Source organism: Peribacillus sedimenti, from assembly GCF_046237635.1.
GTDB classification, from domain to species: domain Bacteria; phylum Bacillota; class Bacilli; order Bacillales; family DSM-1321; genus Peribacillus; species Peribacillus sedimenti.
The window spans coordinates 1,161,373-1,392,058 of record NZ_CP143547.1; the positions used below are offsets into that span (position 1 = coordinate 1,161,373).

A 230,686-nucleotide genomic window follows, 5' to 3' on the forward strand; every position below is an offset into this window, starting at 1 on the left:
TGATATTACTGGTAAGCTTTCTTCTGACCTTGTACCGAACTTTGAAGGTGACGACCGTCTGGTACGCTGGTTGGAACCAACTGTATTCTGGCTGAAATTGAATACAACTAAGAATCCTGCTCTTAAGAACAAGAACATCCGTCTTGCAATTGCACAAGGATTCAATAAAAAAGATTTAACAGAGGGAGTGCTGGCTAACGGTTCTATCCCTGCAAACTATGCTGTGCCTAAAGATTTCGTTAAGCATCCTGAAACTGGCGAAGACTTCCGTGAAGGAAACGGAGACATGCTTACTTACAACCTGGATGCAGCCAAGAAGGCTTGGGAACAAGGCCTGAAAGAACTTGGAACAAAAGAAGTAACAATCGGATTGCTTGGCGGTGACACTGAAGCCGGAAAGAAAGTCGATGAGTACATCGTGAACCAGCTTGAAACTAACCTGCCTGGTTTAAAGATCAAGCTTGAGAGCGTACCGTTCGGTGTACGTCTTGATCGCGATACAAAAATGGATTACGATATGCAGGATGCTGGATGGGGTCCTGACTACCTAGATCCGATTTCATTCTCTGACCTATGGGTAACTGGCGGAGGAAACAATAGAATGGGTTACTCCAACCCTGAGTATGACAAGCGCATCAAAGCAGCTTTAACTACTCTTGGCGGTAAGCCTGCTGAGCGTTGGGAAGCACTTCAGGAAGCAGAAAAAATCCTTATGGAGGATGCTGCAATCGCTCCAATCTATCAGCGTGCAAGCAACCTATTAATAGCTCCAAAAGTAAAAGGATTCACTTACCACTTATTTGGACCTGAATACAGCTACAAGTGGGTATCTGTTGAAGGAGAATAATAATTTTCATTTTCTAGGTTTTTAATAGTTTAGAAGTTGAAAAGAGAGTATATTTGTGAATATACTCTCTTTTTCCCTGTGTGAGAATTGTCTAACAATAGGGAAAATTGAATTTAAAAAGGAGGTGCACCAATGGCCAGATATTTAACACAACGAATAATTTATATGTTAATTACGTTGCTGATCATTACATCAGCGACATTTTTCCTCATGAAAGTCCTGCCTGGGTCTCCTTTCAAGAATGCTTCGAAATTACCGCCCCAGCAGCTTGAGATCATGAACGAGAAATATGGATTGAATGAGCCGGTGCCAGTACAATATGCAAAGTATATGGGGAATTTGCTTCAAGGAGATTTGGGAGTATCTTTCCAGTTCAATAATACACCAGTAACTGAATTGATTGGAGATCGTATCGGTCCGTCTGCACAGCTTGGCTTCCAGGCGATGTTCTTTGGAACAATCTTAGGCATTATCCTCGGGGTTATTGCCGCGCTTAGGCAGAACACCTGGGTTGACTATGGATCTACCTTTATAGCAGTGTTGGGAAAATCAGTCCCAAGTTTCGTTTTTGCAGGTGTTTTGCAATACTACATCGGTGTAAAGCTCGAATTGCTTCCGGTTCTATTTTGGAAGGGATTTGATTATACAATTCTGCCGACGATTGCTCTTGCTATGTTCCCGATTTCCATTGCTGCGCGTTTCATGAGAACAGAAATGATAGATGTGTTGGGTTCTGATTATATAACTTTGGCAAAAGCGAAAGGTGCAAGTTATTTTCAAGTAGCTTTCAAGCATGGATTGAGGAACGCGTTGATTCCGGTTATTACCGTGTTAGGGCCGCTTTCGGTGTCTCTTATGACTGGATCACTGGTAATCGAAAAGATTTTTGCAATCCCTGGAATCGGGGAGCAGTTTGTTAATTCCATCATAGTGAATGATTACCCGGTTATTATGGGTACGACTCTATTATTTGCTTTCTTGTTTGTCGTCATTATCCTGATTGTAGACATTCTATATGGGGTAATCGATCCAAGAATCAGGGTGTCAGGAGGGAAAAAATAATGGCACAGGTTGAACAGAAAATCGATAAAGAAAAATTTGCCCCTGCCATTATTGATTCTTCAAAAAATGAGGAAATCTCTAAACCAAGTTTAAGCTTTTGGCAGGATGCGTGGCTGCGTGTACGCAAAAACAAGGCGGCAATCGTCAGCCTCGTAATCATGGCTATTGTCATCATAATGGCGTTCCTCGGACCAGTCATAAGCGGCAGGGACGGAGAGAAGCAAAACGTTCCTCATGCTAACCTTCCAGCTAAGATTCAAGGCTTGGAGAATATAAGCTGGCTGCCATTCGACGGAATGAAGACAATGAAGAATGGTACAGAGGTAGATGCTTACGCGCAGAAAAATGTCGACGAGTATTATTGGTTCGGTACCGATTCACTCGGCAGAGATTTATTTACGAGAGTATGGGAAGGCACACAAATATCATTGTATATCGCTTTGCTTGCTTCCTTGCTTGATATGTTCATTGGAGTAACCTATGGAGCAGTTTCCGGCTACTTTGGAGGCCGGCTTGATAACATCATGCAGCGTATTACGGAAGTTTTGTCCGGTATTCCAAACCTTGTCATCGTAATCTTGATGATTCTGGTATTTGAGCCTGGAATCATTTCCATTACGCTCGCTTTGGCATTGACAGGCTGGGTAACGATGGCGAGGGTTGTACGTGCACAAATCCTTAAATTGAAGCAGCAGGAATTTGTCCTTGCTTCGAGGACGCTGGGTGCCTCAAACGGCAAGATTATCTTCAAGCATTTATTGCCGAATATGGCTGGTGTCATTATTATTAACACCATGTTTACAATACCGAATGCAATATTCTTTGAAGCATTCCTGAGCTTTATCGGTCTGGGACTTGATTCAGCACATGCTTCCCTTGGAACGCTGATAAATGAAGGATTCAAGACGTTGAGGCTGTATCCTCATATGATGATTACTCCGGCAATCATGATCAGTATTATTATGATATGCTTTAATATGCTCGCGGACGGACTTAGGGATGCCCTTGATCCGAAGATGCGCGATTAATAGGCAGGTGATATAGATGACAAACATTTTAGAAGTAAAAGATCTGAATATATCGTTTCATACCTTTGGAGGAGAGGTCCAGGCCATTCGAGGTGTAAACTTCAATTTGAAGAAAGGGGAAACCCTTGCGATTGTTGGTGAATCAGGGTCTGGTAAGTCGGTTACGACAAAGTCGATTATGAGGCTCCTTCCAGAGGGGAACTCCGAAATAAAACAGGGTGAAATGCTGTTTGAAGGCAAGGATCTGGCTAAATTAAGCGAAAAGCAGATGCAAAAAATCCGCGGTAAGGACATCGCGATGATTTTCCAGGATCCAATGACTTCATTAAACCCAACCATGAAAATAGGCAAGCAGATTATGGAGCCGATCTTGAAGCACCAAAATGCCAGCAAATCTGAGGCTAAGGCAAGGGCAATAGAACTGCTGAAACTGGTAGGTATACCTCAGCCCGAACAACGTTTTGAACAATATCCACATCAATTTTCCGGAGGGATGAGGCAGCGTGTTGTTATCGCCATTGCACTTGCCTGCAATCCGAAGGTATTGATTGCGGACGAGCCTACGACAGCACTTGACGTTACCATACAGGCTCAAATATTGGAACTTATGAAGGATCTTCAAAAGAAAATTGACACTTCCATTATCTTTATAACGCATGACCTTGGAGTGGTTGCTAACGTCGCTGACAGGGTTGCTGTTATGTATGCGGGGAAAATCGTTGAGATTGGAACCGTGGATGAGATTTTTTATAATCCTAAGCATCCGTACACATGGGGATTAATCAGCTCCATGCCGAGCCTGGATTCCAGCAATGAGGAGCTATATGCCATCCCGGGTACGCCTCCAAATTTATTAAACCCGCCAAAGGGTGATGCATTTGCGCCAAGAAACGAATATGCATTGCAAATCGATTTGGAGGAGCAGCCGCCGATGTTTAAGGTTTCTGACACACATTATGCCGCCACTTGGCTGCTTCATCCTGATGCACCAAAAGTCGAGCCTCCGGCAGCTGTACAGAAACGCATGAAGAAGTTCCTTACAGAACAGGGGGGAAGATAATCATGGCACAGGAAAAATTATTGGAAATAAAGAATCTAAAACAATATTTCAATGTCGGTAAACCGTCCATGGTCAAAGCTGTGGATGACATCACTTTTGATATATACAAGGGAGAAACCCTGGGTCTGGTTGGTGAGTCAGGCTGCGGTAAGTCAACAACAGGCCGTACCCTCATCCGTCTTTATGATGCGACAGATGGACAAGTTTTGTTCAAGGGGCAAAATGTTCACGGAAAGAAATCCAAGAAGGAATTAAAGGATTTTAATCGGAAAATCCAGATGATTTTTCAGGACCCGTATGCTTCTTTGAATCCACGCCTAAAAGTTTCTGATGTCATAGCAGAGGGCATTGATATTCATGGCCTTGCAAAGACGAAAGAAGAGCGAATGGAAATGGTTTATGATTTGCTTGAAACAGTAGGCTTGAACCGCGAGCATGCAAACCGTTATCCTCATGAATTCTCAGGGGGGCAGCGCCAGCGTATCGGTATTGCACGCGCATTGGCCGTACAGCCTGAATTTATCATTGCAGACGAGCCGATATCCGCCCTTGATGTTTCGATACAGGCACAGGTAGTAAACCTGATGAAAAAGCTTCAAAAGGAAAAAGGCCTGACTTATTTATTCATCGCCCACGATTTATCGATGGTTAAGTATATCAGTGATAGAATTGGTGTTATGTATTTCGGGAAGCTGGTAGAGCTTACAACGAGTGAAGAGCTGTATGCAAACCCAATCCATCCTTATACTCAATCCCTTTTGTCAGCCATTCCGCTTCCGGATCCAGAAAGCGAAAGGACCAGGAAAAGAAAGGTATATAACCCTAATATCCATAATTACGCTGATGGTGAAGAAGTAAAAATGCGCGAAGTAAAGCCAGGACATTTTGTGAATTGTTCAGAAAAAGAATTGGAACAATATCAGAAAATATATGCAAAATAATGGAATGGCCTCTCTATGAGGCCTATTTTTTTTGTATAAGGCAGCGATTATATATAGTTGCAGAGTAACAGCTGATATACTAAATATGCCTTAAATCCAAACCGAAGTATGTTGTATTAGGATTCGAGGTTCGATGTCTTTGGAAAGGTCTTGTTTAGGAGTGGTGCAGTGCATTCTAAATTGCATTCAGTCTTCATTTTAGGGTCTTTATTTAAAGTGTTTGTTCGATGTCCTTTGCCATGCCTTCATGTGTTGTTAACTCTAGATATTATTTACATGTCTTTCGGATAGAGCAAGGTGCTGGCTGCAAATTAGGAGGTTCGCATGAGACCTTTAGTATGGATTTAGTATTTTGCGTTAGGAGTTAGATAGAATATGATATTTTGGCATATACATACATGATTTGTGGTATATCACAATGGATGCATTAGATATTTTACAAACAAGTTTATTCTTCAGGTCTGGTTTTATTATAATAAAGAAAGAATCGAGAAAAGGGGAATTTACATGAATTTTGTAAAAAAGGGGCTTATAACCGGAATGACAGCCATGCTGCTTGTTCCATTTGGCGGCATTGTTCATGCAGAGGAAAGTGTTGCGCCTGCGAACCTAAGCCTTAATCAGGTCACTTTGTCTGCCAAGCAAATCCCTAATGGAATGAAGCGTTTTGTTTTTGATTCAGGGCTGCACTTCGAACGTCCGGAAGCGGTCAGGGGGATTTATGTAACGGGACATTCTGCGGGTGGAAGCAAATTTAATGAGCTTGTAAAAATGATGAATGAGACCGAATTAAATGCCATGGTTATTGATATTAAGGATGATTGGGGCAATGTTACATATAAATCAAGCGTGCCAGGATCTCCCTACGCCGACATCGGGAAAAATTACATAAAAGACCCTAAAAAGGTGCTCAAAATACTTGAGGATAAACAGATCTATCCAATTGCCAGAGTAGTAGTTTTCAAGGATTCCCTCCTTTCAAAGAAAAAGCCTGAATTATCGTATGTGGATGGCAAAGCTGTTTGGAAAAACGGCAGAGGCGAGTCATTTGTCAACCCTTTCTTAAAGGAAGTCTGGGATTATAATGTAGGCATCGCCATTGAAGCGGCAAAGATGGGTTTTCAGGAAATCCAATTTGACTATGTGCGATTTCCGGAAGGTTTTGAAAAAAGAGACAAGACTCTCAAGTATAATATGGGACAATACAAGGATTTAAAAATAGAAAATACCCAGAAACGTGTTAAAGCTGTTACGGACTTTGTGGCTTATGCAAAAGAAAAACTAAAGCCATATGGAGTGAAAGTATCCGTGGATATTTTCGGGTACAGCGCTACATTGCCGGAAGCGCCGGGAATCGGACAAAATTTCTCTAAAATCTCAGAGCATGTCGATGTAATCTCTTCCATGATTTATCCTAGCCACTGGACATCTTATTTCGGAATTGCAAAACCGGATTTGGAGCCATATAAGCTGATAACAGAATATGCAAAGCTGGAAAAGAAGAAGCTCTCTGAATTGAAGACTCCGCCTGTTTCCAGGCCATGGCTGCAGGATTTTACAGCATCATATTTAGGAGCTGGCAATTATAAAAAGTACGGAAAGGCTGAAGTAGAGGCACAAATAAAGGCCTTAAAGGACCAGGGAATTAATGAATACCTTCTCTGGAATGCCGCTAATCGCTATACGGCAGGAGTGGATTATACCCCATGATCAGAGCTGAATAAGAATTTTCAGGAAGTATCCAGAGCTTTGTTATTTATAAAAAAAGATAGTAGGATGACAATTAAAATATGGTGGCATGCATGATTTATGTAGTGTAGCTATTGCCGACAGATGAGGGGCCCTGAAAACCAGAGCCCCCTTTTTTGAAGAATGTTACAGTCGCTGCTGCATGTCATGATGCAATAAGATACAATTAGATTATCTACATTCAGGAAAATGGATAAAATCATGATAGTGATAAATTATGGTTTAATTAGATGGGGGTCTTTTCCGGTGATGTATCCCATGCAGCATCTTGGCACAGCATAAAGTAACTACTGAACACGGGACACTTACGATTTTTTGCCGCCGACTTCATTCCATCCTTCCTGGATACGGCTGGAATGATCAGATATATCGGAATGCTGTTTGCCTCCGAAGAATTTTTCCCCAATCCCATTGGTGATGATGCCATTCAATGCGGTAATACCAATGATTAATCCTGCTGCCACAATCAAATCAAAAATATAACCGGCCATAATATTCCTCCCGTTTTGGATGTGAAGTAAGACGAGTATCAAGTTTATATATATTGTATTTTATGTATAGATCATTTTGAAGAGAATTTTTTTCATATATACATTTAATGCTCTGAAGTCTATCTTACAGTAAAAGTCAAATAATATACCTTTAGACAGGTTTGATTATAATTCGCGAGGGGTATGTATTAATTGTAGTGCCAATTTAATTATCATTTAATCAAAAGATCGAGACTTTAATTGAGAATCTGGGAATTTATTAACAGTTAGATTTGATTTGCCCTGGAATGAAGTTTGAAAGGATTTTGGAGCATTTATATAAGCAAAGTTAAAGAGATGTGCACATTTTTTTTAGAGGGTATTCATTTTTGTGAAATTAGTGTATAATACTTAATAGAAATTACTTATTTAAAGTAATTTCAAACTGGAAAAATAAAAATCATATTTCCCAGCATAGATCGTCGATTCTATTTCGAGGGAGTGAATGTACTTGGTTACATTATATACATCACCTAGCTGTACTTCATGCAGAAAAGCGAAAGCATGGTTAGAAGAGCATGAGATTGCTTATACGGAAAGAAATATTTTCTCTGAACCTTTATCAATCGATGAAATAAAGGAAATTCTAAGAATGACAGAAGACGGCACAGACGAAATTATTTCTACTAGGTCTAAGACTTTCCAAAAACTAAACGTTAATCTAGAGGCGCTGCCTTTGCAGGAGCTCTATAAGATAATTAAAGATAACCCCGGTTTATTAAGAAGACCTATTATAATTGATGAGAAAAGGCTTCAAGTTGGGTACAACGAGGATGAAATCCGGAGATTCTTGCCTCGGAAAGTTCGTACGTTCCAGCTTCGTGAAGCGCAGAAAATGGTTAACTAAATTACTTAATATCCCTGTCAGAGCCCTGACAGGGTTTATTTTGTTGAAATTGGGTGAATTTCTGTTAAACAGTAAAAAATGGTTTTCTAATCAGCCTTGTTTTGAAGGGGCTATTTAAGGAAATACTGTCATTATAGTCTCAATCGAATACTCTAAAAAGAGCACATATCTGCAGATGCTAATAGTTTGCCGGATATTTCAGCTGCGGCCTGCATGGTAAAGCAAGCCCCAGGAACGTTATTTAGGATCTATTACCAATATATGTTGCTCCACCCATTGCAGGAAAATACTGCGCTTGAAGTTATTGTGTTTTTCTTATAAAATGATGAAAATCTTAGGCAAATAACTGTTTTAAACAAGGGCGTGTTTTTTATTTCCCTTATTGAGGGTTTTGTCATAAAATAAAGAAAACAGAATCTTTTTACCTAAGCCAGGTGATTACAAAATTTGCTTCATGGGTAAATATATATTATATAGAGCTATCGCTGCTCGGGGGTTATTATCCCTTCAAAATTGGGAAAGAAGGGAGAGGGACATTTATGGAAATTGAAAGAATCAATGAAGATACCGTTAAGTTTTACATTTCTTATATAGATATCGAGGAACGAGGATTCGATCGCGAAGAAATATGGTACAGCCGTGAAAGAAGCGAAGAGTTATTCTGGGAAATGATGGATGAAGTTCATCAAGAGGAAGAGTTCATGATCGAAGGTCCCCTTTGGATTCAGGTGCAGGCTTTGGAGAAAGGACTTGAGGTTTTAGTTACCAAAGCTCATTTGTCAAAGGACGGACAAAGGCTGGAACTTCCTATTTCCGAAGAAAAATTAAAGGACTTGCCTGTCGATGAAAAGATTGAATCACTTCTCGATCACCATTTTCATGGAAAACAAGAGGAAGCCGGTGTCCTTCAGTTCGAAGACGGCATCCTGGAGTTCGTAACAGAGTTTGCTGATTTTGAAGATTTGATTTCTTTAAGCAATCGCCAAGGCCTGGATAAGATGGCTACGAAGCTATTTGCTTATGAAAACAAATACCTTCTCTATGTAGAATTCTCTGAAGAGGATTTTGATGAAGATGAGATTGACAACGTCTTAAGCATTCTCCTTGAATACAGCAATGAATCACCTGTCACGATCCACATGCTGGAGGAATACGGTAAGCTTGTAATGGAAAGCAACGTATTTGAGACAATCGATCAATACTTTTCATGATTAGAAGCCGATTTCGAACAGGAATCGGCTTTTTTGTCTATGTTCTTCCACTGTAGGTCTGATGTTCAGGAGAAAGTACGGATGGCAGGTAATCAAAAAAGTACATGGTCAATGAAGGGCTGCCGGCTGTGCTGTTTCTATAGTATATGGTCATTTGGCCAGTATGGTTAATGTTCTATAATCGGTAATTTATGACAGAAGGCGACAGATTATGTATTGAAGCATCACTTATGTTGCCATTTATTCGAGAAAACAACTTCTGTGTAATATAATGTAAATGAGACTCTTGGATGGCATTGGTGGTGTTTTGATGAAAAATACGATAAGAATACTTATCTTAGCGGTAATATTAGGCGTGTTAGGGTTTCTATTCAGAGATTACATTCATGGCGGTGTGGTTGGCTATTTCAGTTTACTGCTAACGGTTTCCCTCATCATCATTGGGCTGATTATCTTCCTTGAGAATAGGCATCCCGCCCACACACTGACATGGGTTGTGGTATTTGGAGCGTTTCCGATTGTGGGTTTTATATTTTATTTCCTCTTCGGAAGGAATTATCGAAAAGAGAGAATGTACCGTAAGAAATATTTCTTGGACAAAGAAGCTTTCCTCAGATTAGGTGGTCCGGATGTCAGGGAAGATCGAATCCAGAAAATGGGGGAACATCAGCAAAGATTATTTAAGCTTGCTCAGAGAATAGCAAATAGCCCCATTTCCTTTGGCACAGAAACCCAGGTGCTCACTAATGGCGAGGAGACATTCCAACATATATTGGATGAATTGCAAAAGGCAAAGCATCACATTCATATGGAATATTACATTGTACGGCATGACAAGATTGGCAATGATATTAAATCCATCTTGATCCAGAAAGCACATGAAGGAGTGAAAATCCGCTTCATGTATGATTCTGTAGGATCGTGGAATTTATCGAGGGCCTACATCCATGATTTAAAAAACGCCGGGGTAGAAGTTGTTGCTTTTGGACCCGTCAGGCTACCTTTCTTAAATAATAAGTTTAATTTCCGCAATCATAGAAAAATCATCGTGATAGATGGATCGACAGCGTTTATGGGCGGACTTAATATCGGGGATGAGTATCTTGGGCGTAATCCGCATTTTGGATTTTGGAGAGACACTCACCTCATGCTTAAGGGTGAAGCTGTCAGGTCCCTGCAATTAATCTTCCTTCAGGATTGGTACTATAGTACGGACCACAGTTTCCTAACGGATGAATATTTATCTCCCATGCCAATCGAACATAACCATGGCGGTGTGCAAATGATTGCTGGAGGTCCGGATAATGAATGGGCAGTGATTAAGAGCATCTTTTTCTCCATGATTACTTCAGCAAAGGAATCTGTCTATATAGCTTCACCGTATTTCATTCCGGATGATGACATATTCCAGGCTTTGAAAATCGCAGCATTAAGCGGAGTGGATGTCCGGCTGCTGGTACCTAAAAACCCGGACAAAAGGATTGTTTTTCATGCATCCCGATCCTATTTTCCTGAGCTTTTGGAAGCGGGAGTAAGAATATTTGAATACAAGAATGGTTTCATGCATAGTAAATTTGTCATTGTTGATAATGAACTTGCCTCCATTGGGACTTCGAATATGGATATGAGAAGCTTCCACCTGAACTTTGAGGTAAATGCCTTCCTTTATAAGACAGGAAGTACGCAGAAGCTTGTTAATGATTTTCTGCACGATCTGCTTGTTTCTCGCGAGATTCACATGGAGACCTTCTCTAAAAGGCATATAGGTTTAAAAATCATAGAATCTACATGCAGGCTGCTGTCTCCTCTTCTTTAAGTCCAAAGGATAAAAACGTTGTCGAGAAATCGGCAGCGTTTTTTAAATGATCTGCTACTGTAAGGAATGTAAAAGGAGGAACATTTGCCCTTATTGTCGAAAATTTAGTGTAAAGGGGAGAAAATTCTAGATTTATCTTATACTATAAAGTTTAATAAAGTTAAGATTCTTGGATTTTCAAAATAAGAATGTGTATGGTTGTCGTTTCTTTTTGCAATGTAGATAAAAGGTTTAGGAGGGCTTAAGCCTTTTTAATTTAACCATTTTAGCCAGTATTAAAGAAAAGCATAAGGAACTGGTCTTACTCGGCCGAAAAGGGACAAATATACATAAAATAGTTTCATATCTTCAAATAGAGAAAGGGGATCGCGCATGCAATTTCTTGTAAGTTACCATACGGTAAGCGGTACAGTTTTTCAGCGGATCATAGAAGCAGAAAACGTTAAACAGGCAAGGACTGAATCTTTTCCAAGAGAACCCATCACCTACAGCAATTATGAGAATCATCATATTTTTATTGACCGAAAGTATCTTGTTGCTGTAGAGGTAGAGGAATTGATCGTTGAAGACGAGCCTGAATAAAATCAGGATATTTCGCTGTAAATTGATTCATTTGAAGAACGCCCTGCCCGTGGAGCGCTGGATTGCGGAATTATAACCAATTTTAAGAGTTTGATTGTAGGCAAAAGGACTGGATTTCAATAATAGTTTACCTTATCCCGAGGAGGAGATGTATGTTAAATGCCATTACTAAGGCCGGCTTTTTGATAAGTTTGGCGGGGAATTCTGATAAAGAGGCTTTACGCAAGCTGCGCTCCCAGACTTTATTTTGCCCCTGCTGTAAAACTCCTGTGCTGCTGAAAGCCGGCAGTATAAAAATACCCCATTTTGCCCATCTGAAAAACGCTTCTTGCAGCGCTTCATCGGAACCTGAATCGGAATACCACCTGCTTGGCAAGAAAGAGCTATTTAAGCTTTTGATATCTCATGGATATGATGCCATGCTGGAGGCCTATATACCCGAAATTAGACAGCGTGCCGATATACTGGTCAGAACAGATTCACAAATCTTAGCAATTGAGTTTCAATGCTCGACTGTATCGGAAGCTGTTTTCCAAAAGAGAACCAATGCCTATATACAGCAGGATATTTTGCCTGTTTGGGTCCTGGCAGACAAGAATGTAAAAGCCCTCCAAAAGAATGAATACTCGCTTTCTACCTTTCAATGGCTGTTCCTCTCTGGACCTTCCAATAAAGCAGCCATCCAGACGTTTTGTCCCCATCGAAAACAATTATATGCATTGTCACAATTTATCCCCTATACCAAAAGAAAAACAATAGCGCTAAAAAGCCTTTTGCCACCTGAAGCGCTCATTACACATTCCTTCCGCCAAAACATACGAGGCTTACTTCCGTATCTTCCACAATGGAGAGCATATAGGTCATCGTGGCCGGCAAAGCGTGTTTTTTCCTCTAATGCCAAAGACCCCTTGCTTAACAGTCTATATATAAATCATATTTCTCCCTCTTATCTTCCTGTCGAAGTGGGTGTACCTGTAAAAGAGATGTACTTATTTGAGACACCTTCCGTAGAGTGGCAGACATGGCTGTTTTTAGATGTCTTCTTTGGAAAGCCGCAAGGTGCCTTAATAAGTCTGAAGGAATGTAATCATGCCATTAGCAGCAGAATAAAACAGGGATATATTCAAATGAGAAATCTGCCGCTTATTGAAGCATCCGGGTTTAAAAGTGTGATTGAAAATTATATATTATTTCTGATGAATTCAGGGTATCTACATAGAATAAGGAAAGGGAAATTCAGGCTAGTTGAACCCTTTTGCATCGCACAAACAGCAGAACAATGGCACGAAATGGAGAAAGACTTTTATTTTAAGCATCAAGACCATTTTCAGAAGAAATCCTGAAATGAATTATTTCGCAACTCGAAAAAATAGCAGGGATTTGTTTCCTGTTGTAGAATGTATCTAGAGGGAAATTTCTTAATTGGAGGATGTATAAATGTCACAAGAAACAACGATTAAAACACTGCCTGCAAGAAGTGAAATTGCAGCGGAAGATACATGGAGATTGGAAGATATATTTGCTACCGAAGAAGATTGGGAAGCCGAGTTCAAAGGGATAAAAGAGGATCTTGCGAAATCAGAGACCTTTCAGGGTACACTGGGTGAAAGCGCTGAAAAGTTATTTGCTGCCCTCGAATTTCAATATGAGATTTTCGAAAGATTAGGCAGGGTATATACATACGCTCATATGCGTTATGATCAGGATACTACCAACTCCTTCTACCAGGGAATGGATGATCGTGCACGAAGCTTGTATTCCCAGGCGTCCAGTGCATTTTCCTATATGACTCCTGAAATTTTAAGCATTGACGAGAACACGATACAGCAATTCGTTGAGGAAAAAGAAGAACTGAGCTTGTATAAACAGGTGCTGGAGGAAATTTCAAAGCAGCGGCCGCATGTATTAAGTGCTGAACAGGAGTCCCTGCTGGCCCAGGCTTCAGAAGCGCTCGATGCTTCAAGCAATACGTTCGGCATGCTGAATAATGCGGATCTTCAATTTCCTACGATCAAGGACGAGGAAGGAAACGACGTAGAAATCACACATGGCAGGTACATCCGCTTTTTGGAGAGTGAAGACCGCCGTGTCCGGGAAGACGCATTCAAGGGAGTTTATTCAACATACGGCAAGTTCCGCAACACCTTTTCAAGTACATTATCCGGTGCGGTGAAAAGCCATAACTTTAACGCGACAGTGAGAAAGTATGATTCTGCAAGGCATGCTGCTCTTAGCGCTAATAATATTCCGGAAAGTGTTTACGATAACCTTGTAAACACTGTAAATGAGAACCTTCATCTGCTTCATCGTTATGTAGACCTTCGCAAACGGGTATTAGAATTGGATGAATTGCATATGTACGACCTTTTCACCCCACTGGTAAAAGAAGTTAAAATGCAAATTTCGTACGAGGAAGCGCAGGATCTAATCCTTAAGGGACTTGCACCACTAGGGGATGAGTACCTGAATGTACTTAAGGAAGGCTTTGAAAGCCGCTGGGTAGATGTCCATGAAAACAAAGGAAAAAGAAGCGGAGCTTACTCTTCCGGGGCATATGGGACAAATCCGTATATCCTTATGAATTGGCAGGACAATGTAAACAATCTATTCACACTGGCCCATGAATTCGGCCATTCCGTGCATAGCTATTACACTAGAAAAACCCAGCCTTATCCATATGGCGGATATTCCATTTTTGTTGCCGAGGTTGCATCTACATGCAATGAGAATCTGTTAAACGATTATTTGCTTAACACGATCGAGGACGAGAAGAAGAGGATCTATCTGTTAAATCACTATTTAGAAGGTTTCCGTGGAACAGTATTCCGGCAGACAATGTTCGCCGAGTTTGAGCATACGATTCATAAAAAGGCACAAGAGGGCGAAGCATTGACTTCTGAAATGCTGACAAAAGAGTACTATGAGCTTAATAAGAAGTATTTTGGAGAGAATATTGCCGTAGATGAGGAAATCGGCCTTGAATGGGCTAGAATACCTCATTTCTATTACAACTACTATGTATACCAATATGCTACTGGAATGAGCGCTGCAACGGCACTGAGCAAGCAAATTCTTGAAGAGGGCCAGCCAGCAGTGGAGCGTTATATAGAATTCCTTAAGGCAGGCAGCTCAGATTATCCAATCGAGGTGCTGAAAAAAGCAGGAGTGGATATGACTCAGGCGGAGCCGATAAGAGAAGCCTTGAAAGTGTTCGAGGAAAAGCTATCAGAACTTGAGGCACTACTCGGCTAATTATAAGTCAGTTGTAGAAACAGTCCGATTGCAAAAAATCGGGCTGTTTTCTTTCTTTATTAAATGGCAGTGTGGAATCAATCGTGTGGTATTCCGTATGACCAAAGGGTAGAAAGTGCCTTAAACGATTTCTTTTCGGCAACAGAACAATATACATATAGCTTGCCGATGATTTGTCATCACCTTTAAATTAGTATCCCTTAAATTAGTATCCCTTAAATTTCTTTTTCTGGTTTATGTGAAAGAGCGAAAAGAATAGAGTAAAGAAAAGAACTGGTGCACTAATATACACCGGGATGATATGCATTAAACCGAGGAGATGGAAAAAGAGGGCTGCTATAATAAAAAAGACAGTCAAAGGGAGTTTTGTTTTCATCTGCGATTCCTCCGTCACTTTTTACCATATATGTATGATACAGGACTAACAATATTCATAAGTATGTCATTATAAAAAGTAAATATGACAAATTTGTGAAAGGATGCACAATAACCTTGAAAAAGTAGTTGATTCTTTGTATAGTACAGAGGTGAAGTTGTTCACAAACAAACATTTACCCCTTTGTTTGACCGTGAAAAATTTCTCCCATCCCCTTTGTTCGTATATAGAGAAAGGCCTTGCAGCATTGCTGCAAGGCCTTTCTCATATTTTTATTGATTTATTGCTTCTTTCTGGTCTATATACTTCCAGAAGGTGCCGTATTTAGCGGGGATCTTCTCAGCAGCCTGCTGCAGCACCAATTTCTTCATTTCCCGTTCGACCTCATTTTTACTGATTCCATATACCACTTCGATTTCCTTTGTCGCAACGAGGTTGAATATTTTAAGGAATTCCAAAAGAGTCGGTGGAGTTTTGGGAAGGGGAAGGCCATTCAGCATATCCTCCAAAATATGGACGTATACTTCGTATGGATAAAAGCCAGAAACCTTAATTCCTTCCTCTTCAATATTTTGATTAAAAAATACAAGTGTCGGAATTTCGGTGACATCCATTTCTGTAGTAACCTTCAAATCGCATTGAAATCCCTTCGCAGCACTCGGTGACGTTATATCCTTATTGAATTCCTCTACATCAAGTCCAACCTCTTCTGCGCACCTCTTTAACACATTTATGTTGGAAATATCCTGCTTTTCAAGAAACAGCATCTCCTGCAGCTTCCGAAGGAACCGGATTCCCAATTTCCTGCCTTGAAGTTCAGCAGCCTTCAATGCGATCGATGCGACATAGGGAGAAGAAATTGGATTTTCAAACCAGAGGCTGCCGTCACATGACATGCCGGTGCGGCTGGCTGTCTTTTCCCATACCTGTGCCAGGCTTTCATACGTCCGGGCTCCCTTATTCAGAGAAGCCAATTTTCCGCTGAGAACATGCTTTATGCTGAAAAGCTGGCCATATTCTACTTGCAATTTCCTAACAATGGGCTCCAATGCCCAGCATTCGGGGCATAAAGGATCTATAAAAATATAAATTTCAATAGGTTTTTTCCCTACTCCATAACAATGCTGAGAAGAGATCCAATCCGAAACATTGAAAACCGGTTTTTGAGAGTTCAAATGCTTTCTCCTTTCCCGTCCTCATCTGGAGTATTGATCATATGCTGTGCAGTTAAATGAAGACGATGATAGAAAAATTCTCGGAATTCTCCTTCCAGGCCGACTTCATCCATAGCGTCCCTCATGCAGGAAAGCCATGCTTCCGCCCTTTTAGGAGTGACTTCAAACGGGATATGCCTTGCTCTTAACATTGGATGGCCGTGTTCATTGGTATATAGGGAAGGACCGCCCAAGTATTGGGTCATGAATTGTTTTTGTTTACGGGCAGTTTCTGTTAAATCATCAGGAAATATGGGTATTAAATCAGGGTGTTTGCTCACCTTGGAGTAAAACACATCAATTAAGCGATGTAAAACCCTTTCTCCAATTACTTCATAGGGTGTAGGGTTGCCTTGATTCATTGGTGATACTCCTTTTTAGCTGTTATTGTAAGATTATTTTATCAATGCCCTGGGAATATCTCAAATTTCTAGCCTATTGGACATCTTTCTTGCGTCCCGTTTTTTAAAAATATGCCAAAAAAGGCTGTCCTGGAAAGGTGAAATCCCTGAGATCCCAGTAATAATACTGTTCTCCGGGCCAATGTTTCCAGCCAGCCTTTTTATTATAACCTTATTTACCTTATATACCTTATGTGTATTTAACTGTAAAAGGTATCCATTATTTTTTCTACATAACGCTGTGTCTCTTTGAATGGAGGGATACCGCCGTACTTGTCGACATTGCCAGGGCCGGCGTTATATGCAGCAAGAGCGAGTTTAATATCCCCATTATAACGGTCCATCATTTTTTTTAAATATTTGCTGCCTCCCATGATGCTTTCCATGGGGTCCAATCTGTTGGTGACACCCAATTCACGGGCAGTGCCAGGCATCAGCTGCATCAGCCCGGCAGCACCTGCCTGGCTAGCCGCCTTTGGATTGAAGTTGGATTCATGTTTTATCACTGATTTAATTAATTTTGCAGGAATGTTGAAAACACCGGCCGCTTTGTCGATCATTTCTTCAAAATTCGAAGGTTCTTTATCCTTCGTGCTGTTCAATGATAGTGGAGGAAGCGCAGGCTTTATGCTTAGTGGCAAGGAATTCTGTCCGCTTGGATCGTTGGCTGTATCCGCTTGGATGCCTATCAGGCTTTGAACTGCTCCAAATGTCTGGGAATCCATCAATAAATCCGCAATACCGCCTAGCTTCTGGCTGATAGGGCTGATTGTGTCCTGTTCGAGAACTTCATTCATCAGCGTCTGGAACAGATTCCCTCCTGATGAAGAGGCCGGGTCCTTTTGTCCACCAAGGTTTTGAAGCGACTGGATTTCCATCAACACCTTCAAATCTTGTAATTTCAATGTATTTACACCTCTTAAAGAGTAATTAGGAGTTAAATTTGGCTCTATAAAACCTTCTAACCTTATTTTCGGTTGTCCGATAAGGAATTTTAAGACTTTTTAGCAGTTGGGAAAAAATTACCTGGCCTACCATTTTATCGGACACCTCATATTCTACCTCATAATCCTCCTGGTTTAAATAAAAACTATGGTCCAGTACCAAAAGACCGGATTTATACACACGTTCTGCTCTTTCGGTAGACAGTGTACCGAATAATTGGACGGATTCCGGAAGGATCCCGGTTTCGGCTAATATGTCATAAATCATGCCTTTAGGCATCGGAAGCCCATCGAGCATGTTATGAGCTTCTTCTCTGGTCAGAGGGTGGTTTGTCTCAAGCAAGCCCTCCTGCGCCGGCTGCTTTAGAGTCAGTACATATACCCCATTTTTCTGGCGGATGCGAAGAGCACTATTTTTTTCCTTCAGGTCAAACGAATGCGTGTCAAAGTAGTGGTTTTCCTGCCTGATGTATTCCTCTCCGGAAATCGAAAAAGCATCAGCCAGCCTATCGAATTCTGATTTAAGGAGTAAATTTTTAAATTCAATCTCAATTTCCTGATTCACTTATATCCTTCCTTCCCTGTCACTTTTCTGTTCCCATTATCACTTTTCCTGGATAAATGGGCAAACCTGAAAAATTACGATTTCCTTGAATGATGTGTTAAAATATATTCGGACACTGGAGGTAGATTATGAGACAGAAAATAATCGTAAAAAACGCTTTTATAAAAGAAAATGAATTGATTGCCGAAACTGAAACTAATCTTGAGGGACTCACTCCAAGGAATCAGATGCTTGTTGATTCCGACGGGGCAGCATTCATCTATATCGCGGAGGGTGCGGAAGATTATACATATATAGCTTTCCCGGAAGCAGTATGGGCTGCTTTAAAAGAAGCCAGGGAACATAATAATCCGGTGTTTCTGGTATCCGGGGATAACCGGCTAGAATTAACAGGTATACATGAAGAGCTATCCGATCTGCTGGTGAACATTGAAGGCAACGGTAATTATGGGGACGAATTCGTTTCTAAAGTAGAACAAGTATTTATGTAATATTATTGCTTAGAAATGCGGGTGGTGCTCTTATGGAACATTGGGATGATTTTTTGGCTCCGTATAAACAGGCAGTAGAGGAGTTAAAAGTAAAATTAAAAGGAATGAGAAAGCAGTTCTTACGGGAAGATACCCATTCCCCTATTGAATTTGTTACTGGCAGGGTAAAACCAATTGTCAGCATTCTCGATAAAGCCATTCAGAAAGAAATCCCTCTCGACAAGCTTGAAACTCAAATGCAGGATATTGCAGGCCTCAGAATGATGTGCCAATTCGTGGATGATATCAAAAAAGTGGTGAAGCTGCTCAGACAGCGTAACGATTTTGAGATTGTGGAGGAAAGGGATTATATATCCCATAATAAAGCCAGCGGATACCGGTCATATCATATGGTGATTCGTTATCCCGTCCAAACCATCCATGGCGAGAAAAAAATTCTTGTAGAGATCCAAATCAGAACACTTGCCATGAATTTTTGGGCGACCATTGAGCATTCTCTCAATTATAAATACAAGGGGGACTTTCCTAAGGATATTCAGCACCGATTGAAGCGTGCAGCCGAAGCAGCATTTCTGCTTGATGAGGAAATGTCTAAAATTCGTATTGAAATCCAGGAAGCACAACGCTTGTTTTCTCGGAAAAAGGAAAATCAGGAACAGCCGGATTAGAATTTGTAGTTTGGCAGAGGGAGAAATTCATGCATGGAGATGCAGTCCGATAATCTATGACTCCAACGGACTGTAGCCTTGCTGCTGTACATATTCTGAAAAAATTTATGATCGGGTGAGACTTATGAAATTTGCCATTACCTCAAAAGGGGACGCTAAATCAAATACACTAATGCACAAGATGAGAACGTATCTCCAGGATTTTAACTTGAAATATGATGAGGACCAGCCGGATATCGTCATCTCAGTCGGAGGGGATGGTACACTTCTTTATGCTTTTCACCGATATAAAAATCGTCTGGATAAGACGGCATTTGTAGGGGTGCATACCGGCCACCTCGGTTTTTATGCAGATTGGACTCCTGATGAAATCGAAAAACTGGTCATCGCTCTTGCCAAAACGCCATTCCAGGTAGTTGAGTATCCTCTCCTTGAAGTAATCGTAAGATATCAGCATGGAGGAAGGGAATCCAGGTTCCTGGGATTGAACGAATCCACTGTGAAAAGTGTAGAGGGTACGCTGGTGATGGATGTGGAGATTCGAGGGCAGCATTTTGAAACATTCCGGGGAGACGGGCTTTGTGTATCCACTCCTTCCGGCAGTACGGCCTATAATAAAGCACTGGGCGGAGCCATCATCCATCCATCTATTGATGCTATCCAGCTTGCCGAAATGGCTTCCATTAATAATCGGGTATTCCGGACAGTAGGGTCACCATTACTGCTCCCATCACACCATACATGTATGCTAAGGCCCGTGAACAATGTGGATTTCCAAATTACCATCGATCATTTGTCCTTGGTACATGAGGATGTTAAATCCATTCAATTCCGGGTAGCTGATGAAAAAATCAGATTTGCCCGTTTTAGGCCATTTCCATTTTGGAAAAGGGTACATGATTCTTTTATTGCGAATTAAGGAGATTTTCCAACATGGGGTACCAACCTTTTTATTTAGCGTGGATTGCGGGCCAAGAGGATTCCGGGACGCTGCTAAGGGATTTCCTGGGCAGAGCCGGTATATCACGGCGGGCATTGACTGCCATTAAGTTCAAGGGCGGAAAAGTCGAAGTAAACGGAGCAGAAACAACTGTCCGCTGCATGCTCTCGGAGGGAGATGAAATTAAGGTTACCTTTCCTGAAGAAAAAAGCAGTACCGGCTTGGTACCGGAGGAAATAGACCTCGATATTGTTTATGAGGATCCATATATCATTGTCCTTAATAAACCGCCTTTCATGAGTACAATCCCGTCGAGGGAACATCCATCCGGAAGCATCGCGAATGCTCTTGCCGGGCATTACAAGAAGCAAGGCATTCATTCCACAGTGCATATTGTGACAAGGCTGGATCGCGACACATCAGGGCTCCTGCTCGTTGCGAAGCACAGCCACCTCCACCACCTGCTCAGTGACCAGCAAAAGAGCGGCAGTGTGAAACGAAGCTACCAGGCGGTAGTCGAGGGGCATATCAAGGAAGACAGCGGGAGAGTGGAAGCTCCAATCGGGAGAAGGCCCGAAAGCATCATTGAACGGGAAGTCAGAGAAGACGGACAATATGCCTGTACTTTGTTTACGGTACTCGGCAGAATGGCAGGCCACACCCATGTTCAACTGCAGCTTTTAACGGGGAGGACCCATCAGATTAGGGTTCATATGTCATATCTAGGACATCCGCTGGCAGGCGATACTTTATATGGAGGACATAGGAGCTTTATTGAACGGCAGGCCCTCCATTGCCATCAGCTTGAATTTTATCACCCATTCGAGGGGAGAACAATGATTTTTGACACCGAAGTTCCTGCCGATATTTTGGCGTTATCAGCCAGTAACACGTAAACAGCAAGGCTGCATATGATATGGATAAGGACCGGTCACCAGCTGCGGTACAGCAATCGGCGGCCGGTTTTATTTTTATGCCGGCGGATGAAAGTGCACCCAGACGCTCAATCAAAGGATGTGCGGAATTTATCCGGAACGAAGGGCATGGTTGAAGGCACGTCCACTAGCTCCATTTCGGGATATCTTAGTGCAGTAAGCTTTCCGCCAAATACGCATCCTGTATCAATATTGTAGGTGTGATTCACTTTTCGGGCCTCAGGTACAGGGGTATGTCCATAAATAATCCAGGGCTCTCCCTGGTAATTTTGTGCCCAGTCACGCCTGACAGGCATCCCATTGCTATGTTTGGCGCCAGTTATATCTCCATATAAGACAAATGTCTTAACTTTGTTGTTGTGCTTCCCAATATAATCCTGCCTGATTCCGGCATGCGCAATAATCAGGTTCCCATTATCCGTAATATGATACAAAGGAGCGTTCTCGTAAAGCTCGATAAATTTCTTTTGAATTTTTTTTTGCCCCCTTGTACTTAATGCTTCGTACTCTGCGACAGTGGTTTCTAAACCGTGTGCAATCTGGACGTTGTTACCTTGAAGAAAACGATACAATTTATTACAATGGTTCCCCGGACAATAAAGCGAGGTCTGTCTGACTACGCTAAGCTCATAAACAATTTCGATCACCTCGAGTGAAAGGGGGCCGCGGTCGGTCAGATCCCCAACAAACCCAAGGATCCTGCCCTGCGGATGCACGGGTGCCCCATCATCCCACGAATAACCCAGCTTTAGGGTCAGGGCGCGAAATTCTTCTAGGCAGCCGTGGATATCACCTATAATGTCTATCTCCATCTATATCACTTCCTACCTGTGTTTTTCCGTCATGAGGTAATAGTATATTACCCATAAAGCAAATGGAAACTCATATTTTTTGTGCCGAGTATGTCGGATGTTTTGCATAACCGATAATAGTGGAAATATATGAATGGGCCTCAGGTGAAATCTAGATGGTAAATTGCAGCAAACGTTCTGTACAGACGGATAGGAGAGGACTTGCATGGATGATAATAAAACGAGAGAATACAGGCATGTGCCTATCTGTGAAAACATGCCGTGGATTGACATGCTTTAGCGCGCTATACAGGGTGGTTGCCCCATATGATGTTCAATGCATTAACTGATAGTTGAAGAGAGAACATTTTTTTGAAATTCAATTACCAGCTAAGTAATTTTAAAATAGACCAATATACCAATTGACCTTTATAGCTGATTTGTAGAATGGCACAGATTTGGAAGGAAAGGGGGGAGGCGCAATATGGCAGATCAAGAGAAAGAAAGGCAGCTTCAAATCGAAAATGAAATGCTGCTGGATGCTTTGCAGTCAGAAGATATCGATCGATTCCGGGAAGAGTTCATGAAGCTTCACCCGTATGATAAGGCTCAATTTTATACAAGCATCGACCCTGAAATAAGGATGATGGTCTATCGCTATCTATCGCCTGAAGAAATGGCTGCCCTCTTTGAGAATATCGAGATAGAGGAAGAAGATTATGAACTTCTGCTTGCGGAGATGGACCCTTCTTATGTAGCAGAAATGCTTTCACATATGTATGCTGACGATGCGGTAGACGTTCTGAACGAACTCGATAAGGACCAGGCTGTCAGTTATCTGACCATCATGGATAACGAAGCTGCACAGGAAATTAAAGAGCTCCTCCATTATGCTGAGTATACAGCTGGAAGTATCATGACGACCGAATATATTGCTATTTCGGCTAACCAGACTGTCCGATCAGCCATGTATATCCTGAAAAAAGAAGCACCGCAGGCAGAAACCATATACTACATTTATGTAGTTGATGAGGATAATAAGCTCGTTGGAGTCATGTCATTGCGGGATTTAATTATTGCAGATGATGAAGTGATGATTTCCGAAATCATGCATGACCGTATCGTTTCTGCCTCCGTCAGCGAGGATCAGGAGGAGGTTGCGAGGAAGATGCGCGACTACAATTTGCTCGCCATGCCCGTCGTAGACTTTCAAAATCATTTAATGGGAATCATTACCGTTGATGATATTATGGATGTCATGGAGGAGGAAGCTTCAGATGACTATTCAAAGCTTGCCGGTATTACGGACTTGGACAGAGTCGACAGGAATCCTGTGGGTGCAGCAAAAAAAAGGCTGCCATGGCTTGTTGTACTGCTGTTTTTAGGAATGATGACAGCAAGCCTGATTGGGAAATTTGAAGAGACCCTTAGCCAAAAAGCGATATTAGCGGTTTTTATTCCCTTGATTGCTGGGATGGCAGGCAATACCGGGACCCAGGCACTTGCTGTCGCTGTGCGTGGTATAGCAACCGGTGATTTGGAAGAAGAGAGCAAATGGAAGCTGATTATTCGGGAAGCGGGTACTGGCCTTATTACAGGAGCAACCTGCGGGCTTCTGGTCACTCTGGTGGTATTCTTCTGGAAGCATGATATCGTCCTCGGTGCCTTGGTAGGGGTGTCCATTTTTGCAACTTTGATTGTTGCGACTCTTGCTGGTTCTCTTGTGCCCTTATTTATGCATAAGATGAAAATAGACCCGGCAGTGGCTTCTGGTCCATTCATCACTACTATTAATGACATCATAAGTATCTTAATCTATTTCGGTATGGCTACACTGTTTATGTCATATCTTTCTTAGCACATATTACTTAACATCTGGGGCGGATTCCGAAAATCTGCCTCAGCCTTTTTGCGTAACTAAAATTTGGTTCGGCCACTACAATACAGGTTTGACATCCGGAATTTCCTTGTATATTTGCACATTCTTTCTTTCGGTCTTCTAGAAATTCGATAAAAAAGTTTTTTTCTGAAACATTGTTTGCTATACTGTTATTAGTACCTGATACTAATAACATGTATAAAATAGGAGGCCATCAATATGACTCTATCGTTACAAGGAAAAACATATGTCGTAATGGGTGTTGCCAATAAACGGAGTATAGCATGGGGAATAGCGCGTTCATTGCACGACGCAGGAGCCAAGCTGATTTTTACATATGCAGGAGAACGTCTTGAGAAAAGTGTAAGGGAGCTTGCTGATTCTTTGGGGGCTTCATCACCCGTATTGCCATGTGATATAACAAGCGATGAAGAGATTGATAAATGTTTTGCCGCAATCAGGGCAGAAGCCGGTGTGATTCACGGGATTGCGCATTGTATCGCTTTCGCCAACAAAGAAGAGTTGAGCGGAGATTACATGAATACTACAAGAGACGGTTTCCTCCTTGCGCATAATATTAGCTCATATTCGCTTACTGCAGTCGCAAAGGCTGCCAGGGGCCTTATGACAGAAGGAGGAAGCATTGTTACCCTTACTTATCTTGGCGGTGAGAGAGTTTTGCAAAACTACAATGTAATGGGCGTTGCAAAAGCTTCTCTGGATGCAAGCGTAAGGTACCTGGCATCTGATTTAGGAAAACTCGGGATCAGGGTAAATTCCATTTCAGCAGGACCAATCCGAACATTGTCTGCAAAGGGTATAAGTGATTTCAACACTATATTGAAAAAAATAGAAGAAGAAGCTCCATTGCGCAGGACAACAACACCAGAAGAGGTAGGAGATACAGCAGTGTTCCTGTTCAGTGATATGGCAAGAGGAATAACCGGAGAAAATATCCATGTAGATTCCGGATACCATATAATGGGCTGATTATATAATTTTCTCGCTTGTCCTCCCGGGCAGGCTTTTTTATTGCCTAAAATATGAAGCAGGCAAGCATCTAATCTCCCTCCATTTAATATAGATAAAAAAAGAATCTCTATTAAGGCGACAAGAGCCATAGTAAGTGCAGTCATCTTTTGTATACTATGCGAATATTTTTACAGCACAGGAGGACAGTATGCCAGAGAAAAATGATGTTCAAGTGCCCCAGCCACTTTTATACATTGTTCAGCCTAAAATAGGCAATCAAAAGCAGCCGCTCATGCAGCAGGAGTATAGATCCAATAAACAGCGGAGAACACCCTCTGCCGAATCGCAATCAATTTCAGATCAAGCTGCTTCGGAAGCTGAAGAACGGGAGAGTCAGAAAAAAGCGGCGGAAGAGGCAAAGCTTGAAAGACTAAAACATGAATTTGGCGTGTACGCCGCCATGAAGGAAATAGCGGGGGAGATTGAAGCAGTTAGAAAATTGACCGGAGAGGTATATGATGGAGGAAAAATCACAGAGTCAGCCGCAGCAAGCACGGCGGCCCCTGCCAAAGAGACAGCATTCAATGCAAATACCGTGCCGATAAACACAAATACAGATTTCTCCAAAGCGGCAAGACAAGAGTATATGGTTCCGTTGGAAAAAAACATAAATCCTCAAACGAAAGCCCGTAAAAAAGAACCTACCCAGAAGGATTACATGGTTGAAGAATACGCCGAACCAGGTTCCGCGGAGCAACCATCAAAGGTATACAACGCACAGTCCATATTGAAGAATGCCGTAGAGAGAGAAAGTAAGAAACAAATGGAAAGTTCATTGAATGACAAGCATCAGACAGTACGGCAAGAGCTTGCAACTATGCTTCAGAATGCAGCAAATTTTAGAAAGCCGATCTGTGAGGCTAGGATTAAAGGAGCGCCCATGAGGTTCCAGGTAGTAAGCATGCGAGGGGATACAGTAAAGATTAAAGCCGGGCTTAATAGCTATACGGTAAATTTAAATGATATATCGGATTTAAAATTTGTATAACAAATAATCATAAACCATCAGACTGCTCCTGTGTTATTGTTGTTTTTGGGATTTTCTGATCAGCCAAAGCAAAAATATTGATGTTTAGTACATTTTGCGGTGCAAGGCATGTGACCGCAGAGAAACATTCCAAATCCACGGTCAATGAGCAGCCGTTGCCTGCCAGCTGAGTATGCTGGAGTTTATTTAATAAAGCGGGGATTTTCTCTAGATATTCAAGAGATGGAATACCTTCGTCTTTTGAAAAAAGCGGCTCCAGCAGTGCGCTTGAGTTTTGGGCGTCCACATCAAGCACACGGAAGACAGCAGATGGCAAAAAAGCTGACCCTTGCGAGGAAGGGTCTTTACCGCTCCTGCCAGCGCCAATGGCAGCAAACGGCAGACCGGTAGATCCGTAGGTAAGGATGATAGGGATTGTATTATATGGCGGAGTATAGGAATCTCCAGTGAGTTCCTGAATCGCCTTGCTATGCCCCCGTGTTACAGATCGTTCACTTAAAATTTGCTCCTGGGCTGCAACAATATCAAGCAATACCTGACAAATGCTGTTCTGCAAGACTTTCCCTCCATTCTATCCTGCAATAGATTGACCCAGGTCACAACGTCATTTGATCTGGGCTCATTGTATTTATAGCCTATGCTGCATATTGATTAAATGTGATGTAAAAAGTTCTTTCCCTGGGCGAAAATAACCTTCAGGAGGTACACATGAATCTTGCCACCCTGGATTTGACGGTGATTGTTTTGTTGGGTCTGGCATCCTTTAGGCTGACGAGGCTTATTGTATTCGATAAAATCACTGAATTCATCAGACGCCCTTTTTTTGATGAGATAGAAGAAAGCGACGAAAATGGAAGCACAGAGATTTACTTAATCCCTAAAAAAAATGGAATCAGAAGCTGGATCGGAGAGCTGCTAAGCTGCTACTGGTGCACCGGCATATGGGTTAGCCTTCTGCTTTTAGGGGTGCATCTATTGCATAGCCGCACTGGTGATTTTCTGATAATAGTGCTGGCTATTGCAGCCATGGGTGCCATCATTGAGACAATCATTGGCAAGCTATTGGCGGAATGAAGGAACAACCTGTTCGTCTGATTCATATATTATGGTATATTCCTAAAAAGGAGACGAACATATGAATCAAAACCGGCCATATCCCTATTCCTATCCAAAGCCGATTAAAAGTAAGCCGCCCAAGATAAAAAAGGGCTGTGGATGTAACAAGGGAAGATGAATAAAGTTTGTTTGGAAATAGCTAAATGAGCCTGTCCATCACTGGATAAGGCTCTTTTTTATTGTACCGGGATATTATTACCAACTCCAAGGGTTCATAAAAAACAGGTAAATAAAGAAAATACAACTATAATCCTTCAAGTGGGAAGTGATAAAAATAATGACCAGGTGGACTAAAAGACTGATACTGCCAATAGCGATTATAATGTCTTCCAGTGTGCTGGCTGGCTGCAGCGGCAATAAGGGAAACGACAAGGAGCAGGCAGCACTTCTTGGCCGGGCTAATCAGCAGTCGATGAATGTGAAAGGAATCAAGCATACTAATGACTCCCTTCCGGAACAGGTAAAACGCGAAGTCGCTGACATGAAGGGGATTTATGATGTGGTGGTTGTACAAAACGGCAAAAAATTTCTGGTGGCCTATAAAGTAAATCATCTGAATAGGTTTAGGATGAAACAAATAGAAAAGCAGGTAAATCAGAAACTTACTAACAAATTTAAAGGCAGCCAATTCATTATCTCCAGTGATTATAAGATTTTTTTGGAGGCTGTCAGGTTGAACGAGATGCTAAAAACGCAGGATGTACCGCAGAAGAAGGCAACAAAAAGATTTGAAGAAATTGAAAAGCTGTCTAAGGAAATGACCTAGTAAACGGAAGGGTGATCCAATAATGGCTAATTCAAAAGGGATGTCTGCTACTCAAAAAGATTATCAGCAGCTGCAGAAAAAATATGAAACAAAAAGACCGGTTTTAGCAAACTGCATCAGGGCCTTTTTAGTTGGAGGGATTATTTGTGTAATCGGACAGGCTATTACATATTTCTATATCTATAATTTTAATTTTACAGAGCAGACTGCCGGAAACCCGACTGTTGCCACGATGGTTTTCTTTGCTCTCCTGCTTACGGGTTTTGGAGTTTACGATCGCCTGGCACAGTTTGGAGGGGCCGGAAGTGCAGTACCTGTAACCGGATTTGGAAATGCGGTTATTTCTGCAGCGATTGAACACAAGACGGAAGGGTACGTTCTCGGGGTAGGAGGAAATATATTTAAGCTCGCTGGTTCAGTGATTGTATTTGGGGTGTTTTCTGCTTTTGTAGTTGCGTTAATTAAAACAATTTTTACACAGCTAGGGGGATAAAGATGCTTACAGGAAAGCAATCCTGGACCTTTAATAAAAAACCGGGAATTATTTCAACTGGAGTTACCGGAGGGCCTTTTGAGGCAAAAGGCAACCTAGCTGAGGATTTTGATATTTTACATGAAGACCTGTGGCTCGGAGAAAAATCGTATGAAAAAGCCCATCGCATATTAATCGAAGAAGCTGTGGATAAAGCCCTGGAAAAGGCTGATCTTAAACCTGATGACATTCAGTTTTATTTTGCCGGTGATTTAATAAACCAAATAACGCCGTCCAGTTTCGCTGCCCGTTCTATCGGTGTGCCTTTTTTCGGCTTGTTTGGTGCTTGTTCAACCTCTATGGAAGGATTGGCATTAGCTTCATATGTTGTGAATACACAGGGAGCTAAGCGTGCGATCACGTGTGCTTCCAGCCATAATTCAGCCGTGGAGAAACAATTCAGGTATCCTACTGAATATGGAGGACAGAAGCCCCCAACTGCCCAGTGGACAATCACTGGAGCCGGTGTTGCGATTGTTGGAGATTCCGATGAAATAGACGGCGCCTACGTCGGAGTCACGTCGGCAACGGTTGGCAAGGTCATTGACATGGGCTTGAAGGATCCTTTCAACATGGGGGGTGCTATGGCGCCAGCAGCTGTCGACACGATCATTGCCCATTTTAAAGATCTTGAGACTTCACCAGATGATTACGATTTGATCGTGACGGGCGACCTCGGCAGAATTGGACAAAGTACAGCACTGGATTTACTTTCGAAGAAGGGCTACGAATTAGACGAGGCAAAATTTAAAGACTGCGGTTTGCTGATTTATAAGGATGATCAGCCAATACAAGCCGGCGGCAGTGGAGCAGGCTGTTCGTCGACTGTCTTATATGGACATTTGTTGAACCAAATGAAAAAACGAAAATACAAAAAGATATTAGTTGTAGCTACAGGCGCCTTATTATCACAATTATCGTTCCAGCAAAAAGAGAGTATACCCTGTATTGCCCACGCAGTGTCGCTGGAATATATCGAAAAATAAAATTTTGGAGGGATTTTATGCTGCCAATGTTTTTCTGGGCATTTGTTATTGGAGGACTTTTTTGTGTGGTGGGTCAGATTCTGTTTGATGTACTAAAGCTTACGCCTGGCCACACGCTTAGTCTCATGGTCGTTATCGGTGCTGTACTGGGCGGGCTGGGCCTTTATGAACCGCTTATCGATTTTGCCGGTGCAGGAGCAACCGTCCCGATTACTTCCTTTGGCAATTCCTTAGTTGACGGAGCCATGCAGGAGGCTCAAAAGCACGGGATTATAGGCGTTGTTACGGGTATGTTCGAAGTCACCAGTGCAGGTATTTCCGCAGCCATCATATTCGGTTTTATCGGAGCACTGGTTTTCAAACCTAAAGGATAATGATCCATTTCTGGATTGCCATGCTGACCGACCTCGCAAAATTTCATCGTTTAGCACGTAAAAGTAAGAGATGCTGGGGAGAAGTCTATGCCGCTTTTTTATCAGTACATATGCTATTAGTATGCTAAGCAAAAAGCGAGGTGATTTACATGTATGGGTACGGATATGGATTTGGACATGGATATGGATATGGCTACGGTTTTAGAACCTTTGCCTTGATTGTTGTTTTATTCATTCTCTTAATTATTATCGGCTGCTCTTACGCGTAATTCCCAGCATAAAACGGGCTGATCCAGCCCGTTTAATTTTTTGTATCAAATTTTTTCAGCAGTCGTAGACGCCGATTTTCATGTAACCAAAATCTCTGTCACTCATAGTATAAAAACAGAGAGGGAGGCTTAGAGATGGATAATAACTTTTTTAAAAACGTGGAAAGCAAAACCGGCGTCAATATGAAGGATATTTTTGAGCTGGCAAATTCTCTCCAGGGGGCCAATTTTAAGGATGAACATACAGTGCGAAATGTAATAAAGCGGGTATCCAGAATCGCCAATAAGCCTGTAAGCAAGGAAATGGAGGATAAGCTGGTCAAATCTATCACACAGGATGGGAAAAACCTGGATTTTGGCACGATTGCGGGAATGTTGAATAATAAAAAAAAATAGGCAGGAAAAAGCGAGGATGTGCATCCCCGCTTTTTTGTTTTCTATGGAAAATGTTCATTTGACAACTGTTTGATTTAAAACTTGAGGAATCGGGATGGATGGGCTGTCTTGCCTCTTCTGGTTTGCGGTACAGATATATATAAATGTTCCTTTGCTCTTGTAGCCGCAACATACATCAATCTGCGTTCCTCCTCCAAGGCATCACTTTCTCCCTTGCGATGAGCATCCAGGGCAAAATCATGAGGAAGGCTGCCATCAACGGCGGATAAGACATACACTGTTTTATATTCCAAGCCTTTGGCTCTGTGAATCGTCGTCAGTTGTACTGCATCGTTTTCCTTGAAGGCCATTTGTTTCAGAGCTTTGTTTTGGGCGGTTACATGGTCTACATGCTCTAAGAATTCAGCCGCAGTATCGAAACGTTTAGCTGCAACCTTTAAATCCCTTATATCATCAGAGCCTTTTTCAATGCTGCCTTCATTCCCCCTCTTTTTTACATAATCCTGGAAACCCATATCTTTTTGAATGATCTCGAGCGCAACCGATGGACGCAAGTTCTTAAGTGAACGAAGCTGTTTCGGCATCATTCTCAGCCTCTTTTCCTGGAAAGCATGGCCTGTCCGGATATGGGAAAATGATTCGATGTAATCACAGTCCTGCAATATTGACTGAGCTTTCATATCCTGCAGTACACTCTGTTTTAGGAATAGTGATGACAAAATGTCTGATACAGCCTTTTGATTATGTGGGTCTATGCTCAATCTTAGAAAAGCGAGCATCGCACGCACAATCTTTCTGTCGTAAAAGGATTCCGCATCGCGATCGATTTTAAACGGGAGATTGGAGGATACCAGCCGTTCAAATATGGCACGGGACATCGAGTGAGTACGATAAAGAATAGCAAAATCTCCCGGATTGGCTCCGTCCGCCATTTTGTCCTGAATGTCGGTCAAGATCATGGTTGCCTCAATTTCTTCGTCATATGGGAAAAACATCACAGGAGGCATGGCAAAATTGTGCTGGGCCTTCATCGTTTTTTTCATTCGATTTTTATTGCGTTTGATGATTTCATTGGCTGCAGAAACAATTTCATGTGACGAGCGATAATTCTCCGTCAGTTTAACAATTTTAGCCTCTGGAAAATCATGCGGGAAATTAAGAATGAAGGAAGGGTCGCTGCCCCGGAACGAGTAGATCGCCTGGTCATCATCTCCCACTGCACAAATATTCCCTGATTTTGCAGATAGCATTTTTATTAATTCATACTGTACTTTGTTTATATCCTGGAACTCATCGACCAGGAAATAGTTGAATCTCTGCTGGTACAGCTCAAGTAAGTCTGGATTCTCCAGTAAAAGCAAGTAACAGCCAGTCAGCATATCATCAAAGTCATATTTGCCAGTCTTCTTTTTATATTCCTCGTATTTGGCATATAAGAAAGCACAGGACTTTTCCCAGTCATCCGCTGCTTTAATGGATTCAGGGAATACCAGTGAGTTTTTCCAAAAACCAATTTGCTGGAGGGCCTGGTCGAATGCAAACTCCTTTTCATCAAGAGAAATTTGACGGCCTGCTTCCTTAATGATCTTTTCCTTTTCCCAATCCCATTTGATCAACAGGTCCCGCTGCCATTTGCCGGGCTGGTGGAACATTAGCAGTTTGAAAAAAATGCTATGGAAGGTCCCGCAAACTAATTGATTCACTTTCGCACTGCCTAGGCCTGGATAGGCTAATAGCCTTTCTTTCATCTCCGACGCAGCTTTGGCTGTGAACGTAACAAGCATTATGCTTCTGGGGTCGATATTACGTTCCACTATCATATAAGCAGTTCGGACGGTAAGCACCCTAGTTTTGCCGCTGCCTGCTCCAGACAGGACGAGGAGAGGTCCATCTATTGATACTGCAGCTGTGTGCTGTTGTTTATCCAGCTCCACTCCCTGTTCTGCGAGGAGACTTATATATGTATCACGCATTTTGGCTGGGGAGGGAGCTTGATTGTTAAATGCTGATTTGCTTTTTATTGTTTGGTGAGCTTTATAACTTGTTGCAGAATCCGTTGTTCCATTTATGTTTCTAGCAAGAGGGATCCGGAACCCATTGTGCTCTTTATAATCAAAAGTTTCCTGTTTACTGGCTTCCAAAATGCGGGTATTGCCAGGGCATGTACTATTTTTTGTATGGTGTAGGTAGGAAGGAGCTTCATGGATTCCAATCTTGACGCGGACCAGTTCACCGCAGATCGGACATGGAAGCTCTCCACGACGTCCCTTTTCATATAGGGCTTGAAGTTGTTCGCTGGATAATAGCTCAAGAGGCAGAGCATTCTGGCCTGTTGGTGCATTCATAGCATTACCTCGTTCTCTAGTAGATAGTTCAAGTTAGTATGGACTTCAATTGGGTATCGAGATACTCATAATAACAGAAGAGAATCCAAACAAAAAGACTTGATATATGTTTAACGCAATTTAATTTTGGGTAAACCCCCATATAGATACAAATGGAAACGTAAACTTTAGCAGAGGTGATTCAAATGGGATACATAATGCCGGTTACAACATATCAATATATGCAATATGCAAATCGAACTGCAGAGGCGGAGAAAGCGCCATTAATAAATATACAAGGTATAAAACCGATCGCGCCGGTTCTCACATTTGAAGAACATCTGGAAGCTCAGTATAAAAAACATGAACAATCTGATCAGGCAATTAGAAATGTCCCGATTTTGACAATGCCTGTTGAAAAGCCGTTATCAAACTTCAAACGGCATATTCCGGCGAAACTTATAGAACAGACTTCTGCTGAGCTGACCGGCAAGGGCAGAGTGTTTAATCATATGATTTAGAAAGAAAAAAGAAAAGGACACCCGAGTGTCCTTTTCTTTTTATAGGATTTCCAGTTCGACAACCAGCGCCAACAGCAATTGCAGCAGTAGTTGGATATTTACGGCTACCTGTGCGTCGGTTGTAGTAACGTCGATATCCCTGGAATTTTCTACAATCGTTTTCTGGCGTGTAATCTGGCGGATTCTGGAAGATTGCAGCAATTCCTGAGTAATTCTTTCTGCTCTTTCTCCATCAGCAATCGAAATGCTGATTACCACTACGATGGCGGCCTGAAGAGCGGCTTGCAGGGAAAGTGCTGCTTTTACATCCGTGGAAGTTACACGAACATCACAGGAATCTTTAATAAAAACTAATTCTTCAGAAAGCTGGAGATCAGAGCTTACTTGTTCCGCTTCTTGTTCGACCAGCTCCCGGCCGCAGAACTCATCCATTGGATGGCGGGACTGTGGATCCAGCGCAGACCATCTGTTTTCTCCACTGTATGAATTGCTTTTATATACATCTTGATTCATAAAGTTATCCTCCTTTTATAGTATTCCCTATAAAATATGCTGTTTGGGAATCATTGTTTGGACGAATGCACTACTAATTTAAATGTTTATTTTTTTCGTCTTCTTCTGGCCAAGTTCAGTTTGTTAGGACGGCTGGTTTTTGTGGTGCTGCTCTCCGTTTGAAGAATGTTGTCCTCCGTTCTTTCCGCAATGACCGCTTCGGGTTCATGAATATCCGCTTGTGTGTTCGCAATTGATGCAGCATTCCCCGCTGGGTTTAATAATTTTTGGGACTGCATTTGCAAGTATTGTATGGTGTTCTTTAGTTTATCTTTTTCATCATTGCTAAGTGTGGCTTTTCCTTTTTTGATACCGTGCTTCCGCAGTGTGCGGGAAACAAGGAGTTCCATAAGTTTTTGATGTGATTGGTCCACGTCGAATTTGTTCTCAGTCATAGATATCCCTCCTTCACATTCCTATATTAGACTATGAACACAGAGGCGAATTGCCATAGGGCACCAGTGGAATTTGAATAGTGAGCAGAAATACTGATGGGGGATAAGGTGATGGGTATAGCAACAGCATATTATAACGAATATAAAAAACCCCCTGGATCATGTAATCCAGGGGAATTTATACAGTCATTTCAGCTCTTTTATCATTGTTTTATGCGGAATGCCTGCGTCAAGAAATTCTTCAGAGGCAACCCGGTAATGAAGTTTTTCATAAAATGGAATCGCATGTGTCTGACCATTCAGCTTAAGTTTTTCAATGCCTTTGTCGGCAGCATAGCTTTCAATGGCTTTCATGATTAAGGCACCTGCACCTTTATTTCGTCCTTCTGAAAGCACACAAATCCTTTCCACCTTGCCAATGCCGTCCAATATCCTGAATCTGCCGGCGCCAATCGGCGATCGTTCATCATTATATAACACGAAATGGGTGGCATCCTTTTCGAATTCATCGATCTCTTCTTCGGCGGGAACGTTCTGTTCTTCGATAAAGACTTTTTTTCGGACAAAATAGGCGTCTTCCAGTTCTTCTTTAGTTTGCACGATTTTTATATTCACTCTGGTTATTCCTCTCCTAGATGAAAAGTTTCATACACAGTCCACGATCCATTTTCAAGCTGATACATGAGATGAAACCGATCTACTTCCTCTTCATGTGTCATATTTAACATCCGCAATTGTCCGAACACATCGGAGTGCTCATCATCAGACAACTTCTGGCCGATTGTGATATGGGGTACAAAAGAATAATCTGATTTATCATTAAAATATTCTCCATTGTGCAGATCCTTATGAAGAGACTCCAGCTCAGGAGTAGATTCAACCTTCAAATAAATCGTATTGTTTACAGGCTGGAAAGAGCTTGCCTTTAGTACTTTTAATTGAAAGGGTTGAGCACCGGAAGCGATTTTTTTTAATTTATTCGAAATGCTTTTCATTTCGGTCTCAGTTGCTTCAAATGGGCCTTTCAATGTAAGATGCGGAGGGATAAGCGAGTAATGCGGATCATACCGTTTACGATAAGAGTTAGCAACATCTTGAAGTTTTTTCGATGGGAAAATTGCGACACCATATTTCATCTTTGAACCTCCTGAAAAAAGTATGTACTTTCATAATTATAACAAAATCTTCCGATAAACCGGTAACGAATTAGGTTGATGGCTAACTAATGTCAAAACATTTCCTTTAAAGCACGCTTTAAATCCGGCTGCCAATATTTCCACGTATGATTGCCCATAAATTCCTCATAAAAATAAGAAAAGCCCTTTTGGTTAATGAGTTGATTCAGCCGGCGATTGGGCTCGATAAAATTCTGGATTTCTCCATTCGTTGTCGGGACTTCCGTCTCCTGTGTCCCTATGACATGATACAGTTCGATTAACTGTGGAAACTCAAAATCCTCAACTGCCTTTAAGACTGCCTCGTCCACATAAGGGGACTGAAGGAGAACCTTACCAAATGTATTCGGGTATTTTAGCGCTGTTAGAAGGGAAACAGTCGCTGCAAGGGAATCTCCAATCAGTGCCCTTCCTTGGCCTATATGATATGTGGGGAATTCATTGTCCAGGAAGGGGACAAGTTCATGGCTGAGAAATCTTATATATTGTGCATGCTGCTCCCCTTCAGGATGGTATTTGCGCCTGCGATCCTGTACATCTTTATATGGGACACCTACCACAATGATATTCTCGATCTCCTGCTCTAGTACAAGCTCATCCAATATCCTTCCGATGCGGCCGAGCTGAAAATAATCTCTTCCATCCTGAGCGATTAAAAGGGAGTATTTATACAGACTGGAAAAATTGGGCGGAAGATAGACAAGTAAATCAACTTCCTCCGCCAGTTCTTTACTTTGAAAAGTATATTCCTTTATAGTACCTGATGGTTTAGACATCTCCACACCCCATAACGATAGTAGTAAGTAAGGGATTACATGAATATTTTAGCATAAGAAATGCGTGAATGGCCTTTCAGAAAGTGCAAAATACAAGATGGAGTACTTATATTTTGGAAATAAGCAGCATAATGGTCTATATTGTGATTATTTTTAGATTATTCAATTTAATATAGTCGTATTCTGTCTTCAGGTAAAAACTCCATGATATAATATGGCATATAAAGGAGAAAGGGTGAAGCAGATTATGACCGTCAACCGTGTCCATAGCAGGGACGTTACGCTCGCAGCAAAGAAAGCGTTACAGGAAAGGGGAGTCAGCATAGAGGCTATTGCAGAAATTGTATATGAAATGCAGTTTCCTTATCATGACCATCTAACTTTGAATGATTGTATTGTAAGTGTCGACAGGGTGCTCGTGAAAAGGGAGATACAGCATGCGATCCTGGTCGGGGTGGAACTGGACAGGCTGGCGGAGCAAAAAAAGTTATCTGAGCCGCTGCAAAGCATAGTCGAGTCGGATGAAGGGTTATTTGGGGTAGATGAAACAATTGCCTTCGGTGCTGTCTTAGGCTACGGAAGCATTGCCGTTACCACCTTCGGCCATCTGGATAAAAATAAGATAGGGATCATCCGGGATTTAGATACGAAAAAAGCGGACAGGGTACATACCTTTCTGGATGATATGGTTGCCAGTATTGCTGCTTCAGCCGCTTCCAGGCTCGCGCACAGACTGCGGGATGAAGAGGAAGCACTGACTGATAATGAAATGGATGAAAGACAGCAGGAAGAAATAATCGGTTAAAAGCTTCCGGTCCATATCCATGAACTGTCGGTGATCATGATGTGTTTGAAATTGTGTACGTTTAACCAGGCTGCTTGTAGCGGGGGCGGATTAATCTGGCTGACAGGATGTTTTCGGCTTTAAATGTCCGTTTAGTTTTTCTCAAATAACAATATGCACGTATAAGATTTCCCTTTATTTCCAATATCTGAATTCTTCTTTGAGAGATTGCTCCCTTATCAGTAAGGTAGATAATTTCTAAAGGGACACCTTCCTCTAAATTTCGCAGAAAGATTGTCTGCACATAAATCCCTCCTTGTTACTTTATAACTATATTATATACGAACGAATGTTCTTTATGCAAATGAAAAACACGAACAAACGTTTCGTTTCTGTTTTGATAATCATGAAAAAGGAACGGCCTACATGGCCGCTCCTGATTATACCGAGCCCTTAGTTAGTGCTGGTTTCCATCTATTTCTTCTGCAATGATTCTTTCAAGTGCTTCGCGGGTGTGCAATCCCTGTACACGCCGTGTACCTATGAAGAAGGTAGGGACCGCGGTGATTTTCGCGTCATAATAAGCATGCCTTAACGCCTGTTTGTGATGCTGTTCATATTTTCGTTCCGTAAGGGCTGCCTCGAATTCCTGTCTATCGAGTCCTGCCGTTTCAGCAATGTCCGCTAAAACAGATACCTGTCCGATATTTGCACTGGACTCCCAGAATTGTTTCAAGACTGCTTCCACATATTCATTGCCTTTGCCATGTTCCTTTGCAAATCGAAAGCCTTCATGCGCCAGATGTGTATGGGGAACAGGATCTAGCTGTGGCATATTCATCTTGACACCGAATCTCTCGGCCATAGGCTTGATCGATTGATGCCAGCCCTGCTGAAACCTTTCATTCTTGGTAGAAAGGGTTTCAGTCGGATAAGGGCGCAATTCAAATGGCATCCATTCGATTTCAATATCTTTTCCTTGTATAGCTTCTTTAAGCGGAGCCTCCGCTATGTAACAAAACGGTCAAACAAAATCGGAATAAATTCGAATCTTCAATGACATGTATAACTCCTCCTTTTACGGTGTAGTGTATCAATAATCCTGCACGGAATACGAAGGATATGCCTGGAAAAACGGCATAGATAACATCACTTTTATAATGACGAACTATTTTAAAATAGCTATTGACTTTTACACAGAAATACATATAATTAAATATGTACCTAAGTTGCTCCATACGATCTGTTAGCTCAGCTGGGAGAGCACAACCTTGACAGGGTTGGGGTCGGGGGTTCGAGCCCCTCACAGGTCATCAAAACGGTAGGGACGTTGATATTACAGCGGTTCTACCGTTTTTTATTGCATAGGTTTAAATTCGGTTGAGAAAGTGGACGCAGTTAGACCCCTTTCTCACATTTAAGACCACTAACCTTCTGAAAAATTTGAGAGGGAAGTGGTCTTTTTATGTTATTGAAATTTGCTATACAAGATTTCAAAGATGATAGGCAGTTCAAAAATCTTTCTGAACAAACAATCAAAACGTACATGATTCAATTAAATGAGTTTCAAGGATTCTGCGTTAAAAAGGAAATTCTTAATGTGGAAGATGTTACTGCTAATACAATGAAATCGTATTTCATTTACTGTATGAAATTGAAAAACAATAATCCTGTGACGGTCAATACGAAGATTAAGAATCTAAAAGCATTTTTTAATTACATGGTTGAAAGTGGAATAATAAATGAGAATGCCAACCCAATGTCTAAAATTGAGAAAGCTAAGACGGATGTTAAAATTGACGTTTTTAGCGACAATCACATTAAGCAGATGTTGAATTATTACAGAAGATTAAAGGGCAGGGAACACGCCCTTTATGCCTATAGAGATTACACTCTAATCCTTACCTTGCTTGGAAGTGGAATGCGTTTAGGTGAGTTATGTAATCTCAAATGGAAAGAGGTTGACTTGGTTACCGGCACTATAATAGTTTTCGGTAAAAATCGAACACAGGCAAGTATTCCAATTACTGATAAGTTGGTGAAGGAATTAGCGGAATACAAGGTGTTTTGTCAGCAATATTTTCAAGAACAATCTGAACATGTATTTGTAAATAGGGAAAATAAACCTATGACAACTGATGCAGTAAAGAATGTCTTTAAACGGTTGAAAGCTATCATGAACTTCAAAGATGTTAGGTTATCAGCACATACTTTTAGACACACATTCGCCCACAGATTTTTAATGAATGGTGGGGATGTATTTACCCTTCAGAAAATGTTACGACACAGCAACCTAAAGATGACGGAAAAGTATCTTGCTATTTGGGGCACAGCATTAAGAGAGCAAAACGAAAAATTTAATCCGCTTAGCAATTTAAATTTGTAAATATGAATGAAAATGAAGAGGATTAAAAACCTTTGCTCCTCTTTGTTCTGTATTTTTTGCAAAATCAAGTACGAAATGTCAGCCATACTTGAACGGGGGGATGGTTGACAGGAAAAAACACCACTACCATTACTGAGGGCAAGTGAATACTTCAATACGGACACCCAGATGTATTATATTACGATATACGAGTGTTATTTTTTACATAGAATTCGTACATACCAAATTTGAAAATTATATATCTTTCACTTATATATCCAGTAAAATATAATAGAGATATTGGGTTCAAATCAGAGTGGAGTGACAAACTTGGTCTTTCAACCGAACATTAAAATTGGACAAATCTTAAACAATAACCAGATAGCAGAAGTATTTAAATGCTCGACGCAAGGTGGTATGAGGCGTTCTCATGCAACTAATACACTTGTAATCATCTCAGACCACACAAAACTATACGAAGATAAATGGATAGGAAAACTATTTCATTATACTGGTATGGGTAAAAAGGGTGACCAAAGTCTTTCATTTGCTCAAAATAAAACATTAGCTGAATCAAATAATAATGATGTAGCAGTACATCTATTTGAAGTATTGCGACCTACAGAGTATGTATACATGGGACAGGTGGAGTTAGTTGGAGAACCCTACCAAGATGAACAATTTGACGAAGATAAAATATTAAGAAATGTTTGGATTTTCCCCTTAGAGTTAGTAAGTGGTAAAAAGCCTCTTAGACTCCCTAAGAGATTAATAGATTCAAAGGAAGAAGCAAGAGAAAAACTAGCACAAAAGTTATCTGACGAAGAGCTAGCCCTAAGAGCAAAGCATGCAAGCAAAAAAGCCACCTCTAGGACTGTTACTACAAATAATTTTGAGAGAAATCCTTTCGTTACGGAATATGCAAAACGCTGGTCGAAAGGGATATGCCAACTTTGTGAGAGACCAGCTCCTTTTATGAACAAGAAGGGAGAGCCACATTTGCATTGCCATCATATAATATGGCTATCTAAAGGTGGAGAGGATAGTATTTATAATGCAATAGCTGTCTGTAGCAATTGCCATGATAAACTTCATATACTAGATTTAGAATCTGATGTATTAAAATTAAGGCAGAAAGTGGAACAGCATCACCTATTGAAAATATAAAAGGAGAGCGAAATTCTCGCTCTCCTAATTAATCCTCCCAAACATCATTCATTAACTCTTCTATCTCTTTTCTTAATTTTTCTGTCTCCTCTTTTGAAACAGTTATTTTATCACCATCGAACAACAATACATCGCCGACTTCTGCATTTTTTGGTATCTTACTTCTCGGAAAATCCTGCGTCTCTCCATCAATCTCAATAACAGTAATATCGCCTTCGAAACGGTCTATAATTCCTTTTTTCATTGTTACTTCACCGTCTTTATAGTTATTGTTTTGCCATTCGAAGTGAAGATGATATTTCCACTCTTATCAGTTCTATAGATTTTTGATTTGGCATTAATTAAACGCTTAACAACTTCAGAGGTTGGGTGACCGTATGCATTCTTTCCTACACTAATAGCAGAATATGTGGGTTTTGCGATATTAACAAGACCTGCACTAGTTCCCGTCTTTGCTCCGTGGTGGCTTACTTTCAATACATCTACCTTAGAAATAAGTATCTTAGCAAGCATGTCATTCTCTGATTTTAGTTCTGCATCACCACTAAGCAAGAACTTCTTGTTACCATGTTTAACCATTAATACTCCGCTCCAGTTATTCAAATCCGAGTTTGGATATGCTTTTACAGGTGCAATGAACTTAATAGAAATATTTTTGTCTTTACTTGGTATTATTAAACCATTTTGTGCGGTTTTGATTTTATGACTTCTCCTTTAACTACTAATAAAAAATCTTTATAAGCTTGAGTAGTATGTGACACACGGAAGCTACATCGGATATAAGTTTAAATTAGGCTACCAAAGGCTATCTAATGATAAGCAGGAGGAGCTAAAGTCATGGCCTTACCCAATGCTGTACAAACTCTATGAGAATGAGTGTAAGTACACTGAGTACTTATATGATGAAATAGGGTGGACAGAGGACGTAAAGGTATTCCTTCGTTACAATGCAAACAAGGCATTGATGAATCTAGGACTGCCACCTTTATTCCCGGATACTGCAGACGATGTAAACCCAATCGTATTGAACGGCCTATCGACTGCAACCAATAACCATGACTTCTTCAGCCTGGTGGGAACGGATACCGTCTATCCATTGTTGAGGAGATGCAAGAGTCGGATTACGACTACTAGGGGGATCGGAATATGTCTGATAAATTACTGCTACCAATGGTGTATTTATTCTGTTATGATGTTCAATGTGTACACAGGTATCTTATGGTACCTGCAGGGATATGAGGGAGTAGCTATATTTGATGGCATTATCGCCCTGGTATTGCTTGTACTATTGATAAAATATGTAAAAAAATCAATAAACAAGGTGTAAACTAGAAAAAAGCCTAACCCTTCGATAGGTTAAACTTTAAAAAAGCGAAAGTTGCCCGTATAAGCGTTGAGACATTCTTTCTCTTTTATATATAACAAAGGCACCTGGTTCTACATCTTCATAAATAATCTCTGCAAGGCGTGCCACTTCATGTTTACCACTCACCCAAATGCGGTAGATTGGGTTACCCTTTGGAGTACTTTGAGTTCTTATCTCTGAACGCAAACCCCATGATTGAAAAACACTGAGTAGTCCTTCAGCAAATAATAAACTCCCTGACGTAACGTTTAATACATAACCTAAAGGGTGTACCCAACCATCCCCGTCTATAACCCCGCGAACTAAGGAAGGGCGAAACATCTTAGGTGCTTTAGGAAATTCCACAGTTAAAGATTTCCTGGCATAAACTCCTAAGTTATTTAGGTCTTGTACCACCTTAGCTGAATTAATTATTAAAACAGGGGTTTTCCTTGTTTTACTAATCGTTCCCAAGCGATAATCGGCACCCATGTATTCTGCTACTTTCCTTAAAATATTCTCATCCTTTTGAGTCAGACCTAATTGATGGTGTTTGGGGTTAATGTGACCGTCAGTGATAATCAAACCTAGTACCCATGCCATTCGATTAGTCCACTCGGAAAAGAACTTCTCATTAACTTTGTACCTTCTAGGCTGTCCTGAATGTGGCTCCCTATTCATTTCTATTCCGTGTTTGTACATAATGTTTCGGATAGCCCTGGCACCGATCCCGGCCAATGGTTCTAGTTGCTTAAAAGGCATTCCACTTTTATATAACTTAATAATTTCCTCATCCGATAATAGTCTATTTCCTCTTGGCATATTATCCCTCCTATATACCTATCATAATACGATTAAAGTATTATAGGAAGTTAAAGCTAAGTTAGAAAGGAAATGAAAACATGCACCCTATAGAACAAAGAGGAATATAAAATAGCTGAATATTGTAAGAAGATACTGTAACTTGAAACAGCAAAGCTTCCTGAAGAGTATTATTATACCAGTGTACCGCTTTGCGTTATAGATTCCGTTTTTTCTATTGGTGTAAGGTATGAAGGTCTGAATAATACAGTAGCTAGGTATTGTGACTATTCAATTTGAATAAGTAGAGAAAAGGAACAGAGCATCCAACCTTAAGTGAGCAACAGTCAGTTGAACTCCTTTAATGAGTTAGGTTTGGATACATATGTACAAAAGGTATTCCAAAATATACAGAGAACTTCAACAAGAAATGGAATTTTAAAAGCTGAAGCAGTATATAACTTTTGTAACATACTACAAAAATATGATGTGAATTACATACAGGATGTAAACAAACTCTATGATAAAAAGAATATGAAACAGATATAAATGCTATACAGGGTCAGAAGAGTGGTATTTCACTCGTTTATTTTTACATTGTAGGTGAAGACAATTGGGTTAAACCAGACAGAATGATTATTCTTTTTCTTAAGAACGTGCTAGAAAGAAAAGTAAAGATTAATGAGGCACAAAGCCTGTTGCAACTATATCTGAACTACTTATCAACGAACTCTCTCACATTACATCACGTTATTAGACTACCAAATATGGAATTATGTTCGAAGGAATGCTTATTGAGTTAGGAAATTTTTTCGCAAATGATATTAAAAAAGATTGGATACCAATGGAGTTATTGAATTTTTTTCTCTCCAACTCTTAAGTTTATGAAGTAATAATTTCGACATAACACAGGCGATACGTTTCTGTGATATAAATAACCAATTGTGGAGGAATTACGTATGAAACAGCTTACAATCACAATGGTACTTACTTTGCTAATAAGTATCTTACCGCTTTCATTTAGAACGGAAGCATCAGAAGTTAGTTATCTAAGAGATACGACGAAAAACTACACTTATCGCTACTATGGTGATAACAATGAATGGGAGACATTAACATACAATGGTATTTATAAAGGGAAAGATAATGTTAAAAAAGGGTATGAAGTATGGAATTTAAATAATAGTAGTGGGTATAAGGGGCAGGTTTTGGAAAAAGAAACAAAAGAAGGGTTATATAGTTCGGATGTTTATAATACTGGTGATTTACTAGTTTCTTATCCCCTGAAAGTAGGCACAAGCTGGACAATGAAAGGTGGCAAGTGGACTGTCAAATCATTAAGTAGAACGGTTAAAACTCCTGCTGGAACTTTTAAAAATGTTATTGAAGTAGAGGGAGTTTATGAAGAAGTTATTTTTAATAACTTTTATGCAAATGGTGTGGGTCTAATTCGTCAAGATTCTGATGGAAATGTAATGATGGAATTAAAAGAACTAAGGAAAAAAAATTCAGCAGAAGTTAAAACTGCATTTGTAGATGTTTCTAGTGGAAGGCTAAGTGTTCGCAGTGGAGCAGGTAACAAATATAAAATAGTAGGCTCATTAAAAAACAATGCAAAAGTGACTGTTTATTCTCAAACCAAAAATGGTTGGTCTGAGATAATTTATAATAACAAGAAAGCATATATATCCAACCAGTATTTAAGGTTTTATACTAAAATGTCTGCTATCAATGCAAAGAAAATAGTCGATAGAATAAATAAAATTGAGCAAGAAGCTGTAAAAGGAGAGTTTACCAAAAATCAACTTTATGCTCGCATGTCTCAAGGTTACACAACTTCGTTTATTGATGGTTATTTTAAAACCGATGTCATGGAATACAGAAAAGACAAATATGGAAATAAAACGTATGAATATAGAGCTTCTGATTTCAATTACTACACCATGCACTACATATGGACAAAGAGTAGTTACACTAAGCCACCAACTATAACGTATTATGATAAAAATGGTAAACAATATTTAATTATTTCTCAGTATTGGTACAGAGATGAGATAAGAAATGCATATACAGGAAAGCTGTACTTAATGAAAGAGAATTCGAAATCTAACTGGAAAGTGTATAAATTTAATAGGAGATGATAAAACATTAGACACCATTCAATGGTGTCTTTATTTGTAATTTTCAAAGAAGACCCTAGACATAAGGAGTATTGATTAAAAACATAAGTTCAATAGCAGACGTATCAGGTAGATTACTAATGAATTATAAAGCTTGCGTGTGGTCTTTAAAACTAAACGCATGCAGTTCGTTATCAATTGTGAAAGCATTATAATCATTATTCCAAGTTACAGAGTATATTTGTTAGAAAGTCTAAGAGATAGAAAAAACGATAATAATGTATAAGAAAAACCACTCTTAAAAAGTGGTTTATTCTTATTTATTGGGTGCGTAACTCAAGATTGTTGCGTACTATTCATACATAAGATTAATTCCAAAGCAGACATCTCAGGGAGGTTTCAAATGAAGTGGTAAGTATAGACATGGTCATTGAATGAAAAGGTTTGTAGTTCATCAAATACAGTAAACGCATTTTCATACTTATTCCAGCTAATAGAATAGAGATAAACCAGCTTCTTGTTAGTGAACCTGTTTACTGAAGAAAGGATAGTAATACCTATATCAGGCTTCAGAGGGCTAATTATAACAGATTCGATTTCTGTGCCTTCTAATAAGTCGTTATCAAAAATAACGTTTGGTTCTCGCATACTAATCACCTCATTAAGTTTTATAGAAATGACATTCAACGATTTATATTACAATCCCTATGAGAAAAAGTGACAAATTGTTACAATATAGTTAACTTAATAAATCATTAAATGGAGGGGGATAACATTTTATGTCAGTCGCGAACCAACTTGAAGTAGACTTCCATAAAGCAATGTTACAAATTTATGATAATGCCAAAAAAATAGGGTACAATGCTTCCAGATTTAGAAACATGGTTGCGAATCAAGGTGGTCTGAATGTCGCAAAGAAATTTATAAAGAATAATACTCCTTCGGATGGATTCACTAGCTTATGGGAATTAGGTAGATTGGATTTAACAGTTGAAGCCTTAGTTCTTTCACCAGAGTACGCAAATTTATTTAGTGTTGAAGAAAAACAAATAGTAAGAGAGCGATTACAGGAATATGGTTTTGAGTTAACAGATAAGCCTATAACAAAGAAAAAAGAACAAGTTAAAACGTGGATATTTCAAGGGAATCCCAAAGTTTTTGATATTGATAATTACGTAAAAAATAATAAATATATCTGGTGGTCATTAAGACAAGAACATTTTGAAAGTCAGATAAATATCGATGATGTAGTCTTTTTGTGGCGTTCTGACGGAGGTAATCGTGGTACTGGAGGTATTTTAGCTAAAACTAGAGTAGTCGAATTACCCGCTAATCATACTGAAAGTGAAGAAACTCAAAACTATTGGTATACAGACGATTGGGACAATGATTACTTAGCTGTAAAGTTGGAAGTACAAGAGGTGAGATTAGAAAATGGATTTGTTAATCGCATTTCAATTCTCGAACATGAAACCTTAAAGGAGTTATTAATTTTAAGACTTCGACAGCAAACAAACTACTTATTAGCAGAAGAGCATGCAGAAGAATTGCATAATCTTTGGAATAAACAGTCTTCCAAATTTGACCTTTTTATCACACAAGTTGGAATGGATATAGATTCAGAAATTGCTGACGAAACAGGTGAACCACTCCAAAAGGATGGAAAGATAACTGAGTATTATGGTAAACGATATGAACGGAATCCACAAAACAGAGCAAGAGCATTAGAACTTCATGGTTTTGACTGTTATGTGTGTGGTTTTAATTTTGAAAAGGTTTATGGTGACCGAGGGAAAGACTTTATTGAAGTTCATCATGTGAACCCTTTAGGAACTGTTAAACAAGAAGTAGCGATAAATCCAGAAACAGATTTACTTCCTGTTTGCTCGAATTGCCATAGAATGATACATAGAAGTAAAGATGATGTTTTGTCCATCGATGAGTTAAAAAAATTGTTAATCAAGGAATACCAACCAAGTTAAAATTGTGATTTTATCAAAAAGTAACCAATAACTGCTTTATAGACATATTTTTATTGGTCTAACGACTGAGAGTTCAATAAGAATAAATGAAGTAAATGTCATTAATAGAGTGGTTTATGTATAACCTTACTAATTCTATAATCTGGAAAAATATAGAATAATAATTGAAATTCAGTTCTTTTATACAAACAGATAAAAATTTGGAAATTACATCAACAACAAGCTCGCTAATGAATTTGTAAACACTTTCGGTAGCTACTCCGTTGCTCCGCTTAGACCTCACTTCGTTCGGTGGGCTTCGCCCCATATTTACACATAAAATGGATGTCGTATATAGATTGAATGGGTGAAAGTGTTTAACACTGTTTTATATTAATGTCAATAGTTATATAGCATGTTTTTTGACTTTTTACATTATTTGTGGTATAATATAATTATAGTCAGCTAACTGACTAAACTATATAACATTTAAAGCTTAATAAACGCTAATAAATTTGAAACAACCCAAACACAAATTTTCCTCTCTAAAAGAGGTTATTTGTGTTTTTTTTGTTTTCTAGAACAAAAAAATGATGTAAGGGAGGAAACAGAAATTTAGATTTAATTACGCCTGCAACTTGCTTCGCAAGTTCTTCTTTTGTAGAAGCACGTTAAACAAGTTGTCCCGCTTCGCTAATATCAACTTGTTCAACGTGTTGCGACACGAAGCAAAAAGTCGCTGATATGACTTAGACTGATCGGATGTGTTGGTGAGTAATTTTTTAATACAACAAAATCATTATCATACATATCACGCCTTTGGCACTTTGGGCGAGGTCGAAGAAATGAGAGCATTTACGCAGTAATTGCGAGCATTTCGCAGTAATTGCGAGCATTTCGCAGAGATGGTGGCAAAGTGCAAGACCAATACTTCAAGATAGGAACTTGCTTGATAAATAACTATAAAATATATAGTAAGCGAGTTCCTATCCTAAACAAAATTTGAAAGGAAAGTTAAATAATGAATAATGAATTGATTGTAACAACAGCAGAATTTGCTGAGATGTTTGGAACAGATAAATGCAAGGAGTATTTTGCAAAGTATAAAAAGCTTGGTGGTCATAAAGATTCAACTATCACAACAGCTAAAACAAAATGGGGTGTCGTTGAGGATATGGGTCGAGGAAAAGGTTATAAATTGGCAGACAAGTTAGATGAAGAAATTGACCGTAAACAGTTTTTAAACTATGACAATTGTGGTCAAGGGCAAATGATTTATGGTTATGAACTTCATAACGCTACTCTAAAATTCATCTTAGATAACTGTAAGAACAAAATGATAAACATGTCGCTTACCAGATGGTTGATTGCATTGCGTTTAATTGATTCAAGATTAGGCAAAGCAGGTTGGTCTGAGGATGTACGTAAGAGCCATATAGCACAGTTGATGAAACAGTACAATGATGAAAAAAATATAGTAATTACTCAATCAGATATTGAGGTGTTAGAGCAATTCACAAGTCTTGAATTGAAACGCTTGAAGAGAAACTTATCATCTACATTTGAAAAATTAGCAGGTGCAGGAATTATCATTCATAACAAATCAATGTTTGGATGTCCTGTTGGTGAAGATGACAAGGGTAACGAGTTAAACCACAGAGAACTAACAGATGGTGAGATTGAAAAGGTCGCAAATCTAAAGCGTGACCTATCAACTAAGCACAATGTATCTCTTGATGAGGTAGGTTGGAAGACAAAAAACAAAGATGTAATTGCTTATAAGAAGGAATTAGATGCAGAACTTGAAGCGATGGGCTTTAAATATCTATATGAAACACATGCCTGTGTTGTACAAGCATCTGATAAGCAGATTGAGAAATTCATTGACAAACTTAATAAAAAGGGTCAATTACAGGATGAGCATGAATTAAATGAAGAAAGATTAATAGCTATCATTGCTAACTTCAAGAAGTTGTTTGGCGAAAAGTCACTTGAATTGGCGACCACCAGACAAGATAATCCAACAGGTAGCAAACACATTAAGCAGTTAAAGGCATTTAAAGAGTATGTCCCATTGTGGGAAAAGCTACTAGTCTTCTATGAATTTAGTCGGAAATAGTAAACCTCTCTCTAACACAAAGGTGCGACCCACACGCATCGTAAACACAACACAAATCCCCTTAAACATAAAACTTCATTTAAACACGATTATTCCTTAATCAAAACACAAACATAAATGCCCAATTTAGCATTTCAAACATAAAGTGAAAGGAATAAACCCCCATGTCTGATGGGGTTTATTCCTGAAGAAATTTGAATTTTATTATCATGGATTTGGTACATTATGATGTGATGTGTTTTATCCCTCCATTTGTGTTAAAAATATGATTACGATTAAAAAAACATTCAGAAATACCTCTATAAAGCATTTTCTATCGTGTAAATCATAAAGAGCGGAACATATTTTAAACATAAAAGCCTTTTAATTATAGCGGATTAAATAATTTGTATCTGAAGACTGATAAATATAGATTAACAAAATTATACATAATTTATCTATGAAACTTTACGCTCTTTTACCTATGAATATTAAGATATTTTCTATATATTTTCACACTGTATTAAATGGAAATGGTAAAATTGACATATATTAGAAATATTTACGGGGGTGTAGTTTTTGATGAAAAAGTATAATGTTTTTATTATTTTAATTATTCTTTTTAGTTTTACTTTATTTATGGGAGGATGTTCTTCTTCTACTAATGGTTCTAAATCTACAGAAAGTTCTAAGTCTACAGAAGGTTCCGAATCCACACAAGGCTCAAACGGGCAGAAAGTAGAGGTTAGCACAGAAAATAAAAATATAAAAAGCGAAGAAAAACAGAAGATTCCATTTAAAATTGATGATTTTGTTTTAAACGTTACTCCAACTGGAGAAATTGACAGTGCTGGAGGAGTTTATTATTCTTATCAAATAAAAAATAATTCTCCAATACCAGTACAGGTAATGGAATTAAATATAAATTTAGAATTTGAAAATGGACAAAGTTTAGTTGATAATATTATAATACCTAATACTTTAATGAATGGACAATCTGTAGGGGGTTCAAATGAAACTGTGTATCCAGAACCTGCATCAAAAATAAAATCTTATCAATTACTAGGATATAAAGTTTTAGATGCTAATGGCGTCCTTTATGTTGCCGATTTACAATTAAAGAAGATTGATGTAAATGATTCTAATAGAATGTCTGGAGTTATTGAAAATCCTCCATTTAAAATTGATGATTTTGTTTTAAACGTTACTCCAACTGGAGAAATTGATAGTGCTGGAGGAGTTTATTATTCTTATCAAATAAAAAATAATTCTCCAATACCAGTACAGACAATGGAATTAAATGTAAAGTTAGAATTTGAAAATGGACAAAGTTTAGTTGATAATATTATAATACCTAATACTTTAATGAATGGACAATCTGTAGGGGGTTCAAATGAAACTGTGTATCCAGAACCTGCATCAAAAATAAAATCTTATCAATTACTAGGATATAAAGTTTTAGATGCTAATAATAATATTTACAATGTAGACACACAATTAAAGTTAGTGAAAAATAATTAATTTTGTTCAATAAACTTATATTTAAACTACTGATAGAAATTTCTGATGAGAACACAATGTAGGCACTCAAAAAAGGGTGTCTATTTTTCTTTTGCACACATATTCCCTTTGTTTTTAGCCTTGTCAAAATTTAAAGTCGTTTGGAAATATCTATGATAAAATTATAACCGATAAATTTAAGCAATTCTTTGGAGGAAGTTCTTTTGAATGTAAATGACTTTAATAAAGAAGACTATTGGAGGACTATAATACTTTATGGATTAAATCAAGCAACTTACAAAATAGCTTTAGGACAGTCATTAATTCGTTTTTCTCAGGAACAAAAAAACTTCGTGTCAATGAACGAATTAGCAGAAGACTTTTTTGACATGTATAAAGAGCGTTTAAAGAATGGGAAACCACAGTTAGCAACTCCTAACAGACAAACTGCTATGGAACGTATAGTAAACTCGTTCAATATTGGAAAACTATCAAGAAGCCAAGCAATAGAGAAAGTTGAAAGAGAAGCTTTTAATGATGTTATTGATAGGTTTCATACAGTAGATAGTTTAAAAATGCCAGTAAGTTTTTATGAAAAAACTGATAAAGGCTTAGTTATCTTTGATAAAGTGTTTGACATTTTTTCAGACAGAAAAAATATTGAATTGCAGAATGAATTAAATGCTCGTTGGGATTTACTTGAAAGTGCTTTTGAAATAAAAAGAACCAATAGTGAGCTCGTGAATGACATTAGAAAATTATATTTAGTTAATGGGTATGAAAGAACTGATATAACAAAAAATCGCTCTGTTCTAAACGGGTATCAAAACAACGTTTGTTTCTATTGTGGAGAAATAATGGTTGATGATGATGTGCATGTTGACCATGTGATACCTCGACAACTTATCAATCATGATGACATTTGGAACTTAGTATTATCACATGGTTTCTGTAACCTGCAAAAGAGTGACAATTTACCAGATAAACACTATATAGTAAAACTTATTGAGAGAAATGAGTATTTTATTAAGAGTAACCATCCAATTAGTAATAAACTTAAAGCACAGCTCGGTAATACACCAAAACAAAGAAGAGTAACTGTAGATAACATATATGAGCATGCTAAATTAGTTTTATCTCCGTGGAAAGGTATACATGGTTATAATCCAGTATCAGACCCCTTTTATAAAACTTTCATACGGAATTTATTAATCTATAAATAATATTTAACTCTAAAGAATACTACAATTCTGGAGGAACAAGAGTGATTACTGAAGCAATTAATTATGTTCTAAATGAGGTACATAATCCAGCACTTAACCACCCAACTTTAGATAAATCTATTAAAAATAAGGTGCAAAGGTCAAAAACTGTTATAAGTAAAATGAAAAAAATAGGTGATATATACAATTATCTCAGTAAATTTTCTAATGTACCTGCAAAAGGGGAAAGGTTAGTCTATGATGAGTTAAAGAAACTTGGACTTAAGACTTATGAGGATTTATATGTCGAATTTCAACATGAATTTAATAATTACCTGGATGAAGTTACAACTTTATCTGATTTTACAATTGGTAAACAATATAGTTCTTGGGATATTGCGATTTTTTCAAAAACCTATGATGTTCAATCTGGTATTTATAAAATTCCTGGTAATCCAGAATTGAAAGCAATATTTATAAAAGCTACGCTCGAAAACGGAAAGTATAAAAATGAATGGTTAGTTCAAAATGAAGTATTAAAATATTATTTTTATAGCCTTAAAAATAAGTTTAGTACAGAGTATGAAGTTAATAAAGCAATACTTTCTTCTAAGGTAAAGAATATACCTATTTATGTATTTATCAAAGAAGGTACGATTTGTACTCTATCAGGCATCTTTGAGTTTGTTACTTATACTATTGAGCCAGACAATTCTATGTGGTTCACCTTAAAAAAGGTTGATATATATAAAGTTGATAATCCAGTCAATGAAATAGAGTATGAGAGAGACTTTACTGAAAAAGTGGTTAAATCCTTATCCGATGTGGCTGGAAGAAAGCAAAGACTTAAAATAGCACCGAAAACACCAGGAATTATAAAAGTAGTAACTACAAATTTTAAAAGAAATCCAGACGTTGTAGCCGAAGTTTTAGATAGAGCGGATGGCGTGTGTGAGTTTTGCGGAAATGATGCACCTTTTGTTCGGGCGAGTAATGGTACACCTTATCTAGAAGTCCATCATGTTATCCCGTTAGCGTTAGGTGGAGAGGATACCATTGAAAATGCTATGGCTCTATGTCCAAATTGCCATAGAGAAGCACATTTTGGGGACAATAGACAACTTTCCAAACCTCGGAAGATATAGCAAGCATTGTTTATTTTACGTACCATTAAGTAAGATAGGGGGTTCAAAAAATATGGAAAAGGTTTATAACAAGTTAGTGAGAGATAATATCCCTAGTATTATTTTCAAAGGAAACAAAGAACCTATAACTTATATTGCAACAGAGAATGAAGCAAAACAAATGTTAATGGATAAGTTAATCGAAGAGTTAGAAGAATTTAAAGAAACACCGATAGAAGAGGAATTAGCTGATATTTTAGAAGTTATTGATGGGCTTGTTACCATATTCAATCTTGATATGGATAAAGTAAAAAGTATTAAAGAGAGCAAAAAAGAAGAGAGAGGGGGGTTTGAAAGGCGGATTATTTTAGAAAAGGTAATTGAACGGAAATAGAGACACTCTTTAGAGCATTTTGCATTTACTAAGCGGTAGGTAGTAACCACTTAAATACTTATATCTCAATATACTATAAAGTTTAGAAATTCACATAAATTAAAGCACTTGGAGACATCAAGTGCTTTAATTAGTTCTATTCAAGATTTTAATACAATAAAGATTTCTTCTTCTTGATAATCCATTACTTCAATTAATTGCTTAAGGATTTGTAAAAGGGTTTTTGTATTAGAGTTTCCTTCTAAATAAACACCTTGAAAAACCTCTATAGGTTTTCTTAGATCCATTTGATGAAAGCTAATATTATTTGTAAGAAGGTTATTGTACTGTGAACGAGATTGAATAATTTTTCTCAATTTGACTGAATCATGGTCATTTAGGATGTTGAGAACACTTACTGAAAAATCTCTCCAAGAATCCACTTCAAATTTTTTGTCTCCCAATAGATAAGCATCGATCCTTTGACCTGTAAAATCCTTCGATTCATCTACAATAGAATATATTAATTCATTATCAATTTTTCTTTCGTAATTTGTTAAGGGATACCCCCAAATTTCTTCAGCGATAATACTAAGACTTTCTGCTCGGTTTAGAATTTCCTTTTCTCCCCAAGTATTAATCGTTCTAAGGTATTTATTTAGCGTTAGTTTACTGTCATTATACCCATTTTCCATTTCCTTTTTTTCCTTAAATGTTCGGTTACTCAAGGAAGAATTATATCCTGTTAAAGTTAAGTTACCTATAGTATGGAGATATTTATCGTGAACTTCTTGATAATTTATACCTAATTCGTCAATCCATTGGGGAGTAAGCTTTCTAGGCATAATATGTTCAATATTAATGATATTTTCGGAAATGAGTTCTTCAACCTTTACCTTCTCTTTATGTCCATAATTCTCTAATCGCTCAAACAAATAGGTCTTATTTTTAGCTTTAAAATTATATATATCCCTATTTTTGAATGCTTCTTTAAATTCTATATCATTTGGAAATCTTTGATTTCCATCTTTATTAATTAAGAGGTACTGAAAAATAGAGAAATAGTTCTCTGTATAATCTTCAAAACGTTTAATTTCTCTTCCTAATGACATGAATGTCTTATTTAGCGTATTGGTTGGAATACTGCAAATAAGACGTCTAAAAACATAACTCTCAATATTTTCTAAAACAACTACAAGTTCTTCTTCATTTATTAATCCATATGAGTAATCATTATATAACTCAAGTAAAAATGGATAAACTGTATAGTTTTCCAGGTTATTAAGCCTTTTCATAACTTGGTTAAACTTTTCATTTGAAGAGTTTGCATTAATGATGTAATCGTAATATTTAGAATACACAAGCAGTTCATTTAGTAGTTCTACTAAGTCAATGTTCTTTATTGTTACATATCTCTTAAACTCTTTGAATAATTTATTTATATTAGGAATCTTTCGTTCCTTGAATGTTAAATAGTGTCTGATGAATGAACTAACATCATAATTTGTGTTTTTTTCTATATTATTCCAATATTTATTGTACAAGAGTTCTTGCTCAGAAAGTTCCTTCTTCATAAGAATAAAATTTCGGACTTTATCAGCTTCAGTCAAATCTAGACCAGTTGAGTTCAGGCTTTCAAATATTAATTGTGGGTCATCATTTGGTTGTAATTCAATTTCAACTATCATGAGATGTTCTATTGCCCTAAATAGACTATCAACTGTAATCTCTTGTTTTAATATTCTATTATAAAAGTAACGGTAATTTTCGGTTATATTTGAATCCTCTATTACTTGTAATGTGGAATCAAAAAGCCGTATAAATGCTTGGTGGTCATCCTTTATAGGTTTTAATCTAATCTTTTTTTCTTTCTCATTAGACCACTTATTAATCAGGTAAACTTCCATAATTTTTTCGGCCAAACTAGGCGTTTCAATAGTAATACTCTCTTGAATAATTACGTTGTGGATTGCTAGAAGTAATAATGTTACGGTTGTTAATCTTTGTTGACCATCAATTATAAGAAATTCGGTATTACTCGATCGTCCATATTGGTTATATAAATGTACAACAGACCCAAGAAAATGAGTTCTGTAGTCATCATTTACGATAGAAATTAAATCGTTGTAAAGTTGTTCCATTCATAGTTTCTTTGATAGACAGGTATAACAAAGTTTTTATTTGCACCATCTAGAAATCTAATCAAAAACTCCTCTTGAGCCTTCATTACGTACCTCCAAATAAGATGAAATCTATATGCCAATGTTTATAAAAAGGAAAACCTAAGAAAATTATAACATGTCCTACAGTTGTTCCTTAACAGGACACTTTGGGGGAGCTTTTAACCATACATAAATAATTGTTAAATCATTAATGTTAATGCTCTACCACTCCCGCAATCGGAGTGAAAAATGCTACCGTGTGAACGTTAGATAATACGCTTAATTGACAATGTTTTTACGTGTGAAATTATTCAACAAACAGGAAGTTCAAGAAGAGGACTTAGCTATCTTGTTAAAAAGGATCTGTTTTAATTCCCTCAGTTCTTTTATTCCTTTTTACTTCTTTGTCCAATTCGTCCATTTTAAATATTTTTCAGCAGGTAAACGACTATGCACTCTTTTTTCAGTTTCCTTATTTACTTCTAATGTACCCCAGTTATATTGGGATGGGTGTCTGGCACCATATATTGTATAGCTTTCACTAATTTTATCTAGTTCACATATGCAACCTTTGTAACTAATGGCTCTACTTCGATATTTCTTATCTGAATATGGCTCATTTGTTGTGGTCTTAAATACGGTTGGTACTTTCCCCTCTTTTAATATTATAGATATTGGATTTTCTATTAATGTATAGTGGTCAGTGTCACAGGTACACCTTTTCTCCATATTTTTGAAGTTTGAAATTGAATGCTTCTTATCATCATAAATAAAATATGTCACTGCCAATCTCCTCCTATATTCACCAGTACAAAATATTCTCTAGTTAGGTAGTTATAAGACAACTATACTATTGCTGTTGCTCGATATACACCGGTTATAGGAGAATTATTATCTTATTACCGATAGACTACACTTAAACGGTAATGAACAGGCGAATTAGAAAACCTAGTAATATAAGGGGTTTTAAGGGCGTAAAATATTACCGTTTTACTATTACCGTATTAATTAGTAAAATTAATCATAAATAACGGTAATGGAGTGGTTCAAAATGAGAACAATCGGATACATAAGGGTAAGTAGTGAAGGTCAAAACATTGCACGACAAAAAAAATCATTGAAAGAAGCAGGATGTACAGAGTTTTATATTGAAAAGCTAAGTGGAGCTTCAATGGAACGACCAGAACTGCAGAGAATGTTAGAGGAACTTGAAGCGGGTGATACGGTAATCATTCATGAAATAAGTCGCTTATCCCGTTCCACAAAAGACTTATTAACAATTGTTGAAGTCATTCAGAGTAAAGGAGCAGGACTTAAATCAATAACGGATAAATGGTTGGACTTATCTGATGACAATCCTATGAGTGAATTTCTATTCACTATTTTCTCTGGCCTAGCACAGTTTGAACGTAAAATGATTAAGCAACGACAAAAGGAAGGAATTGAGATTGCCAAAAGTCAAGGTAAATTCAAAGGGAGGAAAACAAAGTTAGTGGAAGGCGGAAAAGAAGAACAAAGAATGAAAGCAATAATTGAAGCATATATGCAAGGGAAATCTATTAATGATATTCGTACAACCTTTAAAGTCGGTACGGGTACTATCTATAGATTGTTGGATCGTGAGGGCATTAGGTAACCTTTATTTAAACACACTCTTAAAACAGACCTATTAGGTAGGGGGTATAATTTCACCATTTTAAATATTTTTTATAGCAATATGCCTGCAGGGTATTTTGTCCCTGCAACATAAGTATTAAATACTATGAACAACTAAATTAACTAGCCGACTTTAATGTATGTAAATAATAGGAGGAGAAATGGATATTAACATTAGGAACGAACTTATGCAACTCACGCATTCTAGAAACATAACAAAAATCAAACAGCTACTAGAGAATTTACCTAAAAATATTAAAGGGGATATATTTGAACACTATGTCGAGGAACTCTATAAGGGGAATGGTTGGTTAACCTATCGGAGTGGTAAAAGAGGTGATAAAGGTGGGGATATCTTATTATATCATCCAGATGAACCAACAACAGTTTCAATAATAATTCAAGTAAAGAATCATAAAAGTCCATTAAATTTGGAACAAACTAAAAGCGAATTAATCAAATTCGAAGATGAAGCAAGTAATGAATATTGTTGTAACCAATTTTTGTTAATTTCAATTAGTGGATTTGTAAAGAATGCACACGAGCTATCCAAGTTTAATATGCGTCTAGAAGAATGGTCATATATCGAAAATCTAATAAGAAATTATTCTCCTTTAGATATTAAGAAGCCTGAGATTCAACTTTATGCACATAATAAACTAGCTTACAGAGAAATATGCAAGAAGTGGACTGTATCCAATAGAGTAGTAGCCGTCCAAGCCACTGGGACGGGGAAAAGCTTTTTAATAATTAAAACACTTGCTGATGCAACGAGTAAAAATAAATTGGTTTTAGCTCCATCAAAATATATTTTAAGTCAAATAAAGAATAATGCTTTATGGGCTTCTAAATCTACAAAGTATATTACATATTCTAAAGCTATCTATTTAACAGATGAGGAGATTAAAGAACTAAACCCTTCTTTAATAATTTTGGACGAGTTTCACCGTTGTGGAGCAGTAAAATGGGGAAGGGGGGTTAAGAGGATACTGGAAGTATTTAATGATGTTAAAATACTCGGAACTTCCGCCACTCCTATTCGTTATCTAGATGAAAATAGAGATATGTCGGATGAACTTTTTAATAAGAATGAAGCGGTAAGCTTAAGTTTAGCTGAAGCGATTGTTAGTAAAATTTTACCTATGCCCAAATATATATCTGCCTTGTATACATTGGAGAAGGAAATGTTAATAACTGAAGCAAAAATAAAAGGCAGTTTTAACACAGATGAGGAAAAGGATATATTGTTAAAACAAATTGATACGTTTAATGAAAAATGGGAAAAAAGTAAAGGCATACCTAATATCTTAAAGAAACACATACCAAAGGGGACTCATAAGTTCATTGTTTTTTGTAAAGACAAAGAGCATTTATATGAAATGGAATGGTTAGTTGAAAGCTGGTTTCAAAAAGCTGGCATTGGAAAAAGAGTAAAAAAATATAGGGTAATTAGCGGAGAGCCTTACAACCAAATTGAATTAGAAGAATTTAAAAATAGTAATCTAAAAGAAGTCATTCATTTACTTTTCTCAATAGATATGATAAATGAGGGACTACATATAAAAGATATCTCAGGGGTTATCCTACTTAGGAATACTATTTCACCTACGGTATTTTATCAACAAATTGGTCGAGCAATTCAAGTAGGGAGCAGAACTAACCCAATAATTTTTGATTTGGTTAATAATTTCAACAGTATAAAAAGTGGAAATTTTTTATATGATTTGAAAGAAGCTAATGAGAAAATACACAATCAAAGAAAATGTTTGGGCTTAAAAAATAATGAAATTAATTTTACTATCTATGATGAAACAAAGAAAGCTTTGGAATTATTTAGTTATATTGAAGAAAGATTAATTCAAAACTGGGATATTAGATTAAAACAACTTTATGAATATAAATCACGTAAAGGTCACTGTCAAGTTTCAAAAGAAGATAAGGAATATGTAGGTTTAGGAGAATGGGTATCAGGTATAAGAAAATCTTTTAAGAATGGGAAATTGAATAAGGAAAAAGTCGATACGCTTAATAGCATTGGATTTGTGTGGAATACACACGATGAGTATTGGGAGCAAATGTATACAATACTTCTTGATTATATTAGTAAATACGGACATTGTTTAGTACCTAAACATTCCATTGATTATAAGTCTTTGGGAATATGGGTACGAACACAGAGAAACCATTATAAAAATAAAACGTTAGATATTAACAAGGTAACAAAATTGAATGACATTGGATTTGTGTGGGATAACAATCAATACATATGGGATAAGTACTTTAGTGAACTCGTGGAGGAAATGAAAAACAACAATGGTAATGTTACGAAGGGAAACAAAAAAGAATTAATTCAGTGGGTACAAAATCAGCGTAATTCAAACAAAAAAGGAACATTAAGCTTTGAAAGAAAAAATAAGTTAGAGGAGATTGGCTTTATATGGGATGTGAAAACTGACAACTGGGATAGAATGTTCAAGCAACTTAGCAGTTGTATTAATAGTATAGACGTTGAACAAATTTTGGATGAAAAGTTAAATAGTTGGATGACAACTCAAAGAGCAACTCGGAAGAAGGGAAAATTGTCAGAACAAAGAATTGCAAAATTGGATAGTATCGGCTTTTCATGGGATGTGTTGTACGATAATTGGGATAAAATGTATAAAAGTTTGGTTGAATACAAAGAAGTATATGGTGATTGTTTAGTTCCAAACAAGTCTAAGAGTTACAGGGAACTGGCATTATGGGTGCTAGTTCAAAGAAGGAATTATAAATTAGGAACATTAAGCGATGGGAGATATAACAAGTTACAAGAGATAGATTTTAGTTGGGAGCCTAATATTAGTAAATGGGAAGAGATGTATAGAGAGCTAAAAGTATATAAGGAACAATTTGGAGACTGTCTTGTGTTGAGGTCAAATAAGGACTATAGTTCTCTTGGTGATTGGGTACATCAACAACGTTTTAAGCACCAAAAGGGTAAGTTAACTAATGAAGAAATAATAAAGTTATCAAGTTTGGGCTTCATATGGAATGTGTATGAGAATCAATGGATGAAAATGTATAATGAATTAAAAGAATATGAGATGAAATATGGAAATTGTAATGTTCCACAGTCGAGTAAAGATTATAAAGAGCTAGGTGCATGGGTAAGCAGACAAAGGAAAGTGTATAAACAAGGGAAATTAGATTTAGAAAAAGTTAAAAAACTAGAAGATATAAAATTTTCATGGAATTTGCGATAGTTTGATAAGAATGGAAATATGTGATAGCGGTGTCTTTTAATTATGCATGTTTTACATCGCTTTAAGTTTTATTCGTAAATCTTAGAATAATGTCCGTCGATTTACAGACTGTATTGTAATTGATTGTAGGCACTCAAAAAGAGTGTCTTTTTTTGTGTTAAAGGGGGCTATTTTTGACCAAAACTATGGTTAGTATATGCAAATATGGTTTTAGCAATTCCACTCCCGCAATCTGAGTTAAAAACACTACCGTGTAAGGTAATAGAAAATACTCTTTAATGACAGTATTGTTTTAACGTGTGAAACATTGCACTATATTATTACTTGACGATAGTTGATGACCACTTTACAATAATAAATGTAATCAATAGAAGGTTAGTGGTCAGTTATTATTTTTAAATGTGCAAATCCGAAGAAACCTACATATATCATGACTTTTCTCCTTAGCTGGGAGAGCACAACCTTGACAGGGTTGGGGTCGGGGGTTCGAGCCCCTCACAGGTCATCAAAACGGCTAAAGCGCTTATCAGCGTTTTGGTCGTTTTTTTATGTCTGATATATACCATTTTATTCCTGGATTTTTATGCATTGCACAAATACTGCACATTAACTGCACGGTACAATCACAATGGTAAGGGTTTAGGCTTTCTTTTGTTTAAGAAGTCCTTTCTTTTATTAACGAAGCTGTTTCTCTGCGGCTTTTTTTCTTATTGTGCTAAAGGGCAGGTTAGTTTTACAAGGAAGAGGCGTTCGTCTGTATAAGAAAAAGACCTATACGGAGTAGGTCTTTATCCCGAATTTCTTAGTGCGTGTACAAATAAGCAAGTTGCATAATTCCATGTGTCGAACTTTTCTAGATAGTTACTGATCTACTTTCTGCTAGTTCAGTATTTGGAAAATCTCTATGCTTTTCTTCCCAAAAATCTGCTCCTTGTATTCCTACCCTTGCTGGGTTAAAAACAGGATCTTTGCCTGCTTTCTTCTGTCTTACGTAATCCTTAAATACTCGTATTGCTGGTTTGGTCAGCAGAAGAATAACAGTAAGGTTTACCCAGGCCATGGCACCCATTCCTAAATCACCCATTGCCCAGACAAATGTTGCTGACTTGACACTTCCATAAAATGAAGCCACTATTAAGATCACTTTTAATAAATGAGTTGCCCATGCAGACTTTATGTTTTTTTGACTTGTTAAAAATGCAAGGTTTGTCTCTGCCTTATAATAATATGACAAAAGCGTTGTAAAACAGAAAAAGAACAATGAAATAGCCAGAAAAGAAACTCCGAACGTCGGTAAAACAGAGTCCACAGCGAGCTGTGTATAAATTGAGGGTTCCGCATTTCCAAGTTTATCAGTAATAGGAGCCATTCCTTCCGGCTTAACATCGTACATGCCTGTGATCAGAATCATGAATGCTGTGGCAGGACAGATAATTAACGTATCTATGTAAACAGAGAAAGCTTGAACTAAGCCTTGTTTTGCCGGATGCGATACTTCTGCAGCCCCAGCTTCAAACGTTTCACTGCCTAGTCCCGCTCCGTTTGAGTACACTCCTCTCTGTACACCCCAAGCAATGGCAGAACCCATCAATCCTCCAAAAGTAGAATTTACGTTAAAGGCACTGGTGAGAATCAGAGAAATCACATCTGGAATCTGGGGAATATTCAGACTCAGAACGATTATACAAAGCAGGATGTACCCAATAGCCATAAATGGAACCATGATTTCGGCAGCTTTGGCAATCCTTTTTACACCACCAAAAATGATAAATCCCAGTAACAGACTCATAGCAATCCCAGTTGCTACGGATGGTATCCCAAAAGTGTTTTTCATGGTTAAGGCCACCGTATTAGCCTGAACACCTGGCCATAAAAAACTCATGACTATAAGTGTTAAAATTGCCGATACGACAGCAAACCACTTTAATTTCAATCCTCTTTCAATATAAAAAGGTGTACCTCCACGGTATTCGCCATTTATTTTCCTTTTGTAAACTTGAGTAAGGGTGATTTCAATAAATGAAGTGGCACTTCCTAAAATGGCTGCCACCCACATCCAAAAAACAGCACCTGGTCCTCCAAAGGCAATTGCTGTGGCTACACCTGCTATGTTGCCCGTACCAACTCGGCTTCCTAATGACATCGCCAACGCTTGAAAGGAAGAAACACCAGCTTTGGAACCTCCTCCGTCAAACGTCAGTTTGATCATATCCTTAATAAACCTCACTTGAACAAAACGGGTTAAAATTGTATAAAGTAATCCTAATCCTAAAAATGCATAAACCAATCCAGAACTCCAGACATATCCATTAAGCCAATTCACTATTTCCACCAATGAAGCCCACCTCTGCTGATAGAATCTATGTACTTTTTGATAATCATTCAACATGTTTTGATAGAAAGTTTGTACCGATAGTGCCAGTATACAAGTCTGAATAATCGTTTTATCTTATAAATACCAAACCATGTCGATTTTTGTTGATATACCCTTTCACTAGCAAATCGAAACTGTATAAGTGGAAGAAGAATGCCGAATGGGAAAACAAAAAAGTCCGCGTGCAAAACGGCTTTCTTGATTACTATCACAACTCTTAGAGCTTTTAGGAATAATGGACCAACAGCTGTATTTAAAAGAGAATAAAGTGTCGGGCTAGGATTAAAAGAAAGTTTGTTAACCAATGTAGTTAAACCACGGGAGCGTTAATCGTAGAAAAAAGAGTGATAGAGCTGAAGATTCGGAGCTGCATTTCTGGAGCTTTTTCTTATTGAGCTCCCATGAAAATAAAAACCGAAAAAAGGCATATGAAAATAGACCCAGAAAAACCAGTTTTTAAAAAGAGGCTCGCGGCTTAAGTTCAGGGCCTTCTCGTTGGAGAAAAATGAGTGCAGCTGGAGCAACAACCAGTATTAGGATTAATCTCCCATGAGTGCTACCCATGAGGGTGCGACAGTCGGTGGTACACCGTGGTCGTTGGAGTCAGACTAACGGATGGACTCTAGGCACCATAGTTCAAAGACCTTCTTCTCCAGCATTAAAACAGTATCGTCCGTACAGTCTATTTTCATTCTCTGTGGTGAATCGCTGATCTGTGCGATTCATGGGTGGCTAACGGGAAAGGTTAGTTCAAAAAACCCTCTCTAATCAACTAACATTTAGTGGCTCGCCACTATTAGGATGTTGGCTAGTTCTTGAAGAAGACTCTTTATTCAAAGCCAACAATAATATAATTCCAATGATACAAGCTGTACCAACCCATTGGAAAAAACCAAAGGGTTCTTGTAACCAAAAGACTGTTGTTAAAACGGCAGCTAGTGGCTCAATGCTTCCTAGAAGACTTGATTCATTTGGTAGAAGGCTTTGTAAACTTTCTATATAGAACCAAAAAGCAATCATAGTACCAAAAATGATAACGAAGACTAAATATAAATAACCTTCTAGTGTTAAGCTTGTAAAGTTCATTTGCCAAGGTGGATGGATAAAACTTAATGCAAAACCGCCGATAATCATTGCCCATCCAACAATGACAAGTGAATCGTATTTCTTCAGTAATGGAACGGCATATAGAGTATAAAAAGCTAAAGCTATGCCAGATAAAACACCCCAAACGATTGCAAGTGTTGGTACGGATAATTGAGAGATGGAGCCATTTGTTAATAAGAAAAAACAGCCAACTAAAGCCAGAGAAACAGTCAACAAATCTCTTCGTGATAGAACAGTTTGTTTGCGGAAAATTAAATATACGATAATCATAACAGGTGCTAAGTATTGTAATAGTGTTGCAACAGCAGCATTTCCATGCTTAATGGAGGCCATATATGTGTATTGAACCGCAAGCATACCGAGTAACCCGAAGATAATCAACTGAATAGCTGTCCTTCGAGTTTTCCATACACCAATTATCTGGGAACGGTCTTTTCCAAAAAATTGAACTATTAAGAGTAAAAAACCAGCTATGAGCAATCGGGTCGTTACAAGCCAATCTATATCGATTTGAAACTGTTGAAAAATCTTTTTTGCAACTGTGCCACCAATCCCCCAAAACACTGCTCCCGTTATTACAAGAAATATCCCCTTACTTCTATTCATGTTGAATCTCCACCTTTAAAAATATAAAAATAGTGTTATAATATTTTTCATGATAAGGGTAAACCCTTCGAAATAATACCTAAATCGAATGAAAAAATATAAGTATATTGAGGTGGTAATATGCAAATTAAAGATTTTATAGTTGACCAAAATTTAAAAGAATTAACTGAACATCGTACCATTGTGTTACCAATTGCATGTTACGAAACAACAATTAACCAGAATATAAATGGATATATACCACTTCATTGGCATGATGAATTTCAGTTAGTTCTCGTTGTAAAAGGAGAAGCAATTTTTCAAATAAATGAAGAGAATATTACAGTTCAAGAAGGCGAGGGGCTATTTATAAATAGTGGCTGCCTGCACTTAGCAAAAGATAACAATAATTCAGGCTGTACCTATATTTGTTTAAATGTTTCTCCAAGTTTCGTACTTTCACAAGAACTGTATACAACCTTTGTGAACCCTTATATTCAGGCGACTAATTTACCGTATTTACGCTTGTTTCCAAGGGAGCTTTGGGCGAAAAATATTTTAACCTCTATTATGAAAATCAATCAATTGATCAAACAAAATCCACCATACTATGAAATTGACATCAGCATTGAACTAACATTAATTTGGAAGAACCTAATAATAAATGGTATCCAATTAGAGCACGAACAGACGGAAATGCTAAAGAGTCATCGAATGAAGCAAATGCTTAATTGGATACACCTACATTATGCTGAAAAAATCCTTTTAGATGATATTGCACGAGCTGGTCAATTAAGCCGTTCCGAGTGCTGTCGATATTTCAAACGAATTTTAAAGAAAACACCATTGAATTATGTAACCGATTATCGTATACACAAAAGTTTAATTTTACTACAACAACCAGATTCCAACGTTACAGATGTTGCTTATCAAGTAGGATTTAACAACACAAGCTATTTCATAGATAAATTCCGAAAGTCAATAAACATGACACCATTAGCATACAAAAAATATAAAAATTAGCTGTTCACCTGTGAAATAGTACAATTAAACTATTGGGGGCAAGAGCTGAAGATCGGAGCTGTCTATAAGGCAGCTTTTTCTTATGGCACTAACGGGGCAGGAAAGTTGAACAAGGAAACATGATAAAATAGAGAGTAGAACGCTATATAAAATGTTTCTCACAAGCTATATAATTTACATTAAAATGTTTAAATAAAGGGAGAATTATCAGTATGGAACTTTTTATGGTAGGATTGGTTCTTTCCGCTTCTTTATGCTTTGATATTGGTGTTGCAAATGTGGCTGTTATGCAAACAAGTATAACTAGAGGTATTAAACCTGGTATTTCCATGGGATTAGGTGCAACCACTTCAGACTTAATTTATGCAATTTTATCGCTTGTAGGTTTATCCCTTTTACTAAATAATATTTACGTTAGATATATACTTTGGATAGGTGGTACATTAGTTCTTGTATATATGACTTATCTCATGTTAAAAGATGCGTTTAAGAAAAGAAGCTTAAACTTAGAAGCAGAAAACAGTAAAGGTAAAAGCTCATTATATAAGGATTACTTAAAAGGATTTACGTTAACAGCTTCTTCTCCAACTGGTTTTATTTGGTTTGCAACTGTTGGAGGAAGTATTATTTCTGCAACCATAAATAATCAGTCGAAAGCCGAAATCCTTTACTTTTTTGGTGGTTTCCTTTTATTTAATCTCTTATGGTCACTTTTTTTACCTATCGTTGTTAAAAAAGCAGAACATCTAGTAGGTCCAAAAATACTTAATATCTTTTCTTTTATTGCAGCCATCATTTTTCTTTACTTTGCTGGTCATGTCTTCATAGATGGGTACAAAAATTTATTAAATTAAACTAGATAAAGCCGATTCCTTATTGCCTTAGGTAATTGGCTTATACTCTTGATGGATACTTCAGTTTGTGAAAGATGTACTTAAGCTAACGGTGGCAAGAGCTGAAGATCAGAAGCTGCTTTTTGGGCAGCTTTTGCTTATTTCGCTAAAGACAGGTTAGTGAAATAACTAAAACTTGGTGTTGCAACCTTTTTCTTTTTTTGTTATTATCGTTTCATAGCTAACGATTCGAAAAATTAGGAGGGGATATTATTCATTCATTTAATGAAGATGGAGAATTACTCCCTGAAGAAATAGATACAATTAATCGCTTAACTAAAATTCCTATTAGTTTCCTAAATCTAGATGCAATATCAGTCGTCACGAATATTTATCGAGTAGCACAAGGATTGAGAAATAAAATGGAACAGGAAGTTTTATCGCAATATGGCTTATCTTGGACGGCATTTTCTATGCTTTATGATTTGTGGATCTGGGAATCAATTGAGACTAAAAAATTAGCTGAGTCCGCTGGAGTCTCTAAAGCAACAATAAGCAATATAACCAAAACTCTTGAAAGAAAAGAGTTGTGTTTTAGGAAGACGGATAACAGGGACAGAAGAATTACCTATGTTTCTCTAACTGATAAGGGAAAAAAAGTGATGGAGGACCTTTATCCCCAGTTCCATAATGGCGAGGTTCAGATTGTGTCGGGTTTATCTGCCGATGAACAAAAAAACCTATCCAGAGTCCTAAGAAGAGTAATAATGGATAATAATTTTTAGAAAACAACTGAATATTAAAAGCGTTGATGGGAAACCCAGTAGTCGTTATCTCCCTGTAAACAGAGAGTCGATGGTTGGTGCAAATCGACACACAGATAACAACGAATTACATTCCTGGAGCTTTCTTTGTTATTTTAAGCAAAGAACGGACGAGCCGTTATTCGTAGAGAGGAAGGTGAATTCCTTCAACAAGGGTGGTACCGCGTGCACAAGTTAAACCACGTCCCTTTTATAGGGGCGTGGTTTTTATATTCTTAAATTGGAGGAATGAGCATGAATGAGGTAATGAATCAACTTAACGCAGAACAATTAGTTGAGGTAACAAGACAAATGAGGATATACACACAAGGGGTAAAGGACATTATTCCGCTTGAAGAATTAGAGGCAAAAGTAGCAAAGTCGGTTCTGCAAAACAAACCATTAAAGATAAAACTTGGCTTAGATCCTTCTGCTCCAGATGTACATCTTGGGCATACCGTGGTCCTTAACAAAATGAGACAGTTTCAAGAGAACGGACATATTATCCAACTAATTATTGGGGACTTTACAGGGAAAATTGGAGATCCGACAGGGAAGTCGGTGGCTAGAAAACAATTGACTGATGAAGAAGTTAAGCATAATGCCAAAACATACTTCGAGCAATTTGCAAAAGTTATCGACATGGAAAAAGTTGAATTACATTACAACTCTAAATGGTTGTCTGAGCTAAATTTTGAAGATGTAATTCAATTGGCAGGCAAGATAACCATGGCAAGGCTTTTAGAAAGGGACGATTTTGAAGAACGTATCGCATTGGGGAAACCAATCTCACTCCACGAATTCTTCTACCCTTTGATGCAGGGATACGATTCTGTTGTACTGGAATCCGATGTTGAGCTTGGCGGGACTGATCAGCATTTTAATATCCTAATGGGAAGACACTTTCAAGAAAAGTTTGGGAAGGAAAAGCAAATTGCATTGCTAATGCCATTACTGGAAGGGCTTGATGGGGTCGAAAAGATGTCTAAATCCAAGAAAAACTACATCGGCATTGATGAGAGCCCGCAGGAAATTTACGGAAAAGCAATGTCCATTCCAGATGAGTTAATGACAAAATACTTCGAGCTAGTAACAGATTTTACACCTGAACAAATTCAGACAACTAAGAAACAGTTAGCAACAGAGGAGCTTCATCCAAGAGATGCCAAAATGCTGCTTGGTAAGACAATTGTAAGAATGTACCACGGTATTGAAGCGGCAGAGCAGGCAGAACATCATTTTGTCTCGGTCTTCCAAAAGGGCTCTATGCCTGATGATATTCCTCTAATTGAATGGAAAGGAGATAAGGAAACATCAATCATCGAACTATTAGTTGGTTTGGAAATGTTATCCTCAAAGAGCGAAGCAAGAAGAATGATTGATAATAAAGGCGTAAAAGTAAACGGGGAACAAGTGGACAATCCTCAATTAACCCTAATTGTCACTGACGGCTTAATTGTGCAGGTAGGAAAACGGAAATTTATCAAAGTGAAAATGTAAGAAAGAGAGTTAAAACCTCTAGAGGCTGTTAATGTCATTAACGGCCTCTAGTTTATCTTGTGTAAAAAGTTGGTGAAATGTTGTACTTAAAAAGAAAAAGCCTTACACCTATTGAAGTAAAGCCCCTGTTAGTTTCAACTAAAGTGGCAGGTTAGTACAATTAGGGTCGAATGGTTATAATTAAGGATGCAGAAAATATTGTATGTAGAAGGACGCGTATCATGCCGATTAATTCATTTGAAAATTATCCTATGAGTTGGAAGCCATACATTGATAAAACAGAAAAACCAATTTATCAAGCACTTGCAAGTAAATTGGAACTAGATATTTTAAACGGAGTTTTATTACCTGGAACAAAACTTCCTCCACAGCGAGAACTAGCCGATTATTTGGACTTAAATCTGAGTACCATTTCAAAAGCGTTTAAAGTGTGTGAGTTAAAGGGCTTGTTAAGTGCAACTGTGGGAAGTGGCACATTTGTATCGTATGATGCGTTATCAAATGCGTATTTACTTGAAGATACAAAACCGAAGCACTTAATTGAGATGGGAGCAACACTCCCAGATAACGCTTCTTACGAACCGCTGCTACTCCAACTAAAAAGTATGCTCCAAGAGACAGATTATGAAAAATGGTTTGGTTATGGCCGGGCAGGCGATAGTCTTTGGCAAAAGGATGCAGCTATTAAGCTAATCCGAAGAGGTGGGTTTGAAACCACCGTTGATTGCATTTTATTTGCAAATGGAGGTCAAAATGCGATTGCTGCTACATTGGCCAGCCTTTGTAAGCCTGGAGATCGCATAGGTGTTGACCATCATACATACCCTGGCTTAAAAACGGTTGCAGCAATGCTTAGTGTGCAATTAGTACCGATTAAATCTGAAAACTATCAAATGAGGCCAACGTCCTTTGAATATGCGTGTAAAAATGAAAGTATTAAAGGGATTTACTTGATTCCAGATTATCATAATCCTACAGCTACTTTTATGTCTGTTGAGAATCGAAAATTGATTGCAGCAATTGCCAAAAAGTATAACCAGTTTGTTATTGAAGATGCATCGTACCATCTGCTGGGCAAAAAACCACTGCCAGCAGTCGCATCATTTGCCCCGGAACAGGTCATCTATATTGCAAGTTTATCTAAATCTTTAGCACCGGGGTTACGACTAGCCTATGTAGCAGTGCCGAGACAATTCAATGAGCCTATTTCAAAGGCACTTTATAATCTAAACATAACAGTTTCCCCGCTATTAGCAGAACTGACAGCACGTACGATTGTATCAAATCAATTTGAAGTCTTAATTGAGGGTCATCAGGAACAAACCATTCGCAGAAACCAAATGGTTAATCGATATTTAGCAGAGTATACGTGTTTAGGTGTTGAAACGGGCATCTTCCGCTGGTTGTTATTACCTGGTGAGATTACAGGTGCTGAATTTGAAACATTAGCTGCAAAGCAGGGAGTACAAGTATATGCCGCCGAACGGTTCGTGGTGGGAAATAGTTCTCCAGAAAGAGCTGTAAGGATATCTGTCTGTGCACCGAAAACGCTTGAAGAGCTTGAGCAAGGATTAATGATTCTTAAAGGTTTGCTAAACGAGGTTTCTTAATATTGTTCGCCATACAATTTAAATATTGTATGGTTTTTTTGTGCGTGTTATGATGATTCAAACTAGTAGAGGGATTATAATTTAGAACTAAATTTCTAGAAAGGTTAGATGTGTTCCAAGGTAGTCTTAAAGAGTTAAAAGTTCAATAAGTTTCGTTTCAAGTAAATCTATAAAACAAAAACACAGTCAGAAGGAGGAGAAGATATGAACAATCCTGTAATCATTGTTGGTGGGGGCTTAAGTGGCCTGCGAGCTGCATCACTACTTACTGAACAAGGCATTGAATGTAGGGTCTTAGATGCTAGAGATAGGATTGGTGGCAGGGTTTTGAGTACTTCTGTTACAAATAGACCTGACCTAGGCAGGTTCGACCTTGGCCCGACGTGGTTTTGGCCACAGTATGAGAGCCATATCGCTAATCTTGTTAAAGAACTAGATTTAGAAACTTTCGAACAATATAAGAAAGGCGAAATTCTTATAGAACGTTTCCAAATCAAGCCACCAGAGCGTTGCGTCCTGAAAGAAAATTCTGACGAAAGATGGGTCCGCTTGACTGGGGGTGTGCAGTCTCTTATCGATGCTTTAGCAGAGACTATTCCCTCTGAAATAGTTGAGCTAGAAACCCGAGTTAAGAAAATTGAAATCAATGAAGCTGGTGATATCACGGTTGAAGCAGAGCTTTCTGATGGAAAGAGAAAAAAATTCCTTGCAGATGCGGTTATTTTGGCATTGCCACCTCGTCTCGTGGCACATGACATTGAATTTTCGCCTTCCCTCCCTCCAAATCTTATTACTGACATTGTAAAAAAACCTACGTGGATGGCGGGACAGGCCAAGGTAGTTGCAGTATATGATCGTCCCTTCTGGAGAGAATTGGGGCTTTCCGGATATGTTTTGAGTGCCGTTGGTCCCTTAGAAGAAATATATGATGCCTCTCCTAATAAAGGCTCTGGTGCATTATTTGGATTCTTCGGAATGCCTCCAGAAGCACGTGGAAAAATGGGTCAAGAGAAAATTTTAAAATTGGTTGTTGACCAGTTAGTTAAGCTCTTTGGAAGTGAGGCTGAAAACGTAAAGGCTATTCTTTATAAAGATTGGGCCAGTGATTCTGAAACGGCTGTTGAGGAAGACTTTAGTCCACTTAAAAGTTACCAGAGCTACGGTCAACCGCCAGTAGAAGGTGTATGGGAAAAGAAAATTATTTTTGCAGGGACAGAGACGAATTCACAATGTAGTGGGCATCTGGAAGGTGCACTTCAGTCAGCGGAACAGGCAGTTTTTGAAATCATTAATTTATATAACAAGCTATGAGAAAGCTAAAAGTATTAAGTACATTTATTCACAAACTTATTGAATTTCGGATTCATTATAGAAATGCTGTCCCGTTTATTTAATAAGGAATCCAGCAAAAAGGTGCTTCGTTCGTTCCTGGACTAAAACACCGAGTACTTTAAGTACAATACTTCATTATCTGATAGTCGAGAAAGAACGGGGGCTTTAGTTAGAGCGGATATTGGCCTCTTTTTACTAATTGAACTACATAACATTTCTTGCCATGGTTGATTGAACTTACCCCTTCTACTCATACATTGAGCTGCCTTTCTCTGGAAATTGGCAACTACGATTTTACTCATTCGGGAAGCAAATCCCATTGTATAGAACATGAATGTACTACCATAAAGAATCTCTTTTGCAATTTATTGAAAGTTTAGACTTGCAAGGAACAATGATAGGGAAATAAAAAACGATTTCTAGGCAGGATACGTCATGTCTTAGAAATCGTTTTATATTTTATGGACCCAATAATCAAGGTTATTCTTCTTAAGAGACATTCAAAAAATTGATATTTAACCATAAAGTATATGTATTTTTTTTGAAATTTATCTTATGATACGATTTTTGTGCAAGGAAAATGTCCAATAACAAGAACAGTACATATTAGTATAAATTTTTCAAAAAGGTAGAGTGATTAAATGAATAAAAAAGAATGCCGAATAGGGCTTATACACGCAACAATGAATTCAGTCCAACCCATACTCGATGCGTTTAGTGTTCATGCACCTCATGTCACCTTATTAAATTTTATGGATGAGAGCCTCATATTTGAATTAAATGAAACCGGTATCATTTCGAAGGCTATGATAAGACGATTAATGAATTTAGTGGAAACCGCTGAAGAAAGTGGCGTAGACGGTATTTTGTTCACATGTTCGTCCTTTACTCCATGTGTTCCTCAGATTAGTGAATTATTCAACATTCCCATGTTAAGCGCTGATTACAGCATGTTAGAAAAAGCCGTTGAGATGGCGGAATGTATTGGTGTCATTGCAACGGTAGAAGCGGCTGGGCCAACAACGACTAAACTGCTAAAAGAAGCTGCAAAAGAACGGGGAAAACAAGTGAATATTCAAACTAGAGTAATCCCGGAGGCTTTCCAAGCATTGCAAAATGGAAATCGCGTCCGACATGACCAACTTATTCATGGAACAATATCTGAATTGTCCAGTGATTGCGATGTTATCATTTTAGCTCAGTTTTCAATGGCGAGGGCTTTGGAAACTTTAGAAGCGAGAACCAAACCGATCCTTACGAGCCCTGAAATAAGCGTCAAATCCATCGTGGCCAAAGTATCAGGTGAAATGAAACATACCGGAGAAATTAATAAGAATGGAGGATGCTGAAATGATAAATCTTGATATAAAGCATGTGAGTTCAATAATAGATGGAGAAGAGGTTTTCCATTCTGCAATGAAAACAATGGATGTGACGAGCCCTTTTAATGGGGAAGTAGTGGGCAAGGCGAATTTAGCTACCCGTGAGGATGCAAAAAGAGCCATTGAAACAGCATACCGTGTATTTCATAAGACAATGAAAAAACTTCCAGCCTATCGCCGTTCGGATATTCTCCGTAAAGTGGGAGATCTGTTAGAAGAAAGAACAGAGCAATTTGCCCAAGTTTTGGTATTGGAAGCTGGAAAGCCGATTCGTGATAGCCGAGGTGAAATAGGAAGAGCTGTCCAGGTGCTTCGTTTCGCAGCTGATGAAGCGAAAAAAATTGAAGGTGAGCTCGTTCCTATGGATGCTGCGATAGGTGGAGAAAACCGAATCGGTATGGTCCGTCGTTATCCAATCGGTGTTATATCGGCAATCACACCTTTCAATTTCCCGTTAAATCTGGCTTTACACAAGCTGGCCCCTGCCTTTGCTGCAGGGAATACAGTCGTATTAAAGCCTGCCGGGAAAACTCCTCTTTCCTCCTATATGCTTGTCAAACTTTTCGAGGAAGCAGGACTGCCTAAGGGAGCCTTAAATTTAGTGATTGGTAATGGATCGGAGATAGGAGATGTTTTGGTAACTGACCATCGTATAAGTAAGGTGACATTTACGGGAAGTCCGTCTGTAGGAATTAAACTTCGACAGCAAGCAGGATTGAAAAAAGTAACATTGGAACTTGGATCGAACTCTCCAAACATTATTTTTAATGATGGAGATATAAATGCAGCAGCAACTGGCCTTGTTCGCGGTGCTTTTGCTTACTCTGGCCAGGTTTGTATTTCTGCTCAACGCATATACGTGCAGAGAGAAGTGTATCATACGTTTTTAGATAAATACGTGTCTCTTGTTGAAAAGTTAATCCTCGGTAATCCAATGGAAGAAACAACGGATGTTGGACCAATGATTAGTGAACAGGAAGCGATACGAGCCCATGAATGGGTCAATGAAGCAGTAAAAGGAGGTGCCGAGATTGCAACAGGCGGCAACCGAAAAGGTACATTGTTTCAGCCAACAGTCCTTATCAATGTCACCGCAGACATGAAAGTAGTGTGTGAAGAGACGTTTGCACCGATTGTTTCAATAATTCCGTTTGACACAGAAGAGGAAGTTATTGCCATGGCGAATGATTCTGTATTTGGACTGCAGGCAGGAGTATTCACATCAGACATCAATCGTGCTATGGGTGTAGCTGAAGGACTGGAAACAGGAGGAGTTTGGATTAATGAGACGTCAACATATCGCCAGGATAACTACCCATACGGTGGCGTGAAATTAAGCGGCGTTGGAAAAGAAGGTGTTAAGTATGCAATGGAAGATATGACCGAAATCAAGTTTATTGGGATCAAATTAGGATAAGGGGGACTTTAACATGGGGATTACTTATTTTCGCACAGCAGAGACATTGATTACAGGAACAGGATCGATTTCACAAATCGGGGAACAAGCCAAAAAATTGAACGCAACTAAAGTCATTATCGTGACAGATAAGATTATTCGTCAAACGGGATTACTGTCCAGAGTGACAGAGCCTTTGATGGCTGCAGGTCTTGAAGCGAATATTATTGATGATGTAGTTCCGGAGCCTCCTTTTGAAAACTTAGAAGAGATGTTTACTCAAATAGAAGGAAAAGGATATGACTTACTTATTGGGGTCGGAGGCGGAAGTGCCCTTGATATTACCAAAGTGCTCTCTGTGATGCTAACGAATAAGGGTGATGTTCGTGACATGATCGGGATAGGAAACATAGAAAATCTTGGAGTGCCTACTATTCTAGTTCCGACCACTTCCGGTACAGGTTCGGAAGTCACCTATAATGCTATTTTTACAGATACCCGGGACATGGTGAAAAAAGGGATTGTGAGTCCTTATTTGCTTCCTAAGGTAGCTATTGTGGATGCAGAATTAACCTTAACAGTACCACCTTCCGTTACTGCAGCAACCGGTATGGACGCTCTGGTTCACGCTGTTGAATCCTACACGGCCATTCGCGCAGATGAATTAACAGATGGAATTGCCTTACAAGCGATTAAGCTCATTTCACGTTCTCTTCGTAAAGCTGTGTTTAACGGAAAGGATCTAAAAGCTCGTGAAGACATGGCGATGGGAAGCTTACTTGCCGGTATTTCTCTAGGGAATGCAGGAGTTGGAGCGGTACATGCTCTTGCTTATCCTCTTGGCGGAAAATTTAAAGTTCCGCATGGAGTTGCCAATTCTCTCTTGCTGCCTTTTGTCATGAAATATAATGTAGTCGCTGATTTAGAGAAATTTGCAGAAGTGGCTAAAGTCATGGGAGAAAATGTAGAAGGGTTATCTCTGCGCGAAGCCGCAGATCGTGCTGTTCAAGCGCTTGCTCAATTATCTAAGGATGTAGGCATTCCTGAAAGTCTGAAGGAGGTAGGAGTTTCTCCATCAGATATTCCTGCACTCGCTGAAGAAGCAAGTAAAGTGGATCGTTTACTTAATAATAATCCAAGGTGGCTGACAGTAAAAGAAATTCAAAAGATTTATGAAGAAGCATATGGTTCGGTAAAGACAGCCTCCTTTGTCACAATCTAATTTTCACGTTATCTAGAGACTGATATCCATCCTTTTAAGTGGGATAAGAAGGAGGAAAGGGCTTGAATTATTTTACTGAACTAAAAGAAAAGAAAGTTCTCGTAGTTGGTGGAAGCAAAGGGATTGGCAGAGATATTGCCCTGGCTTTTTCCAGACTCGGATCAGATGTTGTCATTACGGGCAGGAATGAAGAGGATCTCAGTAAAACGACGGAAGAACTAAGGAAGTTTAATCCCGACTGTTTCTATCTAACAGCTGATATACAAAATGTTAATGAAATATACAACATGATAGACTCTGCGTTTTCTCGTTTGGGCCGGATCGATGTACTGATTAATAATGCTGGTATTAACATTCCTAAATCAGTGTTGGAAGTGACGGAAGAGGATTGGGATCGTGTGTTGGATACAAACTTAAAGGGAACCTTTTTCTGTTCACAACGGGCAAGTAAACATATGATTGAACAACGTATTCAAGGTAAGATCATCAATATCGTTTCACAGATGGCTTTTGTCGGCTACATTAAACGTGCCGCCTATTGCTCAAGTAAGGGCGGGGCAGTACAGTTGACAAAGGCATTGGCAATTGAATTGGCTGAACACCATATTAAGGTGAATGCGGTTGCACCGACTTTTATTGAGACAGATTTTACAAAAACGATGTTCGAGGATCAAGTCTTTTATAAGGATGTTATAAGCCGTATCCCATTGGGAACATTGGCTAAACCGGGTGATGTAACTGGAGCGGTAATATTTTTGGCGTCTGATATGGCTAATTTTATCACAGGGGAAACAATCCGTGTAGATGGTGGATGGACAGCTATTTAAGACTTTGAAAAAGCCTTTCTCTGTAAGAAATTATTTTTAGAGGAAAAGCTTTTTAAAAAAATGAATTTGATTTTATATTCTAATATAAATAATAGCTTGAGATTCCCCTCTTAAGAAACAGTAAGAGAATTATTAATACTGTTACGTAAGGGGGGATTCGTTTGATGAAAAAGGAGGGAGGGCTTTAACCATGCATGCAAACACTGGTTTCGAATGTGAGGCCCTGAAGTATACCCAGGTTTAAAAAACAATAGCCGAACCCGTCCAGTTATTAATTAAGGTAGAGGCGTCTAGCGTTAATTTTGCAGATATTAAATCACGTTACGGAAACAAAGATGGTCATATTTCAATTAGTAGTTATCAAATTTTGTATGGTCAGCTATGGCTTATTCATATTTTATTTATAATCACGGGTGGTTTACGATTTGTTTAGATCGATTAAGCAATTAACTGATTGTTTGGAAAAAAGTATAGTCCTGAATTAGAAAAATGATTTTGATTTAGATTTTCGCCTTGGAGTTCATGTGAAAAAACGAAAATAGGACTGGGGGAAAGGAACTATGAGCAAGATTGAAGCTTTTATTCATTATAAGGATTTAACTGATATTGCGACACGACTGTTTGAAGGAGGCGGTTTACGGAGTCAAGAGGCAGCGATAGTGGCACGTGATCTAGTTGCAGCTAATCTAAGAGGACTGGATTCTCATGGTGTATCGCGTATCCCGATGTATCTTGAACGTATTAGACGTAAAGTGGTTAACCCGCAACCAAACATTACGGTTCAGAAAGTAACACCGGCTGTTTCTTTAGTTGATGGTGATGATGGTATGGGCTTTCTTGCAGGTCATAAGGCAATGGATGAGGCGATAAAATTGGCGAAAGACTGCGGAATTGGTCTGGTTGGAGTTCGACGCAGTACACATTATGGTATGGCTGCCCTTTATGTAAAACAGGCAATTGACGCAGGCTACATCTCACTAGCTTATACCAACTCATCACCTGCAATTCCAGTTTGGGGGGGGCGAAGCACTTTTCTTGGAGCCAGTCCATTCGCTGCGGGTGTTCCTGGAGGAAAAGAAGTCCCTTACGTTTTAGACATGGCGATGACTGTGATTGCACGTGGAAAAATTCGACTTGCAGCTACTCATGGTGAATCTATTCCTCTTGGCTTGGCATTAGATTCAGATGGTGCGCCGACAACAGATGCGAAAAAAGCATTTGAAGGAGTTTGCCTGCCCTTTGGTGCAGCAAAGGGCGCCGCACTTGCAATGTTAATGGACTTACTCGCAGGAGTTCTTACTGGTGCAAATTTTGGAGGGGAGGTTAAGAGCCTTTACTTTGATCACTCTGAGCCACAGAACGTGGGGCATCTATTTATCGCGATTCGGCCAGACCTCTTTGTCACAAAGGAAGAGTTTGTAGATCGGATGGACACATTTGTAAATAGGGCAAAGAATCAGCCATTGGCACAGGGTTTTGACGAGATTCTCATTCCCGGTGAACCAGAGGAAAGAAATACAATCAAGCGTTTAGAGACTGGAATCCCGCTTACTCAAGAAGTGATTCAGAGTCTTTGTGAAGAAGGGGAACGTCAAGGATATAACATTTCAATGCTTTTCCAAATGAATCATTGATTGTGCCTTTTAAGTAGATAGCCCATCTTAGCCCAGAAGCTGCTATAGATTACTTGAAATTAACTAGCTTGAAAAGATAATTAAATTAATCATCCATATTTAGTTGGCCACTTCTAGAGAGAGTTCATCAAAAACTCCATTAATCTTTTATTATCTGGAAATGCATGCAATACAGCGGAGGTATATGAAATACATGTTTTTAATTTAGTTGGGCTACGCAAAATCCTAACTCTTTGAAAGAGACATGCAGCTACCATCCCATATCTTTCAATCTTATACGCTCAAATTGTTCCATATAAGATTGAAATTTCATCCCCATTTTAGCCAAAAAAAACTCCCCTCCAAGTAGGAGTGTATCATTCCCACGTAGTTAGAGGGCTTTTTCTATAATGGGGATAGTACCAGGCACCCGTTCATTTTTATTAGGTGGTGCCCGAATGGTGCGAAACAAACGACAAGTTTATGCTTCCTGGGATTTTAGTTATTTAGGATTAGAAGACTTTTCTGTCAATACCATCCATTCATCAATCTGAAATGATGTAATTTCTCCATTTTGGGCGTTCACTGAAAAATAATCTAAAGTAATTTGATTGGCATTAAGAATGTGTTTCACTACCGACTGGACTTGATCCTCAGAACTTGTTGTACGCTTTACCCAAACCGGAAAATCAAATGTTTTCCTTCGTTTTTCAGACTTTGTTATCACGAGATCATTCTGCTCAAACCAGCTGGACCACTCTTTTATTGTAAAACATCGTCCATGACTGTCATCTCTGAGTTTTTCAGTTGTATTCATAAAGAGGTCTAATTCAGCCTCTTCAGGGGCTATATTATCAATTAACAAAAACTTGCCCTTCGGTTTTAGTACCCTAGAAATTTCGGCCACGAATTTTTGGGGATTTGGAAAATGGTGGGCGGCAATACGGCAGACAGCTGCATCGAATGTATTCTCCAAAAATGGCAAGGTTTCTGCATCAGCAATGATATAGGAAACGTTTTTGCAACCAGGGGCAAGATGTTTTCGGGCTGTTGTAAGCATTTGAGGAGTAAGGTCAGTAGCGTAGACATGATCGACAAACGGGGAAAGTGTTTTGCTTACATGTCCACCACCTGTAGCGATATCTATTACAACCCAATTATCTGAAGGTGTAAGCCATTCTATCATAGCATTCAGGTCCGTACCTTTTGCATGTATCGCACTTTTAACATATTTCTCGGCATTTTTGCCAAACTGATCCTGAACCTTTGATTTTAATTGGTCATCTGACACAATGTTCACTCCAATTCTATTGGTCATAATAATATATATATTTCTCATTTCTTACAAAATAAATAGAAAAGGGAAAATTGAATAACTTGTTTTCCCTTCTTTTTGTTAATCTATTTATTTCAACATACTATCTAAATAACGGATAACTTCATCAGGTTTACCGGAAACTTTCTCATCCCGTACTTGATCTTGAACAAGTTTATCTTTTGCTTTCCTTAATACTTCTTCCTCAATCGCTTTCGGAACCACTACCACACCATCAGCATCCGCTACAATGATGTCTCCAGGACTTACTGAGGTTCCACCGCAAGAAATTGGCACGTTTACTTCTCCCCAGCCACCCTTGGCACTTGATGCAACAGTTGTACCTTTGCAGAAGACTGGAAAATTGAGCTTTTTTACACCAAGGATGTCACGAATAACCCCATCGGTCACTATCCCAGCAATGCCTAATGTTTGTGCAAGCCCAATGATGAAATCCCCTGCGATGGTTCGATAGGTATCTCCTTTGGCATCCACAACAATAATATCTCCAGGTTTAGCCTCGCGAATGGCACGTAAAACGCATTGATTATCACCAACAGGCATTTTAACAGTAAAGGCGCGACCTGCCATTCTATATTCCTCTTTTAAAGGTTTAATGAATGGATCCATATTATTTAGTCCTTGCATGGTGTCAGAAATGCATGTGGTTGGAATATCTTGAAATTCTGAAACTATCTTACTCATTATTACCCTCCTCTTTAATATATTAGTAGAATTGAATGTAATCTCATGTTACAAAAAAATTTGGACTTTCTATAATAGTAAATAGGAATGTATGGATATAACAAAAAGGAATCAAATGAGGTTCGTAATATATCAATCCGCAATCAAACAAAAAATCGCAATATTCAGTAGATTGAAAATATACAAATAATTACATAATAAAAAGTTATGGTTGTAGATAAAAAGAGTTTATTTTATTTTAAAAGATTTCTATTTTAAAGTTAATTATGAAAGCGGTAACAAATATAGAAAATTTTGGAGGGGTTCAGTTGATTAAAAAGAAATGGTTAATGGGCATGATGACAGGTCTTCTGACTATTAGTTTGGCGGCCTGTTCAGAAACTGACAAAACTTCAGGTGATAATTCTGAAAAGGAAAAAAAAGAATACAAACCTGAAAAGGCGATCACGATTATGGCTCCATCGGGGGCTGGAGGCGGAATTGATACGGCTGCCAGAATCGTAGCCAAACTTTCAAATGAAAAAGACTTGGTGGATCAGCCGATTAATGTGGAGAATAAACCAGGCGGTGGACAAGTTTTAGGTACGACTGAATTTGCAACACAGGAAGTAGGAAATGACAATAAACTTATGCTAGCTTCCACTCCATTCGTTCTGAACTTCATTAAGGGTGAAGGAACAGCGACGGTTTCCTTTCGTGATGTAACACCTCTGGCCCGTTTGCAGGTAGACTATGGTGTCCTTGCGGTTAAAGCCGATTCAAAATTTAAAGATCTAAAATCTCTTATGGATGCAATGAAAGAAGATCCGTCCTCATTAACCATTTCTGGTGGTGGAGCACCAGGAACATGGGATTACTTAAATGCCATTCTCGTTGCTGAATCGTATGGAATTGATGGTACTAAGGTGAAGTATACAGCGTACGATGGCGGTTCAGAAGCCGTTACTGCGCTGCTTGGAGGAAATGCGGATGTCCTTACCTCTGACTTATCCAGTGTTGCTGAATATTTGAAATCTGGAGATGTAAGAGTATTAGGAATCAGTTCTAATGAAAAAGTAGAAGGGGAATTTAATAACATTCCAACATACAAAGAACAAGGTTTTGACGTAGTAACAGAAAACTGGCGTGGTGTTTATGGTCCTAAGGATATGTCAGCTGAAGCGAAAGCATTCTGGGAAGAAACATTAAAAACCATTGCTGAAAGCGATGAATGGAAGTCTGAACTAGAAGCACTGGGAATTCAAGATGGCTACATGAATTCTGAGGATTGGATTGCATCCATGGAAGCTGAAGAAGAGTCTTATCTGAAATTATATAAAAAACTTGGCTTAGCTAAAGAGTAAGGGTGTTTTCTGGACTTGTTCCAGAATGTCTTTATTAAATGTCATTACATTTTATAAATGAGTGAGAAGAGATGTTCCTCCTTCTCACTCATTGTTATAGGGGGAGCTATTATTGAACAAAACGTTTGACCGAAGTTTAAGTTTAGTTTTAGTCGCAGTTTGTTCGACTTTTATATTTGAAAGCACCAAGATGTTGAAGGGGTCTTTTGGGAGTACGATTGGACCAGGTTTGCTGCCAATGATCATGGCAATCGTTTTAGCCATATTATCCTTCATGAATTTTTATCAAACTTTCCGGGTGAAAGATAGTAACGAAAAGAAGGAAAAGTTACAGTATAAGCGTTTTTGGATTCTAGTGGGTGCTTCCGTTTTATATTGCTTATTACTCGAATCCCTTGGATATCTTATCAGCACATTTTTATTCCTGCTTATTGCGTTTCAAGTGATGGAAAAGGGGAAAATCTTGTACTCGTTCATTTTTTCTGCAGTTATTTCATTTCTTATTTATTTTGTCTATGTTGATGTAATGAAAGGAACATTGCCTGGTTTTCCTGAGTGGCTGGGTATATAAAAGGAGGATGCCACAGTGGACGTATTACAATATTTAATTGATGGATTTGCGGTAGCTTTTACCTGGAGAAATATCATTTTTGCTTTTGTTGGAGTATTAATTGGAACGGCTGTCGGAGTTCTTCCCGGTATTGGGCCAATCAGTGGAGTGGCACTGCTTATTCCTGTTACAGCAACGTTGACAGGCGGATTAAGTCCTGCAGATGCGGCTACAAGTTCTCTTATTTTATTAGCTGGTGTGTATTATGGTGCCATGTATGGGGGTTCTACCACTTCAATTCTCTTAAATACACCCGGTGAATCCTCCTCGGTTACAACCACTTTAGATGGTTATCAAATGGCAAAGCAGGGGAGAGCAGGAGCGGCGTTAGCTATATCGGCAATAGGTTCATTTGTAGCAGGGATTGTCTCATTAATTGGTTTGGTATTTCTGGCTAAACCTTTATCCAGTGTGGCGTTAGATTTTGGACCAGCTGACTATTTCTCCTTAATGGTATTAGGACTTTGCGCAGTTAGTGGTTTATCAGGAAAATCGGTTACAAAAGCATTAATGATGACTGTTTTGGGATTACTCTTAGCTTCCATCGGAATGGATGTTGTTTCTGGAACTGCCCGGTTCACCTTCGGTTTTCCTCAGCTTTATTCCGGTCTGGAATTCTTGACTGTTGCTGTCGGTTTGTTTGCGTTAGGAGAGGTGTTTAAAACCATTCTTCACAACGAAATTCATTCGGGAGAATTAGCAAAAATTAAAAAACTATTACCAACAAAAAAAGAACTGAAGGATAGTGCCGCTCCAATTGGACGAGGATCACTCTTAGGCTTTTTTATTGGTATCTTGCCAGGGGCAGGGGCAACACTTGCATCATTTATGTCGTATCTTGTTGAAAAGAAAATAAGTAAGAATAAAGCTAATTTTGGAAATGGTGCGATTGAAGGTGTTGCAGCACCAGAATCAGCCAATAATGCTGCTGCTGGCGGGGCGATGATCCCTTTATTAACAATGGGAATACCAGGATCAGGGACTACAGCAGTATTAATGGGTGCTCTCGTCATGTATAACGTAAACCCGGGGCCAATGTTATTTGAAGAACATCCAAATGTTGCTTGGGGCCTCATTGCAAGTATGTTTATAGGTAACTTGATGCTATTAATCCTGAATTTACCCTTGGTAAAGATATTTGCCAAAATTATCTCAACACCACCTAAATACTTAATCCCAATAATATTAGCAATCTCTGTCTTTGGGGTGTATGCCGTACAAGTAACTACTTTTGATCTTATGCTTCTTATAATTTGTGGTGTAGCTGGCTATTATTTGACTAAAAACGATTATCCGATCGCTCCATTAGTATTAGGATTAGTACTATGGCCAATGATTGAAAATAATTTCCGAAGAGCATTAACCATATCGAATAGCGATTATTCAGTTTTTTTTAGAGAACCTCTATCCGTGATTTTTTTAATTATTGCATTCTTATGGGTTACGATTCCGATTTTAATGAAGCTAAAAGGGAAAGATGTTGTCATAAATGATGAAGGATGATAATGAGGTAGTAATGGGAACGTTTTTAATGTTCCCTTTTCTTTTTTATAAATTGATGATAGGAGATGTTAGCGAAAATGAAACTTAAATGTGCCATTCTGGATGATTATCAAAACGTTGCTTTAAAAATTGCAGATTGGTCAACTATCAAGGATCATATAGAATTTAAGGCGTTTCACGAGAATCTTAAAAATGAATCGGAATTGATAAATGCCGTATCCGATTATGACGTGATCGTCATAATGCGCGAAAGAACACCATTTGGGGCTTCAGTTCTATCCCAACTGCCTAAATTAAAACTGCTTATCACCTCAGGTATGAGAAATGCTTCTATTGATTTAGCAGCCGCAAGTAATCAAGGCATAATCGTATGCGGGACAGGAAGCAGCTCTGAACCTCCCCTTGAATTAACCTGGGCATTAATCTTAGGATTATCCCGTCATGTGGTTAAGGAAAATCAATCGCTTCGTTTAAATGGCCCTTGGCAAAGTACAGTTGGCGTGGATTTATATGGAAAGCGCCTGGGTCTTATTGGGTTAGGGAAAATCGGAAGTAGGATGGCGCGTGTCGGAAAGGCGTTTGGAATGGAAGTGGCAGCTTGGAGTCAAAATCTTACGGAAGAAAAAGCCAGAAAGGAAGAAGTATCTCTTGCTCGATCCCTTGAAGAGTTACTAAATCAAAATGATTTTATATCCATTCATTTGGTCCTTAGTGAACGAACCCGGCATCTTATCGGAGTAAGAGAGTTACAATGGATGAAATCTACTGCCTATTTAATTAACACTTCACGAGCGGATATTGTCGATCAAAATGCGCTTATTACTGCTCTGGAAAATAAGTGGATTGCCGGTGCTGGACTGGATGTGTATGAACAAGAACCGTTGCCAGAGAACCATGTAATGCGTAAGCTTGATAGTATTCTCGCCTTACCGCATCTAGGTTATGTGTCAGAGAATAATTATCGGACTTATTATAGTGAGGCTATAGAAAATATTCAAGCCTATTTGAATGGACAGCCGATCAGGAAATTAAACTAATTTTTTCTGCACTTTGATCAATAACAACCCCAAACTTGGCAATCTAAAGAGAGGCCAAGTTTGGGGTTGTTACTTGAATTATTTTACAGCAGAATCAGCAAGCAATTTTTGTACGACAGTTTGCATAATTCCCCCATTACTATAGTATTCTATATCCACTACACTATCTAAACGAACAATCACATCAAAAGTAAATTGACTTCCGTCATCGCGTGTTGCTATCATCGTTATCATTTGACCGGGTTGTATTTGATCCTTTAGACCTTGTGTTTCGAAGGTTTCCCTTCCTGTAATTCCAAGGGATTCAATATTCGTACCTTCGGCAAATTGTAAAGGAAGTATTCCCATCCCAACTAAATTACTTCGATGAATCCTCTCAAAACTTTCCGCGAGAATCATTTTAACTCCAAGAAGGTTGGGCCCCTTTGCAGCCCAGTCGCGGGAGCTGCCAGTCCCATATTCCTTTCCCGCAAGAATGATCAAATTTGTATCATTTTCTTGGTATTTCATGGCTGCATCATATATGGACATTACTTCACCAGTAGGAAAATATGTCGTAACGCCTCCCTCATGCCCGGGAACAAGTTTATTTCGAATCCGTACATTTGCAAATGCGCCTCGGACCATCACTTGATGGTTACCCCGCCTTGACGGATAGGAGTTAAAATCCTTTCTCGAAACACCATGGTTAAGTAAATATGATCCTGCCGGACTTTCCGGTTTAATGGCTCCAGATGGGGAAGCATGGTCTGTCGTAACGGAATCACCCAATAATGCCAATACCCGTGCAGAACGTACTTCCCCAATTCCATTAGGATAGGAAAAGACTTTCTTTAAAAACGGTGGTTCTTGAATATAAGTCGATTGTGGATCCCATTCATATAGCTCACTATCATGTGTTTGAATTTCGTTCCATCTCTTATTGGCATCGTATACTGCCTCGTACCTTTTACGAAATAATTCAGGTTGAATCCATTTGTTTATATACTCATAAACTTCGTCAGAAGAAGGCCAAATATCTTTTAAGAATACTGGTTCGTAAGCACTGTTAAAACCAAGCGGTTCGTTGTGAAAATCAATATTAACAGTTCCAGCCAAGGCATATGCAATTACCAGCGGCGGGGAAGCTAAATAGTTGGCTTTAATCAGTGGGTGAATTCGCCCTTCAAAATTGCGATTTCCTGAAAGTACTGAAGCCGCGACAAGATCATGGTTCACAATGGCCTCACTAATTTCATCGGGTAAAGGACCGGAATTGCCAATACATGTAGTGCAGCCGTAACCCGCAATATAAAAGCCTAGCTTCTCCATATAGTCCAATAATCCTGATTGTGACAGATAATCAGTAACAACCCTTGAACCAGGTGCTAACGAACTCTTAACATAAGGTTTTTTTTGTAATCCCTTTTCAATGGCTTTCTTTGCTAGTAATCCCGCAGTAATAAGAACTGTTGGATTTGAAGTGTTTGTACAACTTGTAATCGCAGCCAAAACAACTGAACCGTGTGTAATCGCTGCTTTTTCACCAGGCGGCACATCGACTTGTACTTCCCTTTGTCGCTTTTCTATAGTGACACCATATCCACCTTGTTCAACGGAATCGTTAAGTGATTTTTGAAAGGTCTGTTTCATCATGGTTAATTCGACGCGATCCTGTGGTCTTTTAGGGCCAGCAAGGCAGGGAACCACTGTAGATAAGTCCAACTCGATGATCTCAGGATAATCAGAAGCGGTGGTTTCAGGATACATAAACATTCCTTGTGCCTGATAATAGGATTCGATTAATTGAATCTGAGCTTCACTTTTACCAATGGACTTTAAGTATTTTAGTGTTTCATGGTCTACCGGGAAATATCCCATGGTAGCTCCATATTCAGGAGCCATATTAGAGATTGTCGCACGATCCGCAACACTCATGTTCGCTACCCCAGGGCCGAAAAACTCTACAAATTTGCCTACTACACCCTTAATTCTGAGAAGATTCGTAATGGTCAAAGCTAAATCGGTAGCAGTCGAACCTTCGGGAAGTGCTCCAGTTAAACGGAGACCAACCACCTTAGGTGTGACAAAATAGAGAGGTTGGTCCAGCATTGCAGCTTCTGCTTCAATTCCACCCACACCCCAAGCAACGATTCCCATTCCATTAATCATAGTAGTATGAGAGTCTGTCCCTACAAGAGAATCTGGATACAACAGACTTACTCCATCCATTTCCTTTTCCCTGACGACGGATGAGAGAAACTCCATATTAATCTGGTGCATGATTCCAGTAGAAGGAGGTACGATATTTACATTTTGAAAAGCTTTCTGGGCCCAATGAAAAAAACGATAGCGCTCATCATTTCTTTCGAATTCAAGCCGCTCATTTACTTCTAAAGCCTCTCGGGAACCGAAGTAATCGACCATTACTGAATGATCGACAACAAGATCAACCGGTATGGTCGGGTTAACAATGGACGGATCTCCTCCAAGACGGGCAACCGTCTCCCGCATCGCTGCTAAATCTACAATTGCTGGTAATCCAGTTGTATCATGAAGCAAAATCCGGGCTGGTTTAAATGGTATCTCCTGATTACTTTTACCGTCCCAAGTTGCCAGCTTTTCTATATGCTCATCTGTTACAGAAACTCCATTATATTCACGTAAGGCGGCCTCTAACAAAACTTTAATACAAAATGGGAGTTTTGAAATTTGAGAGAATCCCATATTTTTTAAGTTTTTAAGATTATAATACTGATAGACTTTTCCATTTATCTCTAAAGTCGAACTTACTTTAGGGACATATTTTGATGGAAGACCCATGAACTATCCACCCCTAACTTTGTAGTTAAGAGTAGTATAAAGTTCAAAATATTTTTTGGAAAATATGAATTACATATGAGTCGCTATAACTTATGTTTATATCGAAGTTTCTTTTATAAAATCAATGAATGCCTTTACTACATTTTGAACTAAAGAATTTTCATGGTAAAAAACCCAAGTAGGGCGGGTAAGGGGAATGCCGTCACGATTTTTTAATGGAATCTGGTTGATATACGGCAAATCCTGAAGAAACAAATTAGGCATAATTGCATACCCGATGCCTCTTGTCACCATCTCACGGCAGGTATCACCACGATCTACCTTCATTAAAATATTTGGCGGTTTTGAGAAATGATTGTTCCACCAATTATCCATCAATGCTTTAAAGAGGTGATCCGTTTCAAAATCGATTCTTGGAAGATTTGGAAGGTCATCTATATCAATTGCCGACTTGCTGGCTATAACGATATTTTCTTGAAATAATAAGAATTTTTGATCGGGCCAACTATAATCTCCCCGGACAAACCCAACATGAACATGATTATTATAGGTTAAATTAAAGATTTCTTTACTTACCCCTGTTTCCACATGAAAGGAAACTTTTGGATATAGTTCTGAAAACCGCTGAATAATCCCTGGAAGTTTATACTTTCCAAAGAATTGGGTGACTCCTATGCGCAGGGTCCCGACAATCTCATCGTTCATATTCGATACATCTTCTTTAATTTCTCTGTATAAGGTCAGCACTTCAGCAGCACGTTGAGCCAGGTATTCTCCTTGTGGGGTAAACTGGACCCCCCTAATCCCTCGATCAACGATTTTAACCCCAAAGTGTTCTTCAATTTGCATAACTCTTTTAGTTAATGCTGGTTGGGATATAAATAAGATTTCAGCTGATTTTGTAATATTTTTCTGCTCATATAACACCTCAAGTATTTTCCAGTCGCGCTCATCCATTGTTGCCCCCACCCCTTTTTTTTCTTTATGATTATAAACAATACAGAATCTTTCCAAAATTAAATTCTTTTCCAGTTTAGCATAAATATCCAGAATTAAAGATAAGAAATTCATGATCCATTGTCCTTCATTATCCATAAATGAAAGCTATGGAATAGCATTCTAAAATCGTATTTTATTTCAGGTTACTTCTGTTATACATTCTTAATACAGATAATACTAGTCTGGGGGATGTAGATATGGATAAAGCCCAACCGTTAATAGAAGCAGGGAGATATATGTTAAGCAATCATCTGGCATGGGGAACTTCCGGGAATATTAGTATGAGGCTTGATACAGAAAATATGTTGATTACAGCTTCCGGAACGTTTATGGGAAATCTCTCACCAGAGGATTTTGTCGAGTATGATATTCACTCAGGTGAAAATAGAGGTTTTAAGAAACCATCGAAAGAAACACCCATGCATTCGGAAATTTATAAACGAAGAAGTGACATCGGAGCTATATTGCATTCTTCGCCCTTTTATACTACTTTGATTGCTTGCAGTAAAGAACCCATTCTCTCCAATTTGTTCATTGAAACCATGTATTATCTCGAGTATGTGGCATATGTTGATTATTTTCATCCCGGCACACCAGAATTAGCGGAAGCTGTATCAAAACAATCTTCTAATGCGAATATTGTCATTATGCGCAATCATGGAGCTACAGTGTTTGATGACACATTAAATGATGCGTTAATGAGGCTTGAAACATTGGAAATGGCATGCCGAATGATCATAATGGCCAAATCGGCAGGAATTGAGTTGAGTGAAATACCTGCACATGTCAGGAGGAGTTTTTTAGAGGAGTCAAGATATAAAACGAGAAAGAAAATGAATTACTTAGATTAGTAATGAAGCAGTGGAAGGAGGCTTGGAATGAAACTAGCTTATGTCTATGGAACTGACGACACGATTGCTCCAGTTTTAGGAGCAAGAGGGAATCCCGATCGTATATTTCCCGTACTTAAGGAATGTGGTTATCAGGCAATCGAGCCATTTGTACGGGATCCGAATTCTATGAATCTATCAGCCTTTGAAAAAGCTGTGAATCGGTTTGGATTAGATGTAGCAGCCATTGGTACAGGACCCGTTGTGATTGATGATGCTATAACGTTTACAGACCGTGACCCTGATATTAGAAGAGCAGCAGTAAATAGAGTAAAGGATATCATAAATTTTTCCTCATTATTTGGTGCTCCCATAAATATCGGTAAGATGCGTGGAGATATCGACGAAAAACAAGCACATCATTCATGGAAATGGATGAGGGAGTGTTTGTTGGATGTATGTGAATACGCTGATAAATGCGGGATTAATATTATGATAGAGCCTCAAAATATAAAAAATATAAATAATTTAAATACTGCCTTACAGGCGATAGACTTTATTGAAATGATTGGCATACCTAATTTGTATCTTATGGTGGATATTTTTCATATGTCCTTTGAGGATAATCCCATTTCATCATTAACAAAGGCAAAAGATAAGCTATCGCACATTCATTTGGCGGACAGTGATCGCAGGTCTCCAGGAGAAGGGGAATTTGATTTTATACCGGTTATCGATACCTTGAAATCGCTGCATTATGATGCATATCTTTCACTGGAGGTGGGGTATGAGAAGGATCGATATGAAGAAGCAAAAAGGGCTGCAGGATTTTTAACTAACATTCTTAACTACAAATAATCCGAAGGAGGATGGTTTATTCATGGCAACTTATAAAATTGGTGTTCTTTACGGGGATGGAATTGGTCCAGAAATTACGAAGGCAACGGTGGAGGTGCTTAAAGCAGCTTCTGAATTAACAGCTAACACTCAATTTGAATACATTGAGCTCCCAATGGGGTGGGAGGGTATTGAAAAATACAATAACCCTATGCCGCAATTCACAAAAGATGCACTTAAGGAGACACACGGATGGATCATGGGACCACATGATTCAGCAGCCTATCCTGCAGAACATAAGAAAAATCGTAATCCAAGTGGTGAACTTCGCATTTATTTTGACCTATATGCAAATGTCAGACCTGCAAGAACGATTGAAGGAATCCGCAGTGTTGTAGGTGAGGCGGATTTAGTCATTTACCGGGAAAATACGGAAGGTTTTTATAGTGACCGAAATATGTACGTTGGAGTCGGGGAATGGAAGGTAACACCAGATGTAGTTATTTCATCAGGAGTTTTTACCAGAAAAGCGACTGAGAGGATTGCACATGCAGCTTTTAAAATGGCACAACAACGTCGCAAGAAAGTAACTATTGTCCATAAAGCTAATGTCATCAAGCTTGGCAGTGGGTTATTCCTCGATGTTTGCCGTGAGGTAGGTCAGCAATATCCTGATGTAGATGTGGATGATTATCATATCGATGCAATGGCTGCACATCTTGTCAGACGTGCCAAGGACTTTGATGTAATTGTGACGGAAAATATGTTTGGTGATATTTTATCAGATTTAGCCGGCGAATTAGTAGGAAGTTTAGGTTTAGCGCCATCAATCAATAGTAATTATACACAAGCGATGGCACAAGCTGCACATGGTTCTGCACCGGATATTGCCGGGAAAAATATTGCAAATCCAACCGGGATCATGCTGTCCACGGTTATGTTCCTTGATTGGTTAGGTGTCCAGCACAATGATCCTGAATTACCAGAGATAGCACGGGTTATTGAAAATGGATTATTCAGAGCTGTTTCAGAAGGTGTAAAAACAAAAGATTTAGGTGGCAATGCATCCACATCAGAGTTTACTAGTGCCATTATTGAACGGCTTGTAAGCCCGGAATCTGTGTCAGGGAGAGAATAAGGATGATTGGTGTCGTTGCAGATGATACAACCGGTGCAAATGATATAGGTCTTATGTTCAGTAAAAATCATTATTCAACAAAAGTGGTAGCCTTTGATAAACAAATGGACTTTAGCGCTGATGTGGATGTACTAATCATCGATACGGACAGCCGATTGGATTCCCCTGAAGAAAGCTATGATAAGGTTTTTAATGCGACAAAAACTTTACAAAAATTGGGAAGTTCCCTCTTTTTCAACAAAACCTGTTCTGTATTTCGCGGGAATATCGGCAAAGAATTTGATGCGATGTTAGATGCCTTAAATGAGGATTTTGCGGTTATTAGTTTAGCTTTCCCTAAAAACGGAAGGAAAACGATAAATGGGATTCACACGGTGCACGGAAGGCTTTTGGAGTTATCGGAGTTTGCCAAAGATCCGGTGCATCCGATGCGACAATCAAACCTTGTGGAAATCCTGCAGCAACAAACGGCGCGAAAAGTAACTTTGGTACCTTTGGAAATAGTCAGAAAAGGTCCCGTCGAGCTGCGTAAAGAAATAGAAAAACAGCGTGAATACGGCCAATATTGCATTGTCGATTCGGAGAACCAATCCGATTTAGCCATCCTAGCAGAAGCCATTCATGATATGCCTATTCTTTGTGGCAGTTCGGCAATTGCAGAAGAATTGCCGTCGTTTATAAATAAGGAGCTTGTTCAAACTTCCCTAGAGGATCTAATCATTGACGATCCCCATGGTGTATTAGTCATCTCAGGAAGTCTTACCCCACAAACGCGCTCTCAGACCGCCCACTTAATGGACATTGGAACATCTGCAATCATCCTGGATTCTCGTAAGGTTTTTGATCAACAGGTAAAAGCAACGGAAATTGAACGAGTAACGCGAGAGGCTATTTCGATCATTAAATCCGGAAACAATGCACTGGTAATGGCTGATCATAGACAAGAAATCGTAGATGAAACAAAAAAGTTGGGTAAACAGCTGCTGCTTAATGAAATGGACACAAGTAAAATGATTTCAGCAGCCTTAGCGGAAGCTGCCCAAATAATTATAGAAAATACAGGTTTAAGAAGATTGGTGGTAGCTGGCGGGGATACTTCCGGAACCGTTTGTCGCCGTTTGGGGATTAAAGGGAACTATGTCTTGGAAGAAATAGAAGCAGGATTACCATCAGGCTTAACATTAGACCACTCCATGTTAATTGTATTGAAATCCGGAAGTTTTGGTACACCGGAATTTCTGGAAAAAGCAATTACTCATTTAAAAGGATTGTTCAATCAAAATGATGGAACGAGATGAACATTTATTTATAGCGATCAAACCAGATCTGTTTATTTCGAAAGAAGAATTTGAAAATCGTATGGATACTTTTGTTTCACGAGTGAAATCCCTTCCGAGAGCACAAGGGTTTGAGGAAATTTTAATCCCGGGCGAGCCTGAAGAACGAAAAGCCATAGAAAGACTGGAGTCAGGAATACCCTTAACAATAGAAGTAAGAGACAGTCTCCATAATGAGGCAAAGCATCTGGGTATCAATCTTTCGGATATCCTGTAATAGAGGATGATAGATTTTGACATTGAAGGTAGTCTTAATAATTCTCTTTTTCTTTCAATTAATGACCAATTTAACTAGACCATTGCTTCCGTTGTATGCGAGTCAATTAGGGGCAAGTACAATGGAGGTTGGGACTTTAACAGCGGTGTACGCATTTTTTCCTTTATTATTGGCGATTCATGCCGGGAAAATTGCCGATCGAATGGGAGACCGGCTTCCAATTCTATTAGGAATGCTCTTTGCCACATTGGGATTCATGATTCCATTTTTTTTTCACTCGATTGTTAGCCTTTATGTATCACAAATTATTGTCGGTGTTTCGCATATTTTTATCATTATTTCCCTGCAGAATGTTCTGGGAAATATATCGACGAACGGGAATCGCGACCACTATTTTGGGATCTTTAGCATGGTTGTAGCGATCTCCCAATTTGTCGGTCCAATAATAGGCGGTTATTTAGCCGAATACACTACCTATTCATTTGCATTCTTCGCAGCTGCCATTATTGGCATAGTTCCGATTGTTTTTGCTGTTTGGATTCCGGTGATCACAGAAAAATCATTAGCAGGCCCTCTTCCCGAAGCCGGCAGTGCCCTACAATTATTGAAAATACCTGTGCTTCGGAAAGCCTTGGCCGGAAGTGCCTTAGTCCTGTATTCCAAGGATATATTTGTAGCTTACTTTCCGCTGTATGCAGCTTCCCTGCATATCTCTGATTCCAAAATCGGCTGGATTATTGCCTTGCAAGGCCTGGCAATGGTACCAGTAAGATTTTTTCTGGCAAGATTGACTGCATGGATGGGGCGTGAAAGATTACTTTTGATATCAATTCTTGCAGCAGGCATTGCCTTTGCGATCATCCCATTCACATCAAATATTCTTCTCCTGATGTTTTTATCAGTACTTATGGGGGCTGGATTAGGATGCGGCCAGCCTTTATCCATGACTACGATCTATAATGCTTCCCCACAATCCAAAACAGGGGAAGTATTAGGTTTAAGATTAGCGACCAATCGCATATCACAATTAATGGCTCCTATATTATTTGGAATCATAGGGAGCGGTGCGGGCTTACTATCCGTATTTTTAGTAAGTGGAGCATTTCTTGTTGGAGGTGCCTTTTTAACACATTCTAAGGAAGATTCACGCTTAGTTAAGATTTCATCATAAAAGGGCTTAATTCTTCTTCAACGCCTGCCTTTCCAGTTCTTCGAGCTTTTTTAGGAAGTCCACTCCAGCTTCCAGGAATTTGATACAGCCTCTGCTTTCTTTAGCCTTTCCTCTGCGGAAAGGGGCTTGGAAGAGGGTCTCCTCGTACTCCCTTTCCCACGTCGTTCCGTAAGGAAGCCTTGTTCTCCAAAACGATTAGTTAGGAATTTCCTTCAATTTAGACCTCAATCCATCCGTCGGTCATTACTCCACATTGCCTGTGTCCGTGGAGGCGGTATCTTTGAATCTCTTTCTGTGAAAACAATGGACCAGAGGGTTATGATGGACAAGGAAAATAAGCCAGGGACTTAGATGGGAATCTGATTGACCCTGAAAATTTTAGTGAAGAGGACACAAGCGATTTTATTAAAGAGGTAGCTGGATTCGTGTTTATTGGTGAATTTGACAATGAACAGGCTGTTTTCGACCAGAAAAAGGCTTTAGCTAAAAATTATGGTGTTTTTGATGACAAAATAAAGGCTTTATATCAAGACCCTAATAAGCCAATATCATTAGTATAAGTTCCCGCATCCCTTTGGAATATTAGTTGAACCAAAGAGCCCTTTTGACCGAGGGCTTTTTGGTTTGCCTAATTTTTGTCCAAGTTGCCCAACAAATACAAAAGAGAAGGATGATTACCGTGTTTGAACTATTAGCTTACACAGGCGTATCGACCCCCGCACATGTTATCCAAAACCTTGAATAAAAGAATAATTCGAAAATTGAAATTGGGGTCGGGGGTTCGAGCCCCTCAATGGTCATCAAAACGGCTAAAGCGCTTATCAGCGTTTTGGTCGTTTTTTATATTTATCACTGAAATTATGTTTCTAGCCAGCACAATTGTACTTGTACTCTCCTCACTACATGATGGCATCCATGTTCCTTAAGCCAGTTGATTAACGGTAGAAGATATACGTCTATAAATGGCATTTGCCTTCATTACAACGAAACAATCAGTTAAGAAACTAAAGAGGAAGTTTCATACAACTGACAGCTTTTTATTTTTAACATTTTGATTATATTTTCGGTGAAGTAACAACGCATTATAAAAGCTTGTATCCCTAATTAATAAGTAATCTGGGATACAAGCTTTATTAGAATTTACTTAATTACTGTTTTCCAATTATATGGATCAGCAAAGCCTGACGCATGTGTTTTGACATGGGTGTTTTAATTCTTGTATTTAAATTTGGACCAGTCATACATCTTGAAAGAAGGCAAGTCTTAAACTGATCCTAACCGTTAAGTACTCCACCATACAGATAGAGGGGATTAAGCTTTAATTCCATCGTTGGAAAAAAGGTCTTTCCTTCTTAGTTCTAATTTCTGGTAAATAAACGCAAGAAGCATGGATGGAATGGAACAAATAATCATCCCGATAAAGGCGTATCTTGGCTCGATTTCATATAAATAGCCGCCGAAAATCGTAAATACTGCAGTGCTCCAGCTAAGTGCGAGCGCTGAATACATACCTTGTGCTTTAGGAATCTGCCTAGGTGAAATATTTTTGATTAAGTATTTCATAAAGGCATAATGCCCCATGGCAAATGAGCATGCATGCAATGTTTGAGCGATACAGAAAACAGTGACATTCGGGAAGGCAAATAATAATATCCATCTTATGGATGAACCAAGAGCAGCCAGCGCCAGTAAGGAGCCAACTGAAAAGTTTTGAAATCTTCTATCTGCGATAGCAAAGAAAATGATTTCTGCCAATACGGCAATGTTAATAATCACGCCAATCAAGTATTTCGGTGCATGGATTTCTTGTAAAAAAAGGTAGCCATAATTGTAATAAGAAGCATGTGCCGCTTGCAATAAAATTACAATGATGAGCACTAAGCCAAAGTGTGGGATTTTAAATAATTGTAGCATGCCGCCTGTTTTGGTTAAATCCGCTTGTGGCCTCTGGGATAATACAGCAGGTGTGTTCATTTGGCCAAGACACGTGAATACCAATGCACCTAGCAACATCGCCCATAAAATCACTTCATCTCCAAACCTCCCCGAAAAGAGGGTCAGGATTATACCGCTCACGACAAAGCCGATGGATCCCCACTGGCGGCTTCTCCCGTAATGTCTTAATTGTTTATTTTGTACTAGGACGCCAGCAGCGCTATCTAAAGCAGGCATCAACGTTGGGTAAAAAATATGTAAAAATAACGTTACAATAAGCAAGCTCGAAAAGGAACTTGCAGGGATGTAACATATAATTGAAATTAACGTGCCGATTGCCGACCCATTTAAGATAGTTTTACTGCTGAATTTCTCTGATAGGTAAGGAAATGCAATTAATGTAGAAAGACCTCTTGCAACTAAACCCAAGCTCATGATCAAACTGGCTTGTGAAACCGTTATCCCTTTTGTATGAATCATCCATCCTGTCCAATAGGGCAGAAAAATACCCCATGTCATAAAAAAACTAAAAAATTGTTTGCTCATCCAGCGTTGAGTGTTCATTCTGTATCCCTCCATTGTTTGCATGATATCATGAAGATACGTACAATAATATGAGATATCTCATATTTTTGAGGTGGATAATGGAAAGTTATAAAAGGGAGAAAAAGCACCGGTATTTGGAGAAAAACTCGATTGCACACTTATTTTCTTTTCCGATTGAAGAGTTCATGGAAGTGCATGAATATCAACCTGGTGAATGGATCATTCAAGAAGGCATGAGACCGGATTTTTTATTTTATGTAATTGAAGGAAAAGCAAAAATTTATGTAACGCATCAAAACGGGAAAGTTTCCCTGATTAATTTCATCAACGCAAATGATTATATTGGGGAAATGGAATTATTAAACGAGGTGTATTATACAAAGGGGATCCAAACCACTACGAAGACCACTTGTTTTGCTCTTCCTTTTTCACGTTATCGTGCACAATTGCTCGAAGATGCGACATTTCTACGTGAACTAACCAAGTTTTTAAGTGTAAAAGCAACTAAAATGGCGGCAAAATATTCGCAAAGTCTCGCCTTCCCGCTTGAAAACCGGCTTGCAGATTTTATTTTGCAAACTGCCGATGAAGAAGTTTATAGAGAAAAACACATAATTGTTTGTGATTATTTAGGCGTCTCCTATCGACACTTATTGCATGTGCTTGCACAATTTTGCGATAAAGGGTATTTACAAAAGGGCGGACGCAACTATCGCATTCAGCAGTACAAGGAACTATATAAACTGGCTGAAATGATGAGGAACACGTGAGGCTGTTATCTTTACCGCCTTCCACTTCATTGCAAGTCGAGGAGAAAGATGGTTAATTCAGGTTGACATTTGGCTTAATGAAAACAAACCTCAGGTAAGAAAGTAAGAGAGAAAGTTCGTAAACGTTGAATATATCTTCAAACGGGCTGCTTTCTTTTCTGTAACAGGGAATTATATTTTTCTGAATGATAAAAGCTCGTAACACTGGTTACCAAGTAATCCAGGCTACGAGCTTTACATGTATATTAAAAATCAAAATTGTCAGGATCCGGACCTACCCGGCGATTATCGTTCATGCCATCTATCGCTTTCATGTCTTCGACGGATAATGTAAAATCAAAAACAGTAGCATTCTCAATAATTCGATGTTCCTTAATGGATTTGGGAATGGTGACCACTTCATTTTGCAGATCCCAGCGCAATATAATCTGCGCAACTGACTTGTTATATTTTTGTGCGATACCTTTAAGGATTTCATTATCCAGAAGCTCGCCCTGCATTAAAGGGGACCAGGCTTCCAGCTGGATGCCATGTTCCCGGCAATATGACTGCAGTTCTTTTTGTGTGAGGCGCGGATGGTATTCCACTTGATCGACCATTGGTTTAATCGTTGCATCCTTCATCAAATCTTCGAGATGATGAATGTGAAAATTACTGACTCCAATTGCTTTCACCCGTCCTTCCTTATAAATTGTTTCTATTGCCCTGTAAGCTTCTTTATACTTCCCATCCACCGGCCAGTGGATCAGATATAAATCCAAGTATTCAAGTCCGAGTTTACTTAAGCTCCCCTCATAGGCCGATAATGTTGATTCGTAGCCTAGATCAGTGTTCCAGACCTTTGAAGTGACAAAAAGATCTTCTCTGGAAATACCTGCTTCCTGGATTCCTTCACGGATTCCCTGTCCGACGCCCTCCTCGTTCTGATAGATGGCTGCTGTGTCTATACTGCGATATCCATGTTTAATAGCTATTTTGACAGCATTTATTAAGTCCGGGCCTTCTTCAACCTTGAACACACCCAGCCCGAGCCAGGGCATCTTTACCCCGTTATGCAATGTTGTCGTATCTTGTAGATTCTTAATCACTATAATTCCTCCTTTTACGAATATTGTATTGTTTTGTTTTACACGAAATAGAATATTTATCACATCAATTTTGTTTTTTATCCAAAGCACGGCTCCAAGAGGTAAGCAAGACTGCTCCAAAGACCATTACCCCGCCTATCCATGGAGTGTGAATCAGCCCGATTGAATCTGCGATGATGCCCCCAACAAAGGCTCCAAGGGCAATGCCTATATTAAACGCAGCAATATTTAAGGCTGATGCGATATTCACGGCCGCTGGCATATGCTTTTCAGCCAGCTGCACCACATAGATTTGCAGGCCGGGGACATTCATAAAGGCGAATAAGCCAAGGAAAAAGATCGTGATGATTCCTGCTGCCTTGAATGGTGCTGTGAATGTAAGAATGATTAATATGACGGCTTGGGTTACGAACATCCAAAATAAAGCATGTAACGGGTTTTTATCGGCTGCCTTGCCGCCAATCGTGTTTCCAAAAGCTACGGCGATGCCGTATACAAGCAGAATGACACTTACAGCGCTTGGAGCGAAGCCTGTTATTTGTTCCAGGATCGGAGCAAGATACGTGAATGCCACAAAGGTGCCCCCATATCCTAAAGCCGTGATGGCGAAGGACATTAAAAGAGGGCCATTGGTCAAGACTTTCAGGTTATCGCCGAGTTTAGATGCCGGTGCTTGTTTTAGGTTATTAGGTACCAATATGGCACTTCCGATGACTGCTATGATTCCAAGAAAAGCCACAGCCCAAAAAGTTGCCCTCCAACCGAATGCCTGGCCAATAAATGTGCCAAGCGGAACGCCGGTTACCGTGGCAACGGTCAATCCCGTAAACATAAAAGCAATCGCGCTAGCCCGTTTATTTTCGGGCACAAGGTCTGCGGCAATCGTGGAGCCAATGGAGAAGAACACTCCGTGTGAAAAAGCCGTTACAAACCTTGCGACAAGCAATAATCCAAAGCTTGTCGATAAGGCAGCGACCGAGTTCCCGATGATGAAAACGATCATCAGGAGCATCAATAAAGATTTCCTGTTCATTTTATTGGTTATTGCTGTCAGGATAGGAGCTCCAATAGCCACTCCCATTGCATACCCTGAAATCAGCAAGCCTGCCAAAGTAATGGAAATATTTAAGTCTCCAGCTAAGGAAGACAATAAGCCTACGGGGACAAATTCCGTCGTACCGATTCCGAATGCGCTTATGGCTAATGCCAGTAATGCCGGAGTCTTCCCTTTAGCTTTAACATCTATTGCTTGTGAACTCATTATTTAAGGTCCTCCCGATGGAAAATTAAAACAAACTGCGACACAGCGTAATCGGGCCCATACATGTATTACGCCGGCACCTGGCTATTATGGAATACACAGGACAAAAAGAGAAGTACGCACTTTAAAGTGCTGTAGGTACTTTTTAGTGCCTGTGGTTTTCTTTTTGCAAGGTGTTTGTTATTATGAAAAAGGACTTAAAATGAACAGTACGTACTTTGAAGTACCATAGATGCCTTATGGTGCCTATTGATATAGTGGAGGAAGAAAAATGGCATACAATATTCCAGTAGAAGCCACGCTTGAAGTCATCGGGGGGAAGTGGAAAGTGGTCATCATGTGCCATTTGATCAAGGGAGAAAAAAGGACAAGCGAACTGAAAAAGCTTATGCCTGGCATTACGCAAAAAATGCTGACCCAGCAGCTTAGGGAGCTTGAAGGAGATGGCGTTGTGAATCGGACCGTCTTTGACCAGGTTCCTCCAAAAGTCGTATACTCACTAACCGACTATGGCTGGTCCCTTCGTCCAATCCTGGATGCCATGTGCAAGTGGGGAGAAGGACATATTGAACTGACTGGCGAGGAAGTTATAAATTAAAGAAAGCGCGAGCGGCCGGTAATAAGCCCTGCCTGTTCGACCTGTTGGTGTTTCGAATGCAGCAGAAACCAGATAGCTGGAGCTAGCCACCAATCTAAATAAAGTATTTTTTATTTGAACAAAGGGATTCGATGCCTTAAAGGATATTGAATCCCTTTTTTCTATTCCTCATGCATTATTCAGATTATACGTCTTCCCCCATTATCTTCTTCACCTTGTTTATAATGGACGATCGTCAAGGTGGCGAGCCCCATGAGAAGAGCAGCAGCCTCATATCCAACCACCAGCAAGAAGTATTTATTGCAGCCCCCATGTTTCACTCATCGTGATGACCCTAGCCGATCCCTTGCCAAAAAGTAATTTTGGATCTTTATTTTATGAAATAAAACCCTTGGACCCATTTACTCTTTAATTAATGGCTAGAATGGCTAAGTATCTTCTGAAGAAATGTATCGAGTAACCATCATTCATTTTTATTTATTGTGCGGCAATAAACTGTATTGTTCTTAAAATTATATTTATAGATACTTTATAAAATGTAAAAAAACGAATAAAGTTATATTTAACTTAATGTAATGTTCGTTTATAATGATTTTGAATAGACTGGGGAGGAGCGGTTATATGTATAAAACGAAAAAAGTTTTATTATTAGGATCAGGTGAATTAGGAAAAGAGGTCGTGATTGAAGCTCAGCGTCTTGGTATCGAGACAATTGCTGTCGATCGATATGGAAATGCTCCCGCCATGCAGGTGGCGCACAAGAGCTATGTGATTGATATGCTTGACCCAAAGCAAATCAGGGATATTGTCGAGAAAGAGAAACCTGATATAATTGTGCCGGAAATTGAGGCCATTGCCACATCTGAACTTATTAAGCTGGAAGAAGAAGGCTTCAATGTAATACCAACTGCTCGTGCGGTTAAATTAACAATGGATCGTGAGGGTATAAGACGATTAGCCGCTGAAACTCTAAAGCTTCCTACGGCTAATTATCGCTTTGCAGATACATATAAAGAATTTGTTAAAGCTGCCAGAGAAATTGGGTTTCCATGCGTTGTTAAGCCTCTCATGAGTTCTTCAGGTAAAGGACAGAGTGTATGCCAATCCGAAGATGAGCTGGAGAAATGTTGGAAAGTAGCGATGGAGGGTGGAAGGGTGCAAAACGGAAGGGTCATCATCGAAGAATTTATTCGGTTTGATTCGGAAATTACCCTTCTTACTGTTCGTGCGGTCAATGGGACAATGTTTTGTCCTCCGATTGGTCACATTCAGAAGGAAGGAGATTATATTGAATCCTGGCAACCTCATGATATGACAGAACAACAGATTAAAGAGGCGAAGAGAATTGCCCAGGCCATTACTGATGAGCTTGGAGGATATGGAGTATTTGGAGTAGAGCTTTTCCTTTCTCAAGATAAAGTCTATTTCAGTGAGGTATCTCCACGCCCGCATGATACTGGTTTAGTCACCCTTGTCACGCAAAATCTTTCTGAATTTGCCTTACATGTCCGAGCCGTTTTAGGTTTTCCTATCCCTGAAATTACTCTGAATACACCCGGAGCGAGCCGGCCCTTAAAAGCAGGGGATGAATTAACTGAATACTCAATAGGCGGATTTGACCAAGCGCTGGGATTACCTAACATACAGCTTCGTGTATTTGGAAAACCAGTAACAAGTGTTGGCCGCCGAATTGCAGTTGCTTTATCTGCAGCCGATGCAGTTGAAGCAGCAAGAGAAAATGCTGCACGTGCACTGGAATACTTACGTTTAGAAAAATAATTCTAAAATGAAGAGGCACTCTTAGATTTGAATGCCTCAGAAACGCTGACAAACCCTATTTTTCTAGGATAGGGTTTTTTAGGTGCATATACAATGTTCTGTCAATGCCGATTCCCTTATATTAGAATTGAGGGAAAACAAGTAGGAGACGATGTCGTATATATATGAATTTAAACATCGAAGAAAACATAATAAGACACATGGAACTCCGAGTAGGAGAAAGGCTTTTTTGTCGTTAATTCTGTTAGAGCGTTAAGCAATCTCCCTTCCTGTAACGTTTGTCTAATATCCTTTATATTTGATTCTATGAAGAAATACATATTCGCAACCTTCGATCACTCTTTAATACAAAGTACATGTAGCTTGCGAAAGAATCTTTTGGCCAAAGGGATTGAAAAACTTTCTGAGTATGGAGTTGGAGTATATATAATCGAAAAGGACCTTATAGAGGGGCTTAATTTTGCAAAATGGAGTATTTGATGAAGTACAAAAAAACCGCCAGCATTGACAGGCGGTTTCCAGTGGCTAAATTTTAGGCAGGGGGCCATATTTATTATCATGCGCGTCACTGTCATGAACCAAAAAAACAATGAGGATTATAGCACCAATCAGCGGAATAAGTGCAATTAATTGCCACCATCCAGTTCTCCCGGTATCATGAAGTCTCCGTGCCGTAACAGCTATGGAAGGCAACAGTATGGCTAAAGAGTATAACGAAGTCAACCAGGATTCTATATCCAAGATGGTCTGCAAAATCGATAGAACAAATGAGATAATTACATTTATGAGAACAAACATCCAATATTCCTTACGACGCGCCCTCCCCTGAAACCCTGCATAATTCTGCAAAACTTTAAAATACCAGCTCATTGTAAGTCCCCCTAAGATGATCGGAATTTGTTAACAAAAGGTCCCCTTAAATATCATATGAGCGATGAGCTGTTTATAGAAATCTAAAAATATATGTGGCCTATGTTTGAGAAAACACATTAAAATCAAATGTATAAGTCTAATTCCACAGTCGGGCATCAGCGTAATAGCAGGAGAGGCATAACCATTATTTTTTATGAATCTGTGTATTGAATAAAGCTGTTCCTCTTTTCGGAGCTGTAATCGGGATTTGAAGGGTTATTGCAGCCAGGGTATGAAATCCTTGTGACCAGCATATGGTTGCAGAATAAAACCCCTTTGTTCAGAATACTTGAACAAAGGGGTTTGTGTTTTCTTGAAGCCTTTTGCTATAGGTTTCCTACTTTACAATTTTATAATTCTTATGGTTTACCACTGTAACATCACCATTGAATACTATGTCAGTTGGATTTTTTGTAATGCCTACAATCACAGAGTTTTCATTTACTTTGCGAACTACTCCCTCGATCTTGCCTTGAAAAATGATTTTGTCTCCAATATTTGCAGTTGCAGCCATAACAATCCCCCGTCAACACTTTTATCAATATCTTTCCCTTACCGACATAAATTAAACTTGTATCAGCATGCAAAAGAAGCTGGCCAACCACGTGGTCATCGCCGTCCCTGTAGGGCATTAAAGGGCGTGCTTATTTTACCTGAATAGGACAGTACTGTTGTTATTAAAATTTTATAGCGCTTACGTTTTTCTGTATACCAATTTAAGTACATTTTATATAAGGTGAATAAAGAAATGTTTAGATTAGTTGGAAAAGTGGCTGCTATTATCGGTGTTACAAGAGGGATTGGAAGAGCAATGTCTATAGCTGCGGCAGAAGCCAGGTGCATCCATAGCATTGCTTCAGCGAAATGTGGAAAATGACGCTGTAAAAAGGAAATTGAGGATTTAGGACAAAGATGTATGATCGTTCCCTGTGACATGGATAATACCTACCGACTAAAAGCGGCTATCCCAGCGGTTGTGCAGGAATTTGGAAAAATAAATACCCTTTTCAATAATACTCGGATCCAAAGACGTTCACCATCAGTTTCTTTTTCAGAACAGGTTTCTGGGATGATGTCACTAATACAAATTTGAAAAGTGTATGGATTGTGAGTCAAGAAGTGGGTAAATTTATGGTTCCTCAAATTCATAGTTTCATAGTTCTTTCCACCTTATATTATTCGATCAGATTTCTTATTAAACCAGGCACGCTTCCCTGGAATGGTGTCGCCCATTATTAGGTAGAGTTTTAAGTTTTTCTGTAGCAGTGTACCAGGCAGCCTTTCTGAGTCCCACACAGGTTTCCTCGTTTCCAACATAAATATATGTCAACTTTTCTACTGACGTTTTGTCGGGTAACCACCGACATTTAGCTGTGCTGCTTAATGCAAATTTTTACTCCTTAGAATGCAACATTATAAATATTACAGCTCTCTTAAAAATCCATAAAACTGTCGACAATTCTGATTGATTCATATATAGTTATTTACAAAAAATGTAAGCGGGGTGTGTGTTATGTTAAAGAGGATCATTGATAGATTTAGAGGAGAGGCATCCACAGAAACTCTGGTAAAGTATGGATTGACAGTGGGAGAAAATTTCCAGAGACAGGCTCAATGTATTATCGATCCTTCACATTGCTGGCTTATAAAAATTGGAGACAATGTTACTCTTGCTCCCAGGGTACATATATTAGCACATGATGCAAGTACAAAAATGCATCTGGGATATACGAAGATAGGGAAAGTCATCATTGGCAATAATGTGTTTATTGGTGCCGGCAGCGTTATTTTACCGAATGTCCAAGTTGGAAATAATGTAATCATTGGTGCCGGCAGTGTAATATCCAAAGATATACCGGATAACACAGTTGTTGGCGGAAATCCGGCAACCATCATTTGTCCAACGAGCGAGTATATCCAAAAACATGGCAGTAGAATGTCCGCTAGGCCGACATATGACGAGAATTGGACCTTTGATAACATTACCAATGATATGAAGAAACAAATGAAGCAAGAATTAGAGAATGGCATCGGATATATCGTGTAACTGATCTGGGAATAGTCTGACCGTGCAGTACTTTTGAACATTAGAACGAAGCTATATTTCTTGAATTATAGTATTAAACCTCGTTTAACTTTTTACACTACTGAAAATAGGATTCCAGTCTTCCCGCTTACCCTGTAAAGGCGCATTGTAGGGGCAATAAGGCTAAAACGTGATCAGAGCACGCTTTGGCCTTTTTTATTTGCTTCAATGTTTGCTGGCGTCTTTCATGTTACCTGAACAGGACAGTACCAATCCCCCCATCAAACCTGGCTATTGATGGTATAATCAGCCTTATTTTTTATGTTCCGTTATAGTAAAATGCTTTGGATCTGAATTCCTGCATTAGCAAAGATCTTCTATGTTTTTCATAATGTTAATTCAGTCATAAATAATAAATTTTTGAATTCAGAAGGTGAACCTTTGTCTTTTCCACCACAATTTTCAATTTGAAAAGAAATATAATGCTTTCAGAATTAATTCTTGATAAATGTCAATGTCTGTTTGTGCTTCTTTAGATTTCATATATTTTTGTAAAAATTGGATGATTCGACAAACGAAGCAGGAACTCAAAACAGTATTCGAGAAGTATATAACAACTTAATGGTTGTCGTCCCGGTTCGGGCCCTTTGAATCATGCATTGTAAGCACGAATGAGATTGTTTTTACTAAAAACAGAATTAGGTTACTGAAAGGAGTTAAACATGAGGAGCTTAAAAATACTGGCCTGGATATCTGGCAGCATTGTGTTATTGGCTATTGTATCGGCCGGCCTGTATTTCTTTTTCATGGCAAGTGAAACGGATATAGAAGCAAAGCCGACCCTCGCGGTTAAGGAAGATACAAATCCTAAGGGAGAATCATTTATTCAAGTAATCGAAACGGAAGAGACTGATCTGGCAGAAGAATTCCCAATGGATATGCCGGAATTCGATATACAGGAAGCGATCCATGGCATGACACATCAGAAAATCATTGCTGAGGATAAATGGGGCTTTATCCCGCTTACAGAACAGCGTGTTCAACGGTTGGCAGCTGTAGTGGAAAAGAATATAGCGAAATATGAAAACGCAGAACTGTACCAAAATATTTTGAATAAATGGGCCAAATATGATTTTTTAACGGTGGATGAAGACCATAACTCGATTTGGGAGCTGCAGGGAGGAACAATTGGTGAAGCTACCGGCATATTGTCTGCTGAAGAGGAGAAAAAATTTATTAAGGAGCATTATGACATTGATGAATAAGGCTGTTATTAAACGTATAACATCGCGTTTGACTGCAATCGCGATGCTTACCGGTGCTTTTTATGGGATTTTTTTATTTGCAATGCAGGAAAAGCCAATGAAGGATGCGCGGTTCCCGGAGGTAGAAAGACAGCATGGGCAAAAAACATATACAGAAATCATAATTGAAAGGGACTCTATATCACAGAAACAAGGCTCCAAGTAATAATTATATACATATAAAAGAAATGGCATACATTCTTTGGGTCAGCCTCCCTTTACTATGGTTAATGTGATAGAGGGGGTCTGACCCTTATTTTGTTATGTGTCACATGGCTGTATGGCTTCTCCTGGCAAGAATACACTTGCTTCGGTCCCTTGGCCAAGGACACTCGTATAAAATAATTGTCCGCCCATGGCTTCAATTATACTTCTTGAGACCGAGGTGCCCAGACCAGTTCCTTTGTCCTTTGTTGTGTAGAATAAAGTGCCTATTCGCTCCAGCTGCTCAGTGCTCATGCCCTTTCCTGTATCTCTTATTGATATGTTTGCTTCGTTCCGGCTGCATGTCATGGAGATCAGTATACTTCCGCCTGAATCGGTTGCTTCAATGGAGTTCTTAATGATATTGATCAGAGCCTGCTTAATCTGGTCGCGGTCCGCATGCAGGATGAAATCTTTCTCCAGGTCTCGAACGATTTGAATGCCGGCTTTCACAGCAAAGGGCTGGAGGAGGGTGCAAACTTCGGATATTACTTCATATAATCGTATTTCCTCTAGCTTTTTAAACTGAGGCTTGGAAAAATTCAAGTAGTCATTGATGATATGCTCCGCCCTGCCCAGTTCACTTAAAACCAATGGCAGGTACGGATGGTTTTTATCTGTATTTTTGTCATCCTTCTGCATGATCTGCAAAAAGCCCTTTACCACGGTCAAAGGATTTCTGATTTCATGGGCAACTGAGGCTGCCAGCTCACCCAGTGTGTTTAGTTTTTCTGCCCGCAACATTTCCTGCTGCATTTTATCTCTCTCGATCAATGATTCATTTAGGATGCTTGCAAACCAGATGGCAAGAATATGAATAAATCCGAATACGGCTATGTTTAGTAAAATGTCATTCAAATCGGAAACGGACACGTCATTTACAGTATAATGGACTGCCAACAAAACAAGCATAACGACCGCAGGCCATATCCCGATCAATACAGAAATCCTGATTCGTTTCGTTTTTTCAAACGACCAAAATTTCTTGAGGGAAAAAATAGAAATTGCTGCAACCAGTAAAGCACTAATGTACTCGAATATAATATGGTCTCCGTTAATAAATATAAGAATCCCCAGATGTGCCGCTAAAACCATTGTCCCTGCAATGGGACCGCCATACAAGAAGGCGAGAACCAGCGGCGCGAAACGAAGATCCCAATGAATGCCATGGTCATAGAATGAGAAAATGACGCACAGGGTTACAGACATGCTCTGCAGGACACCGCATAAATAAGGAGACCCCGCATATTTTTTATTTTCAAAAATAGCACTGTAAGCAAAAACGGGCATCAGGATAATAAGGATATGCAACAATAGCTTTTCAATAACCATTGATCCGCTCCAGTCAAAATTGAAGTCTACCTTTTTAATACGACATAAGTTGATGATTCCCTCCAAATCTTACACATTCTGCTCATATTGTTTAACATAATGTCAGAAGGAAAATAAGGCAAACATATAGAATTTACTATGGTACTTTGGAGAATTCTTTTGACTTCGCTAGACGATGTATAACAAGTGATAGAGAAGCATAAGCAAAATCAAGGGGTAAGGGGAATGTATATTGAAGCATGAATTAAGGTATATAGGCGAGAAAATTGTTACCAACCACATTAAATTAGCTGAAGCGGTATTTGAATCCATAGACCCTGCTTATAGCGTAAAATTGAAAGAAGCTGGAATGCCGATAGATGAACTTCTTAATTACAGGGCAGAACTGCTTCGTTATTTTGGGCAAGCCTTATATGAAGATACGGATTCCATGGTTGGAAAAGCTGTCGAGTGGGGGATCATGGCTGCTGAATTCGCCATTCGTTACAATGTCTCTCTGAGTGACTCATTAAGAGCAGTTTCTTTTTACCGGACTGTGATTTGGGAAGTGTTTACCGAAGAGCTGGAAAAGAATCAATTTGCTGCAATTACGATGCTGGATGTCTCTAAAAAAGTAGATCCATTGCTCGACAAAGTGTGCAGTACGATTGGAGAGGTATATGAAAACCATAGCAATGAATTAATGAAACACGCTTATTCGGCACTTGAAGAATTATCGGTCCCAGTTGTGCCGATTTCGACTGGCATTGCGGTTATCCCTCTTGTGGGAGCAATCGATACAAACCGTGCCCAGCTAATCATGGAAACATCATTATCGGAGAGTGCGAGATTAAGCTTACAGACGATTATCATGGATATCTCGGGTGTTCCTGTTATAGATACGATGGTTGCTAACGAGTTTATCAAAATTATATCAGCGTTAAAGATGACAGGAATCCAGGCGATTATCACAGGAATCCGTCCAGAAATCGCTCAGACCATCGTTAATCTGGGTGTGCATATCGGTGATGTCAAGACACGGGCAAACATGCAGCAGGCCCTGTATGAACTTGGTTTTCGTCAAGAGAAGCAAAGGTAACCGTCCTGTGTTGACTGTTTTATTTGAGGTGCTGTAAGCACAAATGGGAGACCCAGATCCGGTATGCCCATTTTTTATTATACCATTATTAACCATTTTATATCAGTCTTTTTCTATCTCTGTTTTTTAGATAATCTATTATGTGAAATGCGAGGGGGGCAGGAAAATGATAGATTACCGGATACGCCAGACGGAAAATTTTACGGAAGCATTGTGATCCCTTGTATCCATGCTAGAACATGCAAGGTCGGTCACTTTGAGTGAGATTGCAAATCTGAGCCAATTTGAGCTGGATTATATGCCTGATCAGAGCTCCAACTCCATTGGTGCACTGCTATGCCATATTGCTTCCATTGAATTCGTACACCAGATCATTTCTTTCGAAGAAAGGGATATTAATGAAAAAGAACGTTTGAAGTGGGGGACAGCTTTAGAGTTAGGAGAGAAGGCAAGTCTTACATATAGAGATAAACCTCTTGATTATTACATAGCTGAGCTGGCTGCGCAACGCGAAAATACCATAAGGCTGTTAAAATCGAAACACGATGAATGGCTGTTTGCGGAAAAGAGATGGGATAACGGAATTCCTTATAATAACTACTGGCTTTGGTTTCATGTTATGGAGGATGAAATCAGCCACAGGGGGCAAATCAGGATGATCAGACGTCTCCTTGCACATTCAAACTAAGGCAGTGGATGCAGCGGACTATAGGCTGCAATTAATTGAGTTCAGCATGCGAGGCAGCTTAGAAGTCCAATGCTTATCATTATTGTAAATACAATGGAATGTATGAAAACAGGGCCGCACTGACAAACAGAGCGGCCTTTAAGTATCCGTATTTTTATAAAATGATGCCTTTTCTCATGCCGACAGCCACTGCTTCGGTTCGGTGGTTTACACCCAGCTTCCTGACGACTGAACTGAGGTAATCTCTTACTGTAAATGCACTGACGGACATCATGGATGCCATTTCTTTAATGGAGTAACCATTGGCAAGGTATTGAAGGACTTCTGTCTCTCTTTTGCTTAATGAGTTTTCTTTAGGCGCAGGCAGGAATGGTGAGGTGAAATAGTGTGACAGCAGTGATAAATAGTTTTTGCTAAATGGATATTCGCCAGTATATTTGTCTACTAAAACGAAGCCTACAACGATCTTCAACAGGCTGATGGGGACAATTGCAAGGGTTGATTCGAGATTTTCTGCATATTTAGCAGGGAAGGAGTCTATGATTTCCTCCCTGTTAATAAATACCGGCCTGTTTCGGGTCAGGCTCTGATGAAGAGGGAAAATTCGCCGTACATCTTCTTTAATATTTTCAATTGAATACAATTTATCTTTTTCTATTAAAAAAATCCCTTCCCCCGTATGGCTTAAAGGAGAGTATGTAAACAGCAAAGCACGATCGAATGGGAAATAATGAGTGCAGCCCCGCAGCATAAGTTCTGCTTTTTTCCGTAAATCAGTAACCTCGGCCACCCGTTTTATATATTTGTACATACTATGTTCCATATTTCGTCAAATTCCCTCCCTACATTTTCAGTGATTTATAGCCTGTTTTTTAAATCTTACAATATATTGAAAGCCCTTACAATTTTATCTAGTGAATTTAATGGGCTAAATTGTCATAGGAGGGTATGCATGGAGAACAGGATTTTGACCACCAGCAGCAGAGGTCTATTGGAGGATTCCCTGCCGTTTAGGCTGTTTCAGAAAGCGAAACGTTTTGGCGTCTGGAATCCCTCAGACTTTGATTTTACCCAGGATGCAAATGATTGGCAGAATTTCACCGCTGAACAACGGGATGATATTCTTCGGCTCATTTCACAATTTCAGGCTGGAGAAGAAGCGGTGACAAGGGATCTTTTGCCGTTGATGATGGTAATCGCAAAAGAAGGGCGCCTTGAGGAAGAGATGTTTTTGACAACCTTTTTATTCGAGGAAGCAAAGCACACTGAGTTTTTCAGGCTGGTGTTGAACGCCATTGGGGAAAAGGGTGACCTTTCCCGCTACCACACTGCAACCTATAACACCATTTTTAACGAAATCCTTCCGGCTGCAATGGAACGCCTTGTGGACGATCATACACCAGAAGCTCTGGCGGAGGCTTCTACGGTCTACAACATGTTTGTAGAAGGTGTACTGGCTGAAACCGGATATTATGCGTTTTATCAATCACTTGAGCAAATAGGGGCTATGCCAAATCTTTTAAAGGGCATTGGCTTATTGAAAAAGGACGAGTCACGCCATATTGCTTACGGAACCTTCTTGCTTCAGCGTTTGATCAGTGAGCATCCACATATTTTTGATATGGTAGCGACAAAGATGGAGGAATTGACACCCCTCGCAATCCAGCTTAACCAGGAGGGGATCGTCAATGGGTCGTCATTCGGCAACGATGTGGAAGAAACCATGAATTTCACGATGAAGCAGCTGTCGGTTCGAATGGAAATCCTCGCAAGGTCACAAGGAAAAAAGATTGATGAAATATACAAGCAGAAGGAAAGCGAAATGGGAGTAGTCTAACAGGGAAAAGGAGGATATAACAATGACTGTTCAAGTAGAGGTTCAAACGTTCCCATTATTTATAAATGGAGAATGGCAGCAGGCGAAGAGCGGTGAAACCTTTGAGGTTTTCAACCCAGCAACAGGTAATGTAGTAGCCAGGGTGGCCAGGGCTGGCGAAGAAGATGTGGAACTGGCAATCAAGGCGGCAAGAGATGCTTTCGACAAGACTGATTGGAAGAACATGAAACCAAAGGAACGCGCCAAGGTGCTGAATGCGATTGGACATGGCATTGCCGAGCATGCGGAAGAGCTTGTATATCTAGAAACAATTTCAAGCGGAGGAACCGTGCGCAGAGTGTCTTCCAATGATGTCTTACAGATGGTTGACCTATTCAACACAATGGCGAAATTTGTAAAGGAATATCCATTCTCTGAAACGCTTCCCTCCCCACCCTTTCCAGGACCTGCGCATAACTTTATCTGGAGGGAGCCAATCGGAGTATGTGCAGCCATTACTCCATGGAATATGCCGATGCTGATTGCGACCTGGAAGATTGCCCCTGCACTGGCCATGGGAAATACGGGTGTCATTAAACCGGCAAGCTTTACACCATTAACGACTCTGAAATTGGCAGAGATCATTTCCAAATTTGTCCCGCCAGGCGTTATAAACGTTGTCACAGGACCGGGTGCAGAAGTAGGAGAGGCGCTGGTTCGCCATCCGAAAGTGGACAAGGTGGCCTTTACGGGGTCGACCGAAGTCGGCCGGAGCATTATGGCTCTTGCTGCTGGAACAATCAAGAATACGACCCTCGAGCTTGGCGGAAAGTCGCCTAATATCATTCTGGAAGATGCCGACCTTGATATCGCTGTGCCAGGAAGCTTATTTGGGGTCTTCTTACATTCAGGACAGCTTTGCGAATCCGGCACACGCCTGTTTGTTCCGGACAAGCTGCATGATGAAATTGTCGACCGGCTTGTCTCCCTGACGAAGACACTAAAGCCAGGAAATCCACTGGATTTGGCTACTGATGTTGGTCCTGTTATATCCAAAAAGCAGAAGGAGAGCATTTTAGCCTATATTGAAGATGCCAAACGCGATGGCGCAACCTTAGTTTGCGGGGGAAATGAAATTACTGTCGAGGGCTGTGAGAACGGCCATTTTATCGAGCCTACCATTTTCACCAATGTAACAAATGATATGAAAATAGCAAGGGAAGAAATATTCGGACCTGTGCTTTCCGTAATCAGGTACTCCAATATTGATGAAGCGATCGAGATGGCTAACGATACCATCTATGGCCTTGCTGCAGGAGTGTGGACAAGGGATGTCAATAAAGCGTACGATGCCGCACGAAAGCTTCAGGCAGGTGTGGTCTGGATCAATGACTGGCATATGCTTCGAAATGACGCCCCTTTCGGAGGTTATAAGCAGAGCGGCATAGGCCGGGAGATGGGCAGGCATTCGCTTGATGCCTATACCCAGCTCAAGCATGTCCATACTTCAATGGTTCCGGAGGCACATCGCAAAACCTGGTATCAGCTACTATTTTCAAATACAAATCAATCATAATTTTAGTGAGGGGTGAACGTTATGTTATCAACGACAATGTCCAGTTACTGGCTGCGAACAGCCATTCACACTGGTTCGAATACAAGAGCATTAGTGCCTGATATATTCAAGGGAATGGGGGCAAAGCGTGTCGTCCTTTTTAGTGACAGAGGCTTGGAGAAGGCTGGTGTGGTGGAAAAGGTAGCACAAATATTCAGCCTTACGCCGCACGGATCTGGTCCTGAACTCGTCGGTACTTTTGTTGATATTAAACAGGATGCAGAAAGCAGCTGCGTCAATGCGGCAACAAGGTATGCCCGGGAGGTAGGCGCGGATGCATTGCTTGCGCTTGGCGGAGGAAGTGTCCTTGATACAGTAAAGGGAGTGAAATACTCATTATTCAAAGGATTGACGGATATAAATGAAGCCATTCCAGGCGGGTTTGTCGCCGAGTCTTTCCCGGAGGCACAGCATATACCGATCCCGCATATATCAATTCCGACTACTGCTGGCACTGGTTCTGAAGTATCGCCGATTGCTGTTATTTACAATGAAGAAATCAAGTTAAAAACGAATATCATCAATCCGTTCATTGCTGCAGATACGGCTATCCTTGATCCGGATCTGACTGTCGGGCTGCCGCCGCTTATCACGGCTTTTACCGGAATGGATGCCCTGACGCATGCCATTGAGGCACTTGCGTCTCCTACTGCAACTTCACTGACCGATTCGTATGCCCTGCATGCAATTCGCCTGATCAATCAAAATCTGCCGATTGCCGTAAGTGATGGTTCCAATGTAAAGGCAAGAATGGAAATGCTGCAGGCGAGCCTGATGGGAATCACGGCGTTCAGTTTTGCGTTAAATGCCATCCCTGTCCATAACCTTGCACATGCATACGGAGCGATGTTTAGAATACCGCATGGTTTGGCAAATGCCGTATTTTTGCCGATCGTCATGGAATATATCCCTGACCTGTATTTACCTAAGGCAAAACCGCTGGCAGAGGCTTTTGGAATTAAGGAGGATACGGAAGATCCGAAAGTGCTACTAGCAAAAGCTGTGGAGAAAATCAGGGAGCTGCAGTCCAAGACTGGCCTTCCTTCTGATTTCTCACAATACAATATCTCGGAAGAAAGCCTGCAAAAGGCGACACCTGCGGTAGCTTCAGATCCGGCAGCTATCAACTTCCCAATTCCAAAGGAGCTTATTGAAGCTATCGGGCAGCGTGTAGTGCCAATGCTGGTCAAATAAACAAAGAAATTTTCGGGGGTCATATGTACGGAAGAAAAAAAAGAGCTGAAACATCGGCATTGTCGACAGCAATAAGATAATGCCTGGAAAGGGAACCTCCAGAAGGTTCCTTTTTTTCTTGAAATTATTTACAATATGGATAGCGTATATATTATGTATTTAAAATTTCACGATAGAAAAAAGGGTTTATGTCAAGGAAGCCTTTGCCCTGATGGAAAAGGTGAATGGGCACCAAGCAGCTTTTTTTATTATCAAACTGTGAGACGGGATAACAGTAACCATTAATCAACTTTAGGAAAGGCTATCTTTTTCGCCAAGCCCGGTAAGCCAGATGGCCGGACGGCTTGAAAAGGACTATTATTTGAGGAGAGAGTTATTTGCAGTTCTTAATGATAAAAGCACCTTGTTTTTTACGAGATACAATGATGTTGATTGCATAATCACCGATAAATACTATAGTGAATTTACATTAGGAGAAGTGAAGCAATTCCAGGAATTGGGTCGAGAAGCTGTTACACGTAATGACGGAGACGGACAGGGGATCGGGGGAAGATAAATGAATGATGAGTTAAGATTTATTAAAGGATTTCAGGAGAATGAAAAATTAAGAGAGAGTTTTAATGGGCTTGCAGGCAGTGTATTTGGTATCAGCTTTGAAGAGTGGTATCAAAAGGGTTATTGGACAGACAAGTATATACCATTCTCTTTTACATATGGCGACAAAGTGGTTGCAAATGTTTCAGTTAACCTGATTGATTTACTTATAAATGGAGAAAAAAAGACAGGCATCCAGCTTGGAACAGTAATGACCGACCCCGCATATAGGAATCAGGGTTTGTCCAAAAGATTAATGGAAATTGTGCTGGAGGAGTATAGAAATGTGGATCTTATGTATCTGTTTGCAAACGATACGGTTTTGGATTTTTACCCTAAGTTTGGATTTAAGCAGGCACAAGAAAGCCAGTACATTATGGATGTAAAACAAGCTCCGGGTAAGAAAAAAGGGTTCCGAAAGCTTAATGGTTCGGTTGATAAGGATCAACGGCTAATATATGATCTTGCTTTAAGGAGAATGCCGGGATCTCAAACCTTTGGGACAGTTAATACTGCTGAACTGTTGATGTTTTATTCCATATACGTTTTCCCTGAAGATATGTATTATCTGGAGCAGCAAGATACGCTTGTTTTTTGTAAAGAAGCTGGTGACCAACTACATCTCTTCGATATGGTCTCCAGTACAAATATTGATTTGGAGACCATTTTACGAGCCTTCGTTTCAGAGGATACGAGGCAGGCAATTCTGCATTTTACACCAGAAGACCCTTCAAAATATGAAATTGTGCCGTTTCGTGGAACAGAGGTTTTATTTGTAAAGTCGAAAGACGATGTAACATTTCCAGCTTATTTCAAGCATCCCGTTACAGCACAGGCGTAGCTTATCCCAAAGGGTATTTTGTTGTCAGAAAAATCAGCATTTAGTATTATGGACTTGTTGTTGAAGACTAGTATCGATAAACTGATGTTTAACGAAAAAATAGAGCTGAAAGTGGGGATGGCATGAAGTATAGAAAACTGGGACGGACAGGGATAAAGGTTAGTGAGATTAGTTTGGGAAGCTGGCTTACATACGGAAATTCCACAGAAAACGATACAGCTGCCAGCACAATTGAAACAGCATACGAATTAGGCATCAACTCCTTCGATACCGCCAATGTGTATGCCAGAGGCGAAGCAGAAAAGGTTGTCGGAGAAGCACTGGGCAAATATCCGCGTGAATCCTTTGTACTGGCAACAAAGGTATTCGGACAGATGGGGGACGGCCCGAACGACAAAGGACTGTCCAGAAAGCATATCATTGAGCAGCTGCATGCAAGCTTAAAGCGCCTGAAAATGGATTATGTAGATATTTACTATTGCCACAGATATGACCCGGAAACACCAATTGATGAAACACTGCGGACAATCGATGATTTGGTTCGCCAGGGGAAGGTTTTATATGTAGGGGTAAGTGAATGGACAGCCCAGCAAATTCAGCTTGGCCTCGGGACAGCGGATAAGTATTTGCTCGACCGGATTGTGGTCAACCAGCCTGCCTACAATATGCTAAACCGTAAAATAGAGTCGGAAATCATTCCGTTCAGCGAAGCAAATGGCATCAGCCAGATTGTATTTTCTCCGCTTGCCCAAGGAGTGCTGACGGGTAAATATAAAAGCCGTGAAAACCTGCCGGAAGGGAGCCGCGCAACAGACCCGAAGGCTAATAGATTCATGGATTCCGTATTACAGGATGATGTGCTGCAAAAAGTAGCTAAACTTGAGGAAGTTGCAAATTCGTTGGACATCTCCGTGTCCCAACTGGCATTAGCGTGGGTATTAAGGCAGCCGAATGTGGCCAGTGCTTTAATCGGGGCAACCAGACCAGAGCAGGTTGAAGAGAATGTCAAGGCAAGCGGGATTACTTTAACGGAAGAAACTACGGAACGGATTGAAGCAATTCTTGCGTGAGTTATGAGAAATTGCTAGATTGATATAAAACTGTTTAAAATTATATACTATGAAATCCTCAATTCCTTTAAAGGGATTGGGGTTTTTTGATTATGACTTTTTGTAGATATTGAGAAATTTTATAGTTTTTGGTTGGAAAATTGTTTTGGAATAGTAATTTTTTAAAGGTTCACTATTCTGCGTTTGAATATTGCGATAATTAAAAATATTTTCAACAAAACTTTTAATATTGTAATATATCAAGAAATGATTATAATAGTATTTATCAGAAAGACAGTTGTCTTTGTAACGTGGAACAGTTAGAGGAATCAGGCATGACTATATTTAGATGAGCTAATGCTTCATTTTCATGAAACTAAAGAACAATTCCTATCTAATTAAAAGCCATCTGTATTTTCCAGGTTATCAGAACTAAATTCGAACCTATGGAGGGGACATCTATGAAAAATATATGGAACAAGTGGAATCAATTGAGCCTGGTAAAACAGATTATCATTGGTTTGGTTATCGGTATTATTTTGGCTATTGCGATGCCTGAAGCAGCAAAGCCTGTTGTGATTTTTGGCTCTTTATTTGTCGGTGCTCTAAAGGCAATTGCACCAGTACTGGTACTTTTCCTGGTCATGTCGGCAATTGCACAGCATAAGAGCGGCCAGCAGACGAATATGAAATCAATCATTAGCCTTTACCTTTTGGGAACCTTTTTAGCAGGATTAATCGCCGTTATTGCAAGTTTTATTTTCCCTGTAAGCCTAACACTTGCAAAGGGTGCCGAGGGTGTAACGGCTCCTGGCGGTGTTGTAGAGGTTCTGAAATCATTGCTGATGAATGTTGTGGATAATCCGGTCAAAGCAATTGTTAATGCGAACTATATCGGTATTTTAGCGTGGGCGGTTCTATTGGGGCTGGCATTAAAAAATGCCGCCGACAGCACAAAAACCCTCATCTCCAATTTTTCGGATGCAGTGTCCAAACTGGTTACATGGGTCATTAAATTTGCTCCATTAGGAATCTTAGGTCTGGTATTTGAATCGATTACTGCAAATGGTCTTGAATCATTGCTCAGCTATGGAAAATTGCTTGCTGTTTTGATCGGCTGCATGCTCTTTGTAGCGCTGGTTGTGAATCCGGCCATTGTTTACGCGGTTATACGCCAAAATCCATACCCGCTTGTTTTTAAGTGCTTGAAGGAAAGCGGCATTACAGCATTCTTTACACGAAGCTCAGCCTCAAATATCCCGGTTAATATGAAACTATCTGAACAGCTAGGGTTGAATAAGGATAGTTACTCAGTTTCAATTCCATTAGGTGCAACAATCAATATGGCTGGTGCCGCTGTTACCATTTCTGTTTTGACACTTGCAGCGGTCCATACACTTGGCATTGAAGTGGACATTCCTACTGCTATCATCCTTAGTGTACTGTCTGCAATATGTGCATGCGGCGCTTCCGGTGTTGCTGGCGGTTCCTTATTGCTGATCCCTCTTGCATGCAGCTTATTCGGGATCCCGGGGGATGTTGCTATGCAGGTAGTGGGAGTAGGCTTTATCATCGGTGTGTTACAGGACTCTTTTGAAACGGCCCTTAACTCATCGACAGACGTCCTCTTTACGGCTGCAGCTGAATTCAGGGAGTGGCGTAAAGAAGGAAAAACCATAGATATTCGGAAGGCTGCATAAAGAACATGCACGTGTACTGCACCCTGATTGTTAAACTTGCAATTAGGGTGCAGTTTTTTTATAGACGAGGGGGAGTCCTGCGAATTTTTTGGACCTATGAACCGTTCGAGCATAAAAAAAGGATTTCGCGCAAAAATCTTAAAATTTCGATCAAAAATTTAAGATTTTGCGCATAAATCTTGGGATTCTGCTCATAAAACAAAGGATTCGATGATCATAAGCATGGTTTTCCTGAAAACATTTTTTAATAGAAATTGATTGTTGGGCTTATTATGATGAAAATATAACTATTATCAAAGGTTTTTACTGACCTTTAAAACAAAAACCAACCTGTTTTCTGTTTTCGTACAACGTACTGTTACGTATTAATTTTCAGTAAATTGCAGGATTCCCCGGCATTCATTTCGTATTAGTTATCTATTCGCCTTTATGGCTCAAATGTCAGAATTTATAGAGGGCGGGCCTTAGTATCAAATAAAGGAGAAACAAATGAAAAACATAACATTTAGAAATATCCGCAGGCTCGGCCAAAAAGTGTTTGAAAACGATTTCTACATACATGTCCATAACCCAGAGATGCTGCTGCAGTACGACAGCAATTTCATAAGGTTTAAAAGAATGCCGGCGATGGATGAATTTAAGCAGGCTGAAGAGTATTTAAGGTTTTACCATAAGAAATTTGGGCAGAACCATCTGCGGTTTTATTTTCCGGAAGGGGAAAAATTGACTACGAAACTATCGAATTACATGAATCATGAAGCGAATTACACCATTGGCTTTTTGGAGCTTTTTGCGATCCAGCCAACTGACTTCGTTGCTGTAGCAGATCATCCTGATATTGTGGTTGAGAAGGTAGCTCACGATACATTGGAATCCTTTTTACAATTTCAGTATGAACAGGATGCTGTATACGGTCATAATTATGCCGAACAGAAACAGGGACAGCATCTACGGAATTTCAAAGATGAAAATATATTGCAAATCATCGCCTTGTACAAAGGCGGCCTCGCTGGTTCGGCCGATGTTATTATTGCGGAAGATACTGCTGAAATTGATGGCTTAGTGGTTAAGGAAGATTTTCAGAGAAAAGGTATCGGGAGCCGGATACAAAAATTTGTGATGGATGAGTTTCTGGACAAGACCGTCGTTTTGGTAGCCGATGGGGAAGATACACCAAAAGAAATGTATCGAAAACAAAACTACCAATATCTTGGTTTTCAATATGAATCTCTTAAATTGGATGAATAAGCTTACACTTACATATGATTTTAAATGGGTCTTTTTAGCAAGTTGCTTCATGCAACCCATGGTACGCTTGTAAAGGGTATAGGGATCAGTAACCGATGCTTTTGAATGGTAGCAATGAATTGACTCAATGACGGTCAGGCATATACAAAGTATATTTTTTTGTTGCCATAAAGAACAATATGATAAATATACAGCAATACATTTCTTGTGGAAGAAGAATAGTTAGAACTGTAATGCGGCATGGAAGCATGTGGTTCGCGCTTGTCCATTTTTCTTGCGTGCCATACAGAAGAACTTAGACTCAAAAATATAAATGGAGGGGATTAACCATGAATAAATTACCGCGTGATTATGTAAATACTTTTTCAATTGTCGCGTTTGACCCGGAAACAGAAGAGTTAGGAGTTGCGGTTGCATCCAAATTTTTATCTGTAGGTTCGATTGTGCCTTGGGCAAAGGCTGGAGTAGGGGCTATTGCGACGCAATCTTGGGCAAACCCTCTATATGGGAAAGATGGGCTTGAGTGGATGGCAGAGGGTAAGGATGCTGAACAAACGCTGCAATTGTTGCTGGAAAAGGATGAACAGAGAGAGAGCCGGCAGGTCGGTCTGGTAGATGCTGAAGGAAACAGTGCTACATTTACTGGAAGTGACTGTTATTCCTGGGCGGGAGGTATATCTGGTCCTAATTTCGCATGCCAGGGGAATATTTTAACAGGGGAAGATGTCGTAAAAGCAATGGCTGACGCTTTTCAAAGTGCCACAGGAAGCTTGGCAGCACGGCTTGCAGTTGCATTGAAAGCAGGGGAGGACGCTGGAGGGGACAGCCGCGGGAAGCAATCGGCAGCACTGCTGGTTGTTAAGGAAAATGGAGGCTATGGAGGAATTACTGACCGGTATATTGATTTGCGTGTAGATGACCATCAGGAGCCAGTTAAAGAATTAATAAGGATTTTACGGCTGCATGAGCTATATTTTCACAAATCAGCGAATGAAGACATCCTCGAGGTGCAAGGTGAATTCAAAGCAGAAATGGCTGGACTTCTAACAAAGTTGGGTTATATAAAAACAGCACAGCCTTCCGATCAGGAAATATTTGAAGCGCTGCAGTCATTTCATCTGATAGAGAATTTTGATGAACGTATTCAGGCGGAGGGTTATGTAGATAAAAAAGTAGTAAATTTTATGAATGATCTGGTATCACAAAGGAATGATTAAGCAGGCAAATCAATAGAGATTAAGGAACTGCAGCTAGCTCTTAGTTCGCAAGGTCATTCCTTTTTTGATAGTGTGACCGCCAAGCAGAGGATTGCAGGTATAACATGCGAAATCAGAATAATGGCCTTAATGGCGTCCGTGTTAAGCCAGCGCACAGAAAATGGCTCTTAAGAGGCGCCGTATTATCATTTTCATGACGGATGTTAAATCAGGGAGAACCGTATTGGTTCTCTTTTTTTATGTATATACCATGGCAGCTAACAATGTAAAAGAAGAGTATGAAATATAGGTATAATAAATGCCTTCTCGCGAGTAACGATACAGGCAGAGGGAGTGGACATAGTTGCTTAAGCGCCATTTCTGAATAACCTGACACCATTATGATAAGATATGAAAATACAAAAGCGAAAAAGGAGCAGTTGAATTGCCACAGCTGGATTTTACAAAGGGAAATATTCTTAGACAGCTATTCTTCTTTTCTACTCCGATTATGCTTGCGAATTTGCTTCAGGTTTCTTATCAGTTTGTTGATAGTTTGTGGGTCGGGAATCTGATTGGGGCGAATGCACTCGGAGCGGTTACAGTTGCCAGCACAGTCATTCTGACAGTGCTTTCATTTATTATAGGAGTTAATAATGTCACTTTGACGATTCTGTCACAGCAGCGCGGCAAGGATAATGATTCCGGGCTTAAAAATTACCTGAATGCGTTCGTTGTGCTTTTGACCGTTTTGTCACTGACAGTGGGAACAGTCGGTTATGTATGTACAGAGCCGATCTTGCATATGCTGGACACCCCCGCAGAAATGATCGATGATGCGGCTGCATATTTAAGGATTAATTTTGTCGGAATCCTGTTTTTATTGGGTTACAATTTTATCAGCACGGTGCTTAGAGCGCTGGGCGACAGTAAAACGCCCTTAAGGATTGTATTTATTGCCGTAGTCCTTAATGTCATATTGGATCCGATTTTTATTTCGGTACTTGATTGGGGAGTAGAAGGGGCGGCCTATGCCACTGTTGCTTCTCAGGGTTTGTCATTCATTCTAGGAGTCATCTATACCCTTCGGAGAGGTGCGGTCCCGTTTACTGTCCCTTTCCTTCCAGACAAGGAAGAGATTCTGTTGATCCTAAAATTAGGCATACCGGCCGGTTTGCAGATGACCGTTATTTTCGCGGGAGTCACCGCAATCATGACTGTAGTCAATTCTTTCGGTGCGCATGCGGTTGCCGGCTTTGGTGCGGCACAGCGGCTCGATAGCCTGATTACCTTGCCGGCAATGGCGCTGGGCACGGCTGTAAACAGCATGGCGGGTCATAATATTGGCGCAGGGCGATGGGATCGAGTCCATAAAATTGCATGGTACGGAACATTATATAATCTAGTCATCATGCTTCTGATAGCCGCCATTATTTTTATTTTTGCTGAACCTGCGATAAAGTTGTTTATCCAGGAACCGGACGCTGTGGGATTTGGCGCAGAATACCTGAGAATCGTTGCCTTTTTCTATCCATTTATCGGGATGAATTTTATATTGAATGGGGTAGTGAGGGGATCAGGTGCCATGTATCAGGTGCTCGTTCTAAACATTATTTCTTTCTGGGTACTGCGTTATCCTCTGACATACTTTTGCTCCTCGCTTATAGGGGAAGAGGGAATTGCACTCGGGATGGGCATTGGATTTGTAATCAGCAGTGCGTTTGCTCTATCATATTATTTATTCGGAAAATGGAAAAGCACCGAACTGTTTGTGGAAAAAAGATAAAAAGGAACGAATCCCCGCGAATTCGTTCCCTTTTTTATAGCATCAAAGCTTCTAATGCTTCTTGCCTTTCACATGAGTTTGCAGTCCAAAGCCTTTTTTAAACAGCGGATGGACTTTATCATGTGTATTGATTTGCTGCATATTCTTTGGCCATGTGAAGGAAAGCTTTCCTGTGAAAGGATAGTCGCCGAATAGAACGTCAGCAATACCAGCTCCTTCGCTTCCCGGAAGCCATGAAGCAACGAATGCGTCCCAATCCTTAACCTCGTCGGTTACGATCATTGGACGGCCGGATTGCAGAAGCACTACCATTGGAACGCCGGAAGCTTTCACCTTATTTAACAGGTCGATATCTTCCTGCAGAAGTCCCAAATCATCACGGTCTCCAAACATTTCCGCATATGGCGGTTCACCGATCACGACAACTGCAACGTCGTGTCCCTGTGCTCCCGTACCATCCTCACTATATTCAACCTTTGTATTTGGACCGGTAACCTCCGTAATGCCATCCAAAATTGTTGTTCCAGGAATCAGGTCTTTTTCAGGCTGTCCCATCCATTGAGGGGATCCGCCTTGCCAGCTGATTGTCCAGCCTCCCGCCTGGTATCCCATATTATCTGCTTTCTTCCCAGCGACAAATATATTCAATCCATCTTTCTTTAGAGGCAGTATATCATTTTCATTCTTTAACAATACCTGAGATTTTCTTACTGCTTCACGGGCAACTTTTCTATGATCATCCGTACCTATTCCTTGTGCCACCAGGTCTCTGTCGGCATAAGGGTTTTCGAATAATCCGTTTTCAAACTTCACGCGGAGAATCCGGGTAACGGCATCATCGATACGGCTCTGTGAAACCTCACCAGTACCTACAAGCTCTTTCGCAGTGGATATGAATTGTTTCCAATCATTTGGAATCATAAACAGGTCGATTCCAGCGTTTACGCTGCGTTTAATGGATTCCCTAAAGTCGTTTGGAACGATTTGCTGAGGGCCATTATAGTCAGAGATGACAAAACCGGTAAAGCCAAGATCTCCCTTCAATACTTCAGTAATAAGGTGATAGTCGCCATGCGTTTTTAGTCCGTTAATGCTTGAATACGTAACCATCACCGTGCGTGCTCCGGCTTTGATTGCTTCTTTATAAGGCTTGATGTGCTTCTTGATTTCTTCATCCGTATATTCTGTTACATTTCCCTGGTCATCGCCGCCCTCAGTCAGGCCGTCCCCGACGAAGTGCTTAATGCTTGCCGCCACATGCTCACCTTTAAGGAAATCCTTATCCTTTAGATCACCTTGGAGCCCTTTTACCAGCGCAGAACCGAGCTTGCCAGTATCTTGTGGATCCTCGCTATAGCCTTCATACGTTCTGCCCCAGCGGATGTTTTGAGGGGCGGCCAGGACAGGTGCAAATGTGTAGGAAATACCTGTAGCGCGGACTTCCTTGGCCGTTACCTCGCCAATGCGTTTCATTAGGTCGGTGTCGTTTGCTGCACCTAAGCCAATATTATGAGGAAAAACAGTAGCACCATAAACATTATTGTGGCCATGCACAGCATCCACGCCATAGATGATTGGGATCCCAAGCCTGCTGTTCAGAGCCCCGCTTTGGAAATTATCGACCATATCAGCCCAATCTTTTGGAGTATTCCCTGTTGGCGGCAGGGATCCTCCCCCGCTTAAAATGGAGCCGATGCCATAATTTTTGACATCTTCAGCAGTCAGGGCATTGCGCTCCGGCTGCACCATCTGGCCGATTTTTTCATCGAGCGTCATTCTAGAGAGCAAGTCGCTTACCCGTTGTTCAATAGGGAGCTTGGAGTTTTTGTATGAGGCGTCTTTCGTTTTTGCTTCTGCGTTGCTGGATACAGTTCCAACTACTGTACCAACAGACAAGGAGAGAATGGTCAAACCTGTAAGTATTTTTTTTGCTGCTTTTCTTATTGCCATTTTAGTACCTCCCATACATTTTTTGATTCATGTATAAAAAAGAATTGTAAGGACCCTCCTTCCGCATTGTTATGTATGCACTTACAAACAGACTATATCATGGGTAAAAAACAGAAAATCCTGCAAGATAATGGATTTATTTGCGATTGTCTGGATTATCTTGTTCTTAATTCAAGATTTAAGACTATCTAACTATTACCTCTCATTAGTATATAAGGCTAAAGAATCCTACCGGTTAGTCCCAATTTCCTGTGTGTGCTTGGAGATTAGAAAATCGAATAAAAAAACTGAACTATTACAGGAATATCTTTTGTATTGATAGAACATGTAGAGAGTTGCAATTTTTGACAGCGCTTTCTTTTATGCTAGAATTCTTTTTTCATAGACATCAGCATTGGTACAAAAATGGGGGATACTATGGACAGAATGGAAAGAAAAATTTACATGGTCGGAATCATTGCTTTTGTCATCAGCTGTGCAATTACCATCCATTATATTTACAAACTTAATTTCTTCACTCCTGTCCATGGACAGGCACCCATAAAGCATAAGTACCATTTTGTACTTGTGCCAGAGGAGCTCGACAATGACTATTGGAGGCTTGTTGAAAAAGGGGCGAAAAAGGCTGCTGCCGAAAGAGGGATTCTTCTGGAGTATCTGGGACCTGAACAAGCAAATATCGAGAAGCATTTAACCACCCTTGAGATGGCAGCTGCTTCAAAGGTGGACGGGATCATTACCCAGGGATTGACGGATGAGCAGTTCACACCCTTAATCAACCGGATCGTGGACGCCGACATTCCTGTGATCACTATAGATACAGATGCACCTAAAAGCAATCGGATTGCCTATATTGGCACTGATAATTACTACTCCGGCTATTTAGCCGGCAGTGCACTCATACATGATACAGATGGAAAGGTAAAAGTAGGAATTATCACAGGTGATCTTTGGACAAATCATCAGCAGCTTCGTGTGAAAGGATTTATGGACGCCATTAAGAGCCAGAAGAGAATTTCCGTGGTCGGTATAGAAGAATCAAAAATTACAAGAGTGGGCGCTGCGGAAAAAGCATACAAACTGATGCAGGAGCATCCTGAAGTCAATGCTTTTTATGGAACCAGTGCACTCGATGGCATAGGGATTGCCCAGGTCGCAGAACAGCTTTCGAAAAAACCTTATATCATCGGGTATGATACGCTGCCAGAGACCGTTGTGTATATGGAAAAAGGAATCATAAGAGCCACAGTCACCCAGAAGCCATTCGAGATGGGGTACGGAGCCGTGCAAATGATGGTTGAGGCCATCCATGGCAAGGCTGTAGCTCCAATCAAGCATACAAGCACCACAATTTTAAGAAAGAGTGATTTGCACAAAATAATGCCACAGGAGGCACTTATTCGATGATATTCTCCATTCGAACAAAACTTCTGCTGTATTTTTTTGTGTTAATTCTGTTAATGTCCTCTGTCGCTCTGTTTTTTTATCAGAGCAGCCAACGGACGATCCGGGAATATGATGAGAGTTTCGCAAGCTTTCTGTTACTGAATGAAACATCCCAGCAGACAAAACTGGTGATGGATACATGGCAGGCCTATTTCGCCAGAAAAGAGCAGCGCTATCTGGATGATTACCAGAAAGAAAAAGAAAAGCTGCTGAAGATGAAAGCAAAGCTTTCCAGCCTGCAGCGCCCCGATGAGAGCGTGATCATGGACAGCTATCCAAATATGCTGGAAAGCTTTGTGACAGAGAGTGACATGGCAATCCGCTCTTTCCATGGCTCCCAGATCAGTGACTATTATATGCACGTAAACCAGGCTACAAAAATTGCAGGTTTCATTCAGGAAAGCACACTTTCTTTATTGAATCGGGAGTTGAATAATTATCAAAAATTCCATGATGATATCGAGGAGCGGAACCAGCTTTTTGGAAAGATGACACTTCCCTTATTCATCTCTACATTTTTATTAAGCTCTTTAATTGCGTTCTGGATTTCGGGAGGAATTACACGCCCAATCAGCAGACTGTCTAAAGCGGCCGGTGAAATTGCAAAAGGAAACTTTAGCGGTGAAGAAGTCCCCGTCACAACAAAGGATGAGCTTAAACCATTAACTGAAACATTTAATCAGATGAGGATGAATATAAGTGAATTAATAATCGAGATCAAGCAAAAGTCCGAGCTGGATAAATTGTTAAAGGAATTCGAACTGAGAAGCCTGCAAAACCAAATTAATCCGCATTTTCTTTTCAATACGTTGAATACAGTTTCAAAAATGGCATATCTGGAGGATGCGGAGAAGACAACACGATTGATTGAGGCCGTGTCTGCACTGCTTCGTTATAATTTGGGACATGCTGACAAACCAACATCATTAAAAAAGGAAGTGGATGTGGTAAAGGAATACTTTTACATCCAAAAAACACGATTCGGAGAAAGAATTCAATTTGCCACAGATATTGAGGAAGAATGCCTAGATATGTATGTACCGTCATTAATACTGCAACCTCTTGTAGAGAATGCATTTGTACATGGGGTAGAGTCGTATGAAGAGGGAGCGATTATTTCCTTGTCTATTTTTAAACGCAACAATTCGGTCTGGATCGAAGTCAGCGATAACGGTGTCGGGATGGATGCTGTTACCAGGAACAGGCTCTTGAAATTTATTGCCGGCCAGGAACAGGATGACCCCGTACAAACGCAAAAGTCGGGCGGTACAGGCATTGGAGTCAGAAATGTAATAAGAAGACTTCAAATTTTTGATGAGGGTGCCAGAATTGAAATAGAATCAGAACTAGAAGGAGGCACCTTGTTCAGATTGATGATTCCGTATGCAAAAGATGGAGGGATACAGCTTGCTAAAAGTATTAATAGCTGACGATGAAGTGCTGGAGCGTGTTGCGCTTTCAAAAATAATTTCAGCACATATGGAATATGTAAAAGTGATAGGTGAAGCGTCGAACGGCAGGGTTGCGATCGAGATGGCAAAACAGCATTCTCCTGATATTATTTTCATGGATATTAAGATGCCAGGCATCAATGGACTTGAGGCGGTACGGGCAATTAAACAATACAATCCCCATACAAGATTCATTATGGTATCCGCTTTTAATACATTTGATTATGCCAAGGAGGCGATGAACCAGGGAGTGAAGGAATTCATACTTAAACCCAGCCGGAAGGATGACATCCTTGAATCCCTTTCCCGCGTCTGTAAGGAAATTATGGCTGAGAAAGAGCAGGATTTGGAGAAAAACAAATTATTGACCAATTATGAGCAGGCCCTTACATTTGCACAAAAGGAATGGCTGTCATCATTGCTTGTCAATCCGGTTCACGATACAAGCTTTGAGGAAATGAGCAGGCTGCTGGGTTTTGAAATTAAAGCCGGGTATTCTATCGTTTTCTCATTCTACTCTTCAGCAAGCGCTCAAATAGATATGTTTATGAAGTGGCTGCAGGATACCTTGAAGAGGGTCAGTAATCAGGGAACAATCATTGGAACACCCATGGACAGCAAGATACCTGTTTTGTTTTTATGCAGGGACGAAGCGGAAATTATCAAATATAAATCCCAATGCCAGGCGATGATGCGGGCGTTTAATATGCTTTTTAAGGAGAAATTTGCTGACTCACAATTATATATGGGGATTGGCGAGCCTTATCGTTTCGCCAAAGAACTGTCCCATTCATTTATTCAGGCATTATTTGCATTGGAACAGCTGGATAGGAGGGAGAAGAGGAACTATTCCTTTGCCAGGAAAGAATCATTTTCTACCGCCGAACCAGCTCATGACCTTGAAGTGGAGCGGAGCCTCTTGGAATCAATCACGCAAGGGGACATTAGTCTTGCAGTTACTCATTATCAAGAATTCGTTCAGCATGCCCTGGCACGTACGGAAGGGAATATTTCCGCTCTGAAAAAGTCTTTCCAGGAATTATTAGTTGTTATATCGCGTACATTGCATGAACTTGGGCTCCAGTATAAACCCAATTTTTCGGTTGATGATCATAATGAGGCTTATCCTCTAATTGAGGGAGGGAAAGCCTTTGTGATGGCCGTTGTGCAATATATTCAGGTTTGGAGGAATAAGGAGACAAAGGGCTTGCTGCAAAAGGCTAAAGAGTATCTGGAAATCCATTATGCTGAGCCGTTGACCCTGGAGCAGGTGGCTGAGCACATTGAATTGAGCCCGTACTATTTCAGCAAGCTATTTAAGGAACGCTTTGGAATGACGTTCATCGATTATCTTACAGATATCCGCATTGCGCATGCCAAGCAGGAAATGTCCGACTTGGCAAAAAGCCTGAAAGAAATCTGCTATTCCATCGGCTACAAAGACCCAAATTATTTTAGCCGCGTTTTTAAGAAACATACCGGCTTGTCGCCATCCGAATACCGAAAAGCGCTCTCTGATGTAGTCTACTATTCTCGCGGGTAGTGGATTTTTTCGTTAGCCGATAGCAAGAAAATACATAGAACAATATGAGTGGTTGGTCAAAGAGACAAAATAATCTAGATAATCACAATTTAATGCTATTCAATTGGATATTGGAATGTACTGATACATGCTAACATAATTGTAAGGGCTTACACTGGTTTTAAAAATAAACAAGGGGGACTGATCTGATGTTTAAGAGAAAAAAAGGATTCATGCTATCTTTAACAGTTGCTTCTAGCATTCTATTGGCTGCCGGCTGCAATAGTTCATCATCCAGCAGCGGCGGAGGAGGAGGAAACTCCGGCGGTTCAGGAGGCGGGGACAAAGAAGTCTCTGTTGGCGCTACCATCTACAAATATGATGACAACTTTATGTCTTATGTGCGCCGTGCCATGGAAACAGAGGCAAAAGGAAAAGCCAATCTCATTCTGAATGATTCCCAGAATGACCAGGCAAAACAGATTGAGCAAATTGATACGCTGATTGCAAAGGGTGCGAAGTCCCTGGCGATCAATCTGGTCGATCCTAAAGCGGCCACTACTGTCATTGACAAGGCCAAAGCAAAGAATATTCCTGTTATCTTCTTCAATAAAGAGCCTGACGCCAATGTAATGGCCAGTTACGACAAAGCGTACTATGTCGGAACAACTTCTTCTGAATCCGGAGTCATCCAGGGAGAGATGATTGCAAAGGCGTGGGAAGCAAACAAGGATAAGTGGGACAAAAACAAGGATGGCAAGATTCAATACGTCCTATTAAAAGGGGAGCCAGGACATCCAGATGCCGAAGCCCGGACCAAATACTCAATTGATACCGTGAAAGAAAAAGGCATTGATGTGGAAGAGTTGGCTTTGGATACAGCGATGTGGGATGCTACCAAGGCTACCGAAAAGCTTGATGCGTGGCTGGCAAAATACAAGGACAAGATAGAATTTGTTATTGCCAATAACGATGGCATGGCATTGGGTGCCATTGCTTCCCTTGAAAAAGCTGGCTACTTCTCCGGAGATAAGTTCATGCCTGTCGTAGGTGTGGATGCAATCCCGGAAGCGCTTTCCATGATTGAAAATGGGAAAATGGTTGGAACTGTTTTGAACGATGCGAAAAACCAGGGTGGTGCAACTGTACAGCTTGCCATTAACGCTGCCAATGGAAAAGACGTCCTTGAAGGGACTGAGTGGAAATTGGATGATACGAAAGCTGTGCGTGTTCCTTATGTAGAAGTCACAAAAGACAATATCCAAGTCGGTAAGGACGCATATAAGTAATAGTTCGCCAACTAATATGAGAAGCACTTTTGTGCCTCTCATATTTTTTACATGCTATTTAATAGGGCAGGTCAAAGGGCGAATAAACGTAAACCTGCTGATTGAAGCTAGGAGGTTCAGTTATGCCAGAAACGAGTACTGGTTATTTACTGGAAATGCTTGATTTAACGAAAAGGTTTCCCGGGGTCGTGGCGCTTCAGGATGTCACGCTCAGAGTAAGGCCCGGTACCGTACATGCATTGATGGGGGAGAATGGGGCCGGAAAATCGACATTAATGAAATGCCTGTTCGGGATATACTCGATGGATGAAGGCCGCATTCTGCTGGACGGCCAGGAAGTAAGTTTTGCGAATTCCAAACAGGCCCTTGAAAATGGTGTTTCGATGGTACATCAGGAGCTGAACCAGGTCCGCCAGCGGAATGTGATGGATAATATATGGCTTGGCCGTTATCCTCGCAAAGGAATTTTTGTCGATGAAAATAAAATGTATGAGGATACAGTGGCGATTTTTGAAAATCTGTTTATCAACATCGATCCGCGGCGCAAGGTAAGCTCCTTGTCGGTTTCTGAAATGCAAATGGTGGAAATCGCAAAAGCCGTATCTTACCACTCCAAAATCATTGTGATGGATGAACCGACTTCCTCCCTTACAGAAACAGAGGTAAATCATTTATTTAAGATCATTAAAAAGCTGCAAAGTGATAATGTAGCTGTCATCTATATATCTCACAAGATGGAAGAGATTTTAAAAATATCGGATGAGGTCACAATCATGCGGGATGGCAAAAGCATCACAACGAAGGCAGCAAAGGATCTGACGACGAATGAAATTATCAAGCTGATGGTTGGGAGGGATCTGTCGCATCGTTTTCCGAATAAAATCAATGAACCGGGAGAGGTCATTCTAAAAGTGTCAGATTTTGCAGCAGAAATGGAAAAATCCTTCTCAGACATAAATTTCGAACTGAGGAAGGGGGAAATATTGGGGATTGCAGGCCTGGTCGGCTCCAAAAGGACTGAAGTGGTGGAGGCGCTTTTTGGTATAAGAGGCATCAGATCGGGCACGATCGAGCTGCATGGAAAAATAATTAAGAATTCCTCTCCGCAACAAGCCATAAAAAACGGTTTTGCACTAGTGACTGAAGAAAGGCGATCCACAGGCATTTATCCAGAACTCAGCATCAGCTTCAACTCGATCATTGCCAATCTTAAGCGATACAAATCAAAAAGCGGGTTCTTGTCTAACAGCAAGGTGCATGAAGATACCAAGTGGGTGATTGATTCTATGAAGGTAAAAACACCGTCCCAAAGGACTCCTATAGGAAGCTTGTCGGGCGGTAACCAGCAAAAAGTAATAATCGGCCGCTGGCTTTTGACAGGCCCTGAAATTTTATTGCTCGATGAACCGACCAGGGGAATTGATGTCGGAGCCAAGTTTGAGATTTACCAGCTGGTGAACAAACTCGCAGCTGAGGGGAAAGGCATTATCATGATTTCTTCTGAAATGCCAGAACTATTAGGGGTTACAGACCGCATTTTGGTCATGAGCAACGGAAGGGCTGCGGGTATCGTAAATACAGCTTCGACATCCCAGGAAGAAATTATGAGACTGGCAGCGTTGTATTAAGGAGGGAATTAGGATGAATAATGACGCATCGGAAAGGAAAGGGTTCTTTAACACACAATGGCTGGTTGATAATGTCATTTATGTGGTATTGATTTTGCTTGTTGTGGGGATTGTCATTGCATCTCCAGACTTTTTATCGATCACGAACTTATTGAATATTCTAAGCCAATCGTCCTCAAGGATTATCATCGCTTTAGGAGTGGCGGGCATTTTAATAACAGCAGGGACTGACCTGTCAGCCGGACGCATGGTTGGCCTTGCAGCAGTAGTATCGGCATCGCTTCTTCAGGCATCCGATTATGCTTACCGGATGTATCCTGATCTGCCTCAACTTCCATTATTTGTTCCGATTCTCATTGCGATGGTCATAACAGGATTTCTTGGAGGGATAAATGGGTTTGTCGTCGCAAAATTCCATGTACCGCCGTTTATTGCAACCTTGGGGTCGATGATTGCCATTTATGGACTTACCTCAATCTATTTTGACCGGCCTCCATTTGGAGCTCAGCCAATTGGCGGATTCCGTCAAAGCTTTACAACGTTTGCACAGCGAGGCATTCCGATCGGACAGTATGAAATCCCTTACCTGGTGATTTACGCCATCATCGTATCAGTTATCATCTGGGTCATTTGGAATAAAACCCAGCTAGGAAAAAATATGTATGCAATTGGCGGTAATCCTGAGGCTGCCAAGGTTTCAGGGGTCAATGTAGCCAAGAATCTGATTATTATCTACATTATAGCAGGGGTTCTGTATGGGTTCTCAGGTGTGCTTGAGGCCGGCCGGGTCGGCAGTGCCACCAATAATACAGGGAATATGTACGAGCTCGATGCCATTGCAGCATGTGTGGTCGGCGGTGTGTCCTTGACAGGCGGCATAGGGACTGTTCCAGGTGTTATAACGGGCGTACTTATATTCCAAATCATCAACTATGGCCTGGCTTTCCTCGGGGTAAGCCCGTACATCCAATTCATTGTAAAAGGACTAATCATCATTGTCGCAGTTGCATTCGATATGAGGAAGCATGCCCGGAAAAAATAACAGCTATTAAAATGTTTAACCCTGGGCCTTAGTTTTAGTCAGCAATAATCAGCAGAATAATATTTTGGCCATCGCGAAGTAACAGCCTTGAAGTTTAATAGATTAATAGGTAAAAAAAAGCATCCTAACGTAAAGACGGCTCTATCTCTTTGAAGTGCCGCCTTCGGGCTTGGGGTGCTTTTTTTATATTTTTGAGGTTCCCACCCTTTCTTTAAATCAGCGATATAGCCCTTTAGAAGATTTATAGATGGGTAGTCCCCTAACACGTTGTCTCCATTTAACTTCTACATTGTCTGTTTCAAAGAAATAACCGAAATTACCTTTGTAAGCAGGATGACAGAAACTCAGATGCTGCATTCTCTTGGGGGAGGTCAAGTTTTGGACAGTAAAGAACTGCCCATATTGATATCTTTATAGATATCAATTGTGTTAATCAGGGAATGAATACTAATAGTTCAAGTAGTTTCCTGTAAATCCTCCCTTTTATGTGAGTGGGTATCTTGCCAGAAAGGGATTATTTTTTGTGAATTGTATTATGAAATGCACTTTTTACAGAAATTTGGGAGGTTAGCTGGAAAACCTTTGACATTGTATTTTTATACATAATGTTTTAAAGTAAATTCAAATACCTGAATTTATAAAATTCTTATACTATTTAGAATTATCCCTAAGTAAATCCGTTTTTGCGGCCAACGGGATAAGCGGTATTGGGAGAAATTGCATGATTATTCACAGGAGGGAAACAGATTGATTAAGCTTATTGGAATTATTGTCGTAGCGCTGGGCTTTGCTTTCCGCTTCAACACATTACTGGTTGTGATGGTAGCCGGGATTGTGACAGGCATGGTCTCAGGCATGTCATTTAATGAGGTATTGTCATTATTCGGTCAATTTTTTATCGATAATAGATATATGTCATTGCCGATCATTTTAACTCTGCCTGTAATTGGGATTCTGGAGAGATACGGGCTAAAGGAAAGAGCGGAGACATTAATCAAGAAGGCAAAAAATGCAACAACAGGACGTGTCTTGCTTACATATTTAGCGATCCGCGAAGGATTTGCTGCAATCGGGCTGAATATAGGCGGCCACCCGCAAACTGTACGTCCACTGGTTGCGCCAATGGCAGAAGGGGCTGCTGCGGCTCAGTATGGAAGGCTGTCTGAGAAGACCCGAAATGATATCAAAGCTCATGCAGCAGCGGCGGAAAACACAGGCTGGTTTTTCGGGGAAGACATCTTCATCGCAACGGGAGCCATTCTTTTGATGAAAGGATTCTTCGATTCGGTTGGCCTGCATGTAGGAGTTTGGGATATGGCATTATGGGGAATTCCCACTGCCTTATCTGCGTTCTTCATCAGCTGGTTTAGATTTAACAGGCTGGATAGAAGGATTGCAAGGGAAGCACGTGTGACCGGCACTGGTGCTTATAACAGAACTGAAGGAAAGATTAAGGAGGTCCAATAATGAATATCATCACGCTAAATACCATCTACTATCTTCTTGGCATTATTGTGGCCTTCGTTGCGATTCGCATAGCACTGGATAAGAATCATCCGCATCGGATGGGGTCCAGCCTGTTTTGGGGGATATTTGCTTTCACATTCCTATTTGGCAAGCAAATTCCTCCCCTTTATGTAGGATATCTTGTATTACTTATGGTAGTGGTTGCTTCGATGGGAAAAGTAACGAAATCAAATGAGGCAGAGAGCAAAGTGGAGGAAAGGGCTGGACATGCTGAACGCTTGAAGAATAAGATTTTTATGCCAGCCATCTTGATTCCGATTTTGACCATTGCCGGAACACTTACCCTGGGGAAAATCAAGTTTGGCTCTGTACACCTGGTTGACCCCGAACAAGTTACCCTTATAGCTCTTGGTGTAGCCACAATTTTGGCATTTGCCGCTGCCTTGGGGATTACTCGTGCTAAAGCAACGGTTCCTGTTAATGAAGGAAGCCGTCTTTTGCAGGCGGTTGGCTGGGCTGTCATCCTGCCGCAGATGCTCGCAGCCTTGGGCGGCATTTTCTCTAAATCAGGTGTAGGTGATGTGGTATCAGGCATCGTTGGCGATTTACTGCCAACACAATTCGCATTTGTTGCCGTCGCCGCTTATTGTTTAGGAATGATGCTGTTTACGATGGTCATGGGGAATGCATTTGCTGCTTTTGCAGTTATTACTGGTGGAATCGGGCTTCCTCTTATTGTTCAAATGCACGGGGGGGATCCTGCCATAATGGCAGCACTCGGCATGTTTGCCGGTTATTGTGGAACACTTATGACCCCGATGGCTGCGAACTTTAACATCGTACCGGCTATGCTTTTGGAGTTAAAAGACAAGAATGCAGTGATTAAAGCGCAAATTCCGATTGCAATTCCATTATTTATTGTTAACATGTTACTTATGTACTTCCTTGTTTACCGTTTTTAACCAAAAGTTGGTCATTTATAGGAGGGATTAGGATGGGAAATATTTTATTGACAGGTTTTGATCCGTTTGGCGGGGAAAAGACCAATCCGGCACTTGAAGCTGTGATGAAACTGGATAGGAAAAAGTTCGGCGATTATACAATCGTTTCGAAAAAGGTGCCCACTGTATTTGATGAAGCCATTAAATCACTGGAAGAGTTTGTGGGAGAAGTGAATCCGCAGCTCGTGATTTGTGTAGGACAAGCAGGAGGACGTCCGGATATGACGGTTGAGCGTGTTGCAATCAATGTAAATGATGCCCGCATTCCTGACAACATTGGCCAGCAGCCGATCGATACGCCAATCGTTGAAGGTGGACCGGTCGGATATTGGTCTACATTGCCTATTAAGGCCGTTGTTAAAAATATGAGGGAGAACGGCGTTCCCGCTTCTGTTTCTCAAACAGCCGGAACGTTTGTGTGCAACAATATTTTCTACGGACTCATGCACTTGCTGAATCAAGCCGGTAACCAAATCAAGGGTGGCTTTATCCATATACCATTCCTGCCGGAACAAGCTGCCCATCATCCGGGACAGCCAAGCATGTCATTGGAAACAATCGTAAAAGGTCTTGAATTGGCAGTGGAATCTGCTCTAACAAACTCAGAAGATATCGTTGAAGTAGGGGGACAAACCCACTGATCTGCTTCGAGAGTTCTGGAAGTATAATGGTGCAAAAAACACGATTTTAATAGTTTCAAAATAGGCAGCCATCAAACTGGATGGCTGCCTATTTTCTCAATCATTTCATACTGAATTTTAGCTTTTCCCTGCAGTGTTAAATCATAATAGGGAGTCGCGGACTCTGCAGTGCATCAAGGCAACTAAGAGGGTACAACTCCTGAACAACTTAGATTTATTTATGAGGATTCAGAAAATGACACCTTGACAGATGTCCTTTCCTGTCGTAATTAATAGAATATCGTGAATGAGATTGTAGGAGTGGTCGCATGGGGCTGATTGATAAGTTTATGACAGGGGAAAATAGCTCTATTGAACCGGGAAATATGAAAAGTGCTCCTTTTTGGAAGGAGCTAAATGGCCATAATGTTTCTTCTGGTCTAATTTCCAGCACGCTTCTTATGACCGGTCCTGCACTGATCATCCTGGAAGCTTCAGCAGCCGGAGGTTTTACGGATCAGCAAACGATTAATTGGATCTTTGCCGTGCATTTTTTCGGGGGGCTTTTCAGCATCGTGATGCCATTGATGCTTAGGATTCCTATCACCGGAGGTCACTCTATCACTGGAGCAGCTTTTTTAGCAACAATGACAGCGCATTTTACATACCCTCAGCTTATTGGCGGCTATGTACTATCCGGCCTGCTGATTTTTCTGGTGGGCATGTCGGGTTTGTTTACAAAAATTATTAAATGGATTCCGAGAGAAGTGATTGCGGCGATGCTTGCAGGGCTTGTGACTACTTATGTTGTCAGGCTGGTTTCTTCTATAAATGAATTGCCGCTGATTGGAGGAGCAGCCCTGATTAGCTTTTTGATTACTACAAAATTCATCAACCGGCTGCCGCCAGTCATGATGGCAATAGCAGCAGGTTTCATCACTTTGATTGCTACACAGGGACTGGATATGGAAGCCCGTAACATTCCTTTTTCCATGCCGTCCCTGCAGATGCCTGAGTTTACCTGGCAGGGGATGCTTACACTTGCATTGCCGCTAGCCATGCTGATATTGAGCAATGATGCGGCCCCGGGCATAGGGGCGTTGGAAAGCTCGGACTTTAACCCTCCCATTCGTAAAATTGTCTCCTTAAGTGGAATTTTTTCCATCATTACTGCTTTTTTTGGCGGGCAGTGCGCCAATATTGCAGGCATGATGACCGCAATCTGTTCAGGTCCGGATTCTGGCCCGAAAAGAAAGCGTTATATGGCAGCAGCTGTTTCAGGAGTCGTCGTTTTATTGTTTGGCATCTTTGCGTGGAAAGTCGTACCGTTTATTCAATCCTTGCCAAAGCCCTTTGTTTCGATGCTGGCAGGATTTGCGCTGATAGGAGTATTGCTGTCAAACCTCCAGCTGGGTTTCAGCGGGGGAAAATATCGATTAAGTGCGTTGGCCGCTTTTATAATACCGCTCTCAAATGTCTCTTTCTTGCATATAAGTGCTCCTGTCTGGGCTCTATTAACCGGTGCGGTCATAGCACATCTATTCGAACGCTCTCCGGATATGTAAAAAGTATGCTGGAATAAAAACATAGTATAAAGTGATTTTTGACAGCTCCTGAAGGAGTTGTCTTCTTTATTATATAAATATTTTTTAGAAACAGTTAAGTCTAAATACCCAGTCATTCAGTCGAATTGCTGTGCAATAAAGGGGTCTATCGATTTATATTAAATATGCAGGGAAGGTGCTAATATTATATTTCAGACTATTCAAATATATCGAAAAAATACACTGGTCAAATAGAGGAGTTGGAGAGCGTGCTGAAGGTATTATCAAAATCTGCCCTGGCTATAGCTTTGGCTGGAAGCATCGGGTTGGCAGGAACAACTGCAAGTGGCACCGTTACGGCTAAAGCAAAGGACAATAATCAGCTTAGTCTCGCACATTATGTAGAGGCGTCACCTGAATTGGCGGAAAAATCTAAAGAGCTTGGCAAGAATCTTGCAAAATCAGATCCTGCTGAAAAAATAGCGAAGGGCACTAAATTCCAGGAGCCGGGAAATAACCGTGTTACGCCAAAGCCGGCAACAGGGGACGTTCCTGTATTGGTCATCCTTGCAAAATTCAAGGAAGGCGATGAACCGGTTGGGGATCCAAATGGGCAGGTTCCTGCGAAGTACTTTAACGATTTAATTTTTGGAAATGAATACAATCCATATGAACTGGATGAATTCAAGCAATATGCTGAATATAACGGTGTAAAAGCACCAACAGACAGCACCATGCAGAATATTTATAAAGAATCCAGTTATGGAAAAGCCAAATTAGTCAAAAAAGACAATACGGATTTGCTTTGGGTGGAGCTGCCTAAAGGAGCCTCGTATTATTTGGATCAGGAAGGCAAATATGCTGAAAACGGCAAGTATGTATATGGAAATGTTAACGGGGATGCCCACTTGGGTGAACTTGTAACAGACCTATTTAAAGCCGCAGACGGTATTGTCGATTTCTCAAAATATGCTGTAAATGGCCAGGTAGACAATGTATTTATCGTTCATGAAGGAACAGGCGCTGAATTCAGCAGTGATCCTGCCCAAATCTGGTCACATAAATGGAATGCGCTAAGCGCTTTATATTATGGAAAGTATTATGAAACAGGGAAGGCTTCTGCCGATTTGAATGAGGATGGGCAGGAAACAGATGAAGAATGGGATACCTGGTACAACCAATTCCTTACAGACCACACATTTGATGGGGTATTAGTGAATAATTATAATATCCAGCCGGAAATCGGCGGTAATGTTGCCGGATTTAATTTGGCCACAGGCGGATATGATGAAGCATCCAAATCAGGTCCTTACCCTGGCCAGGCTGGCGTTTTTGCACATGAATTCGGACATGCTTTAGGATTGCCGGATTTCTATGACACTGCCTATACATCAACAGGTGCTGGTAACTATACAATGATGGCAGGCGGTTCGTGGATGCGTTACCCGGATGCCGGCCAATATTCAGGAAATTCACCAACCCACTTTGATCCTTACTCAAAAATGTTTCTTGGATGGGCGAATCCAATTAATGTAACGCCAGCGGACGGAGTAAAAACCATCACTCTTCCAGCAGCGAATAAGTCGGCTGCGAACAATGGGATTGTGAAAATGGACGTGCCCGGTTCAAATGGAACAGAGTATTTCCTTTTTGAAAATGTTCAGCAGCAAGGATTTAACAAAGGCCTCATTCGCCAGGGCAAGGATGCACACGGCTTAGTAGCATGGCATGTAGATGAAAATGTATTGAAAAAATTCCGTACACCAAATAATGTAGAAAACTGGATGAACAAGCGGTTTCAATCTAATCAATCCGAGACATTGGCAGACGGGACTGTGATCACTCACTATGGCTTATCTGTTGTCCAGGCAGATGGCAGCTATGATTTAGAACATAATGTCAACCGTGGTGATGCAGCTGATTTCTTTAAAACTGGCAGCAAGCTTACACCAGTTACCAGCAATGTCCATACTGGCTCTTATTATTTCTGGAAAGGGTATAGTTCTACACCAGCTGATTCTGGAATTCATGTAACGGACATTAAAGAAAATCCTGATGGATCATTAACGGCGAAATTCTTCTATAACTTTAGTACATCAACAAAGTAATACATGATAAGATTGGCGGCACTCTATCCGGTGCTGCCTTTTATTTTTGCATTAAGAAAGCATGAGGGTCGCCTCATGCCTTTTACGACTATATCGGGATGACAGGATTTGAACCTGCGACCTCATGCACCCCATGCATGCACGCTACCAAGCTACGCCACATCCCGTTTCCTATATTTTACTTGCCAAACCCCAAAATTATGAATTAGGTTTTGCATTTTTATAGTCTTGTTGTGCGGCTTGTCAATGTCTTGAGTCCGGTAGGTCTTAATCTCTTAATCGTACAAAACGTAACATTCGGCTTCACATTGATTCGCCTGTTACCAGATTCATTTATAACATTCTCAATGAAAAATAAAGTGCAGGGCTTGCTCAAAAATATGTCTGCAAGCCCTGGCTGTCTATTATTAGAAAGGATATTGACGGTCTTTTGTTTGGATGGAAACCCATTTGGTTATGGTAAATTCTTCGACAACCCATGGGTTCCCAAATCTGCCGAGACCGCTGGCTTTGTTTCCTCCAAAAGGTATATTCGGTGCATCGTTGACAGTCTGGTCATTGACGTGGGTCATGCCGCTGTCAATTTGAAGGGCTAGCGCTTCGCCCTGTTTTAGGTCATTTGTAAAGATGGCAGAGCTCAGTCCGTAATCAGTATCATTGGCAAGCGAGATTGCTTCTTCATCCGTTTCGGCTTTTATGATTGTTGCAATAGGTGCAAACAGCTCAGTCTGAGCGAGCTTGCTGCCATTGGCTACATCGGTAAATACAAATGGAGTCAGGACATTTCCAACCCGTTTTCCCTCCAGGGCCACAGTAGCACCTTCAGCCTTTGCCTGTTCGATATAAGCAAGCGCCTTTTGAAGCTGAGTTTCGTTGACCAATGGACCAATAACAGTATCTGGATTGCCAGGGTCTCCATATGGCAGGGATTTAGCTCTTTCAATAAATCTTTCAACAAACTGATTGTATTTATCCTTATGGACAATGATTCGATTGATTATCATGCAAATTTGGCCCTGGTGAATAAATTTGCCGAAGATTGCTGCATTGACTGCCTGTTCAACGTCCGCGTCTGATAACACAACAAACGGGCTGTTGCCGCCAAGCTCTAATGCCACTCTTTTTAAATGCTGTCCCGCAATTCCGCCAATATGACGGCCTACTGCAGAGGAGCCGGTAAAGCTGATCAATTTCGAATGTCTGTTAGTCAGCATGTCATCCCCGATTTCCTCAATATCCGTCAATACTACATTGAGCACGCCTTTTGGCAGGCCTGCATGTTCAAACGCTTTGGCAATGATGGATCCGCCTGAGAGCCCAACCTGAATATCAGGCTTATGCACCACGCTATTTCCTAATGCAATGGCCGGGGCAATGGTGCGCATGGATAGGTTCAGAGGAAAATTAAACGGTGAAATAGATGCGATGACTCCGAGCGGCAAACGATGAATATGGTTCAATTTATCTCCGCCACCCGGTACTTCTCTCACTTTATAAATTTCATCTGCATATTTGATGGATTCCTCCAGGAATTCCAAAGCAAGATGCAGTTCCACATTAGATTTTAATACTGTACCACCCGTTTCACGCACCAAAATACTCACGATTTCTTCGCGGTTTTCTTTTAAATAATCTGCAGCTTTATGTAGGACTTCTCTTCTAGCTTCCACAGTGGAAGTTGCCCATTCACGCTGGGCTTCCTTTGCAATCTCAAACGCTTCATGAAGCTGTTCCCTTGTAGCTAGACGTACAGAGGTGATCACTGAACGATCATAAGGATTTAAAATCTCATATTCTCTTTCACTATTGCCTTCAGTCCAATTGCCTCCGATAAAACTCTTATTCATTTCCTCGAATTTAGAAGCAGAGTTCTTTTCCAATTCCTGATAACCTTGCAATATAGGTCCCCTCCCTGATTGGTATTTCAAAGCCTTTGATGTTAACGCTTTCAAAACGGTCGGTAAAAAACAATTTCGGAGCAGATACCTTGTTGTATTTCTGACTTTTATCCTAGTTTAGTTTACATTATATCAGGACATTTACTGATGTATATCGTGATGTTGCTATATATGCAACAAGATAAGAAATCCTGAAAAAATTTGCACAAAACACAACGATAATCCTTAATCGAGAAGAGAAGCAGCGCCCATTGCATGTTCGCCTGAAGGAGGCCATGCACAAAGGTCAAAAGGGAAGTCAGAGCCCGGGACGATCCTTTCGGTACCAGCAGACTTAATAAGCAAATCGAGGCTGTCAGGATTCCATAAAACAGTGTCATACCAGAAACGCTTTATGTATTCTGATGGGGGAGCGGTTAATTGGGCAGATACTTGATGCCATTGCTGATATCCCTTGTCCAGCCTGCCTAGCTGGTATGGAAGGAAGCCCCCGCCATGTGCGAACAGGATTTTTACATTGGGATATTTATCTATTAACCCGCTTAGTACAAGATCAGCAGCACAAATGGTTGTCTCCCATGGTACACCGATTAAATTCGGCAGCATCCTTCTTTTAAGCCGTGGATCTTCAGATAGCAATGGGTGAATAAATAAAATCGCTTTTAATGCATTCGCTTCTTCAAGAAGTGGAGTGAAAAAGTCATCAGATAGCATTTGAGTGGAAATACCAGGACCAATGATTGCCCCTTTAAGCCCGTTATTCATGATCCGCTTCAATTCCAGGGCTGCTTTTTCGGGGGCATTAAGTGGTATGGTGCCCAGGGCAGATATATTCTTTGGGGTTGCCTTTGACCATCCAGCAAGGGAGTCGTTATATACACCTGAAATTTCAGCTGTAATTTCTGCAGGGAAATCATACATAAACAGCTGGGGTACTGGTGAAATAACGGAATGCTTAATTTCAGCATGCTTCTGTTCCGCTAAAAATAGATCCTTATTAATAAATGTATTCTTTAGTTCGAATCCCCATTTGCCATTCACCACTAAAAAATCACCTTTTTTGGCATCCTGCTTGACCCATTCAGCATGGACGAGGTCTTTATTCTCCTTAAGCCAAGTTAAAACTTCTTGTGGAATAAAATGTGTATGGAAATCGTACATTCACGTTCCTCCTAATGCTTCTGTATGTTTGCTTATTTTCTAAATCCCATCCTCGAGGAAATTTCTGAGCCTGCACTAACGACCTTTTTCACAATGCTCTGGATTTTATGATGCTGGATTCTTTGCTTGGGGCCGGCGACGGAAATAGCGGCGATTATTTTTCCTCTATAGTCAAACACAGGAGCCGCTATGGTATGTACGCCTTCGAAAAACTCCTCAAAGCTCAGGGCATAGCCATCTTCTCTGATCTTCTTCAAATGTGTGCGTAATTTCCTGGGGTCTGTGATGGTATTTTTCGTGTAGCTTTGGAGTCCTCTATCAATAACGGCCTGGACAACGCTGTCATCAGAGTATGCAAGCATTACTTTGCCTGAACTGGTACAGTATGGGGGATTTCTTTTTCCTACATAGGTAAGGAATCTTACGGGATGGTTACATTCCACCTTCTGCAAATAGATGACCTCCAGGTTGTCCAAGACTGAAACGTGGGCCGTTTCACCGATCTGTTCCACCAAACTGGTGAGCACCGGCTGGGACTCCTGGTATACATCCATATTGCTGTTTACGATTCCGCTTAACGAAAGGAGGGACAACCCAAGACGATACTTCTTGCTTTCCGGATCCTTAAACACAAATCCTTCGCTCGCTAACGTGGCCATGGTTCTGCTTACTGTGCTTTTATTCAGCCCCAACGCTGTGGAAAGATCGCTGATTTTTTTTTCGGGTTCGTCCATAGTAAAGCTTTTCAAAATTCGGAGTGCATTTTTTACTGAAGACAGGTGGTTTTCCTCTTCTTTTCTGACTTCCAAAGCTCGTTTTCCTCCTTAGGTTTCAAAATAAGAAACAAAGATGTACAACGTTGCTGTATAAGGGAGAATATATCAAAAACAAAATTATTTGAAAAGACAAATTTAAAATATTTCGAATTTTATAAAATTTTGTAGTGAACTGTCAGAAGATTCATGGAGTCAGACACCCAGACAATTGTGGCACAATTGGAAAGATGAGTTCAGTAATCACTAAAACTGATTACTGTAATAAAAATACGATATTTCAAATTATAAAGAATATTGAGTATCATTTTTGTAAATTAATACAACATTTTATCACCCAGGAGTCGAAAGGAGGCTGGCTCCCAAGAGAAAAAAATTTGTAGCTGGTGGGATTATAATAAACAAGGGATGGCAGGTGAATAACAATGCTGCAGCAAAAGGACAAAGTAATGCATCAGGCAGTACAGGATCATATGCGCATTTTATGGCAGGTTCCGATTCCAATGAGTGATGGTACCATATTGAGGGCTGATGTTTTCCTGCCAGTTGAAGCAGGAGCTTATCCGACCGTTATGACATATGGGCCGTATGGCAAAGGGCAAGCCTTTCAGGAGGCATATGCTGGCCAATGGAACCGGATGGTTGAGGACTTCCCGGAAATTATGGAAGGAACAACTAATAAATACCAATGCTGGGAGGTAGCGGATCCAGAACGCTGGACACCTCATGGCTATGCAGTAGTTCGTATAGATTCACGCGGGGCAGGATGGTCTGAGGGAGTGCAGAAGCTATGGTCCAGGCAGGAAATCGAGGACTTCTACGAGTGTATTGAATGGGCCGCCAAGGAACCATGGAGTGACGGGAACATTGGACTATTAGGGATTTCTTATTATGCAGCCAACCAATGGCTTGTGGCCGCGATGCAGCCGCCGCATCTTAAGGCGATGATTCCCTGGGAGGGAACTTCGGATTGGTATCGGGAGTTTTACTACCATGGGGGCATAAGATGCACTTTTCTTGATAGCTGGCTTCCGAAGCAATTGCCAATGCAGTATGGTGTCGGCAGCAGGGCAAGGAAAAATCCGATCACAGGAGAGTCAGTTTCGGGCCCTGTTACTTTGTCAGAGGAGGAATTGCTGCAAAACCGGGTAGACATAGCAGCGGAGGTCAAATCTCATCCACTAGATGACGAGTATTATCAGGATATAACTGTAGACTGGTCTAAGGTTAAGGTTCCGTTTCTCTCTGCTGCAAATTGGGGCGGGCAGGGGCTGCATCTGCGTGGAAATATTGAAGGTTATCTTCAAGCTTCGTCAGAACATAAATGGCTGGAGGTACATGGGCTGGAACACTGGACTCATTTTTACACACCATATGGAGTCGATTTACAAAGGAGATTCTTCGATCATTTCCTTAAGGGTGAAAAAAATGGCTGGGAAAACGAGCCAAAGGTACGCCTCCAAATCCGGCATCCCGGAAATCAATTTGTCGAGCGAACAGAGAAGGCATGGCCTATACCGGGCACGCAATGGACACGGTATTATCTGGATGCGGGCAATAACTGTTTAGACATCAATCCATTAAAAAAACAAGCTAGGTCTATCTACGATCCTCAAAATGAAAGCGCTATCTTTTTTACTCCTGCTATGGAAAAAGATACGGAAATTACTGGCCCGCTGGCAGCAAAACTATTTATCAGCTCTGATACAACCGATGCAGATTTATTTTTGACACTCCAGCTTATCTCTCCAGATGGGGAAGAAGTAGTTTTCCGCGGGGCAATGGATGCTCATACACCGGTAGCTCAAGGGTGGCTGCGCGCTTCGCACAGAAAGCTCGATACCGATAAGAGCCTTCCTTATAGGCCTTACCACAGTCATACGGTCACGGAGCCTCTTACACCAGGAGAGATATATGAAGTGGAAGTCGAAATATGGCCGACATCCATTGTAGTGCCAGCAGGCTATCGTCTGGCTCTATCAGTTGGAGGCAAAGATTATGAGTATGGCGGTGAAATCGATGAAGAGTCGAGAAAGTTTCACCGGTATCCGTCGAAGGGATGCGGTCCGTTCTTACATAAAGATCCTTCGGACCGGCCGGAAAATGTCTTTGGTGGAAATGTGACGATTCATACCGGGGGAGGGAGAGATTCATATCTGTTACTGCCTGTAATTCCGGAAAAGTAATTTGGGGAAGCTTAAAACAACTGGCCAATAATTAGGATTAAAACAATTCCATGGAGGTGGAAGAAATGTCAGTCAATCAAAAACCTGCGTTTATATTCAAATCAGCGTCAGAAGTAGAGTTGGTTCATAATATTCAGGAACCTGTATTTGATATTGCCCAGCTCGCCCACGTTGAACTATTGAGCCCAAAGCCGGAAGAAACGGTGCGTTTTTTCACGGACATACTGGGAATGGAGGTTAGCAGCCGCGAGGGCCAATCCATCTATTTAAGAGCATATGAGGATACGTACCACCATTCATTAAAGGTTACTGAATCCCGTGAAGCGGGTCTTGGACATGCCAGCTGGCGCGCTACTTCACCAAATGCCCTGCTGCGCCGGGTCGAAGCCATCAAAGCAAGCGGCTTGGGAAAAGGCTGGATTGAGGGCGACTTGGGCCATGGTGCGGCATACCAATTTGCAACGCCTGATGGACATAGGATGGAGCTGCTTTGGGATATAGAATATTTTCAGGCTTCTGAAGAGCAAAAGACAAATTTGCTGAACCGTCCGCAAAAACGGCCGGGGCGCGGTGTTCCAGTTCGAAGGCTGGACCATATAAACCTGATGGCTGCGGATACCGTGAAAAATACAAGCTTTTTTACGGATGCATTGGGTTTCCGGCTTACCGAGCAAATCGTTGACCCAAGCGGCAAAGTCTTGGGAAGCTGGCTTAGTGTCTCGAATCTAGTGCATGAAACAGCATTCATGGGTGATCCTACTGGATCCAGCGGTAGATTCCATCATGTCTGCTATTGGTATGGCGTCCCTCAGAATCTATTTGATGTAGCAGAATTGTGCAAAGAGAATGATATATTCATTGAATTGGGGCCAAGAAAACATTCCATAAGCCAGGCTCTTTGCTTATATGTTTATGAACCGGGTGGAAACCGGGTGGAGTTATTTGGGGATGCAGGTTATTTAATCTTTGATCCAGCCTGGCAGCCTGTTATTTGGAACAATGTGAACGATGTATCGGAGAGAGGTATTGGAGCTGGTTTCGCGGAATCATATTGGAATTATGGAACACCTGCTCCTGCTAAAGTTAGTGAGCCTGTGAAGGTATAGAAAAAAATAAAAAAAGAAGGTGAAATGCAGTATGAACGACCTTAACAAGAAATCTTTTTTCCGATATGAGAATGGGATCGTCCTAATGATGTTTTTTACGTTTGGCTTTGTGTTCATGGAACGTTTAAGTATCGTGTTCTTATTTCCCTTTATTGCCCCAGATATGGGATTATCCAATACAGATTTAGGATTGATTGTATCAGTGCTTGCGATTACATGGGCATTATCGGGCTGGATATTCAGCTCAATTTCCGACTTAATCGGATCAAAGAGGAAAGTCCTTTTGCCTGCAACGCTGCTGTTCTCGATTTGTTCTTTTCTATCCGGGATTGCGACCAGCTTTTGGAGCATGATTCTAGTTCGCGGAGCCATGGGTCTCGCTGAAGGTCCTGTCCAGCCGATTGCTCAGTCTGCTATCCTTGCCGAGTCAACTCCAAAACGCCGCGGATTCAACTCAGGTTTCATGCAAAGCTCCGTGGGGCTGATTGGTTCTACGCTTACACCGATCATTGTGACAGCAGTCGCTGTTCATTATTCCTGGCATGGGGCATTTTATCTTGTGGGTATTCCTGGCCTGATCATGTTTATTATTCTGGCCAAATATATGAGGGAGCCTAAAAAGGTTTCAGATGTTGCTGCGGAACCGAAAAAGATAACCAGGAAGGAATATGCTGAAGTTTATAAAAATCGGAATACTTTATTATGTACCATTATTTCTGCAGTGTTTATGACATGGCTGTTCGTTTTTACAACATTTGCACCGGTTTATTTGACTTCAAAAGGATATACGCCTGGAGAAATGGGATTAATCATGGCAGCAATCGGATTTGGTTCATTTGTTTGGGGATTCGGCGGACCGGCCATTTCAGACAAGTTTGGGAGAAAGCCTACCCTAATCATATTTAGCTTGGTAGCAAGCCTGTCACCGGTTGTATTGGCCATGATACATGGTTCTGTTGGAACGATGATGCTCCTTGGTTTCCTCACTGCGGTAGGACAGGCGTGCTTCCCGCTATTTATGGCAATTATCCCAGGAGAATCAATGCCGGCTGGATTGGTAGCCAGCGCAATTTCAGTTACTCAGCTGGTAGGTGAAATTGTGGGTGGCTGTGTGGCACCAGTAGTGGCAGGTATGGCTGCAGACGCCTGGGGACTTGAAGCACCTCTCTGGATTGCGTTTGCGGGGGCATTAATAGGAGGCATAATCGCTTTCGGCCTGTCAGAAACTGCACCAATCAAGCTGAAGCAGAGCGTACAGCGTTTGGAAGCCCATGCCCCGCCGGTAAACTAGGTCACAAAATTCAACAAAAATAGGCACAACCAGGTGAAAAGGCTGCTTGTGCCTATCTTCGTTAAATGCATAAAAGTGTATCAGGTTGGTGTGGGAACGAATTCGTCGGAATGCGGTGTTATGAGGCTGTCAAGTTCTTCGAGAAACAAGGAGATACATGGATTCAGATTTGCTTTCTTCCTGCAGACGACAATATCAATCATCTCTGCGTCTTCAATATCCATAATACGAAGGTTAGGACTTGCGTACATTTGCAGATACCTTGGAAATACAGTGATTCCTATACCTGCATCGACAAACATCAATACAGTTTCAATACGTCTTGTCTGGCTTACTATATTTGGATAAAAACCATGCCTGCGGCAAAGCATCAGAGTATGGTCGTGCCATTGCGGGGATTCCTGCCTGTCCCGGAGCACAAATGGTTCCATTGCCAAATCTGCCATGTGCACCGATTCATTCTTTGCCAGCGGATGATCCTTATGCATGAAGACACAGCAGTCCTCTGAAAAGAGAGTCCTGTATTCCAGTCCGCCAATATTTTCAAGGCCATGCGAAATTGTGAACATTATATCTAAATCATTGTCTTTAATCTCTTCGTTAAGCTGGCGTAAGTTGAAATGGTTCAGTTCTATTTCAATATTCGGATATTTATGATTGAAATGCCGGATCAACTCTGGCAAAAAGGCCCTAACCGGAGCAGCTAGAAAACCTATTTTTAACCGTCCTATGAATCCTGCTTCAGCCTTGCGCGCTTTTTCAATCGCTTCTTCCGCTTTATTTACGATTTCTACCGCTGCCTGCAAGAAGACGCTGCCTGCTTTGGTCAGTTGGACGGACCGTTTATTGCGCTGGAAAAGCTTAACGCCTATTTGCTTTTCCAGATACGCAATCTGCTGGCTTACAGCGGATTGAGCCACAAATAAATGCTTTGCCGCTTCGGTAAAATTCAGATGCTCGGCCACTGCCAAGAAATACCGTAATTGATGAAGTTGCATATTGGCCTCCCTCCTGTAGTTTTCAGACAATTTTTAAGTCCTATTATAAATATGGTGTGCTTCTGCTTCAAGGGTAAGTTTCAAAAACTACGATCCACCCATTCTTGCAGTGCCTGGACAAGCCAATATTAATCATGAAAGAGAGAGATGGAAAACTATGATCCATCCATTCTTGCAGTGCTTGGAAAAGCTAATATTAATCATGAAAGAGAGAGATGGATATGACAGAAAACGTGTATGCACCCTGGGAGTTTGATAAAAACAAGGCAGTATTATTGGTGGTCGACATGCAGAATGATTTTGTCAACGAAGGTGCAGTGATGGAAGTGCCCATGGCTAGGGAATTGCTGCCCAATATGAAAAGATTGGTGGAGCATTGCAGGGAAAATGACGTTCCCGTGATTTTTACCCGGCATGTTTTATATGACCATGTAGATATATCGCCCCTTGAAACTGCATATAATCCGCTGTTGAAAAAATCAGGAATGCGAAATGATTCATATGGTGCGGAAATCGTGGAGGATTTGAGGCCGCTTGCACATGAAACGGTGATAACAAAGCATAGGTATGATGCTTTTTATAATACAGCCCTGGATACAGTAATCAACAATATCCGGGGAATGAATCAGGTCGACACCATCATCATTACTGGCACGGTAACCAATGTTTGCTGTGAGTCTACTGCCCGGAGTGCGTTTATGCGTGACTACAAGGTTGCCTTTGTCAGTGATGCCAACGGAGGGCTGGATCAACTGTCGCATGAAGCTACCCTGGCTACCATTTCCAAAGTGTTTGGAAGAGTTTTCACCACTGAAGATCTACTGGAAAAAATATCGAGATACGCTAAAGCTTAGACAAGGGACTGCCCTTGTTTTTTTGGTTTTACAAACAAGTCTTCTTATCCTCCAGAATAGATGAAGTGAAGTTTTGCCTAAATTTCTTGGCCTAAATTAGCCTCCGCCATATTTAAGGAGGTCCTTCGGTCTCCAGGGAATTTCTTGTCAAGCGCGGCCAGGACATCATTGATTCTTACGCCGGGATGAAGAATCATGATTCGGTAAATAAAGAAAACGAAAATATTTTTGGTTTGTTGCACATACAGCAACGATAACGTTGTATGCGTAAAAAGTAAGCGTTACCATAAAATTATGAATTTTATAAATAGTATTACTAGCTTGAGGAGGACTAAAAATGTTAGTAGAAAGCAGAGTACGTGCCATTGATTGCCTGCACTTTATCAACGGGCAATTTGTTGAATCTCAAAACAAAAAAACATTTGAAAACATCAATCCTGCAACAGAGGAAGTGATCGGTACCGTCGCTGAAGGCGGAAAGGAAGAAGTGGATTTTGCAGTAAGGGCTGCAAGGCGTGCACTGAATGGTCCGTGGAAGAACACGACAACGGCCGAACGCTCCAAGATCCTGCGCCGCATTGGTGATTTAATCCTGGAAAGACAGGAAGAGCTTGCCCATTTGGAATCTTTGGATACGGGTAAACCATTCGCGCTGGCAAATAAAATTGATATTCCCCGTGCGGCCTTTAACTTTCATTTTTTCGCAGATTATATAACATCCGTCGGAACAGATGCCTATCAGCAGGACCAGCAGGCACTTCATTATTCTTATCGGCGCCCTGTAGGCGTAGTCGGCATCATCAAGCCCTGGAATCTGCCGCTATTATTATTGACCTGGAAGCTTGCTCCTTGTTTAGGTATGGGAAATACTGCGGTCATCAAGCCAGCTGAATGGACACCGATGACAGCTACAGTGTTAATGGAAATCTGCAAGGAAGCGGGAGTTCCGGACGGAGTAGTAAACCTCGTCCACGGTTTCGGTCCAAATTCAGCTGGCGGTGCAATTTCAGAGCATCCGGATATCGATGCCATATCCTTCATCGGCGAACCGGGGACAGGCAGTGCGATTATGAAAGCAGCTGCCAGCTCGTTAAAAAAACTTTCCTATGAGCTGGGAGGAAAAAATCCAAATATCATCTTTGCCGATTCTGACTTGGATGAAGTAATCGATACTACGATCAAATCCAGCTTTATCAATCAAGGGGAAGTCTGCCTGTGCGGTTCTCGGATTTATGTAGAACGTCCGGCATATGAAGAATTTCTAAACAAATTTGTTGCAAGAGTGAAAGAATTAAAGGTTGGGAATCCAGAAAAGGATGATACGGATGTAGGAGCTCTGGTGAGCAAGGAGCATTATGACCGGGTTAACAGCTATATTGATATAGCCAGGGAAGATGGGGCCGATATTTTGACAGGCGGAAAACGGCCGGAAGGAATGGAGAAAGGATATTATTTGGAACCTACGATAATAACTGGCTTGGACCGTAATTCCCGCTGTGTACGGGAAGAGATTTTTGGTCCTGTTGTGACAGTAACCCCATTTGATATGGAAGAAGAAGTGATCATGCAGGCAAATGATACACACTACGGCCTGAGTGCAACGATCTGGACCAATGATCTAAGGCGAGCTCACCGCGTTGCCCATCAGATTGAAGCAGGAATCATCTGGGTAAACACCTGGTTCCTGCGTGACTTGAGAACACCGTTTGGCGGAATGAAGAACAGCGGAATCGGCAGAACCGGCGGTATGCACAGCATTGATTTTTACTCTGAGCTTTCCAATATAACTATTAAATTATAAGGAGGCAAGTGCCGGTGACTGCCAAAATAGTAGAATATGCAGAATTGCTTGCTGAAGCAGAGAGCAGCGCAATTGCGATAGACCCTTTAACAGCTTTATATCCTGATCTCTCTGTAAATGAAGCATATTCCATCCAGCTGGAAAACATAGCGAAAAAAGTAGAAGAGGGAAATAAAATAGTAGGGAAAAAAATCGGCCTTACTTCTTTGGCCATGCAGAAGCTCCTTGGCGTGAACGAGCCGGACTACGGACATTTGCTGGACAATATGGTCATTGAAAATGGCGGATTGGTTTCCATGGAGCAGGTTCTTCAGCCAAAGGTAGAAGCAGAAATTGCTTTTGTTTTAAAAAAAGAACTAAGAGGACCTAATATAACGGCGCTTGACGTGCTTCAGGCTACTGATTACATCGTGCCAGCACTGGAAATCGTCGACAGCCGGATTAAGGATTGGAAAATCAAGCTGCAGGATACTATTGCAGATAATGCTTCTTCTGCGTTTTATGTATTGGGAGGCAAACCGGCCAAGGTGGAAGATGTCGACCTTGAATTGTTAGGGGTCGCTTTTACAAAGAATGGAGACCTTGTAAATACAGGAGTTGGAGCAGCGGCCCTTGGCAATCCGGCTAATTGTGTTGCATGGCTGGCCAATAGATTATCAGATTTTGATATTTCATTGATGCCTGGCGAGGTTATTTTATCCGGTGCCCTTTCCGCTGCAGCAGAGGCCAAATCTGGCGATGTGTTTACCGCGAGATTTGCGCACCTGGGCCAGGTAAGTGTCCGATTTTAGTATTGGAAAGAAAGGGGAGCAGGCATGACTAAAGTTAAGGTTGCTATATTGGGTTCCGGAAATATTGGTACAGACCTGATGCTGAAGCTGGGTAGGTCAAATCTTCTGGAGCTCACAACAGTTATTGGGATAGATCCTGACTCCGATGGATTAAGAATGGCCAGGGAGCTTGGATATGAAACCATCGATACCGGCATTAAAGGGTTTTTGGAACGTCCGGAGCTTGCTGATATTGTGTTTGATGCGACATCTGCAAAGGCGCATATAAGACATGCGAAATTGCTGCGGGAAGCAGGCAAGCAGGTGCTGGACTTAACACCGGCAGCAGTTGGGCCCTTCGTTGTTCCCCCAGTAAATTTAAAGGAACATTTGGACGCGGACAATATCAACCTAATCACATGCGGCGGCCAGGCGACGATTCCCATCGTACATGCCATCAATCGTGTGCAGCCTGTTGAATATGCTGAAATTGTCGCCACCATATCAAGCAGGAGTGCTGGACCCGGAACAAGGACGAATATCGACGAGTTTACACAGACAACTGCTCGCGGCATCGAAATAATCGGAGGAGCCAGAAAAGGGAAAGCGATTATTATTCTAAATCCGGCAGAACCTCCAATTATCATGAGGGACACGATACATGCACTGGTGGAAGGTCCCGATGTGAAGGAACAAGAGATTGCTGAGTCGGTTAAGGAAATGGAGAAACAGGTGCAAGCCTACGTACCAGGCTATAGACTGAGACAGGAACCAATCTTTGATGGCAACAGAGTAACCGTATTTATTGAAGTGGAGGGGGCAGGAGACTATTTGCCTACCTATTCCGGAAATTTGGATATCATGACAGCAGCCTCTGTAAAAGTTGCTGAAGAATGGGCGAAATATAAGATTACCCAATTAACCGTATAAAGGAGGGTGGAACCAGATGTCGGATAGCAGAGATGTTTTGATTACAGAAGTTGCACTCCGTGACGGCAGCCACGCAGTCAGGCACCAATTCACAGTGAATCAGGTAACTGCGGTTGTGAAAGGATTGGATGAAGCAAATGTCCCTTACATTGAAGTGTCGCACGGAGACGGCCTAGGCGGGTCTTCATTGCAATATGGGTTATCATTAACAAATGAGATGGAATTGATCGAGGCAGCGGCAGCCACAGCAAAAAATGCGAAAATAGCAGTTTTATTGCTTCCAGGTATCGGAACAATGCCAGAATTAAAACAAGCAGCACAACTGGGTGCAAAAATGGCCAGAATTGCGACCCATGTCACGGAAGCAGATGTTGCTCCGCAGCATATTGCGTTGGCGAAGGATCTGGGATTGGAAACGGTAGGGTTTTTAATGATGTCCCATATGGCTGCGACTTCCAAGCTGGTAGAGCAAGCCAAGCTCATGGAAAGCTACGGAGCAGATACTGTATATGTTGTCGATTCGGCTGGTGCACTTCTCCCGCATGAGGTGGCCGAGAGAATCCGGGCATTAAAAGACACCCTCTCCATTAATTTAGGCTTCCACGGCCATAATAATCTTTCACTGGCCATGGCCAACACCCTTGCTGCCATTAAGGAAGGTGCGACAAGAATTGACGGCAGTATACGCTGTCTTGGAGCCGGCGCAGGCAACACCCAAACAGAGGTGCTTGCTGCTGTGCTTGACCGAATGGGAATTAAGACAGGAATTGACCTTTACAAAATGATGGATATTGCAGAGCAGTTAGTGGCTCCAATATTGGAAAAGCCTCAGGAAATTACAAAGGATAGCCTTGTGCTTGGATATGCAGGAGTTTACTCAAGCTTCTTGCTGCATGCCCAGCATGCTGCCCGAAAGTTTGGCATTGATTCACGCGATATCCTGGTCGAATTAGGCAAAAGAAATGTGGTTGGCGGTCAGGAAGATATGATTATAGATGTTGCAGCGGAAATCTCCAAACGAAAAACATTGGTTGGAGAGAGGTAAAAATACAAATGTGAATTTTTATTTGACTTGAGGCCATCGGTGGATGGCTTTGAGCGTATTTTCGACAGCGGAAGGAGGAAGATGAATGAGCAATGAAGAATACAAAAATATAGCGCAATATTTGGCTGCGGCAGAGGTTGAGAAACGTGAGGTTGTAAAAGTAACTGCAGAGATGAAACCTGATTTAAGCGTTGAGGAAGGGTATCTTATCCAGCAGGAGCTTGTTAATCTCAAATTAAATGAGGGGAAAAGAATAATTGGCCCCAAGATGGGTTTAACCAGCCAGGCTAAAATGACACAAATGAATGTTGATGAGCCTATATATGGCTATGTTTTTGATTATATGCTGATTGACAATGGCGGAACCGTTTCGCTAAACCAGTTAATTCACCCGAAGGTTGAAGCGGAGATTGCCTTTATTATTGGTGAGGACATTGAAGGGCCAGGAGTAACGGGTGCCCAGGTGTTGGCGAAAACGGAATATGTACTCCCTGCACTTGAAATCATCGATAGCCGTTATGAAAATTTTAATTTTACACTTCCTGATGTAATCGCAGATAATGCTTCTACTTCAAGGGTTGTGTTTGGAACTGCCCTCAAGCGCCCAGAACAATATGAATTGGATTTAGTGGGAGCCACACTGTCTATTAATGGTGAGATAAAGGAATTGGGCGCAGGTGCTGCTGTACTTGGCCATCCTGCAAATTCTGTCGCAATGCTTGCAAACATGCTCTCCAGAAAAGGAGAAAAGGTTCGAAAGGGCGATGTGATTTTAACTGGAGCTATTACAAGTGCCATCATGTTTCACCAAGGTGACTTTATAAGCGGGAAATTCGATGGGCTCGGTGAAGTCTCTTTTACTGTGACAGAATAGGGAAATCTTATAAAAAGGAGGCAGAGGCATGCCGATCATAAACGTGCAAATATTAGAAGGCAGACCGGCAGAAAAAATCGCAGAAGTGATTCAGAATATTACAACTACAGTTTCAGAAACCTTGGATGCGCCAAAGGAGAACATTAGAGTAATAGTGACGGAGATTCCCAAGACCCATTGGGGCAAGGCAGGGGAACCTATTTCAAAGTGATATCTGACATCATAATTAACATGAAAAAGCATGGGTTATACAGAAAATGCGATGCGTGTTTCCTGCAAAAGCTATAAGTTTTGCAGCTTCCGCAGACGATTTATTGAAAGCGTTATCAATATTTTTATTCTGAACAAGACACTTGCAACAGTCATTTCTTGTTTACATATTGCTTCACGATTAGAATGCCATTTAATCCCCGCAAGAAAAATATGAAATACAGGAGGTTAGCAATGACAATTGAGTTGAGTATGCTCGCACCCCATGTGCCAAGTATGTGCCACGAGGATCAAGTTCCCGATTTTCAAAAAGACTTGGTGCTATCGATGAAGAAAGTCGCGAGGCAAATAGAAAGCATAAAGCCTGATGCTATTGTCCTTGTTTCTTGTCATTGGCCGTCCACCTTTTTTCATTATGTGGATTGTACACCTGTCCATGATGGAATCTTAACTGCGTTTGAAGCACCAGACCTAATCAAAGATTTGCCTTATCATTACCCGGGAGATGAGGAGCTGGCAAACGAGCTTGTTAAGGCAGGACAGGATGCGGGCCTACAGGTTCAAGGAGTAAATGATCCATATTATATATGGGACTATGGCAGCGTAGTACCACTGCGGTATTTGGTCCCGAATGAAGATATCCCGGTTATTAATCTATCTGTGACGCTTGCAGCGAGTTTGGAAGAAACAAATAGATGGGGCCAGGAAATTGCAAAGGTTCTAAAGCAAAGCAAGAAAAAAATAGTGTTTGTATCAAGCGGCGCCTTATCTCATAATCTGGTCCGCGGAAGGCATAATAAACCAACAGTCACAGAGCATTCGATGGATAAGCAGTTCGTAGAGTTTGTGATGAATAAAGATTATGAATCGGCATATAATATGCTGCCGGAGTATGCCCGATTTGCAAAGGTGGAATCGGGAGGAAGGCATCTCGCTATGCTATTCAGTATGATTGAAGACGGATGTACGCCAACATATTACGCTGATGGACAGTCTTCGGGAAGCTGGAATGCGCTAATTACCTTTGAGAAGAAACAGGCAGCATTAGTAACCTCTAACAATGAGAGTGAATATGTCATATAAATTCGAGAAATGGCAGTATGGGGAACGTTTACAGCTTCCTCTTACTGTTTTTTTGTTTTTTAAATAGACTGATGTGATGATGTTCGATCTTCAGGGATTTACGCTTCAACTATTTAATCTTTGCTCAATTTTAGTATTGGAGCGGAAAAACAGGGAGTAGGTTCAATTTTATCGAATATATGATAAAAACTGAACAGTGAAGGAAAAAATGAAATTAATTTCCATGCTACTTTAGACTGATTGTGATTTATGCTCTATATTAGAAATTTTGCGCTCGATATTCTCAATTTATTGCTCGCTTCTCAGGGATTTATGCTCGAAATCTCAAATTTACGCTCGAACCAAATTATTAGGAGAATTGGAGTGGAAAAACAGCGGAATAATTTTATTTTATTCGTGTGAACTGAATAAATAAGTATGCGTTCACACGCATAAGAAAATTCAAGCACACTCTAACGGATACAGGAACGTAAAACTCATATCCATACTATTAATGAGAACTTGTAGTGCAAAAGAGATTAGTAACAATTGACATGAGACATCATAATCATATGGGAGTCTTTTTTAGTTGGTATAGTTATACATAAACTGGTTAATATTGGGTGATTTTTGAAAGAGTTAACCTTTCCTCCACACTAAAACAATATTAATATTAACCGATAGTTTTAAAGGGAGTTAAAGAAATATAGTTCTAGAAGGAACAATCAAGAAAGGAAAACAGCTATGAAAATATCATCCATTTTGAAAATGACGGCTGCCATTATGGCAATACTTTTTCTCATTACGGGCTGGAGTGTCTTCTCTTTACAGCAAAGCATAACAGAACAGAAGCATACCGTTGAGAAGGAAAAAGAATTAAGCAGCCTGGCCATGCAGCTCCAACAGTCTTCTGATTACTTAACGAACGAAGTACGGGCTTACGTCCAGTTTGGCGAACAGGGGTATTATAATAACTATTGGCGTGAGGTTAATGAAACAAAGACGCGTGAAAAGGTCGTAAAGCGCTTAAAAGATCTAAAGGTGCCTAACGAATTACTGGATTTAGTGGAACGGGCCCAGCAAAATTCGAACAAGCTAGTATCTTTAGAAAATCAGGCCATGAAGGCGGTAAAAGAAGGGAAGCTGGAAGAAGCAAGAAAGTTCGTATTTGGGTACGATTATAACAATGGTAAAAAAAGCATATCCGGGCCTTTAATCGAATTCCAGAAGAAGATTGACAAATGGGCTTCCGACCAGGCACAGTCGGCAAATGCTAAGGTGAAAACAGGCCTGTTTGTTATGATTATTTCTTCGGTCCTTGTAGTGATAGCAACTAGTGCGACCTTCGTTGCCCTTTTCAGAAGGATTCGCCCACTTACAAAGCTGAATGAATATGCAGTAGAAATTACACAAGGTAACCTGACTGTAGAAGAAATAGCAACAGGATCAAAAGACGAGGTATCACAATTAACTCAATCCTTCAATGGGATGGTTGCCAGTCTAAAAAGGTTGTTAAACTCTGTCCACCAGGCAAGTGAAAATGTAGCTTCATCTTCTGAACAGCTGCTAGCAAGTGCTGAACAAACCAGCTATGCCACCCAGCAGGTATCAGCTTCCATTGAAGAAATGGCCTCAGGAGCTGAACTCCAGTTAAAACAGGTTCAGGAAAGTGCTGCTTCAATTCAGGAGGTTTCAAAAGGCATTCAATTGATTGCAGAGACATCTTCCCTAGTTTCTAAAGCATCTGAAGATACTAACAAGAAGTCTGAGATTGGACAGATAAGCCTGAAAAATGCCATTGCCCAAATGAAAGAGATTGAAAAGGATGTTGATAATACATCCAAGTCGATTCAGACTCTGGACCAACGTTCTAAAGAAATTGAAAATATTGTCGTCGCTATAACGGATATATCCGCACAGACCAACCTTCTTGCACTCAACGCTGCCATTGAAGCAGCAAGAGCGGGGGAGCATGGAAAAGGTTTCGCTGTTGTAGCGGATGAGGTACGAAAGCTTGCCGAGCAGTCCAGCAGCTCTGCCCAGCAAATAGCAGAAATTATTAAGTCCATCCAAAATGATACTGTACATACAGTAAATGAAATGAAGCAGGTTACCAACAATGTGGCAACAGGGGTCAGCGTCATACAGGAAACCGGTCTTGTTTTCAACGAAATCTTAGAAGCTACACAAAAGGTTTCATCACAAATTCAAGAGGTAAGCGCTGTATCTGATCAAATGTCGGTGAATGCTCTGCAAATATCCGCCTCTTTCGAAGAGGTACAGTCTATAACAGAAACAGCTACGGCAAAAACTCAAAATGTTGCAGGTCTGGCACAGGAACAGCATGCTGCCATGGAGGAAATCACTGCTTCTTCCAATACATTGAGCCAGCTCGCGGTTGAACTGCGGGATGAGTTGAATAAATTTAAATACTAAAATTAAAGCCTTCCTGAATGGAATTTCAGGCAGGGCTTTTTTTAGTTATGCAGTCATCGGATATGAAAAAGGGTTATAGAGACTGGAACACATCAGAGAATGACCTGGAATTTCGGCTTATATTGTTCCAATTTTTAGATATCGATGTAAATAAAAGTATAGGTTGAATAAAATATTTTCAGTTTGTTGCATATAGAGGAACAATGGGCTTTTATTGTAATTTTTATCAGTATAACATTGTATATGGAAGCGCTGTCATTTCTTGCGGTTACTAATAATTTGGAAGGAGCATGATGTATGCGCACTCAAGTAGGAATTATAGGAGCTGGTCCCGCTGGCCTAATGCTGTCCCATCTATTGCATCTTGATCATATTGAAACCGTCATATTAGAGCACAGGTCTCGTGAAGAAATTGAAGGAACGATTCGTGCTGGAGTACTTGAGCATGGTACGGTGGATTTGATGAACCAGCTCGGAATCGGCAGGAGGATGATGAAAGAAGGCCATATTCATCACGGAATTGAGCTTCAATTCAATGGAAAAAGACACCGCATCAACATGCATGATCTGACAGGCGGCAAAGATATCATGCTTTATGCACAGCACGAAGTCATCAAAGATCTTGTTGAAGCACGGCTCCAAACCGGAGGCCAGATATTTTTTAATGTGAAGGATGTCAGTTTGCATAATATTGAAACCAAGAATCCATACATACAGTTTCGTTCGGGAGAGGGCGAAGAGCTGCAGCGAATTTACTGTGATTTTATTGCGGGCTGTGACGGCTTCCATGGGCCAAGCAGAAAAGCCATCCCAAAAGAGGCCAGACAGGAAAAGCAAAAAATATACCCATTCGGCTGGCTGGGAATCCTGGCGAAAACACCGCCTGTGAATTCAGAGTTAGTATACACAAATCACGAGAAAGGCTTTGCTTTGTTAAGTACACGGTCGCCTGAGATACAACGCCACTATTTACAGGTAGATCCGAAAGATGACATCAATAACTGGTCAGACGACAGGATATGGATGGAGCTTCATGAACGTGTAGATATGGAAGATGGCTGGACAATAAAGGATGGTCCTATTATCCAAAAAAATATCGTGCCTATGAGGAGCTTTGTCTGTGAAACCATGCGTTATGGAAATCTGTTTCTTGCAGGGGATGCCGCCCATATTGTTCCGCCGACAGGAGCAAAAGGACTGAACTTGGCGATTGCTGATGTTCAGGTATTGGCGAAAGGGCTGCATGAATATTACAAAATCAGCGAGGAAAATCTTCTAAACCGTTATGCAGAAATTTGTCTTCGCCGTGTATGGAAAGCGCAAAGATTTTCGTGGTGGATGACGACCATGCTGCATAGAGACTATGAACATACTCCTTATGAGCAGGGCATCCAGTTAGCCGAGCTGGATTATGTTACATCATCTAATCATGCAGCTGCAAGTCTTGCGGAAAATTACGTCGGTCTTCCACTGGAGATAAATATGTTACACACTACAATCTCTAGTTAAATAAGTAAAAAAAATTACCCTTGTTTCACATAAAGAAACGGTTACGTTGTAGGGACATGTCTTACACTATACCATAATAACTAAAAATACTGAAAAATATGTATTTTTATCATAAAGAAATGAAAGCGTTTTATTTAAAGGACTAGGAGGCAAGGAAATGTTGAAAAGATGGAAGATGCTTTGCGTTACGTTAGCGGCAGCTTCGATGATCGTATCGGGCTGTGCAGGATCTGCTGTCACCAATAATAAGGCAGAGGCAGAAAAGAAAAGCGACACTATCAAAATCGGAATCATATTATCGCAAACTGGTACATTTGCTCCATTGGCTGAGAGTATTAAAAATGGGTTTGATTTGTACCTTGAAGAGCATGATAACAAACTGGGCGGAAAAAAGGTAGAGATTAAATATGAAGATGACGAAGCGAATCCTCAGGTGGCATTGCGTAAATACCGACAGCTTGTATCAAGCGAAAAGGTCAATATGCTCGTTGGGCCAATTTCCTCTGCTGTGGCTTATGCGCTGCGCGATGAAGTTGAGAAGGACAAGGTGATCCTCATTGATGCCAATGCGGCAGGGAACGATTTATCCTGGAGCAAAAAGAGTGATTATATTTATCGACTTTCTTTTTCGAACTGGCAAAACGGCAGCAGTGCAGCTGAATATCTATCAAAAAACATCGGCAAGACAGCTATAGCCATAGCACCTGACTATCCTGCCGGCAAGGAAGTAATATCTGCATTTAAAGCTGCGTTTGAAGCGGCAGGCGGAAAGGTACAAAAAGAGATTTATCCAAAATTGGGGACCAATGATTTTGCAACCTATATTACGGATGTGGCCCAGGCTAAGCCAGATTTGGTTTATACATTCATGACAGGAAGCGACGGCATCCGTTTTGTCCAGCAGTATAATGATTTCGGCCTAAAAGGAAAGATTCCATTAGCGGGGCCAATGGAGTTTGGCGATCAGCTGATCATTGAACCGACAGGAGATGCGACTGAGGGAATCGTTTCGGGAATCATGTATTCTCCATGGCTTGAAAACGATGCAAACAAAAAGTTTGTAGATGCCTATAAACAAAAGTACGGCAAGCTACCAAACACTTTCTCTGTAGAAGGATATGATTCAGCCCAGGTTATTGATAATGCGATTGAGGAAGCGGGCAGCATTAAATCTGATGACTTAGTTAAGGTTTTAAAGGGTATTTCCTTTGACAGCCCGCGTGGACCAATCACAATTGATCCTAAAACCAACAACCCGATCCAGAATTTTTATATCGTAAAGAATACAAAAAAGGATAATGAGATTATCCCTGAAGTGCTGGAAACGGTGGAAAAAGTAACAATGCCGGAAACAGCCCCTTCGAAATAACCCAAGTGAAACAGAATTGGGATTCGAAGACTTTGTCTTCAATCCCTATTTGCTTATTAAAACAAAAAGAAAGTTTGGGCACTTGCGTATTTAACGGTTAAAAGAAAGCTTGTAGGTTTTTTCGCTATATCAAATAGAAAGTGAGGGATAACATTGTCATTGTCAATTTTTTCGGTACAGCTGTTGACTGGATTGGCATACGGGATGCTTTATTTCATGATTGCGGCAGGATTGACGATTATTTTGGGAGTAATGAACATTGTCAATCTGGCGCATGGAACATTGTTTTTGCTTGGATCCTATATAGCATTTACCTTTATCAGCCAGGATTTTAACTTTTGGATGGCGTTATTGCTTTCGGTCGTGATTACGGGAGTGTTGGGCATTATCATTGAACGGCTTCTGATTCAAAGGGTATACGGGAAGGAGCTAGAACAAGTGCTCCTTACATTTGGACTTACTTTTATCATTGCTGACACTGCTAAATGGATTTGGGGTACTGAGATGCAAACGATCGCTGTACCGGCTTTGCTGGATTCGTCTATATCCATCGGGTCTATGGTTTTTCCTGTTTACCGTTTGTTCGTCGTATTGGTCGGCTGTGCACTGGCATTCCTGTTATGGTACTTTGAGAGCCGCACGCGGATTGGAGCAATCATACGGGCCGGTGTTGATGATAGAACGATGGTAGCAGCACTGGGCATTAATGTCGGCGTTGTGTTTACCGGTGTCTTCGCATTTGGTGCAAGCCTTGCCGGACTAAGCGGTGTGCTTGGCGGACCTTTAATTGGAATGTATACGGGAATGGATTCTGACATTCTAGTAACTTCCTTGATTGTGGTAGTAATTGGAGGGCTGGGCTCCTGGAAAGGCTCATTTATCGGTGCTATTCTAATCGGACTTATCGAAACGCTCGGGAAGGTTTGGTTCCCTTCACTATCCATGCTCATCGTGTTTCTGCTAATGGTAGCCGTATTGTTAATCCGTCCTCAGGGACTGTTTGGAAGAGAGGTGGCATAGTGAAAAGGAATATCTTGATTATGTTTCTGCTTTTGCTGCTGGTATCGGCGCTGCCATTTATCGCCAGTGCGTATGCTGTCAATTTGGCCGCTGAAATATTCATAATGGCCATTTTCGCAATGAGCCTTGGATTGATCATGGGGTATGCCGGCATGGTCTCCTTGGGACACGCTGCATTCTTTGGAATTGGCTCCTATTCTATTGCAATCTTAGGACCAAAAATACCAAACTTCTATCTTTTACTGCTGTCATCTATTTTAATATCCGGCATAATTGCTCTTATTACCGGGGCGATATTCATACGGACATCCAAATTTTATTTTCTGATGATTACTCTTGCTTTCGGCCAGCTTTTGTTTGCGCTTTCTTGGCAATTGAAAGAATGGACAGGTGGAGCAGATGGAATGAAGGTTTCCACTTTCATGAATTTCGGCTTTGGTGACATTACAGGGCCCCTGGGAATTTATTATGTAATGGCGTTTGCGTTTGTTTTTGTATATATTCTTCTCCAATTTTTCGTCAATTCTCCGGCAGGCAAGATCATAAAAGGAACGATGGAAAATGAATCACGGATGAGTGCGCTCGGTTATAACATACGTAATTATAAATTATTGGCCTATTCATTTTCAGGGGCCCTGGCTGGATTTGCCGGGTCGCTATATGGATACTACAATCTTTTCGTGAGTCCTGACTTAACGAACTGGATGTTTTCCGGACAGGTCATGATTATGGTGATCATTGGAGGAGTTGGTACTCTAATGGGACCGGCTATCGGCGCAGGGCTGTTTATTTTCTTGCAAAACTTCATCAGTACCTATACAGAGAGATGGCCTATCATAATGGGTGTGCTTTTGGTGGTTCTTGTCCTTGTCGGCAAGGGGGGCATCATTCATTGGCTCGGGCTGTTGAAATCGAGGCTGGTTTTCCGGCGAAAAATACCAAAGAAGGAATCTCCTCCGCAACAGGTTGAGAAGAAGGAGGTAGTCAGTTGAGTCTGTTACAGGTTGAAAATATCAGCAAATCATTTAAAACTCTGCAGGTGCTGCAAAGTGTGTCCCTTGAAGTCCAGCCTGGCGAGCGGCATGTGATTATCGGCCCCAATGGCGCAGGAAAGACCACCTTATTTAACTGTATTACGGGTACACTTCCAATTAATTCTGGGAAGGTATTTTTGGAGGGGCAGGAGATCAGCAGGCTGCCATCCCACAAATTGGTGCATCTTGGGATGTCACGTACATTCCAGAAGAATAATTTGTTTGGGGATCTTTCTGTAGAAGAAAATCTTCATCTAGCGTTAGCTTCGACAAAGCCTTATCGTTTTCAAATATTTAATGCTTTATCAAATCATCGTGATTTGAAAAGGGAAACGGATGAGCTGCTGGAACAATGGGATATATCCAAGCGGCGCACCGAAAAAGTGAACAACCTTTCATACGGTGAGCAAAGGCTGTTGGAGCTCCTTCTGGCGATGGCCAGTAAGCCGAAGATTTTAATGCTCGACGAACCGACTTCAGGAATGTCTCCTGCGGAAACGGTACAAACCTCGCAAATGATTCAAAAGCTGCCTCGTTCGATCGCAATCCTTGTGATCGAGCACGATATGGAGGTTGTATTTGCCATCGCGGATCGAATAACGGTTCTGCACCATGGCGAGGTAATTTTAAGCGGCAGGCCTGAGGAAGTGCGCAATAACGAGCATGTCAGGCAAATTTACTTCGGGGGAGGAGCGAAAGCGCATGCTTGAATTACAGGAGATACACTCATATTATGGAACAAGCCATATTCTGCAGGGAGTAACATTTTCGGTTCCAAAGGGGAAGTGTGTAGCTCTACTTGGCAGAAATGGTGCCGGAAAGTCAACGACAATCCATACCATTGCCGGGCTTCATAAATCGAGGACAGGTACCATTCGATTTAAAGAGCATACAGTGAGTTCTCTTCCTTCTCATCAGATTTCCCGGATTGGAATTGGATTGGTGCCGCAGGGAAGAAGGATTTTTCCTTCTCTTACCATACGAGAGAATTTGACTATGGCATCCCGGAAAAGTGCAGGAAGCGGGGACACAGGCTGGGATATAGAAAAGGTGTATGAACTGTTCCCTGTCCTTAAAGAAAGAGAAAAGAATATGGGAACCCAGCTATCAGGCGGACAACAGCAGATGCTTGCGATTGGGCGCGCCTTGATGACCAACCCTCAGTTTCTGCTGATGGATGAACCTTCGGAGGGACTTGCACCCGTAATCATTGATCAGGTTGGCGACATTGTCTGCAAACTGAAGGAGACAGGGCTCTCTATACTGATGGTAGAACAAAATATAGCGCTTGCCTGTAAGGCTGCAGACAAAATCCTAATCATGAATAAAGGAACAATCGTCTGGAAGGGCACACCTTCTGAATTACTGGAAAATGAGCAAATTCAACATAAGTATCTCGGAGTTTGATTTTTGGGACGGATGTGCATGAGCGCCTGATAAAAGGGGCTCTCTTTTTTGTTAACTAACTGCTGAAGAGTGTGAGTTGAGTTAGTATTTTCTATTCTTATGGAACTTTAGTAACTTATATGAACTAAGTCTTATAAAATGATGAATCCCTGGAAAATTACGTATTAAATTCATTAGTATTTAATGGGAAATTCACACTTGATAGATCCCTGTTTACGATGCTAGTGTAATGGATATAGAGAGGGGAGTTATAGTGTGCAAATAAATCATCTGTTATTTTCGGTAAGCGATTTGGACGAGTCTATTTCTTTTTATGAGAAGGTGTTTGGGGCGAAACTCTTGGTCAAGGGGCGTTCGCTTGCTTATTTTGATCTTCACGGATTATGGCTGGCGCTGAATGTAGAAACGGATATACCGCGCGAGGAAATTAAACAATCGTATACGCATATTGCCTTCTCTGTGACAGAAGCTGAATTAAACGCGCTGCAGGTTAAATTGTCACAGTTAGGTGTGAATATTTTGAAAGGCAGAGAGAGGGACGATAAGGACAAGAAGTCTATATATTTTACCGATCCTGATGGTCATAAATTTGAATTTCATACCGGGACACTTGAGGAACGGTTAAGCTACTACCGTGAGAAAAGCCATATGCAATTTTTTGAGTGAGGGATAAGGGATAATATTGGATCCAAAATGTGTTCCAGGGCTGGAAGAGGCGGCGACATAAATGACTCTATCTGCATGCGTTTTTAGGATTACATACATAAAATCAAAAGGGGGATGATTGCTCATCCCTCCCAGTAATTTTTAGCGTAAAGTTTTTAAAGCACCGCTCCACGCGAGCACCTGGTTTAGCATCTGGTTAACATTATCCTGATGCAGGTCAGCTGGTTTAAACTGGCTGAAGTTTTCGAAATCTGTGAATAACGATAATGTCGGATGAACTCGAACATCTGCAACCTGCAATTCACCCAGGATGCCGCGAAGGTGTTCTGCTGCACGTGCTCCACCAGTTGAACCATAGCTTACGATACCGGCCGCTTTATTGTTCCATTCATCGCGTGCGGAATCAAGTGCATTTTTTAAAACACCAGTGATGCTGTGATTGTACTCTTGAACGATAAATACAAATCCATCCAGGCTGGAAAGCTTTTCTGACCATGCTTTCAATCCAGGTTCTTCACCGGTTCCTTCACCCACGAAAGGCAATTTGTAATCTGCGATATCCACGATTTCATAATTGGCATCTCCGCGCTTATCTGCCATTTCTTTAACCCAATTGCCAACTTCAGGACTGACGCGGCCCTGGCGTGTACTGCCCAAAATAATCCCGATATTTAACTTTTCCACTTGGTGTTCCTCCTTGTTAGTTGCTCCAAATATCCTGCTGAAAAATCCCATGTTTTATCACCTATTTACTGCTTTTTTCTTGGCACTCAATTATCTCTAATTAAAATGTCTTGAATTAAGGATATAATATTTCTATTTACTTGTCAAAACTTATTTCTGCGTCCGTTTATGAGGATATTAATACTGAAGGGCAGCATCATTGTGATCGTGCCGTGTCTGGGTGAAAAAACAGGGATCAGCAACTGGTTCATGTATTGGTATGATTCAGGTGATGATATTGATTATTAGGGAGAAGGATTATTAAGAGTATTTCAGACAAGCAGGTTTCAAATGCAACGTATTAAAACGATTTAAGAAAGGCTTCTTATATAATGAGGTTTTATTCCGGTTTTTCTTTAAATGACCATAGGAGTCATAGTGAGCTGGAATTATTGGCTTTAAATTAGATGAATCCAATAAAAAAGCCTGTAGAAAGACTTCCATTCTACAGGCTTAATCATATTTGGATTAACGATTATTTTTCCGTCAATGCTTTCGTGATTTCGTCAATTGTCAGGCTGTTCGCAATCATGCCATTAATTGTCCAGTGGGTAGGGTCCTGCATGTCATAGACATTTCCTGCTTTAACAGGCAATCCGTTATAGATTGAGCTTTTCTTCAGTTTTTCCAGGCCAGCGTCTCCAGGTTTGCTTACTATAAAGAGATGATCTGCATCCAGCTTAGATAAAGACTCCAGGGACACCGGCTGCCAGGTGGCTTCTGCTTTCGGAAGTTCTTTAATCATTTCCGGCTGTGCCACTCCTAATTCCTGATAAAGTACGTTAGCTGCAAAACGATTGTTTTCAAACAGATAATACTGATCACCTGCAACCCAAATAATTGCTGCTGTTTCCTCGCCAATGGCAGCCTTGATATCAGAAGAAGCTGCTTTTACTTTTTTCTCATAATCTGCAATTTTTTCATTGGCTTCCTTCTCTTTTCCAAACAAAGTTCCCATAACTTTTAACTGCTTTTTCCAGTCAGAGCTGTCTTCATCCTTGAATACATAGGTTGGGGCTATTTTCTTATACTCTTCATATTTTCCGTTTTGAACGGCACCTGCAGAGCTGAAGATAATTAAATCAGGATCTGCTTCGATTGTTTGTTCCAGTGGTAAATCCCAGCCGATCTTAGGCACGTCTTTCAAATCTTTTTGAAGATAATCCAATACTGTCTCTCCGATAGACCATTGTGCAGCTGGAGTTATTCCAAGCGATAAAAGGGCATCTTCCATATATGGAGCAACGATTCGCTTTGTATCCGCAGGTATCGTAACTTCGCCCATAGCGTCTGTAACAGTAACATCCTTAAGTTTTTCCGTATCCTGCTTTCCTTCATTTTGTTGTTTACCGCAGGCACTTAAAACCAAAAAGAAAGAAAGGATTGAAATAAGAAGTATACTTTGCTTTTCAATTAGCATGATAATTCCTCCTGATCATCTATAACTACCGAAAATGATAATCATTATCAGTCTCGGTGTCAATAAAATTATTTCCATTGAGAAAAAATAGTAAAATTGCTTGAAACTATAGTAAGATAATCATATACTTAATCATTGAAAATGATTCTCATTATATATTAAATAGAGAGGTTCGATCCGGGTGGAGAGAGATCCTAATAAAAACATTGGTATTCAAATAAATCGGGGACTTCGCACAGCCTGGATAGTATGTATCGGATTGATTGCTCTATTATGTGCTTTTTCAGTTTCAATTATCTATGGTTCAACAAATATTACTTTGAATACATTATGGGAGGCTATTTTCCGATTTGATCCAGATGTAACTCAGCATCAAATAATAAGGGAAATACGCTTTCCCAGAGCTTTAATTGCCGCAGTGGTCGGAGCATTTCTTGCTATTTCCGGTGCGATTATGCAGGCCCTGACGCGCAATCCTCTGGCAGAGCCTTCTTTGCTGGGGGTATCCCAGGGAGCTGCATTTGCCATGGTCCTCTTTCTTACACTGATTCCGGGAGTATCATCAACTGGCACCATTTTAGTATCAATGCTTGGGGCCGGTTTATCAGTACTCTTGGTATTTTCACTGTCTTCCATTGCCAGGGGGGGAGGGAATCCGGCCAAGTTATCCCTTGCAGGTGTTGCGGTCGGGATGTTTCTTAGTTCCCTTACATCTGTGTTTTCGATACACTTTAACGTTGCAAAACAGTTAAGCTTCTGGTACGCGGGAAGTTTAGCTGCTTCGGACTGGCAAGGTGTAAAAATGCTTGGCCTGGCTGGATTGGCTGGCATCGTCATGGTCATTATACTTGCTCGACCGTTAACTTTACTGGGTCTCGGAACAGATGTCACAAAGGGATTGGGCATCAATGTGCGGGCAGTTAATATACTCGGGGTAATCGCAGTGCTTGTGCTTACTGGAAGTTCCGTCGCAGTATCAGGAACTGTGGCTTTTGTGGGCCTTGTTGTGCCGCATATAAGTGCCATGCTCGTGGGTTCAGACTACCGGCTATCCCTGCCTGTATCCGCGGTGTTTGGCAGTTTGCTGCTAGTGCTTGGCGACATAGGCTCGAGAATGATCAATCCTCCGTATGAAACGCCTATTGGAGTGGTTACAGCTGCAATTGGTGTTCCATTCTTTCTTTATTTAGTTCGGAGCGGAAGGAGGAGATTCCAATAAAAGCAAAACAGTTCAGCTTTAAATGGAGCATTCTTGCATTAATTTCGGTGCTTTTTATATCCTGCCTGTTGAGCTTGAACCTTGGTGCGATTTCCATTGCACCGATGGAGGTGGTTCAAACCTTGTTTGGTATGGGATCACCCAAACAAGAGTTGATTTTATTCGACTTTCGGTTGCCATCAATCGTTTTAGCGATCATGGTTGGAGCGGGAATGGCAATATCGGGGACAATTCTTCAATGCATTACGCGAAATGAATTGGCTGATCCGGGAATTCTTGGCATAAACGCTGGTTCTGGCCTGGCAGTAGTTCTATATATTACTTTCTTTCAAAACGCAGCAGGCAGCCTAAGTCCATTGAGTACTTATATTCTTCCGCTGTTTTCGTTTTTAGGAGCTGTTCTTACAGGCGGGTTAATAATGGGTCTTGCGTGGAAGCGAGGAATCGATGCGATTCGATTGATCTTAATCGGTATAGGAGTGAATGCTGGTTTAAGCGCAATCATCATAGCCCTTCAACTTAGGCTGGAACCCAATGATTTCGTTAAGACAATGGTTTGGCTGTCCGGAGATTTATGGGCAGGGCAATGGCAGTATGTATGGGCATTGCTGCCGTGGTTTATCATATTGTCTGCAGGATCTTTCTATAAATCCCATACACTCAATGTGATGAATTTAGGAAGCCAAATGACAACAGCATTGGGAATACGCAGTACGCGTGAGCGAATCATATTGCTATTGACAGCTGTTGCATTGGCCGCTCTTGGAGTCTCAGCAGGAGGGGGCATTGCTTTTCTGGGATTGATAGCGCCGCATATCGCCCGGCGGATCGTTGGACCAAAGCATCAATTATTAATTCCGGCAGCAGCAACAGTGGGGGCAATCATTTTGGTCCTTGCTGATACAATCGGGACAAACCTTCTTTCCCCCACGGAGATTCCTGCGGGACTCGTTGTTGCGATTGTGAGTGTTCCGTACTTTTTAATAATATTCATGAAAACTAGGTAAGGAGAATGAAGGATGAGTAACCTGTCTGCAGAACAATTGACGATTGGATATGAAGAGCGGATTATCGTGCAGGACTTAAATTTACAATTTAAACCGGGTAATATTACCGCTATTATTGGACCAAATGGCTGCGGCAAGTCAACGATACTTAAAACAATGGCCAGGCTTCATCCAGCATCTTCGGGCACGGTTTATCTTGATGGGAAAATGATTCATCAGACTCCTACCAAGGAAATAGCAAAGAAACTGGCGATTCTGCCACAGACGCCGGAAGCGCCAAGCGGCCTCACTGTACATGAGCTTGTGTCCTACGGCCGAACCCCTCATCAGTCCGGTTTTTCCCGGCTGCAGGAACACGATAGAGAAGTCATTGACTGGGCACTTGAGGTTACAGGGCTGACTGAGCTTCAGCACCAGGCTGTCGACACTTTATCGGGAGGACAGCGCCAGCGCGCATGGATTGCAATGGCCATCTCTCAGGAAACTGGACTGCTGCTTCTGGATGAACCGACTACTTATCTCGATCTGGCCCACCAATTAGAAGTTTTGCAGCTTTTGGAAAAATTGAATCGGGAAGAAGGCAGGACAATCATTATGGTCATCCATGATTTAAATCAAGCATCAAGGTTTGCACACGAGTTAGTCGCAGTAAAAAGAGGCAGGATTGTCCATCAAGGTGCGGCAAGCGAGGTCATGAAAGAGTCTATTTTAAAAGAGGTCTTCAATATAGAAACGACCATTGTGACAGACCCGAGGACGAGCAAGCCTGCCATGATTTCATACGATTTAATTAAGGATGGGGTATAATGCTGATGAAAGAAGCGATATGGCGGGAGCTGGAGCGTTTTAACATAATCGAGGACCATGATGGGAAACCTGTTGCACTAAAGGATCTATCATCATTGCTCCAGATTGCTAAACAGGGCACGGGCACGGAACCTCCTTATGCAATTGCTTCTGTATTGATGCGAAGTATTGCTTTTGTGTTTGTCGCACAGCTGTATGCTCTTAGCAAATATCGATTGAAGTGGTCGGGAGATGGAAGGGAAATATTTATTGCGAACCGTACAATAGGGGGAAGATGGGCACCGCAGTGGATTTTACAAAATGGCAGCTGGGTGACTGTATCAGAAGAAGACGTATTTCTGAGTCTGCAAAGAATGATTTGTGATGAATGCGGGCCAATCGTAAAGGCATTAGCCATCGAAACAAAATCCTCTCCAATGGTTTTATGGGAAAATGTTTGGGGATATGTGCTGTGGATGTATGTTCAATTATTTCAGGAATCGGGCCCAATTGCAGAACGGGCTCATCAGGATTTAGAATTATTACTCGATCATGATGTGTGGAAAGATATTGAAAGATCATCTCCATTTAAAAAATTTTTGCAAGGCAAAACTCCCGAGGAAGCGATGGCAAGTTTTGCACGCGTGACATGCTGTCTTTATTACATGGTTCCGGGCAATGAAAGATGTTCTTACTGTCCCCTTCTATCCAGGGATAAATGCCTTCAGCCAGAATAATGGTTTTGGCCTAATGTTGATATTGCTGCATTTTAGGTAAATAGAGCCAAAAAATAATGATGACCTGGATTTCTTCCTGGAGGTCATCTTTTTATTTTCGTATTGATAATGTTCAACTGTTTCATCATCTAAGGCAGATAGAAATGGGTCATTAACAGTATGAGGCTTATACTTACCCTGGTAAGCATCTTCATGCAGCACACATCCTATTCTAGTAGAATTATTGGCTCCATCTTTCTATTTAAGGGTAGCATGGATGTGTGTACAGTATATTAATTGAATATTAATTTATAGTTAACCAGTATTTGCAGTTCTAATTTTGGATGGGAAAATCAGATAATGGTTTGGAGAATGTCAATGCAGGAAGACCTTACCTCCAACTTAAGGTGAGGGGGACTTAAGAAGCTCATAGACATAGTGTTTGCTTTTTCGCATAGATAAAGCTCTGCCAGAAATGGCAGAGCTTTAACATGTTATTCTTTATTATTTGTATTCTTTCCGGAATAGGAGGGTTTTTTACTTTTTTCTGCTTTATAAGCCTTTTTGAATTCCCCGCTGTACAGCACTTCCTGAGTGTCTGACAACCCATTATTCAATAGATTAAATCCTTTATTGGGTACATTTTTGTCCACAATCATTACCCCTTTCGACATAATTTTTGTTTTCATTTTTATATACCCTTTACTGATGCAACAAAACGGGCGGGATTTTTCGGATCACTAACTCCTATGGCGGAGCAGCGGACCATTTATCCGTAATATGGCAAGCCTGGGATTGGCAACAGAATAAAGCCGCAATAAGAGGTGCTTTCCGGGTATATACACTATTTTGTTAGGAATCAATTATTTTTTTACAAAATCTTTGTTGACAAACCTGTATATACAGGATATGATGAAAGCGTAAACAAAAACTTGTATATACAGGGATTGGAATAAGAGCAGACAGCCCTTATTGTAAGCGTAATCAGACCTGCATGTACAGTATTTGATTATAGGACAAAAGAGATAAAAGGATTGGAACAAATTCAATCTACAGGGGGAAGAAACATGAGTAAGTATACAGATCCAGCCAAAGAGTTACTGGAGCGCATTGGTGGAAAAGATAATGTCGCCGCGGTAACGCATTGTGCGACAAGGATGCGTTTTGTATTAAATGATCCGAAGAAAGCAAATGTTGATGATATAGAGGCAATTAAGCTTGTAAAGGGTACATTCACACAGGCAGGGCAATTCCAGGTTATCATCGGCAATGAGGTTTCTTCATTTTATAATGAGTTTGTGAAGTTGGCAGGTATAGATGGGACGTCTAAGGAAGAGGCAAAAATTGCAGCCAAGCAGAACATGAACCTCTTACAGCGGTTGATTGCCCATCTTGCAGATATCTTTACTCCGCTAATTCCGGCGCTTGTAGTCGGAGGTTTGATTCTTGGTTTCAGAAATGTAATCGGTGACATTAAAATGTTTGAAGGCGGCACAAAGTCGCTTGTTGAAATTTCTCAGTTCTGGGCGGGTGTCCATTCGTTCTTATGGCTTATTGGGGAAGCTGTATTCCACTTCCTGCCTGTTGGTATTACATGGGCAATCACCAAGAAAATGGGTACTTCACAGATTTTGGGTATCGTACTTGGTATAACACTTGTTTCTCCTCAGCTGCTTAACGCATATGGAGTAGCAGGCGCTAAAGAAATACCTGTATGGGATTTCGGATTTGCACAGATTGAAATGATCGGTTATCAGGCACAGGTTATCCCGGCAATTCTCGCTGGTCTTGTACTAGCTTTCTTAGAGCGTAAATTGCGTGATATCGTTCCTAATGCGATTTCAATGATTGTGGTACCGTTTTTCGCACTAGTTCCAACTGTTCTTATTGCACATACTGTTTTAGGCCCTATCGGCTGGCAAATTGGTTCATTCATTTCTAATGTAGTATATTCAGGGTTAACTTCAGCATTTGGCTGGCTGTTCGCAGCAATCTTTGGTTTTGCGTATGCCCCACTTGTTATCACTGGCTTGCATCACATGACTAATGCAATCGACCTTCAGCTTATGAGTGAGCTTGGCGGAACAAACCTATGGCCTATGATTGCTTTATCCAATATTGCACAGGGTTCTGCTGTTGTAGCGATGATTTACATCAACCGCAAAAATGAAGAAGAAAAGCAAGTTTCTATTCCGGCAGCGATCTCTTGTTACTTGGGAGTAACTGAGCCAGCGATGTTCGGTATCAACCTTAAGTATGGCTTCCCGTTCCTGGCTGCCATGATCGGATCTCTGGTTGCAGCAGTTATTTCTGTAGGAAGCGACGTAATGGCAAACTCCATCGGCGTGGGCGGACTGCCAGGCATTCTTTCCATCCAGCCACAGCACATGGGCATGTTCGCAGTTAGTATGGCTGCAGCAATCGTTATACCATTCATTTTGACAATTGTTTTTGCGAAAACAAAAATGACTCAGGTATCTTTCAATAAAAAAGCAGCTTAAGTTATCAATAGAGAGGAGGGGGATATATCTCCCTCCTTTTTTCTGTTCTTTTTTAAAAACCTTTACCCGTGGACTGGTACGAGAGCACATAACAGGAGAAAGAAGGAAATGATCAGGGACGTAAAGAATAATAAGGGGATAAGCAAATATATTGTCGGTTAAGGAACTGGTAATAATGAAAACCGCTTTATTTTTTTGTTCGTTTTAGAAATTATTCGAGATGTGCCAGTTCCAAATTTAGTGGACGAAGGCGCTCCCTCGGAGGGCGTCGGGACCAGTATGTAACAGCCTGCCTTATTTTCCTTAGGATTAGGTGAAAGGAGCCTGATTCCTTCTAATTAAAAAATAAATGAACAAAGTGTAAAGGCCGGTGAGAACATTGAACCCTAGTTTATTGGAATTGCCCGCTTCTGTTGAAACACAGCGTCTATTGTTAAGAATGCCGTTAGTTGGCGACGGTAAAGTGGTGAATAAGGCAATCAGGGAATCTATTCGTGAATTGAAGCCGTGGCTTCCTTTTGTTCAGAATACGCCTGAAGTTGAGGAAACGGAAGTTAACATAAGGGAGGCTCATGCCAGATTTTTGAGGCGGGAGGATTTGCGTTACCTTATTTTTCACAGGGAGACACAGGAATTCATTGGGACGTGCAGCCTGCACAATATTGATTGGGATGTTCCGAAGTGTGAAGCAGGGTACTGGATCCGTACTAAATACAGCGGCAAAGGCTATATGACCGAAGCGATTGAACAATTGACCCGGATAGCAGTGGACGATTTACATTGCAGACGGATAGAAATCAGAATTGAAACAGAGAATGTGAAAAGCCGCGCCATTCCCGAAAGATTGGGGTTTGCGCTGGAAGCTGTTCTAAAAAATGAAGATTTGTCGGTGGATGGAGAGCAGCTTACTGATACTGTTATTTATGCTAAAACAGTATAATGGATGAAAACTTCTAAACATCATTGAGCTTTTTTATCCTAAAGATGGTTATTCTTATGAAAATAGGGAATATTTTTACTGGGTGCCGTTTCACCAACGACTGCGGAACTTAACCAACCGCTGGACCTCACTTGGCACCTGTGAGGTCTTTATTATTATAAGATCTTTGAAAAAAAGGATTCTCCTCCGAGATCCTTTTTTATTTTTGTGAGTTGCATCCAATAATATAAAGAGCCCCGCCTTAAAGAGACGGGGCCGTCTTATATTTATTTAGCAAAGATTGCATTTGATAGTAAGCGGAAAAGGTAATCAGTATGGTCGCGGAAACCAGGTTCCAATCCTATCAGAGTAACATCTTTGTCGCCTTCCTGGACGATGACAGGCTGGCCTTGCGCACCCTGTCTGTCTGCCCAGTGTCCTGCAATAAAGAAGTCAGTGGAGTTGGCATAGGTTGCTGCAATCTTGTCATTTTTTACACCGTCTCCGGAATACCAGACAGGACGGTAGACAAATCCAATATCATCACGGTTGTAGCCAGCGGTTAAATTTGTATCGGAATTTGCTACCTTTACGATGCCATTGCTGTTTGCACCGCCGACATTAATGGTATCATCCGACAAGCCAAGCGTCTTAGTTGCTCTGGATGCACCAGCACCTACGGCAATGTATTTACCGCCATTGCTTAAAAATGATTCTACATTCTGTTTAAATGAATCCAGCTGCCCGGTATTCTGGAAACCAAACTCTTTATTTGCTGCAGACAGATTTGTCGAAATCAGGTTCTCAGTTCCGCTGTAAATGAAGACATCATAACCGGAAAGGCCATTTTCAGCAACGTGGACAGGTGTTACCTCACTTAACTGGAACCCAAGACGTTTCAATGCAAGCTTTGTACCAGAGTGAGACTGCTGCTTGCCCATGCCGCCATCCTTAAGAATGGCAACCTTTACGTTCAGGACTCGCTCTACATTGCCAGGAATAGATGAAGTACCTACATGAAGTCCTGATTCTTGGACCGCTGCAGAAATCGCATTGGCAGGTGCATCAGTATAAAAATCCCCTTGTAAATCCCTTACGACAGCAACTCCTTGCTGTACCAGTGTATTGGCTAGATTCACTGCCTTGATGGAGCTGTTTGGAATCAGGAATGGACCTTTGCCAGACAGGGTTCCGCGGCCTTTAATCTGGCCAGTGACCTTTTTTGCGACGGGGTTTACAGCGGTTTTGGCGGCAATCGCTTCAAAGCCCCAGAGTTCAGGCAGGCTCCATGCCGAGATGTCATACATGGCAGGAGTATCATCCGTGATATCTTCCCCGTCCCAGAGCATGGTATTCGCAAGACCTGCCTTTGCCTGATCCATTTTCACCAGGTAAGTGCCTTCAGGGTAAGAAACCCCATCAGCGACAAAGGATTTTGCAGCCTGAACCACTTCGATATCATTATTAAGCAAATGGTTTACAGCTTTTTCAGTCACGGTAGGGTCCTTTTGGTCCACCGGCAAAATATAAGCCTCTGGAAAGAAGCCTTCATTATGGAAAGGATGATCAAAATTGATACCGCGCCTGAACATCTCGATTTGATCTGTAATCATTCCCTGTTTATTATTGGTTGCAAATTGCAGAGCCCCCATAATCGCATCATACTGCCAGCGAACTCCGTCCAAATCATTGGTAGGGGCTTCCAAAGTATGTCCATATGCACCATGGTACATCGCATACATAGGCGTGAAGATCGGCGGATAATCATCCCATCCTGCGCTATCATCACGCTGAGGGATGTAACTGCCTTCCATTGTTTTGTACAGGGAACCGGAGTACTTGTCCTTGTTTGCGAGGATTTCTGCTTCCATTGCATAGGCTTGCGGCAGCGCCCACTTATTATAAAGGTCATATTCGTAATTTGGATTATGCGGCGGTGTACAAGGCTCAATCAAACCCTGCAGGTTTGGTCCGTAATTTTTTACATAACCATGTGTATCGAGGAAGACCATTGGATTCCACTCTTTAATTAATTCAACGGTTTCTTTTGTTTCCGGCTGGGACTGAGTAATGAAATCCCGGTTTAAATCAATCCCTTCCCCGTTAAAGCGGGTTGCGTCCACTCGTCCGTCCGGATTCTGAACGACATTGAAAATGAGAATATTGTTGCTTAGAATATTCTTCGTCACATCGTCATTTTGCGTAGCAAAGCGCTCAATAAGCTGTATGACCGCATCTGAGCCAACAAACTCGGTTCCGTGGATCGAGCCGTTAATCATGATGGGAACTTTGAAATCAGGATTTTTGGCAATCCAGTTTTGCGCTTTTTCCGGATTTTTGAACATTTGTTTGCGTAACGCCTTGTTCTTGCCGAACTTCCCCTGTGTTTCCGGGTCAGCAATAGTAACGACGTATAAGGGAAGTCCCTTTGTTGACTTTCCTCTGTCCTCCACTTTTATACGGTTTGATTGTTTTTCAAGTGCAGCGAGTTTACTCCCGATTTGTGAGAATCTCATAAAGTCATAGTTTTCACTATTAAACTTGCTTCCACCTTGTTCTTCGTATGTATTAACATTTGTCCATTTAATCGGTTCCGCGTTAGCCGGCGAAAGCTGTGGTGCAGCTAAAAAGCTAACTGCCAAAATACTGGAAAATACTTGTTTCTTATCCAAACGACAGTCCTCCAATCGTATAAATATTATTTTAGATTTATATTAATTCCTTTGCTGATGAGTAACAATAGACAGAAATAACTAGAAATCCAGATTTTAGGCAGGCGGAAAGACGTATTTTTATAGTTCATGACATTGAAACCGAAAAAGAGACTTACTTTGGTAACGAAAGATAAATTATTTGAAAGAGCAGGGGTATGCCTCTTTTTCTCGCCCTGATCTTGGAGGAGTTAAATGTGTTGAATGTGTTTTTAAACGTTTTCAATATAATAAAAGAATTTGCATTATTCCCTTGAATGTTTATACATAATAAGTTGTGGGATAGCAATTAATTATATTTCAAAAGTATTTCCATTTTATAACTTCATAATGAAAGGAAAGATTGAATGAACGGGGTGAGAATCTTTGTGATAAGGGATTCACTTATGAGAGGATTGCATAAAAAAGAAAGTGGTGTTGGCGGAAGGTACTGGCTTTATTGGGAAATAATTTTCAAACGAGTTTCAGAAGCTTGGTTATGAGACGCTATTATTTCGAGATCCTCTGCTCATGTAACATGGGACAATCAGGCAGGTATCATTGAAACATTGGAAGATCCTGCAGTTAGTCATTAATCTTGCCGGAAAAACGGTGAACTGCAGGTGCAGGGATAATAAAAAAAGTGAAATTATGTTTCCAGAACGCAAGCAACCGAACTCTTGGGGCATGCTGTATTAACATGCAAAAAACCCGCCTTAAATTACAGCAAAGCAACTATTTACGATCACGCTGAAGATCGTCCGATGACAGAGAGTGGCGGGGATCCGGATCAAATATCCTGAATTAAAGACAGATTAGAGGAGATACTCAAATAACGAAAAACGTTCTCAATGTGTTGTATAAGGGAGTGTGGAATAAGCGATCCATCTGCTCCCTAGCATTCGCTGCCCTCATAATTCAGAAGGTTTTTAGCCACATGTAGTTCCAGGCGCGGCGTGGCTATGACAATTAATGTTGTGTTGATAGAATCTCAAAAGGGGAATTATATATATTGAAAAACTTTTTAAACCAATTTAACAGTGCCTTTCTATCGAAGCACTGTCTATTTTGAGTTAGCACTACATAACATTCTTTTTGATAGATAACTCGTTTTTCTCGATGCTGCTGGCCAGGTGCTCAGCTAGATACTTCGCGTCTTCCCCAACTCCAAGAAGCAAGGCTGAACCTCGTTTGTTTTGCCATGGCTGCCCCAAGAACACTACTCCAGGTATATTTGTAACTCCCCGGTTATGGATGGGTTTGCCGTGCCGATCCAGAATATCGGGAATGTCAATCCATCCATAGGTTGGTTTAAAGCCGGTTGCCCAAATAATATTAGAAGGCTTTAGTCTATCATTATTTTCAAAAATGATTTCGCCCAGGTCTTGCCCTTTGGTTCTGGGAAAGATCCTGATTTGCTTCTGGTTGACCAGCTTCTTTAATTCTAGTCCAAAAATAGGATCACCAGAGCTTCTAATTTTTTTACCCATTACAGATTCACGGTCTGTGCGCAATATCCCAAGTTTGTCGAACCACCAAAAAATGGGCTTACCCATGAATTTTAATGGAAGATAGCGGATTTTTTGGCCAACAGACAAAGATACCTGGTGCTTGGTTGCTAATTCCACTGCTATCTGGGCTCCTGAATTTCCTCCTCCTACAACTAAAACAGGTCCCGGTTTTAATTGTGACGGGTTCTTATATTCAGAAGAATGTATTTGAGTCACATCACTCGGAAGGTTGTGTGCAAATGGCGGGATGAAAGGGGTCTGAAACGGACCCGTTGCAATAACAATCTGTTTAGCTTGATATGTTTTTTGGTTGGTTGTGACTGTAAAGAGGTTTTCTTCACGAGACCCTGACAGTGAAGTTATTTTCGTTTCAAGCTGCACAGGAAGTTTGAATGTTTCCGCGTACTCCCTTAAATAAGCTGTTACCTCGTCTTTTGTTGGAAGGTCATTTGGTGCGCCGGGAAAATTAAGTCCTGGCAGGGAGCTGTACTTTTTAGGGGTAAATAATATAAGTGAATCATAGCGATTCTTCCATGACTCCCCAATTGAGCTGCATTTGTCTAGTATGATAAATTTTTTGCAGGTTTGTTTTAGCCAGTAACCCATTGAAAGGCCCGACTGTCCCGCACCTATAACAATTAAATCAAATAGCATATGGCCTCCTGAATAATCGGGCTTACACACATTCTCCTTTGTGATTTAACAACCAAATTATACCAAAAACACTACTGAAAGTGCTTCAAAAATGTCTTTATGTCTTTCGCTGAACAAGCTATGGCAATGCGCAAGCGTGTGGCAACACTGTTTAAAAGTGTGAGAGAAGGTAAAAATATGTTATACGGAGCCAATAGGGAGGGATGATAGGATGAAAGAAGTGACCCAAACCAGGTTTTGCAACAATTGCGGGAAAGAAACAGTGCATATGGTTCGTGAGAGTGCAGTGGATATTGAATACACATGCAGGGACTGTGACAAACAGGAAGAAATTGTGAAGACCTTTTTCTGAGGAAATGTCAAATGGACATCTACGGTTAAGCCACTAACTTTTTTTAAGTAAGCCGTTCTCTTAGAGACCCTCATCGGGAAGTACAAATACAAAAAAACACAAAAGCAGTGAATTTAACGAATTCACTGCTTTTGTGTTTTTTGAACAAATATGTAGAAATAAATTAGAGGGGGAAGTGAGTCGATCTATTTTTATTTTAAGACAGTAAACTTCGGTAATAACACGATGATTACAGCAAGGGCAAAAGCTACAGAGGCTCCAAGCCGATTTTTCTCCTTCCACATGCTCCAGCCAAAAGCAGCTGTATATAAACTGATCAAGATGACACTGATCCATATTATAAATGCCATATTAATCCTTAACCTCTTTCATTTTCGGAACCTTGTATTGCTGGCCAAATTCTCCAAACCTTATTTTGACCTTGATGTTTACAATGGAATCCGGATAGCTCCTCATCCAGTCAAATTTTGAATACTCCTCGGCCGTCTTGAACTTTTTCCGCGCATATGAAGACCAATAAAAAGGTTCCGCCTTGTAATCTTTCATAGTTTTTTTCACTAATTTCATCATTTTGTTTTCAATTCCTTTTTCTAGGGACTTCTTAAGTGCCTCCTTTTTTTTATTATCCTGTGCATAATCTACCATGCTTGGATTGGACAAAATTTCCACGGTTAATGGAACAGTCACGTCTATAGTGGCCCGTCCCCTTGAAATGCTTGTCTTAACGTCATTTGGCCTATCTTTTATTATCCTTGCTGCAATCCGAAAATCTTTATGAAATGGATCAGGGAAGGTTCCGAGAATATCCGCTAGTTCTGAAGTGGGGTCTAATTGCTGTGCCAGCCTTGTTTCTTCTCCAGTCAGCTTGCCTATCATCTTTCCTTCTTTAAAGACTGCAGACCCCAAAAATTGTGTCTTATCATGGAAACCCTCCATTTTCACTTCTCCGGCCAGGAATTCATCCTCGTACCCTTTTCTGGGTTTTTTTGCCAGTTTGGTAGTGGCGTACATCGACAAAAACAGTCCTTCATCCCCCTCGGTAATTCTGATAAATCGATGGAGGTCGGAAGGCGGGGACATGCCGGTCTGGATGACCCGTTCTGTTATTAATTCAAAATACTTATGCGGACGCGTTTCAAGCTTCGGTTTGTTTTTATTCAGAAAGGTATGTGCTTGTTCTTTTGAAACAACCAGGATTACATCCCTCCTGATTTCACGGTCCTTTGTCGCATCGTAAATATGCCTGATAAACTGCGTTTCTTTTGCAAGCTCTTCTGAGATAATAAACACTTTCAATAAATCATAAGAGAGCTCCTTTGTAACCGAGACATTCGCTGTGTTACGAGAGGAAATGAAATCACTCGCTTCCACCGTCACCGTTTCAGTTGGAGGTTCATTCGTTCCTCCGCCTGTTGGGAGAGTTCCCACCTCCGGGTTAGAAATCAGGTAGGTTACTTTCATCAAACCGGTCCGTTTAGATTTATCCAGGCCGATGGCAATGACATACGCCAATTCATCAGCCTCTTTATATTCCACGCATCCAGTTAACAGGAAAACCATCATACTTAACATCAAGACATATCTAATTGTAATGATTCTTTTTCGGTTCATTCTTGCTGTCACCTGCCTTGGAAAAGATCCACATTAATATGGGCAAAGAAATGAATACAGGGGTTTCGATCTGAAGGATTGCAATTTTTAAATAGTACGTAACAAAGGAAGGGCTTTCTGGGACTAGGCCGATTAGCAGCATAATAATTCCCAGAGCAGGCAGTAAATATTCGAATTCTTTAATGTGGAAAATATCCCCAATTAACATGGCGTTCATATATAATAAAACCGCAAATCTCACAAAGGTAGCTATCACCCAGAAAGGCAGGAAAAATGTCTCCATATGCGTTAGAAAATTGCCAAGCCGTATATATCTGATGACTGAGTGGAAAGGATATGCCTGCTCAGTAACGGCCGGGAAGTCAAACAGGCAAATAAATGCTAACAGGGATACTGTCAATTCTGTTATGAGAAAAGCAAAGGCAATCCAAGTACCTTTTTTAAAGTCTTTAAAGCTTTTTATGCTCGTTGCTAATATGGCTGCCAAGAAGAAATCAAAGTATAGGGATGAAAAGGCGGCGCTTTGTTTGCCAATTTCTATAACTCCTGGACCCCAAAAAGGAAATATTGAAAAAAGATAGCCCTCAAAAAAAGTAAGGACTAATGCTAACAAGAGGGTAATTTTCACATAAGGAAGGATCATCCATGCGGTCGAACCAACATACTGTATCCCTTTCTTTGCCATATACGCACATACGGTAATCAGTAGGGCAAAAATTACGATGGCTGGGGTTCTTGTAAAATAAAGTGTTGAAATGATATCCACATTAACCCGCATATCGACAATAGTCTGTGCAAACATAATGGTAAGCAGACATAGTGAAATAAAGAAGCCAAAAACCTTACCGAATAGAAGTTTGAAGACCATATACAGATTTTTACCCTTGTAACGGGACAATACGTTCAATGTCAAAAATATCGGTATGGATGCAATGATTCCTGTTATAAGAGCTGTCATCCAACCCGAGTTGTGTACTTTATTGTAGATGATCGTCGGGGTGTCATCAGCAAGCTTCACCCCAATGGTCAGCATCATAATAGCGGTATATTCGCGCACGCCTAACTTTCCTTCAGATGATTCCTGCATGTAGGGGATCACTCGCCTTTTTTAACTTGATCTTTTGGCTTTAGGTATCCAGGACGCAATCTTTCAGAGGTCAAAAGTTTGCGTACAATGGTGTCCATTGATGACTTGTATCGTGGAGTCATTGGGGCCAGGAAAGGTACCCCAAAGGATTTGATGGATGCCATGTATGTAAGTCCCATAGAGAAGAGTCCTGTCACCCCATAAAAACCGAACAATGCTGCGCTAAAGATAAACATGAATTTAATCATCCGGATACTATAATTCAAATTCACGTCACTTACCGCAAAAGAGCTTACTCCACCCAAGGCAACAACAATGATCACCAGGGGGCTGATGATGTTTGCTTCTACTGCAGCCTGCCCTAAAATGAGTGCGCCGACTATGCCAATTGTTGTGCCTAATGGTGTAGGAACCCTTAATCCTGCCTCCCTGATTAATTCGAATGCCAATTCCATTACCAGAACTTCACCGAAAGCCGGAAGCGGAACTTTTTCACGGCTTGCAGCTATGGCCAAGAGCAAATCAGAGGGGATCATTTCCTGATGAAAAGTGGTAACAGCAACGTAAATGGCTGATGAAAAGAGAGTGGTGAAAACGGCAAAAATTCTAAGCAGTCTCGTGAAATTACCTACTGGGAACCGTTGATAATGCTCCTCCGGCGAATGGAAAAAAGACCAAAAGGTAGCGGGGAGGACCAGGGCATCAGGGGAATTATCCATCAAGATCGCAATATGTCCCTCTTCTAAAAACGCCGCTACACGATCAGGCCTCTCAGTATACAATATGGTAGGAAATACGGATTTCCTTCGTTCCTCAATGTATTGTTCAAGAATTCCCAAGCTCTGGACATGCTCGACATTTAAAGCTTTAAGCCGGTTCCTTATATTGCTTACTAATTGTTCGTTGGCTAAATCCTTTAGATAAATTAGAAAGGCCTCATTGTTTGAACGCTTAGATACCTTAATTGATTCCACCATAAACGATTCATTGGTAATTCTTCTCCTTACAAGGGAGATGTTCGTATACGCAGTTTCATTGAAAGCTTCCTTCGGGCCTTTTAAAACATACTCATTTTCTGCCTTTTCCACGCTCCGTGCCTTCGGTTTTGCACACTGGGCCACATAACCATACGAACTGTCTTCCAGCAGCAATACTGCGTTGCCTTTATTAATGTCCGTGATCACATCTTTCATTGATTGCCTGGTAGAAACGGAATCAAAAGTAATGATATCCTTTACAGATTTTTTTTCAGCCATATTCTGCAAAAGAGGCTTAATGATATGCGCGTCTAATTGTTTTTTATCTGTTAAGGAATTTACAAAAATAATACAAGCCTTCTGGTTTGTCTTATTAACGGTAAGTTCCCGGAATGTCACATCAACATTGTCAGGGTAATTATAAGTTTTCTTTAACAGGGCGACATTCTTATTAAGCGTTTGGCTTACTTTTGAATTTTTGGCGGACGAGTCCTTTTCTGTCTTTTGCGCATTGTTTTTTTTGTTTGTTTTCTTATGTAAGAACGAAAGCAAATTCTTAAACATTCAAATGCCACCTGTTTTTCGGTTATTTTGTCTCTAAATGGAAATTTTAATCGCCCTGCTGGTTTTAAAGTGAAAAAATTACAAGGTGGGATCGTTACAAGGATTCCTTCGTGGGAAAGGAGATGTAAAAGGTACTAATGGTGGATAAAAAATCATAAATCCACTGAGATATGTAGTTTTTTGGTTACCAATTAGCAACAGCGTAATAATTGATCTGCTGTATTTATTTCAGGATTTAATCTTTAAGTCCCAGTATGTAGAGCTTCGGGGTCTCAAACTAGCGCGGCATATTTTTATAAGGAGGATTTCTCTTTCTACGGAGTGTTATAAAAAAAATGGTACAATACAATCTAGCAGAGAATTCAATCAAGGAACATATGAAGGTCAGCTAAGAACGCCACGTGTTGAAGGTCAGCTAAGAACGCCACGTCGTGTGGCAAAGCTGACGACCCACATCCTGTGGGCCTGGCAAAGCTGACGACCCACATCCTGTGGGCTTGGCAAAGCTGACGACCCACGTCCTGTGGGCCTGGCAACGCTGACGACCCACATCCTGTGGGCCTGGGCAAAGCTGACGACCCACATCCTGTGGGGCCTGATAACGCCGATGTCAGCACATCGGTGTGTGTCACAGGAAAGGAGATAGCATTGTATATTCATTTACATCAAAAAATGATTAAGGATATGTGCGGTCTGGTCTCCTTCAAACGGGGTGACGCTTTTTACCGTGCAGATAAAGTCCGATTCGAACTGTACAGCCAAGATGTCTGCAGAGCAGTTGTTATAGGGAATGACGATTTTTACGTAACTATAGAAAAAGATTCAGCAGGGAGCATCAAGACAACATGCAGCTGTCCTTCACTCGCTTCGTTTGGAAAGGATTGTCAGCATATTGCGGCAGTTTTGGTTGCAATCCTTGAGCATCAGCGAAAAGGTACGCAGCCATTTGTGGATACAAATCGGGATGAATCCAGGCAGGATGAAGATTCAGTTCAGAACTTTTTGACGTTATTTCGCGAGAAGCCGGTACGCCGGAGCGGACATCAGCGCCATTTTGAAAATAGGAAGGTGCTTGAGACAGAATTAATATGCAGACCTGTTTCATTTGGCCAGGACTATAGGATTGGCATAGAGCTTAAGATTGGAGGCGATTTGGTTCAAAATATAAGGCAGTTTTTGGAGCATGTCAGGACAGGTTCATCGATCCTGCTTTCACCTTTCTATGCATACGATCCTGAGCTTCACTGTTTTGACCATAAGACAGATGCCGTTATCCAGCAGCTGATAGACGTGACCGATGACGAAAAGGTATATGTAAGTGCACTGCCTGATGATTTTTTTACAGAGGATTCTATTTTAATTATGCCTCCATCTTCATGGGAACGGATTTTACCGCTTCTCGCTACAGCACCACATGTAAAGCTGCAGAATGATGGAAGGACGTTTGAAGGTCTGCGTATATCCGAGGCACCGCTTCCTTTGCAATTTATACTGACAGAGACAGATAAAAAGGGTTTCCGATTGGAGACAAAGGGATTGGACATGCTGATCATGCTGGATACTTACCATTCAGTCTTATGTGAAGGGAATATAATCCAGCTGGTAGAAGAGGACTATAAACGGCTGATAGACTTGCGCCTGATGATAGCTGAATCAGGGGCAAATCAGCTTCCAATTGCTGAAGATCAGCTCGATTTTTTTCTAGAAAAAGCAGTTCCAGGTTTGAAAAAGCTTGGGAAGGTCGAAATATCTGACGGTATATCAAGCCGCTTGGAGAAACCGCCTTTAATTGCAAAACTGTATTTGGACAGGTTGAAAAACCGACTTCTGGCAGGGCTTGAGTTCCATTATGGCCATATAGTGATCAATCCTTTTGAAATAGCCGCTAACTCGAGTAATACGCTGTTAGTCAGGGATATGGTGAAGGAGGAGGCAATTCTGGCAATCTTGGAGGAGGCTTCATTTGCCAAGACAGACGGCGGATATTTTCTCCAAAATGAAGTTCTGGAGTACCAATTTTTATTTCATCTTGTGCCGAAACTGGAAAAGCTTGTACAAATTTATGCGACTACAGCAGTCAGGACCCGAATCTTCAGAGAAAACGCACGTCCGCAAATAAGTGTGAGGATCAAAAAGGAACGGACCAATTGGCTGGAATTCAAATTCCAGATGGATGGAATTTCTGATACCGAGATGCGTCAAGTGCTGGCGGCTCTTGAGGAGAAGCGAAAATATTACCGTTTGCGCAATGGATCTTTGATGTCGCTGGAGACGAGAGAATTTGAGGAGATTCAACGTTTCCTTAAAGCTGTTCCGGCTCAGAAGGAAGATTGGGAAAGCGGTCTGGAAGTCCCGCTCATTACAGGAATTCAGATGCTTGATACTCTGGAAGGTAATGATGCATTTTTGCTTGAAAAATCATTCCGGGAGTTCCTCCATGATATTCGTAATCCTGAACACCTTGAATTCCAGGTGCCAGAAAGCCTGGAATCCGTTCTAAGAGATTACCAGGTGCGGGGCTACAAATGGATGAAATCACTTGCGAGTTACGGATTTGGCGGGATTCTGGCAGATGATATGGGATTGGGAAAAACACTCCAAAGCATTGCTTTTATACAATCCGTGCTGCCGGATATACGGAAAAGGGAACTGCCGGTCCTCATTGTCTGCCCATCTTCTTTAGTGTATAACTGGGCCAGTGAAATCCTGTCATTCGCACCGGATATTCAGGCACTTGTAGTGGACGGCAAGAAAACAGACAGAGCCAGGCTGCTTGAGGAAGCGATTGGCATGGATGTCGTAATTACATCCTATCCCTTGCTGCGAAAGGACATTGATTTGTTCAAGCAATATACTTTCCATACTGTATTTTTTGATGAAGCGCAGGCATTTAAAAATCCTGTTACCCAGACAGCGCGTACAGTAAAGAGAGTAATGGCGGATCATCGGTTTGCACTGACGGGAACTCCGGTTGAAAATTCAATAGAAGAACTGTGGTCCATCTTCCATGTTGTATTCCCCGAACTGTTACAGGGGTTAAAGGCGTTCAGCGGACTTTCCAGAAAGGCGATTGCCAGGAGGACCCGCCCATTTCTGCTTCGGAGGCTCAAGGAGGATGTGCTGTCCGAGCTCCCCGGCAAGGTGGAATTGATGGAGACGGCGGAGCTGCTTCCGGATCAGAAAAAGCTATACGCTGCTTATTTGGCCAAGCTGAGAGAAGATACATTGAAGCATCTTGACAAGGATACTTTCCGCAAGAACAAAATCAGGATACTGGCAGGCTTGACACGGCTGCGCCAGATTTGCTGCCACCCCGGGCTGTTTGTAGATAAATACCGGGGAAGCTCGGCAAAATATGAGCAGCTCATGCAAATCCTTGAGGAGTCAAGGTTGTCTGGCAGAAGGCTATTGATTTTCTCTCAGTTTACGAAAATGCTTGAGATGATAGGCAGGGATTTATCGAGTCAAGGGCTGCCTTTTTTCTATCTTGATGGACAAACGCCCCCTGAACAACGAGTGGAGCTATGCAATCGATATAATGCTGGTGAACGTGATGTATTTTTGATTTCCCTGAAAGCGGGGGGGACCGGCCTGAATTTAACGGGTGCCGATACAGTAGTCCTTTACGATTTATGGTGGAATCCAGCAGTCGAACAGCAGGCGGCTGACAGGGCACACCGTATGGGACAGACACAAAAGGTGCAGGTTATAAAGCTGGTGGCCCGAGGGACCATTGAGGAGAAAATGAATGAGCTGCAAGAAAAGAAGAGGCATTTAGTAGAAGAATTAATCGATTCTGACCACGCTGCTGCCCAACTTACCGAAGAAGATATTCGAGAAATATTGATGATTTAAAGGCAACTATAGCGGGTGCCTCTGTTTTTGGAACGAATAGTGCTGGAAGCAGCAATGGTCAGGTAGACATTACTGGCGGATATATCGTAATTCTTATACTGCTATATGCTTCTCTTAATAGAGCTCTATGGCTAAACAGGTTACAACGCATACTGTACTCAGTCAACTAGTTGATTTTTAATGATAGGGGATTTCAATATTTACCAATAAGATTAAGAACAACTGCCAAAATTATCTTATCTGAAAAGGAGCAGCAGAATTGGTGCTGTTTGTTAGCGGATTGTAAAAAGAGAAATATAACAAAAGACAGTTACAAAGTCCTCTTTTTTTCAAAAATATTTCAAACTGTAGGATTTCTTAAACTAATTGTTATCCAATTATAATATTTTTGTTATTTTATAGTGATAGCATTGAGGTATATAAAAATGTTAGGGGAAAAGAGACTTGAAAAAATTAGTAACGTCAGTTGTTGTGACAGGTGCTTTGCTTGTCAGCAGTCCATTAGTCAGTGATGCAGCCCTCGGAGATCAGACGTTGAAAAGTGGCATGGTCCATAACGACGTTAAGCAATTGCAGGAAGTCCTCAAGAAAAAAGGTTATTTCAAAAATAGTAGAACTACTACATATTTTGGAACCATTACAAAATCAGCCGTAATAAATTTTCAAAAGAAATCCGGTTTATCAGCTGATGGCATAGCCGGGAAAAACACATATAGAGCATTAGGAATCACAAAGGGAACTCCTGCAACCACCAGTTCTTCATTTGGCAAGCGTACCTTAAAAACCGGTATGACAAATAGTGATGTAAAACAATTACAAGAAATTTTAAAGAAAAAAGGCTTTTTTAAGAACAGTAACACAACGAATTATTTTGGTCCAATCACAAGAAGTGCGGTAATCAAATTCCAGAAAAGTAAAGGTTTGATAGCAGACGGTATTGTTGGCCCGAAGACATATAAGGCATTGGGGTCCTCGACAGGCGGAGCCGTCAAGGCATCTGTTGCCTCGGTGTCAGAAACCTCTTCGGCCGCTTCGCTAGTATCTACTGCAAAGAAATATTTATCTGTACCGTATGTATGGGGAGGAACTACTCCAAGCGGCTTTGATTGCAGCGGTTTTTTAGGATATGTATTCGAAAAGAGCAATATCACTCTGCCTAGAACAGTAGCCGACATTTATAAAAAAGGTGTCAGTGTTTCCTCGAAGAAAGTTGGAGATATTGTCTTTTTCGAAACATACAAGCCAGGAGCTTCGCATGCCGGTATATATCTAGGCAACAATCAGTTCATTCACGCCTCTTCCTCTAAAGGTGTGACCATCAGTTCTTTAAACGAAAGTTATTGGTCACAAAGATACTTGGGGACAAAGAGATTATAGGGAAAAGAATATAATTTGCTGAAAGACGTATGAATCATCATGCGTCTTTTTCTTTTTGGAGAATTTTATTGTGCCTCCATGAAGGTTCTATTTATTATTACTTGTTATTCAAGGGGCTTTCATCTATTAGCCTATGAAAAGGCTAACGAAATATTAATGATACAAATTAGTACCAAGTATTAATAGTTACTGTTATAATAATGTCAGAAGAAATAGGCTGCTTTCAAAATTAGGTAAGTAACAGGATTGGCTGGGCAAGATAGGGATAGTGGTTTTAAGCATTGGGACTATCCATATTCTAGTTGCCTTAATTTGATTGAAGCGATGGAAATAATTTTATTAAAGGAAATTGGTAATTTGAATTATTAAACTCCTGAAGAATAGAGGATGACAGCAATGGATCAGAAGGTATTGATAGCACCGGAACAATATAATATTGCAAACGAAATTGAGAAACATATATCAGATAAAAACGCATTAATTTTGGAAAATGAGAGCGGCGAACGAAACACTCTCTCGTACTCAGAGTTAAACAAAAAGGCCAATAAACTTGCCAATGGTTTGATAAAGCTCGGTCTTGAGAAAGGCGACAGGGTGGTTGTCATGACAACCAGGCTACTTGATTCCTATGTGATTTATTTAGCATGCTTAAAAACTGGCCTCGTCATTAGTGCAGCTTCCGAATTGCTCAGAGCGAAGGATTTGGTCTATCGTTTAAACCACTCAGAAGCAAAGGCTGTTATTACATATCACCAGTATGTTTCGGAATTTGATAATATAAAAGAAGAAACTCCTTATCTGAAATACAAAATTGCATTTGGAGAGGAAACTGACAATTGGGTAGCCATGGAACGTCTGATGGAAGGGGAGCCGGAAGATTTTGAAACGGTAAAAACCTCCAAGGATGACTACGCATTTCTTGCTTATACATCCGGAACAACCGGTCTTCCAAAAGGGGTTGTCCATAGCCATGGCTGGGGCTACGCACATATTAGGACAGCTGCTGTAAAGTGGCTGAATATTAGCGAGGATGATACGGTTTGGGCTACTGCCGCACCAGGCTGGCAAAAGTGGGTGTGGAGCCCGTTTCTTTCCATTCTCGGTTCTGGAGCTACCGGCTTTGTCTATAATGGAAGGTTCAAGCCAGAGAAATATTTGCAGCTTCTCCAGGATAACCAGATTAACGTGTTATGCTGTACACCGACCGAATATCGGATGATGGCCAAATTGGATAACATCTCTCAGTTTAACCTTTCAGGGTTGCACACGGCCGTATCTGCAGGGGAAGCTTTGAATCGGGAAGTAATAGATGTCTTTAAAAGTAATTTCAATATTGACATCCGGGATGGCTATGGTCAGACGGAGAGCACGCTGCTAATTGCTAACCTTAATGTCGACCCTGAAAAGATTGGCTCGATGGGACAGCCGCTTCTCCAGGAATTTATTGAGATTGTAGATGAAAACGGTCATCCGCTGCCAGTGGGCGAAGAGGGTACGATTGCCATCCGCAGGGATTTTCCAGTCCTTTTTCAGCTCTATTATAAAGATGAAGAGAAAACGAAGAATGCCTATCACGGAAACTACTTTTTGACAGGCGACAGGGCTTGCAAGGATTCCGACAATTATTTTTGGTTCCAGGGCAGAAATGATGATGTGATCATCAGTTCCGGATATACGATTGGCCCTTTTGAAGTCGAGGATGCTTTAATGAGGCATGAAACTGTGAAAGAGTGCGCGGTCGTCGCGTCGCCTGATCCGATCAGGGGCAATGTCGTGAAGGCTTTTGTAGTCCTGAAAGATGGTGTAACGGGGTCCGAAGGCCTGGTTAAAGAACTTCAGCAATTTACTAAGAATTTGACAGCACCTTATAAATATCCAAGGATTATCGAGTTTATCCAGGCCCTTCCTAAAACAGATTCAGGAAAAATTCGCCGTGTCGAACTTAGAAATAGATAATACTCCCTATATTTATGAAAAACCCCAGCGGAGTCGCTGGGGTTTTTCATTTTACTGCGAAATTTAAGAGGGGCGAGTGCCGTGAGTGCATTCAGTTTGTATTACCAAATGGTTTTGGGGAATTTTGGGATTATGGGAGTTGAAAACAGTTGTGTGATGGTTTAGTATTAACCTACAAAAGACGGAAAGGGTGACCCGCAGCCATGAATTTTTAATTTTATTCTGAGAAATTCGTATATTACGATGTTTTTCTGGATAGGATTAGTCATGGCTTTGTATATTCGATAAGTACGGGGTAAGAGTAAGTGCCTGATCCCTTTCTTCTCGTTTTTCAAGCCTCCTGTCCGGGAGTGTTAAAGGAGGTATTTATGTATGATTGAAAAAAACAGCAGTACTTCATCCAATGCAGGTGTCGGGGCCCTGTTCCGAAACCGCGTCATCAGGACGATTCTGCTTTCCACCTTGTTTCTGCAGATTGGCATATGGGTAAGAAACTATTCAATATTGCTGTTTGTAATAGAACAAACAAATGAGGATCCTGTCGCTGTATCAATGATTTCAGTTGCAGAATTTGCACCTATATTTCTGTTTTCCTTTATTGGAGGGACCTTTGCTGACCGCTGGCGTCCAAAACGCACAATGGTTTGGTGTGACGTGTTGAGTGCAGTCTCAATTTTCGTTGTGCTGCTGACGCTTATTTTTGGAAGCTGGAAGGTTATATTCTTTGCAACTCTTGTTTCCTCGATTCTTTCACAGTTTTCGCAGCCATCAGGAATGAAGCTGTTTAAATTGCATGTTTCTGAGGAGCTCATTCAGATGGGAATGTCCATGTATCAAACCATGTTTGCGTTGTTCATGATATTAGGTCCCATTATCGGAACTCTGGTATTCCAACACTTTGGAATTCAAGCAGCAATCGGGATCATGGGTGTTGCATTTCTCCTGTCTGCGGCGGTATTGATGCTGCTTCCGCCAGACCGTGATATGGCTGATGGAAAAACGAACACTGGCCTTCTGCATGAAATGAAGGATGGGTTCCGCTATGTCTGGAACAGCCGGTCATTAACCCTGCTCGGTATGTGCTTTGCCGCAGCGGGACTTTCGATGGGACTTACCCAGCCGCTTGGAGTATTTCTGATCACCGAAAGGCTGGAGCTGCCAAAGGAGAATTTGCAGTGGATGATGGCTGCATTCGGTGCGGGCATGATCCTGGGCGGCGGCCTTACCATGACCTGGGCGAAAAAAGTACAGCCGCAGGTTCTGCTTGCAATTGGATTGGCGTCAAGTGCACTTGGTTTTCTATTCATAGGGCTGTCTACGATGTTGTGGCTGACCCTAACTATTCAATTCCTGTCCGGACTTTTTATGCCATGCATTCATATAGGAATCAATACAATGATTCTAAAAAATACAGAGGAAGCATTCATCGGCAGGGTAAACGGCATTTTAAACCCCCTGTTCATGGGTGCGATGGTTATCACGATGACGGTATCCGGCTGGCTGAAAGAAACGTTTTCCCTTGTGGCTGTATATGAGGCATCAGCTTTCTTAATGGCATTCGGAATTCTGACAATGGTGCCTTTAATTAAGAAACAAAAGATAGAACAGACAGTTAGGGAAGAAATATAAATAAATGGAGAATTAGAGGGATTCCAAAGCTTATACGCTTGGAATCCTTTTTACTTTGGACTGGGGTGAGTTTCTGTCCTTGCGCAGATCCGCTGAAAAAAATTGATATTTGTTTCCGTAATTAGCAGGTCATGGGATGTTAGATAAGGATTTTTATAGAAGGAATATGCGTAATCGCGAGGTCCGTCCAGATCATAATTTTCGATTCCGATAATTGAAGCGGGTATTTGGTCATATACTGTATCCAATGCATAGGACCTGGATTTACGACAAAAACCCTGAATGTTGGTGCGGGGAGATAAAGTAAGATTACTCCTTCAGCGATTAGAAATTTTTTTAGCTTTGCTTTTTTGATCCAGTTTCGTAAAAAATGCCCTAACCAAATGAATAGCCGTGTCCATACACAGCAGTCTTTGTCACTTAAGCTCTTTGACAAAAAGGGGGTAAATTATAATACCCAAATTCTCCAATAAAAATAAACCCGGGTGAACGACTTGTTATAAGTCATCATCCGGGTTCATTCTTCTGATATTAATTTTTTGAAAGCTGAGTTGCTTTGTGCATCTGTGTGCCCTTCACTTCAACAGGGTCTTCTGCCTGTTTGGAGCGTTTGATAAAGAAAGCAAGAATAAATGAGATGATGATGATGCAGGCTGCAATAAAGAAAGAATCATTGATCCCTTCAAGCAGAGCCCTCATGCCGATTTGCTGCTGCATGGCTGCAGCTGCGGCTTCTGTCGGTTTTGCCGTTACATTCTTCATGGCTTCCTTCGCCAATTCTTCAGCGTGAGTTTCTGTACGGTTGGACATAATAGTAACCAACAATGCGGTACCGATAGCACCAGCTACCTGGTTTAAGGTATTGTTCATTGCTGTACCATGCGGATAAAATCTTGCAGGCAATTGATTCAGTCCATTCGTAGAAACTGGCATCATTACCATTGATATACCTATCATCCTGATAGCATGCAATACCATTAAATAGGTATAGCTAGTTTCGAGAGTTAGCTGGCTGAAATAATAGGTTGTCACTACTGTAATCGCTAAACCAATTACAGCAAGGATCCGTCCGCCAAATTTATCGAATAACCTTCCGTTGATAGGAGACATGATTGCCATCAAAAGCGCACCTGGCATCAGCATCAAGCCCGCATCAAACGGCGTGATTCCTCTAAGTGTCTGTACATAAATCGGCAATAAAAGCATGCCGGAGAACATGGCCATATTCAATATCATCGTAATGGCAGAGGAAAGGGCAAACATAGGATATTTATAGACCCTGAAGTTAAGCAACGGCGATTCCATTTTTAGCTGGCGCAGGATAAATAATACCAATGAGATGGCGCCAACTATGATGGACACGTACACATAAGGGCTGTCCCAGCCCTTGCTTCCGGCTGAACTGAATCCGTATAAAAGTCCTCCGAATCCGACGCTGGACAGTAAAAGTGAGAATACATCCAGGCGAAGGTCAATTTTGTCTTTTTTATCCTTCAGCATGAAGAAGCCTATCAATAATACTATAATTGAAATTGGGGTAATGAAGTGGAACAGCATTCTCCAATCGTAGTGCTCGATGATCCAGCCTGATAATGTCGGCCCGATTGCCGGTGCAAACATTAGGATAAGTCCAAATACACCCATTGCAACTCCCCGTCTTTCAATTGGGAAGCTAACAAGCATAACATTCATCAATAGCGGCATCATGATTGCCGAACCGGACGCCTGAATCATGCGGCCAGCCAATAATAATGGAAATACATGGGCGAAGCCTGCCAAAAGTGTACCAAGTGTAAATAAAGTCATGGCAACCAGGAATAAGCGTCTGACCGAGTATTTTTGAATAAGGTAAGCTGTCGTTGGAATCAGAATTCCGTTTACAAGCATAAAGCCTGTTGTAAGCCACTGAACGGTGGAGGCCTCAATGTCCAGATCTTTCATAATGGAAGGTAGCGCTATATTTAATAACGTGTTGTTTAAAAATGCGATAAATGCACCGATCATCAATACCGCAATAATTCCGTACGGTGGACGATCAGTCTTTTTTATGGAATGTTCCATGGTGTTCCTCCTATATACTTTAAGTTCATAAATTTGTACCTGCATTACATCCAAATGCTATAATATACCATGGGTCTAAAAAATGCAATTAGAAAAATCCAAGAGATAAAGCGGGTTTGAAAAACTATTTCGAATAATGTACTATAAGTTTGTACCGGCAGTCTAATTAAATGAGAAGGTTGATCATATGAATGATAGGAAACAGCATGTCATAAAAATGGCCCATCAATTGTTCGTTGAGAAAGGTTTTCATGCCACGTCCATTCAGGATATCTTAGAGTACAGCGGGATATCGAAAGGAACGTTTTATAATTATTTTTCGTCGAAGAATGAGTTGCTGATGGCCCTCTTTAAAATGATATATAAAAAGCTGGAACAGGACCGGAACGAGCTGCTCATTGGGCAGGACCCGGCTGATATAGAGATCCTCATCAAACAAATATCGCTTCAATTCGAGACAAACAGGGCCAATCAGTTAATTTCTCTCTTTGAGGAGGCAATCTTTTCAAATGACGAGGAATTGAAGGAATTTATGAAACGAGGCCAATTGCTCTCGATTAATTGGTTATACCAGCGTTTCCTGGACATCTTTGGCCATGAAAAAAAGCCATATTTGCTGGATTCCGCAATAACGCTCATGGGGATATTGAAATATAACGTAAAATATAATGTGCTCGCCAATGGGCAGAGCGTCAACATCCAGCAGGTCGTGCGCTATTGTGTCGGGAGAATTGTGAAAATGGTTGATGAAGTAGCCGATGCAGGCGATCAATTACTAAGTCCGGAGCTGATAGAGAGGTGGCTGGAAGAACACACACATACAGACCAGGCTCTACAGCAGAAGTTGTTCCGTACGGTCATGAATTTAAAAGAGGAATTGCATAATACTTCACAAGAGCAAAAGTATCTGGAGCTGCTTGAATTTATCCAGCACGAACTTACACATTCAAAGGCCCCGAGGAAATTCCTGATTGAAAGCACTTTGTCTGCCTTGCATGCAAGTGACATATTGCGTGACAAAACCGAGCTTAAGAAACTCGAACAGATGGTGGAAGCATTTTTTAGCCAGTTAGAAAAAACGGCTGAACCAGTAGTATGAGCCTCATTTTATGAATTCTTAAGGGATGCTTCGGCATCCTTTTTTTGTTGGATAAGAAAGTATAACTTTTTTACAAAGACTGATGTCTAGTTTCGACGTACACGATGGTACTAGAGACGAGGTCGCCACAGGGCGCTTGCGCTTTTCCATTTTGAAGCAGAGTAAATTTGAAATGCCCCATTTTTTCATAAGGGTATCTGGACTTTTTTCCAGTTTTTCTGTAAAATAAAAAATAGTTACCCAAGGTAATTATTATGGAGGGTAACTATTTTGTGTCGGGAGTGTTTTTTATAGAAACTTATCAAAAATTTTTTCATCAATTATTGTTGCTATACCGGCCTTTTGAGAATCGGCTGAATGTACTGCTTGGCAAGCATCAGATTCAAAGGGCACAATGGACAATCCTATATTATTTATCCAATTTCGGAGCTGCCACCCTGGTGGAGCTTTCCCATTATCAAGGAGTTGAGAAGCCTACCATCACGAGGACCATCAATCGCCTGGAAGAGCTGGGATATGTAGGACAGGTCCCGAGCCAGGATAAACGGGAAAAGAGGATGCAGCTTACAGAGCAGGGAAGAACGGTTTACAAACATGTGCGGGAGACGATTGATCAGTTTGAGCAGGGTATCTTGAAGGGAATTTCTGAGGGGGAACAGCTGGAGGTTATCCGAATAATGGGTGAAATTCGAAAAAACGTCTTGGATCAGGGGGAGAGAAAATGAATCTCGATAAAGCGAAGCTATGGACGAAGGACTTTATCGTCGTTTCGTCCGTAAATTTTTTATTAACGTTAATTTTTTATTTATTGATGGTGACGATTGCGGTTTATGCTGTAAATGAATATGATGCTTCAACCAGTGAGGCTGGACTCGTTACAGGTATCTTCATTATTGGGACACTGATCGGCCGGCTGTTCATTGGGCGTATGATTGATTCCATCGGGCGGAAAAAGACATTGTTCATTGGACTGGCATTTTTTACGCTTACCACCCTTTTGTATTTTTGTAATCTGGGTATTACCTTTTTAATGATGAATCGGTTTATCCATGGACTCGCGCTTGGTGTGGCGAGTACGGCAACGGGAACGATTGTCGCACAGATCATTCCAGCGTCACGAAAAGGGGAAGGAATTGGCTACTATAGCATGAGTGCCACTCTTGCCACTGCAATCGGTCCGTTCATCGGCTTATATATGAGCCAGCATACAACCTTCCCTGTGATTTTTGGCTTTTGCCTGGCATTGGGAATAATCAGTTTGATCATTGCATCTTTCTTGTATGTACCGGTACTGGAAACACCAGCAAAAACAGCCGGCATGAAAGGAACGAAGGTATCCGATTTTATTGAGCCTAAGGCAGTTCCCATCGCCTTCATTACTCTGGCCGTTTCCATCTGTTATTCAAGTGTGCTTTCATTTATCAATTTTTATGCCATTGAAATTAATCTTGTGAATACTGCAAGCTTCTTTTTCATCGTATATTCCATTGCGGTATTAGTATCGCGTCCCTTTACCGGGCGGACAATGGACCGGAAGGGGGCAAATTTTATTATGTACCCTGCGTTCCTGCTCCTTTCAGCAGGCATGATTGTGCTCAGCATGGCTCACAGCAGTACCGCTTTATTGCTGTCCGGCGTTTTAATTGGTCTTGGTTTTGGGAACATGCAGTCGTGTACCCAGGCGGTCGCGGTTAAATTGACTCCTCCCCATAGAATGGGGCTTGCCACATCCACTTTCTTCATTTTTCTTGATGCAGGGCTAGGCTTTGGTCCTTATGTTCTGGGATTGATCATTCCTGTAACTGGCTATAGCTCACTCTATGTAATAATGGGGATTTTGGCTTTGGTATCCATTGTCTTCTATTATTTCCTGCATGGAAGGAAAGATGCTGCAGTAAGGATGAGCATGAATTCTTCAGCTTCTATGTGAAATTTAAATATAACCCATCTTCCAAAGTTGTATTACGCTGGCGGCGGAAGTGGGTTCTTTTTTATTTTGCCTGTAAAAGCATGTTGCTTTATAATTTTTTTTGTTCTAACTCCCATAACATGGCCGAAATGTCAGTGCTGGATGGGTTGTTTAAAATGCATTTGATGACTCCAAGAAGCAGGTACTGTTCATTTTAGCAATAAAAAACCAGCAGCCGCAGAACTGCTGGTTTGCCGTAGATAAGGCTATTATTTCGATTTGGCTTTATTTAATTCACTATGTTTATAACCGTAAACAAAGTATATGACAAGGCCTATTGCCAGCCAAACAACAAATCCCTTCCAGGTAAATGCGGAAAGCTGCAGCATGAGATAGAAGCAAAAGATTACGGCTAACGCAGGTATAACAGGAACCCATGGAGTCCTGAAGCCCCGCTTTAGCTCCGGCTGTGTCTTGCGGAGTACGGCCACCCCAAGAGACACTGTGGCAAAGGCGAATAATGTACCGATGCTTGTTAATTCAGCCAGTTTATCCAGTGGGACAAAGCCGGCAAAAAGTGCAACTAAAAGACCTGTAATCCAAGTGCTGTTAAGGGGAACCTTTGTTTTAGGATGTACTGAAGACATACCTTTTGGCAGCAATCCATCCCGGCTTATTGCGTAAAATAGACGCGTTTGGCCAAACATCATGACGACTAATACAGTCGTGATACCGACAATGGCTCCAAGAGAAATAAATCCGGCTGCCCAATCCTGGCCGATGAACTGAAGGGCAAATGCCACAGGATCCTTAACATTTAACATATCGAAAGGCACAATCCCTGTAAGAACAAGTGATACTGCAATATAAAGAATGGTACAGACAGCTAAAGCTGAAATGATGCCGATAGGCAGGTTACGCTGAGGATTCTTGACTTCCTCGGCAGCTGTGGAAACCGCGTCGAACCCGAAATAAGCAAATACTACGACCGCTGCTCCGGTCACTACCCCTGAAAAACCAAAAGGCATGAACGGCTGCCAATTAACCGGTTCTACATACCAAACACCTATTACAATGAAAAGAAGAACAACTGCCACCTTAATGATAACCATGATTGCGTTGAACCTGGCAGATTCCCTTACTCCTCTTGAGAGCAGCAAAGTAATCAATAGTACAATGATCACTGCAGGTAAATCAATGTATGTGCCTTCTGCCGGGTTAAAAGCACTTGTTAATGCTGTTGGGAGATGAATCCCAAAACCGGACAACAGGCTCTGGAAATATCCCGACCAGCCGCTTGCCACCGCTGAGGAGGCTAAGCCATATTCAAGGACCAGGTCCCATCCAAGTATCCACGCCAACAGCTCGCCAAATGCCACATAGCTATATGTGTAGGCACTTCCTGTTTCCGGAATCATGGAAGCAAACTCCGAATAACATAAAGCTGCGAATACGCAGGCAAGGCCAGCAATAATAAAAGATATGATCAAGGCAGGGCCTGCATACTTCGCAGCTGCCACACCTGTCAATACAAATACTCCTGTACCAATTATGGCGCCTATGCCCAACATCGTCAGATCCCATGCGCCCAATACTCTGTTAAGTGAGTGGTTCGAAATCTCACCCACATGCTTTTTCCTGAATAAATCCATAAAATGTCCTCCAAAATCATAGTTGTCGAAAAAAGTCGAAAGCTCTGCGTTTATTTTACTAGTATATTAAAAAAAAGTAAACACTAAATTTTCAGAAATATTCCCGTTCCATCAATTCTATTGATAACAGTACCTTGCTCACTTCCATTATGTTACATATATGGGATGGTTATGCGTGGTTATAAATTATTTTATTGGTCCTTTTTGTATAATACTTTTTTGAAAAAACATTAGATATATTAGAAAAAATAGGATGCGCTTTTAGAGATAAATGGAGATATATTCATGGTTTGCTAACTTTCTATAGAATTAGTAGGACAAATTATTGAAGAAGCAGAAGCATAGAAAAATTTATCAGTTTATGTTTTTCTAATTTGTGTGTTATATTTAGAAAAAGTGTAACTACTTTTATAGGTTAAAAGTCTTGTATGAAATCAAGAAGAGGAGAGATGGATTTGAAGAAATTCGGGTTGTTATCATTACTTTTCATCCTTGCCCTTGTCGTTTCCGCATGCGGCACTGAAAGCAGCGGCGGTGAAGGCGACAAAGATAAGGTATATAAGGTTGGGGTAGATACTACATATCCACCTTTTGAATTTGAAGAAGGCGGAGATTATAAAGGTATCGACATCGAGTTGATCAATGCGATTGCCAAAGATCAGGGTTTCAAAATTGAACTATCCCCGATGGATTTTGGCGGCATTATCCCGGCTATGCAATCTGGCGAGCTGGATGTAGCGATTGCTGGAATGAGTATTACCGATGAAAGAAAAAAGGTAGTGGATTTCTCAACGCCTTATTTTGACGCTGGACTTACATTGGTAGTAAACAAAGATAACTCTGACATTCAATCAGTTGATGACCTAAAAGGTAAGACGGTTGCCGTTAAAAAAGGTACAACTGGAGCGAAATATGCTACGGACAATGCTAGTAAAGCAGGTTTCAAGGTAGTCCAATTCAATGACAGCCCGGCAATGTTCCAGGAAGTATCTAATGGGAATGCTGATGTCCTTATTGAAGATTATCCGGTTATCGCCTATGCAATTGCCCAAAAGGATCTTGGATTAAAAATTGTGGGCGAGCGTTTGAACGGAGACCAGTATGGAATCGCCGTATTGAAGGGTGAAAACCAGGATTTATTGAAAAAGATCAACAATGGTCTTAAGAAATTAAAAGAAAACGGGAAATACGACGAGATTGTCAAAAAGTATCTTGGTGAATAATGTGTTGATGTAAAGGGATGGCGCGCACTTTGCGCGCTTTCTTCATGAAAGGAGATTAATAGATGGATACAATTACAACTGCGCTGCCTTTCTTATTAAAAGGCCTCCAGGTTACCCTTTATATATTTGTCATAGCCATTATTTTTGGCTTCCTCATCGGTTTGATTGTGGCTCTGTTCCGATTGGCTCCTATTAAAATATTAAACTGGATTGGCAGGATCTTTGTCGATGCTATCAGAGGAACGCCATTTCTTGTACAGCTGTTTTTCATTTATTTTGGTTTGAATTCACTGTCATGGATTTCTTTTAACAGCACAACAGCAGGTATCATAACAGTTGCTATCAATGCCGGAGCCTATTTTGCCGAGATTATTCGTGCCGGGATCCAGTCCATTGATAAAGGACAGACAGAGGCAGCAAGGTCAATCGGGCTTACGGCTTCCCAAACCATGCGTTTCATTATTCTTCCACAAGCGTTCAGAAGGATGCTTCCTACTATTACGAACCAGTCCATCATCAGCTTGAAGGATACCTCTCTGCTATCTATCATTGGGATTGCCGACCTGACACAGGCAGGGGAAATCCAGGCTTCCGCAACCTTTGAAGCATTCAAGATTTGGCTGACGGTCGGTATAATATACTTTATTATCATTTATTTACTATCCTTACTTGCCAATTTCCTTGAAAGGAGATTTGTGTTGCGATGAGTATTATTCAGGTGAAAAATTTAAAGAAATCGTTTGGAGATCTCGAAGTCTTGAAGGATATCAATGCGGAAATAAAGGAAAAAGAAGTTGTGTGTGTGATTGGCCCTTCCGGTTCAGGGAAAAGTACATTCCTGCGATGCCTGAACCGCCTAGAGGAAATTACGGGTGGACATGTCATCGTGAATGGACATGACATAACAAATCCGAAGATCAATATAAACAAAGTCAGACAAGACGTCGGAATGGTATTCCAGCAGTTCAATCTTTTTCCGCATAAAACTGTGTTGGAAAATGTAACTCTTGGGCCGATTAAAGTCCTCTCCGCGAATAAAGCCGAAGCGGAGAAGAAGGCACTGGAGCTGCTGGCAAAGGTAGGCCTTAAAGAAAAGGCTAACAGTTACCCTGGTGAGCTATCCGGCGGACAGAAACAGCGTGTTGCAATCGCACGGGCACTCGCCATGAACCCAAAGATCATGCTGTTTGACGAACCGACCTCTGCACTTGATCCTGAAATGGTTGGCGATGTATTGGATGTCATGAAACAGCTGGCCAATGAAGGAATGACCATGGTAGTGGTAACACATGAAATGGGCTTTGCACGTGAAGTTGGAGACCGAGTGATCTTTATGGATGGCGGTTATATCGTAGAGGAAAATAAACCGCATGAACTATTCGGAAACCCGCAGCATGAGCGGACCAAGGCATTCTTAAGCAAAGTATTATAATAGTGTAACGTGAGAGGATGTTGTACATCCTCTCTTATTTTTTGCAATTTTAGTAACTGACTTCCAATGATCCTGTGCTATATGATCGAAATCTGCCATTTATGATTGAATGGTCAAATTGTGCTCGAAAGCCTTATATAACTGCGGTGTACCGCTCAAGGCTACTAATGAGATTTTGCAATTTTTTTGATACGTAAGATTTGCAGGATAAGAGGAATTTCCTGCAGCAAAATAGAACTTTCAAGATGGGAAATCATGAATTTATCGTTTAGGACAAAATCGCACAAATTTAGAAAGGAAGACAAGTTAGGGGAACTTTATTGGAAATCCGATATATAACCAAGGAAAATATTCGGGCCTGTGCGAAGCTGGAAGTAAGCGGGGAACAGAAGCCATTTGTCTCAACTAGGTACGATAGCCTGGGCTTATGTTGACCCTGACTTTACGCCCTATGCCATCTGTGATGGAGAAGCGGTAGTCGGGCTGGCTGCGGTGGAGTATATAGTTGAAAATGAACCGTACGACCGCCACTGGGTAGCTCGTATATGATTGGGGAGCAGTTTCAGGGAAAAGGGTATGGCAAGCAGGCTATGCAGCAAATCATGGACATGAACGCAAAGCATGAAGACTGTGAGCGGATTCGCCTTTCCGTAGTAACGGAAAATCAATCAGCTATATCCTTTTATAAAAAAATAGGATTTGTGGAAACCGATGAAACGCTTCATGATGAAAATATCATGGATTATTTTTTGCCGGGAGGGTGAAATTTATAGTCTTGATGTGCTGAAATATAGACCAACCACAACAGGATAGCTTCAGACGGAAGGGTGTATTATTCTTGAATGAACAAACATTAAAGACTATTTTGCAAGATACATATGGGGACCTTACTCCTCACAGACTAACTGGAGGATATACCAATGACACTTTTTTGCTAAAAGGAAGCCAATCACTTTTAATAGCAAAAGTAGCCAGTTCAAGTAATGATGATATTAAAAATAAAATGAATTGCATGCGTCTACTTTCTGAGACGGACATTGTTCCGAAGGCATATGATTTAATCGAAACTGATGGAGCCAGAGTTGCCGTTATGGAATACAAAGAAGGCATAAATGGACAATCGATTCTAGATGGCAAGGAAGGGGCAAAGGCTAATGAGCTATATAAACTCCTTGGAAGAACGCTCGCAAAAAACATTCATTCATTGAGACCTGACGCTGTTTCAGCAAATGGAATCCATGAATACAGTATCAAAAATCTAAACCTGGATTTGGATTTTGTACCTGAAAATCTTAGGATAAAGACCAGAGATCAATTGCGAAGGCTTAATGATCATAGCCAAACATGGGTATTAACGCATGGTGATTATGGGGTTCACAATGTTTTATATCAGGACGGTCAGCTTGCCATTCTAGATTGGGAATGGGCTGAATGGGGCAATCCTTTAACGGATATTGCATGGGTACTGTGGTTTACCAACCTGCATTATCCAAACCAGGCAAATCAATGGCTTCGATTATTTTTGGAGGAATACAGGCTGCATCAGCGGGTTGAATTGAAATCGGATACATTACAGAGTTTTGGTGTTTACAAAGTATGTAAGGTGCTTCAGCGATTGGCGCAAGCTGGTCAGGATGTTCAGAAGGAATGGGTGAGACGGCTACGATGGACGCTAGAAACGGATATCTTCGATGTCTATGCTGATTGATGCAATAAACATGTTAACTCGCTAATGCCGGCGAGTTTTTTTATTTTCGTTATCTTTATATAGGTGAAGGTGTTTTCAGGAAAATGATTTATCGCTTTTCATGTTATTGGACAGATTATTTGATGTGTCATTCTGTTAGTGAAATAATTTAGGAGAAAAAAATTCGACGGGAGCTGATAATATGAAGGTTTTTGTTGTAGGGTCCAACGGCCAGATTGGAAAACAACTCGTACATCTATTAAAACAGAGTGATCAACATACAGTGAGGGCTATGGTCAGAAAAGAAGAGCAAGCTGAAGCATTTAACAAAATAGGTGTGGAGACTGTGCTTGCTGATTTGGAGGGCAGTGTGGATGGAATCGCGGCAGCAGCGGAAGGCTGTGATGCCATCGTGTTTGCGGCGGGTTCCGGCGGCCATACCGGCGCCGACAAAACGCTCTTAATCGACCTGGATGGTGCCGTCAAAACGGTTGAGGCAGCAGAACAGCTGGGGATTGAGCGGTTCATAATGGTGAGTGCCCTCCAGGCGAATAATCGAGAGAACTGGAATGAAAAAATCAGGCCATATTATGTAGCGAAGCATTATGCTGACAGGATTCTGGAGCAAAGCAAATTAACATATACCATCATCCGTCCCGGCGGTTTGCTCAATGAGCCCGGCACTGGAAAAGTTGCTGCCGGAGAGAATTTGGAAAGAGCTACTATACCGCGGGAAGATGTGGCGGGAACAATCCTGGCTGCTTTAACGGAGGAAAAAACTTTCAAACGGTCCTTTGACCTTGTTTCCGGCGACCGGAATATTTCGGATGCTCTGAAATCCCTATAAGCCTTTTAATGAGCTGTCGTATAGAGGCAGCTCATTTTTACTTTTGATATGCAAAGACAGAGAGCTCTAACTGAATCATAAAAAATATGTTCAGGGTTACCTTAAGGGACGGGAGGTGATATTTTGGAAAAACGAGAAAATAAGGCTCGTACCATTAATAATCCCGATGCAGCAGGTCTCGGAAGACCGGAGGTAGCTGCGAGGGTCGAAGTAACCATGGATGATCAACCGATCCAAAAGGGTGATCCGCGGAACGTACCAGCAAATAATCCGCAATAAGGTAATTGGTAAGAATGACTTGTAAGGCTGCCCGGCAGGCAGCCTCACTCCGTCTTGGTGGAGCTGAAAGTGAAATTGTGAAAGTAGAGTCGAAGAAGATTCTTTGAGTAAAGGCCAGTAGCTTATAAAACAACTGCAAAAAAAAGCTGTTCATACGGCCGATGAAGGTCGAAAGTCGATGGGAAAGCAAGAGAAAGGACGTTCATACGGCCGATGAAGGTCCAAAGTCGATGGGAAAGCAAGAGAAAGGACGTTCATACGGCCGATGAAGGTCCAAAGTTGACGGCAAAGCAAGAGAAAGGACGTTCATAGGGCCGATGAAGGTCCAAAGTCGATGGGAAAGCAAGAGAAAGGACGTTCAGGGGGCCGATGAAGGTCCAAAGTCGACGGCAAAGCAAGAGAAAGGACGTTCATAGGGCCGATGAAGGTCCAAAGTCGATGGGAAAGCAAGAGAAAGGACGTTCATACGGCCGATGAAGGTCCAAAGTCGATGGGAAAGCAAGAGAAAGGACGTTCATACGGCCGATGAAGGTCCAAAGTCGATGGGAAAGCAAGAGAAAGGACGTTCATAGGGCCGATGAAGGTCCAAAGTTGACGGCAAAGCAAGAGAAAGGACGTTCATAGGGCCGATGAAGGTCCAAAGTCGATGGGAAAGCAAGAGAAAGGACGTTCAGGGGGCCGATGAAGGTCCAAAGTCTATGAAAAACTAGAGAAAGGTCTTCATAGCGCCAATGATAATCAATTTAGAGTGTAAGGTCACTCTCACTGACCGGAGAAGAGAACAAGCAAAGTATTCATAAAAATAGTTACATTATATGTTGTTTGCCGGGCTCAAATTACTACTTATCTTTTTGAAATTTTTCATATCTAAAGGATAGAAAGCTACGTCAAAGCTGGAGATACCCGTATAAAGGAATTCATGATAATATCAGATTTCTTTTTTTGTTTACCATATAAGAGTATAATTTTAACATAGCTATATTTCTGGAGGTAATAAAACATGGGTCAGCTAGAAGAAGATTTATATTCATATATCATTAATCAATCAAATGAGATAAGTGATATATGGTTTAGTACAAGAAAAGTAGAGATTGGTTCGATCTACTCCAGTGATGCGGGTGAATCGGTTACAGATACATTAAAACAGCAGCATATTTACACAATTGATACCATTGCGAGCGGGTTTTTGGAAGACAAGACGATCTTCAAAGATAAATTCGACACGTGGATAGAGGAAGTGGTCAATAGCCGTGTTGAATATGAAACACCTATTTATCAAGTGGTAGAGGCCCTTGGCAAAACCAAAAGAATCATTTGGGAGTTTGTGCAGGAGTATATAAGGAAAAACGAAGAAATAAACAGAGAAACTATACTTCGTTGGAGCTCATTATATAATTCGATCCTGGATACCCTGATCACTGAGTTTTCCCGACGGTATTATGAGGCTACCAGAGCAAAGATTAAGGTACAAAAAGATTTGATTGAAGAAATAAACAGTCCGGTGATCCCGGTGGTGGATGGGGTTGCCGTTTTGCCTTTAGTAGGGCATATCGATGAAATGCGCGCACACTCTATATTGGAATCAATACCGCAAAAATGTGTGGATATGCGCATTGTTCATCTGGTTATCGATATGTCTGGCGCAAATTATATTGATACAGTTGTCGGAGAACGTTTGTATCAATTGGTGAAAGTTATCAATTTACTAGGCATTAATACGCTGATCTCGGGTATTGGCGCGGAGATGGCCCAAACCGCGATTCAATTGGGAGTAGATTTAAGCCATCTGCAGACTTTTGGCAATTTGGGACAGGCGCTTGAACATTTTGGAGTGAGCAAGAAGGAAGAGTAAGGTTTAAGATGGATACAAGAAAAACTCCCTGGATTCCTGTATTCTTCAGGGAGCTTGATGCAAGCAGGGGATATGGCTATTCGTTGTTAATAATCGCCAATGTTTGATGGTCTTCCCACTTGCCATTGATTCTTACATTCTGCCGGCCAATTCCTTCCTTGTGGAAGCCGGCCTTTTCAAGAACCCTTATCGAAGCTCTATTATGCGGCATTACTCCCGCTTCGATTCGGTGCAGCTTTAGCTTGCCAAAGCCATATCCTACTGCAAGTCTTACCGCCTGAGTCATGTAACCTTTCCCGTTATTGTTTTTGTCGAGACAATAGCCAATCCAGCAGCTTTGCAAATCACCTCTGACTACCTCAGTTAAACTTACGACTCCTATCAATGCCCCGGCGTCCTTAAGGAGTATGCCAAACGTATAGCCAGCGTCCTGGGATGCATTTGAAATGCTCTTCTTTATCCGGTCGATTTGGCCTTGTAAGGTATAGAACTCCTCTTTTTTTAAAGGTGTATATTTTTGGAAGAAATATCTATTATTTTTTTCGAGCTCCAGCAGTGCAGCATCTGCCAAGTCTACAAGCCGAATATCTATAGCATATTCACCAGCCATTTATGTCTCCTCCTTCATAAAAACCCCCAGCTTTAACGTCTGCGGCGAAAACTTATTTATCACTGCCACAGAACACAGCGGTATAGCAAACACCACTCATAAAGCGGAAAATTCATATTTTAACCCGGGTTTTTCCATTTACAAATGAACAGACTTCTCCCGGGGTTTGCTGCACCGAAAAAGACGCCCGATTCCTTTTGATGAAATTCGCATTGACCTTTTTCCATAAATGGTAGCCGCTTCTTTATGGTAGGTTAACAAAAAATATCCAGGCATTGCTTTATATCCAGGCAGGTAACTATAATTCAATAGCAAATCGTAGAGGAAGGGATACCCCAGTGCAATCTATAAAGGACACTTAATTAATTGCTTTTATCACTGAACAAGAGAACACAAGCTACTGTAGGACGATATGCAGCTAGAAAAGAAAGTCTTAATCGATACCCAAACAATCAACAGCAAAACGCCCTAACGAAGGGAAAATCCCGGATCCGTCAGGGCTTAGAAGTCATTTACGTCTATATATGGTTCTTTTTATTTGGGAAGCGATTACAAATCCGACTGTGAATTATGAAATCTGTGAGTGTACGATAAAGATTTATTATACGAATAAACTTAACAGAAGCACAAATCCTAATCCAGCCACCGAAATAATGGTCTCAAGTAAAGTCCATGTTGCAAATGTTTCTTTCATGCTTAAACCAAAGTATTCCTTGAACATCCAGAAGCCTGCATCGTTGACATGCGAAGCTATTAAACTTCCAGCTCCAGTAGCAAGAACGACTAATGCTAAATTTACGTCAGATTGTCCTAACATAGGAATGACCAACCCAGCTGTTGTCAAAGCTGAAACAGTAGCAGACCCTAAAGAGATACGTAAGATTGCAGCGATGATCCAAGCCAGTAAGATTGGCGATAAGGAAGTATCCTTAAATAATTCGGCAACATAATCACCTACACCGCCATCAATCAAAACCTGTTTGAAGGCTCCGCCGCCTCCAATGATTAAGAGCATCATTCCGATGTGGCTAATAGCTGTTGTACAGGATTCCATGATATTCTTGATAGGTATTTTTCTTGCAAGTCCCATTGTGTAGATTGCAACTAATAAAGAGATCAGCATGGATGTACCAGCTTCACCAATGAAACGAATCACTGCCAGGAAACTATTATCTTCAATTCCCATTGTCTTTTGAACCAGTGTAATAATAGTAGCAATTGACATTAGAATAACTGGAAGAATGGCAGTAAATACACTGATTCCAAAACCTGGAGTATCTTCAAGCTTAAATGCTCTTTGTTCACCTAAAGAAGCAATGCTTCCTGTTTTATTAAATGAGTCTGGTACAATTTTTTTCGCAAGCTTTGTAAATATAGGTCCAGCGATAATGACTGTTGGAACAGCAATAATAAAGCCGTAAAGTAATACTTCGCCAAGGTTTGCACCATATTCTCCGGCAATAACAGTTGGTCCGGGATGAGGAGGCAGGAATCCGTGTGTTACGGATAATGCAGCTGTCATCGGAATACCAAGATACAATATAGAAACCTTTAATTCTCTCGAAATAGCAAATACGATTGGAATTAATAATACTAAACCTACTTCAAAAAATAGAGCAACCCCGATAATGAAGGAAGAGGCGACAACGGCCCATTGAATATTTTTCTCTCCAAATTTATTTACGAGGGTCATCGCGATTCGCTGGGCCCCTCCTGAATCAGCAATCAGCTTGCCCAGCATGGCCCCAAGCCCAAAGATCAAAGCTAAATGTCCAAGTGTTCCGCCTAAACCGGCTTCAATGGTTTTTACAATTGTATCTAATGGCATCCCAAGTGCCAAAGCCACTCCAAATGCTACAATGATCAGGGAAATAAAGGTATTTAATTTTAAGCCCATAATTAATATCAATAGGGCTAAAATACCGATTGCTACAATAACTAATGGCATTTTTCATTCCTCCAAGTATGATTCTAGTGGTTTATTAAGCTTCTTTGATAGTTTGCAATATTCTTATAGTCCTCTTCCAAAACCCTGGATAGGTTAATGAATATCGGCAATAATTGCCTGTACTCATGCACGGCTTCTTTATTTGGTTTGTGTGTGTAGGTAGTTCCAACCATTTCGGCAGCCACCTCAAAAGATTCAATTTTCCCCAGGGCATAAAGGCCTAAGATACAAGCTCCCAAACAGGAACTTTCATAGCTTTCTGGAACAGCAAGCTCGGATTCGAATATGTCGGACATCATTTGGCGCCAAACATCCGATCTTGCGAATCCTCCAGTTGCCTGAATGCGGGTTACAGGGCTGTCCATGCATTCCATCAAGGCTAAAAATACTGTATATAAATTGTAAATGACTCCCTCAAGCGCAGCTCTAATCATATGTTCTTTCTTATGTGACAAGGTTAAGCCGAAGAATGATCCGCGTACGTCCGGATTCCAAAGGGGAGCCCGTTCACCTGCCAGATATGGATGGAATAACAATCCATCAGCTCCTGGCCTTACACGCTCGGCAATCTTGGTTAATACCTCGTATGGGTCAATTCCCAGTCTTTTGGCTGTTTCTATTTCGGAAGAGGCAAACTCATCCCTGATCCAGCGAAGAACCATACCGCCGTTATTTACCGGGCCGCCAATGACCCAATGTTTTTCTGTTAATGCATAACAAAAGATCCGGCCCTTTGCATCTGTTTGCGGCTTATCAATAATGGTACGGATGGCGCCGCTTGTCCCGATCGTGACCGCAATTTCCCCTTGTCGTATCGCGTTTACACCTAGGTTGGAGAGAACCCCATCACTGGCACCAATGATAAAAGGTGTTTGCGGGTCGATGCCGATCTGTGCAGCCAGCTTGGGATTGCAGTCCGTAAAGCTTTTCGTTGTCGGTACAAGCTCTGATAATTGTGCCCGTGTAACTCCTGCTATTTTTAAAGCTTCCTCATCCCAATCAAGATTCTGCAGATTCATCATGCCCATGGCAGATGCCAGGGAATGATCGACAACATACTGGCCAAAGAACTTTTTAAAGATATATTCCTTAATCCCGATATACTTTTTGGCTTTGGCAGCGATTTCAGGACGTTCATTCACGATCCAGGCCACCTTGCTTAATGGTGACATCGGGTGGATGGGAGTGCCTGTCCGTTTATAAATTTCATGCCCATTTAATTCATTTTTTATTTTTTGCGCCCATGCTTCACTTCGGTTATCTGCCCAGGTGATACAAGGGGTGAGCGGCTCATCATTTTCATCCATGGCAATCACACTATGCATTGCACTGCTAAATGAGACAAACGATAGTTTCTTTGCGGAATGACGTCTCATTATGTTCGCCATGGCCTCTAGAACCGCCTGGAAGATTTCTTCCGGGTTTTGCTCAGCTGTTGAAATATCGGGTGTATATAGCGGGTATCCGATATTTTCCTGTTCGATCACTTCGCCTTTTTCACTGAATAAGACTGCTTTAGTACTTGTTGTACCAATATCTATCCCTAACATATAGTCAGTCATTTGACTTCTCTACTCCTTTAGACCGCATTTCCTGTGACATCCACAGGTCCTCTACGCTTCCCTGAACATCATCAAAATTTTGATGCAAGGACTTGACCATAAGTGCTCTATCTTTTGCTTTGATCGCTTCAATATAAAGTTCATGATTTTTGACAATCCGATCAAAGTCTTCATATTTTTCTTTGAAACGCATGCGCATGGATAATAAAATGAAACCTTCCATCACGGGCTTTAAATTATTCCAGATCATCAGAATGTATGAATGTTTAATCGCCCGGATAATAGTCTCATGAAACATGACATCCTGGTAGGAGAACTCATCAGCGTCACTGTATTTAATGGCAACTTTCATCATTTCAAGGATTTTACTCAGTTCCTTTGCCAAGGTTTCAGTATCCATCTTTACAAGCCGTTCGAATACGAATGTTTCAATCAGAAGGCGGACATCATAGATCTCTTCTATTTCTTTTTCTGTCAGGCCAATAACGACGGCACCCATTCGTTCTAATCGGATTATATTTTCAGATGCCAAAGTTCTCAGCGCTTCTCGGACAGGTGACCGGCTGACGGCAAAATCAGCAGCCAATTTATTTTCGGATAAGATGGTACCGCTTTCAATCATGCCGGAAATAATGCGCATTCGAAGCTCACTGGTTACCCGGTCACCGGCTGATGCTTTTGAAAGCCATTTAGCAGGATAGAGGAATTCCATAGAATCAGCCATATATCCACCTCGTTTTTATTTAAGTATACTTGTATACAAGTATTATATCGTGCATTTTTAATTTTGCAAGCGCTTTTATTATTTTATGAAAACGTTTTTTTATTTACCGCAATAACATCGTCTTTCTGCGGGTGTTCAATAGATATATACAATGTTTTAGAATTAGCAGGGGTTCGTTCAGTATGTTGATTTCCAATAAATCTACTGGGACAGGGGCGGATCAATTATGCAATGAAGATGCTGGCAATCCGAAGAAAAAGTGGAATGGGAAAGAGCCTTTATGGTGAAAGGCTCTCTCGGATATACGTCCTCGCTTGGAAAAGTTACAGGTATAGGCGGTGCAGACTGAGTTTTTGGCAACTACAATTGAAATGCACTCCAACGCCAAGATTCAAAATAAAGAAGGCTTGAGCCTCATCGAGATGAAAATAAATCCAGTGAACATTACAAAACTAAGCGGAAAATCTTTTAACCGAAGATATTTGTAAACATAGTTATTTCATACAGATTAGGAATGGGGCACACTTCTTTTGCTGCCTCTTTTTATGGCCACTTCAGTTCTTAACCCTTTTACCAATGAGAAGCACATGACGAACATGATGATAGCAAAGGGAAGGGCCGCTGCAATGGATGCAGTTTGCAGTACATTTAACCCGCCAGCTAAAAGTAATACAGCCGCTAAAGCAGATTGGATGACACCCCATGTTATTTTTATTTTGTTTGAAGGGTTAAGTGTCCCGCCTTCACTTAGCATGCCCAATACAAAGGTGGCGGTATCGGCAACCGTGATATAGTAAATGGCTACCACCGCAAATCCCAAGATGCTCAACAGGGAGCTTAATGGCAGATGGTCAAAGAATATAAAAATGGACAATGAGACATTTTCTGCGATATTTTTAGCCAGGTCGTGGTTTGCTTGATTTTGGACCAATTCAAGTGCCGATCCCCCAAATACAGACATCCACAGACATGTTCCCAGGGTAGGCACAATCAATACCCCAACAACGAACTCTCTTAGTGTCCGTCCTTTTGAGACCCGGGCAATAAACATTCCGACGAATGGAGCCCATGCTATCCACCATGCCCAGTAAAATAAGGTCCATGATGCAATCCATTCATTTTTGCCAAAGGGATTTATCCTTAAGCTCATTTCTAAAAAATCACTAATATAAAGACCCATCGTATTGAAAAACACTTGAATAACGGTCAGCGCCGGACCTGCAAGCAGAATCAGCACCATAATCGCTACAGACAGGATGATGGCTGAGTTGGATAAGTATTTTATCCCCCTTTCCAATCCTGTGGTAATGGAGAAGATAAAAATGACTGTTGCGACAGCAATGACAATCAGCTGGCTATATAACGTATGGGGGATACCGAATATATCATGCATTCCCGCAGTGACCTGCATGGCGCCAAGCCCTAAGGAAGTGGCGATACCGAAAACTGTTGCAAAGATGGACAGGATATCGATCGTTTTGCCTATCGGTCCATAGATTCTGTCGCCTAAAATCGGATGGAATGCTGAACTGATGGCCGCGGGAAGCCTCTTGTTATATTGAAAAAATGCAAGGGCTAACCCAATGACAGTGTATATAGCCCATGGGTGCAGCCCCCAATGAAAGAAGGTATATTTTAAAGCTGTGTTGGCTGCTTCGACAGTATATCCTTTGCCGTAGGGAGGAGCTGTGTAGTGGGTTACTGGTTCTGCTACACTCCAGTAAACTATCCCGATCCCCATTCCCGCACCGAACAACATCGCAAGCCAGGATCCAGTACTGAAATCAGGCTCGTCTGTCTGCCTGCCGAGCTTAATATTGCCATACTTTGAAAACAGTAAATAGACGGAAAAAAACACAAAGAATAGGGTAGAACCAAGATAAACCCATCCGAGATAATCAATGGAGCCATTATAAATGGCGTTCGTGATCTTGGTTAGATTTTCGGTGAAAAAAACTCCCCAAACAATGAAAATGAGGGTAAGCAATAATGAGATAATAAAAACACTGTTTTCTTGTAATTTACTACGATCCATAGAGACCTCCTGGCACGTTTGAAGAATATTGTATTCCGTTATACTGTTCATTCAGCAGGGAAAGTAACGTCAGGTTTTGAAGTCAGGTATCGAAGGCGTTATATTGGAATTCCCACTTATTTAAATCCGACAGCTCGTCTTGCGACACCTCTAAACCGCCTCCAAGGCAAACGCCTTCACCTCTGATTGCCACGACCATCGTCTCGATTAAAATATCGCTGTCCACCTTTTTATAGATGTCCCCCAGCTTTGGAGTTAATTGATTGTTAATGTGCTGCCCCGTTTCATCTATGAATTCTTCTGCCATATTGACCATATCTTTATAATCAATAGGGTGGCTGTCAGACGCACGGCCAGGTACCATCAATAAATATTCATGGTGCTTGATTCCGTTAGAATCACTTGTTACTACTCCTTTTCTATCAACAGTTTCCACTATTTCGATTTCATTTAATGAATAATTATCCAGGGTATCCGGAGTCGGATTGTTAATCAAAATAAAATCTCCTGCCTGAGGATGTTGGTTATTCTTGAGCGTGTATACCTTATGATTGAAAATAAAGCTGTCATTTTCCTTAGCGATATACCTTTCCACACTGGCAGCATTGGTGATATGCTGTGTCAAATCCCTCAGTTTAATAAGATGGACAGATAGTTTATACATTGGTTTTACTCCATATACCTTGTGTAACTCGTTGTTATAGTATACAAATTGCCCTTTTCTTATCTGATACAGTTTCAAAACCAGATCTCCCTTCAAGTTTCATAATGACGTTCATTGCAGAAGGCGAGTGGATCGTTTCATCCGTAACCTCTATATAATTAGAATTATTATTAGGATGGCTATTTTTTGAAAATACATGTAAACGGTGAGAAAAGGCTAGTATATACAGTCCTAGAAACAATCAAAGAGCAATATGGGGGAGGCTGAGATCAGCTGGGTCTGACTGAATAAAGAAAGGCTGAAGTTTAAAGGGGATAGGGGAAAGAGTTGAAAGAATGGGAGGTCTGGCAAAGTGACAAGGAATCGTATGTGGATATTTCGTGCTTTTTAAACCGGCAAAGCTGTCATTTTACTATAAAAAACTCATGCATTTCGAGATTAGCTATTTTTTAACAGGGCAGTTTTACATAGATATGAAAACAAGCCAGAACTATCTCTGGCTTGCCATTATATCGATATTATATGTTTACGAATCTTGGTTTATCTTGATAACGATTCTTTCGCAAATCTCATGAGTGATCAAGGAATCTTGAATCGATGGATCGGGAGTTTTATTATTCTGTACACAATCGATAAAATGGTCCACGATTTGATAGAAGCCCCGCTTGTACAAGGTCGGCTCCCAGTCGCCGAATTTAGTTATGCTTATCTCTTTATTATGAAAATGTGTTGTTTCCACAAGGCTGTTTACTACATATTTATGTCGTCCTGTATGATATTCAATAGTTTCTTCTGTAACGCCGCCATTTCTGTTCATGACTCCGATGGCAATACAGCCGTCGCCAATTAACTGGATCACCAAATGATCCATTATATCGTCATTCATTAGGAACTCTACCTTTACATCCTGTACCGGACTTCCCATTAAAAATCTAAGCGTATCTACCACATGGATAAAATCCTCTACCACAAACCTCCTTACATGATCCGGAGCAGCGAATCTGTTTTTTTGCATGAGGATCAAGGACGCTTTCCCATGCTCCTTAAGCTCATCCACCCTCGGGATAAACCTTCGATTGAAGCCGACCATTGCAATCTTGCCACTCTCTTGTGAAAGCTGGACAATTCTTTCGGTTTCCTCATAATTCATTGATATAGGCTTGTCTACGTAAATATGTATTCCGCTTTGAAGCAATTTCTCAGCTATTTCAAAATGTGCTTCTGTCGCCGTACTGACAAAGGCCGCATCAATGTTTTTGCTGATCAGTTCGTTCACACTGTGGACAGTTTCTTCCGTTCTATATTTCTTGGATAATCTGCTCAAAGTCTCAGCATTTCTCGTGCACAGGACCAATTCGATGCCTTCTTTTTCAGAAAGGACAGGGAGGTACGCCTTTTGTGCAATATCCCCGAGTCCAATGATTCCTATTTTCAATTTAAATCACCCCACTGGTAGCGTTTATGCGTGTAAATATCTTGATATGATAACGTGGTGTGCGACATAAAGGTCGCACGCTCCATTTACATTCATTATGACCCAGGCAGAAAGTGGATTTCAAGCAATCTGGACTGTGCCCCTTACCATGCATTAGGTTCAGTACTTGTGGTAAATGGCGGGTGAGTAGACACTCTTACATAAACCGCATCAAAAATACTAGTTTTTCCTAAATTTCTATGTTATTTTGCTGCATTTTTCAGCAGTATAAATAGATTTTTTTAAAAAAGTCTTAATAATTTACATAATATTACAAAAGTAGACATAGACTTGGTTCATTTTTCCCTTTATAGTAAAAATATACTAAATTACATATTCAATAAGGGCAACCTATCTGAAAGGATATGGACGCAAAGCTAAAGGGGCTAAAGCAGGGAACATTTTGCTATGCCAGCCAGTTGCAAACCTAAGGGCCCTTTTGCAAAGAAAAGGGCCTTTTAATATTTCGATATGATTAAAGGAGAGGGGTAGTTTCATGAAAAAAGTATTGGCGATTTTATTTTCAGCTCTATTATTTTTAAGTGTAGGATCCCCTGCATTTGCATCGACAGACGATGATATTTCAAAAGCATTGGAAATGATCGGAAAAACAAATAGAGAGATTGATGAGAAGATACAAAACGCAGTAAAAAAGGCTGATGAGCTGCATGGAAAATACTTATACGAAGTACGTAAGATAGAAGAAGGCGACAAAGTCGTTAAATTAAAAGAAGAAAAAGCAAAGACTTTGGCGGAATTAGACCAAGCTAGAGATGCAGATAGCAGAAGTAAATTAAATGAGAAACTTTTAGAGATTGATAGAAAGCTGGCAGAAGAGCAATCTAGAATACAAAGCCAAATGGCAGCTATCGAAGCAGAGATAGAAACAACAACATACCAGATGGTTACAGAAGAAGATAAGGATGAAAAGAAAATAAACGAAAAAATAAATAAGCTTAAAGAGAAGTTAGATAGTAAAAGTCTAAAATATCAGGAAAAAACAAAACAATTTACAGAGGATCTTGATAAAGTCATTACTACTGTTTACAATGAAACACTTAAAATGTCCAATGAAGCGATTAAAAAGGCTGCTGAAAAAGGAGTCATTGCAGAATGCAGCTGGACATTGGTCCGCTTTGCTGACAGATGGGTGTGGATTGATCCTGTGCGCGTCATTAAATTCTCACGATAGCCTTTAATAAATATCCATTGATGGTAATACATGGTTTGTTATATGATTGTAATGAGAAAACGAGTCTATTTTTAAAGTAGGCTCGTTTTTTATGCAACCATAATTTAGAGGTGGTACATGTGGCTTTTACCATAGGGAAAAAGAATTCTTTCATAGAACAAGTTTCTTTTGATTTGTATAGTATTGGTTTGCTTGCACATGGAGACGGAGTCGAATGCATGATACAAACTATTGCATACGATAATGAATTTTATGTATATCCCAGTGACAACCCTAATGTAATGGAGTTTTTTTATATTTTGCAAGGTGAAATGGTTTGTGAGCTAAATGGCGAAAAAATTAGGCTTGGACCAAATGACTATTATTCAGCAAAAAATTTAGAAGATCCTGTCCATTTTACCACCATAACAGATGTAGTTTATTTATGGATAATTACTGAGCCAACCTTTTATCAGTTAAGTGATAGTGTTACAGATTTAAAAAATAAAGTGGATGAAGTTGAGAAAAAAGACCGATATACCCTGAAACATAGTGAAAGAGTCTCAGTATATGCAATGAAAATTGCAAAGAGCTTAAAGCTATCAAAGGAAAGACTCGAGAATTTATATATAGCTTCCCTATTGCATGACGTAGGAAAAATAAATACACCTGAAGAAATTCTAAACAAGCCTGGCAAGTTAACGGACGAGGAATTTGCAATAATAAAACGTCATCCATTGGATGGGGCGGCAATGGTTAAACATCTCTATTACGATGGGATAGCGGAAATCATTGAACAGCACCATGAGAGATTGAATGGTACCGGTTATCCGCATGGATTAAAAGGTGATGAAATTCTTCTGGAAGCCCGCATTATTGCAGTAAGTGATACATTTGACGCTATGATAGAGGACCGTGCCTATCGCCGGGGATTAGATATTCAGTTTGCTGTCGATGAACTAAGAAGGTTGGCTGACACCCACTATGATCCAGAAGTGGTAGATGCCTTTGTAAAAATATTAGAAGAAGAGGGTCGGATTTGATCGGATTCCAATCCTGTAACACGCATGCTAAAAAGGATGATTTGTAAGTTCAGCATTTTAATTTTTGTTCATTTTATGGTTGAAAGAAATAAAACATGGCGTCCAGACTTATCCTAAAGCAGATACTCTATTTTTTATCCGTTTTATAATATAAATTATAGGGCACTGCCAGCAGTGCCCTGTTTTACTATTTTTTTTGTAACAAAGGACGGTCCTGCAAGTACAGCTCCATATCCGGGCTGTTACCTTCGACAATTTCCCGGACAATAATTTTAGAAAGCAGCTGGCTATATACAGTGCCATTGTCGCCAAAACCCATTAGGAAGTAGCTTTTGGGGTACTTGTCGTATTTTCCGATTATGGGAATTCCGTCTGACGTTCCTCCATAAAAAGCCGAAAGATAATATTCCGCCTCAACTTTTATATCCGGAAACATGCTGTTGAGCTGTTCAATGAGTTTATCCTTTTTTTGTATCAGTTTTTTGTCCCTCTCCTCAGGTTCAGTTGTATTTTCATCCAGGCCTCCAATAATGATACGGTTGTCGGTGGTGGTACGCATGTAAAAATAGGGGCGCGCCGTCTCCCAAATCAGTGTCCGCTTATACCATGAAGAGAGGTCATCGACTTGATTCGTTGTTACCGTATAGGTGCTGACAAAGGATGCTTTTTGCTCCTTTTTTATATCCGTGTTTTCGTAGCCGGCTGCAAAAATAACATAGCGGGCGGAAATGGTATGCCCGGCCATTGTTGAAATGATCGTCCGTTCCGTTTCTTCATCATACTTCTGGTCAGTCATTTCTGTTTTTTCAAAAATGCGGACACCCTTTTTGGCGGCGTAATCAAATAAGCCGTGGGTAAATCTAAAAGGATTTAGTTCAGCATCATTATATGAATAAATCGCTGCATCTCTGCTAAATGGATATTTGGACTCAATATCTTCCTTTGTCAGAAAGGTCAATTCAAAATGATGCTCTTTCAGGAATTCATACTCTTTTTTCAAGCGATCGATATCCTTCTCTGAGCTGGCAGCATAAAGGGTGTCTCTGAGTTTGAATTCACATTCGATTTCGGCTGCCTGGGACGCCGCCTCGATTTCTTTGATTGCCTCTTTCAGCAAATATAGATGCCTTTGAATATAATCGTTTCCAAATGTTTTAACTAAATCGGTAAACATCTTTTCCCCTGAATATTGAATGAGTGAGGTGTTAGAGGCAGTACTGCCGCTGCCCACTTTTTGCTTTTCCACTACGATCACATCAAGGTCAGTTCCTGCAAGGTAGTATGCACACTGTGCACCGGAAGTACCTCCTCCGATTATTAACACATCACAATTGAGATCCTGCTCCACTGCTGGATAGGATGGCGCGTCGGGGAAAGTCGTTGGCCAAAAATATTTTCCTGATTGTAAGTCCATATCCTTCCTCCTACTCATTGTACATACAGTTAATATTTCCAAACCGCTAAAACACATGTAGTCTTGTTTGCGCCTGAATAGTACGCTGGGGACAACAAATGGAATGGCGTGATCGGGCTTGCAGTGCTAGCCCTAAATAATGCGCCAGCCCGGAATTGACCACGATAAAGCCACAGCAAAGGGAGGAGAACTTCTCGACACTATCGTCATGTCTTGGGCGGGGGATGATTGAACTCAATCCACAGAAGGGAGGTTAGCTTTGGAGTTGTGGGTCTATAGCAAGGGATTTATGCGAGCAATATATGAATATGAGTATTATCTTACGGTGGGCCGCGAACAAAAAAAACACCTTCCTTTATTGCAGAAGCATTTCCCGCATTTCGTCTATATGTTGGGCTCTGTATCAAAAGACAGTTTAACAAAGAGATAGATTGTGATGGGGAGCAATTAACCGTAATTATATAGAAAATCCCGAGTTGAACTCTAAAATGCAGGGGGGAAATTTTTGTATGTTGGAAGAATATCGCCAGGCACAAATCTTAGTGGATTTTCATTTATACAAAAAAACGTGCAGATTTTCCTTCCTATCAAGGGTTGCTAGGAGAACGTTTTTGACTTCAGTTTGATAAAACCGTTCCAAATGGGTAATCACCCAACGTTCATCTTTGTGAGTTTCTTTTAATTCGGTTGCATTTATTTTGCCATCCTTTATTATCGTCCTTGGCAAATTGAATGGCTCTGTCTCCAGCTTGCAAAGCGCAGGGGTCAGAGGTTCGTATTTTGGGTCAAGGAAAACCGAAAATTTACCGCCTGCTTCCGAGATTGCCAATGCTACTTTCTTCACATCACTTATTTTCTCTTGGCGCAGCTTCTCCAATATCATATCAATTGAGATTCTTGCTTGTTTTAATCCCTGATAAAGGATTTCTCCGTCCTTGATAATGGTGACTGGAGGGTGGGTAATGAGCACCCTAAACCAGGACCACTTAAGGCTTAGAAAAATGCCCCCAAGATAGAGGATCACAATTACAACCGTTGTAATCATTGCTCCTTTAAAGTCCACATCGGCTTCTGCCAATGGGTGGGCGATAATGTCTCCGACAACCAACGCAATAACGAAGTCCAGGATTTGTAATTGGGAAATAGCACGACGCCCTAAGACTTTCGCAACAATCACCAAAAAGAAAAAAGCAAGTGAACCCCTTAGTATCCACCCGATTGCAGTAAGTGTATCGTGGCTATGAAAAAAATCCATAAGACCCATCCTTTGCTCTAATCTTTTACTTAGTTTTACACTCAGGTCAAATTTATAACCTGTAGTCATTTTATTTAGCACATCAATTTTGCTGGGCCAATGGAATGTTCAGGAGATGGTTTAATAAAGATAATATGATAGGAAACATTTGTGGAGAGGGGGGCATGGATTAAAAGCCGGCAGGCTGAAATACAAGAAACTGTAATGGATTCGACACCAACCGGATGGGTAAAAATCACGCACGATTTGGGATTGGCTTTGTTTCTCCCGCTGTTACTTGAATTGTATCGGGTTTATTATTACACCTTATCCTGAAAATGATGGCCATTGGATTTTCCTAATCTGGAAAGGGGTTTGCATTGGAAGGGATACTTATATTAGTGGTTGTCGGACTAGGGCTTCGCTGGCAAACAGCATCATTTATACTTCCGTTTATCATTTTTCCAGGCGGCCGGGTAAGTAAAGGATTGGTTTATGGATTTACCAATTTAGGGTTTAAGAGATTGCTATAGTGTTGCCAATTCTGTTAATTACTGGACTGCATGCGGCGGGAAACAGTATAATTAAAGTAAGAGTTTTGCTGCATATTTAGATTTACAAAAAGGAGTGATCAAGGTGCTTGGTTTACCTAATAATGTAAACGCATACAAATTTATTACACCCTTGCTTATATCCGGATTTTTCTTCTTCCTAAGCTTTTATTTACGAATTTTAGACGTCTACTGGTATGTATTCACACTTCCGTTTTATGCCCTGTTTTTAATTATCTCCTTATATCTTTTTTATCAAACTGACAAGAAAATACAAAGCCATGTTGGCGATGTAAATTGGAGCCGCTATTCCTTTTACCATAACTCTGTCGGCATTTATTTTGTATTATCTGTTGTTTTATTCTTTGTGTCCGTTATTTACATTCCTTTCTATAATGATGGCGGGCAACTTTTCATCTGGTATTGTGCCCCTATGAGTCTCCTATGCCTAATCAGTTTAATTAACTCCAGGAAAAGGTTAAAAGAACACACCAACGATACGCCTGCGAAAACGGGTACATGATGTGTTTATATTCTTTAGCTTTTACAGTATTAGCTTTCATTAAGAAACTATTCTCGCCTGATGTTTTGGTTAAGGTATTAAATTCTTTCTTTTTAGATTGTTAGAATTAATATTTTCTTATGTTTAAAGATTATAAAGAATTTAGAATAATTTAGAGCTGCTTAGGCGGCTTTTTATTTTTTCATAGCATTCCTTTTCAGCTTTAAGTGTGGATTGAATCTTCAAAAGGGTTTATCTTACAGTTTTTAAGGTATAAAAAATAAGAGTTATGTGTTGATATCCTAACAGCATTCAGGGAAGGTGGATGGAACCAGTGCCTTTCGTTAACAATAAAGGAAATCATATTTATTATGAAGTCAAGGGCAATGGGACCCCAATCGTATTTGTTCATCCGCCAGTATTTCCAAGCGAAGTGTTCCAGGGTCAGGTAAACGATTTATCACAGTCGTATAGAACAGTTTTTTTTGATTTGAGGGGACATGGAAATTCGTCGCCTAGCCAGACTGACTGGGATTTTTCCGACATTGCAGAGGACCTGCTCTGTCTGTTCGACCATATAGATGTTAAAACTGCCTGGATTTGCGGATACTCAGCGGGTGCTTCGGTTGCATTCGAATTCACTAAAAAATATCCAGAGCGGGTGGAAGGCCTGATACAGATTGGCACTGCACCAAAAGTTGCAGACCCATTTTTAAAAGGGCTGGTAAAAGGAGCGATGTTTCTGGCGGGCAGACATATCATGTTTCCTTTAGCTTTTGTTGGATCAATTGTTAATATTAATACATTTGACAGGTTTCTTCGATTGTACAAAGCTTCAAGGCGGACCAATGCGGCAGATGCACATTCATATTACAAAGCATTCCTTCACTATTCCTGCCACGATTGGCTCCCCTCCTTAGAAAAACCTGTTTTGCTTGTATATGGAGAGAAGGACAGGATTTCAGGAAGGTATGCTGATGAATCGGCTCGTCTTCTTCCAAACAACCAGCTGGTCATAATTAAAAAATCCAGTCATGAAGTTCCGGGGAACCATACTAGGGAATTTAATAATATAATCAGGACCTTTATTAGATAAGCTGAAAGAGGGTATCAGATGGAAACTGGTTTGGCACTTGCCGGCGGCGGAATCCCAGGCTGTACAGCTATAGGCGTGATAAGGGCGTTGAATGAAGCCGGAATAACGATTTCCCATATAGCAGGAACCAGTTCAGGCTCAATGATTGCTGCCTTGCATGCGTTCGGTTACAGCCCATCGGAGTTGGAGGAAATTGTTCCGACACTTAACAGACGGCATCTCGATCTCGACTGGCGGGCTATTCTGAAGAAGGCATTATTTCTGAACCGTGATTTTGAAGGGTTATTAAAAGGAAACAGGCTGAAAGGACTTATGGATGAACTGACTGAAGGAAAGTCCTTATCATCGTTGCGAACTCCGTGTGGGATTGTCGCAACGGATATGGATCAAGAACGCATATTTGTTTTTTCCAATACACATGTCAAAGGCTATGATTGGGATGATCAAGCTCTCATAGGTGAAGCAGTAAGGGCAAGTTTTGCCATTCCGCTATTATTCCAGCCGATGCATTACAAGGGAAGGACATTATATGACGGGGGCATTTTAGTGAACTGCCCGGTCCAGGTTTGTAAAGCAATGGGAGCAAAACATGTGATAGCTGTAGACCCTATATCGCCGATGAAAACGGCTGATCGGCCGGTTGGGTTAAGTACCTTGCTGCATCAAGTGATTTATTTCCATCTAAAAACACAAATGAAGGCAGAGCATAGTTTTGCAGACTTCGTGCTATATCCTGAATCGCCGTTTGTCAGTGCTTTGGATTTCCAAAAAGCAGCTGATTTCATTGACTTGGGATATAAGGCCGCGATGAAACAAATGGAGGAGATCAAGCAGGTGCTTGAGGAAAGCAATCATAAATTACAGGGATTAACAATAAATGATGCTTCATCTTGCGCTGGTTGCGACAGGCGTCAAACGGACTGTGAGGAGTGATTGTCTTTGGAACCCGGAATGAGCGGCGAACAGTGGAAACTGTTTGATAATAAATGGAATAATATATAGTTCAAACAAAGGCATGGAAAGCATCCATTGCCTTTTTTATTTTGCATCAAAAATCAATGGAGGAAAATATTGCTAACATCATATAATCAGAGAGAATGAGAAATATAATGTATTAAGAAGGAGACTATACAATGAACCGGATTGATCTGAAACTCTCCCTGCTGCTAGCGGCAGTGTGTGCCATTGGAGCAGTTATATTGGTTCCTTACCAATTGGGGAACATCTCGGCAGAAGTGAGGGAGGAGATCCCGTTAACGACTGGCCAGCTGACAGGGATTACAGCACTGCAAATGATTGTCACAGGCTTTATTCTTTCATTTATTGGATTTAAACTTGTTAGAAGAACGGGTCTGACAGTAGATATTTTGCAATCCTTATTTTTGAAAGAGGATAAAACGAAGTTTCAGAAAAACGGTCTGATTGCATCCATTGCAGGCGGGATTATGTTTGCTTTTTTCACGGTGGCTGCAGACCGATTTTACTTCGCGGATAAGATTGAGAAGTTAGGGGAGGGTGATGTACACTTTTCCTTCCAGGGCTTGCTCGCTGGAATCCTCTACGGAGGTGTGTTTGAGGAAGTCATGCTCAGGCTTTTCTTCATGAGTCTGCTCGTCTGGATTCTAAAAAACCTTTTTGCCAGAAAAAAGGATGAAATTCCTGCTGCAATTTATTGGAGTGCCATTACTGTAGCAGCTGTTTTGTTCGCAGCAGGACATCTTCCAGCCACAGAGGCGCTGTTCGGCGACCTTACCGCTACTATGATCGCAAGGAGTTTCCTCTTGAACGGGTTGGGAGGGATTTTGTTCGGCTACCTCTATTGGAAGAAGGGGCTTGAGTATTCCATGATAGCTCATATGTTTTGCCATATTGGCATGCAAGTTCTGTTTATCCCGCTGCTGTATTAAAAGGAGCTATATTTTGGACGTAAATCTCATCAAAAAAGTGCATTTTTTCTGTATGGAATGAAGATTACTGATTTTTTTTTAAAAGTGCATGGACAAAACATAGACCTTTTATGAATTGCCAGCTTCATGTTGGTCCTTTGTTAACATTAACGGCTGCTCCCGGAAGAGAGCAGCCGTTAAATCGTACATGAGGCAATAAATTATCAGGTGACATACTTACCAGAGACTAAAGCGCCTTTTTCCAGATCAGTAGCCGCCCCAGTAATAGCAACCAACGATGATTAATAGGATGAATAATACAACGATTAAGGCAAAGTTTCCTCCATAGCCATTTGCCATTTTATTCACTCCTTTCTAAATATCTACTCGTCTTATAATATGTACAAGCCAGAAAAAAGGGTAGGGCGCTTACGCTATTTTTTATCAATTGGGCTAATTCGTGGCATAGAAGGATTCCGTTCACTCTTAAGAAGGATGGCTCGGTCACATATACTAAAAAATACGTTAAATAATATAGTGGAAGGAGATTAGATGTCCATTTTGAATAGTTTACTAGCAGCGATTGGTAGTGTATTCGTTCAGTTTTTGTTCGAAAGGCAGAGATACAAGGGCAAATTGCCAAAGCTGATTTACATTTTAGTTGTAGAGGTGGTTGTATTTACAGCTGGCATCCACTTCCTCAGTAAAATCTTTTAACTATATACATTGAAATTAAGGTTTTCTATAAAATGGGTGTTGATTTCCGCTGCACCAAGGGAAGCTTCTTTGCCATAAACCTCACAGGGACAGGTGGTTTACGCCTATCACGATGCGTTCGCTTTTAAAACACGTTCGAGCATTAATTTAAGATTTCGAGCATAGCCCATGGAGTTTCGCTCATAAATCGAGGATATCGATCATAAAACCTCCTAGCTCGAGCATGAACTCAATATTCACAGGTGTGTAAGTTCAATTTTTGAAAAATGAGTATATAAACATGGTATATATGTAATTCCAAGAAGAAATCGGCCTGAGTATAAGATCTTTTTAGTCTAGGCACTCGCCTTTTTGTTAACATCCTATCAAAATGCGATTTGCGGCAGACTAAAAGTCATGTAACATCGCACTCGGTTAGCAGCTGAGCAGGCAAAGTTGCCATTTTGATCCGTAACAGAAACGAATTCAGAGGATTGTACCTATCACATGCGGCTACAGCCAAAGTATTTCTGTAGATTTCATTTCAGGTAGAAAGACCGTTGGAAATTTACAATTATTAAGGTGAGAAATTTAAATTCTTACAAAACGGGATGCGAAGCTGCCTCCTGTTTTTGTTATCTTATTCCGTTTTTCGGTAATGGCCGTATAGCTTTTTACTTTTTTTGGCCTAATCAGTAGTTTTCGAATAATGTACGCATAGCTTTTTACTTTTTTTCCTTATGCAGATACTCGAATAATCTCCACATGCTTTACTTTTTTTCCTCATGCAGATTTCTGTCCATTTCTACTTTACCCTTATCCTTTTTGCCGGCTGCAGTCTGACAATCTTCCATATTCCCATTATTACCTTTTTGGCGGAAGAGGACTTATGCCCATTTATTCCATCTATACAACTTTGTAAAAATCCTCAAAAAATCTTAATTTTCTATTAATACCCTCTACATATTCATTCGCAATAATATAACCAAGGCGTAAGTATTCAGTTGATGACTGAGGTGGTGTTGGATGAAAAGTGTATTGATGGTAGTGCAAAATTTTTACCCTGAAATTGGGAGCGCAGGGAATCGGCTGAAGAACGTATACCTCAACCTGAAGCGGAGTGGCTATGAAGTGACGGTGCTGACGATGACGCCGAGCTATCCCAGCCGGGGCATCTATGAGGATCAGCATTTTTGGGATGAAACAGAAATAGACAGCCAGGATATCCTCAGGATACAGCCAGGGAAAATAAAGCGATATACACATAATCTCTGGTATCGGCTGTTTCACTACTTGGAAGCAATGCTGTTATTTATCATCACCATTTTACGTATGGAACGAAAATTTGATTATGTATTTGTTTCCACACCGCCTATTTTCCCGAGTGTAGCAGGAATGATAGCGAAACGGAGAATGAAAGCCCAATTGATTACGGATGTTCGTGATTTATGGCCTGAATCTCTTGTCGGTGTCGGTGCGTTTACTAACAGGGGGATCTTAAAGGCTTCCTTCACTTTGGAAAAAATGCTGTATAGGAGTTCTGACCAAATCATTGTAAACAGTCCGCGATTTCGTAATTATATCCTGGCAAAAGGAATCAATCCGGACCGTATTCGTTTTATCCCTAATTCACTTACGGAAGAGGAATTGGATATTAAAAATTCGCTTCCTCCTGCTTCAGCCAAGAGGGTTAAGGTCATCTACACAGGAAATATTGGGCTTGCGCAGGACATTTTAAAGCTGATCGAGGTGGCAGACTGCCTGAGTGACCACAGGCATATCGAATTTATGATTATTGGATACGGTATTCGCATCAATGAAGTAGAAAACATGATTACAGAAAAAGGCCTGACCAACATCAAACTGATCGATGCAAAAAATAGAAGAGTCACATTGATGGAGATTTCGTCTTCTCATATTGCCTATGTAAGTCTAGCGGAAAAAGATGCCTTTAACAAAGTACTTCCAGGAAAAATAATAGATTATATGTGTGTAGGAAGGCCGATTGTGGGGGATGTTTCTGGATTCGCAGCTGAAATTATCACAGAAGCAGGGTGCGGACTGGTGGCTGAAACGAGGGATGTAAAACAAATTAGTCAGCATATTCTGAAGCTTGCAGGTGATAGGCAGCTGCGGAATTCCCTCGGCGACAATGGCTACAGGTATGCCAAGGAACAGTTCAAGTGGTCCAAAAATATCAAAGGTTTGCTCAATATTCTAGAAGCTTAATATCTGCTGTTTTATCTGGAATATTGTTTTGAATAGTGTCTTTGTTTGTTCAATGGGAGGGTTCAGTCAATATGTCCAAGAAAGTTTGCATGTTTGTGTGGAACCATTTCACAAATGATGCCAGGGTATTTCGGGAATGCTCTGCATTGTCTGAAGCGGGATATGAAGTGGATTTAGTGGCGATTCACGATTGGAAAGATGAAAAGCTGCTTTTACATGAACAGCATAAGAATGGTTTCGAGGTGTTCCGTGTGAAAAATAGAATCCCCGGGCTACACAAATATGCTGGAAAAATGAAGAAGCTGTTTGTCCTTGGTCTTGTGGGTCTGATTATGCTTTTGTTTTTAGGGATTATTCCAAAAAATATACTGGCGATTGTTTCATTACCCATTTTCGCAATTATGGCAGGGATAGTTTTCGCCATGACCAAAACAAAATTGCCCAAGCTGCTGACGAGAGCTTTTATCTTTTTCCAAATGGTACACAAGGGTCATTCGAAACGATATGACTTTTACCATTCCAATGATCTTAACACTCTTTTGCAGGGGGTATTAAGTGCGAAGCTGTTTCGCCGCAGGAAGCTGATTTACGATTCGCACGAAGTACAGACAAGCAGAACGGGCTATAACAGCAGGATATACGGCATTATGGAGAGATTTTTGCTGAGGTTTGTAGACGAAATGATAGCTGAAAATCATACTCGTGCCAAATATAACGAGAATCTGTACGGAATATACCCTAATGTCGTCCATAATTACCCGATTCCTTCCCGGCCGGAAACCAGCTCTGAAGTCAATTTGCACGGGCTGCTGGGACTTCCTGAAACAGAACCGATCCTCTTGTATCAGGGGGGCATCCAAATTGGGCGGGGGCTTGAAAAAATCGTGGACGCTGTACCATTGATAGAGCGAGGCACCGTCGTATTCATTGGGGATGGAAGACTGAAGCGTGACCTGGAAAGGATGGTGTGTGTCAAAGGCCTTTCTGAACGTGTCATGTTCATCCCGAAAGTCCCGGTGGACGAGCTCTTGCATTATACACGCAATGCGTATTTAGGATTCCAGGTATTGAACAATGTGTGCTTTAACCATTATTCGGCGTCATCCAATAAACTTTTCGAATACATGATGAGCGGTGTTCCTGTGATAGCATGCAGTTTTCCGGAGATTCAAAAAGTAGTAGAGAACGAGAATATCGGGATCTGTGTTGATTCTCATGATCCTGCATCCATTGCCGAAGGTGTTAATTATCTATTGAATCATCCGGCCCTACGGAAGGTAATGAGCCGAAATTGTTTGACGGCACGTGAAAAATATAACTGGATGAATGAAAAACAAAACTTTATCGATATCTATGAATCTGCATGAAACACAAACTGACATAGGTAATTCATTTCGATCTTAGTAATAATCATGCGAAGAGGAGCTGGAGAATATGAAACTTTGTACCATGGGCTTAGGGTATATAGGACTGCCAACATCAGTAATGTTTGCAAAACATGGAGTGGATGTAGTAGGAGTGGATATATATTCCGAGATTGTTAGTAAGCTCAATGCTGGAGAACTCCATATCGAAGAGCCGGGCCTTGGGGACGTTTTGCGTGAAGCAGTGGAGAATAAAAAATTTCGTGCTTCCTTGACACCTGAAGCTGCAGATGTATTTCTTATTGCCGTTCCGACTCCTAATAAGCAGGATCAATATAAATCATGTGATTTGTCCTATGTTATACAGGCATCGGAAAAAATCATTCCACTTGTAGAGAAAGGGAATGTAATCATTGTTGAATCAACTATTTCCCCGAGAAGTATGGACGATGGGGTAAGGCCTCTGTTTGAAAAGGCTGGATTTACCATAGGAGAGGATATCTATCTGGTTCATTGTCCGGAGCGTGTTCTGCCGGGACGAATCATGCATGAGCTCATCCACAATGACCGGATCGTAGGCGGGGTGACAGAGGCCTGTGCAGATGCTGGGGCACGCGTATATGAGACGTTTGTTAAGGGTGATATTATCCGGACGGATGCAAAGACTGCAGAAATGTCCAAGCTTATGGAGAATACATTTCGGGACGTTAATATTGCGCTCGCTAATGAGCTTTCAAAGATTTGCTTGAAGCTGGATATCAATGTCCTCAATGTGATCAGCATGGCGAACAAGCACCCGCGTGTCAATATTCATCAGCCTGGCCCAGGCGTTGGAGGGCATTGTTTAGCCGTAGATCCGTATTTCATTGTTGCAAAAGCGCCAGAGCTTGCCAAAATGATTAAAACAGCTCGCGATACCAATGTTTCCATGCCGCATTATGTTGTGGACAATGTAAAAATGCTTCTAGAGGGAGTCAGAAAGCCTAAGGTTGCAGTTTTTGGACTTACCTATAAAGGCAATGTCGATGATTTGCGAGAAAGCCCTGCTGTAGAGGTGGTTAACCTGCTAATGAGCGAGGGGAATATCGAGGTTGCCCTGCATGACCCGCATGTCGCCCTTAATAAAATGCCGGTTGTACCCGCCGAGGAAGCAGTTAACCAGGCAGATTTGATATTAG

At 40.8% G+C, this 230,686-nt stretch carries 203 protein-coding genes, 3 tRNA genes, 1 pseudogene, 1 riboswitch and 1 other annotated feature (2 of these 209 running past the window's edge); of the genes and pseudogenes, 146 read left to right on the forward strand and 61 right to left on the reverse strand.

All coding sequences use genetic code 11. From position 1 onward, the window contains the following. The 6 genes from V1500_RS05900 to V1500_RS05925 form a co-directional block, all read left to right on the forward strand. Positions 1-847, forward strand: the 3' portion of a protein-coding gene (locus V1500_RS05900) for a peptide ABC transporter substrate-binding protein (protein WP_409304655.1). The gene continues 845 nt to the left of window position 1, outside the view; 847 of the gene's 1,692 nt are visible here — the last part of the coding sequence; the start codon falls outside the window, past its left edge; it ends in the stop codon at positions 845-847. A gap of 132 nt (positions 848-979) precedes the next feature. Beyond that, positions 980-1,909: an oligopeptide ABC transporter permease gene (opp3b, locus tag V1500_RS05905; RefSeq protein WP_409304656.1), complete on the forward strand. Its 930-nt coding sequence runs from the start codon at positions 980-982 to the stop codon at positions 1,907-1,909. After that, positions 1,909-2,937, forward strand: a complete 1,029-nt coding sequence (gene opp3C, locus V1500_RS05910) for an oligopeptide ABC transporter permease (RefSeq protein WP_409304657.1) — start codon at positions 1,909-1,911, stop codon at positions 2,935-2,937. The genes opp3b and opp3C overlap by 1 nt, the downstream gene beginning before the upstream one ends. Before the next feature lie 16 nt (positions 2,938-2,953). Further along, entirely contained in the window at positions 2,954-3,997 is a 1,044-nt protein-coding gene (locus V1500_RS05915) for an ABC transporter ATP-binding protein (RefSeq protein ID WP_409304658.1), read from the forward strand. A 2-nt stretch (positions 3,998-3,999) separates the two neighbouring features. Further along, a complete protein-coding gene (locus tag V1500_RS05920) occupies positions 4,000-4,938 on the forward strand; it encodes an ABC transporter ATP-binding protein (protein ID WP_409304659.1) in 939 nt (312 codons plus the stop codon). A gap of 507 nt (positions 4,939-5,445) precedes the next feature. Then, complete coding sequence (locus V1500_RS05925; protein WP_409304660.1) at positions 5,446-6,648, forward strand: putative glycoside hydrolase; 1,203 nt, start codon at positions 5,446-5,448, stop codon at positions 6,646-6,648. A gap of 344 nt (positions 6,649-6,992) precedes the next feature. On the opposite strand, the gene V1500_RS05930 is transcribed toward V1500_RS05925, so the two are convergent. Continuing rightward, complete coding sequence (locus V1500_RS05930; RefSeq protein WP_409304661.1) at positions 6,993-7,178, reverse strand: hypothetical protein; 186 nt, start codon at positions 7,176-7,178, stop codon at positions 6,993-6,995. A 490-nt stretch (positions 7,179-7,668) separates the two neighbouring features. Between V1500_RS05930 and spxA the strand changes: the two genes are divergently transcribed. The 6 genes from spxA to pepF all read left to right on the forward strand — a co-directional run bounded on the left by spxA (position 7,669) and on the right by pepF (position 14,925). After that, positions 7,669-8,064: a transcriptional regulator SpxA gene (gene spxA, locus V1500_RS05935; protein WP_409304662.1), complete on the forward strand. Its 396-nt coding sequence runs from the start codon at positions 7,669-7,671 to the stop codon at positions 8,062-8,064. 539 nt (positions 8,065-8,603) lie between these two features. Beyond that, on the forward strand, positions 8,604-9,275 hold the full coding sequence (mecA, locus tag V1500_RS05940) for an adaptor protein MecA (protein WP_409304663.1): 672 nt from the start codon (positions 8,604-8,606) through the stop codon (positions 9,273-9,275). A 310-nt stretch (positions 9,276-9,585) separates the two neighbouring features. Continuing rightward, on the forward strand, positions 9,586-11,091 hold the full coding sequence (gene cls, locus V1500_RS05945) for a cardiolipin synthase (RefSeq protein WP_409304664.1): 1,506 nt from the start codon (positions 9,586-9,588) through the stop codon (positions 11,089-11,091). Between the two features lie 372 nt (positions 11,092-11,463). Then, positions 11,464-11,673, forward strand: coding sequence for a hypothetical protein (locus V1500_RS05950; RefSeq protein WP_409304665.1), 210 nt, complete (start codon positions 11,464-11,466; stop codon positions 11,671-11,673). Positions 11,674-11,825: 152 nt separating this feature from the next. Further along, the gene (locus tag V1500_RS05955) at positions 11,826-13,016 is read left to right on the forward strand and encodes a competence protein CoiA (protein WP_409304666.1); all 1,191 of its coding nucleotides are present in this window, start codon (positions 11,826-11,828) and stop codon (positions 13,014-13,016) included. Between the two features lie 94 nt (positions 13,017-13,110). After that, positions 13,111-14,925, forward strand: a complete 1,815-nt coding sequence (gene pepF / locus V1500_RS05960) for an oligoendopeptidase F (RefSeq protein ID WP_409304667.1) — start codon at positions 13,111-13,113, stop codon at positions 14,923-14,925. Between the two features lie 648 nt (positions 14,926-15,573). On the opposite strand, the gene V1500_RS05965 is transcribed toward pepF, so the two are convergent. The 4 genes from V1500_RS05965 to V1500_RS05980 all read right to left on the reverse strand — a co-directional run bounded on the left by V1500_RS05965 (position 15,574) and on the right by V1500_RS05980 (position 18,425). Then, positions 15,574-16,476 (reverse strand): ClpXP adapter SpxH family protein, encoded by a 903-nt coding sequence (locus V1500_RS05965; protein WP_409304668.1) that lies wholly within the window; start codon positions 16,474-16,476, stop codon positions 15,574-15,576. Further along, the gene (locus V1500_RS05970) at positions 16,473-16,877 is read right to left on the reverse strand and encodes a globin (RefSeq protein ID WP_409304669.1); all 405 of its coding nucleotides are present in this window, start codon (positions 16,875-16,877) and stop codon (positions 16,473-16,475) included. Before V1500_RS05970 ends, V1500_RS05965 begins: the two co-directional genes overlap by 4 nt. Positions 16,878-17,116: 239 nt before the next feature. Continuing rightward, positions 17,117-17,821, reverse strand: coding sequence for a lytic transglycosylase domain-containing protein (locus V1500_RS05975; protein WP_409304670.1), 705 nt, complete (start codon positions 17,819-17,821; stop codon positions 17,117-17,119). 25 nt (positions 17,822-17,846) lie between these two features. Beyond that, positions 17,847-18,425 (reverse strand): CYTH domain-containing protein, encoded by a 579-nt coding sequence (locus V1500_RS05980; RefSeq protein WP_409304671.1) that lies wholly within the window; start codon positions 18,423-18,425, stop codon positions 17,847-17,849. Positions 18,426-18,553: 128 nt separating this feature from the next. Between V1500_RS05980 and V1500_RS05985 the strand changes: the two genes are divergently transcribed. From V1500_RS05985 to V1500_RS06000, 4 genes are all read left to right on the forward strand, one after another. Continuing rightward, on the forward strand, positions 18,554-18,916 hold the full coding sequence (locus V1500_RS05985) for a hypothetical protein (protein ID WP_409304672.1): 363 nt from the start codon (positions 18,554-18,556) through the stop codon (positions 18,914-18,916). Positions 18,917-18,948: 32 nt separating this feature from the next. Then, positions 18,949-19,584, forward strand: coding sequence for a GTP pyrophosphokinase family protein (locus tag V1500_RS05990; protein ID WP_409304673.1), 636 nt, complete (start codon positions 18,949-18,951; stop codon positions 19,582-19,584). Positions 19,585-19,708: 124 nt separating this feature from the next. After that, positions 19,709-20,503 (forward strand): NAD kinase, encoded by a 795-nt coding sequence (locus V1500_RS05995; RefSeq protein ID WP_409304674.1) that lies wholly within the window; start codon positions 19,709-19,711, stop codon positions 20,501-20,503. Positions 20,504-20,517: 14 nt separating this feature from the next. Then, positions 20,518-21,420 carry an RluA family pseudouridine synthase gene (locus V1500_RS06000; protein ID WP_409304675.1) on the forward strand — a complete coding sequence of 301 codons (903 nt, stop codon included), beginning with the start codon at positions 20,518-20,520 and terminating at the stop codon, positions 21,418-21,420. Positions 21,421-21,527: 107 nt separating this feature from the next. Here V1500_RS06000 and prpE read toward each other — a convergent pair whose 3' ends face one another. Then, positions 21,528-22,271, reverse strand: a complete 744-nt coding sequence (prpE, locus tag V1500_RS06005) for a bis(5'-nucleosyl)-tetraphosphatase PrpE (RefSeq protein ID WP_409304676.1) — start codon at positions 22,269-22,271, stop codon at positions 21,528-21,530. Positions 22,272-22,734: 463 nt separating this feature from the next. On the opposite strand from prpE, the gene mgtE reads away from it, so the two are divergent. The 3 genes from mgtE (at position 22,735) to V1500_RS06020 (ending at position 26,149) form a co-directional block, all read left to right on the forward strand. After that, entirely contained in the window at positions 22,735-24,108 is a 1,374-nt protein-coding gene (mgtE, locus tag V1500_RS06010) for a magnesium transporter (protein ID WP_409304677.1), read from the forward strand. Between the two features lie 240 nt (positions 24,109-24,348). After that, positions 24,349-25,119 carry an enoyl-ACP reductase FabI gene (gene fabI, locus V1500_RS06015; RefSeq protein WP_409304678.1) on the forward strand — a complete coding sequence of 257 codons (771 nt, stop codon included), beginning with the start codon at positions 24,349-24,351 and terminating at the stop codon, positions 25,117-25,119. 190 nt (positions 25,120-25,309) lie between these two features. Then, positions 25,310-26,149, forward strand: coding sequence for a hypothetical protein (locus V1500_RS06020; RefSeq protein WP_409304679.1), 840 nt, complete (start codon positions 25,310-25,312; stop codon positions 26,147-26,149). A 7-nt stretch (positions 26,150-26,156) separates the two neighbouring features. Here V1500_RS06020 and V1500_RS06025 read toward each other — a convergent pair whose 3' ends face one another. Continuing rightward, positions 26,157-26,705: a CotY/CotZ family spore coat protein gene (locus V1500_RS06025; protein ID WP_409304680.1), complete on the reverse strand. Its 549-nt coding sequence runs from the start codon at positions 26,703-26,705 to the stop codon at positions 26,157-26,159. Between the two features lie 152 nt (positions 26,706-26,857). On the opposite strand from V1500_RS06025, the gene V1500_RS06030 reads away from it, so the two are divergent. The 7 genes from V1500_RS06030 to V1500_RS06060 all read left to right on the forward strand — a co-directional run bounded on the left by V1500_RS06030 (position 26,858) and on the right by V1500_RS06060 (position 30,588). Further along, positions 26,858-27,223 (forward strand): DUF1360 domain-containing protein, encoded by a 366-nt coding sequence (locus V1500_RS06030; RefSeq protein WP_409304681.1) that lies wholly within the window; start codon positions 26,858-26,860, stop codon positions 27,221-27,223. Positions 27,224-27,542: 319 nt separating this feature from the next. Continuing rightward, complete coding sequence (locus tag V1500_RS06035; protein WP_409304682.1) at positions 27,543-28,031, forward strand: YhcN/YlaJ family sporulation lipoprotein; 489 nt, start codon at positions 27,543-27,545, stop codon at positions 28,029-28,031. A 22-nt stretch (positions 28,032-28,053) separates the two neighbouring features. Further along, positions 28,054-28,524 (forward strand): stage V sporulation protein AC, encoded by a 471-nt coding sequence (gene spoVAC / locus V1500_RS06040; protein WP_409304683.1) that lies wholly within the window; start codon positions 28,054-28,056, stop codon positions 28,522-28,524. Positions 28,525-28,526: 2 nt separating this feature from the next. Then, on the forward strand, positions 28,527-29,549 hold the full coding sequence (spoVAD, locus tag V1500_RS06045; RefSeq protein ID WP_409304684.1) for a stage V sporulation protein AD: 1,023 nt from the start codon (positions 28,527-28,529) through the stop codon (positions 29,547-29,549). A gap of 17 nt (positions 29,550-29,566) precedes the next feature. Continuing rightward, complete coding sequence (spoVAE, locus tag V1500_RS06050) at positions 29,567-29,923, forward strand: stage V sporulation protein AE (RefSeq protein WP_409304685.1); 357 nt, start codon at positions 29,567-29,569, stop codon at positions 29,921-29,923. A 149-nt stretch (positions 29,924-30,072) separates the two neighbouring features. Then, on the forward strand, positions 30,073-30,192 hold the full coding sequence (locus tag V1500_RS06055) for a YjcZ family sporulation protein (RefSeq protein WP_409304686.1): 120 nt from the start codon (positions 30,073-30,075) through the stop codon (positions 30,190-30,192). A 135-nt stretch (positions 30,193-30,327) separates the two neighbouring features. Continuing rightward, on the forward strand, positions 30,328-30,588 hold the full coding sequence (locus V1500_RS06060; protein WP_409304687.1) for a stage VI sporulation protein F: 261 nt from the start codon (positions 30,328-30,330) through the stop codon (positions 30,586-30,588). Between the two features lie 74 nt (positions 30,589-30,662). On the opposite strand, the gene V1500_RS06065 is transcribed toward V1500_RS06060, so the two are convergent. Beyond that, positions 30,663-32,933 (reverse strand): ATP-dependent helicase, encoded by a 2,271-nt coding sequence (locus V1500_RS06065; RefSeq protein ID WP_409304688.1) that lies wholly within the window; start codon positions 32,931-32,933, stop codon positions 30,663-30,665. Positions 32,934-33,118: 185 nt separating this feature from the next. Here V1500_RS06065 and V1500_RS06070 point away from each other — a divergent pair, with 185 nt between their 5' ends. Beyond that, positions 33,119-33,433, forward strand: a complete 315-nt coding sequence (locus tag V1500_RS06070; protein ID WP_409304689.1) for a hypothetical protein — start codon at positions 33,119-33,121, stop codon at positions 33,431-33,433. A gap of 39 nt (positions 33,434-33,472) precedes the next feature. Here V1500_RS06070 and V1500_RS06075 read toward each other — a convergent pair whose 3' ends face one another. From V1500_RS06075 to V1500_RS06095, 5 genes are all read right to left on the reverse strand, one after another. Then, on the reverse strand, positions 33,473-33,946 hold the full coding sequence (locus V1500_RS06075) for a spore coat protein (RefSeq protein ID WP_409304690.1): 474 nt from the start codon (positions 33,944-33,946) through the stop codon (positions 33,473-33,475). 86 nt (positions 33,947-34,032) lie between these two features. Further along, entirely contained in the window at positions 34,033-34,380 is a 348-nt protein-coding gene (locus V1500_RS06080; protein WP_409304691.1) for a hypothetical protein, read from the reverse strand. Between the two features lie 186 nt (positions 34,381-34,566). Beyond that, complete coding sequence (locus tag V1500_RS06085; RefSeq protein ID WP_409304692.1) at positions 34,567-34,995, reverse strand: GNAT family N-acetyltransferase; 429 nt, start codon at positions 34,993-34,995, stop codon at positions 34,567-34,569. Between the two features lie 5 nt (positions 34,996-35,000). Beyond that, positions 35,001-35,516 (reverse strand): YjcG family protein, encoded by a 516-nt coding sequence (locus V1500_RS06090; RefSeq protein ID WP_409304693.1) that lies wholly within the window; start codon positions 35,514-35,516, stop codon positions 35,001-35,003. Between the two features lie 92 nt (positions 35,517-35,608). Next, entirely contained in the window at positions 35,609-36,331 is a 723-nt protein-coding gene (locus V1500_RS06095) for an alpha/beta hydrolase (protein WP_409304694.1), read from the reverse strand. 247 nt (positions 36,332-36,578) lie between these two features. Here V1500_RS06095 and V1500_RS06100 point away from each other — a divergent pair, with 247 nt between their 5' ends. Next, a complete protein-coding gene (locus tag V1500_RS06100) occupies positions 36,579-37,136 on the forward strand; it encodes a phosphatidylglycerophosphatase A (RefSeq protein WP_409305928.1) in 558 nt (185 codons plus the stop codon). Between the two features lie 61 nt (positions 37,137-37,197). On the opposite strand, the gene V1500_RS06105 is transcribed toward V1500_RS06100, so the two are convergent. Further along, positions 37,198-37,419, reverse strand: coding sequence for a hypothetical protein (locus V1500_RS06105; protein WP_409304695.1), 222 nt, complete (start codon positions 37,417-37,419; stop codon positions 37,198-37,200). Positions 37,420-37,572: 153 nt separating this feature from the next. Further along, the gene (locus V1500_RS06110) at positions 37,573-38,127 is read right to left on the reverse strand and encodes a DsbA family protein (protein ID WP_409305929.1); all 555 of its coding nucleotides are present in this window, start codon (positions 38,125-38,127) and stop codon (positions 37,573-37,575) included. Between the two features lie 228 nt (positions 38,128-38,355). Between V1500_RS06110 and V1500_RS06115 the strand changes: the two genes are divergently transcribed. The 3 genes from V1500_RS06115 (at position 38,356) to V1500_RS06125 (ending at position 40,647) form a co-directional block, all read left to right on the forward strand. Further along, positions 38,356-38,428: transfer RNA gene (locus V1500_RS06115), tRNA-Val, on the forward strand. A gap of 152 nt (positions 38,429-38,580) precedes the next feature. Then, the gene (locus tag V1500_RS06120; RefSeq protein ID WP_409304696.1) at positions 38,581-39,501 is read left to right on the forward strand and encodes a tyrosine-type recombinase/integrase; all 921 of its coding nucleotides are present in this window, start codon (positions 38,581-38,583) and stop codon (positions 39,499-39,501) included. 309 nt (positions 39,502-39,810) lie between these two features. After that, the gene (locus V1500_RS06125) at positions 39,811-40,647 is read left to right on the forward strand and encodes an HNH endonuclease (RefSeq protein WP_409304697.1); all 837 of its coding nucleotides are present in this window, start codon (positions 39,811-39,813) and stop codon (positions 40,645-40,647) included. Between the two features lie 28 nt (positions 40,648-40,675). On the opposite strand, the gene V1500_RS06130 is transcribed toward V1500_RS06125, so the two are convergent. Both V1500_RS06130 and V1500_RS06135 read right to left on the reverse strand, forming a co-directional pair. Then, the gene (locus V1500_RS06130) at positions 40,676-40,891 is read right to left on the reverse strand and encodes a DUF3006 domain-containing protein (protein WP_409304698.1); all 216 of its coding nucleotides are present in this window, start codon (positions 40,889-40,891) and stop codon (positions 40,676-40,678) included. Positions 40,892-40,893: 2 nt separating this feature from the next. Beyond that, the gene (locus V1500_RS06135; protein ID WP_409304699.1) at positions 40,894-41,226 is read right to left on the reverse strand and encodes a ComEC/Rec2 family competence protein; all 333 of its coding nucleotides are present in this window, start codon (positions 41,224-41,226) and stop codon (positions 40,894-40,896) included. 175 nt (positions 41,227-41,401) lie between these two features. Here V1500_RS06135 and V1500_RS06140 point away from each other — a divergent pair, with 175 nt between their 5' ends. Then, entirely contained in the window at positions 41,402-41,974 is a 573-nt protein-coding gene (locus V1500_RS06140) for a ribonucleotide-diphosphate reductase subunit beta (RefSeq protein ID WP_409304700.1), read from the forward strand. 36 nt (positions 41,975-42,010) lie between these two features. Here V1500_RS06140 and V1500_RS06145 read toward each other — a convergent pair whose 3' ends face one another. Beyond that, positions 42,011-42,814: an LAGLIDADG family homing endonuclease gene (locus V1500_RS06145; RefSeq protein WP_409304701.1), complete on the reverse strand. Its 804-nt coding sequence runs from the start codon at positions 42,812-42,814 to the stop codon at positions 42,011-42,013. Between the two features lie 938 nt (positions 42,815-43,752). Here V1500_RS06145 and V1500_RS06150 point away from each other — a divergent pair. Next, positions 43,753-44,934: an SH3 domain-containing protein gene (locus V1500_RS06150; RefSeq protein WP_409304702.1), complete on the forward strand. Its 1,182-nt coding sequence runs from the start codon at positions 43,753-43,755 to the stop codon at positions 44,932-44,934. A gap of 378 nt (positions 44,935-45,312) precedes the next feature. On the opposite strand, the gene V1500_RS06155 is transcribed toward V1500_RS06150, so the two are convergent. Further along, a complete protein-coding gene (locus V1500_RS06155) occupies positions 45,313-45,561 on the reverse strand; it encodes a hypothetical protein (RefSeq protein ID WP_409304703.1) in 249 nt (82 codons plus the stop codon). A gap of 131 nt (positions 45,562-45,692) precedes the next feature. Here V1500_RS06155 and V1500_RS06160 point away from each other — a divergent pair, with 131 nt between their 5' ends. The 6 genes from V1500_RS06160 to V1500_RS06185 all read left to right on the forward strand — a co-directional run bounded on the left by V1500_RS06160 (position 45,693) and on the right by V1500_RS06185 (position 53,192). Then, positions 45,693-46,895: an EVE domain-containing protein gene (locus tag V1500_RS06160; RefSeq protein WP_409304704.1), complete on the forward strand. Its 1,203-nt coding sequence runs from the start codon at positions 45,693-45,695 to the stop codon at positions 46,893-46,895. Between the two features lie 1,000 nt (positions 46,896-47,895). Beyond that, positions 47,896-48,993, forward strand: coding sequence for a hypothetical protein (locus V1500_RS06165; RefSeq protein WP_409304705.1), 1,098 nt, complete (start codon positions 47,896-47,898; stop codon positions 48,991-48,993). A 561-nt stretch (positions 48,994-49,554) separates the two neighbouring features. After that, positions 49,555-50,493 carry a hypothetical protein gene (locus tag V1500_RS06170; protein ID WP_409304706.1) on the forward strand — a complete coding sequence of 313 codons (939 nt, stop codon included), beginning with the start codon at positions 49,555-49,557 and terminating at the stop codon, positions 50,491-50,493. Positions 50,494-50,696: 203 nt separating this feature from the next. After that, a complete protein-coding gene (locus tag V1500_RS06175) occupies positions 50,697-51,695 on the forward strand; it encodes an HNH endonuclease domain-containing protein (RefSeq protein WP_409304707.1) in 999 nt (332 codons plus the stop codon). Between the two features lie 41 nt (positions 51,696-51,736). Then, positions 51,737-52,819 (forward strand): HNH endonuclease, encoded by a 1,083-nt coding sequence (locus V1500_RS06180; RefSeq protein ID WP_409304708.1) that lies wholly within the window; start codon positions 51,737-51,739, stop codon positions 52,817-52,819. A gap of 52 nt (positions 52,820-52,871) precedes the next feature. Next, positions 52,872-53,192: a phosphoribosyl-ATP pyrophosphohydrolase gene (locus V1500_RS06185; RefSeq protein ID WP_409304709.1), complete on the forward strand. Its 321-nt coding sequence runs from the start codon at positions 52,872-52,874 to the stop codon at positions 53,190-53,192. 140 nt (positions 53,193-53,332) lie between these two features. Here the strand turns inward: V1500_RS06185 and V1500_RS06190 are convergent, their stop codons facing one another. Both V1500_RS06190 and V1500_RS06195 read right to left on the reverse strand, forming a co-directional pair. Continuing rightward, a complete protein-coding gene (locus V1500_RS06190; RefSeq protein WP_409304710.1) occupies positions 53,333-55,312 on the reverse strand; it encodes a DUF262 domain-containing protein in 1,980 nt (659 codons plus the stop codon). A 417-nt stretch (positions 55,313-55,729) separates the two neighbouring features. Then, the gene (locus V1500_RS06195) at positions 55,730-56,116 is read right to left on the reverse strand and encodes a hypothetical protein (protein WP_409304711.1); all 387 of its coding nucleotides are present in this window, start codon (positions 56,114-56,116) and stop codon (positions 55,730-55,732) included. A 268-nt stretch (positions 56,117-56,384) separates the two neighbouring features. On the opposite strand from V1500_RS06195, the gene V1500_RS06200 reads away from it, so the two are divergent. From V1500_RS06200 to V1500_RS06210, 3 genes are all read left to right on the forward strand, one after another. Next, positions 56,385-56,969 carry a recombinase family protein gene (locus tag V1500_RS06200; RefSeq protein WP_409304712.1) on the forward strand — a complete coding sequence of 195 codons (585 nt, stop codon included), beginning with the start codon at positions 56,385-56,387 and terminating at the stop codon, positions 56,967-56,969. Between the two features lie 181 nt (positions 56,970-57,150). Continuing rightward, on the forward strand, positions 57,151-60,231 hold the full coding sequence (locus V1500_RS06205) for a Helicase associated domain protein (protein ID WP_409304713.1): 3,081 nt from the start codon (positions 57,151-57,153) through the stop codon (positions 60,229-60,231). A 432-nt stretch (positions 60,232-60,663) separates the two neighbouring features. Beyond that, positions 60,664-60,736 (forward strand) — tRNA-Val (locus V1500_RS06210). Between the two features lie 348 nt (positions 60,737-61,084). Here V1500_RS06210 and V1500_RS06215 read toward each other — a convergent pair. Beyond that, positions 61,085-62,617, reverse strand: coding sequence for an alanine/glycine:cation symporter family protein (locus V1500_RS06215; protein ID WP_409304714.1), 1,533 nt, complete (start codon positions 62,615-62,617; stop codon positions 61,085-61,087). Between the two features lie 756 nt (positions 62,618-63,373). Beyond that, a complete protein-coding gene (locus tag V1500_RS06220) occupies positions 63,374-64,318 on the reverse strand; it encodes an EamA family transporter (RefSeq protein ID WP_409304715.1) in 945 nt (314 codons plus the stop codon). A 120-nt stretch (positions 64,319-64,438) separates the two neighbouring features. Here V1500_RS06220 and V1500_RS06225 point away from each other — a divergent pair, with 120 nt between their 5' ends. The 11 genes from V1500_RS06225 (at position 64,439) to V1500_RS06275 (ending at position 77,859) form a co-directional block, all read left to right on the forward strand. Next, positions 64,439-65,320 (forward strand): AraC family transcriptional regulator, encoded by an 882-nt coding sequence (locus V1500_RS06225; RefSeq protein ID WP_409304716.1) that lies wholly within the window; start codon positions 64,439-64,441, stop codon positions 65,318-65,320. A 212-nt stretch (positions 65,321-65,532) separates the two neighbouring features. Then, entirely contained in the window at positions 65,533-66,174 is a 642-nt protein-coding gene (locus V1500_RS06230; protein ID WP_409304717.1) for a LysE family translocator, read from the forward strand. Between the two features lie 251 nt (positions 66,175-66,425). Then, positions 66,426-66,938: a MarR family transcriptional regulator gene (locus V1500_RS06235; protein WP_409305930.1), complete on the forward strand. Its 513-nt coding sequence runs from the start codon at positions 66,426-66,428 to the stop codon at positions 66,936-66,938. A gap of 14 nt (positions 66,939-66,952) precedes the next feature. Further along, positions 66,953-67,169, forward strand: a binding site (T-box leader). A gap of 42 nt (positions 67,170-67,211) precedes the next feature. Then, on the forward strand, positions 67,212-68,456 hold the full coding sequence (tyrS, locus tag V1500_RS06240; protein WP_409304718.1) for a tyrosine--tRNA ligase: 1,245 nt from the start codon (positions 67,212-67,214) through the stop codon (positions 68,454-68,456). A 221-nt stretch (positions 68,457-68,677) separates the two neighbouring features. Beyond that, positions 68,678-70,066, forward strand: coding sequence for a PLP-dependent aminotransferase family protein (locus V1500_RS06245; RefSeq protein WP_409304719.1), 1,389 nt, complete (start codon positions 68,678-68,680; stop codon positions 70,064-70,066). Between the two features lie 204 nt (positions 70,067-70,270). Next, positions 70,271-71,377 carry a flavin monoamine oxidase family protein gene (locus V1500_RS06250; protein WP_409304720.1) on the forward strand — a complete coding sequence of 369 codons (1,107 nt, stop codon included), beginning with the start codon at positions 70,271-70,273 and terminating at the stop codon, positions 71,375-71,377. A gap of 662 nt (positions 71,378-72,039) precedes the next feature. Further along, on the forward strand, positions 72,040-72,747 hold the full coding sequence (locus tag V1500_RS06255) for an aspartate/glutamate racemase family protein (RefSeq protein ID WP_409304721.1): 708 nt from the start codon (positions 72,040-72,042) through the stop codon (positions 72,745-72,747). A gap of 1 nt (position 72,748) precedes the next feature. Beyond that, positions 72,749-74,197: an aldehyde dehydrogenase family protein gene (locus V1500_RS06260; RefSeq protein ID WP_409304722.1), complete on the forward strand. Its 1,449-nt coding sequence runs from the start codon at positions 72,749-72,751 to the stop codon at positions 74,195-74,197. 13 nt (positions 74,198-74,210) lie between these two features. After that, entirely contained in the window at positions 74,211-75,398 is a 1,188-nt protein-coding gene (locus tag V1500_RS06265; RefSeq protein WP_409304723.1) for an iron-containing alcohol dehydrogenase, read from the forward strand. Positions 75,399-75,460: 62 nt separating this feature from the next. After that, the gene (locus V1500_RS06270; RefSeq protein ID WP_409304724.1) at positions 75,461-76,225 is read left to right on the forward strand and encodes an SDR family NAD(P)-dependent oxidoreductase; all 765 of its coding nucleotides are present in this window, start codon (positions 75,461-75,463) and stop codon (positions 76,223-76,225) included. A 560-nt stretch (positions 76,226-76,785) separates the two neighbouring features. Next, positions 76,786-77,859: an Ldh family oxidoreductase gene (locus V1500_RS06275; RefSeq protein WP_409304725.1), complete on the forward strand. Its 1,074-nt coding sequence runs from the start codon at positions 76,786-76,788 to the stop codon at positions 77,857-77,859. A 481-nt stretch (positions 77,860-78,340) separates the two neighbouring features. Here V1500_RS06275 and V1500_RS06280 read toward each other — a convergent pair whose 3' ends face one another. Next, a complete protein-coding gene (locus V1500_RS06280) occupies positions 78,341-79,129 on the reverse strand; it encodes a class I SAM-dependent methyltransferase (RefSeq protein WP_409304726.1) in 789 nt (262 codons plus the stop codon). Between the two features lie 114 nt (positions 79,130-79,243). Next, positions 79,244-79,858, reverse strand: a complete 615-nt coding sequence (locus V1500_RS06285; protein WP_409304727.1) for an RraA family protein — start codon at positions 79,856-79,858, stop codon at positions 79,244-79,246. 308 nt (positions 79,859-80,166) lie between these two features. On the opposite strand from V1500_RS06285, the gene V1500_RS06290 reads away from it, so the two are divergent. The 4 genes from V1500_RS06290 (at position 80,167) to V1500_RS06305 (ending at position 84,351) form a co-directional block, all read left to right on the forward strand. Continuing rightward, positions 80,167-81,201 carry a tripartite tricarboxylate transporter substrate binding protein gene (locus tag V1500_RS06290; RefSeq protein WP_409304728.1) on the forward strand — a complete coding sequence of 345 codons (1,035 nt, stop codon included), beginning with the start codon at positions 80,167-80,169 and terminating at the stop codon, positions 81,199-81,201. Between the two features lie 112 nt (positions 81,202-81,313). After that, a complete protein-coding gene (locus V1500_RS06295) occupies positions 81,314-81,772 on the forward strand; it encodes a tripartite tricarboxylate transporter TctB family protein (RefSeq protein WP_409304729.1) in 459 nt (152 codons plus the stop codon). A 15-nt stretch (positions 81,773-81,787) separates the two neighbouring features. Continuing rightward, positions 81,788-83,314, forward strand: a complete 1,527-nt coding sequence (locus tag V1500_RS06300) for a tripartite tricarboxylate transporter permease (protein ID WP_409304730.1) — start codon at positions 81,788-81,790, stop codon at positions 83,312-83,314. Positions 83,315-83,391: 77 nt separating this feature from the next. Then, on the forward strand, positions 83,392-84,351 hold the full coding sequence (locus tag V1500_RS06305; protein WP_409304731.1) for a D-2-hydroxyacid dehydrogenase family protein: 960 nt from the start codon (positions 83,392-83,394) through the stop codon (positions 84,349-84,351). 78 nt (positions 84,352-84,429) lie between these two features. Here the strand turns inward: V1500_RS06305 and acnA are convergent, their stop codons facing one another. Then, positions 84,430-87,153 carry an aconitate hydratase AcnA gene (gene acnA / locus V1500_RS06310; protein WP_409304732.1) on the reverse strand — a complete coding sequence of 908 codons (2,724 nt, stop codon included), beginning with the start codon at positions 87,151-87,153 and terminating at the stop codon, positions 84,430-84,432. 96 nt (positions 87,154-87,249) lie between these two features. Then, complete coding sequence (locus tag V1500_RS06315) at positions 87,250-88,110, reverse strand: LysR family transcriptional regulator (RefSeq protein WP_409305931.1); 861 nt, start codon at positions 88,108-88,110, stop codon at positions 87,250-87,252. Between the two features lie 239 nt (positions 88,111-88,349). Between V1500_RS06315 and V1500_RS06320 the strand changes: the two genes are divergently transcribed. From V1500_RS06320 to V1500_RS06350, 7 genes are all read left to right on the forward strand, one after another. Beyond that, positions 88,350-89,003 (forward strand): class II aldolase/adducin family protein, encoded by a 654-nt coding sequence (locus V1500_RS06320; protein ID WP_409304733.1) that lies wholly within the window; start codon positions 88,350-88,352, stop codon positions 89,001-89,003. Between the two features lie 27 nt (positions 89,004-89,030). Continuing rightward, on the forward strand, positions 89,031-89,840 hold the full coding sequence (locus tag V1500_RS06325) for a sugar phosphate isomerase/epimerase family protein (RefSeq protein ID WP_409304734.1): 810 nt from the start codon (positions 89,031-89,033) through the stop codon (positions 89,838-89,840). A 22-nt stretch (positions 89,841-89,862) separates the two neighbouring features. Next, entirely contained in the window at positions 89,863-90,957 is a 1,095-nt protein-coding gene (locus tag V1500_RS06330) for an isocitrate/isopropylmalate dehydrogenase family protein (protein ID WP_409304735.1), read from the forward strand. 2 nt (positions 90,958-90,959) lie between these two features. Next, positions 90,960-92,255, forward strand: coding sequence for a four-carbon acid sugar kinase family protein (locus V1500_RS06335; protein WP_409304736.1), 1,296 nt, complete (start codon positions 90,960-90,962; stop codon positions 92,253-92,255). After that, the gene (locus V1500_RS06340; RefSeq protein ID WP_409304737.1) at positions 92,239-92,511 is read left to right on the forward strand and encodes an Ldh family oxidoreductase; all 273 of its coding nucleotides are present in this window, start codon (positions 92,239-92,241) and stop codon (positions 92,509-92,511) included. The genes V1500_RS06335 and V1500_RS06340 overlap by 17 nt, the downstream gene beginning before the upstream one ends. A 16-nt stretch (positions 92,512-92,527) precedes the next feature. Beyond that, positions 92,528-93,682, forward strand: a complete 1,155-nt coding sequence (locus V1500_RS06345) for an MFS transporter (protein WP_409304738.1) — start codon at positions 92,528-92,530, stop codon at positions 93,680-93,682. Between the two features lie 425 nt (positions 93,683-94,107). After that, positions 94,108-94,242, forward strand: a complete 135-nt coding sequence (locus V1500_RS06350; RefSeq protein ID WP_409304739.1) for a hypothetical protein — start codon at positions 94,108-94,110, stop codon at positions 94,240-94,242. 751 nt (positions 94,243-94,993) lie between these two features. Here the strand turns inward: V1500_RS06350 and V1500_RS06355 are convergent. Then, positions 94,994-96,181 carry an MFS transporter gene (locus V1500_RS06355; protein WP_409304740.1) on the reverse strand — a complete coding sequence of 396 codons (1,188 nt, stop codon included), beginning with the start codon at positions 96,179-96,181 and terminating at the stop codon, positions 94,994-94,996. Positions 96,182-96,261: 80 nt separating this feature from the next. On the opposite strand from V1500_RS06355, the gene yeiL reads away from it, so the two are divergent. Beyond that, positions 96,262-96,933, forward strand: a complete 672-nt coding sequence (gene yeiL, locus V1500_RS06360) for a transcriptional regulator YeiL (RefSeq protein WP_409304741.1) — start codon at positions 96,262-96,264, stop codon at positions 96,931-96,933. A gap of 245 nt (positions 96,934-97,178) precedes the next feature. Here the strand turns inward: yeiL and V1500_RS06365 are convergent, their stop codons facing one another. Together V1500_RS06365 and V1500_RS06370 are read right to left on the reverse strand one after the other, a co-directional pair. Continuing rightward, positions 97,179-98,021, reverse strand: a complete 843-nt coding sequence (locus V1500_RS06365) for an aldo/keto reductase (RefSeq protein ID WP_409304742.1) — start codon at positions 98,019-98,021, stop codon at positions 97,179-97,181. Between the two features lie 64 nt (positions 98,022-98,085). Then, entirely contained in the window at positions 98,086-99,282 is a 1,197-nt protein-coding gene (locus V1500_RS06370; RefSeq protein ID WP_409304743.1) for an MFS transporter, read from the reverse strand. Between the two features lie 271 nt (positions 99,283-99,553). Between V1500_RS06370 and V1500_RS06375 the strand changes: the two genes are divergently transcribed. Together V1500_RS06375 and purT are read left to right on the forward strand one after the other, a co-directional pair. Further along, entirely contained in the window at positions 99,554-99,880 is a 327-nt protein-coding gene (locus V1500_RS06375) for a winged helix-turn-helix transcriptional regulator (RefSeq protein WP_409304744.1), read from the forward strand. 621 nt (positions 99,881-100,501) lie between these two features. Next, positions 100,502-101,659, forward strand: a complete 1,158-nt coding sequence (purT, locus tag V1500_RS06380) for a phosphoribosylglycinamide formyltransferase 2 (protein ID WP_409304745.1) — start codon at positions 100,502-100,504, stop codon at positions 101,657-101,659. A gap of 525 nt (positions 101,660-102,184) precedes the next feature. Here the strand turns inward: purT and V1500_RS06385 are convergent. Both V1500_RS06385 and V1500_RS06390 read right to left on the reverse strand, forming a co-directional pair. Next, a complete protein-coding gene (locus tag V1500_RS06385) occupies positions 102,185-102,529 on the reverse strand; it encodes a DUF805 domain-containing protein (RefSeq protein WP_409304746.1) in 345 nt (114 codons plus the stop codon). Positions 102,530-102,908: 379 nt separating this feature from the next. Then, positions 102,909-103,085: a DUF2187 family protein gene (locus V1500_RS06390; protein WP_409304747.1), complete on the reverse strand. Its 177-nt coding sequence runs from the start codon at positions 103,083-103,085 to the stop codon at positions 102,909-102,911. A gap of 234 nt (positions 103,086-103,319) precedes the next feature. Here V1500_RS06390 and V1500_RS06395 point away from each other — a divergent pair, with 234 nt between their 5' ends. From V1500_RS06395 to V1500_RS06415, 5 genes are all read left to right on the forward strand, one after another. Next, complete coding sequence (locus tag V1500_RS06395) at positions 103,320-103,448, forward strand: hypothetical protein (RefSeq protein WP_409304748.1); 129 nt, start codon at positions 103,320-103,322, stop codon at positions 103,446-103,448. A gap of 57 nt (positions 103,449-103,505) precedes the next feature. Then, a complete protein-coding gene (locus V1500_RS06400; RefSeq protein ID WP_409305932.1) occupies positions 103,506-103,664 on the forward strand; it encodes a hypothetical protein in 159 nt (52 codons plus the stop codon). Between the two features lie 420 nt (positions 103,665-104,084). Continuing rightward, on the forward strand, positions 104,085-104,618 hold the full coding sequence (locus V1500_RS06405) for an acyltransferase (protein ID WP_409304749.1): 534 nt from the start codon (positions 104,085-104,087) through the stop codon (positions 104,616-104,618). Between the two features lie 701 nt (positions 104,619-105,319). Further along, the gene (locus V1500_RS06410) at positions 105,320-105,862 is read left to right on the forward strand and encodes a DUF6241 domain-containing protein (RefSeq protein ID WP_409304750.1); all 543 of its coding nucleotides are present in this window, start codon (positions 105,320-105,322) and stop codon (positions 105,860-105,862) included. Then, entirely contained in the window at positions 105,852-106,067 is a 216-nt protein-coding gene (locus V1500_RS06415) for a hypothetical protein (RefSeq protein WP_409304751.1), read from the forward strand. Before V1500_RS06410 ends, V1500_RS06415 begins: the two co-directional genes overlap by 11 nt. A gap of 95 nt (positions 106,068-106,162) precedes the next feature. On the opposite strand, the gene V1500_RS06420 is transcribed toward V1500_RS06415, so the two are convergent. After that, the gene (locus V1500_RS06420) at positions 106,163-107,437 is read right to left on the reverse strand and encodes an ATP-binding protein (protein WP_409304752.1); all 1,275 of its coding nucleotides are present in this window, start codon (positions 107,435-107,437) and stop codon (positions 106,163-106,165) included. A gap of 232 nt (positions 107,438-107,669) precedes the next feature. Between V1500_RS06420 and V1500_RS06425 the strand changes: the two genes are divergently transcribed. Together V1500_RS06425 and V1500_RS06430 are read left to right on the forward strand one after the other, a co-directional pair. Continuing rightward, a complete protein-coding gene (locus tag V1500_RS06425; RefSeq protein ID WP_409304753.1) occupies positions 107,670-108,515 on the forward strand; it encodes an STAS domain-containing protein in 846 nt (281 codons plus the stop codon). 166 nt (positions 108,516-108,681) lie between these two features. Then, positions 108,682-109,203 (forward strand): annotated as a pseudogene (locus V1500_RS06430) (DinB family protein). A gap of 154 nt (positions 109,204-109,357) precedes the next feature. On the opposite strand, the gene V1500_RS06435 reads toward V1500_RS06430, so the two are convergent. After that, the gene (locus V1500_RS06435; protein ID WP_409304754.1) at positions 109,358-110,026 is read right to left on the reverse strand and encodes a response regulator transcription factor; all 669 of its coding nucleotides are present in this window, start codon (positions 110,024-110,026) and stop codon (positions 109,358-109,360) included. Between the two features lie 129 nt (positions 110,027-110,155). Between V1500_RS06435 and V1500_RS06440 the strand changes: the two genes are divergently transcribed. The 10 genes from V1500_RS06440 to V1500_RS06485 all read left to right on the forward strand — a co-directional run bounded on the left by V1500_RS06440 (position 110,156) and on the right by V1500_RS06485 (position 122,242). Then, on the forward strand, positions 110,156-111,040 hold the full coding sequence (locus V1500_RS06440) for a R2-like ligand-binding oxidase (RefSeq protein ID WP_409304755.1): 885 nt from the start codon (positions 110,156-110,158) through the stop codon (positions 111,038-111,040). Between the two features lie 22 nt (positions 111,041-111,062). Then, positions 111,063-112,595: an aldehyde dehydrogenase family protein gene (locus V1500_RS06445; protein WP_409304756.1), complete on the forward strand. Its 1,533-nt coding sequence runs from the start codon at positions 111,063-111,065 to the stop codon at positions 112,593-112,595. A gap of 21 nt (positions 112,596-112,616) precedes the next feature. Further along, a complete protein-coding gene (locus V1500_RS06450; protein WP_409304757.1) occupies positions 112,617-113,828 on the forward strand; it encodes an iron-containing alcohol dehydrogenase in 1,212 nt (403 codons plus the stop codon). A 361-nt stretch (positions 113,829-114,189) separates the two neighbouring features. After that, positions 114,190-114,384, forward strand: coding sequence for a hypothetical protein (locus V1500_RS06455; RefSeq protein ID WP_409304758.1), 195 nt, complete (start codon positions 114,190-114,192; stop codon positions 114,382-114,384). Then, positions 114,385-115,263, forward strand: coding sequence for a GNAT family N-acetyltransferase (locus tag V1500_RS06460; protein WP_409304759.1), 879 nt, complete (start codon positions 114,385-114,387; stop codon positions 115,261-115,263). Positions 115,264-115,385: 122 nt separating this feature from the next. After that, positions 115,386-116,333, forward strand: coding sequence for an aldo/keto reductase family protein (locus V1500_RS06465; RefSeq protein WP_409304760.1), 948 nt, complete (start codon positions 115,386-115,388; stop codon positions 116,331-116,333). Positions 116,334-116,773: 440 nt separating this feature from the next. Continuing rightward, on the forward strand, positions 116,774-118,012 hold the full coding sequence (sstT, locus tag V1500_RS06470) for a serine/threonine transporter SstT (RefSeq protein ID WP_409304761.1): 1,239 nt from the start codon (positions 116,774-116,776) through the stop codon (positions 118,010-118,012). A gap of 489 nt (positions 118,013-118,501) precedes the next feature. Next, positions 118,502-119,260, forward strand: coding sequence for a GNAT family N-acetyltransferase (locus V1500_RS06475; RefSeq protein ID WP_409304762.1), 759 nt, complete (start codon positions 118,502-118,504; stop codon positions 119,258-119,260). A 329-nt stretch (positions 119,261-119,589) separates the two neighbouring features. Next, positions 119,590-120,477, forward strand: a complete 888-nt coding sequence (locus tag V1500_RS06480) for a DUF1028 domain-containing protein (RefSeq protein WP_409304763.1) — start codon at positions 119,590-119,592, stop codon at positions 120,475-120,477. Positions 120,478-120,901: 424 nt separating this feature from the next. Then, complete coding sequence (locus V1500_RS06485) at positions 120,902-122,242, forward strand: MATE family efflux transporter (protein ID WP_409304764.1); 1,341 nt, start codon at positions 120,902-120,904, stop codon at positions 122,240-122,242. A 51-nt stretch (positions 122,243-122,293) separates the two neighbouring features. On the opposite strand, the gene V1500_RS06490 is transcribed toward V1500_RS06485, so the two are convergent. Then, a complete protein-coding gene (locus V1500_RS06490) occupies positions 122,294-124,192 on the reverse strand; it encodes a glycoside hydrolase family 3 protein (RefSeq protein WP_409304765.1) in 1,899 nt (632 codons plus the stop codon). 417 nt (positions 124,193-124,609) lie between these two features. On the opposite strand from V1500_RS06490, the gene V1500_RS06495 reads away from it, so the two are divergent. From V1500_RS06495 to V1500_RS06545, 11 genes are all read left to right on the forward strand, one after another. Next, positions 124,610-125,599, forward strand: coding sequence for a sugar-binding protein (locus tag V1500_RS06495; protein ID WP_409304766.1), 990 nt, complete (start codon positions 124,610-124,612; stop codon positions 125,597-125,599). Beyond that, positions 125,596-127,068 carry a sensor histidine kinase gene (locus tag V1500_RS06500; protein ID WP_409304767.1) on the forward strand — a complete coding sequence of 491 codons (1,473 nt, stop codon included), beginning with the start codon at positions 125,596-125,598 and terminating at the stop codon, positions 127,066-127,068. The genes V1500_RS06495 and V1500_RS06500 overlap by 4 nt, the downstream gene beginning before the upstream one ends. Next, on the forward strand, positions 127,046-128,632 hold the full coding sequence (locus tag V1500_RS06505; RefSeq protein WP_409304768.1) for a response regulator: 1,587 nt from the start codon (positions 127,046-127,048) through the stop codon (positions 128,630-128,632). The genes V1500_RS06500 and V1500_RS06505 overlap by 23 nt, the downstream gene beginning before the upstream one ends. A gap of 188 nt (positions 128,633-128,820) precedes the next feature. Further along, the gene (gene mglB / locus V1500_RS06510; RefSeq protein ID WP_409304769.1) at positions 128,821-129,900 is read left to right on the forward strand and encodes a galactose/glucose ABC transporter substrate-binding protein MglB; all 1,080 of its coding nucleotides are present in this window, start codon (positions 128,821-128,823) and stop codon (positions 129,898-129,900) included. 122 nt (positions 129,901-130,022) lie between these two features. Further along, positions 130,023-131,528, forward strand: a complete 1,506-nt coding sequence (gene mglA / locus V1500_RS06515) for a galactose/methyl galactoside ABC transporter ATP-binding protein MglA (protein ID WP_409304770.1) — start codon at positions 130,023-130,025, stop codon at positions 131,526-131,528. 13 nt (positions 131,529-131,541) lie between these two features. Further along, entirely contained in the window at positions 131,542-132,570 is a 1,029-nt protein-coding gene (mglC, locus tag V1500_RS06520; protein ID WP_409304771.1) for a galactose/methyl galactoside ABC transporter permease MglC, read from the forward strand. A 747-nt stretch (positions 132,571-133,317) separates the two neighbouring features. Continuing rightward, positions 133,318-134,037 (forward strand): DUF969 domain-containing protein, encoded by a 720-nt coding sequence (locus V1500_RS06525; RefSeq protein WP_409304772.1) that lies wholly within the window; start codon positions 133,318-133,320, stop codon positions 134,035-134,037. Continuing rightward, entirely contained in the window at positions 134,037-134,999 is a 963-nt protein-coding gene (locus tag V1500_RS06530; protein ID WP_409304773.1) for a DUF979 domain-containing protein, read from the forward strand. Before V1500_RS06525 ends, V1500_RS06530 begins: the two co-directional genes overlap by 1 nt. Before the next feature lie 32 nt (positions 135,000-135,031). Next, positions 135,032-135,679, forward strand: coding sequence for a pyroglutamyl-peptidase I (gene pcp / locus V1500_RS06535; protein ID WP_409304774.1), 648 nt, complete (start codon positions 135,032-135,034; stop codon positions 135,677-135,679). Between the two features lie 308 nt (positions 135,680-135,987). Beyond that, positions 135,988-137,223, forward strand: coding sequence for a benzoate/H(+) symporter BenE family transporter (locus tag V1500_RS06540; RefSeq protein WP_409304775.1), 1,236 nt, complete (start codon positions 135,988-135,990; stop codon positions 137,221-137,223). A 248-nt stretch (positions 137,224-137,471) separates the two neighbouring features. Continuing rightward, positions 137,472-139,310 carry a M6 family metalloprotease domain-containing protein gene (locus V1500_RS06545; protein ID WP_409304776.1) on the forward strand — a complete coding sequence of 613 codons (1,839 nt, stop codon included), beginning with the start codon at positions 137,472-137,474 and terminating at the stop codon, positions 139,308-139,310. A 93-nt stretch (positions 139,311-139,403) separates the two neighbouring features. Here V1500_RS06545 and V1500_RS06550 read toward each other — a convergent pair. The 4 genes from V1500_RS06550 to V1500_RS06565 form a co-directional block, all read right to left on the reverse strand. Next, positions 139,404-139,477, reverse strand: a tRNA-Pro gene (locus V1500_RS06550). A 240-nt stretch (positions 139,478-139,717) separates the two neighbouring features. Next, a complete protein-coding gene (locus tag V1500_RS06555; protein WP_409305933.1) occupies positions 139,718-141,157 on the reverse strand; it encodes an aldehyde dehydrogenase family protein in 1,440 nt (479 codons plus the stop codon). A gap of 276 nt (positions 141,158-141,433) precedes the next feature. Continuing rightward, the gene (locus V1500_RS06560) at positions 141,434-142,369 is read right to left on the reverse strand and encodes an amidohydrolase family protein (protein WP_409304777.1); all 936 of its coding nucleotides are present in this window, start codon (positions 142,367-142,369) and stop codon (positions 141,434-141,436) included. Positions 142,370-142,401: 32 nt separating this feature from the next. Then, the gene (locus tag V1500_RS06565) at positions 142,402-143,178 is read right to left on the reverse strand and encodes an IclR family transcriptional regulator (RefSeq protein WP_409304778.1); all 777 of its coding nucleotides are present in this window, start codon (positions 143,176-143,178) and stop codon (positions 142,402-142,404) included. 389 nt (positions 143,179-143,567) lie between these two features. On the opposite strand from V1500_RS06565, the gene V1500_RS06570 reads away from it, so the two are divergent. From V1500_RS06570 to V1500_RS06580, 3 genes are all read left to right on the forward strand, one after another. Next, entirely contained in the window at positions 143,568-145,328 is a 1,761-nt protein-coding gene (locus V1500_RS06570) for a CocE/NonD family hydrolase (RefSeq protein WP_409304779.1), read from the forward strand. A 65-nt stretch (positions 145,329-145,393) separates the two neighbouring features. Then, positions 145,394-146,434 carry a catechol 2,3-dioxygenase gene (locus V1500_RS06575; RefSeq protein WP_409304780.1) on the forward strand — a complete coding sequence of 347 codons (1,041 nt, stop codon included), beginning with the start codon at positions 145,394-145,396 and terminating at the stop codon, positions 146,432-146,434. A gap of 31 nt (positions 146,435-146,465) precedes the next feature. Continuing rightward, the gene (locus V1500_RS06580) at positions 146,466-147,725 is read left to right on the forward strand and encodes an MFS transporter (RefSeq protein ID WP_409304781.1); all 1,260 of its coding nucleotides are present in this window, start codon (positions 146,466-146,468) and stop codon (positions 147,723-147,725) included. Positions 147,726-147,805: 80 nt separating this feature from the next. Here V1500_RS06580 and V1500_RS06585 read toward each other — a convergent pair whose 3' ends face one another. Next, positions 147,806-148,723, reverse strand: coding sequence for a LysR family transcriptional regulator (locus tag V1500_RS06585; RefSeq protein WP_409304782.1), 918 nt, complete (start codon positions 148,721-148,723; stop codon positions 147,806-147,808). A gap of 221 nt (positions 148,724-148,944) precedes the next feature. On the opposite strand from V1500_RS06585, the gene V1500_RS06590 reads away from it, so the two are divergent. The 16 genes from V1500_RS06590 to fosB all read left to right on the forward strand — a co-directional run bounded on the left by V1500_RS06590 (position 148,945) and on the right by fosB (position 165,710). Then, a complete protein-coding gene (locus V1500_RS06590; RefSeq protein WP_409304783.1) occupies positions 148,945-149,577 on the forward strand; it encodes an isochorismatase family protein in 633 nt (210 codons plus the stop codon). 337 nt (positions 149,578-149,914) lie between these two features. Further along, entirely contained in the window at positions 149,915-151,378 is a 1,464-nt protein-coding gene (locus tag V1500_RS06595) for an aldehyde dehydrogenase (RefSeq protein ID WP_409304784.1), read from the forward strand. A gap of 14 nt (positions 151,379-151,392) precedes the next feature. Continuing rightward, positions 151,393-152,169, forward strand: a complete 777-nt coding sequence (locus V1500_RS06600) for a 2-keto-4-pentenoate hydratase (RefSeq protein ID WP_409304785.1) — start codon at positions 151,393-151,395, stop codon at positions 152,167-152,169. A gap of 24 nt (positions 152,170-152,193) precedes the next feature. Next, positions 152,194-153,078 (forward strand): acetaldehyde dehydrogenase (acetylating), encoded by an 885-nt coding sequence (locus tag V1500_RS06605; RefSeq protein WP_409304786.1) that lies wholly within the window; start codon positions 152,194-152,196, stop codon positions 153,076-153,078. Positions 153,079-153,094: 16 nt separating this feature from the next. Then, complete coding sequence (gene dmpG, locus V1500_RS06610) at positions 153,095-154,123, forward strand: 4-hydroxy-2-oxovalerate aldolase (protein ID WP_409304787.1); 1,029 nt, start codon at positions 153,095-153,097, stop codon at positions 154,121-154,123. An 85-nt stretch (positions 154,124-154,208) separates the two neighbouring features. Beyond that, positions 154,209-154,997 carry a 2-keto-4-pentenoate hydratase gene (locus V1500_RS06615; RefSeq protein WP_409304788.1) on the forward strand — a complete coding sequence of 263 codons (789 nt, stop codon included), beginning with the start codon at positions 154,209-154,211 and terminating at the stop codon, positions 154,995-154,997. 28 nt (positions 154,998-155,025) lie between these two features. Further along, positions 155,026-155,208, forward strand: a complete 183-nt coding sequence (locus tag V1500_RS06620) for a 4-oxalocrotonate tautomerase (protein WP_409304789.1) — start codon at positions 155,026-155,028, stop codon at positions 155,206-155,208. A 233-nt stretch (positions 155,209-155,441) separates the two neighbouring features. Beyond that, the gene (locus tag V1500_RS06625) at positions 155,442-156,290 is read left to right on the forward strand and encodes an extradiol ring-cleavage dioxygenase (protein ID WP_409304790.1); all 849 of its coding nucleotides are present in this window, start codon (positions 155,442-155,444) and stop codon (positions 156,288-156,290) included. Positions 156,291-157,013: 723 nt separating this feature from the next. After that, on the forward strand, positions 157,014-158,705 hold the full coding sequence (locus tag V1500_RS06630; protein WP_409304791.1) for a methyl-accepting chemotaxis protein: 1,692 nt from the start codon (positions 157,014-157,016) through the stop codon (positions 158,703-158,705). A 297-nt stretch (positions 158,706-159,002) separates the two neighbouring features. After that, a complete protein-coding gene (gene pobA, locus V1500_RS06635; protein ID WP_409304792.1) occupies positions 159,003-160,214 on the forward strand; it encodes a 4-hydroxybenzoate 3-monooxygenase in 1,212 nt (403 codons plus the stop codon). A gap of 157 nt (positions 160,215-160,371) precedes the next feature. Continuing rightward, positions 160,372-161,583, forward strand: a complete 1,212-nt coding sequence (locus tag V1500_RS06640; RefSeq protein ID WP_409304793.1) for an ABC transporter substrate-binding protein — start codon at positions 160,372-160,374, stop codon at positions 161,581-161,583. A 159-nt stretch (positions 161,584-161,742) separates the two neighbouring features. After that, positions 161,743-162,603, forward strand: a complete 861-nt coding sequence (locus V1500_RS06645) for a branched-chain amino acid ABC transporter permease (protein WP_409305934.1) — start codon at positions 161,743-161,745, stop codon at positions 162,601-162,603. After that, positions 162,603-163,595, forward strand: a complete 993-nt coding sequence (locus V1500_RS06650) for a branched-chain amino acid ABC transporter permease (protein ID WP_409304794.1) — start codon at positions 162,603-162,605, stop codon at positions 163,593-163,595. The genes V1500_RS06645 and V1500_RS06650 overlap by 1 nt, the downstream gene beginning before the upstream one ends. After that, on the forward strand, positions 163,592-164,347 hold the full coding sequence (locus V1500_RS06655) for an ABC transporter ATP-binding protein (RefSeq protein WP_409304795.1): 756 nt from the start codon (positions 163,592-163,594) through the stop codon (positions 164,345-164,347). The genes V1500_RS06650 and V1500_RS06655 overlap by 4 nt, the downstream gene beginning before the upstream one ends. Beyond that, complete coding sequence (locus V1500_RS06660) at positions 164,340-165,044, forward strand: ABC transporter ATP-binding protein (protein ID WP_409304796.1); 705 nt, start codon at positions 164,340-164,342, stop codon at positions 165,042-165,044. The genes V1500_RS06655 and V1500_RS06660 overlap by 8 nt, the downstream gene beginning before the upstream one ends. 255 nt (positions 165,045-165,299) lie before the next feature. Continuing rightward, the gene (fosB, locus tag V1500_RS06665) at positions 165,300-165,710 is read left to right on the forward strand and encodes a metallothiol transferase FosB (RefSeq protein ID WP_409304797.1); all 411 of its coding nucleotides are present in this window, start codon (positions 165,300-165,302) and stop codon (positions 165,708-165,710) included. A 141-nt stretch (positions 165,711-165,851) separates the two neighbouring features. Here the strand turns inward: fosB and V1500_RS06670 are convergent, their stop codons facing one another. Continuing rightward, a complete protein-coding gene (locus tag V1500_RS06670; protein ID WP_409304798.1) occupies positions 165,852-166,445 on the reverse strand; it encodes an NADPH-dependent FMN reductase in 594 nt (197 codons plus the stop codon). A gap of 463 nt (positions 166,446-166,908) precedes the next feature. Then, positions 166,909-167,853 (reverse strand): ABC transporter substrate-binding protein, encoded by a 945-nt coding sequence (locus V1500_RS06675; RefSeq protein WP_409304799.1) that lies wholly within the window; start codon positions 167,851-167,853, stop codon positions 166,909-166,911. 181 nt (positions 167,854-168,034) lie between these two features. On the opposite strand from V1500_RS06675, the gene V1500_RS06680 reads away from it, so the two are divergent. Genes V1500_RS06680 through V1500_RS06695 form a run of 4 tightly spaced genes read left to right on the forward strand, consistent with a single transcriptional unit; the run spans position 168,035 to position 171,602 of the window. After that, positions 168,035-169,072 (forward strand): FecCD family ABC transporter permease, encoded by a 1,038-nt coding sequence (locus V1500_RS06680; protein WP_409304800.1) that lies wholly within the window; start codon positions 168,035-168,037, stop codon positions 169,070-169,072. Further along, positions 169,069-170,079 carry a FecCD family ABC transporter permease gene (locus V1500_RS06685; RefSeq protein ID WP_409305935.1) on the forward strand — a complete coding sequence of 337 codons (1,011 nt, stop codon included), beginning with the start codon at positions 169,069-169,071 and terminating at the stop codon, positions 170,077-170,079. The genes V1500_RS06680 and V1500_RS06685 overlap by 4 nt, the downstream gene beginning before the upstream one ends. Positions 170,080-170,091: 12 nt before the next feature. Beyond that, positions 170,092-170,886 (forward strand): ABC transporter ATP-binding protein, encoded by a 795-nt coding sequence (locus V1500_RS06690; protein WP_409304801.1) that lies wholly within the window; start codon positions 170,092-170,094, stop codon positions 170,884-170,886. Continuing rightward, positions 170,886-171,602, forward strand: coding sequence for a (2Fe-2S)-binding protein (locus V1500_RS06695; protein WP_409304802.1), 717 nt, complete (start codon positions 170,886-170,888; stop codon positions 171,600-171,602). The genes V1500_RS06690 and V1500_RS06695 overlap by 1 nt, the downstream gene beginning before the upstream one ends. A gap of 473 nt (positions 171,603-172,075) precedes the next feature. Here V1500_RS06695 and V1500_RS06700 read toward each other — a convergent pair whose 3' ends face one another. Then, entirely contained in the window at positions 172,076-172,270 is a 195-nt protein-coding gene (locus tag V1500_RS06700; protein ID WP_409304803.1) for a YfhE family protein, read from the reverse strand. Positions 172,271-172,648: 378 nt separating this feature from the next. Here V1500_RS06700 and treP point away from each other — a divergent pair, with 378 nt between their 5' ends. Continuing rightward, a complete protein-coding gene (gene treP, locus V1500_RS06705) occupies positions 172,649-174,082 on the forward strand; it encodes a PTS system trehalose-specific EIIBC component (protein WP_409304804.1) in 1,434 nt (477 codons plus the stop codon). Between the two features lie 379 nt (positions 174,083-174,461). After that, positions 174,462-175,022 carry a GNAT family N-acetyltransferase gene (locus V1500_RS06710; RefSeq protein WP_409305936.1) on the forward strand — a complete coding sequence of 187 codons (561 nt, stop codon included), beginning with the start codon at positions 174,462-174,464 and terminating at the stop codon, positions 175,020-175,022. A 266-nt stretch (positions 175,023-175,288) separates the two neighbouring features. Here the strand turns inward: V1500_RS06710 and V1500_RS06715 are convergent, their stop codons facing one another. Together V1500_RS06715 and V1500_RS06720 are read right to left on the reverse strand one after the other, a co-directional pair. After that, positions 175,289-177,673, reverse strand: coding sequence for a M14 family zinc carboxypeptidase (locus tag V1500_RS06715; RefSeq protein WP_409304805.1), 2,385 nt, complete (start codon positions 177,671-177,673; stop codon positions 175,289-175,291). 1,097 nt (positions 177,674-178,770) lie between these two features. Continuing rightward, complete coding sequence (locus V1500_RS06720) at positions 178,771-179,856, reverse strand: flavin-containing monooxygenase (RefSeq protein WP_409304806.1); 1,086 nt, start codon at positions 179,854-179,856, stop codon at positions 178,771-178,773. Between the two features lie 211 nt (positions 179,857-180,067). Between V1500_RS06720 and V1500_RS06725 the strand changes: the two genes are divergently transcribed. After that, positions 180,068-180,208, forward strand: a complete 141-nt coding sequence (locus V1500_RS06725; protein WP_409304807.1) for a hypothetical protein — start codon at positions 180,068-180,070, stop codon at positions 180,206-180,208. A 191-nt stretch (positions 180,209-180,399) separates the two neighbouring features. On the opposite strand, the gene V1500_RS06730 is transcribed toward V1500_RS06725, so the two are convergent. From V1500_RS06730 to V1500_RS06745, 4 genes are read right to left on the reverse strand one after another with little or no spacing between them, the layout of a single operon-like run. After that, entirely contained in the window at positions 180,400-180,558 is a 159-nt protein-coding gene (locus V1500_RS06730) for a hypothetical protein (RefSeq protein ID WP_409304808.1), read from the reverse strand. A 1-nt stretch (position 180,559) separates the two neighbouring features. Continuing rightward, the gene (locus V1500_RS06735) at positions 180,560-181,819 is read right to left on the reverse strand and encodes a Ger(x)C family spore germination protein (RefSeq protein WP_409304809.1); all 1,260 of its coding nucleotides are present in this window, start codon (positions 181,817-181,819) and stop codon (positions 180,560-180,562) included. Then, on the reverse strand, positions 181,791-182,906 hold the full coding sequence (locus V1500_RS06740; protein ID WP_409304810.1) for a GerAB/ArcD/ProY family transporter: 1,116 nt from the start codon (positions 182,904-182,906) through the stop codon (positions 181,791-181,793). Before V1500_RS06740 ends, V1500_RS06735 begins: the two co-directional genes overlap by 29 nt. A gap of 8 nt (positions 182,907-182,914) precedes the next feature. Then, entirely contained in the window at positions 182,915-184,447 is a 1,533-nt protein-coding gene (locus V1500_RS06745; protein ID WP_409304811.1) for a spore germination protein, read from the reverse strand. Positions 184,448-185,095: 648 nt separating this feature from the next. On the opposite strand from V1500_RS06745, the gene V1500_RS06750 reads away from it, so the two are divergent. The 4 genes from V1500_RS06750 to V1500_RS06765 all read left to right on the forward strand — a co-directional run bounded on the left by V1500_RS06750 (position 185,096) and on the right by V1500_RS06765 (position 193,264). Continuing rightward, positions 185,096-188,302 carry an SNF2 helicase associated domain-containing protein gene (locus V1500_RS06750; protein ID WP_409304812.1) on the forward strand — a complete coding sequence of 1,069 codons (3,207 nt, stop codon included), beginning with the start codon at positions 185,096-185,098 and terminating at the stop codon, positions 188,300-188,302. A gap of 444 nt (positions 188,303-188,746) precedes the next feature. Next, positions 188,747-189,679 (forward strand): peptidoglycan-binding protein, encoded by a 933-nt coding sequence (locus tag V1500_RS06755; protein ID WP_409304813.1) that lies wholly within the window; start codon positions 188,747-188,749, stop codon positions 189,677-189,679. A gap of 396 nt (positions 189,680-190,075) precedes the next feature. Beyond that, on the forward strand, positions 190,076-191,635 hold the full coding sequence (locus tag V1500_RS06760) for an acyl-CoA synthetase (RefSeq protein WP_409304814.1): 1,560 nt from the start codon (positions 190,076-190,078) through the stop codon (positions 191,633-191,635). A gap of 372 nt (positions 191,636-192,007) precedes the next feature. Further along, entirely contained in the window at positions 192,008-193,264 is a 1,257-nt protein-coding gene (locus V1500_RS06765; protein WP_409304815.1) for an MFS transporter, read from the forward strand. A 531-nt stretch (positions 193,265-193,795) separates the two neighbouring features. Here V1500_RS06765 and V1500_RS06770 read toward each other — a convergent pair. After that, a complete protein-coding gene (locus tag V1500_RS06770) occupies positions 193,796-195,325 on the reverse strand; it encodes a DHA2 family efflux MFS transporter permease subunit (protein WP_409304816.1) in 1,530 nt (509 codons plus the stop codon). A 187-nt stretch (positions 195,326-195,512) separates the two neighbouring features. On the opposite strand from V1500_RS06770, the gene V1500_RS06775 reads away from it, so the two are divergent. The 3 genes from V1500_RS06775 (at position 195,513) to V1500_RS06785 (ending at position 198,354) form a co-directional block, all read left to right on the forward strand. Beyond that, positions 195,513-196,424, forward strand: a complete 912-nt coding sequence (locus V1500_RS06775; RefSeq protein ID WP_409304817.1) for a TetR/AcrR family transcriptional regulator — start codon at positions 195,513-195,515, stop codon at positions 196,422-196,424. Between the two features lie 281 nt (positions 196,425-196,705). Continuing rightward, positions 196,706-197,149: a MarR family winged helix-turn-helix transcriptional regulator gene (locus V1500_RS06780; protein WP_409305937.1), complete on the forward strand. Its 444-nt coding sequence runs from the start codon at positions 196,706-196,708 to the stop codon at positions 197,147-197,149. Beyond that, a complete protein-coding gene (locus V1500_RS06785; protein WP_409304818.1) occupies positions 197,146-198,354 on the forward strand; it encodes an MFS transporter in 1,209 nt (402 codons plus the stop codon). Before V1500_RS06780 ends, V1500_RS06785 begins: the two co-directional genes overlap by 4 nt. A 248-nt stretch (positions 198,355-198,602) precedes the next feature. Here the strand turns inward: V1500_RS06785 and V1500_RS06790 are convergent, their stop codons facing one another. Then, complete coding sequence (locus tag V1500_RS06790) at positions 198,603-199,985, reverse strand: amino acid permease (RefSeq protein ID WP_409304819.1); 1,383 nt, start codon at positions 199,983-199,985, stop codon at positions 198,603-198,605. A 455-nt stretch (positions 199,986-200,440) separates the two neighbouring features. On the opposite strand from V1500_RS06790, the gene V1500_RS06795 reads away from it, so the two are divergent. The 9 genes from V1500_RS06795 to V1500_RS06835 all read left to right on the forward strand — a co-directional run bounded on the left by V1500_RS06795 (position 200,441) and on the right by V1500_RS06835 (position 207,305). Beyond that, positions 200,441-201,208, forward strand: coding sequence for a transporter substrate-binding domain-containing protein (locus V1500_RS06795; RefSeq protein ID WP_409304820.1), 768 nt, complete (start codon positions 200,441-200,443; stop codon positions 201,206-201,208). A 62-nt stretch (positions 201,209-201,270) separates the two neighbouring features. Next, positions 201,271-201,915, forward strand: a complete 645-nt coding sequence (locus V1500_RS06800; RefSeq protein ID WP_409304821.1) for an amino acid ABC transporter permease — start codon at positions 201,271-201,273, stop codon at positions 201,913-201,915. After that, entirely contained in the window at positions 201,912-202,640 is a 729-nt protein-coding gene (locus V1500_RS06805; RefSeq protein ID WP_409304822.1) for an amino acid ABC transporter ATP-binding protein, read from the forward strand. Before V1500_RS06800 ends, V1500_RS06805 begins: the two co-directional genes overlap by 4 nt. A gap of 396 nt (positions 202,641-203,036) precedes the next feature. Further along, positions 203,037-203,189 carry a hypothetical protein gene (locus tag V1500_RS06810; protein WP_409304823.1) on the forward strand — a complete coding sequence of 51 codons (153 nt, stop codon included), beginning with the start codon at positions 203,037-203,039 and terminating at the stop codon, positions 203,187-203,189. Further along, positions 203,186-203,404, forward strand: a complete 219-nt coding sequence (locus V1500_RS06815) for a GNAT family N-acetyltransferase (RefSeq protein ID WP_409304824.1) — start codon at positions 203,186-203,188, stop codon at positions 203,402-203,404. The genes V1500_RS06810 and V1500_RS06815 overlap by 4 nt, the downstream gene beginning before the upstream one ends. Before the next feature lie 74 nt (positions 203,405-203,478). Continuing rightward, positions 203,479-204,348 (forward strand): phosphotransferase family protein, encoded by an 870-nt coding sequence (locus tag V1500_RS06820; protein ID WP_409304825.1) that lies wholly within the window; start codon positions 203,479-203,481, stop codon positions 204,346-204,348. A gap of 181 nt (positions 204,349-204,529) precedes the next feature. Next, entirely contained in the window at positions 204,530-205,174 is a 645-nt protein-coding gene (locus tag V1500_RS06825) for an SDR family oxidoreductase (RefSeq protein ID WP_409304826.1), read from the forward strand. Positions 205,175-205,297: 123 nt separating this feature from the next. After that, the gene (locus tag V1500_RS06830) at positions 205,298-205,453 is read left to right on the forward strand and encodes a hypothetical protein (RefSeq protein ID WP_409304827.1); all 156 of its coding nucleotides are present in this window, start codon (positions 205,298-205,300) and stop codon (positions 205,451-205,453) included. Between the two features lie 1,000 nt (positions 205,454-206,453). After that, positions 206,454-207,305 (forward strand): STAS domain-containing protein, encoded by an 852-nt coding sequence (locus V1500_RS06835; RefSeq protein ID WP_409304828.1) that lies wholly within the window; start codon positions 206,454-206,456, stop codon positions 207,303-207,305. Between the two features lie 76 nt (positions 207,306-207,381). Here the strand turns inward: V1500_RS06835 and V1500_RS06840 are convergent, their stop codons facing one another. The 7 genes from V1500_RS06840 to V1500_RS06870 form a co-directional block, all read right to left on the reverse strand. Continuing rightward, a complete protein-coding gene (locus V1500_RS06840) occupies positions 207,382-207,915 on the reverse strand; it encodes a GNAT family N-acetyltransferase (RefSeq protein ID WP_409304829.1) in 534 nt (177 codons plus the stop codon). Positions 207,916-208,516: 601 nt separating this feature from the next. Beyond that, entirely contained in the window at positions 208,517-209,863 is a 1,347-nt protein-coding gene (locus V1500_RS06845; protein ID WP_409304830.1) for a GntP family permease, read from the reverse strand. 23 nt (positions 209,864-209,886) lie between these two features. Continuing rightward, positions 209,887-211,425 (reverse strand): gluconokinase, encoded by a 1,539-nt coding sequence (gene gntK, locus V1500_RS06850; protein WP_409304831.1) that lies wholly within the window; start codon positions 211,423-211,425, stop codon positions 209,887-209,889. Further along, entirely contained in the window at positions 211,418-212,149 is a 732-nt protein-coding gene (locus V1500_RS06855) for a GntR family transcriptional regulator (protein ID WP_409304832.1), read from the reverse strand. The genes gntK and V1500_RS06855 overlap by 8 nt, the downstream gene beginning before the upstream one ends. A 508-nt stretch (positions 212,150-212,657) precedes the next feature. After that, on the reverse strand, positions 212,658-214,184 hold the full coding sequence (locus V1500_RS06860; protein ID WP_409304833.1) for a glycine betaine uptake BCCT transporter: 1,527 nt from the start codon (positions 214,182-214,184) through the stop codon (positions 212,658-212,660). 82 nt (positions 214,185-214,266) lie between these two features. Beyond that, a complete protein-coding gene (locus V1500_RS06865; protein ID WP_409304834.1) occupies positions 214,267-214,926 on the reverse strand; it encodes a hypothetical protein in 660 nt (219 codons plus the stop codon). A gap of 448 nt (positions 214,927-215,374) precedes the next feature. Further along, positions 215,375-216,283, reverse strand: a complete 909-nt coding sequence (locus V1500_RS06870; RefSeq protein WP_409304835.1) for a Gfo/Idh/MocA family protein — start codon at positions 216,281-216,283, stop codon at positions 215,375-215,377. Between the two features lie 374 nt (positions 216,284-216,657). Next, a riboswitch (cyclic di-GMP riboswitch) is annotated at positions 216,658-216,749 on the forward strand. Between the two features lie 69 nt (positions 216,750-216,818). Between V1500_RS06870 and V1500_RS06875 the strand changes: the two genes are divergently transcribed. Then, a complete protein-coding gene (locus V1500_RS06875; RefSeq protein ID WP_409304836.1) occupies positions 216,819-217,514 on the forward strand; it encodes a hypothetical protein in 696 nt (231 codons plus the stop codon). A gap of 119 nt (positions 217,515-217,633) precedes the next feature. Beyond that, positions 217,634-218,536, forward strand: a complete 903-nt coding sequence (locus V1500_RS06880) for an HD domain-containing phosphohydrolase (RefSeq protein ID WP_409304837.1) — start codon at positions 217,634-217,636, stop codon at positions 218,534-218,536. Positions 218,537-218,723: 187 nt separating this feature from the next. Here the strand turns inward: V1500_RS06880 and V1500_RS06885 are convergent, their stop codons facing one another. Together V1500_RS06885 and V1500_RS06890 are read right to left on the reverse strand one after the other, a co-directional pair. After that, positions 218,724-219,950 carry an NAD(P)/FAD-dependent oxidoreductase gene (locus V1500_RS06885; protein ID WP_409304838.1) on the reverse strand — a complete coding sequence of 409 codons (1,227 nt, stop codon included), beginning with the start codon at positions 219,948-219,950 and terminating at the stop codon, positions 218,724-218,726. A gap of 550 nt (positions 219,951-220,500) precedes the next feature. Then, positions 220,501-221,205, reverse strand: a complete 705-nt coding sequence (locus tag V1500_RS06890) for a DUF421 domain-containing protein (protein ID WP_409304839.1) — start codon at positions 221,203-221,205, stop codon at positions 220,501-220,503. Between the two features lie 359 nt (positions 221,206-221,564). On the opposite strand from V1500_RS06890, the gene V1500_RS06895 reads away from it, so the two are divergent. The 4 genes from V1500_RS06895 (at position 221,565) to V1500_RS06910 (ending at position 225,240) form a co-directional block, all read left to right on the forward strand. Next, positions 221,565-221,717: a hypothetical protein gene (locus V1500_RS06895; RefSeq protein WP_409304840.1), complete on the forward strand. Its 153-nt coding sequence runs from the start codon at positions 221,565-221,567 to the stop codon at positions 221,715-221,717. 854 nt (positions 221,718-222,571) lie between these two features. Continuing rightward, entirely contained in the window at positions 222,572-223,333 is a 762-nt protein-coding gene (locus tag V1500_RS06900; RefSeq protein ID WP_409304841.1) for an alpha/beta fold hydrolase, read from the forward strand. Between the two features lie 18 nt (positions 223,334-223,351). Further along, the gene (locus V1500_RS06905) at positions 223,352-224,266 is read left to right on the forward strand and encodes a patatin-like phospholipase family protein (RefSeq protein WP_409304842.1); all 915 of its coding nucleotides are present in this window, start codon (positions 223,352-223,354) and stop codon (positions 224,264-224,266) included. Positions 224,267-224,466: 200 nt separating this feature from the next. Continuing rightward, positions 224,467-225,240 carry a CPBP family intramembrane glutamic endopeptidase gene (locus tag V1500_RS06910; RefSeq protein ID WP_409304843.1) on the forward strand — a complete coding sequence of 258 codons (774 nt, stop codon included), beginning with the start codon at positions 224,467-224,469 and terminating at the stop codon, positions 225,238-225,240. 246 nt (positions 225,241-225,486) lie between these two features. Here V1500_RS06910 and V1500_RS06915 read toward each other — a convergent pair whose 3' ends face one another. Next, positions 225,487-225,579, reverse strand: coding sequence for a YjcZ family sporulation protein (locus tag V1500_RS06915; protein ID WP_409304844.1), 93 nt, complete (start codon positions 225,577-225,579; stop codon positions 225,487-225,489). A 1,362-nt stretch (positions 225,580-226,941) separates the two neighbouring features. Between V1500_RS06915 and V1500_RS06920 the strand changes: the two genes are divergently transcribed. The 3 genes from V1500_RS06920 to V1500_RS06930 all read left to right on the forward strand — a co-directional run. Further along, positions 226,942-228,144 carry a glycosyltransferase family 4 protein gene (locus V1500_RS06920; protein ID WP_409304845.1) on the forward strand — a complete coding sequence of 401 codons (1,203 nt, stop codon included), beginning with the start codon at positions 226,942-226,944 and terminating at the stop codon, positions 228,142-228,144. Between the two features lie 71 nt (positions 228,145-228,215). Beyond that, positions 228,216-229,511, forward strand: coding sequence for a glycosyltransferase (locus V1500_RS06925; RefSeq protein ID WP_409304846.1), 1,296 nt, complete (start codon positions 228,216-228,218; stop codon positions 229,509-229,511). A 67-nt stretch (positions 229,512-229,578) separates the two neighbouring features. Then, positions 229,579-230,686, forward strand: the 5' portion of a protein-coding gene (locus V1500_RS06930) for a nucleotide sugar dehydrogenase (RefSeq protein ID WP_409304847.1). 197 nt of this gene lie beyond the right edge of the window; 1,108 of the gene's 1,305 nt are visible here — the first part of the coding sequence; it begins with the start codon at positions 229,579-229,581; its stop codon lies off the right edge, out of view.

Bases quoted from the DNA above. Each gene is read 5' to 3' on its own strand.
- opp3b (WP_409304656.1), top strand. From the start codon at position 980: ATGGCCAGATATTTAACACAACGAATAATTTATATGTTAATTACGTTG.
- opp3C (WP_409304657.1), top strand. From the start codon at position 1,909: ATGGCACAGGTTGAACAGAAAATCGATAAAGAAAAATTTGCCCCTGCC.
- V1500_RS05915 (WP_409304658.1), top strand. From the start codon at position 2,954: ATGACAAACATTTTAGAAGTAAAAGATCTGAATATATCGTTTCATACC.
- V1500_RS05920 (WP_409304659.1), top strand. From the start codon at position 4,000: ATGGCACAGGAAAAATTATTGGAAATAAAGAATCTAAAACAATATTTC.
- V1500_RS05925 (WP_409304660.1), top strand. From the start codon at position 5,446: ATGAATTTTGTAAAAAAGGGGCTTATAACCGGAATGACAGCCATGCTG.
- V1500_RS05930 (WP_409304661.1), bottom strand. From the start codon at position 7,178: ATGGCCGGTTATATTTTTGATTTGATTGTGGCAGCAGGATTAATCATT.
- mecA (WP_409304663.1), top strand. From the start codon at position 8,604: ATGGAAATTGAAAGAATCAATGAAGATACCGTTAAGTTTTACATTTCT.
- cls (WP_409304664.1), top strand. From the start codon at position 9,586: ATGAAAAATACGATAAGAATACTTATCTTAGCGGTAATATTAGGCGTG.
- V1500_RS05950 (WP_409304665.1), top strand. From the start codon at position 11,464: ATGCAATTTCTTGTAAGTTACCATACGGTAAGCGGTACAGTTTTTCAG.
- V1500_RS05955 (WP_409304666.1), top strand. From the start codon at position 11,826: ATGTTAAATGCCATTACTAAGGCCGGCTTTTTGATAAGTTTGGCGGGG.
- pepF (WP_409304667.1), top strand. From the start codon at position 13,111: ATGTCACAAGAAACAACGATTAAAACACTGCCTGCAAGAAGTGAAATT.
- V1500_RS05970 (WP_409304669.1), bottom strand. From the start codon at position 16,877: ATGAATCAAGGCAACCCTACACCCTATGAAGTAATTGGAGAAAGGGTT.
- V1500_RS05985 (WP_409304672.1), top strand. From the start codon at position 18,554: ATGAGACAGAAAATAATCGTAAAAAACGCTTTTATAAAAGAAAATGAA.
- V1500_RS05990 (WP_409304673.1), top strand. From the start codon at position 18,949: ATGGAACATTGGGATGATTTTTTGGCTCCGTATAAACAGGCAGTAGAG.
- V1500_RS05995 (WP_409304674.1), top strand. From the start codon at position 19,709: ATGAAATTTGCCATTACCTCAAAAGGGGACGCTAAATCAAATACACTA.
- V1500_RS06000 (WP_409304675.1), top strand. From the start codon at position 20,518: ATGGGGTACCAACCTTTTTATTTAGCGTGGATTGCGGGCCAAGAGGAT.
- prpE (WP_409304676.1), bottom strand. From the start codon at position 22,271: ATGGAGATAGACATTATAGGTGATATCCACGGCTGCCTAGAAGAATTT.
- mgtE (WP_409304677.1), top strand. From the start codon at position 22,735: ATGGCAGATCAAGAGAAAGAAAGGCAGCTTCAAATCGAAAATGAAATG.
- fabI (WP_409304678.1), top strand. From the start codon at position 24,349: ATGACTCTATCGTTACAAGGAAAAACATATGTCGTAATGGGTGTTGCC.
- V1500_RS06020 (WP_409304679.1), top strand. From the start codon at position 25,310: ATGCCAGAGAAAAATGATGTTCAAGTGCCCCAGCCACTTTTATACATT.
- V1500_RS06030 (WP_409304681.1), top strand. From the start codon at position 26,858: ATGAATCTTGCCACCCTGGATTTGACGGTGATTGTTTTGTTGGGTCTG.
- V1500_RS06035 (WP_409304682.1), top strand. From the start codon at position 27,543: ATGACCAGGTGGACTAAAAGACTGATACTGCCAATAGCGATTATAATG.
- spoVAC (WP_409304683.1), top strand. From the start codon at position 28,054: ATGGCTAATTCAAAAGGGATGTCTGCTACTCAAAAAGATTATCAGCAG.
- spoVAD (WP_409304684.1), top strand. From the start codon at position 28,527: ATGCTTACAGGAAAGCAATCCTGGACCTTTAATAAAAAACCGGGAATT.
- spoVAE (WP_409304685.1), top strand. From the start codon at position 29,567: ATGCTGCCAATGTTTTTCTGGGCATTTGTTATTGGAGGACTTTTTTGT.
- V1500_RS06055 (WP_409304686.1), top strand. From the start codon at position 30,073: ATGTATGGGTACGGATATGGATTTGGACATGGATATGGATATGGCTAC.
- V1500_RS06060 (WP_409304687.1), top strand. From the start codon at position 30,328: ATGGATAATAACTTTTTTAAAAACGTGGAAAGCAAAACCGGCGTCAAT.
- V1500_RS06065 (WP_409304688.1), bottom strand. From the start codon at position 32,933: ATGAATGCACCAACAGGCCAGAATGCTCTGCCTCTTGAGCTATTATCC.
- V1500_RS06070 (WP_409304689.1), top strand. From the start codon at position 33,119: ATGGGATACATAATGCCGGTTACAACATATCAATATATGCAATATGCA.
- V1500_RS06075 (WP_409304690.1), bottom strand. From the start codon at position 33,946: ATGAATCAAGATGTATATAAAAGCAATTCATACAGTGGAGAAAACAGA.
- V1500_RS06080 (WP_409304691.1), bottom strand. From the start codon at position 34,380: ATGACTGAGAACAAATTCGACGTGGACCAATCACATCAAAAACTTATG.
- V1500_RS06090 (WP_409304693.1), bottom strand. From the start codon at position 35,516: ATGAAATATGGTGTCGCAATTTTCCCATCGAAAAAACTTCAAGATGTT.
- V1500_RS06095 (WP_409304694.1), bottom strand. From the start codon at position 36,331: ATGTCTAAACCATCAGGTACTATAAAGGAATATACTTTTCAAAGTAAA.
- V1500_RS06100 (WP_409305928.1), top strand. From the start codon at position 36,579: ATGACCGTCAACCGTGTCCATAGCAGGGACGTTACGCTCGCAGCAAAG.
- V1500_RS06120 (WP_409304696.1), top strand. From the start codon at position 38,581: ATGTTATTGAAATTTGCTATACAAGATTTCAAAGATGATAGGCAGTTC.
- V1500_RS06130 (WP_409304698.1), bottom strand. From the start codon at position 40,891: ATGAAAAAAGGAATTATAGACCGTTTCGAAGGCGATATTACTGTTATT.
- V1500_RS06135 (WP_409304699.1), bottom strand. From the start codon at position 41,226: ATGGTTAAACATGGTAACAAGAAGTTCTTGCTTAGTGGTGATGCAGAA.
- V1500_RS06145 (WP_409304701.1), bottom strand. From the start codon at position 42,814: ATGCCAAGAGGAAATAGACTATTATCGGATGAGGAAATTATTAAGTTA.
- V1500_RS06150 (WP_409304702.1), top strand. From the start codon at position 43,753: ATGAAACAGCTTACAATCACAATGGTACTTACTTTGCTAATAAGTATC.
- V1500_RS06155 (WP_409304703.1), bottom strand. From the start codon at position 45,561: ATGCGAGAACCAAACGTTATTTTTGATAACGACTTATTAGAAGGCACA.
- V1500_RS06160 (WP_409304704.1), top strand. From the start codon at position 45,693: ATGTCAGTCGCGAACCAACTTGAAGTAGACTTCCATAAAGCAATGTTA.
- V1500_RS06165 (WP_409304705.1), top strand. From the start codon at position 47,896: ATGAATAATGAATTGATTGTAACAACAGCAGAATTTGCTGAGATGTTT.
- V1500_RS06170 (WP_409304706.1), top strand. From the start codon at position 49,555: ATGAAAAAGTATAATGTTTTTATTATTTTAATTATTCTTTTTAGTTTT.
- V1500_RS06185 (WP_409304709.1), top strand. From the start codon at position 52,872: ATGGAAAAGGTTTATAACAAGTTAGTGAGAGATAATATCCCTAGTATT.
- V1500_RS06190 (WP_409304710.1), bottom strand. From the start codon at position 55,312: ATGGAACAACTTTACAACGATTTAATTTCTATCGTAAATGATGACTAC.
- V1500_RS06200 (WP_409304712.1), top strand. From the start codon at position 56,385: ATGAGAACAATCGGATACATAAGGGTAAGTAGTGAAGGTCAAAACATT.
- V1500_RS06205 (WP_409304713.1), top strand. From the start codon at position 57,151: ATGGATATTAACATTAGGAACGAACTTATGCAACTCACGCATTCTAGA.
- V1500_RS06220 (WP_409304715.1), bottom strand. From the start codon at position 64,318: ATGAATAGAAGTAAGGGGATATTTCTTGTAATAACGGGAGCAGTGTTT.
- V1500_RS06225 (WP_409304716.1), top strand. From the start codon at position 64,439: ATGCAAATTAAAGATTTTATAGTTGACCAAAATTTAAAAGAATTAACT.
- V1500_RS06230 (WP_409304717.1), top strand. From the start codon at position 65,533: ATGGAACTTTTTATGGTAGGATTGGTTCTTTCCGCTTCTTTATGCTTT.
- tyrS (WP_409304718.1), top strand. From the start codon at position 67,212: ATGAATGAGGTAATGAATCAACTTAACGCAGAACAATTAGTTGAGGTA.
- V1500_RS06245 (WP_409304719.1), top strand. From the start codon at position 68,678: ATGCCGATTAATTCATTTGAAAATTATCCTATGAGTTGGAAGCCATAC.
- V1500_RS06250 (WP_409304720.1), top strand. From the start codon at position 70,271: ATGAACAATCCTGTAATCATTGTTGGTGGGGGCTTAAGTGGCCTGCGA.
- V1500_RS06255 (WP_409304721.1), top strand. From the start codon at position 72,040: ATGAATAAAAAAGAATGCCGAATAGGGCTTATACACGCAACAATGAAT.
- V1500_RS06260 (WP_409304722.1), top strand. From the start codon at position 72,749: ATGATAAATCTTGATATAAAGCATGTGAGTTCAATAATAGATGGAGAA.
- V1500_RS06265 (WP_409304723.1), top strand. From the start codon at position 74,211: ATGGGGATTACTTATTTTCGCACAGCAGAGACATTGATTACAGGAACA.
- V1500_RS06275 (WP_409304725.1), top strand. From the start codon at position 76,786: ATGAGCAAGATTGAAGCTTTTATTCATTATAAGGATTTAACTGATATT.
- V1500_RS06285 (WP_409304727.1), bottom strand. From the start codon at position 79,858: ATGAGTAAGATAGTTTCAGAATTTCAAGATATTCCAACCACATGCATT.
- V1500_RS06305 (WP_409304731.1), top strand. From the start codon at position 83,392: ATGAAACTTAAATGTGCCATTCTGGATGATTATCAAAACGTTGCTTTA.
- acnA (WP_409304732.1), bottom strand. From the start codon at position 87,153: ATGGGTCTTCCATCAAAATATGTCCCTAAAGTAAGTTCGACTTTAGAG.
- V1500_RS06315 (WP_409305931.1), bottom strand. From the start codon at position 88,110: ATGGATGAGCGCGACTGGAAAATACTTGAGGTGTTATATGAGCAGAAA.
- V1500_RS06320 (WP_409304733.1), top strand. From the start codon at position 88,350: ATGGATAAAGCCCAACCGTTAATAGAAGCAGGGAGATATATGTTAAGC.
- V1500_RS06325 (WP_409304734.1), top strand. From the start codon at position 89,031: ATGAAACTAGCTTATGTCTATGGAACTGACGACACGATTGCTCCAGTT.
- V1500_RS06330 (WP_409304735.1), top strand. From the start codon at position 89,863: ATGGCAACTTATAAAATTGGTGTTCTTTACGGGGATGGAATTGGTCCA.
- V1500_RS06335 (WP_409304736.1), top strand. From the start codon at position 90,960: ATGATTGGTGTCGTTGCAGATGATACAACCGGTGCAAATGATATAGGT.
- V1500_RS06340 (WP_409304737.1), top strand. From the start codon at position 92,239: ATGATGGAACGAGATGAACATTTATTTATAGCGATCAAACCAGATCTG.
- V1500_RS06355 (WP_409304740.1), bottom strand. From the start codon at position 96,181: ATGAACACTCAACGCTGGATGAGCAAACAATTTTTTAGTTTTTTTATG.
- yeiL (WP_409304741.1), top strand. From the start codon at position 96,262: ATGGAAAGTTATAAAAGGGAGAAAAAGCACCGGTATTTGGAGAAAAAC.
- V1500_RS06370 (WP_409304743.1), bottom strand. From the start codon at position 99,282: ATGAGTTCACAAGCAATAGATGTTAAAGCTAAAGGGAAGACTCCGGCA.
- V1500_RS06375 (WP_409304744.1), top strand. From the start codon at position 99,554: ATGGCATACAATATTCCAGTAGAAGCCACGCTTGAAGTCATCGGGGGG.
- purT (WP_409304745.1), top strand. From the start codon at position 100,502: ATGTATAAAACGAAAAAAGTTTTATTATTAGGATCAGGTGAATTAGGA.
- V1500_RS06385 (WP_409304746.1), bottom strand. From the start codon at position 102,529: ATGAGCTGGTATTTTAAAGTTTTGCAGAATTATGCAGGGTTTCAGGGG.
- V1500_RS06390 (WP_409304747.1), bottom strand. From the start codon at position 103,085: ATGGCTGCAACTGCAAATATTGGAGACAAAATCATTTTTCAAGGCAAG.
- V1500_RS06395 (WP_409304748.1), top strand. From the start codon at position 103,320: ATGTTTAGATTAGTTGGAAAAGTGGCTGCTATTATCGGTGTTACAAGA.
- V1500_RS06400 (WP_409305932.1), top strand. From the start codon at position 103,506: ATGGATAATACCTACCGACTAAAAGCGGCTATCCCAGCGGTTGTGCAG.
- V1500_RS06405 (WP_409304749.1), top strand. From the start codon at position 104,085: ATGTTAAAGAGGATCATTGATAGATTTAGAGGAGAGGCATCCACAGAA.
- V1500_RS06410 (WP_409304750.1), top strand. From the start codon at position 105,320: ATGAGGAGCTTAAAAATACTGGCCTGGATATCTGGCAGCATTGTGTTA.
- V1500_RS06420 (WP_409304752.1), bottom strand. From the start codon at position 107,437: ATGGTTATTGAAAAGCTATTGTTGCATATCCTTATTATCCTGATGCCC.
- V1500_RS06435 (WP_409304754.1), bottom strand. From the start codon at position 110,026: ATGGAACATAGTATGTACAAATATATAAAACGGGTGGCCGAGGTTACT.
- V1500_RS06440 (WP_409304755.1), top strand. From the start codon at position 110,156: ATGGAGAACAGGATTTTGACCACCAGCAGCAGAGGTCTATTGGAGGAT.
- V1500_RS06445 (WP_409304756.1), top strand. From the start codon at position 111,063: ATGACTGTTCAAGTAGAGGTTCAAACGTTCCCATTATTTATAAATGGA.
- V1500_RS06450 (WP_409304757.1), top strand. From the start codon at position 112,617: ATGTTATCAACGACAATGTCCAGTTACTGGCTGCGAACAGCCATTCAC.
- V1500_RS06460 (WP_409304759.1), top strand. From the start codon at position 114,385: ATGAATGATGAGTTAAGATTTATTAAAGGATTTCAGGAGAATGAAAAA.
- V1500_RS06465 (WP_409304760.1), top strand. From the start codon at position 115,386: ATGAAGTATAGAAAACTGGGACGGACAGGGATAAAGGTTAGTGAGATT.
- sstT (WP_409304761.1), top strand. From the start codon at position 116,774: ATGAAAAATATATGGAACAAGTGGAATCAATTGAGCCTGGTAAAACAG.
- V1500_RS06475 (WP_409304762.1), top strand. From the start codon at position 118,502: ATGAAAAACATAACATTTAGAAATATCCGCAGGCTCGGCCAAAAAGTG.
- V1500_RS06480 (WP_409304763.1), top strand. From the start codon at position 119,590: ATGAATAAATTACCGCGTGATTATGTAAATACTTTTTCAATTGTCGCG.
- V1500_RS06490 (WP_409304765.1), bottom strand. From the start codon at position 124,192: ATGGCAATAAGAAAAGCAGCAAAAAAAATACTTACAGGTTTGACCATT.
- V1500_RS06495 (WP_409304766.1), top strand. From the start codon at position 124,610: ATGGACAGAATGGAAAGAAAAATTTACATGGTCGGAATCATTGCTTTT.
- V1500_RS06500 (WP_409304767.1), top strand. From the start codon at position 125,596: ATGATATTCTCCATTCGAACAAAACTTCTGCTGTATTTTTTTGTGTTA.
- mglB (WP_409304769.1), top strand. From the start codon at position 128,821: ATGTTTAAGAGAAAAAAAGGATTCATGCTATCTTTAACAGTTGCTTCT.
- mglA (WP_409304770.1), top strand. From the start codon at position 130,023: ATGCCAGAAACGAGTACTGGTTATTTACTGGAAATGCTTGATTTAACG.
- mglC (WP_409304771.1), top strand. From the start codon at position 131,542: ATGAATAATGACGCATCGGAAAGGAAAGGGTTCTTTAACACACAATGG.
- V1500_RS06530 (WP_409304773.1), top strand. From the start codon at position 134,037: ATGAATATCATCACGCTAAATACCATCTACTATCTTCTTGGCATTATT.
- pcp (WP_409304774.1), top strand. From the start codon at position 135,032: ATGGGAAATATTTTATTGACAGGTTTTGATCCGTTTGGCGGGGAAAAG.
- V1500_RS06540 (WP_409304775.1), top strand. From the start codon at position 135,988: ATGGGGCTGATTGATAAGTTTATGACAGGGGAAAATAGCTCTATTGAA.
- V1500_RS06555 (WP_409305933.1), bottom strand. From the start codon at position 141,157: ATGAATAAGAGTTTTATCGGAGGCAATTGGACTGAAGGCAATAGTGAA.
- V1500_RS06560 (WP_409304777.1), bottom strand. From the start codon at position 142,369: ATGTACGATTTCCATACACATTTTATTCCACAAGAAGTTTTAACTTGG.
- V1500_RS06570 (WP_409304779.1), top strand. From the start codon at position 143,568: ATGCTGCAGCAAAAGGACAAAGTAATGCATCAGGCAGTACAGGATCAT.
- V1500_RS06575 (WP_409304780.1), top strand. From the start codon at position 145,394: ATGTCAGTCAATCAAAAACCTGCGTTTATATTCAAATCAGCGTCAGAA.
- V1500_RS06580 (WP_409304781.1), top strand. From the start codon at position 146,466: ATGAACGACCTTAACAAGAAATCTTTTTTCCGATATGAGAATGGGATC.
- V1500_RS06585 (WP_409304782.1), bottom strand. From the start codon at position 148,723: ATGCAACTTCATCAATTACGGTATTTCTTGGCAGTGGCCGAGCATCTG.
- V1500_RS06590 (WP_409304783.1), top strand. From the start codon at position 148,945: ATGACAGAAAACGTGTATGCACCCTGGGAGTTTGATAAAAACAAGGCA.
- V1500_RS06595 (WP_409304784.1), top strand. From the start codon at position 149,915: ATGTTAGTAGAAAGCAGAGTACGTGCCATTGATTGCCTGCACTTTATC.
- V1500_RS06605 (WP_409304786.1), top strand. From the start codon at position 152,194: ATGACTAAAGTTAAGGTTGCTATATTGGGTTCCGGAAATATTGGTACA.
- dmpG (WP_409304787.1), top strand. From the start codon at position 153,095: ATGTCGGATAGCAGAGATGTTTTGATTACAGAAGTTGCACTCCGTGAC.
- V1500_RS06615 (WP_409304788.1), top strand. From the start codon at position 154,209: ATGAGCAATGAAGAATACAAAAATATAGCGCAATATTTGGCTGCGGCA.
- V1500_RS06620 (WP_409304789.1), top strand. From the start codon at position 155,026: ATGCCGATCATAAACGTGCAAATATTAGAAGGCAGACCGGCAGAAAAA.
- V1500_RS06625 (WP_409304790.1), top strand. From the start codon at position 155,442: ATGACAATTGAGTTGAGTATGCTCGCACCCCATGTGCCAAGTATGTGC.
- V1500_RS06630 (WP_409304791.1), top strand. From the start codon at position 157,014: ATGAAAATATCATCCATTTTGAAAATGACGGCTGCCATTATGGCAATA.
- pobA (WP_409304792.1), top strand. From the start codon at position 159,003: ATGCGCACTCAAGTAGGAATTATAGGAGCTGGTCCCGCTGGCCTAATG.
- V1500_RS06640 (WP_409304793.1), top strand. From the start codon at position 160,372: ATGTTGAAAAGATGGAAGATGCTTTGCGTTACGTTAGCGGCAGCTTCG.
- V1500_RS06660 (WP_409304796.1), top strand. From the start codon at position 164,340: ATGCTTGAATTACAGGAGATACACTCATATTATGGAACAAGCCATATT.
- V1500_RS06670 (WP_409304798.1), bottom strand. From the start codon at position 166,445: ATGGGATTTTTCAGCAGGATATTTGGAGCAACTAACAAGGAGGAACAC.
- V1500_RS06675 (WP_409304799.1), bottom strand. From the start codon at position 167,853: ATGCTAATTGAAAAGCAAAGTATACTTCTTATTTCAATCCTTTCTTTC.
- V1500_RS06690 (WP_409304801.1), top strand. From the start codon at position 170,092: ATGAGTAACCTGTCTGCAGAACAATTGACGATTGGATATGAAGAGCGG.
- V1500_RS06695 (WP_409304802.1), top strand. From the start codon at position 170,886: ATGCTGATGAAAGAAGCGATATGGCGGGAGCTGGAGCGTTTTAACATA.
- V1500_RS06700 (WP_409304803.1), bottom strand. From the start codon at position 172,270: ATGAAAACAAAAATTATGTCGAAAGGGGTAATGATTGTGGACAAAAAT.
- treP (WP_409304804.1), top strand. From the start codon at position 172,649: ATGAGTAAGTATACAGATCCAGCCAAAGAGTTACTGGAGCGCATTGGT.
- V1500_RS06720 (WP_409304806.1), bottom strand. From the start codon at position 179,856: ATGCTATTTGATTTAATTGTTATAGGTGCGGGACAGTCGGGCCTTTCA.
- V1500_RS06725 (WP_409304807.1), top strand. From the start codon at position 180,068: ATGAAAGAAGTGACCCAAACCAGGTTTTGCAACAATTGCGGGAAAGAA.
- V1500_RS06730 (WP_409304808.1), bottom strand. From the start codon at position 180,558: ATGGCATTTATAATATGGATCAGTGTCATCTTGATCAGTTTATATACA.
- V1500_RS06735 (WP_409304809.1), bottom strand. From the start codon at position 181,819: ATGAACCGAAAAAGAATCATTACAATTAGATATGTCTTGATGTTAAGT.
- V1500_RS06740 (WP_409304810.1), bottom strand. From the start codon at position 182,906: ATGCAGGAATCATCTGAAGGAAAGTTAGGCGTGCGCGAATATACCGCT.
- V1500_RS06745 (WP_409304811.1), bottom strand. From the start codon at position 184,447: ATGTTTAAGAATTTGCTTTCGTTCTTACATAAGAAAACAAACAAAAAA.
- V1500_RS06760 (WP_409304814.1), top strand. From the start codon at position 190,076: ATGGATCAGAAGGTATTGATAGCACCGGAACAATATAATATTGCAAAC.
- V1500_RS06765 (WP_409304815.1), top strand. From the start codon at position 192,008: ATGATTGAAAAAAACAGCAGTACTTCATCCAATGCAGGTGTCGGGGCC.
- V1500_RS06770 (WP_409304816.1), bottom strand. From the start codon at position 195,325: ATGGAACATTCCATAAAAAAGACTGATCGTCCACCGTACGGAATTATT.
- V1500_RS06775 (WP_409304817.1), top strand. From the start codon at position 195,513: ATGAATGATAGGAAACAGCATGTCATAAAAATGGCCCATCAATTGTTC.
- V1500_RS06785 (WP_409304818.1), top strand. From the start codon at position 197,146: ATGAATCTCGATAAAGCGAAGCTATGGACGAAGGACTTTATCGTCGTT.
- V1500_RS06790 (WP_409304819.1), bottom strand. From the start codon at position 199,985: ATGGATTTATTCAGGAAAAAGCATGTGGGTGAGATTTCGAACCACTCA.
- V1500_RS06800 (WP_409304821.1), top strand. From the start codon at position 201,271: ATGGATACAATTACAACTGCGCTGCCTTTCTTATTAAAAGGCCTCCAG.
- V1500_RS06805 (WP_409304822.1), top strand. From the start codon at position 201,912: ATGAGTATTATTCAGGTGAAAAATTTAAAGAAATCGTTTGGAGATCTC.
- V1500_RS06815 (WP_409304824.1), top strand. From the start codon at position 203,186: ATGATTGGGGAGCAGTTTCAGGGAAAAGGGTATGGCAAGCAGGCTATG.
- V1500_RS06825 (WP_409304826.1), top strand. From the start codon at position 204,530: ATGAAGGTTTTTGTTGTAGGGTCCAACGGCCAGATTGGAAAACAACTC.
- V1500_RS06835 (WP_409304828.1), top strand. From the start codon at position 206,454: ATGGGTCAGCTAGAAGAAGATTTATATTCATATATCATTAATCAATCA.
- V1500_RS06840 (WP_409304829.1), bottom strand. From the start codon at position 207,915: ATGGCTGGTGAATATGCTATAGATATTCGGCTTGTAGACTTGGCAGAT.
- V1500_RS06845 (WP_409304830.1), bottom strand. From the start codon at position 209,863: ATGCCATTAGTTATTGTAGCAATCGGTATTTTAGCCCTATTGATATTA.
- gntK (WP_409304831.1), bottom strand. From the start codon at position 211,425: ATGACTGACTATATGTTAGGGATAGATATTGGTACAACAAGTACTAAA.
- V1500_RS06855 (WP_409304832.1), bottom strand. From the start codon at position 212,149: ATGGCTGATTCTATGGAATTCCTCTATCCTGCTAAATGGCTTTCAAAA.
- V1500_RS06860 (WP_409304833.1), bottom strand. From the start codon at position 214,184: ATGGATCGTAGTAAATTACAAGAAAACAGTGTTTTTATTATCTCATTA.
- V1500_RS06875 (WP_409304836.1), top strand. From the start codon at position 216,819: ATGAAAAAAGTATTGGCGATTTTATTTTCAGCTCTATTATTTTTAAGT.
- V1500_RS06885 (WP_409304838.1), bottom strand. From the start codon at position 219,950: ATGGACTTACAATCAGGAAAATATTTTTGGCCAACGACTTTCCCCGAC.
- V1500_RS06890 (WP_409304839.1), bottom strand. From the start codon at position 221,205: ATGGATTTTTTTCATAGCCACGATACACTTACTGCAATCGGGTGGATA.
- V1500_RS06905 (WP_409304842.1), top strand. From the start codon at position 223,352: ATGGAAACTGGTTTGGCACTTGCCGGCGGCGGAATCCCAGGCTGTACA.
- V1500_RS06910 (WP_409304843.1), top strand. From the start codon at position 224,467: ATGAACCGGATTGATCTGAAACTCTCCCTGCTGCTAGCGGCAGTGTGT.
- V1500_RS06915 (WP_409304844.1), bottom strand. From the start codon at position 225,579: ATGGCAAATGGCTATGGAGGAAACTTTGCCTTAATCGTTGTATTATTC.
- V1500_RS06920 (WP_409304845.1), top strand. From the start codon at position 226,942: ATGAAAAGTGTATTGATGGTAGTGCAAAATTTTTACCCTGAAATTGGG.
- V1500_RS06925 (WP_409304846.1), top strand. From the start codon at position 228,216: ATGTCCAAGAAAGTTTGCATGTTTGTGTGGAACCATTTCACAAATGAT.